This is a genomic window from Roseovarius tolerans, assembly GCF_900109855.1.
Taxonomy (GTDB): domain Bacteria; phylum Pseudomonadota; class Alphaproteobacteria; order Rhodobacterales; family Rhodobacteraceae; genus Roseovarius; species Roseovarius tolerans.
Genome location: NZ_FOBO01000006.1, coordinates 1 through 225,989, shown reverse-complemented (window position 1 = coordinate 225,989; position 225,989 = coordinate 1). Strand labels below are relative to the sequence as shown.

The following is a 225,989-nucleotide window of genomic DNA, read 5'->3' as shown; positions in this document are numbered from 1 at the left end:
CCCATCACGAGGGCGGCATTGGTGTAATTCGGGGCCGCTTTCAGGTTTCCACGTCGCATGGGTGGAGTGTACCGCAAGAATCGCCCCTGTCAGGTGAAATTTTTTACTGCGACGCCGACGCGCAGCTATCCGCGCGCCTCGGCCAATGCCTCGGGTAACGCCTCGGCCAACACCGCCAGATCGGCGGCCCGCCCGCAGCTGATACGGATGCAGCGATCCTGCGGGACGACAAAAGGCATGCGCACAAACACGCCCCGCGCCACCAGCGCCGCCAGCACGGCGCGCGCGAAATCTCCGTCGCGCCCGCAATCGACGGCGACGAAATTGGTGGCCGATGGGATGGCGCGCAGCCCGTTTTCGCCCGCGATGCGCGCAATCTCGTCGCGCGCGCGGGCCACCTCGGCCTGCACATGCGCCAGCCAGTCGGCATCGTGCAGCGCCGCAAGCGCCCCGGCCTGCGCCATCCGGTTCATGCCGAAATGGTTGCGGATCTTGTCGAAGCTCTTGATCAGCGCCGTCGCCGCCACCGCATAGCCGATGCGCGCGCCCGCCATGCCGTAAGCCTTTGAAAAGGTGCGCATGCGGATCACGCGGGGGTCGTCTGCGGCGATCTCTGCCGCCGTGCCCTCGGGGGCGAATTCGACATAGGCCTCATCAAGGCAGAGCAGACAGCCCGGAGGCAGATCGTCGAGCGCGGCCAGAACATCCGCGCCCCGCGCCCATGTGCCCATCGGGTTGTCGGGATTGGCGTAGTAGATGAGCTTGGCATCCACCTCGCGCGCCCTCGAAATGAGCGCACCCAGATCCTCGCGATCGTCGCGATAGGGCACCTTGTGCAACGCGCCGCCAAACCCCACGACATGGTAGTTGAACGTCGGATAGGCCCCGTCCGAGGTGACGACCGCATCGCCGGGGGCAACCAGCAGACGCACCAGATTGCCCAGAAGCCCGTCGATCCCTTCGCCCACCAGCACGTTTTCCAGTGCAACGCCCATGTGCTCCGCCAGCGCCGCGCGCAGGTCGTGGCTCGTCGGGTCGCCGTATTTCCAGACCTGCTCCGCCTCGGCCCGAATCGCGGCAAGCGCCTTGGGCGACGGGCCAAACAGGCTCTCATTCGCACCCAGCCGCGCGGCAAAGGGCGCACCGCGCGCGCGCTCCTGTTCCTCGGGGCCCACGAAAGGCACGTTGGCGGGCAGGCTCTCGACAAGGGATGTGTAACGGGGTCCGATCATGGGGGCAGTTAACGGGATGCAACGCGGCGCTGCAAGGGTCTGCCGCCACGTTCCGCTGGCCTGCGCCGCACGGCCCGTGTTTCATACGGCCAAGGAGGACCGCCCATGCCCCGTGTCACCACCGATATCCGCGATCACATCGCCCATGTCACCCTGACCCGCCCCGACAAACGCAACGCCGTCGATCCGGAGATGGCCGAGGCCATCGTTGCCGCCGGACAGTCGCTGACCGAGGCCGATATCCGCGCCGTCGTCCTCTCGGGCGAGGGGCAGTCGTTCTGCGCCGGGCTCGACGTGATGAGCTTTGCCGCGCTGGCCCGTGGCGATCCCGAAGCGCTGATCCTGCCGCGCAGCCACGGCAATACCAACCTCTTTCAGGAGGTGGCGATGGTCTGGCACCGCCTGCCGGTGCCGGTGATCGCGGCGCTGCAGGGGGCGGTCTATGGCGCGGGGTTTCAGCTTGCGCTCGGGGCCGATATCCGCATCGCGGCCCCCGAGGCGCAGCTGGCCATCATGGAGATGAAATGGGGTCTCATCCCCGACATGGGCGGCATGGCGCTCTTGCCGCGCCTCACCCGTTCGGACGTGATCCGGCGGCTGACCTATACCGCAAGCCCGATCCCCGCCGCGCAGGCCGAGGCATGGGGTCTGGTGACGGAAATCGCCGACGATCCGTTGACCGCCGCGCGTGATCTGGCGCAGGAGATCGCCACCCGCAGCCCCTCGGCGATCCGCGCGGCCAAGCGGCTCATCGCCGTGGCCGAGAGCGGTGCGGGCGAGGATGCGGTGCTGATGGAGGAGAGCCGCGAACAGGCGGCGCTCATCGGGCAGCCGGACCAGATGGAACAGATCGCCGCCAACATGGCTGGTCGCGCGCCGGTGTTCGGCGGAAAGGGGTGAGAGGCGCGGTGGGCGGCGGGTTGCTGCCGTTGCCGCATCCCGCGCGATACGCACCGAAGGTGCCGCGCGATCGCCGGGCCGTCCCGCGGCCTGGCGATCGCGCGGCACCTTCTGGCCGGGCGCTTATGTCCGCAACAGGCCAACTTTGTCAGGTCGCAACCCCCACAGCCTCACCCGCCGTAAACCGCGCTCCAGCGTTCGATCAACGCCTGTTGCAATTGCTTCGATCGCCGGTTCCAGCCGCGCGCACCGGGCGGGCGCTCGTCGCGCTTGGGGTCGATCCGGCTGCGCAGGCTGTCGCTTGCGGTGAAGATCGCAAAGGCCAGATCGGCCCCCTGCGGCGTGCGCACATAGCCCGCAAGGCTGCTCACGAAATAGAGCGTGCCGGTCTTGGCCACGACCTTGACCGGATGATTGCGCTGCTCGCGCCCGTTTGCGTCGCGCATCCGGTGCTCGCGCAAGAGCGGCCGCAGCAACCCCGCGTCATGCGCCCGCGCCAGCCCCTTGGCCATCGCCGCCGCGGTCAGACGAGACCGGTCGCTCAGCCCCGAATGATCGCGAAGCGCGGTGCCGGTCATTCCGAGGCGCTGCGCCGCCCACTCGTTCATCGCCTGCGCGGATCGCTCCAGCGGCAAGGCACGGCCCTTCAGCTTTGCGGTGGTCATCAGACCCACCATCTCGGCGGTGAGATTGGTGGAATATTTCAGCATGTCGCGCAGGATATCGCGCAGCGGCGCGCTGTGATGTGTCACGACCACCCCGCCCTGCGGCGCGCTGTCCTGCAGCGCGGGCTTGCCAAGATCAATGCCGTGCGAGCGCGCGAAGGTGGCAAAGACCTCGGCCGCGTAAAGCTCGGGCTTGCGCACCGGCAGCCAGCGCGCGCCGCCATTGCCCAGCGCGCCGCGCGCCACCGTCCAGTCGTCGCGCCCGCCCGCATCGCGGTAGGTATAGACCGGCACGCTGCGATCGGCGATCTGCATCCGCGCCACGGTCACATCCGGGCGATAACGCGCGGTGCGCGCATCCATCGAGACGGTATATTTTCCGCCCGCGCGCTTCCATTCGAAATGCACGCGGTTGTAATTGAGGTTCAGCCCCGAAATCGCGGGGTTATAGCCGACATGCTCGGGCTGGCCCTCGTCGATCGCGCGCTTGAACGGCACCGCCCCGCCCCAGACGCGGAACTGCCCGCGCACCTCGCGGACACCGGCCTTTTTGAGCCCCGCCGCCAGCGCCGCCAGCGCATCGGTGTCGAGCGTCGGATCACCGCCCCCCGCAAGCACCAGATCGCCCTTGAGCACGCCGCCCTCCAGCACGCCGGTGGCGAACAGCCGGGTCTCGAACCGGTAGCCGGGACCGAGCGTATCCAGCGCATAAAGCGCCGTTACCGCCTTGGTGACGCTGGCGGGCGGCAGGCCGGTGGCACCATCGCCCTCCTCCAGAACCTGGCCGCTCGCGGCATCGGCCACCGCATAGCCCACCTGCCCCGATAGCTGCGCCTCGGCAACCAGCGCCTCCGCGCTTGGGGCCAGCCGCGCCGCGCCGCCACCGGGCCGCGCCACCGGGCGCAGCGAGACGGCAGGCGCCCCGCCAAGGGCCGCACCCGCCATGCCCGAGAGCGCCGCACCAAGGAACAGACGTCTGGTAAATGGATGTCTCATGAGGCCGAGTTAAACGCAGCACGCCGCGCGGTGCAATCGCGATTCGGCGCGCGCCGTATCACGTTTTACGACCCGCATCGCCACCACTCTGCGCACGCAGCGCGGTCGAGGAAATATCCATCATCGGCACGTTGACGAAACACCAGGCCGGGGCCGTCGCCCGCCCCAAAAGACGGCTTGCCCGGGCGGGCAGAAAGGCATGGCGATAGATCCGCGCAGCGGGCGACATCCGCGCCGAAATACGCTCTCCGGGGCGGGCCAGCACGCCCACCGGCACGCTCTCGATGATGCTCTGCCAATCCTGCCAGCGATGAAACTGCGCCAGATTATCGGCCCCCATCAGCCACACGAACCGCACCCCCGGCGCGGCATGGCGCAGCGCGATCAGCGTCTGCGCAGTATAGCGCGTCCCGGCATGGGCCTCGACATCGGTGACGGCCATGCGCGGATGATCCACCATCGCGCGCGCCGCCGCCATCCGCTCGGCCAAGGGTGCGGGCCCATGCGGCTTGAGCGGGTTTCCGGGGCTCACCAGCCACCACAGCCGATCCAGCCCGAAGCGGCGCAGCGCCTCGCGGCTGATATGCAGATGGCCGGCATGCGGCGGATCGAACGACCCGCCCAGAAGGCCCACCACCTGGCCGGCGCGGATATGTGGCAAGGCGTGTCTCATCCACCCCTCACTGCCACAGAGCGATGCGAAGTAAAGCGAAAACGGGACCGCGCTGACAGCCTCTCAATAGACGTCCTGCCAGTCATCCTCGTGAAAGGCCGCGCCAATCGCCAGCCAGCGCACCCGCACCCGCGCCACGCGCGTGTCCGACCATGTCCGGAACACCACGTCGAATCCCGTGCGCGTGATCTTTTCGGCGGTCACGTCGGCACGGGCATTGGTGGCGCTGTCCATGTCCCAGAGCGACATCGAGACATGCACGACCGGCTCGTCCTTGAACTCGGTCGCGAAGGTGATCATCTTGCGCCGCTCACGCGCGCCGCTGCCGGTCCACATAGTGCCGCCATCCTCGTAATCCGAGAACAGCACGTCGTCCCCCTGATCCACGCCGATGGCCTGATTGATGAATACCTGCATGCGCACGCCTTTGCTATCCTGCCTGAATTATTACGGATTTCTGGCAGAATTGAGAACCGAAAAAGAAAAAAGGGCCGCGAACCGTGGCAGGCTCAGTCCCGGGTGACCGATTAATCCTGGGACATGAGCGCCGCCAGTTCCCGGTCGGGAATGGCATCGGCGGCATAACCGAACGTGCCATGCTCACGCACCTCCTCGGCGGCCCTTCTCAGCGCCCCGAACGCGGCCCGCGCGAAAGAGCCGCCGACACTGATGCGGCGCACGCCCGCCTCTGCCAAGGCCTCAACCGACAGCGACGGACCGCTCAACCCCATCACCACGTTCACCGGCTTGTCCACTTCTCGGCAAACTGTGCGGATCGCTTCGAGGTCCGGCAGACCCGGCGCATAGAGCACATCCGCGCCCGCCTCGGAAAAGGCCTGAAGACGCCGGATTGTGTCCGACAGGTCAGGACGTCCCCAGAGATAATTCTCCGCCCGCGCCGTCAGCAGAAACGGAAGATCACGCGCCGCCTCCGACGCGGCTGCAACACGCTCGACGGCCAGTGGCAACGGGTGGATCGGCGCGGTTTCATGACCCGTCGCATCCTCAATCGAACCGCCGACAAGCCCGATGTCGGCGGCTAGTCGGATGGTGTCGGCGCAGGTTTCCGGCGCAGGCCCGAACCCGTCTTCAAGATCCGCCGTGACCGGCAAATCGCAGGCCTGCACGATCTGCTGGGCATTTGCCAGCAATTCGTCCCGGCCCAGCCCGGCGAAGGAGTCTCGCTTGCCTACGGAAAAAGCATAGCCCGCGCTCGTCGTCGCCAGCGCCTCGAAGCCGAGGCTTGCCAGCATGCGCGCGGAACCAGCATCCCACGGGTTCGGCATTACAAAAGCACCCGCCCGTTGATGAAGCGCGCAAAAACGCTCGAACTTCGCTGTATGATCCATGTCGTCCTCCGGCTCGGTCTGTGAATTAGCGCACGCGGCATCGGCCTTGTCCAGTTCACGCCTGCCGACCGGCAGCGCGGCACGAAAAAAGGGGCTGCGATGCAACCCCTTTCAAGACCGGCTCGTGCCCCTGGCTCAGTTCGCCGAGAGCCCGATATGATCGCCGATCGCCACCATGTCCGACAGGAGCTTGGCCGCCTCGTCCACCGGGCCGGGCTCGTTGACATAGGTTTCCTGCGCGTTGGCCAAACGGTCGGTCGCCTCGGCGACCATCGCCTTGTAGGCCTCCTGCGTCATGTCCTCACGGGCCACGGCACGTTCCGCCAGGATCGAGATGCTCTCGCCGTTGATCTCGGCAAAGCCGCCGGTGACGACATATTCGGTGTCGCCCTTGGGGCCCGACACCCGGACGATACCAGGACGCAGCGTGGTGATGAGCGGCGAATGATTGGGCATCGCCGTCATGTCACCCTCGGCCCCGGGGATCTGCACCTCACGGGCCGCCACCGAGGTCAGAAGACGCTCGGGGCTCACGAGATCGAATTGCACTGTCTCAGCCATATTGGCCTCCTCTTGCAGTGAACGGCGGGGGACCCCCCCCACCCCACACTTACGCCGCGTCTGCCGCCATCTTCTCGGCCTTGGCGATCACATCGTCGATCCCGCCGACCATGTAGAACGCGCCTTCGGGCAGGTGATCGTATTCACCGGCGACCACGGCCTTGAACGACTTGATCGTCTCTTCCAGTGGCACCTGAATGCCGTCCGAGCCGGTGAACACCTTGGCCACGTCGAAGGGCTGGCTGAGGAAACGCTGGATTTTCCGGGCACGCGCCACGGTCAGCTTGTCCTCTTCGGAGAGTTCGTCCATCCCGAGAATGGCGATGATGTCCTGAAGCGACTTGTAGCGCTGCAGAATACCCTGAACGTCACGCGCCACGGCGTAATGCTCTTCGCCCACGATCTGCGGGTCCATCAGGCGCGAGTTCGAGTCGAGCGGGTCCACGGCGGGGTAGATGCCAAGCTCGGAAATCGCACGGCTGAGAACGGTCGTGGCGTCGAGGTGCGCGAATGTCGTGGCCGGCGCCGGGTCGGTCAGGTCGTCCGCAGGCACGTAGACGGCCTGAATCGAGGTGATCGAGCCCTGCTTGGTGGAGGTGATGCGTTCCTGCATCGCGCCCATGTCGGTGGCCAGCGTCGGCTGATAGCCCACGGCCGAAGGAATACGGCCCAGAAGCGCCGACACCTCGGAACCCGCCTGCGTGAAGCGGAAGATGTTGTCGACGAAGAAGAGAACGTCCGAACCCGACTGATCGCGGAACTGCTCGGCCAGCGTCAGGCCGGTCAGGGCCACACGCGCACGCGCGCCCGGAGGCTCGTTCATCTGGCCGTAGACCAGCGCAACCTGGCTCTCTTCCAGATTGTCGGGCTTGATCACGTTCGATTCGATCATCTCGTGATAGAGGTCGTTGCCCTCACGGGTCCGTTCACCCACACCGGCGAAGACCGAGTAGCCCGAGTGCACCTTGGCGATGTTGTTGATCAGCTCCATGATCAGAACCGTCTTGCCCACACCGGCACCGCCGAAGAGGCCGATCTTACCGCCCTTGGCATAAGGAGCCAGCAGATCCACCACCTTGATCCCGGTCTCGAGGATCTCGGAGGCGGTCGACTGCTCCGCGAATTCCGGCGCAGGCTGGTGGATCGAACGATATTCGCTCGCCTTGATCGGCGCGCCCTCGTCCACCGGCTCGCCGATGACGTTGAGGATGCGGCCCAGCGTGGCGTTGCCCACCGGGATCGAGATCGGCGAGCCGCTGTCTTTCACGTCCTGACCGCGCACGAGACCTTCGGTCGCGTCCATCGCGATGGTGCGCACGGTGTTCTCGCCCAGATGCTGCGCCACTTCGAGCACCAGCTTCTTGCCGTTATTGTCGGTTTCCAGCGCGTTCAGAATGGCTGGCAGATCGCCGTCAAAGTGAACGTCCACAACGGCGCCAATGACCTGTGTCACCTTGCCTTTTGCATTTGCCATGTTTCGTCTCCGGTTTTTCTTACAGCGCTTCCGCGCCGGAAATGATTTCAATCAGCTCGTTGGTGATCACGGCCTGACGCGAACGGTTGTATTCGATGGTCAGCTTGTCGATCATATCGCCCGCGTTGCGGGTGGCGTTGTCCATCGCGGACATCCGCGCCCCCTGTTCCGAGGCTCCGTTTTCCAACAGCGCACTGAAGATCTGCGTCGCCACGCCGCGCGGCAGAAGATCGGCGAGGATCGCCGTCTCGTCGGGCTCATACTCGTAGAAGGTCTCGGTATCGGCCTCGTCCAGATCGCCCACGTCAGCAGGAATGATCTGCTGCTTGGTCGGGATTTGCGTCACCACGTTCTCGAACTGCGAGTAGAAGATCTTGGCCACATCGAACTCACCGGCGTCGAACCGGTTGAGCACATTGGCCGCCACCGCCTGCGCATCGGCATAGCCCACACGCTTGACCTCCGTGAGATCGACGTGATCCACGAAATACTGACCATAGTCGCGCTTCATCGCGTCCCGGCCCTTCTTGCCGACGGTGATGATCTTCACGGTCTTGCCCTTGGCCAGCAGGTCCGCCGCCTCGGCCTTGGCCAGCTTGGCGATATTGGCGTTGAAGCCACCGCAAAGGCCACGCTCGGCGGTCATCACCACCAGAAGATGCACCTTGTCCTCGCCCGTCCCGGCCAGAAGCCGCGGCGCGTTCTCGGCGTCACCCACCGAGGCCGCGAGTTTCTTCATCACCGCGTTGAAGCGTTCGGTGTAAGGCCGCGACATTTCCGCGGCCTCCTGAGCGCGGCGAAGTTTCGCCGCGGCGACCATCTGCATGGCCTTCGTGATCTTGCGGGTCGATTTGACCGACGAGATCCGGTTTTTCAGGTCCTTGAGATTCGGCATTGCCTTATCTCCCCCTTACGCGAAGTCAGCGGCGAATTCGTCCAGCGCGGCCTTGATCTTGTCCTCGGCCTCACCCTTGATCTTGGGATCTTCCGTCGTGATGTGATCCAGCAGATCCTGATGCTTGCCGCGCAGATGCTTGAGCAGCCCTTGCTCATAGCGGCCCACATCGCCAACCTTGATCTTGTCCAGATAGCCCTTGGTGCCCGCATAGATCACGCAGACGATCTCGGCGTTGGTCAGCGGCGAATACTGCGCCTGCTTCATCAACTCGGTCAGACGCGCGCCACGGTTCAGCAACTGCTGCGTCGCCGCGTCGAGATCAGAGCCGAACTGCGCGAAGGCCGCCATTTCGCGATACTGCGCAAGTTCCAGCTTCACCGGACCGGCAACCGACTTCATCGCGTTGGTCTGAGCCGAGGAGCCCACACGCGACACCGACAGACCGGTGTTCACGGCGGGGCGGATGCCCTGATAGAACAGTTCGGTTTCAAGGAAGATCTGGCCGTCGGTGATCGAAATCACGTTGGTCGGAATGAACGCCGAGACGTCACCGCCCTGGGTTTCAATGATCGGCAGTGCCGTCAGCGAGCCCGAGCCATTGTCTTCGTTGAGCTTGGCGGACCGCTCCAGCAGGCGGGAGTGGAGATAGAACACGTCACCCGGATAGGCTTCACGCCCGGGCGGACGACGCAGAAGCAGCGACATCTGGCGGTAGGCCACGGCCTGCTTGGAAAGGTCATCATAAACGATCAGGGCGTGACGGCCATTGTCGCGGAAATGCTCGGCCATGGCGGTCGCGGAGTAGGGCGCGAGGAACTGCATCGGCGCGGGGTCGGATGCGGTGGCGGCCACGACGATGGAATATTCGATGGCGCCGCTCTCTTCGAGCTTCTTCACCAGCTGCGCCACGGTCGAGCGTTTCTGGCCCACAGCCACGTAGACGCAATAGAGCTTCTTGCTCTCGTCGTCGCCCGCAGCCTCGTTATAGGTCTTCTGGTTGAGGATCGCGTCAAGCGCCACGGCGGTCTTGCCGGTCTGACGGTCACCAATGATCAGCTCGCGCTGGCCACGGCCGATCGGGATCATCGCGTCCACCGACTTGAGGCCGGTCGCCATCGGCTCGTGCACCGATTTGCGCGGGATGATGCCGGGGGCCTTCACATCGGCCAGACCACGGGTTTTCGTCTTGATCGGGCCCTTGCCATCCAGCGGGTTGCCCAGACCGTCCACGACACGACCCAAGAGCTCGTCGCCGATCGGCACGTCCACGATGGACTTGGTGCGCTTGACGGTGTCGCCTTCCTTGATGTCACGGTCGGACCCGAAGATCACGACACCGACATTGTCGGCCTCGAGGTTGAGCGCCATGCCCATGATCGAGCCCGGAAACTCGACAAGTTCACCCGCCTGGACATTGTCCAGACCATGAACCCGCGCGATACCGTCGCCCACGGACAGAACCCGACCGATCTCGGCAACTTCGGCCTCCTGGCCGAAATTCTTGATCTGGTCCTTCAGGATCGCAGAAATCTCTGCTGCTTGGATACCCATTTATCCGACCTCTTTCATTGCATTCTGGAGGGAATCGAGCCGCGAGCGGATCGAGGTGTCGATCATCTTCGAGCCCACTTTGACAACAAGACCGCCGATGAGGCTTTCATCAACGGTCGCATTCAGTTTCACATCGCGGCCGATCTGGGCCTTGAGGGTTTTCGCCAGCTTGTCGGACTGTGCCTTGGTCAACGCCTTGGCGCTGGTCACTTCGGCCTTCACCTCGCCCTTGTCCTCGGCGATCATCTCGTCAAGCTGGGCAATCAGTTGCGGCAGCACGAACAGGCGCCGCTTGGCGGCCATCAGCGCCATACCATTGCGCAGTTCGGGGACCAGCCCCATCTTGTCTGCAATTGCGGCAATCGCCCTGCCCTGCTCGTCACGGCTCAGCACCGGAGAGGCGATGACATCGCGCAGCTCAGCGCTTTCGCCAAGTGCTGCGGACAGGTCATTGAGGTTCGCTTCGAGCTTGGCCAGCGATTTGGCCTCTTTCGCAAGCTCGAAGATTGCAGTGGCATAGCGCGCGGCAATGCCGGAAGAAATCGAAGCTGGTTCGGACACGTCCACCCTTCCGATAATCTGGCCCCGGTTGAGCAGCTGTGACGGCGGGTCACATCCGGGGGCGTTGGCATACGATGAAACTTGCGAAACATCGAAATTCGGCTGGGGTGTAGCAGAGCCTTCCGTGTCGGGCAAGCCGCTTGAAATCAATTGTATACTATAGAATACCGCTTGCTTTCAAAGGCTTACCCCAAGTGCGACCGAATGCGCGCTTTTTACCCAGCAAAAAACATCACATTTTCTTACGAATTTGCGATTCCCATGGCCCGGACCCTGCCCAAACCCCCGGCAGACGTTTGCGCTATCAGCGCGAGAGGGGCGAAAACCGTCCCCCTCTCTGGTGTCACGACCGCTTGAGCAGCGCCAGCAACTGCTGCGACGGCAGGCCGTCCTGCGCCGCCCCCACCGACCGTTGAAAGGCCCGGATCGCGGCCACGGTATTGGGACCGACGATGCCGTCGATCTTCTCCACGGCAAAGCCCTTGCGTCTGAGGCGGCGCTGCATCTCCTTGCGCTCGTCGAAACTCAGCGGATCATAGCCGCGCGGCCAGCTGGCCTGGATCGGCGGCCCGCCCGCGATCCGGTCCGACAGGTGCCCGACGCCCAGCGCATAGGCATCGGCGTTATTGTAACGCTTGATCACGTCGAAATTGGCAAAGACCATGAAGGACGCGCCCGCAGGCCCCGCCGGTTGCAGGATGCGCGCCGAGCCGAAATCGCGCACCGGTCGCCCGTCGATGCCCACGACACCCCGCGCCGCCCAATCCGACGGCATCCGGCTCGTGCCGCCGTAGGACGCGCCGCGCGGCACCCGCACCTCGACGCCCCAGGGCATGCCCTTGCGCCAGCCGAACCGCTTGAGATAGGCGGCGGTCGAGGCGAGCGCGTCGGTCGGATCATCCGACCACACGTCGCGCTTGCCGTCGCCGGTGAAATCCACCGCATAGGCCTCATAGGACGTGGGCATGAACTGCGTGTGCCCCATCGCCCCGGCCCAGGAGCCTTTCATCTTGTCGGGCGTCACATCGCCCGATTGCAGGATCTTCAGCGCGGCAATCAGTTGTTTCTCAAAGAACGCCCCGCGCCGCCCGTCATAGGCCAAGGTTGCCATCGAGCCGATCAGCGGCAGATCACCCAGCCGCTCGCCATAGGTGCTCTCCATCCCCCAGACCGCCGTCACGATCTCTTTCTCGACACCGTAATGCGCCTCGATCCGGTTCAGCGCGCGGCCCTGCTGACGCAATGCGCGCTGCCCGTTCTCGACCCGCACGGGAGACGCGGCACTGTCGAGATAATCCCAGATCTCGCGCTTGAATTCGGATTGGTTGCGATCCTTGGCCACGACCTCGGGATCGTAGCGCACGCCGCGAAAGGCGCTGTCAAACACCCGCCTGCTGATCCCTTGCGCCGCCGCCCGGCCCCGAAACCCGGCGATCCAGCGGTCAAAGCCGGGGTTGGAGGTGACCGGGATGGCGCGCAGCCCCTCGGGGCGCAGTTGCGGGCGCAACACGCGCACCGGCGCATCGTTCACCACCACCGCCGCCGCCGTGATCAGCCCCGACCCGGGCCGCAATTGCGGGCGCAGAGACTCCTCTACCGCACCCGCCGCCCATGATGGGCCGATCCCGGTCAAAAGGGCTGAAAGCCCCAACATCACTGCTCGCATCACCTGCCCCTTATTGCGTGGCTATTTGTTTATGACGATACCCCGATTGTTTCCGAATCGAAAGCAATCTGACGTGTGCCTGCGGTGTCTTGCCGATCCGATCCGCCGCGACAGGACACACCACACGCAGGCTACGCGCGCGCCGCCCTTTCGCGGAACGCCGTGATCATCTCCTGCGGGTCGCGGTCGGCGTCGATCGCCAGACGGCGCAGGCCGAAATGCACATGCGCCATATCCTGATAATATTGCGTATAGGCGTAATTCGTGGCCGCCCCGGCCGCCGCACCCAGCACCGGCACGGTCTGCGCCGCCAGCTTCTGCCCCAGCACGGCCGCCAGACGCGGGGCCACCCGAGCAATGAGCGCGCGCATCGCCGAGCCGGTCAGCGTCACCCGCGTGCCGATGAACCCCAGATTGGCGCCGTCATCCTCCGACAGCGGCCCGGCGGCGCCGAACACCTCGATGGAATCGAAGCGCACGGCAGGCTCTGACGGATCAAAGCCGTGCTCGCTCGCGACGTCCTGAATGGCGCGCAACAGGATGGTCGTGGTCGCGGGCAGTTCCGCCAGCGCGGTGGGCAACCCGCCAAAGCCGCCCGCAGCCCCCATCACGGTGGTCAGCGCCCGGATGCGCCAGGCGGGGCCCTCGCCCATCACATCGCGCGAGCGATGCGCGGCCTCGGCGGCATGGCGCAGCGCCTCTTCGGTGGCGGAATTGAGCCGCATCCGCGTGGCGGCGGGCAACCGATCAAGCAACCCCTCGGCCTGCCCGCCAATGAGGTTCAGCACATCCATCACCGAATTTCCGGCCCGCGCATTGCGCTGCACGAGCGCATCAAGCCGCGCCTGTGTCGTGGTCTCGTCAATCGGTCGGCCCAGAAGTTCCATCGCCCCGCCCTGTCAGCTCTCTACCCGGACCAAGCTGCGCATCGCCTGCGGAAAAATCAAGCCGCGCGCGTCACCTCTCCGCGCACACCCTCCCACGCGCCGGGCTGCAAGGCCAGCCCCAGCACGCGCTCGGGGTTGGTGGGCGGCGGCATCAGGACACCCGCCAGCCGGGCAAAGCCGAACCGCCCGTAATAGGGCGCATCCCCCACCAGCATCACGCGCAGCCACCCCGCCGCCCGCGCACGCTCCACGCTGTCACGAATAAGCCACGCACCCAGCCCCTCGCCCTGATGGGTGGGATGCACCGCCACGGGGCCCAGAAGCAGCACGCGCGCCGCGCCCACCTGCACCGGCCAATAGCGGATCGCCCCCGCCACAATCCCGTCCTCGCGCGCCACGAGACACAGATCGGCCACCGGCAGCACCGCGTCGCGCAGCCGGTAGGACGAGAGCGCCTCGCGCCCCGGCGCGAAACACAGGTCATAGAGCGCCTCGACCTCCCAATGATCCTCTGGCCCCTCGGGCCGCACATCCAACATGGCGCGCCATACCTTCGCGAATATCGACTGGCAAAGCGCGTAGCACGGCGTTACGGCTGGCACAAACCGGATCACCCCGAGAGGAGAGCGCGATGTTCTACAAACCCGAGGAGGGCCACGGCCTGCCGCATAATCCCTTCAACGCGATCGTCACACCCCGCCCGATCGGCTGGATTTCGACCCGCGATGCACAAGGCCATGACAACCTCGCGCCCTACTCGTTCTTCAACGCGGTGGCCTATGTGCCGCCGCAGGTGATGTTCGCCTCGACCTCCGCCAAGCCCGACCGCGACGGCACCAAGGACAGCGTCGCCAATATCCGCGACACCGGCGTGTTCTGCGTCAATATCGTCAGCGAGGCGCTGCGCGACGCGATGAACCAGACCTCCGGGCCATGGGGCCGCGAGGTCGACGAGTTCACCGATGCAGGGCTGGAGAAAGCGCCTTGCGACACCATCGACTGCGCCCGCGTGGCCGCGAGCCCCGCCAATCTCGAATGCAAGCTCACACAGATCGTGCAACTGCCCGGCGAGGCGAATTTCGTGGTCTTCGGCGAGGTGACCGGCGTGCATATGCGCGACGATTGCATGGTGGATGGCCTCTTCGACGTCACCCGCTTCACCCCGCTGACCCGGCTGGGCTATCAGGATTACTCGGTGATCCGCGAGACCTTCAGCCTGAAACGCCCGGAATAGGGCGCAGAAGCGGCTTGCAAGCCGCTTACCCGCGCTTTGCAAAGCGCGGTCCAAGGCCTTTGCAAAGGCCTTGCCGCGCTTGGTTGGCGGATCGAGAGCCGATGGAGGACGGCGCAATTGACGGTGGTGGCAACGCAGGACCGCGACACCTCGCGCAAATCTCTCAGCGGGGGCCTGACCGTGCACGGTTCTGCGCAGCCGTTCGAATTCGGCACGCAGGTCGGGCGGTTTCGGCAGGATAAGGGCGGGCAGGACGCGGGCGTCGTGCAACGTGCCGCGCCCGTCCGCACCCGCCTGAAAAACCTTCCTATTCACAGCCCTTCCGTTTGCGCATATGTCACCCGAATGATCCGTCTCGCCCTCATCACGGTCCTCACCCTCGCCCCCGCCCTAGCGCGGGCCGATTGCGTCGTGCTGCTGCATGGGCTCGCCCGCAGCGACGCCTCGTTCCTCGTGATGCAGGAGGTGCTAGAGGCGCAGGGCTATGACGTCTTCAGCCCCGATTATCCCTCGACCGAAGAGGACATCGCCGAACTGGCCGAGGAAACCCTGCCCTTCGCGGTGCGGGTCTGCGGCGAGACCCGCATCCATTTCGTCACCCATTCCATGGGCGGCATCCTGCTGCGCGTCTGGCTGGCTGAAAACCGGCCCGACACCATGGGTCGCGTCGTCATGCTCGCCCCACCCAATCACGGCAGCGAACTGGTGGACGAGCTGGGCGGGCTGGAGCTTTTCAAATGGCTCAACGGCCCGGCCGGGATGCAGCTTCAGACCGGGCCGGGCGGCGTGCCCGAAAATCTGCCGCCGGTGGATTTCGAACTGGGCGTGATCGCGGGCACCCGCTCGCTCAACCCCTATTACTCGTCGCTGATCGAGGGGCCAGACGATGGCAAGGTCTCGGTCGCCTCGACCATGGTCGACGGCATGGCCGATCACCTCACCTTGCCGGTGACGCATACCTTCCTGATGAACAACCCGCTGGTAATCGCGCAGGTCGAGGAATTTCTTGAACGTGGCCGGTTCGATAACGATCTCACACTCGGCGACGTGCTCTTCGGGCGGCGCGGCGGATGAGCGCGGCCCTCACCCTGCAGGGCGCGCAGGTGCTCTGGCCCGAGGGGCCGGAGGTGCGTGATCTCACGATCGCCGATGGTCGTGTCACCGACGCGCCCACGGGGCGCGGCGTGGACCTCTCGGGCTACATGATCCTGCCCGGCATCGTCGACATCCACGGCGACGGGTTCGAGCGCCACCTCGCCCCCCGGCGCGGCGCGATGAAGGACGTGGATCAGGGCCTCATCGCCACCGAGGCCGAACTGGCCGCCAACGGCATCACCACCGCCACGCTGGCGCAATTCTACAGCTGGGAAGGCGGCATGCGCGGGCCGGAGTTTGCCGAGAAGGTGTTTACCGGGCTCGCCACCATCCGCCCGCAGGTGGACACAGACCTGCTGGTGCAACTGCGGTTCGAGATCCCGATGCTCGACGATTACGCCGCCATCGAGGACATGATCGCCCGCCACGCGATCCCCTACGTGGTGTTCAACGATCACCTGCCGCATGAGGATCTGGCCAAGGGCAAGCGCCCGCCCCGCCTGACCGGGCAGGCCCTGCGCATCGGGCGCAACCCCGAAAAGCACCTCGCCTTCATGCAAGACCTGCACGCCCGCATGCCCGAGGTGGAGCCCGCGCTCGACGCGCTCAGCGCGCGGCTCATCGCGGCGGGGGTGCGCCTCGGCAGCCATGACGAGGCGACCGCAGCGGCACGCGCGAGGAACCGCGCGCGCGGCATCCACATCGCGGAATTCCCCGAAACGCTGGCGGCCGCCGAGGCCGCCCGCACAGGCGGCGACAGCATCATCATGGGTGCCCCCAACCTGGTGCGCGGCGGCTCGCACAAGGGCAATGCAAGCGCGCTGGAGATGGCCGCCATGGGCCTCATCGACGCGCTCGCCTCGGATTACCATTACCCGTCGCTGAAGCGCGCGGCGTTCCTGCTGGCCGATGGCGGGGTATGCGATCTGGCAGCGGCGTGGCAGCTCGTCTCGCTCGGCCCGGCGCGCATTCTGGGCCTCGGGGATCGCGGCGAATTGCGCCCCGGGCTGCGCGCCGACCTCACGGTGATCGACCCGGCAAGCCGCCGCATCATGGCCACCATGGCAGGCGGGCGGATCAGCTACATGAACGGCGCCGTGGCGGCGCGATTCATGGGGCTGTGATGGGCCTGAAGCAGTCATAGCGCCCCGCCAGAAGGTGCCGCGCGAGCGCAGGGCCGGGGACTGGCGAAGCAACGCTCGTTGCGGGTACTTTATGCCAGCCAAGTCATTGTAACATCAACACGTTGCGCGCCCTATCATATCGCCAGGCCGCGGGACGGCGTCATGCTGGAGGCATGCCTCTGGCATGACGATCGCGCGGCACCTTCGGTGCGTTTCGCGCGGGCACTCTCGAAGGCCAGCTCAAGACCAATCGCCTCCCCCCTCTGGACAACCTCCCACAGGCAGGGTCTACATCCCCGCATGACAGACCCGATCTACGCCATCCCCGATATCCACGGTCAGGACGCGCTGCTTGACGCCGCCCTCGATCTCGTCACGCAAGACGGCGGGGCGCAGGCCCGCATCGTCTTTCTCGGCGATCTCGTGGATCGCGGCCCCGATAGCCGCGCCGTGATCGACCGGCTGATGCAGGGCCAGGCCGACGGCCGCCCCTGGACCGTGCTCAAGGGCAATCACGATCAGCTTTTTCTCGATTTCATCGACACCGGCCAAATCCGCTCGCCCCAGGTCCGCTCCGGCCTCACATGGCTCAACCCCCGGCTTGGCGGCGCGACGACCCTCGCCTCCTACGGCGTCAGCGCGTCCGAGGACGCGCCCGCATGGGACGCCGCCCGCGCCGCCGTGCCACAGGCGCATCGCGACTGGCTCGCCCGGCTGCCCCTCTACAAGGAGGTGGGCGGGTTGCTCTTCGTCCACGCGGGCATCCGCCCCGGCCTGCCCCTCGCGGACCAGAGCCCAACCGACCTGATGTGGATCCGCGACGGCTTTCTCGACCATGACGCGCCGCACCCCTGGCTCGTGGTGCACGGCCACACCGCGCTCGACCGGCCGCAGCATTTCGGCAACCGCATCGACCTCGACGGCGGCGCGGGCTATGGCCGCCAAATCTGGCCTGCCGTGTTCGACGGCCGCAGCTGCCACCTGCTCACCGACACCGGACGGCAACCGCTCACGCCCGCCGGATGAGGAACCAAACAGCACGCACACGCGCTGAATTCTACAAAACTCCGCCCTGACACCACGTCCGCGTTGCCTTTTGCCCTGCACCGCCGCTAGGCTCTGCCTAACGCAAACCCCGGGTGGAGGATGACCCATGACCGATATCGTTATTCTGGATGGCTGCCGAACGGCCATTGGCACATTCGGCGGGGCCCTTGCGGGCACACCGCCCACCACCCTCGGGGCCACCGTCGCCCGCGAGGCGCTCGCACGCTCGGGTGTCGAGGGCGGGCAGATCGGCCATGTGGTCTTTGGCCATGTCATCAACACCGAACCGCGCGACATGTATGTAAGCCGCGTCGCCGCCATCGACGCAGGCATCCCCGACACTGCCCCCGCGATGAACGTCAACCGCCTCTGCGGCTCGGGCGCGCAGGCCATCGTGTCGGTCATTCAATCCCTGATGCTGGGCGACGCCGAGTTCGGCCTTGCAGGCGGGGCCGAGAACATGAGCCGCTCACCCTTCATCATCCCCGACCAACGCTGGGGCGCCAAGATGGGCGACGTGAAGACGCTCGACATGATGCTGGGCGCGCTCAACTGCCCGTTCGGCACCGGCCATATGGGCGTCACCGCCGAGAATGTCGCGGCCGAGCATGACATCAGCCGCACCGATCAGGATGCCTTTGCGCTCGAAAGCCAGCGCCGCGCCGCAGAGGCGATTGGCGAGGGCCGGTTCACATCGCAGATCGTGCCCATCGAGGTGCGCGTGAAGCGCGACATGGTGGCATTCGACACCGACGAGCACCCCAAACCCACCACCGCCGAGGCCCTCGCCGGCCTGCGCACGGTGTTCCAGAAAGACGGCACCGTCACCGCCGGCAATGCCAGCGGCATCAATGACGGGGCCGCCGCCCTCGTGCTCGCCCGGGCCGAAGCGGCAGAGGCCGCGGGCCTCAAGCCGCGCGCCCGTGTTCTGGGCTACGCCCATGCCGGGGTGCGCCCCGAGGTGATGGGCATCGGCCCCATCCCCGCCGTCGAGAGCCTGCTGGAGAAAACCGGGCTCAGCGTGGCCGATTTCGACGTGGTGGAATCGAACGAGGCGTTTGCCGCGCAGGCCCTGGCCGTCAACAAGGGGCTTGGCCTCGACCCGGGCCGCGTCAATCCCAATGGCGGGGCCATCGCGCTCGGCCACCCGGTGGGCGCAACCGGCGCCATCCTCACCGTCAAGGCGCTTTACGAGTTGGAGCGGACCGGGGGCAAGCGCGCGCTGATCACCATGTGCATCGGCGGCGGTCAGGGCATCGCATTGGCGATCGAGGCGCTCTGAGCACATAATTCACAGGCTTTAACCGCTTGTTCACGACGATGCCGGATTGTGACCCGATCACATTCCGGCACGGCGGAGGACGGGCATGAGCCTTGCCAACAAGCTGGCAGAGGAGCGGCGCGCCCGTCTGGCCGCCGAACGTCTGCTGGAACAGAAACAGGCGGAACTGCACGCCGCCAACCGCAAACTGGGCAAGCATGCGCGCGCCCTCTCGCACGAGATACACGAGACCCGCGCCGAGGTGCAGACCGTCCGCGACGAGAACCTGCGCGTCAAATCGGACCTGAGCGAAGCGCATCAAAAGGTCGAGATCGCCGAACGCCGCCTCTGGCATTCGATCGCCACCATTCAGGACGGCTTCGCGTTCTTCGATGCCGACAGCCAGATGATCGCGGCCAATCACGCCTATCTCGCGGTGTTCGACGGGCTCGAGGCGGTGCAGCCCGGCATCAGCTATGTCGAAATCCTGCAATTCATCACCGAAGAGGGGATCGTCAACATCGGCGCACACGCCCCGCATATCTGGCGCGAACACATGCTCGACCGCTGGCAACAGGCCACGCCCGAGCCCGAGGTGATCCGCCTTTGGAACGGCCACTATATCAAGCTGATAGATCAGCGCGACCCCGATGGCGATGTGGTCAGCCTTGCGCTCAACATCACCGACACGATCCGCTACGAGACGGAACTGAAAGAGGCCCGCCGCCGCGCCGAGACCGCCAATCGCGCCAAATCCACCTTCCTCGCCAACATGAGCCATGAGATCCGCACCCCGATGAACGGCGTCGTCGGCATGGCCGATCTGCTGATGGACAGCGACCTGACCGAGGAACAACGCCTCTATGCCTCAACCATCAAGCATTCCGGCGAGGCACTTCTGGTCATCATCAACGATGTGCTGGATTACTCCAAGATCGAGGCCGAGAAACTCGTCCTCCACACAGCCCCGTTCGATCTCGAACGCTGCATCCACGAACTTGTGACGCTGATGCAGGCCAATGCCCGCGACAAGGGGCTCGATCTGCTGGTCGATTACGATCTGTTCCTGCCGACGCGCTTCATCGGCGATCCGGGCCGCATCCGGCAGATCCTGACCAACCTTCTGGGCAATGCCATCAAGTTCACCGAGACCGGCCATGTGCTGATCCGCGTGACCGGCGTGCCGCCCGCCGCAGACGAGGCGGCGATGATAAATGTCAGCATCGAGGATACCGGCATCGGCATCCCGCCCGACAAGGTCGATCACATCTTCGGCGAGTTCAATCAGGTCGACGACGACCGCAACCGCAAGTTCGAGGGCACCGGCCTCGGCCTCGCGATCTCGCAAAAGCTGATCAGAATGATGCAGGGCGATATCTGGGTCGAGTCGACCCCCGGAGAGGGGTCGAGTTTCGGCATCTCCCTCACCCTGCCGCTCGCCGCCCCCGAAGACGCGGCCGACCCGGTCCTGCCGAGGTCAGCCGCGCGCGCCCTGATCGTCGAGCCGCAGGCGGCTAGCCGGGACATTCTGGAACGCCAACTCGCCGCGCTCGGGCTCGCCGTGGTCAGTTGCGCCAGCGGGGCCGAGGCGCTGACGCTGGCCTGTCCCGAGATCGACATCGTGCTTTGCGATCACAACATGGCCGCGATGGACGGGCTCGAATTGGCCGAGGCGCTGCGCGCGGCGGGCCACACCATGCCGATTGCCCTGCTCAGCCAGAACACCGGCTATGCCGAGCAAGACCCCGGGCGCGCCCATGTGCAGGTGGTTCTGCAAAAACCGGCACCCCGCCGCGTCCTGATCGACACGCTCGCCGCCTTGCTGCCATCCGGCCAGACCATGCCCCAAGCCGCCCGCACCATGCGGGTGCTTGCGGCAGAGGACAACAAGACCAACCGGCTGGTCTTCTCCAAGATGCTCACCGGCCTCGATATCGACCTGAAATTCGCCGAGAACGGGCGCGAGGCAGTAGAGTTGTTCCACGCGTTCCACCCGGATGTGATCTTCATGGACATCTCCATGCCCGAGACGGACGGCAAGGAGGCCACCCGCACCATCCGCGAGGCCGAAGACCCCGGCGCGCATGTGCCCATCGTCGCGATGACCGCCCACGCGATGCAGGGCGATGAGGCCGACATCCTCGCCGCCGGGCTCGATCACTACCTGACCAAGCCGCTGCGCAAGGCCGATATTATCTCCCGGATCACCGCCGCCTGCCCGCCCGACGCCCGCGCGACGCCCGCGCGCCACAGCCAGCACCCACAACGGCTCAGGCCGGGTAATCGCGCAGAAACACCATGCTGTCACCCTCCGACATCTCGGCATTGTAGCGATAGCCGCCGGTATCGAAGTCTTTGAGCGCGTCCGGGTCGGTCAGCCGGTGCTGGATCACGAACCGCGCCATCGCGCCGCGCGCCTTCTTGGCGTAAAAGCTGACGATCTTGGGCGTGCCCGCCTTTTCTTCCATGAAGACCGGCGTAATCACCCGCAGATAGAGCGCCGCGCGGTCCACCGCCCCGAAATATTCCTGGCTCGCACAGTTGATCAGCGTGTCGGTGCCGATCTCACGCGCCTGCGTATTCAGCGCTCTGGAAATCCGGTCGCCCCAGTAATCATAGAGCGTGCGGCCCCGGTCGGTCGCCAGCCGACTGCCCATTTCCAGCCGATACGGCTCGATCGCATCAAGCGGACGCAACAGTCCGTAAAGCCCCGACAGGATGCGGAAATGATCCTGCGCCCAGTCCATTTCATCCGCGTCGAGCGATCCCGCCTCCAGCCCCTGATAGGTGTCGCCGGCAAAGGCCAGCGCGGCGGGCTTTTCCTCCATCGTGCCGAACTCGGCAAAGCGGTCGGCATTGAGCCGGGCAAGGTTCTCGCTGATCTTCATCAGCTTTTGCAGATCCCCCACGTCAAGGCCGCGCGCCACCTGCGCCAGATCCTCCGCCTCGGCGCGAAACGCAGGCCGCGTCGGCGCAACACCCTCGACCGGGCTCATATCCATCTTCTTGGCGGGCGAGACGACAACCAGCATGCGCAAAATTCCTCTGTGACAGCGTTGCGGCAGACTTAGTCCGCCATACGCAGAACGTCCAGAAAGGCCGGACCGAAACGTTCGGCATATTTCTCGCCGATCAGCCGCGCAAGCGCGTCACTGTCGCGCGGCCGCTGGCTCGCCACCCGCGCCAGCAGCGAGGCCGAACAACTCAGCGGCTTGTCGATACCCTCGGGCCCGCGCGAGAGCCGCGCCTGCGCCTCGATCAACTGGTCATAGACCTCGCCCGCCGCGCGGCCCGCCAGCTTGCGCCGCGTCGGGTGAACCTCCTCCACGGCACCGTTGATCACCTCCAGGAAATCCGCGCCATAGCGGTCCAGCTTGGTCGCCCCGACGCCGCCCACGCGCGCCATCGCATCCAGATTGGCGGGCCGCGTCTCGGCCATCTCGATGAGCGTGCGGTCGTTGAACACGATATAGGCGGGCACCCCCGCCGCCTCGGCCAGCGCGCGCCGCTTGGCCTTGAGCGCCGACAGAAGCGGTGCGTCCTCCTCTGACACCAGCGCCCGGGCGGCGGGGCGGGGCGTGCGCTGCGCCACCTCGCGGCGCAGACGGATCGGGGCTTCGGCGCGCAGGATCGGGCGGGCGGCCTCGGTCATCACCAATGCGCCATGCCGTTCGGGATCGGGGCGCACCAGATCATGCCCCATCATCTGCCGGAACACGCCCTGCCAGCCACGCCTGTCCATGTCGCGGCCCACGCCGAAGGTCGGCAGGCTGTCATGGCCGCGTGCGCGCACCTTGTCGGTCGCGTTGCCCAACAGGATGTCGATCAGATGCCCCGCGCCAAACCGTTCCTCGGTGCGCAGGATCGCCGACAACGCCTTTTGCACCGCCTCGGTGCCGTCGAAGGTCTCGGGCGGCGTCTCGCACAGATCGCAATTCCCGCACCGCTCCGCCACCTCGCCGAAATAGCCGAGCAGCGCGGCCCGGCGGCACTCCAGCGCCTCGGCCAGCCCCAACAGCGCGTTCAATCGCCCGTGATCGGCCATCCGCCGTTCCGGCGGGGCCAGCCCCTCGTCGATCTGCGACCGGCGCAGGCGGATATCGTCCGGCCCGAACAACGTCAGCGTCTCGGCAGGCGCGCCATCGCGTCCCGCGCGGCCGATCTCCTGATAATAGGCCTCGATGCTCTTGGGCAGGTCGGCATGCGCCACCCAGCGGATATCGGGCTTGTCCACCCCCATGCCGAAGGCCACTGTCGCCACCACGATCAGCCCGTCCTCACTGTTGAACCGATGTTCCACGTGGCGGCGCGCATCGGCCTCCATCCCGCCGTGATAGGCGCAGGCATTGTGCCCCGCCTGTGACAGGGCCTGCGCAAGGCTCTCGGTCCTCGCGCGGGTGCCGCAATAGACGATGCCCGACTGCCCTTTGCGGGCCCCGGCAAAACCCATGATCTGCTGGCGCGGCCCGTCCTTGGCGGCAAAGGTCAGGTGGATATTGGGCCGGTCGAACCCGTGCAGAAAGATCTGCGGTGGCTGCCCGTCAAAGAGCTTGGCCACGATCTCGTCGCGCGTCTCGGCATCGGCGGTGGCGGTGAACGCCGCGAGCGGCACGTTGAGCGCACGCCTGAGTTCACCGATGCGCAGGTAATCGGGCCGGAAATCATGGCCCCACTGGCTCACGCAATGCGCCTCGTCCACGGCAATCAGGCTGACACCGATGCGCCGCAGCATCCCCAGCGCCGCCCCCGACGCCAGCCGCTCCGGCGCCATGTAAAGCAGCTTGAGCCGCCCTTCCTCCAGCGCCGCCCAGACCTCTGCCGTTTCCTCTTCGGTATTGCCCGAGGTCAGCGCCCCCGCCTCGACCCCCGCCGCGCGCAAGCCCCGCACCTGATCGCGCATCAGCGCAATCAGCGGCGAGATGACCACCGTCACCCCGTCCCGCATAAGCGCAGGCAGTTGGAAACACAGGGATTTACCGCCCCCCGTGGGCATGATCGCAAGGGTGTTGCACCCGGTGGCGACGGTGTGCACGATCTCTTCCTGTCCGGGCCGAAACGCATCGAACCCGAAGACATCGCGCAAAAGCGTGGCAGCGCTCGGCATGGCAGTCCTGTAAGATTTTATATATCTGCTCTTACAATCACTGTTTCACACCAAGATTCGGTGAACAAGACCCCGGATCAGTAAAACGCCGCCGCATTGTTGATCAGGATGATCCGCAGCGCATAGACCGCCACCAGCACCACCAGGGGGGCCAGGTCGATGCCCGACATCGGCGGCAGGAATTGACGCACCCGGGAATAGATCGGCTCCAGCAGGCGGTTGAGCCCGTACCAGATCTGCGCCACGAATTGCTGTTGCAGGTTCAGCACCTGGAAATTGATCAGCCACGACATGATCACATGCGCAAGGATGAAGAACCACACGATATCGAGCAGCAGCATCAGGATCTGGAAAAGCGATTGCATGGGCAGTGGTCCTTTGGGTCTGAAACGCCTTCTCACCTAAGCAAGCCCGCCCCCGAGCGCAAGCCTGACGCGCGGTCGCAGTTGACTGCCATGCCCGAGGGTGGCAGGCGCGGGCCAAAGGAGACCCGCCCATGTATCCCGTCCTGCGCCTTGTCTGGCAACTCTACAAACATCGCAAATCCCCTGCCCTGCCGGTGACGGGTCTGCATGTGTCGCAGCATTATTGCCTGCCCTGGGATATCGACCTCTGGATGGAACTGAACAACGGGCGCACGCTCACGCTCTATGATCTTGGGCGGATTCCGCTGGCCGGTCGCGTCGGGCTGATCAAGGTGCTGCGCCGCAAGCGTTGGGGCCTGACCATCGCAGGCGCAAGCGTGCGCTATCGCCGCCGCATCCGCATGTTCGAACGCATCGAGATGCGCTCGCGGCTGGTCTGCTGGGACGAGAAATTCCTCTATCTCGAACAATCCATGTGGACGCCCGATGGCCAATGCGCCAACCACATCCTCTACCGCGCGGCGGTGACCGGAAAGGGCGGGATCGTGCCCCCCGCAACCGTCCAGGCCGAACTGGGGCACGACGCTGCCCAGCCAACGCACCCCGACTGGGTCCGCGCCTGGATCGAGGCCGATGCCACCCGCCCCTGGCCCCCGATGCAAGACCCCGCGCAGGAATAGCTTGCACCCACGCGCCTGCCGCGCTCATATCCCCAAAAGGGTGAGCGAGGCAGGTATGACGGGTATTTCCAAACGCAAACGCATCTGGGGCTGGTTCTTTTTCGACTGGGCCAGCCAGCCCTATCACACCCTGCTGATCACCTTCATCTTCGGCCCCTATTTTGCCTCTGTCGCCTCCGATCACTTCATGTCCACCGGGCTGAGCGAAGGCGTCGCCGACGCCCGCGCACAGACGCTCTGGTCCACCGGGCTGACCATCAGCGGCCTGATCATCGGCCTCGGCGCGCCGATCATGGGGGCCTTTGCGGACACCACCGGGCGGCGTCTGCCCTGGATCATCGTGTTCTCAGCGATGTACGTAACCGGCGCGGTGGCGATATGGGGCGTGACGCCGGACGGGGCCAACCTGTGGTTCGGGCTCATCGCCTTCGGCATCGGCTTCATCGGGGCGGAATACGCGCTCATCTTCATCAACTCGCAACTGCCCTCGCTCGGCACCCAGGACGAGGTCGGCGCGATCTCGGGCTCGGGCTTTGCCTTCGGCTATGTCGCCGGGGTGGTATCGCTGCTGATCATGCTGGCGCTCTTTGTCGAACAGCCCAGCGGCAAGACCCTGATCGGCCTTGACCCGGCCTTCGGACTTGACGCCGCCACGCGTGAGGGCACGCGCTTCGTCGGGCCCTTCACCGCGGTCTGGTTCGCAGTGTTCATGATCCCCTATTTCCTCTGGGTGCGCGATACCGGGCCTGCGGGCACGGGGCGCGGCATCGGCGATGCGCTGGGGCTGCTGGTCAAGACGGTCAAAGGCCTGCGCCACCGCCTCAGCCTCAGCACCTATCTTGGCTCCTCGATGTTCTACCGCGACGCGCTCAACGGGCTTTATGGCTTCGGCGGCACCTATGCGATTCTCGTGCTCAACTGGTCGATCACCTCGGTCGGCATCTTCGGCATCATCGGCGCGATTTCCGCCGCACTCTTCAGCTGGGTCGGCGGCAGGCTCGACGCGCGCTTCGGCCCCAAACCGGTCATCGTCGTGGCGATCTGGGGCCTGATCGCGGTCTGCGTCATCGTCGTCGGCATGGATCGCAGCCAGATCTTCGGCATCCCGCTGGCCCCCGGCTCCACCCTGCCCGATGCGATCTTCTTCGGCTGCGGCGTGCTGATCGGCGGCCTGGGCGGCACCCTTCAGGCCGCCAGCCGCACCCTCATGGTGCGCCATACCGACCCCGCGACCCCGACCGAAAACTTCGGCCTTTACGGCCTCTCGGGGCGGGCCACGGCATTTCTCGCCCCGGCGCTGATCGGCCTCGTGACCTCGCTCTCGGGCAGCGCAAGGATCGGCATTTCACCGGTAATTTTCCTTTTCCTGATCGGCCTTGTGCTGCTACGCTGGGTCAAGGCGGAAGGGGACAGCGAACAATGGGCCGGATCGTCATAACAGCAGCACTTTGTCTGGGCCTCGCGGCCTGCACGCAACCCGAGCCGGAGGCGCAGGCCCCCGGCATCGTCTCCAGCCAGAGCATCCCGGCCGCAATGCAGGGCGTGCAGGCCAAACAGCTTTTCGGCGCGAAGGGACAAGGCTCCGAACACGCCCCCGCCGCCTATGGCAGCTACGCCAATGGCTGCATCGCCGGGGCCGTCGCCCTGCCCGAAACCGGGCCGACATGGCAGGCCATGCGCCTCAGCCGCAACCGCAACTGGGGCCACCCCGAAACCATCGACATGCTGCAAGACCTCTCGCGCAAGGCCGCAGCGCAGCCGGGCTGGAACGGCATCTATGTGGGCGATATCAGCCAGCCGCGCGGCGGCCCGATGCTGTCGGGGCATCGCAGCCACCAGATGGGGCTCGACGCCGATATCTGGCTGCGCCCCGCCGACAACCTCACCCTCGACCGCACCGCGCGCGAAAACATCTCGTCGATTTCCATGCGTCGCGCCAATGGCGCCTATATCAACGGCAACTGGACCCGCGCGCATCACGAGATCGTCAAGGCCGCCGCGCAAGACCCGCGCACCGCGCGCATCTTCATCTTTCCCGGGGCCAAGGCGCAGATGTGCAAAGAGGAGACCGGCGACCGCGCATGGCTGCGCAAGGTCCGGCCGTGGTGGGGGCATCACTACCATTTCCACGTCCGGCTGAATTGCCCCGACAATGCGAAGGGCTGCGTGGAACAGGCCGCGCCACCCCCCGGCGATGGCTGCGCCGAGGCCGATCAGTGGGTGCGCAACATCCTCAACCCGCCGCCGCCCGACCCGGACGCGCCACCGCCCAAACCCCGCCGCGAGTTGACGATGGAAGATCTTCCGCGCCAATGCGTGGCCGTGTTGCAAGATCAATAAATCAGCATCCTGCGTCGCTTTTTTCGCCCACCACATGATTTTGTTTTGACAACTACGAAATTTATGTCAGGCTTAGCTTAGGTTTAACAATGCGAAAGGAGGTGGTCCAGTGTCTATAGAGGTATTGGAGCGAGGTGTCGGAACAGTTCGGGAGGCCGCCGTCTAGGGCAGCCCCGAGGCGAAAGCCGCCCGGATTGGTGCGCCTAACCGGCCCACCTCCGTAGCTTCTAGAGGGCCGTTCCCAGCCGGGGCGGCCCTTTTGAATTGCCACGCTTGTCATCGACCAACACGTCATCAACGGGACCGCCCCATGCTGAGGATCACCGATCAGATCGCCATCGAGGATTGGGAACTGACCGAGCAGTTCATCCGCGCCTCCGGCCCCGGCGGACAGAACGTCAACAAGGTGGCGAGCGCGGTCGAGTTGCGCTTCGAGGCCGAGCGCTCGCCCAACCTGCCCGGCCCGGTCAAGGCCCGGCTCAAACGGCTCGCGGGCCGCCGCTGGACCAAGGAGGGCGCGCTCCTCCTGCAATGCGACGAGACCCGCAGCCAAACCCGCAACCGCGACATCGTGCGCGACCGCCTGGCAGACTTGATCCGGCAGGCCCTGGTCAAACCCAAACGCCGCATCCCGACGCGCCCCACGCTGGGGGCCAAGAAACGCCGCCTCAAGGCCAAGAAGGTGCGCGGCGAGGTCAAGGCGCTGCGCGGCCGGGTGGACGGCGAGGACTGATCCCGCCAGCGCCAATTGATCCGGATACCAATAATTGGTATACCTCGATCAAAGGAGCCACCCCATGCCCCGCAACACCTCGGTCGTGCTCAGCGACCACTTCAACGACTTCATCGCCCGAGCCGTCGAAAGCGGCCGCTACGCCTCGACCAGCGACGTCCTGCGCGCGGGGCTGCGGATGCTGGAGCGTCAGGAGGCGGAACTGGAGTTCGACCGCCTTAAAGCCACCCTTGAGGAGGCCGACCGGCAAGCGGCGAACGGCGAAACCTTGGATCTCGATCTGGAAAGCTTCCTTGCCGCCAAGCGTAAAACCTCAGCGTGACGGAATTTCGGCTGACACGCACAGCGGTGGCCGACCTCGATGATATCTGGGATCATTCAAAGGTAACATGGGGCGAACAGCGGGCGGAAAGCTATGTCACGGAGATATTCGCCTGTTTCTCGCGCGCGGCCGCCGCTCCGGAAACAGGGCGCGACCGGTCCGTCTTCGTGCCGGGTGCGCGGTCACTGCCGGTCGGTCGACATCTTGTCTTCTACCGCATGGTCGGACCGGACGTCGTGATCTTGCGCGTGGTGCATGAGCGGCGCAACTGGGCGGCCCTCAGTTTCGCAGACGATCAGGACTGACAAACACCCGCCCCGGCTTCTTCTTGGCTAAAATACTCAAACTCCGGGACGCAGCCCCGCCTCCCCCCCGGTAACGCAGCGTTCATGGGTGACAATCGCGCGCGGCTGCGGCATCACTTGGATAAGCCAAGGGAGAGAGCCATGACCGATTATCCGCACCTTCTTGCCCCCCTCGATCTGGGCCATGTGACGCTCAAGAACCGCGTGCTCATGGGCTCCATGCATACCGGGCTGGAGGAGACGCGGGACTGGAACCGGGTGGCTGAATTCTACGCCGCCCGCGCGCGTGGCGGGGTGGGCCTCATGGTCACCGGCGGCATGGCCCCCAACCGCGAGGGCGGTGTGTTTCCGGGTGCTGCGGGGCTCTTCACCCCCGAGGATATCGCCAATCACCGTATCGTCACCGACCGGGTGCACGACGCGGGCGGGCTTATCGCCATGCAGATCCTGCACGCGGGCCGCTACGCCTATGGCAAGGAATGCGTGGCCCCCTCGCCCGTCAAGTCGCCGATCTCGCCCTTCACCCCCACCGAACTCGACGAGGACGGCATCGAGAAACAGATCGCCGATATCGTCACAGCGGCGCAGCGCGCCCGCGAGGCGGGCTATGACGGGGTCGAGATCATGGGGTCCGAGGGCTATTTCCTCAACCAGTTCCTCGTCACCCACACCAACAAACGCACCGACCGCTGGGGCGGCTCCTACGAGAACCGGATGCGCCTGCCGCTCGAGGTCGTGCGCCGCACCCGCAAGGCCACAGGCCCCGATTTCATCCTGATCTACCGCCTGTCGATGATCGACCTCATCCCCGAGGGCAGCACCCATGCCGAGGTGGTGCAACTCGCCCAGGCGGTCGAGGCGGCGGGGGCCACGATCCTCAACACCGGCATCGGCTGGCACGAGGCACGGGTGCCCACCATCGCCACCTCCGTCCCGCGTGCGGGCTGGGCGTGGGTCACGCAAAAGCTGATGGGTAAGGTGAGCATTCCGGTGATCACCTCGAACCGGATCAACACGCCGCAGGTCGGCGAAGACCTGATCGCGCAGGGCGCGGCCGACATGGTCTCGATGGCCCGCCCCTTCCTCGCCGATGCGGATTTCGTCAACAAGGCCGCAGCGGGGCGCGCCCAGACCATTGCCCCCTGCATCGCCTGCAATCAGGCCTGTCTCGATCACACCTTCTCGGGCAAGCTGACCTCCTGCCTCGTCAATCCGCGCGCCTGCCACGAGACCGAACTGACCATCGCGCCCGCCGACACACCGAAACGCATCGCCGTTGTCGGTGCCGGGCCTGCCGGTCTCTCGGCCGCGATCACGGCAGCGGAGCGCGGCCACAAGGTGACGCTTTTCGACCGCGCGGCAGAGCTTGGCGGTCAGCTCAACATGGCCCGCGTCATCCCCGGCAAGGAGGAATTCCACGGCCTCGTCGACTGGTTCGAGGTGATGGTCGAGAAAACCGGCATCGAGGTCAGGCTGGGCGTTGAGGCAGGGCCGAATGACCTTGCAGGCTTTGACGAGGTGATCATCGCCACCGGGGTCATCCCGCGCGATCCGGGCATCGACGGGCAGGACGGCCCCAACGTGCTCAGCTATATCGACGTGCTGCGCGGCAAGGCAAACGTGGGCAAGCGCGTCGCCGTGGTCGGCGCGGGCGGCATCGGCTTTGACGTGTCCGAATTCCTCGTCCATGAGGGCGAGAGCCCGACCGAGAACCTGTCGCTGTGGCGCGAGGAATGGGGCGTGGGCGATCCCGCAGAGGTGCGCGGCGGGCTGGCCGCCACCGGCCCGCAGCCCGAACCGCCCGCCCGCGCCGTGACGCTGTTGCAGCGCAAGGCCGAGCGCCCCGGCAAGCGGCTGGGCAAGACCACCGGCTGGATTCACCGCGCCGCACTTCGGATGAAGGGCGTCGAGATGCTGAGCGGCGTCAACTACGAACGTATCGACGCGCACGGCCTGCACATCAGTTTTGGCGAGGCGCGCGAGACCCCCAAACTCATCGAGGCCGACACCATCGTGCTCTGCGCCGGACAGCTGAGCGAGCGCAGCCTTGCCGATGCTCTCGAGGCCGAGGGCGTCACCTGCCACGTGATCGGCGGCGCGGATGTGGCCGCCGAGCTTGACGCGAAACGCGCGATTGATCAGGGCACGCGGCTGGCCGCCACGCTCTGAGGCGGGTTATTCCACGGTGATCGTGATCACCTCGGACGTCACCGGCGGATCGTGCGGCACATGGTTCATGTCGCCCAGAACCAGTTGCAGCGTGTGCGGCCCGGGCTCCAGATCAAGGCTCACCTGCGTCTGACCGCCGCCGAAATGAATATGATTGTCATCGGCGGGCAGGCTGGTGTTCAACTCCTCGGCCCCGTCCGGCCCCTCGCCGAGCGGCGGGCGATCGACCAGCACATGGTGATGGCCGGTATTCTCCTTCTCGGTCCCGGCAGGGGCCACGCCCATGCCCTTGAGGCCAAAGACCACAGTGACCGGCGCGCTGACGCTGTCGCCGTCCGAGAGATTGACGAAGTAGACCTCTGCCCCCTCGGGCGCGGGCGTGTCCCCGGCGAACGCGGGCGCGGCGACCGCCAGAAGAGCAGCGGTGACGAGTGTTGCAATGCGTGTCATGGTTCATCCTCCTGTCCAGATACTAGCATAGGTAGCGCGGCGACACAGTGTTTCGACGCTCACGGGTCGGTGTTTCTGCGTTTCCCAGCCGGGAACGATAAAGGGAATATCAAGATATTGTCGGGCAAGCGCCCCAGTTGTGCCTGATTTCTTGGGCAGAACAGAGGCTGACACGCAAGAAGAGGTATCAGTATGGATCGCCTGACGGAAATGGAGGCCTTCGCCACGGTAGTGGACCAGGGAGGGTTCACCGACGCCGCGCGCAAGATGGGCATTTCGAAATCCGCCGTATCCAAGCATGTTTCGTCCCTTGAGGCCCGCTTGGGGGCCCGCCTGCTCAACCGCACGACACGCCGCGTCAGCCCGACCGAGATCGGTCTGGCCTATTACGACCGGGCGCTGCGGGTTCTCAATGACGCGGGCGAGGCCGATGCGCTGGTCAGTTCGATGCAGTCCGACCCTTCCGGCCTCTTGCGGATCTCGGTCGCCACCGATTTCGGGGTCAATCATCTCAGTCCGATTCTGGGGTCTTTCCTAGATGAATTCCCCGATATCACCGTCAACATGGTGCTCAACAACCGCTACGTGGAGCTGATTTCCGAAGGCTTCGACATGGCCATCCGGATCGGCGAACTGGAAGACAGCACGCTGCGCGCCCGCAAGCTCACCGAGACCACCAAGCGGATGATCGCCAGCCCCTCCTATTTCCAGAAATACGGACGCCCCCAGAAGATCGACGAGTTGAACGAGCACAAGCTGCTGCATTATTCCAGCCAGGCGGGCAACGCGGTCTGGAAGCTGACCGCCCCCTCGGGCGAAAAGCGGCAGGTGCGCACGGCGGGCGGTCTCAGCGTCAATGACGGGCAATCGCTGCTCAACGCCGCGATCTCCGGCCTCGGGATCGCCTATCTGCCCTCCTTCCTCTATGCACAAGCAATGGCCGACGGGCTGATCGAGGATGCGATGCCCGACCTACCGGTCGAGATGCAGGGCATCTACGCGGTCTACCCGCCGGGCCGGTTCACCCAGCCCAAGGTCCGCGCCTTCATTGATTTCCTCGTCCACCAATTCGCCGAAAAAGGCCCTGTGGACTGGTAAAAACGTCCCCCTCGCCACGCCTATGGCAGATTTGATCCGGCCCGCGCCCTCGCGGGCCGGTTTCGTTTTTCCGGGTCCCTGAGGGATCGCACATCCGCTGTGCAGGCACCGGCAGTTGCCAAACGCCGGAACCCGCCCCAGTTTGTGTCGCAACATCGGTTCATTTCAGAAAGGTCGATACATGACACATCCCACACTCCTGCTTCTCTCCGGCTCGCTGCGCAAAGGCTCTTACAACCGGATGCTTCTGACCCAGGCCGCCGAGGCCTTCGGCCCGGCCAACGTGATCGAGGGCGATCTCGACCTGCCGCTCTACAACGGCGATCTCGAAGAGGCCGAGGGCGTGCCCGAGAAGGTCAAGACCCTCGCGGCGCAGATCAAGGAGGCGGATGCGGTGGTGGTCGGCTCGCCGGAATACAACAAGGGCATCACCGGGGTGCTCAAGAACGGGCTCGACTGGATCAGCCGTCTGCCGGGATGGCCGCTCAAGGACAAGCCTACGGTCGTCGTCTCGGCCTCTGCCGGGCGCACCGGGGGTGAGACGGCGCAATTCATGACACTGTCGTGCCTCACCCAGCATCAGGCCCGGCTCATCCCCGGCACCGCCGTGCTGATCGCAGGCGCGATGAACGCCTTTGATGACGACGGACGCCTCAAGGACGAGACCTCGCAAAAACTTCTGACCGAGCGGATGGAAGGGCTGCGGGCAGAACTCGGGTAGGCATTTGGGCGAGGGCGCGAATGGCCTAGAGATGCCGTTGCCGCGTCCCGCGCGAAACGCACCGAAGGTGCCGCGCGATCGCCGGGTCGTCCCGCGGCCTGGCGATTTGATAGCGCGCGCGACGTGTTGAGTTCAGAATGACTTGGCTGGGATAAAGTACCTGCCACGGTCGTTGCATCGCCAGTCCCCGGCCCTGCAACCGCGCGGCACCTTCTGGCAGGGTGCTATGTCCGATCCAGACCCACCCAACACGCCCAAAACACAAACGGGCCGCCCAATCCAAGGCGGCCCGTCTTTTCCGAGGGAACCCCGATCAGGCGTCGAGCCAGACCTTCTCGTAATGCATCTCGCGGAACTGATGCGCGCTCACATTCTTCACCTTGTCGGTGTGATGCAGCGCCTGATTGCGCCAGAACGGCTGAATGATCGCCCCGCTATCCTGCAGCATCGTCTGAAGCTTGGCCGAATAGTCACGCCGCTCATCGGCATCGAACACGCCCAGCGCCTCATCCAGAAGGGCATCGAACTCGGGGTTCGAATGGCCGCTCTCGTTCCACGCCTCGCCCGAACGATAGGCCAGCGCAAGCACCTGCACCCCCAGAGGACGCGGACCCCAGTTGGTGGTCGAGAACGGGTATTTCGTCCAGTCGTTCCAGAACGTGTTACCCGGCATTACCGTCCGCTTGACCTTGAACCCCGCCTGCCGCAGCTGCGCGCCGATGGCATCCGTGGTGGTGGTCCGCCAGTCACCGTCGATCGAGATGATGTCGATCTCGGTCTCGGCATGGCCCGCCGCCGTGGCCATCTCGATGGCCTTTGCCGGATCGGGCGCGATCTTGGGCAGTTCGGCATATTCCGGGTGGAACGGTGCGACGTGGTGATTCTCCGCCGGAATACCCTCGTTGTTGATCGAGATCGCCAGCAGCACCTCGTTGTCACACGCGAGCTGAATGGCGTTGCGCAGCTCCTTGCTGTCATAGGGCGGGGTGTCGGCGCGCATCCGCGCGACGATGGTATTGGCGGTGGGCTTGGACTGCTTGACCAGCCCGAGAGCATCGTACGACTCGATGAAATCCGCGGTCGATTCGTCGTTGATGTCGATCTCGTCGCCGTCGAACGCCGCCACGATCGAGGCATTATCCGTGCCGAAATCGATAAAGCGGACGCCGTCGAGATAGACATCGCCGCCCCACCACTTGCCGTCGGCGCGGCGCTTGACTTCGGCGCCGGTGCCGATCTCGATGGAAACCAGCTCGAACGGGCCGGTACCGATGGGCGATTGCGCCAGATCGCTGTCATCGCCATGGCTGCGATGCACGCAGAGTGCGGGATAATCCGACATGCCCGCGATCAGCGTGATATCAGGACGCGGAAGGTTCAGCTGCACAGTGAAATCATCAACCTTCTCGATCGCCCCCTCAATCGCCTTGTTGGTGTCGGGGTCGATCAGCGTACCCATGCGCGCGGCCATCGAATTGCCCTCGACCGCCTTGTCGCACCAGCGGTTGAGGTTGTGAATGATGTCATCGGCGTTGAACTCATCGCCGTTGGTCCAGACAGCACCCTGCCGCACCTTGAGCGTGTAGGTCTTGGCGTCGTCACTGACCTCCCAGCCCTCCAGCAGCATCGGCTGAAAGCTGAAATCCGACGCCCAGCGCACCATCGGCTCGCAGAACTGACGGCTGATATTGCCCGGCTCGGACCAGGCGAACTTGCGCGGATCGGTGATCTCGAGCACGCGGCTCGCCACGCGCAGCACGCCGCCTTTCTTGCCGTCCTGCGCCTGCGCTTGGGTCGGCACGGCCAGGCCCAAGAGGCCATAGGCGGCAGCGGATGAGGCCCCGAAGGTCGAGGCGAGCGCGATGAATTCGCGGCGGTCCATCTTGCCGGCCTTCGTGTCCTCGGCCAGTTTGCGCACGATCGGGCGCACGTTCTCTTCGGGAAGTGAGTGGGTCATGGTATTCCTCCGTGTTGGCCTTTGGCCGGGGCGACCGGTGTCGTTTTCCGACAGGTCCGGCGCCAGTGTTAGCAGGGATTACCCCCTGCGCCAGTGTTTTTTCAGGGTCGGACAGATGTCGTTTTTGCACCTTTTCGCGTCCGGTCCGAGGCCAGAGAGTATAGCGATTCCCCGGCCCATATCGCCTGTTTGCGACAAATGCCCGCCAAAATGGCTTGAGGCGGGCGCAGGCCACGGCTAGATGAGCGACAAAGGAGCCACGCGCATGAGCCTCAACACCTTCGGTCATCTCTTTCGGTTCACCACCTGGGGCGAGAGCCACGGGCCCGCCCTCGGGGCCACGGTCGACGGCTGCCCGCCGGGCGTGCGCCTCGATGAGGGTAGGCTGCAACACTGGCTCGACAAGCGCCGCCCCGGCCAGAACAAGAACACCACGCAGCGGCAGGAACCCGACGCCGTGCGCATCCTCTCGGGCGTCTACGAGGGCCAAACCACCGGCACGCCGATCCAGCTGATGATCGAGAACACCGATCAGCGCTCGCGCGATTACGGCGACATCGCCCGCACCTTCCGCCCCGGCCATGCCGATATCAGCTATCACCTCAAATATGGCATCCGCGATCCGCGCGGCGGCGGGCGCAGTTCCGCCCGCGAGACCGCAGCGCGAGTGGCCGCAGGTGGCGTCGCCCGCGCGGCCTTGGCCACACTGGTGCCGGGGATTGAGGTCAAGGGCTACATGGTCGCCATGGGCAAGATGCAACTCGACCGCGCCCGTTTCGATTGGGACGCCATCGACGGCAACGATTTCTGGCTGCCCGATGCCAAGGCCGCGCCCGAGTGGGAGGCCTACCTGCAAGCCCTGCGCAAGAACCACGATTCGGTGGGCGCGGTGATCGAGGTCGTGGCACGCGGCGTGCCCGCCGGCCTCGGCGCGCCGATCTATGGCAAGCTCGACACCGATCTGGCCTCGGCGATGATGTCGATCAACGCGGTCAAGGGCGTCGAGATCGGCGAGGGCATGGCCGCCGCCACCCTCACCGGCAGCGCCAATGCCGACGAAATCTTCATGGGCGAACACGGCCCCGAATTCGCCTCGAACCACGCAGGCGGCATCCTCGGCGGCATCTCAACCGGGCAGGATGTGGTGGTGCGCTTCGCCGTCAAGCCGACCTCCTCGATCCTCACGCCGCGCCGCTCGATCACCGTCGACGGCGACCCTATCGAGGTCGTCACCAAGGGCCGCCACGACCCGTGCGTCGGTATCCGCGCGGTGCCGGTGGGCGAGGCGATGATGGCCTGCGTGATCCTCGATCACCTGCTCCTGCATCGCGGACAGGTCGGCTCTGGCCCGCGCGGCACCATCGGCTGACGCCGTTTTCTTGAAAAGAAAACGATCCGGAATTTTTTAAACTTCCGGTCGCTCAGACCCGACGCTGCCGTGACAACTGCACCGCCAGAATGCCGCCCATGATCACCGCCACCCCGATCAGGTCCTGCGGGCCAAGCCGCTCGCTCAGGACTAGGGCCGCGATCGCCACCCCGAGGAACGGGTTGAGAAAGTGAAACGTCGCGGCCTTGGTCGCCCCGATCCGGTTGACCAGCCAGAACCAGACCAGCGTCGCCGCCAGCCCCGGCACCAGCGTGGTATAGGCAAAGGCGGCGATCAACTGCCACGACCACGTGACCTCGATGGTCTCCATCGCCGCCGCCCCCACCACAAGCCCCGCGCTGCCCACCAGCATCTGCAAGCCGACGATCATCAGGAAATTGCCACCTGACGTGGCCCCGCGCACCGCCAGCGTGGCAAAGGTCAGCGCGATCACCCCCGCGACGCACAGCCCGAGACCGTAGAGATCCACACCGCCCTGCAATCTTGCGCCCATGATGATCGCCACACCGATCACGCCTGCGACAAGGCCCAGCATCCCCATCCAGCCGATCCGCTCGCGAAAGATCAGCCTGCCCGCCAGCCCGACCAACAGCGGCATGGTCGAGGCGATGATCGCCGCAAGCCCCGCTTCGATGGTCTGCATGGCGACGAAGTTGAGCCCCAGATAGAGCGTGTTCTGGCACAGCCCGAAAATCACCGTGGCCCGCCATTGCCCACGCGTCAGCTGCCAGCTTTGCCCAAGGGCCCGGGCGATCAGCACCCCCAGAAGACCGGAAATGAAGAACCGCAGGCTGAGCGCCGTCAGCGGCGGGGCCGAGGCCACGATGATCCGCGCCGAGGTGAAGGCCGAGGACCACATCACCGCAAAGGCCAGCCCCATCAGTATCGCGCGAATATCCATGCCCTGCCCCGTGCCATATGCCGCCGCGACCATTGTGGATTTCCCGGACAGGCGCAACCCGGCATCACCGGGCCCCGGATACGCAAAAGGGCCGCCCGACAGGCGACCCTCTGCAAAAACTCGAAAGAGCGGATCAGCCGTTGACGCTGTCCTTGAGCGCCTTGGCGATGGTCATCTTCACCACCTTGTCGGCCTCTTTCTTCATCTGCTCGCCGGTGGCGGGGTTGCGCACCATGCGCTCGGGGCGCTCACGGCAGTAGATCTTGCCGACGCCCGGCAGGGTCACGGCGCCGCCGCCGGACACTTCCTTGGTGATCACATTGACCACCGCATCGAGGGCCGCGCTTGCGGATTTCTTGTCACTGCCCATTTCCTCGGCCAGAGCGGCGACGAGCTGGGTTTTGGTCATTGGTTTTGCCATTTCTTGGTCTCCTTCAACTGCCCGTCTCTTGGGCCTCATGGGCGTGATTTAACGCTATGGTGTGGCTAAACACAACGCCTAGTGGCCAAAAGCAAGCGTTTTCGGCGGATTTTGTGCGGATTTCTGTCGGTTCACAGGAATGCCGTCTCTTCAAAGCTACGCAATTTGCGGCTGTGGATGCGTGAGAGCGGCATCTGGCGCAGTGATTCCATCGCGCGAATCCCGATCATCAGGTGCCGTGAGACCTGCGATTTGTAGAAATCAGAGGCCATGCCGGGCAGTTTCAACTCGCCCTGAAGGGGTTTGTCGGAAACGCAAAGCAACGTGCCATAGGGCACCCGGAAGCGAAATCCGTTGGCCGCGATCGTGGCACTTTCCATGTCGAGCGCGATGGCGCGCGACTGGCTCAGGCGCTGCACCGGACCGGACTGGTCGCGCAACTCCCAGTTGCGGTTGTCGACGCTCGCCACGGTGCCCGTGCGCATCACCCGCTTGAGGTCGAACCCGTCCAGCTGGGTTTCTTCGGCCACCGCCTCCTGCAACGCGATCTGGATTTCCGCCAGCGCCGGGATCGGCACCCAGGCGGGCAAATCGGCATCGAGCACGCGATCCTCACGCAAATAGGCATGCGCCAGTACGAAATCGCCCAGCGATTGCGAATTGCGCAGCCCCGCGCAATGGCCGACCATCACCCAGGCATGCGGGCGCAGCACCGCGATGTGATCGGTCGCTGTCTTGGCATTCGACGGGCCCACCCCGATATTCACCAGCGTGATCCCCGACCCGTCGGCACGCTTGAGGTGATAGGTCGGCATCTGCGGAAGTCGGTCGGGCATCGGCAGCTCACCGTCGGGCGTGGTGATCTCGGCGTTGCCGGTGCTGACAAAGGCAGTGTAACCGCTTGCCCCATCGGCCAGCATCCGGCGCGCGAACCCCTCGAATTCCGAGACGTAGAACTGGTAGTTGGTGAAGAGCACGTAGTTCTGGAAATGCTTCGGGTCGGTCGCGGTGTAATGCGCCAGCCGCGCCAATGAGTAATCCACCCGCTGCGCGGTGAACGGGGCCAGCGGCGCGACACCATCCGTCCCCCGCTCCCATGTGCCGTTGACGATATCGTCATTGGTTGTCGACAGGTCCGGCACGTCGAAATAATCGCGCAGGGTGAACTCTGCCGCGCCCTCCTGCGGCACTGTCAGGGCGGCATCATTGGCCACCGCAAAATGCACCGGCATCGGCGTGTCCGAAACGCCGATCGAGACCGGCACGCCGTGGTTTTCCATCAGCAATTCGATCTGCTGTTCGAGATAGGCGCGAAAGAGATCGGGCCGAGAGATCGTCGCCCCATAGGTGCCGGGATAGGACACATGGCCGAAACTCAACCGGCTGTCGATCTTGGCATAGGTGGTCGTGGTCAGGCGAATCTCGGGGTAGAACGCCCGCACCCGCCGCGCCGGGACATCACCCTTGAGCGCGCGCGCGAAAGCGTCGCACAAATGCCGCGTCGCGCCGTCGTAAAGCAGGCACAGGCGATCCACCGCCGCGCGGGCATCGGTGAACGCCTCCGGCCCCGGCAGGTCGGGCGGAAGGATCGGGTCGGTAGGGTCGGTAGGGCTCATGCGCGCGTCCTGTGCTCGGTCAGAGGGGACACGTTGACACGGGCCAAGCGCACGATCAAGCTGCGAGGCAAAGCGAGGTGCACCATGGATCTTGAGACCGTCACCCCAGAGGATTTCGGGGCCAGCCTGCGCGGCTTTGGTCTCAATATCCTCGTGCGCGACGTGCACGCGCAGGCGGCATTCCTTGCGGATGTCTTCGGCGCGGTCCCGCACCGCGTCAGCGACGATTTCGCGATCATCGCCTATCATGGCCACCTGATACAGCTGCATGCCGATCACACCTATGGCAGTCATCCGCTGCTCGGTCTCGTCCCCGAGACCCCGCCGCGCGGCGGAGGCGCGTCGCTTTACATGTTCGACAGCGACCCGGATGACGCCGCCGCCCGCGCCGAAGATGCAGGCGGAACGATCCTGCAAGCCCCCACCAACAAGCCGCACGGGCTGCGCGAATGCTGCATCCTGTGCGAAAACGGCTATGCTTGGGTCGCCTCACGACCCCTCACCGAAGATGAAAGGACAGCGACATGAGCGTGACCAGCCTGAAACCCAACATCGAGCATTGGCAGGAGCGGGTCGATCTTGCCGCCGCCTTCCGCTGGACCGCGCGGCTGAACATGCACGAGGCGGTGGCCAATCACTTCAGCCTGTCGATCAACGAGGATGGCACGCGGTTCCTGATGAACCCCAACCAGATGCATTTCGCGCGCATCCGCGCCAGCGACCTGATCGTGGTCGATGCCAACGACCCCGAGACGCTGGAGGGGCCGGACGCCCCCGACCCCACAGCCTGGGGGCTGCATGGCGGGCTGCACCGGCATTGCGCCCATGCGCGCTGTGCGATGCATGTGCATTCGACCCATGCCACCGTGCTCGCGTCGCTCGCCGATAGCCGCCTGCCGCCCATCGACCAGAACGGCGCGATGTTCTATGGCCGCCACGTCGTCGATGAGGGCTATGGCGGGCTTGCCTTCGAGGATGAGGGCGAACGCTGCGCGCAGCTCTTCCATGACCCCAAACAGAGGGTCATGATCATGGGCAATCACGGCGTGATGGTGATCGGCGACACCGTCGCCGACACGTTCAACCGGCTCTATTATTTCGAGCGCGCGGCGGAGAATTACATCCGCGCGCTTCAGACCGGGCGGCCCCTGCGGGTGCTGTCGCACGAGGTCGCGGCCAAGACCGCCGAGGAAATCGAGAGCTACCCCGAACAGGCCGACCGGCACCTGTCGGAGATCAAGGCCCTGCTCGACGCCGAAGGCTCGGACTACGCGAGTTGAGGCAGGGAGGGAGATGGGCTTTGCGGATACCGGATTTACGCACCCGCGCGAAACGCGGCCCAGCGGGCCGCGGCACGACGCTGCGCGGCTTACACTAAAGGCAGCAACAAACCCTCAAGACCGCAACCCGGTCTCGACCAGCAGCCCCTTGCGCTTGGCCTCGTAATAATACCCCCGCGCATACCAGCCGATCGCCGCATCCGGATCGCCGCCCGCCACCAGATAGGCCCCGCGCAGATACTTCACCCCGTATTTCAGGTTGGTCTCGGCATCGAGCAACGTCTCGGGCGCACCGCGATGCCCCATCGTGCGCGCGGTCTGCGGCAGGATCTGCAACAACCCGTAATACGGCCCGTTCCGCGCCCAGGGCCGGTGCGTGCTCTCGCGGATCGCCAGCCGGTGCACCAGGCTGCGCGGCACCTCGTAGTGATCGGCATAGCGATTGATCAGACGGCGCAACTCCGGCGTCTCGTTGGGATAGAGCGGCGGATCATGGGGCGCATTGCGTGTCGAGACCGACGGCCTCGAACAGGCGGCAAGCGGCAGGCTGGCCAGAAGACCGAGCACAAGGCGGCGCGTGGGATGGGGCATGGCGGCTCCGGCATGACTTTGTGCCAGAATGCCCGCCCGCGTCGCCCCGCGCCAGCGACATGATCACCACCGGCGAAACCTTGCCATTCCACCCGCCCCGCGCCATGTAAGGGCGCATGAGCAAGGTTCTTTTCTCCTTCGGCCACGGCTACTGCGCCCGCGCCCTCGCCGCCCGGCTCCTGCCTCAGGGCTGGCGCATCTACGGCACCACCCGCGACGCCACGAAAGCCGAGGCCCTGCGCGCCGAGGGCGTTATCCCGCTCCTCTGGGGCACCGATGACCTCACCCCCGCCCTGCAAGAGGCGACCCACCTGCTCAGTTCCGCAGCCCCGACCGAGGACGGCGACCCGGTGCTCGCCCGCCACCGCGCCGAGATCACCACCCTCGCGCCGCGCCTCACCTGGGCGGGCTACCTCTCGACCACCGGGGTCTACGGCGACCATCAGGGCGGCTGGGTCGATGAAGACACCCCCCTCACCCCCTCCACCAAGCGCGGGCGCTTGCGCGTCGCGGCCGAAGCCGAATGGCAGGCGATCCCCGGCCTGCCGCTGCACATCTTTCGCCTCGCGGGCATCTACGGCCCCGGGCGCGGCCCGTTCGAGAAGGTGCGCGCACGCACCGCGCGGCGCATCATCAAGCCAGGTCAGGTCTTCAGCCGCATCCATGTCGACGATATCGCGCAGGTGCTCGAGGCCTCGATCATGGCCCCCCGCCCCGGCACCGCCTACAACCTCTGCGATGACGACCCGGCCCCGCCGCAGGACGTGATCGCCCATGCCGCCGAATTGCTCGGCGTGGCCGTGCCCGACGCAATCCCCTTCGACGAGGCGGAGATGAGCCCGATGGCCCGCTCCTTCTACGCCGAATCGAAACGCGTCTCGAACCGGCGCATCAAGGACGATCTCGGCCTGCGCCTGATCCATCCCGACTACCGCCACGGATTGCGCGCGCTTCTGGCGCAAGAGGGCTGACGCCCCCCTTCATTTTTCCAAAAATACTCAAGACCACGTCAGCCCAACGAAAAAGGGCCGCGCACCGCGCGACCCTTTCCTTGGCTGCAAAGGCCGGGGGATGATTTACATCATGCCGCCCATGCCGCCCATGTCGGGCATACCGCCACCGCCGCCACCGGCGCCTTCTTTCTGCGGCTTGTCGGCCACCATCGCCTCGGTGGTGATCAGGAGGCCCGCGATCGAGGCGGCATCCTCGAGTGCGGTCCGGACAACCTTGGCCGGGTCGATCACGCCGAACTTGAACATGTCGCCATATTCATCGGTCTGCGCGTTGTAGCCGAACTTGAGGTCGTCGCTCTCGCGGATTTTGCCCGCGACGACGGAGCCGTCGACACCGGCATTCTCGGCGATCTGGCGCAGCGGAGATTCGAGCGCGCGGCGCACGATCGTGATGCCCGCATTCTGGTCACTGTTCTCGCCGGTCAGGCCTTCGAGCGACTTGGCACCCTGCACGAGGCTGACACCGCCGCCGACGACGATCCCTTCCTGCACGGCAGCCCGGGTGGCGTTCAGCGCGTCATCGACGCGATCCTTACGCTCTTTCACTTCGGTTTCGGTCATGCCGCCAACGCGGATCACGGCCACACCACCAGCGAGCTTGGCCACACGTTCCTGCAGCTTCTCACGGTCGTAATCCGAGGTGGTTTCCTCGATTTGCGCGCGGATCTGGGACACGCGTGCCTCGATTTCCGCCTTCTCGCCATGGCCGTCCACAATGGTGGTTTCGTCCTTGGTGATGTTGACGGTCTTGGCGCTGCCCAGCATGTCCATGGTCACCGACTCGAGCTTCATGCCGAGGTCTTCCGAGATCACCTGTCCACCGGTCAGGATCGCGATGTCCTGCAACATGGCCTTGCGGCGATCACCAAAGCCCGGTGCCTTGACAGCCGCGATCTTGAGGCCGCCGCGCAGCTTGTTCACCACGAGGGTCGCAAGCGCTTCGCCTTCGACGTCTTCCGCGATGATCAGCAGCGGCTTCTGGCTCTGGATCACCTGCTCGAGCAGCGGCACCATCGGCTGGAGGCTCGACAGTTTCTTCTCGTGCAGCAGGATGAGGCAATCATCCAGCTCCGCGATCATCTTGTCGGAGTTGGTCACGAAATAGGGGCTCAGGTAGCCACGGTCGAACTGCATGCCCTCGACCACGTCGGTCTCGGTCTCGAGGCCCTTGTTCTCTTCGACGGTGATGACACCCTCGTTGCCGACCTTCTGCATCGCATCCGCGATCTGACGGCCGATTTCAGCTTCGCCATTGGCGGAGATGGTGCCGACCTGCGCGACCTCTTCAGAGTTCTCGACCTTGCGGGCCGCGGCCTTGATGTGCTCGACGACCTTGGTGGTGGCCAGATCGATACCGCGCTTGAGATCCATCGGGTTCATGCCCGCAGACACGGCCTTGACGCCCTCTTTCACGATGGCTTGCGCCAGCACGGTGGCGGTGGTGGTGCCGTCGCCGGCCTCGTCATTGGTGCGGCTGGCGACTTCTTTCACCATCTGCGCGCCCATGTTCTCGAACTTGTCTTCCAGTTCGATTTCCTTGGCGACAGAGACACCGTCCTTGGTGATGCGCGGCGAGCCAAAGCTCTTTTCCAGCACGACATTGCGGCCCTTGGGGCCAAGCGTCACCTTGACCGCATCGGCCAGGGTGTTGACGCCCTTCAGCATGCGGTTGCGGGCGTCGGTGTTAAAACGTACGTCTTTTGCAGACATGTTCAGATGCTCCTGATTTCTATGGGTTCCGGGTCAGACGAAGCGCGGCGTTCAGGCGGCCTTGGCAGCCTGATCGGCGTCGATGATGCCCAGAATGTCGCTTTCCTTCATGATCAGCAGCTCTTCGCCGTCGATCGTGACCTCGGTGCCCGACCATTTGCCGAACAGAATGGTGTCACCGGCCTTCACGGCCATCTCGATCAATTCGCCATTGTCCTTGCGCGCGCCGTCACCGACGGACACCACCTGGCCCTGCTGGGGCTTTTCCTTGGCGGTCTCGGGGATGATCAGGCCCCCGGCGGTTTTCTCTTCGCTTTCAACGCGGCGGACAAGCACGCGGTCATGCAGCGGTTTAAATGCCATCTCTGAGGCTCCTTGGCTCAAAGTTACTCCCTATTGATCCCTACTAGGGGATCGTTGGCACTCCCCTCGGGCGAGTGCTAACGAGGGATAGCTAGGCAGTGCGCCTCCCCGAGTCAACACCCTTGATCGCGAAAATCGTCGGTGTCGGATCAGGGCTGCCGGGTCGGCCTGATGCCGAACCGATGTCAAGGTCGGGATTCGACTTGAAGCGGTCATTGAATGACCCGTAGAAGGTGCCGCGTGATCGCAGGGCCGGGGACTGGCGATGCGCCGTTTGTGGCGGGTACTTTATGCCAGCCAAGTCATTGTAGCCTCAACACGTTGCGCACCCTATCAAATCGCCAGGCCGCGGGACGGCGTCATGCCGGAGGCATGCCTCTGGTATGACGATCGCGCAGCACCTTCGGTGCGTTTCGCGCGGACAGGCTTCAACGCCCGCTCCAGGCCAGAACTGTCCCGCCCCATCTGTTGTGATCGTCTCCCCTGTGCCTCCCCTCCCCGGTCATCCTCTGGCTTGACCAGAGGATCTCTTGGCCGAGAGACCCTCGGATCACGTCCGAGGGTGACGATGCGCGAGGCGGGCACCGGAATCGCCCCCCTCGTTGCCGCAGTGCAGCATTGCCGGGTGACAAACCCCGCGCACCTCCCTATAAAGCGCGCCGAAGCATTCACGATCACTGAGGACACGCATCATGACCACTCTTGTTTTCGGCCACAAATCCCCCGACACCGATTCCACCGGATCGCCGATCCTCTGGGCGTGGTATCTCAACGAGGTGAAGGGCGGCGACGCCGAAGCCGTCCTGCTCGGCGAGCCCAATACCGAAGCCGCCTTCCTGCTGACCAAATGGGACCTGCCCAAGCCGCGCATCATTTCGGATGTCGAGGACGGTCAGGCTTGCGTCGTGGTCGACACCAACAACCCGGCTGAACTGCCCGCCAACATCAACGGCGCCGATGTGCAGGCGATCATCGACCATCACAAGCTGGTCGGCGGTCTGGAAACCAAAGGCCCGATCGACATCACCGTGCGCCCGCTCGCGTGCACCGCGACGATCATGGTCGACCTGATGGGCGACGACGCCGCGAAGATGCCCGATTGGGCCAAGGGCGCCGCACTCACCTGCATCCTTTCGGATACGCTGGAATTTCGCTCGCCCACCACCACCGACCATGACCGCGCCGTGGCCGAAAACCTCGCCGCCGATCTGCGCGTTTCGATCCCCGACTATGCCGCCGAGATGTTCGCCGCGAAATCCGACGTGTCGGCCTTTTCCGACGCCGAACTGCTGCGCATGGATTCCAAGGAATACGAAGTCGGCGGCAAGAAATTCCGCGTCAGCGTGCTTGAGACGACCGCCCCCGCCACCGTGCTCGACCGCAAGGCCAGCCTGATGGACAGCATGACCACCGTCGCCGCCGAGGATGGCGTCGATCAGGTGCTCTTGTTCGTGGTGGACATCCTGAATGAGGAGGCGACGCTGCTGGTGCCGAACGATCTGGTCAAGGCGCTCGCCGAGAAAAGCTTTGGCGCGAACGTGGCGGGCGACGCCGTGGTCCTGCCCGGCGTGATGTCCCGCAAAAAGCAGATCATCCCCAATCTCGCGCTCTGATATCGCACCGACGCGATACCGACAGAATACCGACGCGATACAGACATGAAAAAAGGCCCGCGGTGGACACCTCCCGCGGGCCTCTCTGTGTCCGGTGCGCGGGCTTAGCCCCGACCGGCCTCAATCACATCCTCGACCGTGCGCAGCCCGGTGCGCGGGGCCTGAACCAGCACCGCCATGTTGCCCGGCTTGTGTTCGTTGTTCAGCATCTTGGTATGTGCCTGCGGGATCTCGTCCCACGGGAAAACCTCGGACATGCAAGGGTCTAGCCGCCGCTCCACCATCAGCTTGTTGGCCGCCGCCGCTTGCTTGAGATGGGCGAAATGGCTGCCTTGCAGGCGCTTCTGGTGCATCCACATGTAGCGCACGTCGAAGGTGCAGTTGAACCCGCTGGTCCCCGCACAGATCACCACCATGCCGCCCTTCTTGCAGACGAGGCTCGAGACCGGGAAGGTCGCCTCGCCGGGATGCTCGAACACCATATCAACGCTGACGCCTTTTCCGGTTATGTCCCAGATTGCCTTACCAAATTTCCGCGCTTCCTTGAGCCATTCGTTGTATTCCGGCGTGTTCACCGTGGGCAGTTGTCCCCAGCAGTTGAACTCCTTGCGGTTGATGACACCCTTGGCCCCCTGATCGAGAACGAACTGCCGCTTGCTCTCGTCCGAGATGACGCCGATGGCGTTCGCGCCCGCCGTATTGGCCAGCTGGATCGCATAGGAGCCGAGGCCCCCCGACGCCCCCCAGACCAGCACGTTCTGCCCCGGCTTGAGGTCATGCGGCGCGTGACCAAAGAGCATCCGGTAGGCGGTGGCGAGCGTCAGCGTGTAGCAGGCACTTTCCTCCCAGGTCAGGTGCTTGGGCCGCGGCATCAGCTGTTGCGCCTGCACGCGGGTGAACTGCGAGAACGAGCCGTCCGGCGTCTCATAGCCCCAGATCCGCTGCGTGGGCGAGAACATCGGATCGCCGCCGTTGCACTCCTCATCATCGCCATCATCTTGATTACAATGGATAACCACCTCGTCTCCGACCTTCCAGCGCTTGACCTTCTCGCCCACTTTCCAGACGATCCCCGCCGCGTCGGACCCGGCGATATGATAGTCCGCGCCGTGCCCGTCGAACGGGCTGATCGGCTGGCCGAGACCGGCCCAGACGCCGTTATAGTTGACGCCCGCCGCCATCACCAGAACCAGCACCTCGTGGCTGTCGATCTCCCATGTATCGACTACCTCCTGCTGGAACGATGTTTCCGGCTCGCCATGCCGCTCGCGGCGGATCGCCCATGCATACATATGCTTGGGCACATAGCCGAGCGGGGGCATTTCGCCGACCTCGTAAAGGTCTTTTTCAGGTGCGTCATAGGGCGCGATGCCCGTCTCGTTATCCAAAGCCATGCTAGCCTCCTGTGAACGCGTGCCGCAGTGCAGAATCGCGGCGCTCTGACCTTGGGATACTGATGGATCGGTAATATTGCAATAGCTTTGGGTCTATTTTTGTAATTATATGACCGAGCAATTGCAGCAAAATCGCTCAATCCCCGCTGCACCCGCGAAAAAGATGGGCGATTGAGGACGCATAATACGTCAGCAGCGGGCGCTCGGTCTCGTTGACGACGAACGCCCCGTGATGCTCCTCAATCATGCCACGCTTGCGCAGAACCGTGATCCCGAACCGGATCGCGTATTCCAGATCGTCGCGCGGCAGGTGCAGATGGGCGCGCGGCGCCGCCTCCAAAATCTCCGTCACGCGGGCGTCCAGCGCCTCGCGGCTCAGCGGCGCATCGGCCAGCACCAGCGCCCGCGCCACCAGCGGCACCGGCAGCACCGGCACCTCGCCCCCGATCCGCGCCATCAGCGCCCGCGCCAGCCCCTCAACACCCCCTTCCGGGTGATCCACCTGATAGGACCGCAGTGACATCGGTGCGCCGAAACTGACCGCGGCATAGCCGTGCCGGTGGTATTTGCCCCGCAGCTTGAGCCAGCCCTGTTTCACGATGAACCGCGCCACCACGCTGATCCGCGCCGGAAAGCGCCGTCCGCCCGCCTGATCGGCAGCAACCAGCAGCCGATCCTCGAACACCCGGTCATAGTTCAGCGCGACGGGCACAAAGACCACATCGCGCCCGCCGGGTTCGCGCTCCTCCACCAGATATTTCAACAGCCCGAGTCGCGGCTCCTGCAAGCCGCCATTCAGGCTCAGCCCGCCCTCGGGGAACATCGCCTGCGTGACGCCGCCATCGGTGGCCATGCCCACATAGCGCGCCAGAACACGGCGATAGAGCGCCCCGCGCGATTTGCGGCGGATGAAATAGGCCCCCATCGCCTTGATCAGCCGGCTGAGCGGCCAGACCCGCGCCCATTCCCCCACGGCGTAAGAGAGTGCCGAGCGTTCGGCCGCCAGCCACGTGACCAGCACATAATCCATGTTCGAGCGGTGGTTCATCACGAACACCACCGTCGCGTCGCGGTCGATGCCGCTCAGCGTCTCGTCGAAATGCCCCAGCCGCACCCGGTAGAGCGCGCGGCTCAGCCATTTCGCCAGCTTTATGGCGATCCCGAAATAGGCGGTGGCAGAAAAACTCGGCACGATCTCGCGCGCATAGCCTTTGGCCTTCTCGAAGGCGACATTCTCGGGGATGCCTTCCTTGCGGGCATGTTCGGCGATGGCGCGGATGACCTCAGGGTCGTAGATCAGCCGCTGGATCATGTCATAGCGCCGCGCCAGCTTGAACGGCTCGATGGGCCGCTCCAGCCTCTCGTTGAGCCGGGCCACCGCCCGCTCCATCCGGCGACGAAAGAACCAGCGGACGGAGGGGAAGAGGAAATGCGACGCAAAGGTCACGCCCGCAAAGGCGATCAACAAGAGCAGCGCCCAAAGGGGCATGTCGACCGTTTGTGTCATTGCACCAGATAAGCAGGGAACGCGGGGGCGGTAAATGGGGGCCGCATTATCCTCTTAGTGTTGGGCGTCATCCTCTGGCTTGACCAGAGGATCTCCTGGCCAAGAGATCCTCGGATCAAGTCCGAGGATGACGGGAGAGAGACCGAAGACGCCGGACCGGCGCATATGCCGCGATGCAGCGAATTGACAGCGCCAGTTTGTTGCCATTACATTGCGCGGAACGTAAGAAAATTGCGCAACCTGATTCACGAGGCCCGTACATGTCGCAGACGCAGAAAGATCGCCCCTGGTTAATCCGCACCTATGCGGGCCATTCGACGGCGCAGGCCTCGAACGCGCTCTATCGCTCGAACCTGGCACGCGGGCAGACCGGGCTGTCGGTGGCCTTCGATCTGCCGACGCAAACGGGCTATGACAGCGATCACGTGCTCGCCAAGGGTGAGGTCGGCAAGGTCGGCGTGCCGGTCTGCCACCTGGGCGACATGCGCGCGCTCTTCGATCAGATCCCGCTTGATCAGATGAACACCTCGATGACGATCAACGCCACAGCACCTTGGTTGTTGTCGCTCTATATCGCGGTGGCCGAGGAACAGGGCGCGGATACCACTGCCCTGCAAGGCACGGTGCAGAACGACCTGATCAAGGAGTATCTGTCGCGCGGCACATACATTTGCCCGCCCAGGCCGAGCCTGCGGATGATCGGCGACGTGGCAGAATACTGCTACAAGCACGTGCCCAAGTGGAACCCAATGAATGTCTGTTCCTACCACCTGCAAGAGGCCGGGGCCACGCCGGAGCAGGAGCTGGCCTTTGCGCTCGCCACCGCCGTGGCGGTGCTGGACGAGTTGAAGCCGCGCGTGCCGGAGGAGGATTTCCCGATCCTCGCCGGGCGGATTTCGTTCTTCGTCAACGCGGGCATCCGCTTTGTCACCGAGATGTGCAAGATGCGCGCCTTCGTCGATCTCTGGGACGAGATTTTGCAGGAGCGTTATGGCGTCGAGGACCCCAAGTTCCGCCGCTTTCGCTATGGCGTGCAGGTCAACTCCCTCGGCCTGACCGAGCAGCAGCCCGAGAACAACGTCTACCGTATCCTGATCGAAATGCTGGCGGTGACGCTGTCGAAAAAGGCCCGCGCGCGGGCGGTGCAGCTTCCGGCATGGAACGAGGCGTTGGGCCTGCCGCGCCCGTGGGATCAGCAATGGTCGATGCGGATGCAGCAAATCCTCGCCTACGAGACCGACCTGCTGGAATTCGACGATCTGTTCGAAGGCAACCCGGCGGTCGATGCCAAGGTCGAGGCGCTGAAAGATGGCGCACGGCATGAATTGGCCAATCTCGACAGCATGGGCGGCGCGGTCTCGGCCATCGAGTACATGAAATCGCGGCTCGTGGACAGCAACGCCGAACGCCTAGGCCGGATCGAACGCAACGAGACAGTCGTCGTCGGCGTCAACAAGTGGCAGGAGGGCGAGCCCTCGCCGCTGCAAACCGAGGATGGCGGCATCATGGTGGTCGATGCGGCCGTCGAGGCCGATCAGATCGGGCGGCTGGAAGAGTGGCGGCGCGCGCGTGACGCAGGCGCGGTCAAGTCCGCGCTCTCTGCCCTGCGCGCAGCAGCCAAGGCCGGCGAGAATATCATGCCCGCCTCCATCGCGGCAGCCAAGGCAGGTGTCACCACCGGCGAATGGGCCGAACAGATGCGCGCCATTCACGGGGAGTACCGCGGCCCCACCGGTGTCTCGCGCAGCCCGTCGAACATGACCGAAGGGCTGGATGAGATCCGCGATGCGGTGGACGCGGTCAGCGACAGCCTCGGGCGGCGTCTGAAATTCCTCGTAGGCAAGCCGGGGCTCGACGGCCATTCCAACGGGGCCGAACAGATCGCCTTCCGCGCCCGCGATTGCGGCATGGATATCGGCTATGAGGGCATCCGTCTGACGCCGGAACAGATCGTCACCGCCGCACAGGACGAGGGCGCGCATGTGGTCGGACTGTCGATCCTGTCAGGATCGCACATGCCCCTGATGGAGGACCTGATGGAGCGGATGCGCAACGCGGGGCTCGGGCATGTGCCGGTGATCGTCGGCGGCATCATCCCCGAGGACGATGCCCGCCGGTTGCGCGAGATGGGCGTGGCGCGGGTCTATACGCCGAAGGATTTCGAGCTGAACACGATCATGATGGATATCGTGACGCTCGCCGATCCGCGCGCGTTGGCGGCGGAGTGATCCGCCGCCCCGATGCCGATTACTCTTCGCGCAATTCGGAGATGCGAGCGATGATGCGCTGATTGAGCGCGTCGCTTTCGCCGGCCGCGTTCGCGATGGCCACGTAGCTGTCCACGTCCATATTCTCGACCTCGCCCACGGCGGAGAAGGCGGCCTCATTGGCCTCCTCGACGAGTTCCTTCTGGGCTGCCTCGTCCTCGGCGGCCTCGATCAGGGGCGTGTATTCGTCGCGCACTTCTTCGACCGCGAGAATGGCATCGACAAAGGCCTCAACTTGGCCGTCGGTGACATCCTCGGCGGCGATTTCGGCGGGTTGCGGCAGGCTTTGCTCGGTCTCCTGCGCGGCGAGCGGGGTGGCAAGAGCGAGCGCCGTGGCGCTAAGCAGCGTCGCGAGTTTGGTTGTGAAGGTCAAATCAGTCTCCTGTTGCGTGGTCTGACGTCCCGCGCAGGCCGCGCGGAATGCCCGGTAGAGGTGGGGGAACGATGAACGGGTGACAACCCGATCGGCGGAAAAATGCCGGGGCGCGCCGAGAATTCCGTCTGGTCTCTGCCCTGCGGTTGGCGCAGGCTACGCAACAAGACCTGAACCGGAGATATGCCATGACCCTGCAGATCCGCCCTGTCGAGACCGGGGACAAACCCGGATGGGTGCCACTCTGGCGCGACTATCTGGCGTTCTACGAAACCACCCTCGCCGACACGGTCTACGACGTGACCTTCGCGCGCCTGACCTCGGCGGCACATCCTGATCAGAACGGTCTGATCGCACTGCGGAACGGGCGCGCGGTGGGGGTGGTGCATTACATCTACCATCCGCACAACTGGCGCGAGGAGAAGGTGTGTTACCTGCAGGATCTCTTTGCCGCCCCGACAGCGCGCGGCACAGGCGTGGGGCGGGCGCTGATCGAGGCGGTCTATGCCCGCGCCGATGCCGATGGCTGTCCGTCGGTTTATTGGCTGACGCAGGACTTTAACGCACAGGCACGCAAGCTCTATGACCGGATCGGAACGCTTACGCCGTTCATCAAGTACATCCGTTAGTCTGTATACTTGCAATCGGTGGCGAGCCTGACAGTCCTGCTTACCCTTGCGCCGCCGTCGCGATCAGTTCCACCTTATAATCGGGCGTGGCCAGTTTTGCCTCGCCGCAGGCGCGGGCGGGGGCGTGGCCTTCGGGCACCCAGGCATCCCAGACACTGTTCATCTCGGCGAAATCGGCCATGTCGGCCAGCCAGATCACACATTGCAGGATGCGCGTTGCGTCTGACCCTGCCTCGGCCAGCAGTGTCTCGACCTTCTCCAGGCAGGTAAGGGTCTGGTCAGCGACGCTGTCGCCCGGATTACCGACCTGCCCGGCCAGATAGACGGTGCCGTTATGGGTGACGCTCTGGCTCATGCGTTGGCCGGTGTTGTGACGGGTGATATCGCTCATGGGCGGGTCCTTTCGGTTGGATCAACAAAATCGGTCTGGGGCCAGCGCGGCGCGGGTGGCCGCGTCGAGCACGGATGCGCCACCAGTCAGCAGCGCGGCGCTGAACTGCGATAGCGCGGGCGCGGTCTGAACGCCATAGCCGCCCTGCCCCGCCAGCCAGAAAAAGCCGGTGCTGCGCGGATCGAAGCCCGCGACCGGCGTTCGGTCGGGGGCGAAGGTGCGCAGGCCCGCCCAGCTATGCTCCAGCCGCGTCACCTCATGCGTCACCGCCTGCTCGAACCGGTGCAGCCCTTCCGCAAGCACCATGTCCTCGGGCCAGGCGTCATGCGGATCGACCGGGTCTTCGTCGGCGGGCGAGACCATCAGCTTGCCCGCCTCGGGCTTGGCATACCAGGTCTCGGCGATGGAGCCAAAGATCGGCCAATGCTCGGTATCGTGCCCCTCGGGCGCAGGGATAATCGCGGCGGAGCGTCGATAGGGTTGCAGCCCGAGGCGCGGCAGACCGGCCAGTGCCGCCACCTCATCCCCCCATGCGCCTGCGGCGTTAACCACGGTGGGCGCACTGAGGGTGCCCTGCGCCGTGTCCACGTGCCATTGCCCGGCGTCAAAGCGCAGCGCCTGCACCTGCGCGCCGGTGACGATCTGCCCCCCGCGCCCCCGCAGCATCCTTGCATAGCCCTGCAACAGCAGATCCACGTCGATGCCGCGCGCGTCGCGTTCGATCAGCGCGCCCGCGATGCGCTCGGGGCGCAGGATGGGGACGATCTCTGCGGCCTCATGTCCTGTCAACCGCTCCACCCCGACCGCGCCGTCGAGATAGGCGTCGAGCACTGGCAGTTCTTCCTCCGAGGCGACCATAAGCTCGCCCCGGGGGCTGAGGATCGGTTTGTCGCTGATCTCGCCGGGCTGTTCAAAGATCGGTTCGGCCACGGCGTTGAGCGCGCGCAGCGTGGCGTTGCCGTAGTTACGGATGAAGATCGCCGCAGAGCGGCCCGTCGCGTGATAGCCGATCTGCGGCTCGCTCTCCAGCACCGTGACGGAGGCCCCGGCGCGGGCACACTCCGCGGCCGCACTGACCCCTGCGATGCCGCCGCCGATGACTATTATATCGCTCATGGCCGCGCCCCCTCGAACCCGGTGAGCGTGGCGGTGAGGTTCTGGCCCAACTCCTCGCAGAGATAGCCCCCCTCCTGCACGAACAGCGTGGGCAACCCGAGGCCCGCAATGGCCGCACCGATGCGCCCGAAGCCCGGCGTGGTGATGGCCAACCCCTTAAACGGATCGCCCTCATAGGCGTCGAGGCCGAGGGCGACCACCACCGCGTCAGCCCCGAAATTCACGATCCTTTCCAGCGCGCGATCCAGCACCTTCAGATAGTCGTCATCGCCGGTCTTGCGCGGCAGCGGCAGGTTGAGGTTGTAGCCCATCCCACGCCTCTCGCCGCGCTCGCACGCATGGCCCCAGAAGAACGGGTAGAACCGTTCCGGGTCGGCATGGATCGACACGGTCAGCACATCATCGCGGTCGTAGAAGATGCCCTGCGTGCCGTTGCCGTGATGCACGTCCACGTCAAGGATCACCGTGCGCCGTCCGACCATACGCAGCCGTTCAGCGGCGATGCCGGCATTGTTGAGAAAGCAAAAGCCGCCCGCCAGATCGCCAAAGGCGTGGTGTCCCGGCGGGCGGCAGAGCGCGTAGGCGGCGCGCTCGCCGCCGCGAACAAGATCGGCCCCGGTGACGGCGCTCTGCGCCGACCAATAGGCGGCCTCCCACGTGCCCGCGCCGATGGGACAGGCGGTATCGGCCTGATGATAGCCCGCCTGCCCCACGGCGGATTTGGGGTAACCGTCGCCGCGTGTGGCGGGGTGGATGTTGGGGATCACCTCCGGCCCTCCGCCCTCGATCCGCTGCCAGCGGGTGTGGATATTGCGCAGAAAGGTCACATACTCCGGCGAATGGAGGGCGGCGATCGGGCCAAGGCCCGCATCCTTGGGCGCGATCATCTCGCAACCCGCCGCCTTTGCACCATCAGTCAGCCGCGCGATGCGCTCGGGCTGTTCGGGGCTGGGCTGGATGACGCCGTTGGCCATGAAATGCTGCGGCGCGTGTTTCCACTGGCGGTCGTCGAAAATGGCCTTCATCTGCCCTCTCCCTTCAGTCTGTCAAACCCTGCCTGTGGCAGGCGCATCTGTGTCACGCGTTCCTGCGGCGCAAAGCCGAGCCGTTCATAGAACCGGCGCGAGGCGGTGCTGTGACCATAGACCGCCAGCGTCATCCATGCAGCGCCCCATTGCGCCCCAGCCCGGCGCGCCACCTCGGCCAGCAGGTGCCGCCCGGCCCCCTGTCCGCGTGTCGCCGCATCGACCCAGAGGTCCGAGACATAGACCCCCGGCGCCCCCTGAGCAGTGGAAAACACCGGACTATAGAGCGCCGCGCCGATCACGTCCCGCTCCACCGCCAGAAGCCCGTAGGCCGCTGGCGTATCGCCCATCAGCCCGGCGCGCAAGGCGCCGAGTCCCGCCATATGCTGATCCCCCAGATCGTGGCTGAGAGACCGCAAGGCCCGGTCCAGAAGACCCATATCCGCCTCTGACGTGACCGCGCGAAACTCCGTCCCCATGTCTCAGATCGCCGTCCGGTCCGCGCCCTTGAGGCGCAAGAGGCGGCGCGCGCCGTCCGCATCCACCACCTCGCGCCCCATCGCCTCGACGATGCCGCGCACTTTCTGCACCTGCTCGGCATTGGATCGCGCCAGCGTGCCGCGCGCAATCGTCAAGCTGTCCTCCAGCCCCACGCGCACATGCCCGCCCATCGCCGCCGCCTGCGCCGCCATCGGCATCTGGTGACGTCCCGCAGCCAGCACCGAAAACATGTAATCCGCACCGAACAGCTTGTCGGCGATGCGCACCATGTGGCTCAGGTTTTCCGGGTCCGGCCCCATGCCGCCCAGCACGCCAAAGACGAACTGAATGAAGAACGGCGCCTCGATCAGGCCCCGGTCAGCGAAATGGCGCAGCATGTAGAGATGGCCCAGATCGTAGCATTCGAATTCGAACCGCGCGCCACGCTCCTGTCCCAGCTCCGTCAGGATGCGGGCGATGTCGCGCGGGGTGTTCTTGAACACCAGATCGTCGGAGCCTTCGAGAAAGGGCTGCTCCCAGTCATGCTGCCAGTCGGTGATCCGCTCGGCCATCGGGTAAAGGGCGAAATTCATCGTGCCCATGTTGAGCGAGGCCATTTCCGGCGCGGCCTCTTTAGGGGCGGCCAGACGCTCATCAAGCGTCATCACCGCGCTGCCGCCCGTGGACAGATTCAGCACCGCGTCGCAGCCCTGTTTGAGGCGCGGCAGGAAGGCGCGGAAATGGTCGGGATCGGCCGAGGGCCTGCCCGTCCCGGGGTCGCGCGCATGCAGGTGCAGGATCGACGCGCCCGCCTCGGCGGCCTCGACACCCGCCTTTGCGATCTCATCTGCCGTCACCGGCAGGTGCGGCGACATCGAGGGCGTGTGGATAGAGCCGGTGAGCGCGCAGGTGATGATGATCTCGCGCATCACACCGCCTTGCCCAACGCGGGGCGGATTTCTTCGGTGAACTCAGCCAAAGAGGCGTCCAGCATCTCGGTGATCTCATCGAGATGCGTCTCGGTCGCGATCATCGGCGGGGCAATGATGATATGGTCGCCCTCCATCCCGTCGCGGGTGCGCCGCGAATAGACGATCAGCCCCTTGTCATAGGCGATCTGCACGAAGCGGTTGAAGGCTTGCAGGTGCTTGGGCAGCGGGGCCTTGCTGCCCCGGTCGGCCATGAATTCGAACGCCGTGAGCAGCCCCTTGCCGCGCACGTCGCCTATGATGGCATAGCGCTGCATGAGACCTTCCAGCCGTTCCTTGAGTTTCACCCCCATACGCGCCGCGTTGCCCACCAGATCCTGCCGCTCGATCTCGTCGATCACGGCCAGCCCGGCGGCGCAGGCCAGCGGGTTGCCCGCATAGGTGTAGCCATGCAGGAAACCGCCCGAGTCAAGCACCGCCTCGACCAGCCGCTCATGCGCGACCATCGCGCCAAGCGGCACGTAACCGGCGGCAAAGCCCTTGGACATGACGGCGATATCCGGCGCCAGCCCCCAATGCTCGGAGGCGAGGAATTTGCCGGTGCGCCCCGCGCCGGTCATCACCTCGTCGAGGATCAGCAGCACGCCATAGCGGCGGCAAATCTCCTGCACCCGCTCCATGTAGCCCTTGGGCGGCACCAGCGCCCCGGTGGAGGCACCGCCAATGGGTTCCACCACGAAGGCGAGCACGCTCTCGGGGCCTTCTTCCAGTATCTTCGCCTCAAGCATGTCGGCGTAATGTTGGCCGGTCGCCTCATCCTCGGGGTCGAGCCCGTCGAGATAGGCGCGGGGCGCGGGCACCTTGGGCATGGCCTGCATCATCGGGGCGAAGGGATCGGTCAGCGGCGCGTAGGAGGTGATGGCGAGCGCACCAAGGGTGCAACCGTGATAGGACGGCGCGCGGCTGATGATCTTCCAGCGGCTGCCCTCGCCAGTTGCGAGCGCGTATTGCCGTGCCAGTTTCAGCGCCGATTCCACCGCCTCGGACCCGCCCGAGACGAAGAACACGCGGTTGAGGCCCTCGGGGCACAAGGCGGCGGTCTTGGCGGCGAGTTTCTCGGAGGCTTCGGTCTCGAAATGCAGGCGATACCCAAAGGTGGATTTCTCCATCTGACGGCGCATCGCCTCGAGCACGTTCTCGTTGGAATGGCCGATATTGCAGACCATCGCGCCACTTGAGCCGTCCAGATAGCGCTTGCCGTCCACATCCCACATGTATACGCCGCGCGCCTGATCGAGCACCGGCTTGCGTTCGCGCCCCTGATAAAAAAGGTGAGAGGGTTTCACGTTCATTGTCTTATCCCGGAAGCGCCGCGCAATCCTGCGGGCGCAAGTGCAGATGGACCGCGTCGCCCGCCGCAAAGGGGCGCTCGTCGATCATGTTGATGGCTTGCAGCTGCGCCTCGCCCGCGCGGACGAAATAGCGCACCGCCTGTCCCTGATAATCCACGGTTTCCACGGTGGCCGGGACAGAGATCACGCCCTCGGAGGCCTGGGTTTTCGACAGCAACAGTTTCTCGGCGCGCACCACCAGCTTGGCCGGGCCCTGCCCGGTCAGGTTGGGCGCCTTGGCGGCGGGCACGGTGACACGGCCAAAGGTGGCATCCTCGACCACCACGCTCGCGCCATGCTCGATACATTTCGCCTCGGTGATATTGGACGCCCCGAGGAAATTGGCGACGAATTCGGAGGCGGGCGTGTTATACACCTCTTCGGGCTTGCCCACCTGCTCCACCCGCCCCTCGGACATCACGACGATCAGGTCCGACATGGCGAGCGCCTCGGACTGGTCGTGGGTGACGAAAACGGTGGTGACGCCGATGCGTTCCTGAATGCGCTTCAACTCCACCCGCATATCTTCGCGCAGGTTGGCGTCGAGCGCCGAAAGCGGCTCGTCCAGAAGCAGCACGTCGGGCTCGATCACGATGGCGCGCGCAAGGGCGATGCGCTGTTGCTGGCCGCCCGAAAGCTCCTTGGGATAGCGGTCACCGACATTAGGCAATTGCACCAGTTCCAGCGCCGCCTGCACCTTGGCCGGGATCTCGGATTTCGGCACGTCGCGGTATTTCAGGCCAAAGGCTACGTTCTCGGCCACGGTCTTATGCGGGAAAAGCGCGTAGTTCTGAAAAACGAGACCAAGGTTGCGCTTGTGAATGGGCACGTCGTTGACGCGTTTGCCGCCGATCAGGATTTCGCCCTCGCTCGGGTCGAGCAGCCCGGCGATCATGCGCAGGTTGGTGGTCTTGCCACAGCCCGAAGGCCCTAGCAGCGTGACGAACGCCCCTTCGGGAATTTCCAGCGTGGTGCGATGCACGGCGGTGAAACTGCCGAAACGCTTGACGATGTCTTGCAGGGTGACGGCGCTCATCGCGGTCTCCTATGTTGCGAGGCCGCGCGGGGCGGCGGTCACGCAATTTCGAAATTGCGTGACCAAGGCCGTTTGAACGGCCTTGGCACTCTTTGCGAGCTGGATCGCTCAGTAGCCGCGCTGCACGCGGCTGAAGGTCTCGGACCATTCCGCCTCATTGCCGTTCCAGTAGTTGGGATCGGCGAAGGTGAGCGAGTCGAGCGTGCCGGTCGGATCATAGGCCGGCAGGGTCGGGATCTTGTCACCCAGATCGACCTTGGTCCCGTCAAGCGCGGGCGGATAGTTCTGCCCCTCGGCCACGGCGATGGAGGTCTCAGGCGCGAGCATGAAGTTCAGGAGTTCCTCGCAGGCCTCGACCGGGCTGCCCTTGAGCACGTGCAGGCATTCCTGCCAGGCAAAGCTGCCGGGCGCGTCGTAATAGCCGATGTCGTGGCCCTGCTGCTGCAGCGCCGCGATGCGGCCCGACCAACCTTCGGTCACGTAGATTTCTTCCTCGGCCAGAAGGCTCATGAGTTCTGCGCCCGACGACCAGTATTTCAGCGCCAGATCGCGGTGGCTGCGGATCGCGCCCCAGACCGCCTCCATATCCTGAATGTTGTTGGGATCCTGTCCGGTCTGCAGCGCACCGTACCAGATCCGCGTGCGCCATTCGCCCCAACCACCGATCTTGCCCTTATAGGCCTCGTCGATCAGGATGCTGGCACCTTTCTCCTTCATCTCCTCGTCGGAGATATACTTGCGGTTATAGGCCAGCCCCGTGGTGCCATAGTCATAGGGCACAGCCGAGAGATAATCCGGCGTCACACCGCGGAACGCGCTGGTCAGCGCATCCATCACCAGCGACATGTTGGGGATGTTGTCGAGGTTCAGCTCCACCGTCAGGCCGAAATTCACGTAGCGCGCATAGTCGAACACGCCCGACAGATGCGCGATGTTGTATTCGCCCTCCTGGCTGGAGCGGACCTGCGCGAGATATTCGTCGCTGCCCGCAAAGGTGCCGTCCACGACCTCGATGCCGGTCTCCTTGGTGTAAGGCTCGAACGCATGTTCGCGGAACGCCTCGGACACGACACCGCCCCAGCCGTCGAACCGCACCTGCTTGACGTCCTGCGCATGAGCGAACTTGGCGAATGGCGTCTGCACACCATAGGCGAGACCCGCAGCCCCGATCAGCCCCAGAAAATTGCGCCGGTCCAGTTCGCCATTGCGATAGCGCTCCAGCAGTCGTTCATAACGTTTGGTATTGTCCATTTTTCATATCTCCTTGTTGAGGGTTAATGCGGTTCTTAAGCGCCGCTTTTCATGGCGAGTTTGCGGGCCACCGCCGCACCGAGCAGTGGCAGGCCCACGGTCATCACGATCATCACCGTGCCAAGCGCGTTGATCTCCGGGCTGATCGAATTGCGCAGCATCGAAAAGATCTGCGTCGGCACGGTCTCGACGCCGCCCGGCTTCCAGAAGAGCGTGCCGGTGATGTCATCAAAACTGATGGTGAACGCGAAAAGCGCGCCGGCGGCCACCGCAGGCAGCATGAGCGGCAGGGTGACCGAGAAAAACGTCTGCACCGGCGAGGCGCCGAGGCTCAGCGCTGCCTCTTCAACGTCGCGCTTGATCGACACCAGCCGCGCCTGCACCACGAGGATGACGAAAGGCAGGGTAAAGATGACGTGCCCCGCCAGCAGCAAAGCGAAACTCTTGCCGAGACCGAGCCAGTTGAGAAACAGCAACAGTGCCACCGCCAGCACCACCTCGGGCACCAGAATGGGCGCGATCAGCAGCGTGGTGATCGTGTTGCGGCCGGGGATCTTGTAGCGCACCAGCGCAAGGCTCGCGAGGATGCCCAATGTGGTCGAGATCACCGCCGTCATCAGCCCCAGCACGATCGAGGTGCGAAAGGCGCGCATCACCGCGTCGTTGTTCCACAATTCCTCGAACCAGCGCAGCGACATGCCGGTCATCGGGAAACTGCCGAACTGATTGGCGTTGAATGACAACAGCACCACCACCGCCACCGGCAGGAACATGAAACCATAGACCAGAACGGTCCAGATGCGGATCGCCTGCCAGCCCATCACCCTAGCCCCTTGGCCAGTTGCGCCATGCCGAGATAGCGGTTGTAGATCGCCACCAGCACGCCGAGCACCGCCAGCAGCAGCAGCGACAGCGCCGAGCCGAGCGGCCAGTTCAATTGCGTGATGATCGCCTCGAACACGAGGTTGGCGAACATCGCATCGGTCGGCCCGCCAAGGATCACCGGGGTGATATAGGTGCCCGCGCCCAGCACGAAGCACAGCAATCCGCCCGCCGCCAAACCGGGCAGCGAGAGCGGCAGGGTGACTTGGGTAAACGCCTCCCAACGGGTCGCTCCGAGCGAGGTTGCGGCGTCTTCGAGATTGGTGTCGATGCCCTCCAGGCTGACATAGACATTAAGCACCATGAACGGCAGCAGGAAATGCACCAGGCCAAGGATCACAGTCGCCTCGTTATAGAGCATCTGCATCGGCTCGCCGATGATCCCGAGCGTCATCAGCAAGGTATTGAGCGCCCCCGACGTGCCGAGGATGTTGATCCAGCTCATCGTGCGGATGATGTAGCTGATCCAGAAGGGCAGCATCAGCAAGAGCAGCAGGATCATCTTGTTGCCCTTGGACCGCGCAATGAAATAGGCCGCCGGATAGCCCATCAGCCCGCAGATCAGCGTGGTGATTGCTGCGATCTTCAACGTGTTCAGCAGGATGTCGCGGTAAAACCGATCGCTCAGCGCCTTTTGCCAGTTGTCGAGGTAGAATCCCACCTGATCCGCGCTCATCGCCGAGCGCAGCCAGAACGAATAGACCACGATGAACATCAACGGGATGATCAGCAGGAAGAGCACCGCCCCGAGGGCGGGTGACAACAATATCCACGGCTGTCTTGCCTCGCGGGCTTCGACCGACATGCGTCTCCCTTTCCTGCGCTGCCCGTCGGATGCGGGCTTGCGACAAGGGTGCAAAGCGGTCCATCATTAATCAAATAGATAAGAGGAATTGTGACAATAGATGAAATCTATGGAAAGCCGCGACAGCCCTGAACGGATCATGCGCGAGATGGATTGGAACCTCTTGCGCACCTTCGTCGTGCTGGCGCAATCACGGTCGGTCACAGATGCCGCAAATCGGTTGCGCCTCACGCAGCCTTCGGTCTCTACCGCCCTGAAAAGGCTTGAGGATCGGGTGGGCAAGCGTCTCATTCACCGTTCACCGGGGCGGTTCGAACTGACCGAAGCGGGCGAGGTGCTTTATCGCGAGGCGGTGGATATCCAGGGCTCAATCTTGCGGCTCTCCACCCTCATGCGCAACATGACCGACGAGGTGACGGGGCATGTGCGGGTGTCCTTGGCAAGCCATGTCATCTGCCCGCTTTTTGATCAGGTGCTGGCGGAATTCCATGCCGAGAACCCGCGCGCGACGCTCTCGATCGAGGTGCATTCCTCGGCGCAGGCGATCGAGACGGTCTCTGCACGCTCGGCCTCCTTCGCCATCTGCCTCGTGCATCAGCGCAACCCCAAGCTGGAATATCTGCGGCTTTACCGCGAATTCTTCGGCCTCTTTTGCGGCCCGCCACATCCCCTCTTCGGCCGCCGCGACCTGACCCGCGCCGATCTGGCGGGGCAAAGCGCCGTCAGCTTCGAGACCGACCGCCTGCAGGACGCGCTCAAACCGGTGACGCTGATGCGCGCGCAGGCCGAACTGGGCGATCAGATCATCGCCACCTCCAGCCACCTGGAGGAGGTGCGGCGCATGATCATCGCGGGCCTCGGGATCGGCCCCTTGCCCCTGCACGTGGCAGAGCGCGACGTGCGCGACAGCCTCTTGTGGCAGTTGCCGCCCTATGATCAGACGGCGGCGGTCGATGTTCATGTGGTCTGGAACCCGCGCGCCGTACTCAACCGCGCGGAACAATCGCTGCTCGACCGGGTGCACCGCCGGATCGACGACACCCCGATGGAGGCGCGCACCTATCGCTGAGTCTGCGGCCGGTTTTCGCGCAACCCGCTGCGAGATGTTACGCAGGTTTCATACCTGCACCCTTGCGCCCGTGTGGTGAACCGATACAAGAAAACCCGTTACCATGTTCAGGGATTTCTCATGTCGATTGCACTCATCATTCTGGCGGCGGGCAAGGGAACGCGGATGAACTCCGATCTGCCCAAGGTTCTGCACCGGATCGCCGAGGCACCGATGCTGGTGCATGCGATGCAGGCCGGTGCCGCGCTTGAACCCGACCATACCGTGATCGTCGCAGGGCACGAGGCCGAGGCGGTGGCCGACGCGGCGCAAGAGCATGACGAGACGGCGCGTATCGTGCTGCAGGAGGAGCAGTTGGGCACCGCCCATGCGGTGGCGCAGGCCCAGGCGGAACTGGAGGATTACACCGGCGACGCTATCGTTCTCTACGGCGACACGCCCTTTATCCGGCCCGAGACGCTTGAAAAGATGGCCGCCGCGCGCGCGGCGCATGACGTAGTGGTTCTTGGGTTCGAGGCCGCCGATCCGGGCCGCTACGGGCGCCTTGTTGTCGAGGGCAGCGCGCTCACGCGGATCGTGGAATTCAAGGATGCAAGCCCGGCAGAGCGCGCGATCACGCTGTGCAACAGCGGCGTGGTGATGGCCCCTGCCCCGCTTCTCTTCGACCTGATCGCAGAGGTCGGCAACGAAAATGCCTCGGGCGAATATTACCTGACCGACATCGTGGGGCTGGCCCGCGCGCGCGGGCTTTCGGCCAGTGCCGTCACCTGCGATGAGGCCGAAACCATGGGCATCAACAGCCGCGCGGAACTGAGCGTGGCCGAGGCCGCCTTTCAGGCCCGCGCCCGCGCCGAGGCGATGAAGAACGGCGTGACGCTGGTTGCGCCCGAGACCGTGCATTTCGCCTATGACACCCATCTGGGCCGCGACTGCCTGATCGAGCCGAACGTGGTCTTCGGCCCCGGCGTCACCATCGAGACCGGCGCGCATATCCGCGCCTTCAGCCATCTTGAGGGCTGCCACGTCGCGCGCGGCGCGGTGGTCGGGCCCTATGCACGGCTGCGCCCCGGAACCGAGTTGAGCGAGGACAGCCGCATCGGCAATTTCGTCGAGGTCAAGAACGCGCTCATCGGCGAGGGGGCCAAGGTCAATCACCTGAGCTATATCGGCGACGCGCAGGTGGGCCGCGACAGCAATATCGGGGCGGGCACCATCACCTGCAATTACGACGGCGTGATGAAGCACGAGACGCGTATCGGCGAGCGGGTTTTCATCGGCTCAAACACGATGCTGGTCGCCCCGGTCTCGGTCGGCGACGACGCGATGACCGGCTCCGGCTCGGTGATCACGCAGGATGTTGCCGCGGGGGCCTTGGCCATCGGGCGCGCCCGGCAGGTCGAGAAACCCGGGCTTGCACGTAAATTATTTGAACTGTTACGGGCGCAAAAGGTCCGCAAGACTCAGAAGGAAATGGATTGATGTGCGGAATTATCGGAGTTCTGGGCAATCACGAGGCCGCCCCGATCCTCGTCGAATCGCTCCGGCGGCTGGAATATCGCGGCTATGACAGCGCCGGGATCGCCACGCTGAACGACGGTCGGCTCGACCGTCGGCGCGCGGTCGGCAAGCTGGTCAATCTCGCGGATCTGCTGGTGCATCAGCCGTTGGCAGGCAAATCCGGCATCGGCCACACCCGCTGGGCCACCCATGGTGCCCCGACCGAGATGAACGCGCACCCGCACAAGGCCGGGCCCGTCGCCGTGGTTCATAACGGCATCATCGAGAATTACCGCGACTTGCGCGCCGAACTCTCAGAGGCCGGGATCGGGCATGAGACGGACACCGATACTGAAACGGTGGCGCTGCTGGCGCATCACATGATGACGCAGGGCCTCAGCCCCGAGGCCGCCGCGCGCGCCACCATTGCGCGGCTCGAAGGCGCCTATGCGCTGTGTTTCCTGTTCGACGGGCATCCCGATCTGCTGATCGCCGCACGCAAGGGCAGCCCGCTCGCCGTGGGCCATGGCGAGGGCGAGATGTTCGTCGGCTCGGATGCGATCGCGCTTGCGTCGATGACCGACCGGATCACCTATCTCGAAGAGGGTGATATCGCCGTCGTCACCCGGCAGGGCCTCGCCGTCACCGATGCCGAGGGGCAGGCGGTGACCCGCGCCGTCAAGACCATCGAGATCGACAATGCCCGCGTCGACAAGGCCGGGCATCGCCACTTCATGGCCAAGGAAATCGCCGAGCAGCCATCGGTGATCGGCACCGCGCTCACCCATTACCTGACCGAGGACGGGCGCGATATCGTGCTGCCGGGCGGGACGCCCGACTTCACCAGGATCGAGCGCATGAGCCTGGTGGCCTGTGGCACCGCCTATTTCGCCTGCCTGACGGCAAAATACTGGTTCGAGCAATTGGCCGGCCTGCCGGTGGATGTTGATATCGCCTCGGAGTTCCGCTATCGCGAACCGCCGGTCAGCACAGGCACCGCCGCCCTCTTTGTCAGCCAGTCAGGCGAGACAGCAGACACGCTCGCCGCCCTGCGCTACTGCAAGGGCCGCGCCGGACAGGTGCTGTCGGTGGTCAACGTGCCCGAAAGTTCGATCGCACGGGAAAGCGATCTGGCCCTGCCGATCCTCGCCGGGGCCGAGATCGGCGTCGCCTCGACCAAGGCGTTCACCTGTCAGTTGACGGTGCTGTTGCTGCTGGCGCTCAAGGCGGCGCATGCGCGCGGGCGCATGGATGACGCGCGGCTGAGCGATCTGCTTTCGCAGTTGCGCGCCCTGCCCGCGACCTTCAATACCGCGATGGAGATCGACACCGATATCCGCATCGCCGCGCGTGACCTCTCGGGTGCGCAAAGCGCGCTCTTCCTCGGTCGCGGGCTGATGTATCCGCTGGCGCTCGAAGGGGCGCTGAAACTCAAGGAAATCAGCTATATCCATGCCGAGGCCTATGCCTCGGGCGAGTTGAAGCACGGGCCCATTGCCCTGATCGACGATACCCTGCCGGTGATCGTCATGGCCCCCTGTGATGCGCTCTTCGACAAGACCGTGTCGAACATGCAGGAGGTGATGGCGCGCGGCGGGCAGATATTGCTGATCTCGGATGCCAAGGGCGTCGCCGCCGCCGGTGACGAGACATGGCAGACTATCACCCTGCCCGATGTCGATCCGGTGCTAGCCCCGATCCTCTATGCGCTGCCCGCGCAATTGCTGGCCTATCATACGGCGGTCGCCAAGGGCACGGATGTGGATCAACCGCGCAATCTGGCGAAATCCGTGACGGTGGAATGAGGGAGCCAGGCGTGCTCTGGCTTCATATCGGGATGCCCAAGACGGGCACGACGGCGCTGCAGGGCTATCTGCATGCGCAGCCCGAGTTTCTGGATGATCACGGCATCCGCTACATGGTCACCGGCCGCGACCGGGGTACCGGCACCGCGCGCCTGATCTGTCACAACGCCATGGCCATTCACATGAGCCGGGGCTGGCAGACCGCCCCCGAAGGCGAGGCCGAAGCCTTTGCCGCCGAATATGCCGCCCACCCCGCGCAGCATTGCATCCTGTCGAGCGAGATGTTCTTCGGCCGTGACCTGACGCCGATGCAGGCCCGGTTCCTGAGCCGCGTGGAGGGGCCGGTCAAGGTCATCCTCTACCTGCGCCGCTTCGACGATTTCATCGAGGCCGATTACAAGCAGCGCGCCAAGAACGCCCTGCCCACCGGCGGGGCGGACGGCTTTGTCTCGCAAAGGCTGCAGCAGATCGAGAGCGATCCCGACTACATGGATTTCGGCGCGCTGTTCGAACGGGTCAAGACGCAGGTGCCGGGGGCGGAAATCCACCCACGCCTCTACCTGCGCGACGAGATGGTGGGACAGAACGTGATCCCGGATATCCTGTCGGCCATGGGCGTGCCGCCCGAGGCGGTGACCCTGCCGCGCGTTGCCGCAAACCGCTCGCTCTCGCGGCTGGCGAGCGAGGCGCTCGGCCTCTTCGACGAGCGCGGGGCGGGCTATGACAAGAAGGCGCGCCGCAGGCTCGGGCGGCTGCTTCAGCAAAGCGAGGACCCAAAGCTGTTTGCCAGTGCCGACGTGCTCCTGCCCGAGGAACGCGCCCAGATCAACGAGACGCTGGAGGCGCGCAACGCGGCAATGCGCAAGGCGTATTTCCCCGGGCGCGAGGTGCTTTTCCCGCCGCGCACGGACCTGCCAGACCATCCGCCGCGCGGCCATCCGGGCGAGTTGCAGGAGTTTCAATACGCCGTGCGTGCGATCCTCAAGCTGATCCGGCGGGCGGGTTGAGACGGAGCGGTTTGGCCTTGAGCGGACATAGCACCCCGCCAGAAGGTGCCGCGTGATCGCAGGGCCGGGGACTGGCGAAGCAACGGTCGTGGTGGGTGCTTTATGCCAGCCAAGTCATTGTAAACTCAACACGTTGCGCACCCTATCAAATCGCCAAGCCGCGGGACGGCGTCATGCCGGAGGCATGCCTCTGGCATGACGATCGCGCGGCACCTTCGGTGCGTTTCGCGCGGCTCACGGCAACGGCAGCACCAGGCCGAAAACCACCACCACCGCTCACGCCTGTTTGCGCAAAAGCCGATCGCGCCGGTTGCGATAGCGTTGCTGATTGGGCGCAATCTCGGCGGCGCGATCAAGCGCCGTCACGGCAGCGTCCTCGTCACCCATGCGGCGACACAACTCTGCCAGAAGCGCGTGCAGCTCGGCAGTGCTGTCATCCATCGTTGATGCGCGCTCGAAGCAGGCCCGCGCCGCCGCCATGTTGCCCGCCTGTTCATGAATCTGCCCGGTCAGGAAATGCCAGAAGGCGTGATCGGGCGCATCGGCGCGGCAGGCGTCCATCTCGACCAATGCCGCCGCGTGATCGCCGCGCAGCATCAGGATTTCCGCCTGCCGCTTGCGCACCAGCGGATCGTCCGGGGCCTGCGCCACTGCCTCGGTATTGCGGGTAAGCGCCTCATCGAGCCGACCCATCCGCGCATCGAGCAGCGCGCAAAAGCTGAATGGCCCGGCCCCCGGTACGCAGCCCTCATGCGCCAGAAGCCGCGCCCGCATCGCCTCCAGTTCCTGCGTCGCCTCGAGCAGCCGCCCGGTCTTGCCATCGAGCGGAAACCACGGCCATTCAATGGCGATGGTCGACAGATCCGCCGCGCGCCGCCGCAGGATCTTGCCCTGCTGCACGACGATATTGGTCTGTTGATAGCGCACCGGCAGGGCCATCAGCGTGGCCCGGTCAAACGGCAGCGTCGCGCCGGGCTTGAGCCGCCCGCGCTTGATCATGAACGATCCAAGCACCGTCACATCCGGCAACATCGGCTTTTGCCAGAAGGCGCGCAGGAACGACCGCCGCGCGCCGAACCGCTTGCCCAATGCCCCCAGAATATGCGCCCGGATGGCAAGGCCGGAGATGTAGTTTTCCTGCCATTGGTCCGGATGGGCGAGGGCCGCCTCGACATGCACCAGCGCCTCGTCCCACTTGCTGAGATAGATGCCGTTGGTCGCATGCATCAGCGCCATGAAGGCGTTGTCGGCCCCCGCATCCAGAATGCTCTGCCCGATCTCCCACGCCTCGGCCTCGCGCCCGGTTTCCTGCAGGCGGCGGGCGAGTTTCACATAGACATGCGCAGCCTCGCTCGGGGTGATGAAATTCTCTACCCCGGCATTGAACCGGCTCACCAGATGCTCATAGGCGGCGTCGCGTTCCGCCAGCGTCATAACCTCGTGAAAGCACTTGCGCTCCTGTCCGCTCAGGCGGGCGGCGGCGCGGCTGAACGCGCTGATCGGCGGGGCCACGATTTCTGAGGCACGCGACATCGCGAAGAGTTCCAGAAAGTCGCGCTGCACCGGCTTGCACCCCTCCAGATCGATCAGATCGGTGATGCTGCGCACGTGGCTGTGCGCGGTGGTGAACCGCGCGATGCTCTCGGCCTGATCGGAAAACACCAGCGCCCCGGCCCCGGCGTTCTTTTCCAGATAGGCCGAATAGAGCTCGTCCGGCTCGATCTTGGCGGGCCATTCCTTGTGCTTCCACGGGTCCTCGTTGAGGATGTCGCCGCGCCGGATGTGATAGGCCACGACGCGCCCGCTGCCCTGCGCCATCGCCGTCTCGACCGCCTCGATATGGCGCTGCACCACGGGGTTGAAGGCGATGCGGCTGATGAACCCGCGAAACCGCCCGCGCAGATCGCCGCCATCCTCCCACGGGAATTCCACGATCTCGAACCCCTCGTCGAGCAGGACATGCCCACCCTCGGCCAGATGCGCCTCCAGCCGTTTGGGCGTCTTGTCCTTGAGGAAAGACCAAAGCGGCTTGGTCAGGCTGTCCAGCGCCTCGAAACTCTCGTTGTCGATGAAATGCCGGTCGATGAACGCCTGCGCGAAGAGATCCGACGGCGTGTCGAGTTTCGGGGCCATCGCCCCGCGCGGAAACCAGTTGATGCGGAAGTCGGTGCCGTAATCCTCGGCGAGGCGGATGCTGTTAAGCATCATCAGAAGGCGCGCGCCCAGCTGATCCTTGCGCAGACCAATGAACCATCCGCGCCTGTTATTGGCACCCGTCGACATAAATCAACCTTTTCTACATCTTGGAAATTTTATACACTCAATGGAAACAGTCGCAAGCGCTCCCGCTGCCGGGCAGTGGCGAAGGAGTTGGTGAGTTCATGACAACAGGGCCGAAACTGTTGCTGAGTGCCTTTGCGGCGCAGCCTCGATCGTCGTTTCTGGAATGGCTGGCCTATCACCGGGCAATCGGAGCTACCGATGTGCTGTTGTTGACGGATCGCAGACAATCAGGCAAGCAGCCGCTGTTCGACGCCCTCGCGGCGGCAGGGGCGGTGCGCGTGACGTCGGTCGCGGTCGATCCCGACAGGAAGGAAGAAATTCACAATTCCGCCCTGCGCGCGGCGGCGGTCGAGGCCACGGATAGCGGCGGATATGGCCTCTATCTCGGGGCGGACGAATATTTCTGTATCCTCAACAATTCGAAATCCGTGCAATCGCTGATGCGGTCCTCGGGCGGGGCTGATGTGCTCTCGGCCCCGCTTCAGGTTGCGGGCACGGCCGAGGCGCAGGACAGCGGCGCGATCCTGTTCACCGCACGCCCGACCGCCGCCGTGACGGCTGACGCGCCCTTGCGCAGCGTGGTGCGGCTCGGGCTTTTTGGAGCACGCAATCCCGAGGTGCCGACCGGCCCTGCGCAGGGCAAGGCGGCGCTCAAATGGGTGAACGGCGACGGCACGCCGATGGCCGAACCGCATAGCCGCCTGACTTGGGCCAACGATGCAGGCGCGCGCGGCACGTCCAAGGCCGCGATCCTGAAAATCCCCGCGCCGAGCGTAGAGGCGCATCTTCTCCATATGGCCACCCTGCCCGAAAAGCAGCGCCCCGATGCCGACACGCTGATCGCGTGGCTGGAAACGCAGCGCGCGATCACCGGCGACGGCCCCGACCTTACGCCGCGCATGGCCGACACGGCGCGCGAACTCGAAAGCCTGATGGCGCTGCCCGGTGTCGCCGAGGCGCAGGAGGCGCTCTGCGCCGAGGAACGCGAAACGCTGGAGCAGATGCGCAGCGGCGGCGGTGACATGGCCCGAGTGCTGGGCGCAGTCGGCGCAAAGGCCCCGCAACCCGCGCCCAAAACCAAAGCCCAGCCCCCTGTCACGCCCGTGGCGGAGACCGCCGAGATCACACCGGACGCGGAACCCGACCCGCGCCCCGAGGCCCCCACCGCCCTGCCGCCCTGGTTTGCTGAGATCCACACCGGCGGCGGCACCGAAGGCTTCTACACCCGGCTCAAGAACCACGCCGTGGTCGGCATCCTGCGGGATCAGACCCGGCTGGTGGTGACTTTCGACAACCTCTCGAACGTCAATGATCTCTCGCCCGAGCGCGAGCCCTGGGCCTATAAATTCGTGCGCGACAATGGCTGGTCGCACATGGCGGTGATGGCGCGGCGCAAGGATTGGTTTCGCTGCCCGCAACTGATCGCTCATCTCGAAAAGCTGGCCGCCGACGGGGTCTTTGCCGGGTTCGACAAGGTCGTCCTGACCGGCACCTCGATGGGCGGCTTCGCGGCGCTTGCCTTTGCCTCGCTGGCCCCCGGCGCCACGGTCATCAGCTTCAACCCGCAAACCACGCTCGACGAGACGCTGGTGCCGTGGGAGAAACGCTTTGGCATGGGCCGCGCGCGCGATTGGACGCTGGCCCATAGCGATTGCGCCTTCGAGATCGACGAGGTCGAAAAGGCCTTCGTGCTCTACGACCCGTTCTTCGAGCCCGACCGCCGCCATGTCGACCGGCTGGAGGGCGACAACGTGATCCGGCTCAAGACCTGGTGCTCGGGGCATTTCTCGCCGGTCTTCCTGCGCCGGGCGGGGCTGCTCAAGCCGCTAATGCAGCACGCGCTCGACGACACGCTAACTCCGGACGTCTTCTACAAAATGTATCGCGACCGGCGTTTTCTGCCGTGGTACCGCAAGGCGCTGCAAACCAACCTGCAAGAGCGCGGGCATGACAAGCTGGCGCGCATCGTCAGCCCCGCCTTTCGCAAACTCAAGAGACAGGCCGCCGAATGACCAAGCCCGGAGCGATCACCGCAGCCCTGCCCGCCCCCGCCCTTGGCGGCAGCCATGTCATCATGACGACGATGAAGAACGAGGGGCCGTTCCTGCTGGAATGGATCGCCTATAACCTGACCATCGGCTTCACAGGCTTCGTGATCTTCACCAACAATTGCGACGATGGCACCGACCTCATGGCCGAGCGGCTGGAGGAACTGGGCTATTGCAGTCACCGGCCCAACGATGTCTCGGACGGCTCGCCGCCGCAGCATAAGGCGCTGCGCCGCGCCACCGCGCATCCGTGGGTGAAGGGGGCCGAGTGGCTGATTTGTCTCGATGTTGACGAGTTCTTAAACCTGCGCGAAGGTGTGCAGACGCTCGATGAGATGATCGCCACCATGGGCGATTGCGATGCGGTGTCGTTCGTCTGGAAACTGTTCGGCTGTGGCGGGGTCGAAGATTATGCCGACACGCCCGTGACCGATCAGTTCTTTCTCGCGGATATCGAGGATGACCCGGCCAACGGGCGCGCCACAGGCTTCAAGACGATGTTCCGCAACAACGGTCTTTTCCGTAAATACAACCCGCACCGCCCCAAGGGCGTGCCCGAAGGACGCGAGGATGCGGTGCGCTGGTCCGATTGCGGCGGCAACCTGCGCCCGATGGGGCAAATCGGCTGGCGCGCATGGCCGGGGTTCAGCAACCGTTATGCCCGGCTGCATCACTACTCGGTGCGCTCGCTCGACAGCTTTCTGGTCAAGCGCGACCGGGGCCGCACCAACCACATCGCCCGCGAGCAGACCGAGCATTACTGGTCCGACATGAACGTCAACCGTGCCGAGGATCGCAGCATCCTGCCCCATGCCGAACGCGCACGCCCGGTTCTCGACGCGCTCAAGGCCGATCCGGTTCTGGCGCGCCTGCACGAGGATGCCTGTGACTGGCACCGGGCCAAGATCGCCGAGTTGAAGGAGCGCCCCGGCTGGGACGAATTCCTCGGGTGGCTCAAGGTCAACAAGATCGAGACAAAGGATGAGGTCACCGAGAAAGATTATTGACAAGACCCCCGGCCTGACCGCTTGATAAAACGCCGGTTGACCATGCGCGGCACAAGCGCGGCACCCGGCAGACAGCAGTCAGGAGGGCGCGAAAGACCCCTCCGGCATTTCACAGGACCAGTCGCATGAACGCAGACACAATGCTTCATCCCAAGAAGAAACACCGCCTGCAAATCGCCGAAAAAGGCGGACCGATGGGGGCCGTTGCGCGGCTCTCGAAATATTCCGAGCGCCGCGGCGCGGTGCTCGATGTGGGCGTCAATCGCGGCACCATGGCGCTGCATCTGTGCCGCCTCTTCTGCGACATGCCGATCCACCTGATCGAGCCGATCCCGGCGCAATGCGACTACGTGCGCGAGCGGTTCGCCCGCTTTCCGACGGTCGAGGTGCATCAGATGGCCCTCTCGCACGAGACCGGTCAAAGCGATTTTCACCTGGCCGATCATGTCGGCAGTTCGTCGCTCTTCACCAATTCCGGCGACGAGGCCGCGCAGCATTCCGGCCACTCCACCGCCGAGACAATCACCGTCGAGATCAACCGTCTCGATGACTGGTGCGCGGCGAACGCGGTCGACCATATCGCCTGCATGAAACTCGACACACAGGGCAGCGAATTCAACATCCTCACCGGCGCGCAAGACCTGCTGTCGCGCGACGCCATCGACATCATCATGCTCGAATGGTTCGCGATCCCGCATTACGACGGCGTGCCGCTGCTGGACGAGATCCTGACCCTGATGCGCGGGCATGGCTACCTGCTCTACGACATCTTCCCGTCCCGGCGGCTAAAGAACAGGCAGTTGCGCTTCGGCGATGCGGTGTTCATCTCCGAAACCTTCCGCAAGACCCGCCTGCCCGCCGCACAGGGCACCTGAGCCACGGCCCGCACTCACTGACCGAAAGGACGGCGCATATCCGATGGGACGCTTTGTCATTGTCACCCCGATGAAGAACGAGGGGCCGTTCATTCTGGAATGGGTCGCGCATAATCTCGCCATCGGCGTGGACGAGATGGCGATCTTCTCGAACGACTGCACCGATGGCTCTGATGCGCTGCTCGACCGGTTGCACGAGATGGGCAAGCTCCGTCATGTCGACAACAGCTCAAGAAAGCCTGCGCCGCAGCGCCGCGCCTATCGTCGGTTTCTCAGGATGGATCTCGCCGGACCCGAGGATTGGGTGATCCCGATCGACGCCGACGAATACATCAACGTCAAGACCGGCGACCACACGCTGCGCGCCCTGACAGATGCGGTGCCGCAGGCGCGCACGCTGTCAATGACATGGCGGCTCTTCGGCAATGCCGGGGTCAGATCTTACGAGGACACGTTCCTCACCGATCAGTTCCGCATGGCCGCCGCCGACATGACCCGCCGCTCGCCACAGGCCTGGGGCCTGAAGACCATGTTCCGCCGCGATCTGTGGGGGCATATCGGCGTGCACCGGCCCAAGCGACCCACGGTCGAAACCTTTGCCGAAACGCAGTGGTTCAACGGCTCGGGAGAGCCGATGCCCGAGCGCTATATGGAGGGCAGCTGGCGCTCGGGGCCGGATTCCCTCGGCTATGATCTGGTGCAACTCAATCACTACGCCCTGAAATCCTGCGAATCCTATCTGGTGAAAAAGGCCCGGGGCCGCGCCCATCACGGCGGCGAGGCGCTTGGCCTCGACTACTGGAACAAGATGAACCACAACCGGATCGAGGATCGCAGCATCGACGGCATCCGCCCGCGCAAGGCAGCGATTTACGACGACTTGCTGTGCGACACTGAATTGCGCCGCCTGCACGACGCCTGCTGCGACAATCACCGCGCGCTGATCGCGGAATTGCGCGAGCGTCCCGATTTCAGCGATCTGGTGCAGGGTCTCTTGCCCGAGACGGCGGGCTGATCCTCAGAACGGGTTGGCAAACGCGCCGATGATCTGGGTCAGCTCCTCGCGCGGCAGGGCCATCTTCTTCAACTCGAACCGGGCCATCCGTCCGCGCATCTCCACTGGCTTGGCAAAGCGTTCCACCGCGTGATAGCGCGGCCGGTCGCCGTAATCGTCGAACAGCACCACGGTCTTGCGGGTGCAGCGCAGCATCACCGCATAAAAGCACGCCTCGCGAAACCGCCCGTCGATGAGCACCGTATCGGGGGCCTGAAACTCGGGGTGATCCCAGATACCGAGCGCGTATTCGTGGTAGCGCCGATAGCCGCTGCTATCCACCGGGCGGCCCCATTTGCCGGTCTTGCCGATCGGGGCATAGTGCAGATGCACGGGCGACGGCGCGCCCGCCTCGTCGAGATAGGCCTGCAGGCGGCGTGTCCAGCGGCGGTCGCTCTCGACGGAAAAGACCGTCTTGCCGGGCATCTCCGAGGCCAGCACCGTCGAGCCACCGCTGCCATATTCGAGAATGACCTTGGCATTGGCATAGGTCTCTTGCACCCACTCGCCCACCTCGGGCGAAAACGTCAATTCGGGGAGTTCCAGAACCGCCTTGTCCATCACTCACACTCCTTCACCGGGTCACGCATCCACCGCCTCGGCAGTGCGAGGGCGGGTTTTTTAGGATTGTGCCCGCGGTCCAGCGGATGCGGCAGCGCGCCTGCCGGGCGCAGGCCCTGCGCACGGTCGCGCCGCAACAGCGTCGCCTCGGCCACGCGCGGGATCGCCTCGTCGTCGATCTCGACACTGCCCGACACGTTGTTGGGATGCAGATGCACGGTCACGAAATCCTCACGCAACTTTTCAATGGCGGCAAGCGCCGGGCCCATGAAGCGCGGCTTGGTCAGGATCGAGGGCAGGTGATGCCATTCGATCACGATCATCCGGAACCGCCGCAACAAGTCACGCGGCGCGGCAGATAGCGTGGCATATTCCGCCCCCTCGATATCCATCTGCAACAGCAAATCGGCGTCGGGGTCCGGATCGGTCGCCGCCACCCAGGAGACCAGCGTCATGACCTCGCCCTCATCCTTGTCCCCAAGGAATTTCCGCAGGAATTCTGCACCCGGCACGTTCAGCGGCGGTCGTTCCACCGAGGCGTCGGCCATGAAGGACGCAATACCGCGCTTGGCCATGTCCATCTCGAAGCTGGCCTGCTCTGACACGCCGGGTGAGTAACACGCGGCGATCCCGCGCAGGTCGTCAGGCAACAGGTATCCGCCATCCCCGAAATCGCCCATCCGGATCAGCGGCGTGTCGGTCTCATAGGGGCGCATGAAGGCGTCAATGATCGCCGCCCCCTCCGCATCGTGGACGGATCGGGCAACGGGGGCTTGGGTGCTCATGACGCGGGTCTCTGCTCTGGTAACGGCCTGTGGGCGGGTGGCGGGGCATGCCCTGCCACCTCTGTTATCTGCAAGTCACGCGACAATAGCACATCCGCGCGGCATTGCAGCCCTGTAAATGCCGCCTCAGACCGCCTTGGCGCGGATCCCGCCCTCTGCCGCACCGGTGGGCACCAGCGCGCGCACCAGTTTCTGCATCTCCAGCGCGCCCACCTGCGCACCGTCGCGCATGACGCGGTAACACAGCCCGGTATTGCCCTCGGAAATCGCGATCACCGACTCCAATGTGTCGTCGGGGCCGACCTCGCCCGCGAATTCGCGGTCCTGAGCCGTGGTTTCCTCCATCACCGACCGCACCCGCAGCACGCGCGCGCGGTTGATGTCGCTGATGAAATCCACGATGTAGGGATCGTTGGGATGCAGCAATATCTCCTGCGGCTCGCCCTGCTGCACGACCTGACCATCCTTGAGAATGACCAGGTGATCGGCCAGCTTCAGCGCCTCGTCGAGGTCGTGACTGATGAACACCACCGTTTTCTGCAACTCCTCCTGCAACTCCAGTAGCAGGTCCTGCATGTCGGTCCGGATAAGCGGATCGAGCGCCGAGAACGCCTCGTCCATCAGCATGATGGGCGAGTCCGAGGCCAGCGCCCGGGCGATGCCCACCCGCTGCTGCATCCCCCCCGACAGCTGATGCGGATACTGCCCGCCCTGCCCGCCAAGTCCCACGCGATCCAGCCATTTGAGCGCGTCGTCCTGGAAATCGGCCTTGGTCTCGCCGCGCACGGCGCGGGCCATGCCGGTGTTCTCCAGCACGGTGCGGTGCGGCAGCAGCGCGAAATGCTGGAACACCATCGACATCTGCTCGCGCCGCAGGCGGCGCAGGTCACGCTCGCCATAGGCCAGCACGTCCTCACCATCGAGCAGGATCTGCCCCGCCGTCGGCTCGATCAGCCGGTTGAGGTGGCGGATCAGCGTTGATTTACCAGACCCCGACAGGCCCATGATGACGGTGATATCGCCGCCGCGCATGTCGACATTGATGTCCTGAAGACCCAGCACATGCCGGTGCTTTTCCATCAATTCCGGCTTGCCCATTCCGGCGCGCACATTCTCCAGCGCGCCCTTGGGGTCTGACCCAAAGATCTTGTAAAGATTGCGGATCGAAATCTTGACGTCTTTTTCCATTCCAGCGGCCCCGTTCATGAGTTTCTCTGCGCCGCACTTGCAGCATTAACGCGGGCCAGCGCCGCCTTGGTCACCCGGTCAAGGATCACCGCCAATAGCACGATGCCCAGACCGGCGATCAGGCCAACGCCCAATTCCAGATTGCGGATGCCGCGCAGGACCAGCACGCCCAGGCCGGGAGCCGAGACGAGCGAGGCGATCACCACCATCGCAAGGCTCATCATGATGGTCTGGTTCACGCCCGCCATGATGTTCGGCAGCGCCAGCGGGATCTGCACCCCGTAGAGCTTTTGCCGGTCGGTCATGCCGAACGCCTCGGCAGCCTCGATCACCTCCTTGTCGACCAGCCGGATGCCCAGATCCGTGAGGCGTATGACCGGCACGATGGCATAGAGGATGATGGCGATGCCGTAGAGCTTGGGCTCGGTCACCGAGAAGAGGAAAATCAGCGGAATGAGATAGACGAAGGGCGGCAGCGTTTGCAGCATGTCCAGCACCGGGATCGTCAGGCGCTGCATCGTGTCACTGCGCGACATGGCGATTCCGATGGGCACGCCCAAGAGTACGCATAGAAACGCACAGACAAAGATGATCGCCAGCGTCTGCATGGCGAAGTTGTAATGGTCGATGAAGGCCAGAAACAGGATCGAGAAGGCGACAAATCCCACCAGCTTCATGGATTTCGAGGCAAAATAGACGACCGCCAGCAGGATCGGGATCATGATGAACCACGGCGTGTTCTGAAAGGCGTAGAGCGCGCCCTCCAGAAACCAGCTCAGCGGTTGGGTGATCGGATCGAGCACGATCTTGAGCGTGTCCTTGATGTCGAGAAAGCTGGTTTCGACCCCCTTTGTCAGATCGCGGGTCCGGGCAATCGCCGGGCACGCCTCGTTCAGCGCATCGAGAGAGGGAAAAGGCAACTCCCAGATGGGGGTGCCCTCACCGCCGCCCGAGCCCTGGGCGAGCAGGTCTGCCATGCTCATCGGGCCGGTGGTCGCATCCTTGTCGCACCACTCCCGCAGGCCGAGCCCGTTGAAGATGAAATCATATGTCGCCATGTCGGCTCTCCCTGCGCAGGCCCTTTTGCGGGCCTTGTCGTGCTTATTGGGCAAACGGGGCCGCGCATGTCGCACGGCCCCGCCCGAAGGCGTCGTTTACTTGATGATGCCGCTCAGTTTTTCGGCAGCGGCGTCATTCACCCAGGACTTCCAGGTGTCGCTGTTCTGCGTCAGGAAGTAGACGGCGGCCTCTTCTGCCGAGGCGCTGTTATCCGCCTGCCATGCCAGCAGGTTGCTCAGCTCCTGCGTCCCGAAGGAGATGTTGCTCACCAACTCGAACACTTCGGGGTTCCGCTCGGCGAAATCCGAGGTGACGACGGTCAGCACCGGTGCCGCCGGATAGGCGGATTTTCCGGGGTTGTCGCAATCCTGTGTCTGGTTGCAGGCGTGCACCTCGGGCTTGTGCGGCCCCATGTCCACGGCCACCATGTTGTAGCGGCCCAGCACGGCGGTCGGGCCCCAATAGTAGCCGAACCACGGTTCCTTGTTCTCGTAGGCCGATGCCATCGCGGCAGGCAGCGTGTCACCCGAGCCGTGATTGAACACCTCGATACCGTGGCCCTCGAAGTCGAACGCCTTGACGAGGTTGTCATTGGCAATCCGGCAGCCCCAGCCGTCGGGGCAGTTATGGAAGCGACCGCCGACCAGTTCGGGATTGGCCAACACGCCCTCGATGGTGGCCAGTTCGGGATGCTCTTCCACGAGGTAGTCGGGCACCCACCAGTTCTCGCTGCCGCCTTCCGAGAACACATCGGCAGCCTTGACCACCTTGCCCTCTTCTTCCAGCTTGAAATAGGCGGGGGCCGAGTTGACCCAAAGCTCGGGCACGACGTCCGGCTCGTTGTTCTCGGCCAGCGAAGTGATCGCGGTCGTGGTGGCCGACGGCACCAGCGTCACGTCGCAGCCATAGCCCTGCTCCATCAGGAATTCGGTGATCTTCGAGATGATCGAGCCCGACGCCCAGTTCATCTCGGCGACAGAGACTTCGCCGCATTCGGCATGCGCCATCGCGGGCGCGGTCAGCGCGCCGAAGGCCAGTGCAAGTGTCAGTTTCTTCATGGTCTTTCTCCCAGTTGAGTGGTCTTTTTCATGGTAGGTCGTCTGATCGCGGGTCAATCGTTGTCATCCCCCGCAGCCCCGGCACCGGCACGCGACCCGGCCGAGGGTGGAACGGTAACGCGCAATGCCAAAGCATCGAGCGCCTGCCAGTCGGCAAAGGCGATGCCCTTGGCCGACACCGCACAATCTGTCTGTTGCTCATTCGGCTCCGGTCGCGCCATGACTGCGATCCACAGATCGACGGGCGCGCCCGCGTCTTCCCCAAGTGACACCGTGATCGGCCCGTTCGCAGCCGTATCCAGCGTGAGTTCTGCGCCAACCCAACCGATCCGGAGCGGAAGGTCAAGCCTTGTCGCCGCCCGCGCCACGAAGGGCAGGATGAGGCGCGGATGCGCGACGCTGTCGATCTGCAGGCCGTCCTCACCCGGCCCCTCGGGCAGCCCCGCGTGATCGGCAAGGGCAATACCCGTGCGCAGCGGGCAAAGCGGGCCGGTCATGGCCTGCCAATGGCCGACCGCAGGAACGGGGCGGGCTAAGGTGGGACAGTCTCGAAGCCAGCTCAGCAGGATTGAGGGCCCTGCCAATCCCGCGCGCGTCAGCCACGCTGCCGCCCAACCCGCCTCTTCGGCCTCGCCCCAAGTCAGGCCAGAGCCGCGCGCCGCCTTGAAGCACAGCGCGTTGATTTCCGACAGCGACAGGCAGACGCGCGCACCGTCCTGTGCGACAGGGGCCGAGGCAGAGCGTGTCGGATCGTTGGGCGACATCATCACGGCGCATCCCCCGGGTTCAGGTCATCGGGATAGGGCGCGCCCTGAAACAGGCTGATCCGCACCCACCGATCCGAGCGCGGATCGAACCGCGTCGCCCCGAAAAACGCCAGCTTGCAGCGCAGAAGGTCGATGGGCAGCATCTCCGCGTCGATCAGGTTGTCACGTATTTCCGCGAACGGATGCCGCGCCGTGGTCTGCACGCGGCGCAACATCAGGCGATGCTCGGGATGCGCCAGCAGGAACCGCGCCAGCGGGGCATCGCCGTCCTCCTCTTGCAAGACCTGCCACAGCGCCGCCGCCTGCCGCCCGGTATCGAGCGGCAACTCGCGGCTTGCACCCTCCTCCTCAAACCGCTCACCAAGGCGCGGCTCCAGCTTTTCCTCGGAGATATACCAGAACCGCGCACAATGGGCGGGGTCGCTGTAATCGGTGTGGATGGCCCAGTCGTACTGCGCTTGCAGGATGGCGCGCAACTCTGCCACGCGCATCGCGCCGTCAATGCCGAAATGCGCCTCTTCATCGGCCTGCATGCATTGGCCCAACCCGTCGATCAGGTCGCCATGCGGCTCCAGCATCGCGGCCAGCAGCGCCTCCTGCGCCTCGAGCGGCAGATGCTTCTGCCCCCAGTGCCAGAGCGCATCCCAGGGCTGCGGCGCGCTCGCATCCCAGCCCTCGGCCACGAACTGTTCCAGCCTTGCCAGACCGTCGCGCAGGTCGCCCAGCTTGGACTGCTGAATGGGATGCGCGCTCTGCCAGTCGGTGGCGTTCTGCACCGCCGCCGCCAGCGTCGCGCGAAAGCCCGCCAGGGTCATCTCATCCGCCGACGCTTGTGCCCGCACGCGCGCCAAAGCCTCTTCGCGCGCCATCATCCAGTTATTCAGCAGCACCGGATGCCGCACCAGAAACGGCGCCATGCCAAGGCCGGTGGAATTGCCCACGCCAAGACCCCGGCGCAGATCTTCGCGCAGCGGCACCGCAGCGGCACCACCCCGGGCGCGCGCCAGATGCTCGACCAGATCGACGGTAAAGGCCCGCGTGAGCCAGACCGACAGCATCTCGGCCTGAAACGGCGCACTCAGAGCAGGCCGCCCGGCAATCATTGCGCGATCCGCCGCCCCGAACTTGCCCGAGCCGTAGACGGCCGTGGTCCGCATCAGATACCCGGTTTCGCGCAGCATCTGCGCATCCGGCTGCTGCCCTGCCGCCAACCGCTCGACCACGTGATCGAAGAGCCGAACCGAACGGTTGGCCCGGCTGAGCGACAGCTCGCGCGGGCTGACGCGCCCGGCCTCCTGCAGCGGCACATTGGCCTGCAACCGATCCAGATCAGCGGCATCCGGCGTGCCATCGAAGAGCGCAAAGGTCGCGTCCCACGCCGTCGCGATCACCCGGTCCGAGCGTTGATCGGCGGGCAGGTCATGGGCAAAGGCCACGAGGCTCAGGCTGCCGCCGTCAAAGCGCATCCGGTAGACCGCCCGCCCCACGCCATGCGCATCCATGTCCCAGACCGGGCGATCGAACACCCAGCCCTCGGCCTCGATCCGGTGCAGCAATTGCCGCAGGAACGACAGCCTTGTGGGGTGGCTGCAGCCCATCCGGTCGAGGCGCATGACCTCTGCGGGCTGCCGCCGGAACGCCGCCGCATGCGGCATGGGGTTCCGGCTCTCGCAGCTCACTGCGCGGCCTCCTTGTAGCGGGGCGCGACGCTGCCGAAACTCTCGGCAAAGAACCGTGCCCAGTTACCCCCCATGATCCCCGCCACCTCGGCATGGCACATGCCGGTGGCGCGCAAACCCTGCGCGATATTGTCGAAATCGCGGTTGTCTCGGAACCAGTCGGGCATCGGCGGAAAGCCGGGTGCATCGGCACTGCCCTCGCCGAAATCGACCGTTTTCGTCCAGCGCCCCGACCGCATCCACTCGACCACGCTGTCGGGCTGATCCTGACAAAGATCCGAGCCGATGCCGAGCCGGTCGACACCCATCCGCTCGGCGGTGCGCGCGACCATCTCGCAGAATTCCGTGAGCGTGCAGTCGCCACCACCCCTCAGGTGATGCGGATAAAGCGAAAAGCCCAGCATCCCGCCACTTTCCGACAAAGCCTGCAACACCCGGTCGGACTTGTTGCGCCGGGCGGGGTGCCAGCTTGCCGGATTGGCATGGGTAATCGCGATGGGGCGCGTCGAATGCTCGATCGCCTCCAGCGTGGAACGGTCGCCGGAATGGCTCATATCGACCACGAGGCCGACGCGGTTCATCTCGGCCACCACCTCGCGGCCCATGCGCGTGAGGCCGGTATCCTCGGCCTCGTAGCAGCCCGTCGCCAACAGGGATTGGTTGTTATAGGTCAGTTGCATGAAGCGCAGCCCCAAGCGGTGCAGCACCTCGACAAGACCGATATCGTCTTCCATGCAACTCGGGTTCTGCGACCCGAAAAAGATCGCCGTGCGCCCGGTCTGCCGTGCAAGCGCCACGTCTTCGGCGGTGAAGCCCTGAAAGATCAGGTCGGGGAAGCGTTCGAACCAGCGATTCCACGCCTCGATATTCAGCACCGTCTCGCGGAACGTTTCGTGATAGGTGATCGTCACATGCACCGCATCGACATTGCCCGCGCGCATCTGCCGGAAGATATCCTCCGACCAGTTGGCATATTGCAGGGCGTCGATGCGGTTTTTCGTGATGCGGGGACCCCCGAGAAGATGTAGGAAGTCTTGACCGTGGTGTAGAATTCCTCGGCGTAGCGGCCCTGTTCGCGGGGGCCGTAGCTCGATGCGCCGCGCCCGCCGAAGGGGACATGGTAATCGGTGCCTGCGGTGGGCAGGTTGACCATCACGCAGCCCGCCCGCGCGTTGCGGCGGAAATGCGTGGCGCGGGCGAGATCGCGCGTCATGATCCCCGCCGTCAGGCCGAATTCGGTATCGTTGGCCATGTGCAGCGCTTGCGTATAGCTGCCCGCCTTGAGGATGCAGGTAACGGGGGCGAACATCTCCTCGCGGTTGATGCGCATGGCGTTGTGGGTGCCCGCGAACACGGCGGGGGCCATGTAATAGCCGTCGGTCGCCCGCTCCAGCCGCGTGCCGCCGCAAAGGAGCTCCGCACCCTCTGATTGGCCCAGCTTGATGTAATCGAGATTGCCGCTCAACTGCCCCTCGCTCACCACCGGCCCGATCTGCGTGCCCTCTTCCAGCGCGTGACCGACCTTGAGCGCCTGCGTGGCCGCGACCAGCTTTTCGACAAAGGCGTCATGGATGCCCTCCTGCACGATCAGCCGCGAGGCGGCGGTGCATTTCTGCCCGGTCCCGCCAAACGCCGCACCCACGGCATGGGCCACCGCCAGATCGAGATCGCAATCGTCGCAGATCACCATCGGGTTCTTGGAACCCATCTCCATCTGGATCTTGGTCATGTTGACCATCGCCGCCGCCGCGATGCCGCGCCCCACGGGGACCGAGCCGGTAAAGCTGATCGCGTCCACGGCCGGGCTCTCGACCAGACGCTGCCCCACATCGCGCCCCGGCCCCATCACGAGGTTGAAGAGGCCCTCGGGCAGGTCCTGCTTTGCTATGATCTCGGTCAGCGCAACGGCGCTCGCCGGCGTCTGGTTGGCGGGCTTCCAGATCACCGCGTTGCCAAAGGCGAGCGCCGGCGCGATCTTCCACGCGGGCGTGGCGATAGGAAAATTCCACGGGCTGATGATGGCCACCACACCCACCGGTTCGCGGCGCACGTCAATCTCGATATCCGGGCGCACGCTGTCGGCGGTCTCACCCAGTTGGCGCAGCGCCTCGGCGGCGAAATAGGTAAAGAACTGCCCGGCGCGATAGGTCTCGCCCTTGCCCTCGGCCAGCGGCTTGCCCTCTTCGCGGGCGATCATTGTCCCGATCTCCTCGGCACGCGCCATCAACTCGGTGCCGATCGCCATCAGCACATCGTGGCGCTTCTGCGGGCCGGTGGCACCCCATGCCACTTGCGCCGTGCGCGCCGCGTCAAGAGCCGCGTCAAGCTGCGCCGCATCGGCCTGCGCATAGTGGCCGATCACGTCGCTCAGATCCGACGGGTTGCGGTTTTCCACGGTGGCGGCACCGGCCTGCCATTGGCCTGCGATGAAGTTGCGCGTCTCGAGTATCATGCTTGTCCTTTGTCATCCGCCGCCCTCCACCGCACAGCGCGGGATCGCGGTAAATCTCAGGCACGCAGCTTGCGAGGCGCATCCGATTAAATCAATCGCAAATTTCTTTACAAAAATTCAGAATATCTGAATTTCAACTCCGCCGATACCGGAACACGCCGCTACCCGTCGCAATCAACGCGCCGGTCTCGTCGCGCACCTCACCTTCCGCGAAATAGGTGCTCTTGCCGCCGCCGGTGCGCCGGGCCTCGGCAATCAGAACCTCGCCGCGCGCCTGCCCGAGGTAATTGACGGTGAGCGAGAGCGTGAGCGCCATCTGCGCCCGCTCCGGATCGCCGGTATAGCACCCCGCAAAGCCCATGGCCGTATCCAGAAGCGTCGCATGCATCCCGCCATGCGGCAGCCCCTGCCGGTTCATCAGCACAGGCGTCAACGGCAATTCCACGCGCGCGAAATCCTCCATCCATTCGGTCAGGCGATAGCCCAGATGGGTTTGCAGCGCCGACGGCGCCTCCAGCAGGTTGGGGTCGATCTTGTCGCTCATGTCTCGTCCTTTGCGGCCCGCAGCCCCGCGCTCGCAAACTCCGGCACGTATTGGCCAAGTGCCAAACCGCGCGCAGGGTCCGAGGCGTTGCCGTCCATTGCGCGTTTCTTCACCCCCTGCAGGATCGCCGCCATGCGGAAATAGGTGAAGGCGAGGTAAAAGTTGAACCCCTCGATGGGTGCCAACCCCCGCCGCGCGCAATAGCCCGCGATGAAATCGGCATCCGACCACAGGCCAAGGGCGGCGCGATCCACCCCCGCCAGCCCGCGCCCCTCGGTCGTGGCGGGCATCGACCATTGCATGATGACAGCGGCGAGATCGGCATAGGGGTGGCCGATGGTCGACAATTCCCAATCAAGAACGGCAACACACTGCGTGCCCTCCGGTGCGAACAGCAGGTTGTCGAGCCGGTAATCGCCATGCACCAGACAGCGTTGCCCGTCCTCCGGCGGCACACGGTCATCCAGCCAGACGATCAGCGCCTCCATCTCCGGCAGGTCCTCGGTGGCGGTGGCGTGATACTGCGCCGTCCAGCGGTCGATCTGACGGCGATAGTAATTGCCCGAGGGGCCGTAATCTGTCAGCCCCGTCGCCTCCAGATCGACGTCATGGATCGCGGCCAGAACCTTGTTCATCTCGTCGATCACGGCATGGCGCTCGGCAGGCTCCAGCCCCGGCAGCGATGGCGCATCAAAGGTCCGGCCCGACACCGCGTCCATGATGTAGAAGGGCGATCCGATGACCTCCTCATCCTCGCACAGCACATGCATCCGCGCGACCGGCACATCCGTGCCCGCCAGCGCGCGCTGCACACGAAACTCGCGCTCCACGGCATGGGCGGATTTGAGCAGCACCCCGGGCGGCTTGCGGCGCAGCACGTAATTGCACGCAGGCGTTTTCAGCAAATAAGTCGGGTTCGACTGACCGCCGCTGAATTTCTCGGCCTCAACCGGCCCGTCAAAGCCCGGCAGATGCCCGGCCAGCCAGTCTGCGACGCGGGCCGTGTCCAACGCCTCGCTCATGCCCCCGCCTCGCGCAGATCGGGATGCACGTAATCGGAAAACTGCTCGCGCAGCGTAAGCTTCGACACCTTGCCCGTCGCCGTCAGCGGTAGCGCCTCGACCCACAGCAGGTCGTCAGGCAATTGCCAATCCGCGAAATGAACCGCCATATACGCCCGCACCTCGGCCAGATCGGGCAGCACCTCACCCGCCGCCACCGCCACCAAAACCGGGCGCTCGTCCCATTTCGGATGCGGCACGGCAATCACCGCACAGGCGGCAATGGCGGGATGCGACAGGGCGGCATTTTCCAGGTCAATCGAGCTGATCCACTCGCCACCCGACTTCACCAGGTCCTTGGCGCGGTCGCGAATGATCAACTGTCCCTCGGGGCTGACCGAGGCAACATCGCCGGTTGCGAACCACCCTTCGCCATCCATTGCCGCCGCCGTCGCCTTGGCATTCTCGAAATAGCCGCTGATCACCGTATTGCCCCGCACGTAAAGCTCTCCGCTCGCTTCTCCGTCATGCGGCATCCGGCGGCCCTCATCATCCACGATCTTGAACTCCACCCCGAACAGCCGCCGCCCGGCGCAGCATTTGGCCGCGATGCGCTCAGGCTCAGGCGCGCCCTCCAGCGTGGCGGGCAGGATACCATGCGTGCCGATCGGGCTCATCTCGGTCATGCCCCAGGCTTGCGCCACGTTCACGCCGCGCGCCTCGTAGGCCTCGATCATGACTTTCGGCGCGGCGGACCCGCCGACCACCAGATCACCAAACCCCTCCGGCACCCGGTCCTGCGCCCGGATCTCTTCCAGCAGCCCGGCCCAGACCGTTGGCACGCCCCAGGCCGACCAGACCCGCTCCGCCTCCATCAGCCGAAAGAGGCTCGGCCCGTCCAGGTTCGGCCCCGGCATGACCAGCGTCATGCCGGTCAGCGGCGCCGTATAGGGCAGGCCCCAGGCGTTGACATGAAAGAGCGGCACCACCGGCAGGATGCGCTGCCCGGCGCGAAAACTACTGGTCTGACAGATCGGCACCTGCATCGCGTGCAGCAGCGTCGAGCGATGCGAATAAAGCGCGCCCTTGGGATTGCCGGTCGTGCCCGAGGTGTAACACAGGCCCGACGCGGTCTCCTCGGGAAACTCCGGCCAATCGTAGCTCTCGAGCTGGCCCTCCAGCAACTCCTCGTAGCAGAGCGCATCTAGCACCGTCTCGAGCATATGCCCGCGGTCGGTCATCAGCACGAACCGCAGCCCGTCGGGCAAATCGGGCACCAGCGCCTCGACCAGCGGCACGAAGGTCAGGTCGAGAAACAGCACCCGGTCGCCCGCATGCTGGATGATATAGAGCAGTTGTTCCTGCGACAGGCGCGGATTGATCGTGTGACAGACCGCCCCCATCCCCGCGACACCGTAATATAGCTCGAAATGCCGATAGCCATTCCACGCCAGCGTCCCGACCCGGTCGCCCCGGCCGACGCCCAGCCCCTCCAGCGCATGCGCCAGCCGCGCCACGCGCGCCAGCGTCTCGACGTAGCTTTGCCGGTGAATGTCCCCCTCGACCCGCGCCGACACGATACCCTGATCGCCATGCGCCTCGGCGGCATGGGTCAGTATGTCGATGATCCGCAGATCACGGTGCATCATCTGGCCCTGCATGCTGCTCTCCTCCCTCGTCCCTCGCCCGGCGACGGTGGCATGAAAGGCGAGAGGGATCAATCGCATGCTCCGTCTTCCTCGGGCTTGACCCAGGGATCTCCGGAGGGCTCGAGACACCCTCCGGTCAAGCCGGAGGGTGACCGATAAAACGACACGGCAACCGGGCCGCTCTTGACCTTCCCTGCCCGAGCGCGCATTTCCCCCTCATCCAGCCCTGAGAGGAGCCACGCCATGACCTTCACCCGTTCCATCAAGATCGCACCGTCGATCCTCTCGGCGGATTTCGCCAATTTCGGGGCCGAGATCCGGGCCATCGAGGATCAGGGCTGCGACTGGGTGCATGTCGACGTGATGGACGGGCATTTTGTGCCCAACCTCACCTTCGGCCCGCCGCTCTGCGCCGCCATCCGCCCGCATATCAAGACGGTGATGGACGTGCATCTGATGATCGCACCGGTCGACCCCTATATCGACGCCTTCGCGCAGGCCGGGGCCGACGTGCTGACCGCGCATATGGAAGCGGGGCCGCATACCCACCGCACATTGCAGGCCATTCGTGGCGCTGGTTGCAAGGCGGGGCTGGCGCTCAATCCGGGCACCGGTCTCGACGGGGTGGAGAACCTGCTCGACATGATCGACCTAGTCTGTGTTATGACCGTGAACCCCGGCTTCGGCGGGCAGAAATTCATCCACAGCCAGATCGACAAGGTCAAACGCCTGCGCGCGATGATCGGCGACCGCCCCATCCATATCGAGATCGACGGCGGCATCACGCCCGAGACAGCCCCCCTGATGGCCGCCGCCGGGGCCGATGTGCTGGTCGCAGGCTCTGCGGTGTTCAAGGGCGGCAGCGTCGACAACCCCGGCGTTTACGGTGAGAACATCCGCAGCATCCGCCACGCGGCAGAGGCGGCGACCGGCGCGATGGCATGAACCGGGGCCTGACCCGCGCGGTCATTTTCGACCTCGACGGCACGCTGATCGACAGCGCGCCCGACATTCACGCCGCTGCCAACACCCTGATGGAGCGGCACGGCTTTGCGCCTTTCACACCGGCAGAGACCCGCAGCTTCATCGGCAGCGGCGTGCCGCATTTCATCACCTGCTGCCTGCGCGCCCGCGACCGGGCCGGGGATGCGGCCCTGCGCGCACAGCTGATCGCGGAATTCATCGATCTCTACGAGACGGCGGTCACGCTGACGCAAGTCTATCCCGGTGTCGCTGACGCGCTGACGACGCTCACCGCCACCCCCTACGCGCTCGGCCTTTGCACCAACAAGCCCGTCATGCCTGCCCGCGCGGTGCTCGCGCATCTCGGGCTCGACGCGCATTTTCCGGTGGTGATCGGCGGCGACAGCCTGACCGTGCGCAAACCCGACCCGGCCCCGCTGCACGCGGCGGTGGCGGGGCTTGGCGCGCGCGACGTGGTCTATGTCGGCGATAGCGAGGTCGACGCCGAAACGGCGGCGCGCGCAGGCCTGCCCTTTGCCCTCTATACCCAAGGCTACCGCAAGGGCCCGGTCGCGGACATCACCCATGACCGCGCCTTCGACGATTTCGCCGAATTGCCGGGGATCGTCGCTGACCTCTTGTCCTGAGCGTGGCCCCGCGCGCATACTGCGCCCATGCGCACCCGTCTTACCGATGCCTTTGACCTGACCCATCCGATTGTCTCGGCGCCCATGGCCTTTGCCGCCCATGGGCGGCTCGCGGCGGCCGTCAGCCATGCTGGTGGGCTGGGCCTGATCGGCGGCGGCTACGGCAATGCCGAGTGGCTGGACGGGGCCTTTGCCGAGGCCGGGAATGCGCGCGTCGGCTGCGGTTTCATCACCTGGAAGATGGCCGAGAACCCCGATGTGCTCGATCAGGTTCTCGCGCGTAACCCGGCGGCATTGTGCCTGTCCTTCGGCGACCCGGCCCCCTTCGCGCCCCGCATTGCAGAGGCGGGCGTGCCGCTCATGGCACAGGTGCAGACCCTGCGCGACGCGCAGCACGCGGCGGACTGCGGCGCGCGGGTGATCGTCGCGCAAGGGTCCGAGGCCGGCGGCCATGGCGAGCGGCGCGGCACGATCACGCTGGTGCCCGAGGTGGCCGACTGGCTGGCGGGCCACGCGCCCGAGGTGCTGCTGCTCGCGGCGGGCGGCATCGCCGACGGGCGCGGGTTGGCGGCCGCCCTCATGCTGGGAGCCGATGGCGTGCTCATCGGCTCGCGGCTCTGGGCCTCGGAAGAGGCACAGGTGAGCGAGGCGATGACCGACGCCGCGATTGCCGCCAGCGGGGATCAGACCCTCCGTTCCACCGTGATGGACGCCGCGCGGGGGTTGCGCTGGCCCGACCGCTACACCGCACGGGTGCTGCGCAACCCGATCACGGACCGCTGGCACGATGATCCGGATGCCTTGCGCGCCGACCACCGCGCACAGGCCGATTGGGCGACTGGCTGGACCGAGGGCGACCCGGCCCGCGCCAATACATTCGTTGGCGAGGCGACAGGCCTGATCCACGACCGCCCGCCGGTGGTCGAGATCATCGAGGCCATGGTGCGGCAGGCCGAGGCGCTGTTGCGGCGCGCGCCGGGGCTGGATTGAGGGCGCTGGAACATGAGTATTTTTGCCATAAAGAAACTGCCTGTCATGGTCATTCCATACGCTGCTCTAGCTGCCGGACGGGGGTGAGACGATGACGCTCAAGGACCGGCTGACCCAAGAGATCGCGGCGCGTGAGGCGGATCTGGTGGCGCTGACGCAGGACCTGATCCGCATCCCGACGCTGAATCCGCCGGGCGTGAACTATCGCGAAATCTGCGACTATCTCGACCGACGGCTAACGAGTGCAGGGTTCGCAACCGAAATGATCCGCGCCCATGGCGCACCCGGGGACAGCGACCGGCATCCGCGCTGGAATATCGTCGCGCGGCGCAAGGGCACCCGCCCCGGCGCTTGCGTGCATTTCAACAGCCATATCGACGTGGTCGAGGTGGGCCATGGCTGGACCATGGACCCCTTTGGCGGTGAATTGCGCGACGGCAAGATCTACGGGCGCGGCTCCTGCGACATGAAGGGCGGGCTCGCCGCCAGCATCGTCGCCACAGAGGCCTTTATCGCCACCTGCCCGGACTATGCCGGAGCGATTGAAATCAGCGGCACGGCGGATGAGGAATCGGGCGGCTTTGGCGGTGTGGCCTACCTGGCTGAGCGCGGCTATTTCAGCCCCGAGCGCGTCGATCATGTCATCATCCCCGAACCCCTGGGCAAGGATCGCATCTGTCTGGGCCATCGCGGCGTCTGGTGGGCCGAGATCGAGACCCATGGCGAGATCGCCCATGGCTCCATGCCCTTCCTCGGCGATTGCGCGATCCGCCACATGGGGGCGGTGATCGAGGCGATGGAGGCGCAGCTTTTCCCCGCGCTCGCCGCGCGGCGCACCGAGATGCCGGTGGTGCCCGAGGGCGCGCGGCAATCGACGCTCAACATCAACTCCATCCATGGCGGCGAGCCGGAACAGGACGAGGATTACACCGGCCTGCCAAGCCCATGCGTGCCCGACCGCTGCCGCATGGTGATCGACCGGCGGTTCCTGATCGAAGAGGATATCGGCGCGGTCGAGGCGGAAGTGCGCGCCGTGCTCGAGGCCGTGCGCGATGGGCGGCCCGGCTTTGACTACACGATCCGCGAATTGCACCGCGTCCTGCCCACCATGACGGAACGTGACGCGCCGGTGGTCGCAGCCGTGGCGCGGGCGGTGGCGGAGGTGTTCGGCCACGCGGCTGATTACGTGGTCAGCCCCGGCACTTATGACCAGAAACATATCGACCGCATCGGGCGGCTGAAAAACTGCATCGCCTACGGCCCCGGTATCCTCGATCTGGCGCATAAGCCGGATGAATACGTGGGCGTCGAGGACATGCTGCAATCGGCCCGGGTCATGGCCTTTGCGCTGCAAGACTTGTTGAGCGGATAGCCGGTTTTCGCGGTTGCGGTCGCGCAGGTGATCCTGTTTCATCGCCGCGTTTGAAAACTGTGAGGTGTGACATGCGGCGGATGATGACGGCGGCGGCGTTCTGGGCGTTGACAGCGGGCGGGGCAGCAGCAGCCTGCGGCGGCAATTTCAACGCCTTCGTCGCGGATTTGCGCGCCGAGGCACAAGCGCGCGGGTATAATGCGGCGACGGTGCAGCGGTTCTTTGCCGGTGTCCGGCAAGACCCCGCCGTGCTGCGCGCCGACCGGCGGCAGGGCGTGTTCCAACTGCCCTTCACCGAGTTCGCCCGCCGCCTGATCAGCGCCAACCGCCTCAACCGCGGGCGGCAGATGGCCGAGCGTCATGACAGCACCTTTGACCGGATCGAGCGTGATTATGGCATCAGCCGGGGCGTGCTCTTGGCCTTCTGGGCCTTCGAGACCGATTACGGCGCGGTGCAGGGCGATTTCAACACCCGCGACGCGCTCGTCACATTGGCGCATGACTGCCGCCGCCCCGAGATTTTCCGCCCCCAGATCTTCGCCGCGATTGAGCTTTTCTCGCGGGGCGATTTCGACCCCGCCCGCACCACCGGCGCCTGGGCCGGGGAAATCGGCATGGTGCAAATGCTGCCGGAGGACATTCTCGAGCATGGCACCGATGGCGACGCCGACGGACATGTGCGGCTGAAATCCTCGGCCCCCGATGCGCTCTTGTCAGGGGCGTCGATGCTGGCCGGGCTGGGCTGGCGCGCGGATGAGCCGTGGTTGCAGGAGGTGACGCTGCCGCAGGGCTTCGACTGGGCGCAATCGGGGCTGGAGGTGACGAAGGACGGCACCGACTGGGCTGCTATCGGCGTGCGCCCCCGTCATGGCGAGATCGCAGACCTGCCCGCCAGCGTGATCCTGCCGCAGGGCAAGGGCGGGCCGGCCTTTCTCGCTTATCCCAATTTTCGCGTCTATTTCGAATGGAATCAAAGTTTTACCTACGTGCTGACCGCCGCCTATTTCGCCAACCGGCTGGAGGGCGCGCCGGTCTTTGACGCCGGCAACCCCGCGCTGGGGCTCTCGGGCGAAGAGATGAAGGCGCTGCAACGCAAGCTCAAGGCGCGCGGCTATGATGTCGGCGGGGTGGACGGTATTCTGGGGGCCAATACACGTGCTGCGGTGCGCGAGATGCAGGACAAGCTAGGCCTGCCGGTCGATGCCTGGCCAACGCGCGACTTGCTGAATCGGCTGTGACATATCAATAACAAAAACCTATCGCTTTAATCAGCAAACGCAACTTCCCCTAATGTCGCGGATTTGTTAGAACGATTCTACATCCTGCGGATATGACGTGGCATACGCCTGCACCGCAGCAGCGAATACAGCAGACCCAACCTGAATTGGAGGACAAGATGGACGGCAACGATATGGGCAAATGCCCCGTCATGCATGGCGGGCTGACCGAGAGCGGCACGAGCGTCACCAGCTGGTGGCCCAATGCGCTCAATCTCGACATCCTGCATCAGCATGACAGCAAGACCAACCCGATGGGGCCGGACTTCGACTATGCCGAAGAGGTCAAGAAACTCGACTTCGATGCGGTCAAGGCCGATGTCACCGCGCTGATGACCGACAGCCAGGATTGGTGGCCCGCCGATTGGGGTCACTATGGTGGCCTGATGATCCGCATGTCCTGGCACGCGGCGGGCACCTACCGCCTTGCCGACGGGCGTGGTGGTGGCGGCACCGGCAACCACCGTTTTGCCCCGCTCAACAGCTGGCCCGACAACACCAATCTCGACAAGGCCCGCCGCCTGCTGTGGCCGGTCAAGAAGAAATACGGCAACCGCCTGAGCTGGGCCGACCTGATGATCCTCGCGGGCACCGTGGCCTACGAATCGATGGGCCTCAAGACCTACGGCTTCGCCTTTGGCCGCGCCGATATCTGGCACCCCGAGAAAGACACCTACTGGGGCGCCGAGAAGGAATGGCTCGCGCCGTCCGATAACCGCTACGGCGATGTGGGCAAGCCCGACACGATGGAAAACCCGCTGGCCGCCGTGCAGATGGGTCTCATCTACGTCAATCCCGAAGGCGTCAACGGTCAGCCCGACCCGCTCAAGACCGCTCAGCAGGTCCGCGAAACCTTTGCCCGCATGGCGATGAACGACGAGGAAACCGTCGCACTCACCGCAGGCGGCCACACCGTCGGCAAATGTCACGGCAATGGCGACGCCGCGCTGCTCGGGGCAGAGCCCGAGGCGGCGGATGTCGAAGAGCAGGGCCTTGGCTGGAACAACCACACCAAGCGCGGCGTGGGCCGTGACGCCGTGACCTCCGGCATCGAAGGCGCGTGGACCACGCAGCCGACGCAGTGGGACAACGGCTATTTCCACATGCTGCTGAACCACGAGTGGGAGCTCAAGAAAAGCCCCGCAGGCGCATGGCAGTGGGAGCCGGTCGACATCAAGGAAGAAGACCGCCCGGTCGATGTCGAGGACCCCTCGATCCGCTACAACCCGATCATGACGGATGCCGACATGGCCATGAAGATGGACCCGGTCTATCGCGAGATTTCCGAGAAGTTCTACAAGAATCCCGAACTGCTCGATGAAGCCTTCGCCAAGGCGTGGTTCAAGCTCACGCATCGCGACATGGGCCCCAAGGCGCGTTACATCGGGCCGGAAGTGCCGCAGGAAGATCTGATCTGGCAGGATCCGATCCCGGCAGGCGCGACCGACTACGACGTCGCCGCCGTCAAGGCCAAGATCGCCGAGAGCGGGCTGAGCCTGTCGGACATGGTCAACACCGCATGGGACAGCGCCCGCACCTATCGCGGCTCGGACATGCGCGGCGGTGCCAATGGTGCGCGCATCCGCCTTGCTCCGCAAAAGGACTGGGAGGGCAACGAGCCCGACCGTCTGGCCCGTGTTCTGGGCGTGCTGGAGCCGATCGCCAAGGACAGCGGCGCGAGCCTCGCCGACGTGATCGTGCTGGCCGGGAATGTCGGTGTCGAGCAGGCCGCCAAGGCCGCCGGGTTCGATGTCGAGGTGCCGTTCCATCCCGGTCGTGGCGACGCCACGGACGAGATGACCGATGCCGCATCCTTCGACGTCCTGGAGCCGCTGGCCGATGGCTTCCGCAACTGGGCGAAGAAGGACTATGTCGTCAGCCCCGAGGAAATGCTGCTCGACCGCACGCAACTGATGGGCCTCACGGCGCATGAGATGACCGCGCTGATCGGTGGCATGCGGGTCATGGGCACCAACTATGGCGGCACGTCGCATGGCGTGTTCACCGACAAGGTTGGCGCGCTCTCGACCGATTTCTTCACCACGCTCACCGACATGAGCTACAAGTGGAAGCCTGCTGAAAACGGCACCTACACCATCGTTGACCGCAAGTCGGGCGAGACCAAACACACCGCGACCCGCGTCGATCTGGTGTTCGGCTCCAACTCGATCCTGCGGGCCTATGCCGAAGTCTATGCCCAGGACGACAACGCGGAGAAATTCGTGCAGGATTTCGTCGCCGCCTGGACCAAAGTGATGGAGGCCGACCGTTTCGATCTGACCTGATCGGGCGTCGCGCCAAGATATGAGACCCCGCCGCGCGGCCCCGACACGGGCCGCGCGGTTTTCGTTTGGGGGAGTGTCGTGAATGGCCTGGAGCGGACCTTGGCGGTTTCAGAGATGAGCCGCGCGGTGCCCGACCGCCGGGTGGGCGCAGCAGCCTCGGTGGACCGCACTTTATGCCAGCCAAACACTCTAGCGTTATCAATGGCTTGATACGTTGCAAAAGCGCCCGCCCGAGGGGGCGGTCGGGCGCTGCGCGGCAGTGCCTGCGGCACCTTGATTCCGCGCGGAAGGGCACAAGTCGAATGGCAGTTTAAGGCCAACTCCACCCCAACCACACGAGGACTCGAAAAAGAACAAAGCGTGAATATACTACATGCCACCTGCCCCTTCCCGAATCGCAACCACCCCCATGCCCTTCGCCGAACTCTCTGCCCTCTCGAATTTCACCTTCCTCACCGGGGCCGCCCATCCCGAGGAGTACATCGACCGCGCCGCCACGCTCGGCCTCTCGGGCGTGGCCATCGCCGATGAAAACTCCGTCGCGGGCATCGTGCGCGCCCATGCCCGCGCGCGCGAGCTTGCCCGGCAGGTCAGCGAACGCCAAAGACAGGAGGCGCGCAACGGGATGATCGGCCCGCCCGCGCCCTGGCCCACCACCCCGCACTGGGCCGTCACTCCCCGTCTCATTCCCGCCGCCCGGCTGGTGCTGCACGAGGGGCTGACGCTCACCGCTCTGCCCCGCGACCGGCAGGGCTGGGCCAGCCTCTGCCGCCTGCTCACCCTCGGACGGCGGCGCGCGGCCAAAGGGGGCTGCGAATTGCACCTCGCGGATCTGCTGGAGGGGGCGGCTGGCCTGCACCTGCTGCTGCATCCCGGTGGGGCAAGAGACTGGCAAGCGCAGGCCGCGCAACTGGCGGCGCGCTTTGGCGATCACATGCACATGCTGCTGCGCCCGCACTATGACGGGCGCGACCGGGCACGGTTCGCGCACCAGACCCGGCAGGCCACCCGCCTCGGCCTGTCCACCCTTGCCGCCGCAGCCCCGGTCCTGCACCGCGCCGGGCGCCGCCGCCTTGCCGATGTCCTCAGCGCCATCCGGCTGGGCGTGACCGTGGACCGGCTCGGCCGCCACGCCCTGCCCAATGCCGAAGCGCGCCTGCGCTCGGAGGCCGAGATGCGTCGCCTCTTCGCCGGTCACGAGGACGCGGTCGACCGCGCCGACAGCCTTGCGGCCGGGCTCACCTTCTCGCTCGACGAATTGCGCTACGAATATCCCAGCGAAGTCGCCGAGAACGAGACCCCCAGCCAGAGATTGCGACGGCTGGCCGAGGCAGGGCTCGACTGGCGCTATCCGAGCGGCGCGCCCGAGCGGGTGCGCGCGATGATGGAACATGAACTGAGCCTCATCGCCAAACTGCGCTACGAGCCCTATTTCCTGACCGTGCGCGACGTGGTGGCCTTTGCCCGCTCGCGCGGCATCCTCTGTCAGGGGCGCGGATCGGCGGCCAATTCGGTGGTCTGCTACTGCCTCGGCGTCACCGCTGTCTCGCCCGAAATCGGCGCCATGGTGTTCGAGCGGTTCGTCTCCGAGGCGCGCGACGAGCCGCCCGATATCGACGTCGATTTCGAACACGAACGCCGCGAGGAGGTGATCCAGTGGATCTATGAACGCTACGGACGGCACCGCGCCGGGCTCTGCGCCACGGTGATCCATTACCGCACCAAGCGCGCGATTCGCGAGGTGGGCCGCGCCATGGGCCTTTCCGAGGATATCCTCGGCGCGATGACCACACAGATCTGGGGCCATGGTGGCGACGGCCAGATCAGCGACATCCGCCTGCGCGAACTGGGCTTCGATCCGACCGAGCCGCGCCTTGCCCTCACCCTCGATCTGGTGCGCGAGATCACCGGCTTTCCCCGCCATCTCAGCCAGCATGTCGGCGGTTTCATCATCACCGAGGGACGGCTCGATGAGCTGGTGCCGATTGAGAACGCCAGCATGGCCGACCGCACGGTGATCTGCTGGGACAAGGACGATATCGACGCGCTTGGCATCCTCAAGGTCGATGTGCTGGCGCTTGGCATGCTCACCTGCATCCGCAAGGCGTTCGATCTTCTGACGCAGCATCGCGGGCAGGCGCACACGCTCGCCACCCTGCCGCCCGAAGACCCCGCCGTTTACGAGATGCTCAGCCGCGCCGATAGTCTGGGCGTCTTTCAGGTCGAAAGCCGCGCGCAGATGAATTTCCTGCCACGCATGCGCCCGCGCTGCTTTTACGATCTGGTGATTCAGGTGGCGATCATCCGCCCCGGGCCGATTCAGGGCGACATGGTGCATCCCTTCATCCGCCGCCGCAACGGCGAGGAGGCGGTCAGCTTTCCCTCGGACGAACTCGGTCGGGTGCTGGGCAAGACCCTCGGCGTGCCGCTCTTTCAGGAACAGGCGATGCAGATCGCCATCATCGGCGCGGGGTTTACCCCCGAGGAGGCCGACCGCCTGCGCCGCTCGCTCGCCACCTTCAAGAAACACGGCAATGTCAGCGAGTTCAGCAATCGCTTCCTGCGCGGCATGCGCGCCAATGGCTATGACATGGAATTTGCCGAACGCTGTTTCAGCCAGATCGAGGGCTTCGGCAGCTACGGCTTTCCCGAAAGCCACGCCGCCAGCTTCGCCCACCTGGTCTATGCCAGCGCCTGGATCAAGCATCACCACCCGGCGGTCTTTGCCTGCGCGCTGCTGAATGCCCAGCCGATGGGGTTCTACGCCCCCGCCCAGATCGTGCGGGATGCGCGCGAGCATGGCGTCACCGTGCGCTCGGTCTGCATCAACGCCTCGTTCTGGGACAACACGCTGGAGCCGGACCGAAAGGGGCGACTGGCGCTGCGCCTCGGGTTTCGCCAGATCAAGGGCGTGGCCCGGGACGAGGCCGACTGGATCGCGGCGGCGCGCGGCAATGGCTATGCCGGACCGCAAGACGTCTGGCGGCGTGCGGGCCTTGCACCCGCACTGTTGGCGCGTCTGGCCGAGGCCGATGCCTTCGCCGCCCTCGGGCTCACGCGGCGCGACGCGCTCTGGCAGGCCAAGGCGCTGCAAAGCCCCGAGCCGCTACCGCTTTTCGCCCGCGACCTCGATGGCGAGGCGATCCATGAACCAGCGGCGCATCTGCCGAAAATGACCCTCGGCGAAGAGATGGTCGAGGATTACGCCGCCTTGCATCTGAGCCTGCGCGCGCATCCTCTGGCGCTGCTGCGGCCCCTTCTGACACCGGCCGGCGCCTGAGGTCATTGCCAATCGGTCGCGTTGCGGAAATACTCCGGCCAGACCCAAATCAACGCCAAGGAGCCACCATGCGCTGCGTCTTCATCAATATCCGCTGCAAGCCGGGCCGGTCCTATCGCGTGGCCGAAAACATCGCCCTGCGCGAGATCCACTCCGAGCTTTATTCGACTTCCGGCCCCTTCGACCTGCTGATGAAACTCTATATCCCCGAAAGCGACGATATCGGCAAATACATCAACGACAACCTGCTCGATATCGACGGGATCGAACGCACCGAGACGACGCTGACCTTCAAGGCGTTCTGAGAACAGGGTGGCCTGAAGCTGGCGTTGCCGTGAGCCGCGCATCGACGGGCCGCGGTACGGCGATCCAACGGCAGTTTTGTAGCGCTTTATATCAGCCAAATCCGAAAAACATCTGAGCGCAGAGCAGGTTGCAGCCAAATCGCCGTGCCGGGGGGCGGCGTCATGCCGAAGGCATGCCTCTGGCATGGCGATGCGCGGCGGGCTTCGCCCTTGATTCCGCGCAGGGGCATAACGGCAAAGTCCGCTTCAGGCCAAACGCGGCCAAGCCGACGCCTCACCCCAGAATACGCGGCAGCCGCAGCCTATGCGCGCGCGCGCAATCCAGCGCCTCGTCATAGCCCGCATCCGCATGCCGCCAGACGCCGCTTGCCGGATCGTTCCACAGCACCCGCTCCAGCCGACGCGCGGCCTCCGGCGTGCCATCGGCGCAGATCACCACGCCCGCGTGCTGCGAAAACCCCATGCCGACACCGCCGCCGTGATGCAGGCTGACCCATGTCGCCCCCGAGGCGGTGTTGACCAAGGCGTTGAGCAATGGCCAGTCGCTCACGGCGTCCGAGCCGTCCTTCATCGCCTCGGTTTCGCGGTTGGGGCTCGCGACCGACCCGCTGTCCAGATGATCGCGCCCGATCACCACCGGCGCTTTCAACTCGCCATTCGCCACCATCTCGTTGAACGCCAGCCCCGCGCGATGCCGGTCACCCAGCCCGATCCAGCAGATCCGCGCGGGCAATCCCTGAAAGGCGATCCGCTCGCGCGCCATGTCGAGCCAGGTGTGCAGCTTGGTGTTGTCGGGGAACAGCTCTTTCATCTTGGCGTCGGTCTTGTAGATATCCTCCGGGTCGCCCGACAGCGCGCACCACCGGAACGGGCCAATCCCCTTGCAGAACAACGGCCGGATATAGGCCGGCACGAAGCCGGGAAAGGCAAAGGCAGTCTCCAGCCCCTCATCCAGCGCCACCTGCCTGATATTATTTCCATAATCGAGCGTCGGCACGCCCACGTTCCAGAAGTCCACCATCGCCGCGACATGGGTTTTCATGCTCGCCCGCGCCGCGCGCCCCACCGCCTTGGGATCTCTCTCGCGCTTCTCACGCCATTCCGCCATGCTCCAGCCCTGCGGCAGATAGCCGTTCACCGGGTCATGCGCGCTCGTCTGGTCGGTGACCATGTCTGGCCGGATGCCGCGCCGGTAAATCTCGGGGAAGATGTCGGCGGCATTGCCCAGAAGGCCCACCGATTTCGCTTCACCCGCCGCCGTCCAGCGCTCGATCATCGCCAGCGCCTCATCAAGGCTGTCGGCGCGTTCGTCCACATACCGCGTGCGCAGGCGAAACTCGATGCTGTCGGGGTTGCACTCCACCGCCAGACAGCAGGCCCCGGCCATCACCGCCGCCAAGGGCTGCGCACCGCCCATGCCGCCAAGCCCGCCGGTCAGGATCCACTTGCCGGTCAGATCGCCGCCGTAATGCTGCCGCCCGGCCTCGGCAAAGGTCTCGTAAGTCCCCTGCACGATGCCCTGTGAGCCGATATAGATCCACGACCCGGCGGTCATCTGGCCATACATCATCAACCCCTTGCGATCCAACTCGCTGAAATGGTCCCAGGTGGCCCAATGCGGCACGAGGTTGGAATTCGCGATCAGCACGCGGGGGGCATCGCTATGCGTCTTCACGATGGCGATCGGCTTGCCCGACTGCACCACCAGCGTCTCATCCGCCTCCAGATCCTTCAGGCTCTCGACGATGCAGTCGAAATCCGCCCAGGTCCGCGCCGCCCGCCCGATGCCGCCATAGACCACGAGTTCATGCGGGTTCTCGGCCACGTCCGGGTGCAGGTTGTTCATCAGCATCCGCAGCGGCGCTTCGGTCTGCCAGCTCTTGGCGGTCAGGTCGGGCCCGGTGGGGGGATAGACATCGCGGGTGTTCTTGCGGGGATCGGTCATCACGGTCTCCATGCGGACAGGGTATCAAGGATGGCGCGCAGGGTGTCGCGCAGGCGCTCGGCGCGGGTGGTGTCATAACGCCACGGCGGGGCCTCGGCAGCGAGATAGGTGCTCTGGGCCAGCTCCATCTGGATCGCATGCAGCCCCTCATTAGGCCGTCCATAATGGCGCGTGGTCCAGCCGCCCTTGAAGCGGCCATTGGTGACGGTGCTGTATCCACTCGCCGCGCACGCGTCCCGCACCGCCGCCGCGATCCCCGGCGCACAGGTGGTGCCGCCATTGGTCCCGATGTTCAGATCGGGCAGAACGCCGTCAAACAGGTAAGGGATACGCAAGCGTATGGAATGGCAATCATAGAGGATCGCAAAGCCGTGCCGCGCGCGCACCCGCTCCATCTCCGCCGCCAGTGCGGCATGATAGGGCGCGTGATACGCCTCCCGTCGCGCGTCCACCTCCGCCACGTCAGGCGCTTCCCCGTCCCGCCAGATCGGCTCCCCATCGAAATCCGTCAACGGAATCAACCCGGTGGTGTTCTGCCCCGGATAAAGGCTCTCGCCACTTGGGTCGCGATTCACGTCGATCACGTAGCGATGCACCAGCGTGCGCACCGTCGTAACCTCCCCGACCAGCCCATCATAGAGCCGCTCGATATGCCAATCGGTATCCGCCAGCGCGCGCCCCGTCCCGTTCAGCCGCGCCTCGATCTCCGGCGGAACATACGACCCCGTATGCGGCATCCCCAGCACCAGCGGCCCGCCCCCCTTTACCACCTCGATCATAGCGGCAACTCCAGCCCCGCCGCCCGCACCAGCGCGCCCTCGCGCAGCAGCGCGGCGGCCGCCTCCAGTTCGGGCGCCATGTAGCGATCCGCCCCGAGGCTCGGCACCACATCCCGCAGCCGCTCCACAGCCCCCCGCAGCGGTGCCGAGGTCTCCAACGGCGCGCGCGCCTCAATTCCCTGCGCCGCGCAGATCGCCTCGACCCCGAGGATCACCGACAGGTTCCGCGTCATCCGCCGCAGGCGATACGCGGCATGCGCCGCCATGCTCACATGATCCTCCTGATTGGCCGAGGTGGGCGTGCTGTCGATCGTGCAGGGATGCGCCAGGTGCTTGTTTTCGCTCATCAAAGCCGCCGTCGTCACCTCGGCGATCATCAGCCCCGAATTCAGCCCCGGATCGGGCGTCAGAAAGGGGGGCAGGTCAAAGGACAGCGTCGGATCGACCATCAGCGCCACCCGCCGCTGCGCAATCGCCCCCACCTCGGACAGGGCCATCGCCAGCGTATCGGCGGCAAACCCCACCGGCTCGGCATGGAAATTCCCGCCCGACAGGATCGCGCCATCCCCGACCAGCACCAGCGGATTGTCCGTCACGGCGTTGGCCTCCGCCTCCAGCGTGCGCGCCGCCCAGCGGATAAGGTCGAGCGCCGCACCCGTCACCTGCGGCTGACAGCGGATGCAATAGGGGTCCTGAACGCGGGCATCGCCTTCCCGGTGGCTTTCGCGGATCACGCTGCCCTCCATCAGGCCGGCCATCGCGGCGGCCACGTCGATCTGTCCTTGGTGCCCGCGCAATTCGTGGATCATCGGATGCAACGGCGCGGTCGATCCCATGATCGCGTCGGTCGATAGCGCCGAGGTCACCACCGCCCCGCGCACCAGCGTCATGGTCTCGAAGAGCCCGCCCAATGCGCAGGCGGTGGAAAACTGCGTCCCGTTGATCAGCGCCAGCCCCTCCTTGGGGCCGAGCACGACGGGCATCAGCCCCGCGCGCTGTAAGGCCACGCCGCCCAGCAGCGTCTCACCCTCATATACCGCCTCGCCCTCACCGATCATGACGGCGGCCATATGCGCCAAGGGGGCCAGATCGCCCGAGGCCCCCACCGATCCCTGCGCCGGGATCACCGGCACGACACCTGCGGCCAACATGTCCTCGATCAGTGCGCAGATTTCCCACCGCACGCCCGACGCTCCGCGCCCCAGCGACAGCAGCTTCAGCGCCATCATCAGCCGCGTGGTGGCCGCATCCAGCGCCTCGCCCACGCCGCAGCAATGCGACAGGATCAGGTTGCGCTGCAATTGCGCGGTGTCCTTGCCCGCGATCTTGACCGAGGCGAGCTTGCCGAAGCCGGTATTGACGCCGTAAACCGCCGCGTCACCCTGCGCCGCCCGTTCGACCAACGCCGCCGCCCGGTCGATCCCGTCGCGCGCCGACGGGTCCAGCCGCGCGGCGCGCTCCTCGCGCCACAGCGTTTCCAGTTGCGCCAATGGGGTGGCCCCAGGAATGAGCGTTTCGGTCATGCCTGTCCTCCGAAAATGCGGGTATGAAGTGGGTTGGAGCCGATCCGGTAGGAAAGTTCGGCAGGCGTCTCCACATCCCACACCGCCAGATCGGCGCGCAGCCCGGCGCGGATCTCGCCCCGGTCGCTGAGCCCGAGCGCCCGCGCGGCGTGGCGCGTCGTCCCCGCCAGCGCCTCCTCCGGCGTCAGGCGAAAGAGCGTGCACGCCATGTTCATCGCCAGCAGAAGCGAGCCCAGCGGCGACGATCCGGGGTTGAGGTCCGTCGCCACCGCCATCGCCGCGCCCGCGTCGCGAAACGCCTGCACCGGCGGCGCCTGCGTCTCGCGCAGGGTATAGAACGCGCCCGGCAAGAGCACCGCGACGCTGCCCGCCTCGGCGAGCACCGCCGCGTCTGCGGCGGTCGCGTATTCCACGTGATCCGCCGAGAGCGCGCCGTATCGCGCCGCCAGCGCCGTGCCACCCATATGGCTCAACTGTTCAGCATGGAGCTTGACCGGCAGGCCAAGCACCGCCGCCCGGTCGAACACCCGCGCGATCTGCGCAGTATCAAAGGCGATCCCCTCGCAAAACCCGTCCACCGCATCGACCAGCCCCTCGGCATGGGCGGCCTCCAGCGCGGGCAGGCAGACCTCGTCGATATAGCGGTCGGCATCCTCTCCGGCGGGCACCGCATGCGCCCCCAGAAAGCTCGTCACCACGGTCACGGGTCGCATCTCACCGATCCGCCGCGCCACGCGTAGCATCCGAAATTCTGCTTCCAAATCCAGGCCATAGCCCGATTTGATCTCGATGCACCCCACCCCCTCGGCGATCAGCGCATCGACCCGGGGCAGCGCCCCCGCCAACAGGCTTTCCTCATCCGACGCGCGCGTGGCACTCACCGTCGAGACGATGCCGCCCCCGGCGCGCGCGATCTCCTCATAGCTCGCCCCCTCCAGCCGCATCTCGAACTCGCGGGCGCGGTCGCCGCCATGCACGATATGGGTGTGACAGTCGATCAACGCGGGCGTCACCAGCCGCCCGCCAAGAGACCGCACGGACACATCGCGGAACTCTTCCGGCACGTCCCCCGCGGGCCCGACCCATCGGATCGCCGCCCCCTCCACGCAAATCGCGGCCTGCTCGATCAACCCATAGGCCCCCGCGCCGGGCACCATCGTCGCAGCAGTCAAATCGGTCAGCAGCAGGCGGTCAGGCATGGCGCAGTCCTTGATTACATTCGCGCTTAACAATAAAATGTATGCACATAATATGTCAACGGAGCCGCAGCATGCAAATCATCACCGCCAGTCAGGCACTTACCCCCCAAGGCTGGGCCCGCGATGTGCAGATCACCCTCGACGCGCAGGGCCGGATCGAATCGCTGAGGCCCATGATCACCCGCGCGGACACCCATCTCGACATGGTGATCCCGGCCCCGGTGAACCTGCACAGCCACAGCTTTCAGCGCGCCATGGCCGGGTTGACCGAGGCACGCGGGCCGGACCCGGCGGACAGTTTCTGGACGTGGCGGCGGCAGATGTACCGCTTTCTCGACCAGCTTGACCCCGATCAGATCGAGGCCATCGCGGCGATGGTCTTCATGGAGATGCTGGAGGCCGGATATGGTGCGGTGGCCGAGTTTCACTACCTGCATCACGCCGCACAAGGGCAGGTCTATGACGATATCGCCGAACTCAGCACGCGCATCGTGGCCGCCGCGCAGCTGGCGGGCATCGGCCTCACGCTCTTGCCGGTGCTCTATCAATGGGGCGGCTGCGACGCGCGCCCGCTTGCGGGGGGGCAATTGCGGTTCGGCAACGACCCGGAGCGGTTCACGCGCCTGCATGCCGGGGCCGCGCGGGGGCTGGCGGCTCACGGCCACGCCGACGACCGGATCGGCACCGCGCCGCATTCGCTGCGCGCGGTGGATGCGGCGGGGTTGGAGGCGGCGCTTGCGCTCTGCCCCGAGGGCCCCGTTCACATGCATCTGGCCGAACAGCAGGCGGAGGTGGCGGAGGTCGAGGCGCATCTTGGCGCGCGCCCGGTGGAGTGGCTGCTTGACACCCACGCGGTCGATCCGCGCTGGTGCCTGATCCATTGCACGCAGATGACCGGCGACGAGACCACCCGCCTTGCCGCGACCGGTGCCGTTGCCGGTCTCTGCCCGATCACCGAATCGAGCCTGGGCGACGGGATTTTCAACGGGGCCACCTATCTCGGCGCAGAGGGCCGCATCGGGGCGGGGTCGGATTCCAATATCCACATCGCGTATTTCGAAGAGCTGAAGACGCTGGAATATTCGCAACGCGTGCGCGGCCATGGCCGCGCGGTTCTGGCGACACAGGCGCACTCCACCGGCCGCCGCCTGATCGACGCAACGCTCGCCGGGGGCGCGCAGGCGGCGGGGCGGAAATGCGGCGTGCTCGCCCCCGGATACCTCGCCGATCTGGTGGGGGTCTCCAGCGACAATGAATGGCTCTGCGACCGCGCGGGCGACGTGGCGCTCGATACGCTGATCTTTGGCGGCCACGGCGCGCACTGCATCACCGATGTCTGGAGCGCGGGCCGCCATGTGGTGCAGCACGGTCGCCATCGCGACCGCGACGCGATATGCAGGCGGTTCAGGGCCACCATGGCGCAATTGCGGGACGAAACATGACGATAGCGGAGCGGCTGACCTGGCGGGATGTCTATGACACCATACAGGGGCGTATCCTCGACGCGACCTACCCGCCCGGCACCCGCGTGCCACGCGACGAGGATATCGCGCTCGATCTCGGCTGTGCCCGCGCCACGGTGCAGCGTGCCATGCGCGCGCTCGCCGACGAGGGTCTGATCGAGCGCAAGCGCAAGGGCGGCACGCATGTGCTGCGCCTGCCCGCCACCCGCGCGACCTTTCACATCCCCGTCGCCCGGCTGGAGGTGGAGGCAACCGGCGCACGCTATGGCTATCAGCTTGTCTCGCGCGAGGAGGCCGATGCCCCGCGCGCCGTTGCCGCCGCCCTCGAACTGCATGCACCCGCCCGGATGCTGCATGTCCGCGCCCTGCATCTTGCCAATCAGCGTCCCTATCTTTTCGAGGATCGCTGGATCTGCGTCGAGACCGTGCCCGAGATCCTCGATGTCGATCTCAGTCGCGAGAACGCCAATGAATGGCTGCTGCAAAACCGGCCTTACAGCCGCTGTGACCTGCGGTTTTTCGCGATGAAGGCCAGTGCCGATGAGGCTGCTCTGTTGCAGGCCGAGGAAGGTGACGCCCTCTTTGGCATCGCGCGCAGCACGTGGAACGGGGCTGACCCGATCACCACCGTCACCGCCCTTGCCCCGCCGGGCTACGAGTTGCACAGCCGCGCCTGAGTCGGCGATGGCCCTGCGCACGGTGTTGCGCTAGGCTCGGGTATGGCTCAACTCAACCTCGCCCATCTGCGCACCTTTCTCGCGGTCGTCCGCACCGGCGGCGTGCGCAAGGCAGCCGTGAGCCTGAACCTCACCCAACCGGCCATCACCGCCCGCATCCGCAATCTAGAGGACACGCTGCAAGGCACGCTCTTTGACCGGGACGCGGGCGGCATGACGCTGACCAGGCGCGGCGAGCGGCTGCTGCTTTACGCCGAGAAGTTCGAGCGGTTGCAGGAGATGATCGAAAAGGATGTGATCGACCCCAAGGGCCTGGAACGGCATCTGCGCATCGGCGTCTCCGAGACCATCGCGCAATGCTGGCTGCCCGATCTCATCGCCCGGCTGCACCGCAAGTTTCCCAAGCTGCAGATCGAATTCAACGTCGATATCTCGCTCGACCTGCGCGAACGTCTGCTCGGGCGCGAGATCGACCTTGCGATCCTGCTTGGGCCGATCTCGGAGTATACGGTCGACAATATCGACCTGCCGGGGTTCGATCTGGCGTGGTATGTCGCGGCTGAGGCCGCGATTGAGGAGGACCCAGCCACCTATCTCAACCGCCCGGTGCTGACCTATTCGCGTAACACCCGGCCTTACCGCGAATTGCGCGAGTTGCTGTTCGAGCATGTGGGGCCCGACGTGTCGATCTTTCCGTCCTCGTCGCTCTCGGCCTGTTTCCGGCTGGTCGAGGCCGATCTGGGCATCGCCGCCCTGCCGCGCGCTCTCGGGGCGGAATACATGGCGGCGGGGCGTATCCGGCAGTTCGATCCCGGCTGGGTGCCGCCGCCGCTGCGCTTTACCGCGTCATGGGTGGCCGAGCCGCGTAGTCACGTGGTCGAATTCGCGGCGCGCGCCGCGCGGGAGGTGGCGCAGGAGTATCGCGGCAAACTGGGTGATAAGTAATTTCTATACCATGTGACAAATTTATTCGATTTGATTTTATATTGCGTCCCGGTCACGCTGGGGTCAACCAATCGAGAGGCCACCCGTGACCACCGAATTCGACCGCCTGAGACATGCCGACCTGCCCAACCTGCGCGCCGAGATTCGCGCCGGGCGCTACGCGGGCCATACCGCCGGGCTGGGGCGCGGCCATCTTCAGGCCAATATCGTGATCCTCCCCGAGGCGCAGGCGCTCGACTTCATGCGGTTTTGCCAGCGCAATCCGAAACCCTGCCCGCTGGTGGGGGCCTCGGATACCGGCGATCCGATGATGCACACCCTTGGCCGCGACATCGACATTCGCAGCGATGTGCCTGCCTACAACATCTACCGCCACGGACGGCTTGAGGGATCCGCCACCGATATCCGCGAACTGTGGACGGATGACATGGTGGCCTTCGCGCTTGGCTGTTCGTTCACCTTCGAGCATGCACTGATGCAGGCGGGCATCCCGCTCTGGCATGTCGAGAACGACACCACCGTGCCGATGTTTCGCACCAATATCGACTGCGCTTCCGCAGGCGCGTTCCGCTCGCGCATGGTCGTCAGCATGCGCGCGGTCGATCCCTCGCGCCTGACCGAGACCGAACGGATTTCGCGCCGCTACCCGCTGGCGCACGGCGCACCGATCCATCACGGCGCGCCCGACGAGATAGGAATCAACGACATCACCCGCCCCGACTGGGGCGATCCGATGCCGCTGGCCGAGGGGCAGGTGCCTGTTTTCTGGGCCTGTGGCGTCACCCCGCAGGTTGCGATCGAGGCCGCAGCCCCGCCGCTCTGTATCACCCACAAACCCGGGCATATGCTGATCACAGATATCCCCGAGGACTGCGAAACCCCGGTTCTGACACCGGCAGAATAACCAAGAAACCAACAAGGAGATAACCATGAAAACCCTCACCGCCCTTCTCGCCACAACCACCGCGCTCGCCGCACCCGCCTTTGCACAGGATCTCTCTGTAGTGGGCAGCTGGTCGAGCCTGCCGTTGCACAAGCAATACGAGGCCCCGTTCTGGACCGAGACTTTGCCCGCCGCCTCGGACGGCGAAATCAACGTCTCGCTCACCACCCATAATCAGATGAATCTCGGGGTTGGCGACGTCTACCGCCTGCTCGGTGACGGGGTCTATGACGTGGGCATGACCGTGGCCGATTACGCCGTGGCCGACGCGCCGGAACTCGAAGGCCTCGACGTGCCGCTCGTGGCGCTGACAGCCGATGAGGCCCGCGCGATGGTCGATGCGGCGCGCCCGATGGTGCAGGATATCTTCAACGACCGGTTCAACAGCCATGTTCTGGCCATCGCGCCCTATCCGCCGCAGGTGGTGTTCTGCAACGCGCCGGTCACGGAACTCTCTGATCTCGAAGGGCTCAAGGTGCGCGCCTCGGGCCGCATGACCGCGCAGTTTCTGGAGGCCTTGGGCGCCGAGGGCATCAACGTGAGCTTTGGCGAAGTGCCCGGCGCGCTGCAAAATGGCGTGGTGGATTGCGCCGTCACCGGGGCCGGTTCGGGCTATTCGGCGGGCTGGTGGGAGGTCTCCACCCACCTGCTGCCGATCCCGCTTGGCGGCTGGGACAGCGTCGTGACGGCGATGAATCTCGACCGCTGGAACAGCCTCGACGAGGGCACGCAATCGCTCATTGAGACACAGATCAAGACCGAGTTCGAAGACCCCGCCTGGGCCACCGCGCAGGACGCGCTGGTCAACGATATCGCCTGCCTGACCGGCAATGGCGAATGTCCCTCGGGCGACGCGCGCGACATGACGCTGGTCGAGGTCTCGGAGGCCGATTTCGAACGCGCCCGCGAAGTTCTGGTCAATACCGTGCTGCCCGACTGGGCCGAACGCGCGGGTGACGACTGGGCCAAGCGCTGGAACGAAACCGTAGGCGCCACCGTCGGCGTCACCATCGACGGGGTGAACTGAGCATGACGCGAGGGGCCTCGACTGCCGTGGCGCTGCTCGACGGGGTGCGCAGGATCAACAGGGGGGTGGCGATGGCCGTCGGCCTTTTCCTGCTGGCCTGTGCCGCCTTCGTGCTCAGCGATATCCTGCTGCGGCAGGTCGAGGCCTCGTTCGGCGGCACCGATGAGATCAGCGGCTATGTCATGGCCATCGCCACATCCTGGGGCATGGGTTATGCGCTGATGGAACTGGGCCATGTGCGGATCGACCTCATCCGTTCGCGCGGCGGGGCGGTGACGCGGTCGCTCTTCGATCTCTTTGCGCTCGCCACGCTGGCGGGCACGGTGACGCTCGTGGCGTGGTGGTCCTGGCCGGTGGTGGAGCGTTCGCTCAATAACGCGTCCCGCGCCAACACGCCGCTGGAAACCCCGCTGGCACTGGTGCAGATTCCGTGGTTCGCGGGTTGGGTGTGGTTCGCGCTGGTGTCCTGGCTGACGCTCACGGCGGCGGCTGTTCTGGTACTGCGGCGCGACTTTGATGCGGCCGATCAGGCCATCGGCGCGCTTGGCGAAGCGGAGGCCACGGAATGATCGCCTATGCAACCTTCGGCCTGCTGTTTCTGCTGGGCCTCTCGATCCCCGTCGGTATCGTGCTCTTTCTTCTGGGCTTCGGGCTCGATCTCTTCTTCAGCCCCTTTCCCCTGATCCGGGGCCTTGGCAACCTGGTCTGGTCCACCTCGAATAACCCCACGCTCATCGCGATCCCGTTTTTCGTCCTTCTGGGCGAAATCCTCGTGCGGTCCGGCATCGCCACCCGCACCTATGCCGCGCTTGATCGGTGGGTCAGTTGGCTGCCCGGTGGTCTTGTTCACGCCAATGTCGCGACTGCGACGATGTTTTCGGCCACGTCGGGCAGTTCCGTGGCCACCGCCGCCACGGTCGCCACCGTCGCCATGCCGCAGGCGGAAAAGCTGGGCTACGACCCCAAACTCTTTTCGGGCGCGATCGCGGCGGGCGGCACGCTCGGCATCATGATCCCGCCTTCGATCAACCTGATCGTCTACGGTTTTCTCACCCAAAGCTCGATCCCCAAGCTGTTCCTTGCGGGCCTCGTGCCCGGCATCGGCCTCGCGCTCGCCTTCATGGTCGTCACCGTCATCATCTGCATGATCCGCCCCGATCTGGGCGGCGAGCGGCGGGTGTTTCCGCTGGTGCAGATGTTGCGCGCCCTGCTGCAACTGATCCCGATCATCCTGCTCTTCACCGTCATCATCGGCTCGATCTACAAGGGTTGGGCGACCCCGACCGAGGCCGCCTCGGTGGGCGTCTTCGGGGCCTTCGTGATCGCCGCGCTCTTTGGCACCGTGAATTTCGACGTCCTGCGCCAGAGCCTGCTTGGCACCGTCAAGATCACCGCGATGATCATGCTGGTGGTGATCGGCGCGTCGTTCCTCAATTTCACGCTGGCCTCTGCCGGGCTTGGCCGTGAACTTGAAACGCTCCTCGGTGGTCTCGGCCTGTCGCCGCTCGGCACGATCATGGTCGTGGTCGGCATCTATATCGTGCTCGGCTTCTTCATCGAGACGCTGTCGCTGATGGTGGTGACCATTCCAATCGTGGTGCCGCTGGTGGTGGCGCAGGGCTATGATCCGATCTGGTTCGGCATTCTGATGATCGTGCTGATCGAGATGGCGCTGATCACCCCGCCGGTGGGCCTCAACCTCTATGTGGTGCAGGGCGCGCGTCAGGGCGGGCGGATGTCCGAGGTAATGCTGGGGGCCGCGCCCTATGCCGCGACCATGCTGGTCATGGCCGGGTTGCTCATCGCCTTCCCGCAGATCGCCCTTTTCCTGCCCGACGCCGTCCAATAGACCGGTAGTCACGCACAAAGCCGAGGAACCGCCCCGTGAGCGAGACGGATCAAGACATGCGCGCCGATGCGCCCTTTCCCCGTATCGGGCGGGTGGGGCTGGATGGTCTGGTCGTCTCCTTCGGCGAGACGTTGAGCGAGCCTGCCAACCGTGCCGCCCTCGCCTTTCGCGCGGCGGTGGAGCGGGCCACGCCAAAGGGCGTCGAGGAAAGCGCCACCTCTCTTGTCTCGACCTTCCTGCGGTTTGATGCGCTGCGGATCGAGGCAGAGGATCTGCGCGGAGATCTGCAGACGCTGCTCGACAGCTGCGACTGGTATGGGGCCGACCTGCCCGAAGGGCGCAGGCTTTGGCGCATTCCGACAATCTACGGCACCGATCTGGCCCCGCAACTGGCCGAGGCGGCAGAGGCGGCGGGGCTGACCGAAGAGGCGGCGGCTCGGCAAATCGCCAGCAGCCGCGTCCGCGTGCAGACCATCGGCTTCGCCCCCGGCCAGCCCTATCTGGGCGAGTTGCCCGAGGCGTGGGACATCCCGCGCCAGACCGCGCTGACCGACCGGGTGCCCATTGGCGCGCTGACCGTGGCGATCCGGCAGTTGGTGCTCTTTTCGGTCACCACGCCCACCGGCTGGCGGCATATCGGGCAGACCGCCTTTCGCCTGTTTCGCCCTGATTCGGACACGCCCTTTGTCCTGCGCCCGGGCGACGAGGTGATCTTTGAGGCGACCGACCGCGAGACCTATGAGCGCCTGCGCGAGGATGGCCCCGATGGCGGTGCCCGGTCCGAGGTGATCCGATGAGCCGCCTGATCGTGCATGACGCAGGTCCCGGCGTCAGCGTGCAGGATCTGGGGCGCCCCGGATACCTCGCCTATGGCCTGTCGCGCGGCGGCGCGGCGGACAGGCTTGCGATGGCTGAGGGCGCGGCGCTCCTGCATCAGTCCGAAGGGCTGGCGGCGCTGGAAATGGCGGGCATGGGCGGCACGTTCGAGGTCGGCCATGACACCCGCATCGCCCTCACCGGCGCACCGATGCGGGCAAGCGTGGATGGCGCGCCGCTGGCCTGGAACGCCTCGCATCTGCTGCACGCGGGCAGCCGCCTCAGCATCGGGGCGGCGACGCGCGGTGTCTATGGCTACCTGCATCTGGGCGGTGGCATCGCCACGCCCGAGCGTCTCGGCGCGCGCTCGGCGCATCTTGCGGCGGGGCTTGGCGCGCTGATCGCGGCGGGCGACGAACTGCCTTTGGGCGAGGACCGAACCGGGGGCGAGACCGGCCTCTGCCTGCCAACGGATGATCGGTTCGAGGGTGGCGCAGTGCGTGTCGTGCCCGGCTTTCAGACTGGTTTTTTCCCCGACGAGGAACGCGCCCGCTTCGAGGCCACGCCGTTCACCCGTGCCGCGCGCGGCAACCGGATGGGCGTGCGCTTCGATCCCGACGGCGAGGGCTTTGCCAGTGCGGCCGGGCTCTCGGTCCTGTCCGAGGTGATCGTGCCGGGCGATATCCAGATCACCGGCGACGGCGCGCCCTTCGTGCTGATGGCCGAATGCCAGACCACGGGCGGCTATCCGCGCATCGGCTCTGTGCTGCCCTGCGACCTGCCGCGCGTGGCGCAGGCACAGCCCGGCGCGCGGCTGCGGTTTCGCTTTGTCACGGAGGACGACGGCATCGCCGCCGAACGCGCCGCCGCGACCGCGCGCAAAGGATTGCGCGCAAAACTCGATCACCTTGTTCGCGACCCGCACGACATTCGCGACCTTCTGTCCTATCAATTCATCAGCGGTGTCACCGCAGGCCATGACGAGGAGACCTGACCCATGCAAGCAAGCGTCGATCTGAATGCCGACATGAGCGAGAGCTTTGGCCCTTGGACCATGGGCGACGATGCGGCGCTGCTGGAGGTGGTCAGTTCCGCCAATATCGCCTGCGGCTTTCACGCGGGCGACCCGGATGTGATGGCGCGCAGCATGGCAGGCGCTGTCGCGCGAGACGTGGGCATCGGCGCGCATCCCGGTTTTGCTGACCTTCAGGGGTTTGGCCGCCGCCGCATCGACCTCGGGCATGAGACGCTTGGCAATCTCGTGCGCTATCAGTTGGGCGCAGCACAGGCGATGGCGCGGGCGGCTGGGGGCAAAGTGCGCCACCTGAAACTGCACGGCGCGCTCGCCAACATGGCCTCTGAGGATGCAGAGCTTGCCCGCGCCGCCTATACCGCAGCACTTTCGGTCGACCCGGAGATCATCGTGATGGTCCTTGCGGGCACCGCGCAGGAGGTGGCCGCCCGCGATCTCGGCGCGCGCATGGCCTGCGAGATCTTCGCCGACCGGGCTTACAACGATGATTGCACGCTGGTCGACCGGCGCAAGCCGGACGCTGTGATCCATGATGCAGCACTGGCTTCGGCGCGAATCCTCGAGATGATCCGCGCGGGCGCGATCATCGCCGAGAGTGGCAAGCATATCGCCACCCGGATCGACACGATCTGCCTGCATGGCGATACGCCTGAAGCGGTCGAAATCGCGCGCGGGCTGCGCGCGGAGCTTGAAGCCGCCGGTGTCGCGGTTGCGCGGTTTTCCGGCGCGCGGGCCGGATAGCGCGGGCGTTGAAACCAACGTCGGGTGGATGACAGGGAAGGTCGCGGTTGGCCTTGAGCTGTCGTTAGATTGTAGCACCTGCGCGGAACAAGGCCGAAGGCCGCCGCGCATCGCCGGGCCGCCCCCCGGCACGGCGATTTGGCTGCAACCTGCGCATCACGTGGATGTTTTCCTGACGTGGCAGAGATAAAGTGCTGCCGAACACGCGTTGGATCGCCGTACCGCGGCCCGTCGATGCGCGGCTCACGTCAACGGCAGCTTCAGGCCACAACCGCCCCTACTGCAACTCTTCCCAAAACAGCGCCAGATGCCGCTGCACGATCTCGTTGTAACGCCCGCTCTCGCGCAACCGGGCCAGCCCCGCATTCAGCCGGTAGAGATGCGTCGTACCGCGCCAATGGGTCTTGGAAATCACCACGTGAAACGCCTCCCGCGACAGCGGCTGATCGACCGGCACCACCCGCCCCCTCAGGCCCATGGCCACGATCTTGGCCGCCCCTTCGAACACGTCGAGGCTGACCGCATCCACCTGCCCCGCCATCAGCGCGGCAAAGCATTCCTCCGGCGTGCCCGGCTGCATCAGCTCGATCTGATCCTGCGCCAGCCAGCGCCGCCCCGACCGGTCCAGATCATGGGTGAACCGCCCCTTGGGCCGGCATAGCCGCTTGCCGATGATATCGGCATCGCTCTCGTAGAAAAAATCACCCTCCGCCCGCCGAAACAGCATGATCGGCAGATCGAGCAGCGGATCGGAGAAATGGAAACTGGCGCAACGCGCGTCCTCGGGCGTGGCGGCACAATCGGGCTTGGGCCAGGGAAAGCCCATGTCATAGCGCTTTTCCTCCAGAAGCGGGAACAGGTGCCGCGACCAGTCCTCCTCCCAGACCACCTCATAGGGCACCGGCGACGGGCTCAACTCCAGCGCCGCATTGACAAGTTCCGTCGCCAGCCCCCCACCGGGCCAGTCCGGATCGGCAAAGGGCAGCTTGCCACCGCCGGTCAGCAGCGTCATCTCCGCCCCCTTCTGCACCAGCGGCGTGGCGTCGGCCACAGGGTTCTCTGCCGGGCAGGGAATGTAGATTTCCGCGCCCGCGACCAGGCTCTGCACCTGCCCGGCAAGTGCCGACTGATTGGCATAATAGATCAGCGTCCACTGATCCGACGCCTCGTAATGCTGCGCCGCGACCGACAAGAGCGTATCGCCGGGCTGCACCCGGTAGGTCACGTCACACAAGGCCCGCGCCGCCCCCGGCAGGGCCAGCATCAGCGCAGCGGCAATCCCCGTCACGACACCCCGCATCGCCCTAGAACTCCGCCTAGACACGGGTCATGTGCTCGTCGATGATGCGCTGATAGGTGCCATCGGCCTTGATCTGCACCAGCCCCTGCTCGAAGATCGCGAGCAGCGCGCGCCCCTCGGGATGCGACCTGTGAACCACCATGTGATTGCCATCGACCGAGATCGGCTGCCCCTGCGCCACCACGACACGGTCCTCCAGCCCCATCTCCTTGATCTTGCCCCGGCCGAGGAATTCGTTGAGCACCACGCCATCGACCTCGCCTTCGGTCAGCAACCGCAGGCAATCGCCGGGCGAGGCGGGGGTCTTGAGGGTGATCACCCCGTCTTTCAGCCAGTTGCGCCCGTGCTGATCGAAAATATACGTCGAATACCCCGCCGGTCGGCACAGCACCCGGCCTTGCAAATCGCCCGCATTGTTGAAGGCGATGGGGCGGCTCGTGTCGACGAAAAGCAGCATCAGAACCTCGAACATCGAGTCCGAAAAGATCAGGTTGGCACAGCGATAGGTCTCGGGATCGCTCTCACAATCGGGGCGAAACCACGGAAACCCGATATCCAGCAGCGCGTTCGACAACAGCGGCTCGAAATGCGACGCCCAGTCATCGACCCAATGCACCGCAAAACCCTGCGCCGGATCGGCTGCCTCCATCGCGGCCTGCACCACGTGCGCCAGAACGCCGCCCTCGGGCATGTCCTTGTCGGTGAAGGGCCAGAAATCGCTGCCCGTGAGGATGTTGATCTTGCGGCGCGTCGTGGCGGTGCCGGGGGCCACTACCAATGCGGCAGGCTCGGGCGCCACGGCCTCTGCCGCCTGCCCGCCGGGCAAACCCTCGGGCAACCCGTCGATGCAGCGCAGGCGCAGCGACATGCCGACCCGGATATTGTTGGGGTTCTCGCCAATCGCGTCGATATTGCCGGAATGCACCACGGTCCACTTGCCCGCGTCACGGTATTGGTTGTCCGCGATCGGCGACAGGCTGTCACCGCGCTTGACCGTATAGTCCCCGCCACAGGTCTGCGCCGCCGACGCCGCGGCCAGGCCCAGCCCGGCAAATGCCAGCACCGCCCCACAAATTGCGTTTCTCATATAACACACCCCCAGATAATGAGGGGTAATAACGCCGTTTCACCAGATTCGGTCAAGTGCCCAGAGGCCGCAAAGGCCGGTGCCACGGCGCAAACGCGGCCAAATCCCGGGTCGCCCGCCCGGTTTACATGCGCGTCAGCCGCGCGCTCAACCGCAGCGCGTGGCTCGGGTCCTGTGCCACGGCAGGCAGAACCGGGTCATAGCCCGCCCGAATGAGCGCGCCGATCTCGGGACGCAGCACCAACTCGCCGCTCGGTAAGGCCGCCAGCGGCGACCGGTCGGTAAAGGCGCGGTCCGACCAGAGCAGGACGGTCTGCACGATCTGGCTCAGCGCCAGCGTCTCGGCGGGCACCGCGCTCAACTCCTCGTCCATACGCAGGAACACGAAAGACGCCCGGATCGCCCCCGCCTCGTCAAAGCGAAAGATGCGATACTGATTGGCCCCTGCCGTGATCAGCCGATCCACCAGCGGACCAAGGTCGGGCACCAGCCGGTCCAGATCGGGCACCTCGCGCAGCTCTTCCCAGTCGCGAAAGAAAAAGATCATCAGGTTCGCGCCCAGTTCCGGGTCGGTCTCGGACATCTTGTGATCGGCCAGCGCCACCACCGCCTCGATCGCGCCCTTGACGATACCGAGCGTCCGGTCATCGACGCCAAAGACAATCGGCACGATAGGCCGCCCCCAGCGGGCGAACAGAAACGTCCCGTTGGTGCGGGTAAACAGCGCCTCGATCTCGGCGGGCTCCAGCATGTCACTCATGCAGCGTCCTCCATATCCCGCGCCCCTCTAGCAGGCCCCGCCCGATCCCGCAAATCCCGGTTTCTTTATGGCAAAAATACTCAAATCCGACACCCGCACCGGGGCACCGTCACTTGCCGAATAGATCGTTCTGCCCTTTCGGTCCCGGCGCGGGCAAGCCTAGATGCGTCCAGCCGCCCTGCGCCAGCATCCGCCCGCGCGGCGTGCGCTGAATCAGGCCCTGCTGCAACAGAAACGGCTCGATCACCTCTTCCAATGCATCCCGGCTCTCGGACAAGGCCGCGCTGATCGTCTCGATCCCGACCGGCCCGCCCTGATAGGCCTCGGCGATCAGCCGCAGATAGCGCCGGTCGGCCCCATCCAGCCCCAGATGATCCACCCCCAGCCGGGTGAGCGAGGCATCGGCCAATTCCCGGCTGATCTTGCCGCCGCCCTCAACCACCGCGAAATCCACCACCCGGCGCAACAGACGCCCGGCGATGCGCGGCGTCCCGCGCGAGCGTCGCGCGATCTCGCGCGCGCCATCCGGGTCGGTGGGAATGTTCAGCAATTTGGCATTGCGCCGCACAATCTCGTGCAACTCGTCGATCTCGTAGAATTGCAGGCGCGTGGGAATGCCGAAGCGGTCGCGCAGCGGCGTGGTGAGCAGCCCCAGCCGCGTTGTCGCCCCGACCAGCGTGAAGGGTTGCAACTCGATCCGCACGGTGCGCGCCGCCGGTCCCTCGCCGATCACCAGATCAAGCTCGAAATCCTCCATCGCGGGGTAAAGCACCTCTTCCACCGCCGCATTGAGGCGATGGATTTCGTCGATGAACAGAACATCATTGCGCTCCAGATTGGTCAGGATCGCCGCAAGATCCCCCGCCTTGGCCAAGACCGGGCCGGAGGTCATGCGAAACCCCACCCCCAATTCGCGCGCCATGATCTGCGCCAGCGTCGTCTTGCCCAGACCGGGGGGGCCGTGAAACAGCGTGTGATCCATCGCATCGCCACGCTGCCGCGCCGATTGGATGAACACCGCCAGATTGGCCCGCGCCTCGCGCTGCCCGATGAATTCCTTGAGCGCCTGCGGTCGCAGGCTGCGGTCCTGATCCTCGGGCAATGCCTCGGCGCGCAATGTCGGGTCCGGATCGGTCACATCTTAGCCTTTCGGTGCCAGCAGGCGCAGCGCCGCGCGGATGAGCGTAGGCGTGTCGGCCTGCGCCGTCTCACCCGCCGCCTGCGCCACAGCACCCGCCGCCTCGCCCGGGGCATAGCCCAGATTGGTCAGCGCCGACAGCGCCTCGGCCTGCGCGCCGTTCCCCGCAGGCATCACCGGGGCCGCAACTGGGGCGGCGACGCTCTCTGCCTCGATCACCTCGCCCGCATCCTGCGCGGGCGGGGGCGCGCTGCCCATCGCCATCACCGTGGGCGCCTTGTCCTTCAACTCGTTGACCACGCGCTGCGCGGTCTTGGCGCCCACCCCCTTGGCCGCCGTCACCGCGTTCCAGTCGCCGATGGCAATCGCACGGCTCACCCCATCCGGGCCGAGCGCGCCCAGAATGGCCAGCGATGCCTTGGCCCCGATCCCCTGCACGCTCATCAGCAACCGGTGCCATTCCTTTTCCACCAGCGTCGAAAAGCCGAAGAGTTGCAGGATATCCTCGCGCACCAGCAGATCGGTATAAAGCGCGGCCATGCCGCCCACGGCAGGCAGCGACGACAGCGTCCGGTCCGAGCAATAGACCAGATACCCCACCCCGCGCACGTCAATCAGCACGTGATCGCTCGCGCGGTAGTCGATCCGTCCCGCGATCCGCCCGATCATGCGCCCGCCCTCGCCACCGCGCGGGCCAGCATGTCGCCCGAGCGCGCGTGATGCGCGTGGCAAATGGCAATCGCCAGCGCATCCGCCGCATCCGGCCCGGCCAGCACCACGCCCGGCAGTTGCACCTTGACCATATGCGCCACCTGCTCCTTGGCGGCATGGCCCACACCCACCACCGTCTTCTTGACCGAGTTGGGCGCGTATTCCCCGACCGTCAGCCCGTATTGCGCAGGTACCAAGAGGGCGATGCCACGCGCCTGCCCCAGCTTGAGCGTGCCCGCCCCGTCCTTGTTGACGAATGTCTGCTCCACCGCCGCCGCAGTCGGATCATAACGATGGAAAATGTCGGTCAGCTGCTCATGCAGCGACAAAAGCCGCGCGCCGAGGTCCACGCCGGTCGAATGGCAGATGCCATTCGCCACATGGCTCAGACGGCTGCCGTCCACGTCGATCACGCCCCAGCCCATGTTGCGCAACCCGGGATCTATGCCCAATACCCGCATGTTTTTTCAGCCCTGCCCGCCTGTTTTTCGATGCAATAGCACGAAACAAGAACAAAGACCAAGGGGAATGCAAGTTTCCATTTTGCCCAGCCCCACGGCAAAACGTTGCAGAATTGCCGCCCCGACAGGATCACCCGAGGCTCGGTGAAATGAAAAACCACTTACAAACAACAACTTGAACGCCGCTCCGACCCATGCATTAAATGCATAAGAACTATGCAATAATCCCGGCTTGCGAGAACAGGATTGTCTCACTAGCTGCACTGCAGAAACGTAATTCCTCCGCAACCACCCATTCAAGGAACACTCTCATGGCCGCTCTTGACACCACCCGCGCCCACGCCCCTCACGCCGGTTTCGGCTCTCTCGCCTCTCGCGTCCTGTCCATGCTCGTCGCATGGAACGAGCGCCGCGCCACGCGCAACGCCCTGTCGCAACTCTCGGACCGCGAGCTTGACGATATCGGCCTGACCCGTGGCGACATCGACGTCGTTGCACGCAACATCTGATGCGCAACGACGCGGGTCGCACGACCCGGACAACACAGAAAAGCCCTGCACAGACACAGCTGCGCAGGGCTTTTTCCGTCAGACGACCCGATCAGTTCAGGATCAGCGCAAAACCGGCGCCAGATAGCGCGCCATGATCCGCGTCAACGGGTCGGGCTGCATCACCGCCGCGCCCGCCTGCTGAATGAGGCTGCCCTCGGCCAATTGCGCCACGCGCTCCTCATAGGTGACCCCGCCCAGATGGGCGAGAACGACGCCTTTGAAAAAGACAAAGCCCAGAACCATGTAGAGCAGACCGCGGATCGGAAGACCCGGCATCCGCCGCTTGGGTTTGAAAACGGTAAGGCCGTCACTGCGGACCTTGCCGACATATCCATACCCGGAGCGGGCACGTTTGCGGTCAAGCGCCTTGACGCGAGAATTAAAGGCTTGGTGCACATCAGTCATGGCAACATTTCCCCAATCACGACCCCCACCGTAATTGAGAAAAAACTACGCCTCGATTATGGCGGAAACAAGGCAGAATTGGCAAGCCGGGCCAATTTTAGACTTAATTTCAAGAGTTTCTGGACATCACCAGCGTCGTCCAGTCACCAATTTCATCGCGATGATCAAGATTGTTTCCGGCCTGTGCATAAACCCCGACCACCTCGTCGGCCTGCTCGTTCAAGATGCCTGAGAGAATCACCTTTCCGCCGGGCCGCAGCCGCGCCGTGATCTCGGGGGCAAGCGCGATCAGCGGCCCCTTGAGGATATTGGCGAAGATCAGGTCATAAGGACTTGCGGCCAGCAACTCCGGATGATCGAGCCCGGTCGCCTCGACACAGCGCACGCGTCCGCCCAGATCGTTGGCCGCCACGTTGGCCTCGGCCACCTCGACCGCCACCGCGTCGATATCCGAGGCCAGCATCACCCCCGGCCAGATCCGCGCCGCCCCCATCGCCAGAACGGCAGTGCCACAGCCCAGATCAAGCACCGAACGCCCGACAAAGCCTGCATCGGCCAGCCGGTCAAGCGCGCGCAGGCAGCCCAATGTGGTGCCATGATGCCCGGTCCCAAACGCCATCGACGCCTCGATCAGCAAGGGCTCGCAGCCCTCCGGCACGCGGTCGGCATCGTGGCTGCCATAGACAAAGAACCGCCCCGCCTCGACCGGGCTCAGATCGCGCCGCACCTTGGCGACCCAGTCCACCTCGGGCAGTTCCGACACCGCAAAGGGCTTTGCCTCGTGGATCGTCGCCAGCAGGGCCAGCCCCGCCTCGTCCGGGGCCTCCTCGAAATAAGCACCGATCTCCCACAGTCCGGACCCGTCCTCCATCTCGAAGGCCCCCACGCCGGTCGGTTCGGGCGTCAGCCCTTCCAGCGCCTCGGCCAGCGCCTCTGCCTGAGATTTGTCGGATAGCGTGGTGAGCGCGGTATAGGTCGGCATGTCGGCCTCAATTCTTGGGGATTATTCGGCGGGCGCGGGGATGAACCGCGCAAACACGGTCTCGTTGCCCGGCTCCGGGTGGCGCGGGATCAGCAGCGCAAGCGCCAGCGATACACAGGCCATGCCCGCCGCCGCCATGAACACCGCCGCAGGCGAGATCAGCCACAGATAGCCCAGAAGCGCCGGCAGGAACACCGCCGCGATATGGTTGATGGTGAACGCCACGGCAGCGGTCGGCGCGATGTCCCCGGGATCGGCGATCTTCTGGAAATAGGTCTTGAGCGCAAGGGCCAGCGAGAACAGCACATGATCCACCACATAGAGCGTCGCCGCCAGCACCACGCCCCAGCCGAAGAAGTAGATTCCGCCATAGGCCAAGAACACCAACGCCAGCCCGACATATTCAAAGACCAACGTGTTGCGCTCGCCAAAGCGGAACACCGCCCGCCCCATCAGCGGCGCGGCCACCATGTTGACCACAAGGTTGATCAGGAAGAGCGCGGTCACCTCGTGGACTTCAAAGCCGAACTTCTCGACCATCATGAAGCCCGCGAAGACCACGAAAATCTGCCGCCGCGCGCCCGCCATGAATTGCAGTGCATAATAGAGCCAGTAGCGCCGCCGCAGCACCATCTTCTTGACCTGCGGATTGGGCGCCTCGAACTTCGGATAGGCGAGCAGACAGAACACCGCGACACAGGCGGTGAACCCGCCCGAGATCATGTAGACGGTGTTATAGCTGATATCGAACGCCTGCCAGGTCAGCACGATCAGCACATAGGCGACCAAAGTGGCCCCCGATCCCGCCGCCAGCAGCCAGCCCAGCATCTGCGGCGCGCGCAGCTTGTCCAGCCATTGCAATTGCAGCGACTGATTGACCGTCTCATAATAATGAAACCCGATGGAACTGAGCATGGTGATCGTCAGGATACCGCCCAATGTCGGGAACTGCGCAGTAAGCGCGGTGGCCACGCCCAGCAGCAAGAGCGACACCAGCCCCAGCACCTGCTCATGCATGAAGATAATGAGCGCGATCACCCCCACGGCGAAAAAGCCGGGGATCTCGCGCACGGTATGCAGCCAGCCGATATCCGAGCCGTCGAACGCCGCCATCTCGATCACGAAATTATTGAGCAGCGCCGACCACGTCGCAAAGGCCACCGGCATCGCGGCGGCCATCAGGAACAACAGCGTGACGGGACGCCGCCAGACCGGCAGCTCCCGCGCACGCCCAAGGGGAAATTGCGCACTCATGCGCATTCCTTACGCCCAAGTTTCGGCTTTGGCGAGAGGCCACACCCGCCAGCATCCGAAATCTTCAAAAGATTTCGGACCGCTTTCTTTTCAAGAAAGCGCCGTCCCGCCACCTTCACCTGCCGTCATTCTCATCCCCTGCGCCCCGTCATCCATTCTCATCCCCTGCGCCCCGTCATCCTCGCCCCCTACTCCCCGTCATCCTCTGGCCTGACCAGAGGATCTCATGATTGAGGGATCCTCGGGTCAGGCCCGAGGATGACCTTGGGTCCGGACAACGGACCAACCGCCGCTCAGCCCGCGCCCTGATCGGCGCTCGTGCCACTCATGTAATTGGTCATGAACGCAGGCTCACCCAGCTTGCGCAACAGATCAAGCTGCAGGTCGAGCCATTCCCAATGCCCCTCCTCATCCTGCACGATCCGCTCGAACAGCGCCCGCGTGCCGATATCGTCGCTCTCGAAGGCCTGCCGCGCGGCCTTGGTGTAGAACTCAATCGCCCCGGCTTCCTCCCCCTTGTCGGCCTCGAAGAGCGCCTTGAGGCTCTCGGCCTTCTGCGGCGTCTTGGCAGCTTCCAGCTTGGGCACACCGCCCAAGAACATGATCCGGTCGATGAAGGCCCCGGCATGGCCCAGCTCCTCGTGCATCTCCTCGCGCATCTTCGCGGCCAGCTTGTCGATGCCCCAATCCTCCAGCGTGTGGGCATGCAGCAGGTATTGATGCACCGCCGTCAGTTCCATCGACAGCGCGGTTTGCAGATTCTCGATGCTCGTCGTGCGGTCAGCCATATTCGTCTCCTTTTCGCGGTTGCGCGTTTCAGCTTCCAGCTATGCAAGCATGCAGCTTTTGCAATGCGCTCCACCGACAGGGCGTCACTTCGCCACCTGGTGCCAAAACCATTCTCGCGAACCCCGATAGGCTGACCACGCCGTGACGGGCCAAGCGGAACGGACCCATCAACACGAGGACTGCGGCAAAGGCCGATCAGGTTTTCTGTTCCATGAAACAGATACTTATCAGGATTTAAAATGAACTGTGACCCGGTTCATAGCCGCCATTATTCAACACGGTCATCATGGCTCCACCGTCATATTTCAACACGGGGATAGAAACCATGAAAACCACTGCAATCGCCATTCTTGTCTTCCTTTCCGCAACCCCAGCAATTTCAATGGGGATCAGCACGAACTCCCTGACGCCAAGCTTGTGGTTTCCCGAACCTCAGCCCGCACCGACACAGGATGTCGTTTCAAAGAATGCGCTCGCCGAGACCAAATAACCCTGCGCGGCGCGATGTCTGGCGCTTTCGTCGTCAGTAAAAGCTCTGCGGGTCGATATCCACGCTCAGCCGTGCCTGCGCGGGCAGCCGCAACTGCCCGACCCAGGCCGACAGCGCGGATTGCAGCGCCACGCCCTTGGGTGCCTTCACCAAGAGCCGCACCCGGTGCCGCCCCCGGATACGCGCGATCGGCGCAGGCGCGGGGCCAAAGACCTGCGCCCCCACCGCCCGGATCGGCCCGTCCCGTCGCGCCAGTTCCGACCCGAGATCGAACACCGCCTGCATGTCGGGTGAACTGAGGATGATCCCCGCCATCCGCCCATAGGGCGGCACGCCCGCCTCACGCCGCGCCCCGGCTTCGGCCCGCCAGAAGCCTTCCTCGTCACCCGCGAGGATCGCGCGGATCACCGGGTGCTCGGGCTGATAGGTCTGCAACACCGCGCGCCCCGCCCGCTCGGCCCGCCCGGCACGCCCCGCCACCTGCCGCATCAGCTGAAACGTCCGCTCGGCGGCGCGCAGGTCACTGCCCTGCAACCCCAGATCGGCGTCGATCACACCCACCAACGTCAGCAGCGGAAAATTATGTCCCTTTGCAACGAGTTGCGTGCCGATGATGATGTCGGCGGCGCCTTGGGCGATCTCCACGATCTGCTCCTTGAGCGCGCGGGCCGAGCCGAATAAGTCCGACGACAGCACCGCGATCCGCGCCTGCGGAAACAGCGCGGCCGCCTCCTCTGCCAGCCGCTCCACCCCGGGGCCCACGGCGGCCAGCCGGTCCTCGGCCCCGCAGGACGGGCACGCACTCGGCACCGGCGCGCTCTCGCCGCATTGATGACAGATCAGCCGCTTCTGAAAGCGGTGCTCGACCATCCGCGCATCGCAATGCTCGCAGCCGATCTGATGACCGCAGGCCCGGCAGATCGTGGTCGGCGCATAGCCGCGCCGGTTGAGAAACAACAGCGCCTGCTCCCCCGCCGCCACCCGCGCATTGACCGCGGCCTGCAATGTCGGCGACACCCATCGGTTCGATGGCAGCGTCTCGGCCCGCATGTCGATCGCCGCCAGTTCCGGCATCACCGCCGCCCCGTAACGCGCCTCGAGATCCAGCCGCTCGTATTTCCCGGCCTCGGCATTGGCCCAGCTCTCAAGGCTCGGCGTGGCCGAAGCCAGCACCACCCGCGCATCGCACAAGGACGCCCGCAGCACGGCCATGTCGCGCGCATTGTAAAGCACGCCATCCTCCTGCTTGTAGGAACTGTCATGCTCCTCATCCACCACGATCAGGCCAAGATTCTGAAACGGCAGAAAAAGCGCCGAGCGCGCGCCCACCACCATCTGTGCCGCCCCCTGCCCGACCATCTTCCACGTCCGCCGCCGCTCGGTCATGGTCACGCCGGAATGCCACTCGGCGGGGCGCGCCCCGAACCGCGCCTCGACCCGTGTGAGAAACTCCGCCGTCAGCGCGATCTCCGGCAAAAGGACTAGTGCCTGACGCCCCCGCCGCAGCGTCTCGGCCACCGCCTCCAGGTAAACCTCGGTCTTGCCCGACCCGGTGACACCGCGCAGCAATGTGGTGCCATAGCCCTGCGACTGCACGCCGTCGCGCAGCCGCTCAGCGGCCTGCGCCTGATCGTCGGTCAAATCTTTCGCGGGCAGATCCGGATCGAGCCGCGCAAAGGCGCGGTCGCGCGGCGTATCCTCCTCGCGCACGGCACCCTGTTTCACCAGCCCCTTGACCACCGAGGACGTGACCCCGGCCATGTCGCTCAACTCGCGCAGCGTGAACCCCAGCCCACCATGCGCGCGCAGCACCTCCAGCACCCGCGCGCGGGCATCGGTCATCCGCGCGGGCGCGTCCTCGCCCGGCCGATAGACCTTCTGCATCGACGGCGGATCGCTCAGCCCCGGCGCGCGCGTCGCCAGCCGCAACATCGCGGGTAGGGGCGTCAGCGTATACTCCGCCGCGCAGCGCAGAAATTCCTGCATCTCTGCGCGCATCGGGGCCACATCAAGCACCCGAATGATACTGCGCGCCTTCTTGAGGTCGAACCCCCCGCGCCCCGCGCCCCAGACCACGCCCAGCACCTTGCGCGGCCCCAGCGGCACCTCGACAAAGGCGCCGTGCAGACATCCCCCCTCGGGCGCACGGTAATCCAGCGGACCCTCCAAGGGCTGCGCCGTCAACACCGCCACGAGCGCGCCTTCGTGATGAAACTCCGGCGGCTGTTCGGTCACGGGGCGGCTCCTTGCCTTGGGCGTCAAGAGGGGTTTCGGCAGGTTGATCTATGCGGTAAACGCGAAGCTGAAACAACCCAACCCGCCAGAGAGGGCAGGCCCATGAAATTCTTTGTCGATACCGCAGAAACCGATCAGATCGCCGAGTTGAACGAGCTTGGCATGGTCGATGGCGTCACCACCAACCCGTCGCTGATCCTCAAATCCGGGCGCGACATTCTCGAAGTCACCAAGGAAATCGCCGGCATGGTCGATGGCCCGGTCAGCGCCGAGGTCGTGGCGCTGAAGGCCGACGAGATGATCGCCGAGGGCCGCAAACTCGCGCAGATCGCCGACAACATCGCCGTCAAGGTGCCGCTCACATGGGACGGGCTCAAGGCCTGCAAGGTGCTCTCGGGCGAGGGAAACATGGTCAACGTGACGCTGTGCTTTTCGGCCAATCAGGCGCTTTTGGCGGCCAAGGCGGGGGCCACCTTCATCTCGCCCTTCATCGGGCGGCTTGACGACATCAATCTCGACGGAATGGACCTGATCGCGGATATCCGCCAGATTTACGACAATTACGGCTTCGAGACGCAGATCCTCGCGGCCTCGATCCGCACCGTGAACCACGCCTTCCAATCCGCCCAGATCGGCGCCGACGTGATGACAGCACCCCCCGCCGTGATCAAGGCGATGGCCAATCACATCCTCACCGACAAGGGGCTCGAGGCGTTTATGTCCGATTGGGAAAAAACAGGGCAGAAGATCCTCTGACCCGACGCCGCCCGGTCATCCTCGGACTTGTCCCGCCCCCCGTCATCCTCGGGCTTGACCCGAGGATCTCTCACCCGGCAGATCGTCCGGTCCAGCCGGACGGTGACAACGGTCAGTCACCCGCCCTCCACTGACGCGGCCCCGCGCCCGTCATCCTCGGACTTGATCCGAGGATCTCATGCCACAGGAGATCGTCCGGTCACGCCGGACGATGACGCCTTGGGGGGAGGATCGCGGCGCAGCCTCGAAATTTCTTGCGGCATTCCCCGCGTGATCTGCTATAACGTCAAAAAATACTCCGAGGCCCAAATGAGCAGCAAGCCCGAGATGAATGATCACCTGCGCGAAAAGATCATCGCGCAGCCCGATGTTATCCTTGACGATCAAGACCTTATGCGCGCCCTCATCGCCGCGAACGAGCGTGCCATGGGGGGCAATATCGTCGATCTGCGCGGCATCGCGATGGAACGGCTCGAGGCACGGCTCGACCGGCTCGAGGACACCCACCGCTCGGTGATCGCTGCCGCCTACGAAAATCTCGCGGGCACCAATCAGGTGCATCGCGCAATCCTGCGCATGCTCGACCCGGTGGAGTTCGAGACCTTCCTGCGCGATCTCGACGGCGAGGTGGCGCATATCCTGCGGGTCGATTCGGTGCGCCTCGTGCTCGAATCGGTACAAAACGACAGCGATCCGGCCGTGCGCCGCTTGGGCGATGTGCTCTCGGTGGCCGAACCCGGCTTCATCAAATCCTATCTCACCAGCGGGCGCGACGTGCCCGCCCGGCAGGTGACGCTGCGCCAGATCGAAGAGGGCGACATGCGGATCTATGGCCGCGACGCCGGATTCGTGCGCTCCGAGGCATGCCTGCTGCTGGATTTCGGGGCCGACCGCCTGCCCGGCATGCTGGTCATGGGGGCCGAAAACCCGCATCAGTTCAGCCCGCAGCAGGGCACCGACCTTCTGGCCTTCTTCGCAGGCGTGTTCGAGCGAACGATGCGCCGCTGGCTGTCATGATCTCCGCCGCCGCCCGCGACGCCCTGCAGGGCTGGCTGGCGGGGCAAAAGGCGCTCAAGGGGGCCTCCGACAATACACTCGACGCCTACGCCCGCGACGTTGCGGGCTTTCTGGCCTTCATGACCGAACATCACGGCCAGACCCAGGGCCTCGGCGCGCTCGCTCGCATCACCACCGCCGACATGCGCGCATGGATGGCCTTCACGCGGGGGCAGGATATCGGCCCCCGCTCGCTCGCCCGCAAGCTTTCGGCGGTCAAGAGCTTCTATCGCTGGCTGTCCGAACGCGAGGGCTTCGAGCCAACCGCCGTCCTGTCGATCCGCGCGCCCAAGTTCCAGCGCAAACTCCCGCGCCCGCTCTCACCCGAGGCCGCCAGCGAGGTGATCGAGACGCTTGAAATGCAATCCCTCACCCCTTGGATCGCCGCGCGCGATCAGGCGGTGGTGACGCTGCTCTATGGCTGCGGGCTGCGCATCTCCGAGGCGCTTGGCCTCACCGGCGCGGTGCTGCCGATCGGCGACACGCTGCGCATCATCGGCAAGGGCAATAAGGAACGGCTGGTACCGGTGATCGCCCCCGCCCGCGCGGCGGTGGCGCGTTACGCGCAGATTTGCCCCTATGACATGACCCGCACCGGCCCGCTCTTTTTCGGCGCGCGCGGCGGCGCGCTCGGCCCCCGCGCGGTGCAAAAGGTGGTAGAGCGCACCCGCGCCCAGCTTGGCCTGCCCGCCACCGCCACGCCGCACGCCATGCGCCACAGCTTCGCCACCCACCTGCTCAACGCGGGCGGCGACCTGCGCGCGATCCAGGAACTGTTGGGGCATGCCTCGCTCTCGACCACGCAGGCCTATACCGGCGTCGACACCGCCCGCCTGATGGAGGTCTATGCCCGCGCCCACCCGCAGGGTCGCGGGTAGCGGCGGGACCGTCGAAACGGGTTGGCCTGGAGCGGTCGTTGGATCAGCAAACCAGGCGCGGAATCGAAGCCGAAGGCCGCCGCAACATCGCCAGCCCGCGGCCTGGCAGTTGCGCGGCTTACGGCAATGTCCGGTCCAGGCCAACACACCCCCCGTTAACCTTTCCTAAACGCCTGCCGCGCTACGCATTAACCATGACGTAACCGGAAAGGACCCGCATGGTCGCACGCGCCTATACCGTGGCTTTCGAGGGGGTCGAGGCGCGCACGGTCGAGGTGCAATGCGCCATCACTCCGGGCGTGCCGGCCTTCTCGCTCGTCGGCCTGCCCGACAAGGCCGTGTCCGAGGCCCGCGACCGGGTGCGCACCGCGCTCTCCTCCATGGCCATCGCCCTGCCCTCCAAGCGCATCACCGTCAATCTCTCCCCCGCCGATCTGCCCAAGGAAGGCAGCCATTTCGACCTGCCCATCGCCCTTGCCCTGCTCGCGGCGCTCGAGATCATCCCCTCCGACGCCGCCGAGGGCACCACCGCGCTCGGCGAATTGTCCCTCGACGTCACACTCATCCCCGTCATCGGTGCGCTGCCCGCCGCCATGGCCGCCGCCGAGGACAACCGCACCCTGCTCTGCCCCCGCGCCTGCGGCGCCGAGGCCGCATGGGTGGGTGCCGCGCAAGTGATCGGCGCGGGCAGCCTCGCGGACGTGGTGCGCCACTATACCGGCCAAGCCCCCCTGCAACCGGCCGAGGCAGGCGAGGTGATCGAGACAGCCCAAGGCCGCGACCTGCGTGACGTCAAGGGCCAGGAACGCGCCAAGCGCGGCCTCGAAATCGCCGCCGCCGGACGTCACCACCTGATGATGGTAGGTACGCCCGGCTCAGGCAAATCCATGCTCGCGGCCCGCCTGCCCGGCATCCTGCCGCCCCTTACCGCCCCCGAGGCGCTTGAAACCTCGATGATCCACTCGCTTGCCGGGCTCCTCTCCGAAGGCGGGATCAGCCGCAGCCGCCCGTTCCGAGAGCCGCATCACACCGCCTCGATGGCCGCCATCGTCGGCGGGGGCCGCCGGGCGTCACCGGGCGAGATCAGCCTTGCGCATAACGGCGTGCTCTTCATGGACGAATTCCCCGAATTTCCCCGCACCGTTCTGGAAACCCTGCGCCAGCCGGTCGAGACCGGCGAGGTGATGATCGCCCGCGCCAACGCTCATGTGAAATACCCCTGCCGCTTCATGCTGGTCGCCGCCGCCAACCCGTGCAAATGCGGCTACCTTTCGGACCCGGCCCGCGCCTGCTCGCGGGCACCAAACTGTGGCGAGGATTACATGGGCCGCATCTCGGGCCCCCTGATGGACCGTTTTGACCTGCGGGTCGAGGTGCCGCCCGTGGCCTTCACCGATCTCGACCTGCCCGCCTCGGGCGACACCTCCGCGCAGGTGGCCGCGCGGGTCGCGACGGCGCGGGCGGTGCAACAGGCCCGATTTGCCGACCGGCCCGACATGCGCCTCAATGCCGATGCCGAAGGCGAGGCCCTGGAAGAAATCGCCACGCCCGATGCAGAGGGCCGCGCCCTGCTCACCCGCGTCGCCGACCGCTTCGGCCTGACGGCGCGCGGCTATCACCGGGTGCTGCGCGTGGCCCGCACCATCGCCGATCTCGACGGCGACAAGGCGGTGCGCCACCCCATGTCGCCGAGGCCGTCAGCTTTCGCATCGGCACCCTCAAAGAGAGCTGATCCACCCCGCCAGATCGCGCAGGGTCGCCTTGGCCTCGGGCAGCACATTGTGAAACAGCGGCCAGACATGCGGGCGATCGCGTTCGACATGCAGCACGCTTGTCACCCCCTGCGCCTCCAGCACCCCCTGCATCCGCACCGCGTCATCGCGCAGGATCTCGGTATCGCCGACGGCCATCCAGACCGGCGGCGCACCGGCATAGTCGCCCCGCAGCGGCGAGGCGCGCGGATCACCCGGATCCTGTCCGGCCAGAAACATTTCGCGCATTTCCCCGATCCGCCCCGGCGACAGCACCACGTCGCGCGCCGCATTTTCGGTGACCGACGCGCCCGAAAACGTCATGTCCGCCAGCGGCGACAGGGCAAACACCCCTTTCGGCGGCGCGATCCCCTGCTTCAGAATCTCGTGCAAGAGGGCCAGCGCCAATGCACCCCCGGCGCTGTCCCCGCCGAGGATCACCTCGTGCTCGGCCCTCAGCGCCCGGAAACAGGCCAGCGCATCCTCGATCTGCGCCGGAAAGGCATGGTCGGGCGCAAGGCGGTAATCCGGCAGGCAGGCGCGCAGCCCGGTCAGCGCCGAGAGCTTCGCCAGCATCGCCCGATGCGTGTCGGATGAGCCGAAGACATAGGCCCCGCCATGCAGGTAAAGGATCACCGGCCCGGCCCCGGCCGCGCGCGCCTGCGCCCATTGCACCGGAACATCCGCCAGACGCTCCCGCCGATAGACACTCCCCCACGGCGCATGAAAATAAATCTTCGACTTGATCTCGAACGAGCGCCGCAACCGCTCCACCGGTAACCGCGCCAGCGCCGGCTTCTCGAACCAGCGCAGATGCCGGTTCAGAAGCGCCAGTTGCCAGCTCATGCCCGCCGCGCCTCGATCGCGTCCCAGATCAGCCCCGCGCCATTGGTCCCGTCGAACCGCTCCAGCTCCTGCAAGCCGGTGGGCGAGGTCACGTTGATTTCCGTGAGGTAATCGCCGATCACGTCGATGCCGACGAAGACCTGCCCCTTGTCGCGAAGAAGCGGCCCGATCCGGTCGCAGATCTCGCGGTCGCGGGCGGTCATCTCCACCTTCTCGGCGCGCCCGCCGACATGCATGTTCGACCGCGTCTCACCCTGCGCCGGCACCCGGTTGATCGCGCCGATCGGCACCCCGTCGACCAGGATCACCCGCTTGTCGCCCTTGCTCACCGCAGGCAGATATTTCTGTACGATCAGCGGCTCGCGGCTGAACCCGGTGAACATCTCGTGCAGGCTCGCCAGATTGCGATCGGCCTCCGGCAGATGAAACACCCCCGCCCCGCCATTGCCATAAAGCGGCTTGAGGATCACGTCGCCATGGCGCGCCCGGAACGCCTTGATCGTCTCGATGTCGCGCGCGATGGTCGTCGGCGGCATCAGGTCCGGAAAATCGAGGATCAGCAGTTTCTCGGGAAAATTGCGCACCCAGAACGGATCATTGACCACCAGCGTCTTGGGGCTCAGTCGCTGCAACAGATGCGTGGTGGTGATGTAGAACATGTCAAAAGGCGGATCCTGCCGCAGCCAGACCACGTCGAACGCGCCGAGATCGACGGTCTGCTCCTCGCCAAGGTGGAAATGATCCCCCACCACCCGCTGCACCGTCAGCGGCCAGCCCCGTGCGGTGATCCGTCCCTCGTCATAGGCCAGCCGTTCCGGCAGGTAATAAAACAGCTCATGCCCCCGCGCCTGCGCCTCTTCGGCAAGGCGGAACGTGCTGTCGGCATTGATGTCGATCGGCCCGATCGGGTCCATCTGAAAGGCTATTTTCATGGGCGGCCCCCTGTTGCGATCCGCCACTTACATGCGTCATGCCGCGCAGAGGTGCAATTCAGAAATGCCCAAATGCGTTTTCCATCAGACGCAGATCGCCCATTCCGTTGACCAGAACCAGATCAAACCGCACCGATGCCAGCTGCCCTTCGGGCGTGTGGCCCAGATATTCCGACGCCGACGTGAAAATGCGCTGCACCTGCCCGTGACGGATCCGCTCCAGCGCCCGGTCGAAACTGACCGCCTTCTTTACCTCGCAAAACACGTAACTGTCGGGTTCACGCAGGATCAGGTCGATCTCCCCGCCCGTCCCGCGCCAGCGCCGTTCCAGCAGACGCGCGCCCCGCGCCTCATAGGCGCGCAACGCGGCATCCTCCGCCGCACAGCCCGACAGATAGGCCCGCAGGCCGCGCTCCCGGCGCGGCGCGACCTCAGCAACGACCACCGGGGCCTCGAAATCGAAACTCATCTGGCTCATTCCTCGCCTCCTTCATGCTCCGCCGCCAGCACCAGCGCCCGCTGATAGACCTTGCGCCGCGGTAGCCGCAGCCGTGCCGCCACCTGATCGGAGGCATCCCGCACCGATCCCCCCTGCAACGCCTCTCGCAACACCGTGTCTAAATCGATTTCACTAATATTTTCTGAATCCCCGCGCCCCACCACGACAACGATCTCGCCCTTGGGCGCCGTATCGGCACAGCCCCCGGCCAGTTCCGCCAATGTCCCGCGCCGCACCTCCTCGAATTTCTTGGTGATCTCCCGGCAGAGCGCCGCCGGCCGCCCCGCGCCCAGCACCTCCGCCGCATCGCGCAGCATGGCCGCCACGCGCTTGGGGGATTCGTAGAACACCAGCGTTGCGGGCACTTCGGCCAGCTCGCCCAGCGCGGTCTTGCGCTTGCCCGACGTGTTGGGCAGGAACCCCGCAAAGAGGAACCGGTCGGTGGGCAGCCCTGACAATGTGAGCGCCGTGATCACCGCCGACGGGCCCGGGGCCGACACCAGATCGAACCCCTCGGCCACCACCGCGCGCCCCAGGTCGAACCCCGGATCGGCGACCATCGGCGTGCCCGCCTCGGAGGCATAAAGCACCGATTTTCCCTCGGCCAGCGCCGCCATGATTCGCGGCCGCATGCGCGCGCCATTGTGATCGTGATAGGGCCAGAGCGGCCGATCCCCGAGGCTCAGCCCGTGAATATCCATCAACCGCCGCAGGCTGCGCGTGTCCTCGGCGACCAGCACATCCGCCGCCGCCAGCAGGTCGAGCGCGCGCAGCGTGATGTCACGCGCCGCCCCGATCGGCGTGGCAATGAGATACAGCCCCGCGGCCAGTTTCTGCTTGTCGGGATTCATCACTGGACCCGCTCCATATGACGGTTATGATCGTCCGCAATCGCGTCTGGCCTCAGGCACAACGCAACAGGGAGTGAGACCGTCACATGTTCGCCGTTTTAAACGTCATCCGCAAGCCGTTCACCCGCCTTCTCGCAGGGCTCGCCATCCTCACGATGGCCGCCGCCTGTCAGCCGGTCTCGACCGTGACCACCGGGGGCGGCGGCACACCGACACGCGGGGCCGTGCCGGTGGCGCTGCTGGTGCCGCACGGCTCGGCCGATGCACAGGAAAGCCAACTGGCCCGCGATCTCGAGAACGCGGCGCGCCTTGCGGTCTCCGATCTCTCGGGCGTGCAGATCGACCTGCGCGTCTACGGCACCGCCGGGCAGGCGCAACAGGCCCAGCAGGCCGCGCTCAACGCCGCCTCCGACGGCGCGCGCATCATCGTCGGGCCGCTGCATGCCGAATCCGCCAATGCGGTTGCCGTCGCCATGGCGCCGCGCAACATCAACGTGCTGGCCTTCTCCAACAACCCGACCATCGCGGGCGGCAATCTCTTCATTCTGGGCCAGACCTTCCAGAACACCGCCAATCGCCTCGCGCGCTATGCCACCGGGCAGGGCAAATCGCGGATCATGGCGGTCTATTCTGACAATCTCGCCGGACAGCTTGGCCGCGCGGCCATCGAACAGGCGGTGCGCGACAACGGCGCGACGCTCGCGGGCAGCGTCGGCTATGAATTCTCGCAGCAAGGCGTGCTGAACGCGGTGCCCAATATCCGGCAATCCGCCGAGACCAACGCCGCCGACGCGATCTTCCTCACCGCCAACACCGCCGGGGCCCTGCCGCTCTTCTCGCAGATGCTCCCCGAGAACGGGCTGGGCCCCGACCGGGTGCAATATATCGGGCTCAGCCGCTGGGACACGCCGCCGCAAACGCTGGAGTTGCCGGGCGTTCAGGGTGGCTGGTTCGCCCTGCCCGACCCGAACCGTTCGGCGCAGTTCACCAACCGGTTTCAGGCCGCCAACGGGCGCGCGCCGCATCCCATCGCGGGGCTCGCTTATGACGGCATCGCCGCCATCGGTGCGCTGGCGCAGGCCGGCCAGGATCTCGGGCGCGGCAGCCTGACGCAATCGGCGGGCTTTCAGGGGGTGAACGGCGTCTTCCGCCTGCGCGCCGACGGCACCAACGAGCGTGGCCTCGCCGTGGCGACGATCACCGACAACGCGGTCACGATCCTGTCGCCCGCACCGCAAGGCTTTGGCGGGGCCGGATTTTGACGCAGAGGTCCAGACCCTGACATGATCACGACACTGGCCCGCCCGGACGATCTGATCTGTCCGGCGCAGGAAATTTTCGACGAACCCGCCACCCGCGCGGCGCTCGACCGCGCGGTGAACGAGGCCGCAGGCGACATGGCCGCCCTGCGCCGCGCCGCCGTCGGCATCCTGTCGGAGCGGATGAAAGCCGGGCGCACCGCCATCGCCGAGGCGTTTTCCGCCCGGCCTTTTGACGCCCGCCCCGCCACCCGCGCCTATTGCTGGCTCACCGATTGCATCATCCTCAGCGCGCTCGATCTGGCGACGCAGCACATGCACCCGCTGCCCAACCCCACCGGATCCGAACGCATCGCGGTCTTTGCCGTCGGCGGCTACGGGCGCGGCGAGATGGCCCCGCAATCGGATGTCGACCTGCTCTTTCTGACCCCCTACAAGATCACCCCCTGGGCCGAGAGCGTGATCGAATCGATGCTCTACATCCTGTGGGATCTGCGCCTCAAGGTCGGCCATGCAAGCCGCACCATCCGCGACTGCCTGCGCCTCGGGTCCGACGATTTCACCATTCGCACAGCGCTCCTCGAAAACCGCTTTCTGGCGGGCGAAGACAGTCTCGCGGCGAAACTCAACCAGCGCCTGCGCGACAACCTCTTCAAGGGCACTGAGCGCCAGTTCACCGAGGCCAAGCTCGAAGAACGCGACGCCCGCCACGAAAAACAGGGCGAGCGTTACATGGTCGAGCCCAACGTCAAGGAGGGCAAGGGCGGGCTGCGCGACCTGCAATCGCTGTTCTGGATCGCCAAGTACCTGCACCATGTCAAGGATGTGAGCGAGCTTGTGGCGCTCGGCATGTTCACCCGCGACGAGTTCAGCACCTTCCTGCGCGCCGAGAATTTCCTCTGGGCGGTGCGCTGTCACCTGCACCTGATCTCGGGGCGGCCCAACGAGCAACTCACCTTCGACATGCAACTCGAAGTGGCCGCCCGCATGGGCTATTCCGACAGCGCCGGACGACGCGGGGTCGAGATCTTCATGCAGGATTACTTCCGCCACGCGACATCAGTGGGCGACCTGACCCGCATTTTCCTGACCAAACTGGAGGCCACGCAGCTCAAATCCGAACCGCTCCTGCAACGCCTGCTCAAGCGCCGCAAGACGCTCAAGCCGGGCTACGAGGAAATCCACGGCCGCCTCGCCATCAAGGACGAGGCCGAGTTCCTCTCCGACCCGCTCAACCTGTTGCGCCTGTTCGAGGAGGGGCTGCGCACCGGGCTGCTCATCCACCCCGACGCGATGCTGCTGGTCACCGCCAACCTGAACCTGATCGACGCGCAGATGCGCAACGACCCGCGCGCGGCGAAACTCTTTCTCGACCTGCTGCTGAAACACGGCAACCCCGAGCGCGCCCTGCGCCGGATGAACGAGCTTGGCATCCTCTCGGCCTTCATCCCCGAATTCGAACCGGTCGTCGCGATGATGCAGTTCAACATGTATCACCACTACACGGTGGACGAGCATATCATCCAATGCATCTCGCACCTCGCCCAGATCGAGCGCCGCGAGCTGATCGAGGAATTGCCGGTCTCGTCGTCGATCCTCAAGGAAGGCGTCAACCGCCGGGTGCTCTACGTCGCACTGCTGATGCACGATATCGGCAAGGGCCGGGACGAGGATCACTCGATCCTCGGCGCGCGCATCACCCGCAAGGTCGGGCCGCGCCTTGGGCTGAAACCCAAGGAGGTCGATACCGCCGAATGGCTGGTGCGCTATCACCTGCTGATGTCCGACATGGCCCAGAAACGCGACATCGCCGATCCCCGCACCGTGCGCGACTTCGCCAAGGCGGTGCAGACCCGCGAGCGGCTCGACCTGCTGCTCCTGCTCACCGTCTGCGACATTCGCGGCGTCGGCCCCGGCACCTGGAACAACTGGAAGGCCTCGCTGCTGCGCGCCCTCTACCGCCAGACCCGCCACGTGCTCGAAGACGGCATGGAGGCGATCACCCGCGAACAGCGCGGCGCCGATGCCAAGCGCAACCTGCGCGAGGCGCTCACCGACTGGGATGCCCGCGATCTCAAGCACGAAACCACGCGCCACTACCCGCCCTACTGGCAGGGGCTGCACGTCACGGCCCATGTGGTCTTTGCCCGGCTGCTCAAGGGGCTGCACGAGGACGATATCGGCATTGATCTCGCCATAGACGAGGACCGCGACGCCACCCGCGCCTGCTTCGCGCTGGCCGATCATCCCGGCATCTTCTCGCGCCTCGCCGGCGCGCTCGCCCTTGTGGGGGCCAATGTGGTGGACGCCCGAACCTATACCTCCAAGGACGGTTTCGCCACCGCCGCCTTCTGGATACAGGATGGCGACGGCCACCCGTTCGAGGCCGACCGCCTGCCCCGCCTGCGCCAGATGATCCTCAAGACCCTGCGCGGCGAGGTCGTCCCCCGCGAGGCGATCAAGTCCCGCGACAAGCTCAAGAAACGCGAACGCGCCTTCCGCGTGCCGACGCATATCACCTTCGATAACGACGGCTCCGAGGTCTACACCATCATCGAGGTCGATACCCGCGACCGCCCCGGCCTGCTCTATGATCTCACGCGCACGCTGGCAGGCTCGAACGTCTATATCGCCTCTGCGGTGATCGCCACCTATGGCGAACAGGTCGTGGACACATTCTACGTCAAGGACATGTTCGGCCTGAAATTCCACTCCGCAGCCAAACGCGCCTCGCTGGAGAAAAAACTCCGCTCCGCCATCGCCGAAGGCGTGGAGCGCGCCACCACCTGAGGGAGTGCGCGCATAGACGGCCGCGCTTTGTGCGAAGAGGTTGGGTGTTTTTCGCCTGTTGCTGCCGTTGACGTGAGCCGCGCATCGACGGGCCGCGGTACGGCGATCCAACTCCTGTTCTGCAGACCTTTATCTCTGCCAAGTCAGGAAAACATCCATGTGATGCGCAGGTTGCAGCCAAATCGCCGTGCCGTGGGGCGGCCCGGCGATGCGCGGCGGCCTTCGGCCTTGTTCCGCGCAGGTGCTTCAATCTAACGTCCGCTCCAGACCAATACCTGCCCAACTCCCTCGCCAACACAAAAGGGCGAGAGGCATCGCCCCCCGCCCTTCGCAAATCCCTACGACAATTCTGAAATCAGGCCGTCAGCCCCTCCGGCTCCGCCAGCCCGTTGGCCCGGCAACAGGCGGTCACCGTGTTGGCCAGCAGGCAGGCGATGGTCATCGGCCCCACGCCACCCGGCACCGGCGTCACCGCCCCAGCAACCTCTTGAACCGACGCGAAATCCACATCGCCGACCAGCTTGGTCTTGCCGTCCCGCTCGATCCGGTTGATGCCTACGTCGATCACCGTCGCCCCCGGCTTGATCCAGTCGCCCGGCACCATTTCAGGCCGGCCCACGGCGGCCACCACGATATCGGCCCGGCGCACAACATCGGGCAGGTCCTTCGTGCGGCTATGCGCGATCGTCACCGTGCAGCTGTCGCCCAGCAAAAGCTGCGCCATCGGCTTGCCAACGATGTTCGACCGGCCCAGCACCACCGCATCCATCCCGCTCAGATTGCCCAGCTTTTCGCGCAGCATCATCAGACAGCCGAGCGGCGTGCAGGGCACCATGCTCTTTTGCCCGGTGCCCAGCAGCCCGACATTGGAGATGTGAAATCCGTCGACATCCTTGGCCGGGTCGATGCTATTGATGACTAGATCGGAATCGAGATGATCCGGCAGCGGCAACTGCACCAGGATGCCATGCACCGCAGGGTCATTGTTCAACTGCTCGATCAACGCCAGCAGATCCGCCTCCGAGGTGTCCACCTCCAGCTTGTGCTCGACCGAGTGCATCCCCACCTCGACCGTCTGCTTGCCCTTTGAGCGCACATAGACCTGGCTCGCCGGGTCCTCGCCCACCAGCACCACCGCAAGGCCCGGCGTGATCCCGTGCTCCTCCCGGAGCCGCGCCACGTGACCCGAAACCTTGTCCCGGATCGTGGCCGCGAAAGCCTTGCCGTCGATGATGTCTGCCGTCATGTCTTTTCCCTTCTCTGCAACGGATCGGCCCGCCCGGTACAAGACCGCGCGAGCTGCCATGTTCTGGTTCAGAACAGCCCTTCGATCTGGCCGCCGTCATTCAGCCGGATCGACTCGGCCGCCGGTCTGCTGGGCAGTCCGGGCATGGTCATGATCTCACCGCAGACCACCACGATAAAGCCCGCACCGGCCGAAATCCGAACCTCGCGCACCGGCACCGAATGGCCGGTCGGCGCGCCACGCCGGTTAGGATCGGTGGTAAAGCTGTACTGCGTCTTGGCCATGCAGACCGGCAGGTTGCCGTATCCCTGATCTTCCCACTCTTTCAGCTGGTTACGGATCTTCTGATCGGCCAGCACCTCGTCGGCGCGGTAGATCCGCTTGGCGACCGTTTCGATCTTCTCGAACAGCGACATCTCGTCAGGATAAAGCGGGGCGAAATTGGCATTCCCGGCCTCGGCCACCTCGACCACCTTTTTCGCCAGCGGCTCGGAGCCTTCAGAGCCCAGTTCCCAGTGCCGCGACAAAACCGCCTCGGCCCCATGGCTCGCCACAAACTCCTGAACGGCGGCAACCTCGGCATCGGTATCGGTGACGAAATGGTTGATCGCCACGACAACCGGCACGCCGAACGATTTGACGTTCTCGATATGCCGTCCGAGGTTCGGACAGCCCGCCTTGACGGCATCGACATTCTCGGCCCCGAGATCGGCCTTGGCCACGCCACCGTTCATCTTCATCGCGCGCACCGTGGCCACGATGACCACGCAATCGGGCGCGAGACCCGCCTTGCGGCACTTGATGTTCATGAACTTCTCGGCCCCGAGGTCAGCCCCGAACCCGGCTTCCGTCACCACGTAGTCGCTCAGCTTGAGCGCGGTGGTGGTGGCAATGACCGAGTTGCAGCCATGCGCGATATTGGCGAACGGGCCACCGTGGACAAAGGCCGGGTTGTTTTCCAGCGTCTGCACGAGGTTTGGCTGCATCGCGTCCTTCAGCAGAACGGTCATCGCGCCTTCGGCCTTGATGTCACGGCAGAACACCGGGCTCTTGTCGCGGCGATAGGCGACGATCATCGCGCCCAGACGGTCTTCGAGATCCTTGAGGTTTTTGGACAGGCACAGGATCGCCATGACCTCGGAGGCGACGGTGATGTCGAATCCGTCTTCGCGTGCGAACCCGTTCGAGACCCCGCCCAGCGACGAGGTGATCTGCCGCAGCGACCGGTCGTTCATGTCGACCACGCGGCGCCACACGACGCGGCGGGTGTCGATGTTCTGCTCATTGCCCCAGTAGATGTGGTTGTCGATCATCGCCGACAGCAGGCTGTGCGCGCTGGTGATGGCGTGAAAATCGCCGGTGAAATGCAGGTTCATGTCCTCCATCGGGACAACCTGCGCATAGCCGCCGCCCGCAGCCCCGCCCTTCATGCCGAAGTTCGGCCCGAGGCTTGCCTCGCGGATACAGACCGTGGCCTTCTTGCCAATCCGGTTCAGACCGTCGCCCAGACCCACCGTGGTGGTGGTCTTGCCCTCGCCGGCAGGCGTCGGGTTGATCGCGGTCACTAGGATCAGCTTGCCGCTCTTGTTGCCCTGAACCGAGTTGATGAACTCCTGGCTCACCTTGGCCTTGTCATGGCCATAGGGCAGCAGGTGATCGCTGGAAATGCCCAGCTTTTCGCCGATCTCCTGGATGGGGCGCTTTTGCGCCTCGCGTGCAATCTCGATGTCGGATTTGTAGCTCATGGTCGGTCCTTTTGCTTTGCGCAGGGCAAGGTGTGGCACTGACCCGCCTATATCCAGTTTGCGGCATCCCGCAGCATGCGAATCCGACACATCCCGCCTCGCTTGCGGCGGCATGCCGCAGCCCGGTTTCTGATCGGAAACAGGCCACGCAGAAGCCCCACTGCCCCGCCACACCGCCGCAGGCCCGGATTTGGAACAGTTGTCGCCGAATTGCGTTGACCACCCGTACGAGGGGACGGCATCTGATCCGTGCGCTCCGATCGTGCGGCCATTGTCCTGCCCCTGAAACCGCCGATCCCGTCGGCACAGACAGAGGGAGAGCATTCCGATGAAACGCTTCTATACAACACTTCTTGCCAGCACGTCACTCCTTGTCGCCGCCCCGGCTCTCGCACGGTCAGAGGCCGAACCGGCGTCCATCTGCCAGAACGCCTTTTACTCTGCGGACAAGGATAATGACGGGACGCTGACCAAGACCGAAATCGACGATCACCGCGATGTGGTCTTCGAGCAGCTCGACGCCAACAAGGACGGCTCAATCGACCGTGAGGAATACGTCAACTGCGTCGGCCAAAAGGAAATGAAGTCCGCGCAGGACATCAAGGACACCAAGGAAGACAGTCGCTTCTCGGTCGGCAAGTGGAGCGATCTGAAAATTCCGCAAAAGGACCAACTGAGCGCCGAGGAGTTCGCCGACCTCGCCGAACGCGCGTGGAATGACGAAGACACCGAGATGCAAGCCGCACTGGGTTCCGGTCAGCAGGACGGCTCCCGCGAATCCTTTGCCAAGGCCGCAGCGGACCGGTTCCGTGCCTTTGATACGAATAACGACGGGATCCTGACCAAGAGCGAATATGAGAACCAGGTCGTCACAGAGGGCCGCTGGAGCGAAGACGCCCTGAACGAGCGGTTCGATGCCAGAGACGCTGACGGCTCCGGCGGTATTTCCCCGACCGAGTTTCGCGGTGCCGGCACCTGGGGGCCGCAGCCGGGCACTGCTGAGCCGCAAGACAAGGACGCCTCGGACACGCAAGGTGCCGACACCGGCGGCACGGTCGCTGTGCCGGTCTTCTACTACTATATCGAAGTCCTCTGAACCTCAGGCTCTGCAGGCCCGCGCGCCGCCATGTCGCATCGTGGCGGTGCGCAGGAGTGTCAGGGTTAAGGTCGCCAGCCGCGTTGGTCCGGAACATGCAATCGCAGCATCTCGCCCAGCCGCAGCACGCCCTCACGCTCGATCCAAGCGGTCACACCGCGCCGCCCCTGGGCCGCCGCCTTGAACCGCCCGCCGACCCCCGGCAAATGCGCGTCGATCACCTTGGCGGGCAGGTGACAGGGGCGGTTCTCCATATCCACCACCAGCGCCACGCCATCCGGCCCCTGCAACCGCGACGACGGCGGCAGATGGGTGAAATCGGGAATACCCTCGACCACCAGCGAGGCCCCGACCCAGGCCGGGTCAATCCGCTCAACGCCCATCTTCGCGGCAATCGCGGCAAGTTCCTCGACCGACAGCACCGAAAACTGCCGCACATTGCGGATCTCCGTGCCCTTGGGATACTGCGCCACGACCCGGCTGCACGAGGGGCGCGTCAGCCCCGCATGCTCTTCCCCTGCGATCCCCGCATAGCTGACCGCGACCTCGCTCAACGGCTCCGCCACAAGGCTCGCAGTCCGGTCCGCAACCCGCCCGATCCAGGCGATCCGCCCGGTATAGTCCGTCGGTTTCAATGCCGGCATGCCCGCCCCCGCTTCATCTTGCCAGAAATACTCATGCAACGGCGGCCACAGGCTCAGACCGTGAGGGTGAAAAACATCCGCCGGAACGGGAACAGCACCGTGCCATCGGCGCGCACCGGATAGGCGGTGTGCATCACCTCCTCGTAGCGGCGGATGATGTCGGCCTTCTCTTCGGGCTCCAGCATCGCCAGCACCGGGCGCGCATAGGTGCTCTCGGTATAGCGGCGCACCGGGTGGCTGCCCGGCTCGGCGGTCAGGCGCTGGTAATAGTCGGTTTCCCACAGGCGGAACTGCCCCAGGGGCGCCAGCAATTCCTCGTATTTCACCGGGGCCATGACACCGGGCGTGCCCATCTTCTCGACCCGCCCGGCGAAAAGCTCTTCCGCCAGCGTCAGCCAGACACGATGCGACGGGGCCTTGTTCTGATGCGGCATCTGCACGGCCAGCGTGCCCCCCTTGCTCAGCATCGCGGCAAGCCGCGGCATCAGGCTTTCGTGGTTGCCCACCCAATGCAGCGCGGCGTTGGAATAGATCAGCCCGGGGGCCTGACGCGGGTGCCAGTCGGCGATATCGGCCTGTTGCATCGCATCATAGCCGCCGCTCGCACGGGCCTTTTCCAGCATGGCGGGGCTGGCATCCACCCCCGTCAGCCCGCGTCCGGCCCCGCGCGCGCGCAGCGCCTCGGCCATCACCCCGTTGCCGCAGCCCAGATCGACCACATCCCCGGCCCCCATCTGCCCGACCGCGTTCAGCAGGTCGAGTGCGGGGCGCAAACGCTGATCCCGGAACCTAGCATAGGCCCCGGGATTCCAGTCTGCTTTTGCGAGCGTCGCGCTCACGTCGAGGGCTCGGGCTCCAGCCCGCCATCGCCCGACCCGGGCGAGGATTTGGGCTTGGTCTTGGGAATGGCGGTGACCGACGGTTTGGCGGCCTCTGCCGCGCCCCCGTCATCGTCACCCGCCTCGGGCGGCTCGCCCCGGATCACGCGGTTGATCTCTTCACCGGTCAGGGTCTCGTATTCCAGAAGACCCTGCGCCAGCCGCTCCCACTCGTCATGGCGCTCTTCGAGGATCGACTTGGCCTCCTGATAGGCCGTGTCGATCATGCGCTTGACCTCGTCCTCGATCAGCTCCTTGGTGTGGGCGGAAATCGAGAAGCCACCGGCACCATTGCCCATGTAGCCCTCATGCGCCTGCTCGTAATCGACATTGCCCACCTTGTCGGACATGCCCCAGCGCATCACCATCGCGCGGGCCAGACCGCTGGCCTGCTGAATGTCTCCCGCCGGCCCGTTCGAGACGTTCTCCTCGCCGTATTTGAGGATCTCGGCGGCTTTCCCGGCCATGGTCATGGTCAGCTTCTGCTCGCATTCGGACTTGTGCCAGTTCAGACGGTCGATCTCCGGCAGGCTGACCACCATGCCCAGCGCACCACCGCGCGGGATGATCGTGGCCTTGTAGACCGGATCGCATTTCGGCAGGGCAAGGCCAACCACCGCGTGCCCAGCCTCGTGATAGGCGGTCTTTTCCTTCTGGTCGTCGGTCAGCACCATCGAGCGGCGCTCGGCCCCCATCATCACCTTGTCCTTGGCATTCTCGAAATCGACCATGGTGACGAAACGGCGGCCCACCCGTGCGGCCATCAGCGCGGCCTCGTTCACGAGGTTGGCCAGATCGGCCCCCGAGAATCCGGGCGTGCCGCGCGCGATCAGGCGCAACTCCACATCCGGCCCCAGCGGCGTCTTGCGGGCATGCACGCCGAGGATCTTCTCACGGCCCTTGATATCGGGGTTGGGCACGGTGACCTGACGGTCAAAGCGGCCCGGACGCAGCAGCGCGGGGTCGAGCACATCCTTGCGGTTGGTCGCGGCGATGATAATCACGCCCTCATTGCTCTCGAACCCGTCCATCTCGACCAGCAACTGGTTGAGCGTCTGCTCGCGCTCGTCATTGCCGCCGCCATAGCCCGCGCCACGGTGACGACCGACCGCGTCGATCTCGTCGATAAAGACGATGCAAGGCGCGTTCTTCTTGGCCTGCTCGAACATGTCGCGCACGCGGCTCGCACCGACACCGACGAACATCTCGACAAAGTCCGAACCCGAGATGGTGAAGAACGGCACACCGGCCTCGCCCGCGATGGCGCGCGCCAGCAGCGTCTTACCGGTGCCCGGAGGGCCCACCAGCAGCGCCCCCTTCGGGATCTTGCCACCGAGGCGCGAGAATTTCTGCGGGTTGCGCAGGAACTCCACGATCTCTTCCAGCTCTTCCTTGGCCTCGTCGATGCCCGCCACGTCGTCGAATGTCACGCGGCCATGCTTTTCGGTCAGCATCTTGGCCTTGGACTTGCCAAAGCCCATGGCCCCGCCCTTGCCGCCGCCCTGCATGCGGTTCATGAAATAGATCCACACCCCGATCAGCAGCAGGAAGGGCAAGAGCGACACGAGGAAGGTCTGGAAACCCGACTGCTCCTGGCTCTCGGCCTTGACCGGCACGCCCTGGTCGATCAGCTGTTGCGTGATCTCGGCATCCTGCGGCTTGATCGTGGTGTAATCCTGCCCGTCGGCCCCGCGATAGCGCACCGCCTCGCCGTCCAGCGTGACCTGGCTCACCGCGCCGTCATCAACGGCCGCCACAAACTCGGAATAGGGGACAGAGCGGCTTTGCAGCGTGTTGCCCGAGCCGCTGAACAGGTTGAACAGCGCGAGGATCAACAGGAACAGGACCAGCCAGAAGGCGATGTTTCTTGCGTTGCCCAAGAGTTTTCTCCCAAAATTCGGTTCCCCGCTCATAGCACGGGGTGCACCGTTCTTAAATAGACATCACAACCCCATGTTCAATGAGATAATAACGCGTCGAAGTAGGACGCACCGTCGCGGCTGAGCCGCAGCGCATAGCCACCCGACCATCCCGCCAGCGGCGCCGCCAGCAATTCCTCACCACGCCAGAGCGCCGGACTAGCCAGCGCCGCGCCATGCGGCAGCCCGCCCGCGCGCCAATCGGGACAGGCGCGCAGTCCTTCGGGGCCAAGTGCCGCGACCTCTGCCCCCGCCACCTCCGGCCCGTTAATGCACCAGCGCCCGTCCCAGACCTGCCCCTGCGGCACGCGCAGCCCGGCCACCGCATTATATTCCCGCCCGATGCGCAGCATGTCGCCCTGCGCCTGCATGTAACAGCCCTGCAGGGTCATCGTCTCTCCGTCCCGCGCCGCCGCCAGAAACTGCGTCATGGCAGGGCCGCGCGGTGGATACTCCGCCCCGTTGATCCAGCGTAGCGCGCTCTGAAGAATGCGCCGCGCCGCCTCGTCCGGCATGTCCCGCAAGGCGGCGCGCGCGATCACCACATCGCCCGCCTCGATCCGCACATGGTCCTGCGCCAAGCCATACGCCTGATGATAAAGCGCCGCGCGCGCCCCGGCCATTTTCCGGGCCGTGGCCGCCAGCGTTGCCGTGTCGATCCCGAGCGGGGCCAGCGCAGCCAGCGCGGCACGGGTGCGCGCACGCTCATAGGCCGCATCGCTGTTGGTCGGGTCCTCGACCCAAGCCACGCCGCGCGCGCGCAGAAGATCGCGGAGCGCCTCGCGCCCCAGCCCCAGCAAAGGCCGGTGAAACGTCACACCCGCCTCGCGCCAGCGATCCCGCATCGCCGCCAGCCCATCCACCCCGGCCCCGCGCGCCAGCCGCATCACAAAGGTCTCGGCCAGATCATCCTCGGTATGGCCCACGGCGATATCCGCAATGCCGTGCCCCAGCGCCCACTCAGCCAGCAGCGCGTAACGCGCGCGCCGGGCACGATCCGGCAGGTTTCCCGCGCCGTCATGGCCGCCCCATGTCAGCGCGTCATGCGCAATTCCAAGCCCGGCACAGATCCGCGCGACCTCTGCCGCCTCCGCCGCCGCCTCGGCCCGCAGCCCGTGATCGACCGTCGCCGCCCGCAGATCGGGGCCGCCGTCGCGCCGCCACTCATCCAGCAGGTACAACAAGGCAAGGGAATCGCTGCCGCCCGACACGGCCACGCCGATCACCCCCGGTACGCCGGGGTGAAAATGGCGCGTGAGACTGTGACGGATGTCCGATCCGTCCGTCGTCACGAACAGCCGAGCCGGGTCAGTTCCGCCTGCGCATCCGCGACAGCCGCCGCATTGGGATAGCGCGTCGCGACCTGCCCCAGCGTCACACAGGCCTCGTCGGTCTGGCCAAGCTGCCCCAGCGAGCGCCCCAGACGAAACAGCGCCTGCGGGGCCTCGTCGCCATCGGGTGCTACACTGAACGTCTCCAGATAGGCGCGCGCGGCATCGCTCTTGCGGCCCGCCGCCTCCAGCGCCTCACCGCGCAGCAATCCAGCCTGCCCGCTCAGCGGTCCACCGGGATAGGCCTGCTGAAAGGCCGCGAACTGCTCGGCCGCCGCCGCATGATCGCCCGCTTCCATTGCGGCCTGCGCGCGCTCGAAATCGTCGCGCTCGCCCACGGCAAGCTGCGGCCCGTCGCCGCTGCCCTCGTCCGGCGTGGCAATCGCGCCGCCGCCGCCCGTGGCAGGCTCCACCCCGCCCAGCGTATCGCCGGGCTCAAGACCCGCGATATCGCAGTCGGGCTCCAACTCGCACAGCCGGAATTCAAGATCACCGACACGGTTGGTGCCGTCACTCACCACCCGGTCGATGCGAAACTCCAGTTCCTCGGTCTTGGAGGTCAGGCGCTGCACCTCGCTCTCGATCGCGTTCACCCGGTCGAGGATCGAGCCGCCACCCGAAAGCTGGCTCGCCCCGCCCGTGGTGCTTAGCTCGCGCCGCAGTTTCTTCAACTCGACGAACAGCACCGACAGCTCCTGCCGGATATCGGCCAGCGTTTCGGTGCTCTGCGCCCCCGCCCCGATCGGGGCAAGGGCCAGCGTGGCCGCGAGTGTTACAGCAAGATAGCGCATATGGCCCCCAAATCGTCGGATCAGCTGCTCAGACCGGCGGCAAGCACCGTCACCGCGCGGCGGTTCTGCGTGTAACAGCTTTCCTCGCTGCAAATCTCGATCGGGCGCTCCTTGCCATAGCTCACCACCTTAAGGCGGTTCGGCGCAACGCCCCGGCTGACCAGATATTCCTGCACCGCATTGGCCCGGCGCGCACCCAGCGCGAGGTTGTATTCCCGCGTGCCCTGCTCATCGGCATGGCCTTCGATCACGGCGGTGTAATCAGGGTTCGACCCCAGCCAGTTCGCCTGCCCGTTCAGCGTCGCCTGCGCGGCATCGCTCAGGCTCGACTGATCGACGGCGAACAGAACCCTGTCGCCGATGGTCTGCTGGAAATAGGCCGGCGATGTCGGATCCTGCGCCGAGCCCGCAAGCCCCGCGCCACTGCCGCCAAGATCGACGGTATTCTGGTTCTCGAACCGGTCGGGATTGGTACAGGCGGCAAGTGCCAGCCCCGCACACAGGATCAGTGTCTTGCTCAGATAGGTCATTTTTGCCCCGTTTGTTTTCATGGCCTCGGTCATTGTTTACCACAGCCCGCGCCCCAAGGAAACGCGGGCCGTGCATCGTCAGTTCTGAAGCGGCCCCCAGGAGGGGTCGCTCGCCCCGCCATTGGTCTGAACCTGCTTGAGATTGCGCCCCGAGATATCCACCGAATAAAGCCGCGCCTGCCCCTGCGCGCCCTGGGTCTCGCGGGTGAACATGATCACCCGGCCATTCGGCGCCCATGTCGGCCCCTCGTCGAGGAACGATGCGGTCAGCAGACGCTCTTCGCTGCCATCGGTGCGCATCACACCGATGTGAAAGCGGCCCTTGGATTGCTTGGTGAACGCGATCAGATCACCGCGCGGCGACCAGACCGGCGTGCCATAACGCCCTTGCCCGAAACTGATCCGCCGCGCCTCACCCCCGCCTGCGGCCATGATATATAGCTGCGGCGTGCCCGAACGGTCGCTCTCGAACACGATCTGGCGGCCATCCGGGCTATAGCTGGGCGCGGTCTCGATCGAGGGCGCATTGGTCAGCCGCGTGCTCGCCCCGCTGCCGATATCCATGCGGTAAAGATCGGTATTGCCACCCTGCGTCAGCGAATAGACCACCGTGCGCCCATCCGGCGCGAAACGTGGCGCAAAACTCATCGTGCCGTCCATCGTCGGCAAGACGCGGCGGCCCACGCTGGCCACGTCCAGCACATAGATGCGCGGAAAGCCGGTCTCGTAACTGGTATAAAGCACCCGGTCACCCGAGGGCGAAAAGCGCGGCGCAAGCACAAGGCTGGAACTGTCGGTCAGATACTGCACATTCGCGCCGTCGTAATCCATGATCGCCAGCCGCTTGGCGCGCTGATCCTTGGGGCCGCTCTCGGCCACATAGACCACCCGGCTGTCGAAATAACCGCCCTCGCCGGTGATCCGCGCATAGACCTGATCGGCCACCTTATGCGCGATCCGCCGCCAGCCGTCCTGCGTGCCCACGAATTGCAGCCCGTTGCCCAGCTCTTGGCCCGCAAACACATCGTAGATGCGGAACTTGACCACCAGACGCCCCGACCCGTCGACGCTCACCGCGCCGGTGATCAGCGCCTGAGCCTTGACCGCGCGCCAGTCGGCGTATTGCACCGGGCTTTCAAAGCTGGTGATCCGGCTGATATGCGCCTGCGCCGGGATTTCCCGGAACAACCCGGTGCCGCTCAGGTCCGACGCGATGACCCGCGACAGGTTGCGCCCCATCTCGGTCGCCGTGGCACTCTCACCCACGAAATCGGGCACTGCGTAGGGCATCGGCTCGATCACACCCTCGGTGATCTCGATCCGAAGCGGACCGCTGTTCTGCGCAATCGCGGGCAGCGCCCAAAGCATAAGCGCCGCAAGGAGGCTCATCATATACCGCATCATTTGATCCTCATGTTCTCCGGATTGAATGTCATTTCGATATCACGCCAGTGATCGTATTTCTCGACCGGCAGGTCGAATCCGTCATTGCCACAGCGGATAATCGCCCGCCGGGCCGCCTCGAACGCCTGTTTCGCCGCTGCATCTCCACCGCCCGAGGCGCTCAGCATACGAATGCTGCCGATCTCGGGCCTGCCACTCTCGGCCATCTGCACGCCCACCACGACGGTGGTGCGCAGCGCCTCGGAACTCAGGCTGCCCACGTTCCAGCAGCGCTGCACGGCCACCCGCAGCGCGTCCTTCTCGCCCCCGGTCAGGGGCGGGCCGCTCGGGGCCTGGCTGCTCTGCTGCGCCTGGCCCAGGGCCGCCGCCAGCGCGTCGTTGACGGCACTTTGATCGGTGGCAGGCGTTTCGGGCTCGGTTGTCGTTTCGGGCTGCGGTGTCTCTTCGGGCTCAGCCTCTGCCGTGGCCGCCGGGCGCGCCGGGCGCGAGCGCGGGCGCACCGAGGCCGAGGGCGCAGCCTGCGCCGGTTCCTCCGCCTCGGTCACGATCTCGGTCGCGGCCTCTTCCGGGGCCGTCGCCTCCGACGGCTCCTCGGCACTCTCGGCGCCCTCGTCGGGCGTCACCTCGGGGCTCGCTACGTCATCCACGCGCACATCCGGCTCGGGGCGCGCCACCGCTTCGGGGGCGACGCGCGGCGCGGGGCGCGGCTGCGGGCGGGGCGAGACCTCGGGCACCATCACGGCCGTATCCTCCTGCGGCACCTCCATGACGGGGGGCGCATCCTCGACCTCGGCGGGCGCGGGCGGGGTGATCTGCGACACATCGGGCGCGGGATCAGGCGGCGGTATCGCGCTTGCGTCGGGCTGCGCCGCCTCGGGCGGTGTGTCGGCCTCTGAGCTCAGGCTCGGCGCCGCCTCGCCCGGCGCGGGCGGCTCGGGCGTGTCGACATCGGCCACCGCATCGGGCGCGCTCTGGCGGTCCATGATGGCGGCGAACTCCTCTTCGGAAATGGCTGTCGCCTGCACCACCTCGAAGGGCGGCGGCGCGGATTGGAACACACCTCCGATGAGGGCCCATCCGATCAATGCCAGATGACCCACCCCCGATATGATCTGCCCGGTATTCACACCAGTCGCGCCCCTAGCCGCCCTGCCCGTCAAGCGCGGGCCCGCCGGCATCCGTCACCAGCCCGATATTGCCGAAGCCTCCACGATTGAGCGCCCCCATCACCTGCATCACGTCGGAATAGGGCACCGCGCCATCGGCGCGCAGGAACACCCGCGTGCTGTCGCGCTCGGTGGCAATGGCGCGCAGCCGCGCCACCAGGTCGCCGCGCGGCACCTCGGTGGTCTGGATCATCACCGTGCCATCCGCCGTGACCGTCACGGTCAGCGGCTCTTCTTCCTCGCTCGGCAGGGAATTGGCGGCGGTCTCGGGCAGTTCTACCGGCACGCCCACCACCATCAGCGGGGCGGCCACCATGAAGATGATCAACAGCACCAGCATCACGTCGACAAACGGCGTGACGTTGATCTCGGCCATCGGGCGCGACCGTCCGCGCCCGCGCCTGCGCCGCCCCTGATCGCCGGATTTCTGAACGACCCCCGCGCCCATGGCCTAGCTGTCCAACTGACGGCTGAGGATGGTGGCGAACTCGTCGGCAAAAGCCTCGTAGCTGGCCACGATGCGGTCCGCGTCAGCACTCAGCTTGTTGTAGAAGATCACCGCCGGAATCGCCGCGAGCAGGCCCAGACCGGTGGCCAGCAGCGCCTCGGCGATGCCCGGTGCCACCACGGCCAGATTGGTGTTCTGCTGCTCGGCGATATTGATAAAGGAATGCATGATCCCCCAGACCGTGCCGAAAAGACCGATGAACGGCGCGGTAGAGCCCACCGTCGCCAGCACCTGCAAGCCGCTTTGCAGGCTCTCGGATTCCTTGGCAATCGCCACATCCATGCTGCGGTCGATCCGCGCCGTGGCCCCGGCGATCAGCGCGCCATCGGTGCGGTGACTGCGCCGCCATTCCATCATGCCCGCCGCGAAAATTCGCTCGAAATGCCCGTCCGGCTCCGGCCCGATCTCGTCGAAAAGACCATCCAAGGGCTCGCCCGACCAGAACCGCCGGTCGAAGATCTCGGCCTCGCGTCGGGCCTTGCGATAGGTAATGAGTTTCTGGACGATGATTGACCAGGCCCAGAACGAGGCCACGATCAACAACAACATCACGAGTTTCACGACTAGGGTGGAGCGCGCGAACAACGCCCACATGGAGAAATCCATCTCCTGTGCCAATGCCAGGGTTTCTGCTTCCATCTGCCTGCTCTTTATAGGTTTGGCCGGTTTACCCGCCTTATTGGGGCCGACCCTACCCTATTTCCAGAGGGAAAGCCAACATATCCGCATCAAAACAGGCGTGATCGCACCGATCAGTGAAGTTGCAGGCGGATATTCGCCGGAAGCCGCGCCGGCTGCCCCGCCTCATTCACGCAGACCACCGTCACCATCGCCTGAAACAGCCGCTCCACCCCGCGCATCACCACATGTTCCATCACCAGCCGGGCGCCCGTGACCTGCACCGTGCGCGTCTCGACCTCCAGCGCGTCGTCGAATTTCGCCGAGCCCAGGTAATCCGCCTCGACCCGGCGCACCGCGAAAATCACCCCGTCGCGCTCGCGCATCGCGTTCTGGTCTATCCCCAGATCGCGCACCCATGCGCTGCGGGCGCGTTCGATGAACTTGAGGTAGTTGGCGTGATAGACGATACCGCCCATATCGGTATCTTCGTAATAGACGCGGACGGGGAAACGGTGGGTCATGGCGGGCGCTCCTTGGTCGCGCGGACCCTAGGCCGCGCCTGCACAACTGACAAGCACCATCAAATGGCTGCCAAGCCGCTCAAACTGAGATAATCTGCCTCCATCATGCCCAGCCTCTGCCGCGATTGCCTGACCCGATTCGAGGATGCCCGCCGCTGCCCCGCCTGCGGCAGTCCGCGTGTGGCGTCACATCCCGAACTCTGGGACCTGTCGATCGCGCATATGGATTGCGACGCCTTCTATGCCAGCGTCGAGAAACGCGACAACCCGGGTCTCGCCGACAAGCCGCTGATCATCGGCGGCGGGCGGCGTGGCGTGGTCTCGACCGCCTGCTATATCGCCCGCATTCGCGGCGTGCGCTCGGCCATGCCCATGTTTCAGGCGCTGCGCCTCTGCCCCGAGGCGGTGGTGATCCGACCCCGGATGGAGGTCTATGCCGAGGTCTCACGCGCCATCCGCGCGATGATGCTCGATCTGACGCCTTCGGTGGAGCCGCTCTCGCTCGACGAGGCGTTTCTCGATCTCACCGGCACCGCGCGGCTGCACGGCGCGCCGCCTGCCGTGATGCTCGCCCGCCTTGTGCGGCGGATGCGCGATGAATTGGGCGTGACCGGCTCCATCGGCCTCAGCCATAACAAGTTTCTCGCCAAGATCGCCTCGGATCTCGACAAACCGCACGGTTTTTCTGTGATCGGCGTGAAGGAGACCGATGATTTCCTGCGCGACAAGCCCGTCAGCCTGATCTGGGGGGTCGGCCAGTCGACCCTGAAGGCCCTCAACGGCGCGGGCATCCACACATTCGCCGACCTGCTGCGGTGGGAACAGCGCGACCTGATCGCGCGGTTTGGCTCTATGGGCGACCGGCTCTGGCATCTCGCACGCGGGCAGGACCGCCGCCGCGTCGCCGCCAACGCGCCGGTCAAGTCGATCTCCAACGAGACCACGTTTTCCCAAGATACCGCCGACCTCGACCTGCTCGACGGGCATCTCTGGCGGCTGTCGGAAAAGGTGGCCGACCGCTCCAAGGCCAAGGGCATCGCGGGCCGCGTCGTGACGCTCAAGCTCAAGCGCGCCGATCATTCGCTGCTCACCCGCCGCCAGAGCCTGCGGGATGCCACCCAAATGGCTGACACGCTCTACCGCGCCGCGCGCGCACTGATGGATCAGGTGCCGCAGGGCGCGGCCTACCGGCTCATTGGCGTTGGGCTGTCCGATCTCGTGCCAGAGGACGGCGCCGATCGCTCCGGCGACCTGCTCGACCCGCAAGCCGCCCGCCGCGCCGAAGCGGAACGCGCCACCGACGCGATCCGCTCGAAATTCGGGCCTGACGCGATATTGAAGGGGCGGGCGTTGCGGTAGGTCGTGGGGGGCTGGGTTTGGCCTTGAGCGGACCTTTGCCGTCAGCCGCGCATCGACGGGCCGCGGTACGGCGATCCAACGTCAATTTTGTATCGCTTTATATCAGCCAAGCCCGAAAAACATCCGCGCACAGAGCAGGTTGCAGCCAAATCGCCGTGCCGGGGGGTGGCCCGGCGATGCGCGGCGGCCTTCGGCCTTGTTCCGCGCAGGTGCTTCAATCTAACGTCAGCTCCAGGCCAAAAGCCGCCCCGCTACTCCGCCGCTAGCGGCACCGCATCCGAACGCCCGATATCGGCAATCTCGCGCACCACCTCGCGCATCAACCGCCGAAACGCCTCGAAATTCCCATTCGGCCGGATCAGCCGCTCGTTCATGTAAAGCGCCCGGTCGATCTCGATCTGCACCGCGTGCCGCCCCCGCGTGGGTCGGCCATAAGCCTGCGTGATATAGGCCCCGGCAAACGGCGTGTTGCGCGTCACCACCAGCCCGGCCCGCGTGAACACCTCCTCGATCCGGTCCACCACCGCGCCATCGGCGGCAGCCCCGAACCGGTCGCCCAGAACGATCTCGGGACGGCGCACGCCGCGCCGCGCGACCGCATCCATCGCCTCATGCGGCATCGAATGGCAATCCACCAGGATCGCCTCGCCGAACATCAGATGCGCCTGATCGAGCTGCCCCTGCAACGCCGTGTGATAGGGCTGCCAATAGGTCTCGATCCGGTGCCGCGCCTCGACCATGCTGAGCTTGCCGGAATAGATCGCCTGCCCGTTCGCCACGACCCGAGGGATCACCCCCAGCCCCGAGGCCACCCGCGGATTGTGCCCCTGTCGGCTCACCCCCTCGATCAGCGCCGGGTCAAGCTCGTCGGCGCTGCGGTTGAGATCGACATAGGCGCGTGGCGCCCCCGCCCTGATAAACGGCGCCCCCGCACGTGGCGCGCAATCAAACAGCTGATCGACAAACGCATCCTCGGATGAACGCACCGAATGCTCGTTCAGCGCGGTGCGGCGCAGGAAGGTCCACGGGTAATCGCGCCCGCTATGCGGCGAGGCGAACACCACCGACGTGGTGCGCCGCTCGGGATGGGTCAGGTGATAGGCGGCCTTCGGCATACGCGCTCCTCTTGAAAGTCATAATAGACCGAAAATGCGTATCTAAAAGCCCTTGATCCCCTCTCCGACTCCTTTTATAGACCAGCGAACCGGCGCGGGCTTCCGCGCCCCTATTCGTTGGGGCGCAAGGTCTGACTGGCATTCATGGGCGATTAGCTCAGCGGTAGAGCACTTCGTTGACATCGAAGGGGTCACAAGTTCGAACCTTGTATCGCCCACCATGAATTCACTGTTTCGCATCTGCGGAACACCCGTAACCCAAGGCGCTGGCCCGCGCCACGACAGACAGGAGACGACCATGAAGGTTCGTAATTCGCTGCGTTCGCTCAAGAACCGGCACCGCGATTGCCGTGTCGTGCGCCGCAAAGGCCGCGTCTACGTCATCAACAAGTCGCAGCCCCGGTTCAAGGCCCGCCAGGGCTGAACCCGGCTTCGGTGCGTCGCACCGATCAAGATCGAACCCCGCCCCTCTCCGGGCGGGGTTTTTCTTTTGCACGCCCGCCACATGCCCTTGCCGCGCGCCACGCGCTGCGCTTAGGTGGCGGCATTCCTTCGACACATGCATCAGAGGCCGCCTGTGAGCACGCCCCAGAACATCATCGTCATCGGTGCCGGCATCTGCGGCCTCAGCTCCGCCATCTGGCTGCGCCGCGCGGGCCACATAGTCACGCTCGTCGATCGCGAGTATCCCGGCGCGGGCGCGTCGCAGGGCAATGCCGGGCTCTTGGCACAATGGGCCATCGTGCCGGTCAACACGCCCGATCTCATCCCCACCGCGATCAAGTATCTCAGCAACCCGCGCTCGCCGCTCTTCCTGCAATGGTCCTACCTGCCGCGCCTGCTGCCGTGGCTGTGGCAGTTCACCCGCAACGCCACGCCCGAGGGCACCCGCCGCATGGTCGAGGGGCTGATCCCCATCGTCGGCGACAGCGTCGATCAGCACCGCGCGCTGGTGCGCGGCACTCCGGCCGAAAAATGGCTCGCCACCAGCGATTTCGCCTATGCCTATCCCAGCCGCGCCGGTTTTGACGCCGACAGCTACGGGTGGGAGATGAAGCGCACCGCCGGGCATATCCCCGAGGTGATAGAAGGGGCGGCGGTAAGAGAGGTCGAGCCGATGCTCGGCCCCGCCACCCAATGCCTCGCCCTGCTCAAGGACCACGGCCATATCCGCGACCCGCTCGCCTACATGGCCGATCTTGCCAAGGTTCTGCAATCCGAGGGCGGCCACTACCGCCGCGCCGATGTGCGCGACATCACCCTCACCGACGGGCGCATCACCGGCGTGGTGACCGATCAGGGCCCGCTGCCCTGCGATACGGCTGTTCTTTCGGCGGGCATCTGGTCGAAACCGCTGATGCGCAAACTCGGGCTCAAGGTGCCGCTCGAGGCCGAACGCGGCTACCACCTGCATTTCAAAGCCCCCTCGCAGATGCCGCGCCACCCGCTGATGATTTCCAGCGGCAAATTCGCGGTCAACCCGATGGCGCACGGACTGCGCTGCGCAGGCACCGTGGAACTGGGCGGCATCACCAAGGGGCCATCCCGCGCGCCGCTCGATCTCATCCGCCGCGTCTCGGCGCAGGTCTTCCCGGAGCTCACCTATGACAGCGTCGAGGAATGGATGGGCTTTCGCCCCTCGACCCCGGACAGCCTGCCGATGATCGGCGAAATCGGCCAGACCGGCGTGCATGCCGCCTTCGGGCACCAGCATATCGGCCTGACAGCAGGGCCCAAGACCGGGCGGCTCATCGCCGACATGATCGCCGGACGCCGTCCCAATATCGACCTCGCCCCCTACGACGCCAACCGGTTTTCTTAATCCCCACGCGACGTACCCGCGATCTTCAAAAGATCGCGGTCCGAAATCTTTTCAAGATTTCGGCCTACCTCACTCGTAGCTGCGCAGATCCTCGATCACCTTGCCGTCATTGGGCAGGCTGCCCGGCGGCACCACCTCGATCCGGCCCTTGAGCTTGAGCACCTCGCTCACCGCCCCGGCATAGTGATCGGCCTCACCGCCCGTGGCCTCGATCCGCACGGTCATCACATCCGCCTCGCCCTCGCGGCTGGCAATCACCCGGGCGCGCGAAATCGTATCGTGGCGCGCCACCAACGCCGCCACCTGTTCGGGGCGCACGAACATGCCCTTGATCTTGGTGGTCTGATCGGCACGGCCCATCCAGCCCTTGATGCGCATATTGCTACGGCCGCAGGGGCTTTCCCCCTCCATCACAGCACTCAGATCGCCGGTGGCGAACCGAATGAGCGGGTAATCGGGGTTGAGCGTGGTCACCACCACCTCGCCCACCTCGCCGGGGGCGACCGGATTGCCGGTGCCGGGGGTCACGATCTCGACGATTACGCCCTCGTCCACGATCATCCCCTCCTGCGCGGCGCTCTCATAGGCGATATTGCCCAGATCGGCGGTGGCATAGCATTGCAGGCATTGAATCCCGCGCTCCGCATATTCCGCGCGCAAGGACGGGAAGAGCGCACCGCCCCCCACCGCCGCCTTGGTGATCCTGAGGGCCAGCCCGATCTCCTCGGCCTTGTCGAGAATGACCTTCAGGTAATCGGGCGTGCCCGCATAGGCGGTGACGCCCACGTCATGCGCGGCGCGCGCCTGCAACTCGGTCTGGCCGGTTCCTGCGGGCAGCACCGCCGCCCCCACCGCCCGCGCGCCGTTCTCGAAAATCATGCCCGCAGGCGTCAGGTGATAGCCGAAACAATTCTGCACGATATCGCCACGCCCCACACCACAGGCATGCAGGAACCGGCCGACGCGCCACCAGTCATGGCTCACCCCGCCCGGCTCGTAGATCGGGCCGGGGGATTGGAAAATATGCGCAAAGCCCGAGGCAGGCAGACCGGTCAGCCCGCCGAACGGTGCCGCCGCACCCTGCGCCCGCCCCAGATCGGACTTGCGCAACACCGGCAACGCCGAGAGCGCCGCCGCATCGGTGATACGCTGCGGCTCCACCCCGTCCAAAGCCCCGCCATAGCCCGGCAATCCTTGCGCCCGCGCGATCTGCGCAGGCAGGTCACGCGCCAGCGCCTCGGCGCGGTCCGCCGCGCTGCGGGTCTCTTGGGCGTCGAAATAGTCGGTCATGCCATCATCCTCTGGCGGGGGTCTCGGGAAACGCGAACGGGCTCACGCCAGCCAACGCTTGCGGCGGCGATAGCTGCGCACATCGCGAAAGCTCTTGCGCCCCTCGTCCGACATGCCGAGATAGAATTCCTTGACGTCGGGGTTCTCGCGCAGGTCCTTGGCGGGCCCGTCCATCACCACCCGGCCCGACTCCAGAATATAGCCGTAATGCGCGAAGCGCAGCGCGACGTTGGTGTTCTGCTCGGCCAGCAGAAAGGTATAGCCCTGCTGCTCGTTGAGCGATTTCACGATGCCGAAAATCTGCTCCACCAGCTGCGGGGCCAGCCCCATCGACGGCTCATCCAGCAGGATCGTCTCGGGGCGGCTCATAAGTGCGCGCCCGATCGCCACCATCTGCTGCTCCCCGCCCGAGGTATAGCCCGCCTGTGACTTGCGGCGCTCTTTGAGGCGCGGAAAATAGTCGTAAACCATGTTCAGATCGGCATCGATCTCGCCCCGGCTCACGCCCCGCGTATAGGCCCCGGTCAGCAGGTTCTCCTCGACGGTCAGATGCTCGAAGCAATGCCGCCCCTCCATCACCTGCACCACGCCCTTTTTCACCAGATCCGAGGTCAGCAGATCCTGCACCCGCTCGCCGCGATAGTGGATCGTGCCCTTGGTCACCTCGCCGCGCTCGGATTTCAGCAGGTTCGAGATCGCCTTCAGCGTGGTGGTCTTGCCCGCCCCGTTGCCGCCCAGCAGTGCGGTGATCCCACCCTTCGGCACGCTCAGGCTCACGCCCTTGAGCACGAGGATCACGTGATTGTAGATCACCTCGATATTGTTGACCTCGAGAAGGGTCTCGTCACTCGGGCTTGCATCCAGCATCAAAGCTCTCCGTCGCAGACAGACAGGGACCGCCCCGTCTTCATCTTTCCAAAAATACTCAAGTGCCCCGGCCGCGGCATGCACCGCGACCGGGAGGAAATGATCCGGCTCAGCAGCCCGGCTCGATCCCGTTCTCCTCGGCGAACTGCGCCGAATCCTCGGCCACCAGCTTGCCGATGATCTCCTGATCCGATTGGTAATAGTCAGTGATCAGGGTGAACTCACCGGCTTCCGCATCCCACTGCGACACAGCACCAAAGCCGTTGCCACCGTGGTTCTCGCAGGACACCTTGAACTCGGGGCCGAAGTTCGGCAGGCCAAGGGCCGCCATCTTCTCTTCGGTCATCTCCAGGTTCTCCATGCCGTCGCGCATCTGGGCTGCACTGATCGCGGTCACGCCGTGCATCTCCTGCGCGGTCTTCACGGCCTCGGCTGCCAGCATCGCGGCATACATCCCCCGGTTATAGAGCACTGTGCCCACCTGATCGCCCGCACCCGCGGCCTTGCCGGTGTCCACGACATGCTCCTGAATATCCGCGTAAACCGGGTAATCGTCGCCGAGGTTGTGGAAGGTCAGCGCCTTGTAGCCATCGGCCCGGTCGCCCGCAGGCTTCACGTCATTCTCGGACCCCGACCACCAGATGCCGATGAACTGATCCATCGGAAAACGGATGTTCACGGCCTCCTGAATCGCGACCTGATTCATCACGCCCCAGCCCCACATGATCACGTTGTCGGGCTTCTCGCGACGGATTTGCAGCCATTGCGATTTCTGCTCCTGACCGGGATGGTCGACGGGCAGCAGCGTCAGCTCAAAGCCGTGCTTTTCGGCGAGGTTCTCCAGCGTGCGGATCGGCTCCTTGCCATAGGCCGAGTTGTGATAGACCAGCGCGATCTTGCGCCCCGAGATATCGCCGCCATTCTCGTTCAGGATATGGGTGATCGCGTGGCTCGCCCCGTCCCAGTAGTTGGCCGGATAGTTGAACACCCACTTGAAGACCTCACCATTCTTGGCCGAGGTGCGTCCGTAACCCATGGTATGAAGCGGGATACCATCGGCGGTCGCCTTGGGGATCAGCTGATAGGTGATGCCCGTCGAAAGCGGCTGATAGACCAGCGCGCCGTCGCCCGCGTTCTTGGTGGCCTCGTAGCACTCCACGCCCTTCTCGGTGTTATAGCCGGTCTCGCATTCGACGAGGTTGATCATCTCGCCGCCGATACCGCCGTCGCGCTCGTTGAGCAGGGTAAAGTAATCCTGATACCCATCCGAGAACGGGATACCGTTCGCGGCATAAGGCCCGGTGCGATAGCTCGTGTCGACGATGGTCAGCTCGGCCAGCGCCGGGCTTGCCGCCATCATGGCGACGGCCGCGGCCGTCATCAGTTTCTGTCTCATCGGTATTATCCTCCCTTGGTTTTTATCCGATGTCTCGTCTTGAACGCGGCCTCCCGCGCCCAATCCTGTTGCCCCGCCCTAATGCGGGAAGGGCCAAAGTCTCAGTTTCTCCTTGGCCACGCGCCACAGTTGCGCCAGGCCATGCGGTTCCGCGATCAGGAAGATGATGATCAGCCCCCCCACGATCATGAACTCCAGATGCGCCGCGAGGTCCGTGGGCCAGCCAAGCCCCCCCACCAGCGTGTTCTTCAAGAGAACCGGCAACAGCACCAGGAACGCCGCCCCGGCAAAGCTGCCGAAGATCGAGCCAAGGCCGCCGATGATCACCATGAAGAGCACAAGGAACGACTTGTTGATGCCGAACGCCTCGCCCACCTCGACGGCCCCGAGGTAGACCGCAAAGAACAGCGCCCCCGACAGCCCGACGAAAAAGCCCGACACGGCAAAGGCCGACAGCTTGGCCTTCAGCGGGTTCACCCCGATGATCTCGGCGGCGATATCCATGTCGCGAATGGCCATCCATTTGCGCCCCGCCATGCCGCGCGTCAGGTTACGCGCAATGATCGCCGAGGCGACGACGAAGACGAGGCAAAAGATGTAGGCCGCCCAGGGCGCGGTCTCCGCCCCGGTGACCGGGACACCGAACACGGTCCGCTCGGGCGCGTTGATCTGCCCCGAGGCCGAGTAGTTGTAGAACCACCCCACACGGTTGAAGATCCACACCAGAAAGAACTGCGCCGCCAAGGTCGCCACGGCCAGGTAGAACCCCTTGATCCGCAAGCTTGGCAGACCAAAGAGCACGCAGACCCCCGCCGTGATCCCACCCGCGAGGATGACGTGGAAAAAGATGCTGACCTCGGGAAACGCGACCATCAGCTTGTAGACCGCATAAGCCCCCACCGCCATGAACCCGCCGGTACCAAGGCTCACCTGCCCGCAATAGCCCACAAGGATATTGAGGCCGATGGCTGCGATCGAATAGATCAGGAACGGCAGGAAGACCGCGTTCACCCAATAGTCATTGATGACGAAGGGCACCACGGCAAAGGCCAAGACAAGAACCACATAATAGCGGTAGCGGTCGAACTTGATCGGAAAGGTCTGGCTGTCGTCGGTATAGGAGGTCTTGAAATCCCCTGCTTCACGGTAAAACATTTCAGAGCACCTCCCCATGAATCTCGTCGTCGTCGCGCTTTTCCGCGCGGTTGGCGGGCTTGGCATAGCCCGTCGCCTCGGTGTGGCGCACCAGCCAGAAATAGGCCAGCATGCCCACCCCGCCGCCAAGCGCGGCCAGCACGGCGGCAATCACCATCTGCCCGCTCTGATCGGGCCCTGCGCTGAACGCCAGATACCCGAAGGACCAGAACCCGGCCCAGGCCACCACATTGGCAATCGCAATCAGCTTTTGCATCTCACCGCCTCCCGCATCGAAGGTAGGCCTGGGTGGGCGGGTGTCGTGGCGCGCAGCGACACGCGGTCGCCCGCACGGCTCTTGTCAAACGCGCTCAATGATCTTCTCCCCAAACAGGCCCTGCGGCCGGAACACCAGAAAGACGAGCGCCAGCACATAGGCGAACCAGATTTCCGTGGCTCCGCCCAGATAGGGCGCGCCAATCAGGAACTCGAACAGCTTTTCACCGACCCCGATGATCAGCCCGCCGACAATGGCACCGGGGATCGAGGTGAACCCGCCCAGCATCAGCACCGGCAGCGCCTTGAGCGCGATCAGCGACAGCGAGAACTGCACCCCCGATTTGGTGCCCCACATGATGCCCGCGACCAACGCCACAAAACCGGCCAGCGACCAGACCATCACCCAGATGAACTTGAGCGAGATACCCACCGACAGCGCCGCCTGATGGTCGTCCGCCACCGCGCGCATCGCCCGGCCATGCTTGGAGAACTGCGCAAAGAGCACCAGCGCGATCACCAGCAGCGCCGCCACCAGCGTGGCCCACAGATCGAGATTGTCGATGAAGAAGCCATAGCCGAAGATGTTGTAGGTTACCTCGTCGATGGCACTGTTGATGCCCTGCGGCAGGCCGACATCCAGTTTCTTGATGTCAGAGCCCCACATCATGTCCCCGAACCCTTCGAGGAAATAGGCCAGACCAATCGTGGCCATGAAGAGGATGATAGGCTCCTGCCCGACAAGATGGCGAAAGATGAACTGATTGACCGCCCAGGCCAGCGCCACCATGACCACCATAGTCAGCAGGATCGCGCCCAGCGCCGGCACGTTCCATCCGAAATAATGCACATCGGTGCCGAAGACCGCGTTGATCAGGTGACTGAACGGCACCTGCCCCTCCATGATCCCGACGAGCGTCAAGGCCGCGAAGAGCGCGAGCACGCCCTGCGCGAAATTGAAGATGCCCGAGGCCTTGAAGATCAGCACGAAGCCGAGCGCCACCAGCGCATAGAGCACCCCGGCCATGAGCCCGTTCAGGAACACTTCCATTCCCCAGATAAACTGCTCAGGCATGGCGCAAGCCTCCGTTTTTCGTGTTGCTCTGCGGCACCGACGCAATACCGACGCGATACCGACATGTTACCGACGTGGAAAAATCAGTCATGCGCCACCCCCAGATAGGCGTCGATCACCGCCTGATTCTGGCGCACCTCGTCGGGCGAGCCATCGCCGATCTTCTTGCCATAATCCATCACGACCACCCGGTCGCTGAGGTCCATGACCACGCCCATGTCATGCTCGATCAGGGCAATCGTGGTCCCGAATTCGTCATTCACATCAAGGATAAAGCGGCTCATGTCCTCCTTTTCCTCGACGTTCATCCCCGCCATCGGCTCGTCCAGCAGCAGGATCGACGGCTCCGCCGCCAGCGCCCGCGCCAGCTCCACCCGCTTCTTGAGACCGTAAGGCAGCCGCCCCACCGGGGTCTTGCGGATATGCTGAATTTCCAGAAAATCTATTATCTTTTCAACGACTTCTCGGTTCTCGACCTCTTCGCGTTCGGCCTTTCCCTTCCAGATCGCCTGTGACAGCAGCCCTGCGCTCATCTGCCGGATACGGCCCGTCATCACGTTGTCGAGCACCGTCATCCCCTCAAACAGCGCGATATTCTGAAAGGTACGCGCGATGCCCTGCTGCGCCACCTCGTAGGGCTTCATCGTCGGACGCTTCGCGCCCTTGTACCAGACCTCACCCTCCTGCGGATGATAGAATCCGCTGATCACGTTGAGCATCGAGGATTTGCCAGCCCCGTTGGGCCCGATAATGGCCCGGATCTCGCCCTCGCGGATGTCGAAACTGATATCCTGGATCGCCACCACCCCACCGAAGCGCAGCGTGATGTTTCTCATCTCCATCACCACCGCGCCGATCTTGCGACCGTCCTCGGTGGTGTATCCGTCAGGTGTCATATCGTTCATTCCGCCGCCACCTTTATTGTCTCGACCGGCACCACCGCCGCGTCGCGGATCTGGAGCGTGGCGCTGATCGCGCCCTTGCGCCCGTCCTCATATGTGACCTCGGTCGTGGTAAAAATCTCACTCGATCCATCATAGAGCGCGCCCAGAAGATCCTCGAACTTCTCGGAAATCACGCCCCGCCGCACCTTGCGCGTGCGGGTCATCTCGCCGTCATCGGCATCGAGTTCCTTGTGCAGCACGAGGAAGCGATGCACCTGGCAATGGCTCAGCATCGGGTCATCGGCGAGGCTGCGATTGACCTCCTCCACATGGCTCTGGATCATGTCGAGCACACGCGGGTTTCCGGCCAGTTCCTGATAGGACGCATAGCCGATATTGTTGCGCTCCGCCCAGTTGCCGACCGCCGTCAGGTCGATATTGATAAAGGCGCTGCACTGTTCGCGCTGATGCCCGAACACCACGGCCTCAAGGATATTGGGATAGAACTTGAGCTTGTTCTCGACGTATTTCGGCGCGAACATCTGCCCGTCGGCCATCTTGCCGACATCCTTGGCGCGGTCGATGATCCGCAGGTGGCCAGAGCCGTCCTCGAAAAAGCCCGCGTCGCCAGTGGCAACCCAACCCTCTGAATCCTTGGTCTTTTTGGTGCTCTCCTCGTTTTTGTAATAATACTCGAACGTCCCCGGCCCGCGATAGAACACCTCGCCGGTGTCGCTGATGCGGATCTCCACGCCCGGTGCGGGCACGCCCACCGTGTCGGATCGAACCTCGCCATCGGGTTGCAGCGTGATGAACACCGATGCCTCGGTCTGGCCGTAAAGCTGTTTCAGGTTGATGCCGAGCGAGCGGTAGAAATCAAAGATTTCCGGCCCGATCGCCTCACCGGCAGTATAGCCTACGCGCACCCGGCCAAGCCCGAGCGTATCCTTGAGCGGGCCATAGATGAAGAGGTTGCCAAGCGCATATTTCAGCCGGTCCATCCCGCCCACGGGCTTGCCATCAAGGATCGCCGGGCCCACCCGGCGCGCATGCGCCATGAAGCGATCGAACAGCCATTTCTTGAGCTTTCCCGAATCCTCCATCCGGATCATCACGTTGGTCAACTGCGTCTCGAACACCCGCGGTGGGGCAAAGTAATAGGTCGGCCCGATCTCGCGCAGGTCGGTCTGCATGGTCTCGGGGCTCTCGGGGCAGTTGACGCAGAAGCCGCACCAATAGGCCTGCCCGATGGAAAAGATGAAATCGCCGACCCAGGCCATCGGCAGATAGGCCAGCACCTCTTCATCGCGGGTCAGCTTGTCAAATTCCGACGAGGATTTCGACGCCTCGATGATGTTGCGATTGCTCAGCACCACGCCTTTGGGCTTGCCGGTGGTGCCCGAGGTATAGAGCATCACGCAGACGCTGTCATAGGTCAGCTTTTCGCGCCGCGCCTTGAGATCCTCGATCCATTCATAATAGGCCGCGCGGCCCTGCTCCTGGATGTCGATATAGCGGTGCAGCTTGTGATGGTCGTATTTGCGCAGGCCCCGAGGATCCACATAGATCATGTGCTCAAGCTGATGCAGCCCCTCCTGCACCTCGATCAGCTTGTCGACCTGCTCCTGATCCTGCACGATGGCAAAGCGCGCTCCGCAATGGTCCATCACATAGGCCATCTCATCGGCGGCGGCATCCTGATAAAGCGGCACGGGGATCGCCCCCACCGATTGCGCGGCAACCATGGACCAGTAGAAATGCGGCCTGTTGCGGCCGATGATGGCGATGAAATCACCCTCGTTCACGCCCAGATTGATAAGCCCGAGCGCAAGCGACTCGATCTCTTTCTCGGCCTCGGCCCAGGTCCAGCATTGCCAGATGCCGTATTCCTTTTCGCGGTAGGCGGGTTTATCGCCAAACCGCGTGGCGTTACGTTGCAAGAGCGCCGGAACGGAATCCATCCCGTCCGTCGCCTGTGACGGCTGTGCCAAATTTTATCCTCCCAATTGTCCGATCAACGGACATCCGACCGCCTTGGGGCGATTCTCCTCTCCTCAAAGGGTGCGGGAAACACGCTCGCCGTCAACTTTTTCCTGAACATTTCGCAATCCTTACGAATTGTAACAGGCGCATATACAGCCTTTGCCACCGCCCCCTCCGGTGCTAGCCAAGGATCAGGAGGAAAGATGGATGAGCCCCAACCACGCCGATCGTGACGCCATGACCATGGCCGGGCTGAACCTCATTCAGCAGGCGCTCACCATCTATGACCGCGATCTGCGCCTCGCCGTCTGCAACCGGCGCTTTCAGGAAATGTTCGCCCTGCCCGATTGGCTCGTGACGCCGGGGGCCGATTTCTCCGATACGATCCGCTATCTCGCGACACGCGGCGATTACGGCGATGTGGGCGATGTGGACGCTTTCGTCGCCACCCGGGTCGAGATCGCCCGCGCCTTCGAGCCGCATTACATGGAACGGACCCGCGCCAATGGCCGCACGATCAGCGTCGAGGGCACGCCGCTGCCGCAGGGCGGCTGGGTCACGGTCTACACCGACATCACCCGCACCAAGCGGCAGGAGGCGCTGCTGCGCGCCCGTTCCGAGGAATTGTCGGATCAGCTGCTCAGCTATTCCGAGGATCTCTCGGCGGCCAACCGAGAGCTCGAGGCAACGATCACCGCACTGGAAGAAGCCAAGCGCCAGATTTCCGAGGCCGAGGCCCGCACGCGGCTGACCGCCGAGATGATGCCCGCACATATCGCGCATGTCGGCCCCGATCACCGCTATACCTATTCCAACCGGCGCTTGACCTCGGTGATGCCCGGCTCGCGCGCCGATCTGATCGGGGTTCATGCCGCCGAGGTTCTGGGACCGCAGCCTTGGTCTGTGATCGGCCCGGAACTGGACAAGGCCTATGCCGGGCAGGCGTCGGTCTTCGAATTCACCCACGAGCCAAGTTCGCGCCGCATCCGCGTGGCGCTCACTCCCGATCATTCCAGCGGCGGCGTCTATATCCTGTCGATGGACATCACCGAGGAAAGCCAGACCCGCGCCGCCTTGCAACAGACCCGGCGCCGCGAGATGGCGGCACAACTGACCAGTGGTTTGGCGCATGATTTCTCGAACCTTCTGACGATCATATTGGGCATGCAGTCGCGGCTTGGCCGGATGGGCCTGCCGGAAGAGGCGCGCACGCTGATCGACGCCACTCTTGCCGCAGCCCGGCGCGGCGGCGGGCTGCTCAACCGCATCGCCGACATGACCGGCCCGCGCGAGCATGAACCCGTGCCAACCGATCTCGCGGCCTTTCTGAGCGATCTGGAAACACTGGCCCGCTCGGCCCTGCCCTCGGGCGTGACCCTGCGGATCACACGCGAAGATACCGAGAACCGCTACCTGCTCGATGCGGGCATGTTGCAGGATTCACTGCTCAATCTCATCCTGAACGCACGTGATGCCTGTGGCGGCGGCGGCGAAATCACCCTCACAGCCCGCGCGCTGCAGGAAATATGGCTTGAATTCGTGCTCGACGATACCGGGCCCGGCTTCAGCCCCGAGGCGATCCGCCACGCGCTCGATCCGTTCTTCACCACCAAGGGCGGCGAGGGCTCGGGGCTGGGCCTGTCGATGGTCTATGACATGACCAAGCTGGCGGGCGGGCGCATCATCCTCGGCAATACCGACACCGGCGGGCGCGTGGCCCTGCGCCTGCCGTTGCGCCCGGCGGGTGACGCACGCCCCCCCGGCCTCGTGCTGCTGGTCGAGGACAGCCCCGACCTGCGCAGCGCCCTGCGCGGCATGCTGCGCGGCGCGGGCCATAGCGTGATCGAGGCGACCAGCGTGGAAGAGGCGACAACGCTGATCGCCGACCTGCCCGAGATATCCGCCGTGCTGTCGGATATCGTGCTGGAAGGCGACCGCACCGGGCTCGATCTGGCCTCGGTGGTGCGCGGGCCCGATTGCCCGCTGGTGCTGATGACATCCCTGCCGCCCGACGATCCGCTGCACCGCGCCGCCGCAGGGCGCGTGCCGGTGCTGCGCAAACCGTTCACCGCAGCCCAGCTTGACGCCGCCCTGAATGCCGGAGACCGACCATGACAGCCCCACTTGTCACCATTCTCGACGACGAACCGGCGATCCGGACAATGCTGGCCGATGCGCTGACCGAGGCCGGGTTTCGCACCATGGCCTTTGGCCGCGCCACCGAATTCGAGGCCGCGCTGCGGCAGGCCAATCCCGATGTCTGCCTCGTCGATCTCTCGCTGCCCGACCGCGACGGGCTGACCCTCGTGCATCGCCTCGCACTCGAACAGGGTGCCACGGTGATCATCATCTCAGGCCGCGCGCAGGTGCAGGACCGAGTGACCGGTCTGGAACTGGGGGCCGACGACTATATCATAAAGCCGTTCGACCCGGCGGAAGTGGTGGCCCGCATCCGCGCCCGGCTGCGTCGCGGCACACCCAGCCCGCAGACCGGCGAGGTGGCGCGCTTCAACGGCTGGACCGCGCATTTCGACCGTTATGTCCTAGAGGATGAGAGCGGCACGGAAACCCCCTTTTCCCATGCCGAGGGCGAGGTGCTGCGGCTCTTTCTCGAACGCCCCAAGCGGTTGATTTCCCGGCATGCGATGCAGGAGGCGCTTGGCGGGGCGGCGGGCGAAAGCTTTGACCGCGCCATGGACGTACGCATCTCGCGCCTGCGCACCAAGCTGCGCGAAGACCCCAAGAACCCGCGCCTGATCAAGACGATCTACGGCGCGGGCTATATCTTTTTGGGTGATGTCGGGTGGGGGTGACGTGCTTCCGTCATCCTCGGGCCTGACCCGAGGGTCTCCAGCCGCAAGAGATCGTCCGGTCGAGCCAGACGATGACGCGGCCTAAATGCTCAAAGCCGCGCCGCAGCCCCCGCCAACACCTCCAGCCCGGCCACCAGATCGGCCTCGGCGGTGTCCTCGGCAAAGGCGTGGCTGATCCCGTCGATCGAGGGCACAAACAGCATCGCCGCAGGCATCAGCCGCGAGACATTAGTCGCATCGTGCAGCGCGCCCGACTGCATCTGCCGCCAGCCGCCCGGCACCACGGCCTCGGCACTGTCGCAAAGCGCCGCACGCAAACTCCCATCCATCGGCACCGGCTCCAGCCCCAGCATGTCGCCAAGACTCAGGCCAAGGCCCATGTCTTGCGCCACCTCTGCAGCGGTGTCGCGAATGATCCCCTCCATCCGGCGCAGACGGTCCGCGTCGCCGTCGCGCCACTGCATCGAAAACACCGCCTGCCCCGGCACGATGGAATGCGCGTCCGGATGCAGCCGCACATGGCCGATGGTCCAGACCGTCTGCGGCGTGACGACGTTACGGAACCGCTCATTGATCAGGCTGTTGAACCGCGCCACCCCCTGAAACGCATCGCGCCGCAGGTGCATCGGCGTGGTGCCCGCGTGGTTCTGCTGGCCCTCCAGCGTGATCCGCATGTCGCGGATGCCAACGATATCGGTCACGACCCCGACCGCCTCGCCCGCCTGTTCCAGCCACGGGCCCTGCTCGATATGCATTTCCAGAAAGCCGGTGAAGCGCGCAGGATCAATGAAATCGCCCGCCAGATGCGCCATGCCCGCGCGCGACTCGGCGAAACTCACGCCCTCGCGGTCGGTCTGCCGGTCGGCGTCTTCAAGGCTCAGGTTGCCCGACCAGATCGCGCTGCCAGTAGTGACGCCAAAGCGCCCTTCTTCATCCTGAAAGGACACCACCGAGACAGGCGGCCCGCCCGCCTCGACGCTGGCGCGCGCAATCTCCAGCCCCGCGATGACGCCAAGCGCCCCGTCGAGCCAGCCACCCTCGGGCTGGCTGTCGCTGTGACTGCCGATCAGCAGCGATTTGCCCTCAGCCAGCCCGAACAGACTGCCCACCGGATCGAACTGCGGGATAAGGCCCGCTGCGCGCATTTCCCCGGCCAGCCATTCCCGCGCGGCGATATCGGGCGCGCTGAAGGCCGGGCGCACCACGCCCTTGCCCACCCCCGCCGCGCCGAACTCGCGCAGCCGGTGAAGATCGGCCAGAAATCTCTCGGGGTTCACGGTGATCATCGCTGTCCTCTTGCATTGCTTCATGCAGGGTACAGGCCTGCGCGTCAGGGGCAATGGGCCAATTCACTCCCAAAGCCCCCTAGTCCCAGCGCAAAGATGCAGCCGCCTCGGCGCGCTTTCGATGGACATATCCCGGTTTTTCCGTAGCATCTGTCGGAACTGTCAGCCCACCCGAGGAAATGTGATGGGCTGTGTGCGACGCGACACTTGTTATTCAGCGGCACGGGGCAAAGTTATTCTCAAAGCATTTACAAAAAAGGGATCGGACCATGAGCAACGTCGAGACGACACCGCGTCCGGAAATGTCCAAGGCGATGCTGGGGGCCGGGCTGGTCTGGCTGGCGGTGCTTGTCTATGCGTCGTCGAATTCCATCGTCTCCTTGCTGGCGGATATCGGCAGGCAACACCCCATCATGGGCCGCAACGCCGTGACCTTGTGCAATCTGCTATTTCTAGGGTCCCTGATATCGCTTATTCCAATGGTGTTCATGTTCTACAAGGACTGGACCCTCGACAATCTTGGCAAGCTGACACGCCGGGACTGGAGCATCCTGTCTCTGTCCGCGCTTCTGTCGTCAGCCGTGACGCCCGCGCTGTTCTTTATCGCTCTCGATTATACGACCGTGACCAACGTCGTGCTGATCGGTCGGATCGAGCCGCCGCTCTTTTTGCTCACCGCATTCCTTCTGCTTGGCGAAAAGCTCGATCCCTGGGCGTTCTCGGCGGGTTTGATCGCGCTGATCGGTGCACTCGTGATGCTTCTCATGAACGACGGCGGCGCCCGCTTCTCGTTTGGAAAAGGCGAGATCGCCACCGTCTTCGCCACATTGTCTTTTATCGCCTCGACCATCGTCAGCCGGGTCGGACTTAAAGGCATACCGCTTGGATTATTCTCGATCTACCGAACGGTCCTGGGCACGATCATCTACTATTTCCTCGCCATCTATCTTTACGGAGCGCTGCACTTTCAGGACATTTTCTCTGCAATCGTCTGGAAATGGGTATGGGTCTACGCGGTGATCGTCATCATCGTGGGGCAGTTTGCCTGGACGCTCGGCCTGAAATACGCCCGAGCTGGGGATATCTCTCTTGCGACATCCTTTTCCCCTCTGGCCGCGCTCGTGATCGCGATGCTGCTGCTTGGCGAGTCTCCCGGCGCGGGACTGATCCCGGGCGGGCTGATCATTCTTTCCGGCATTGGCATCGGTCAGTTTGGCCGCATCCGCCACCAACGCGCAGAGCAGCGCGCGATCAAGGCCCGAGATATGGCACTCGACGACGCGCTCGAACACGAGGGACGGGTCAACTTCAAGGGCGCCTGAGACCTCGTACCGATCAAGGGCACACCCAGGCGTTTAAGTTTCGGGACGTAAATGGTGCTGCTGGGGAGGATTGAACTCCCGACCTCACCCTTACCAAGGGTGCGCTCTACCACTGAGCTACAGCAGCACGTGGCGCGCTGATTAGACGCTAATGCCCCCTCGCGCAAGGGGTAACTGGACGGTTTTTGATGGCTCCTGTAAGACGGGCGGCATGAACAAGAAAACCACACCGGACACGCCCGCGAAAAAGGGCCAGAGCCGCGAGGACAGGCTCAAATCGGCGTTGAAGGCCAATCTCGCACGGCGTAAGGCGCAGATGCGCGCACGCGGTGCGGATGAGGCAGGCAAGCCGGAAACCGGTGGCAAGGACAAAGGGTAGAGCAGATGGATTCGATCGTCGTCACGGGCAATGGCCCTCTCAAGGGGCAGATCCCGATTGCGGGGGCCAAGAACGCCTGCCTCACGCTGATGCCCGCAACACTGCTCAGCGAAGAGCCGCTGACCCTGACCAACGCGCCGCGCCTGTCGGACATCAAGACGATGAGCACGCTCCTGCAATCGCTCGGGGCGGAGGTCACGCAGATGCAGGGCGGCAAGGTGCTGGCGCTGTCGTCGCACGCGCTCGACAATCACGTCGCCGACTATGACATCGTGCGCAAGATGCGCGCCTCGATCCTCGTGCTCGGGCCCATGCTGGCGCGCGCCGGGCATGCGGTCGTGTCGCTGCCCGGCGGCTGTGCCATCGGCGCGCGGCCCGTCGATCTGCACCTCAAGGCGCTGGAGGCCATGGGCGCGGAACTCGACCTGCGCGAGGGCTATGTCCATGCCAAGGCCCCCGGCGGCCTCAGGGGCGGCACCTTCGAGTTTCCCATCGTCTCGGTCGGGGCCACGGAAAACGCGCTGATGGCGGCGACGCTGGCCAAGGGCACGACCGTGCTGAAGAACGCCGCGCGCGAACCCGAGATCGTGGATCTGGCGCAATGCCTGCGCCGCATGGGTGCACAGATCGAGGGCGCGGGCACATCGACAATCACCATTCAGGGCGTCGACCGTCTGGGCGGAGCGACGCATCCCGTGGTGCCTGACCGGATCGAACTGGGCACCTATATGCTGGCCCCGGCGATCTGTGGTGGCGAGGTCGAATGCCTCGGTGGGCGGATCGACCTTGTGCAGGCGTTCTGCGAGCGGCTCAATGCCGCCGGTGTCTCGGTGGAGGAAACCGAACACGGCCTCAAGGTGAGCCGTCAGAATGGCCGCGTGCGGGCCGTTGACGTGATCACCGAACCCTTCCCCGGCTTTCCCACCGACCTGCAGGCGCAGATGATGGCGCTGATGTGCACCGCCGAAGGCACCTCGGTGCTCGAAGAGCGGATTTTCGAGAACCGCTTCATGCATGCGCCGGAACTGATGCGCATGGGGGCAAGAATCGACGTGCAGGGCGGCACCGCGACCGTCACCGGCGTCGAACACCTCAAGGGCGCGCCGGTGATGGCCACGGATCTGCGCGCCAGCGTGTCGCTGATCCTCGCAGGGCTGGCAGCCGAGGGCGAGACGGTGGTCAACCGGGTCTATCATCTCGATCGCGGGTATGAGAGCGTCGAGGAGAAACTCGGCAATGTCGGTGCGAAGATCGAAAGGATCAGCGGCCAATGACCGAAGACGCCAAATTCGAAGACGGGCGCGAGACCCCGCTCAATCTGGGTGCGTTCGATGTCGATGATCTGCAGGTGATCTCCAGCCTCGCGCAGGATGCGGTCTTTCCGATCACCGAAATGACCTGGCGACCGGGCGCGCGGCGCTTCGGCCTGCTGCTCAACCGCTTTCGCTGGGAAGATCAGGGTCGCGAGCGCCACGCGCCCGAACGGGTGCAATCGGTGCTGGTCGTCGAGAACGTGCTGCGCGTCGCCAGCCAAGGCATCGACCGGGGTGATCCCGACACGATCCTGTCGCTGATGTCGGTCAGCTTCGAGCCGACCGGCGACGGCACCGTCCATCTGCTGCTGACGCTTGCAGGCGATGGCGCGATCCGGCTCGAGATCGAGGCGCTCGAGGTCACGCTCAAGGATGTCACGCGCCCCTATCGCGCGCCTTCGGGAAAGGTGCCCCGCCACGACGCCTGATACCTGTGGCAGGCGACGGTATTTGAGTATTCTCGCCAAGAAGAAACCCGGGACTTGAGACACAGCCCCCCGCCCGCTATCTGCCTTGTCGAAAGGACCTGCCATGCCGATCACGCTCGACGCCACCACCGCTGATTTCGAGGCGCAGTTCACGGCGCTGCTGAGCGCCAAGCGCGAGGACAGCCCAGACGTGGACGACACCGTCGCCGCGATCATCAAGGATGTGCGCGCGCGCGGCGATGCCGCCGTGATCGAACTTACCGCGAGGTTCGACCGGCTGGAGCTGACGCCGGAAACCTTGCGCTTTTCGCCCGAAGAGGTGGCGGCCCTGATCGCGCAGGTGCCTGACGCCGAACGTGACGCACTCGAACTCGCCGCCGCCCGCATCCGGGACTATCACGAACGCCAACTGCCCGAGGATGCAAGCTGGACCGAGGAAAGCGGCGCGAGCCTTGGATGGCGCTGGACGCCGGTGGGTTCGGCGGGGCTTTATGTGCCGGGAGGCCTTGCCTCCTACCCATCCTCGGTGCTGATGAACGCGATCCCGGCCAAGGTGGCGGGGGTGGAGCGGCTGGCCATCGTCGTGCCGACGCCGGACGGCAAGGCCAATCCGCTGGTGCTGCTGGCCGCGCAGATCGCGGGGGTGGACGAAATCTATCGCATCGGCGGCGCGCAAGCGGTGGCGGCGCTTGCCTATGGCACCGAGAGCATCGCCCCGGTGGACAAGATCACCGGGCCGGGCAACGCCTTTGTGGCGGCGGCCAAGCGGAGGGTGTTCGGTAAGGTGGGCATCGACATGATCGCAGGCCCCTCCGAGATCCTGGTGATCGCTGACAAGGGACAGAACCCAGACTGGATCGCGCTCGATATGCTGAGCCAGGCCGAACATGACGAGAGCGCGCAGGCCATCCTGATCACCGACGATGCAGGGCTGGCGCGCGATGTGGAGGCGGCCATCGAACGCCATCTGCAAACGCTGGAACGGCGCGCCATCGCCGGGGCCAGCTGGCGCGATTTCGGCGCGATCATAACGGTGCCCGATCTCGATACCGCCGCCGCGCTCAGCAACCGCATCGCGCCAGAGCATCTGGAGCTTTGCGTAAGCGACCCGGACGCGCTGAGCCAGCAAATCACCCATGCCGGCGCGATCTTTCTCGGGGCCTGGACGCCCGAGGCCATCGGCGATTACGTGGGCGGGCCCAATCACGTGCTGCCCACCGCCCGCTCGGCGCGGTTCTCGTCGGGCCTGTCGGTGATGGATTTCCTCAAACGCACCACGCTGGCCAAGATGACGCCAGAGGCCCTGCGCGCCATCGGCCCCGCCGCCGAGACGCTGGCCCGCTCAGAGAGCCTTGAGGCGCACGGATTGTCGGTGCGCGCACGGCTTGATCATCTCAACGGGTGAGACCGGATGTGGCGGTTTGGTGCTTACAGGATTGAAACAGCCCCTTTCGCCCGTGCAGGCCGCCAACTATAAGGAAATCCGGCCCCCGACCGCCCGAGTCGCGGGGCAAATCTTCATTGGGGCGACAGGACAGTTACGTAAATGGCAATCTTTGACAGAATTCCCAGTCTCTTTTCATCGGACATGGCGATCGACCTGGGAACGGCGAATACGCTGGTCTATGTCAAGGGGCGCGGCATCGTCCTGTCGGAACCCTCGGTGGTGGCCTACCACATCAAGGACGGTGTCAAGAAGGTGCTTGCCGTTGGCGAGGATGCCAAGCTGATGCTCGGCCGCACACCCGGAAGCATCGAGGCCATCCGCCCGATGCGCGAGGGTGTGATCGCCGATTTCGACACCGCCGAGGCGATGATCAAGCATTTCATCCGCAAGGTGCACAAGCGTTCGACCTTCTCCAAGCCCAAGATCATCGTCTGCGTGCCCCACGGCGCGACCCCGGTCGAGAAACGCGCGATTCGCCAGTCGGTGCTGTCCGCCGGTGCCCGCCGCGCGGGCCTGATCGCCGAACCGATTGCGGCGGCGATCGGCGCGGGCATGCCGATCACCGATCCGACCGGCAACATGGTCGTCGATATCGGCGGCGGCACCACCGAGGTGGCGGTGCTGTCGCTTGGTGATATCGTCTATGCCCGCTCGGTTCGGGTCGGCGGCGACCGGATGGACGAGGCGATCATCAGCTATCTGCGGCGTCAGCAGAACCTGCTCGTCGGCGAGGCCACGGCGGAACGCATCAAGACCTCGATCGGCACCGCGCGGATGCCCGATGACGGGCGCGGCACCTCCATTCAGGTACGCGGGCGCGACCTGCTCAACGGGGTGCCGAAAGAGACCGAGATCAGTCAGGCGCAGGTAGCCGAGGCGCTCGCCGAACCGGTACAGCAGATCTGCGAGGCGGTGATGACCGCACTCGAGGCAACGCCGCCCGATCTTGCCGCCGATATCGTCGATCGGGGCGTGATGCTGACGGGCGGCGGCGCGCTGTTGGGCGATCTCGATCTGGCCCTGCGCGAGCAGACCGGGCTGGCAGTGTCGATCGCCGATGACAGCCTCAATTGCGTGGCCCTCGGAACGGGCAAGGCGCTCGAATTCGAGAAACAGCTGCGCCACGCGATTGACTACGACAGTTAACCCGCCCACCTTTTAGAGCAAAAGGGGGACCCCGTGGCCAAGGATCGCGGACAGAGCGAAGACTATAGCGGCCCGCTCAAGCGTCTGCTTCTGGGCGTGCTTCTGTTGTGCCTGCTCGGTCTGTTCCTGCTCTGGCGCATCGACAGCCCGCGCGTTGAACGCTTTCGCGCGCAGGTGGTGGACCGGGTCGTGCCCTCCTTCGACTGGGCGATGGCCCCGGTGACGGGCGCGGTGAACATCCTGAGAGACTTCCAGAGCTATCAGCGCATGTATCAGCAAAATCAGGACCTGCGCCGCGAATTGCAGCAGATGAAGGCGTGGAAAGAGGCAGCGCTCCAGCTGGAACAGGAAAACGCCCGCCTGCTCGATCTCAACAATGTGCAGCTCGATCCGCGCCTGACCTATGTCACCGGCGTGGTGATGGCCGATAGCGGCTCTCCGTTCCGGCAATCGGTGCTGATCAACGTCGGATCCCGCGACGGGATCATGGATGGATGGGCTGCGATGGACGGGCTGGGCCTTGTCGGGCGCATCTCGGGGGTGGGGCGCAATACCGCGCGGGTGATCCTGCTCACCGATACATCGAGCCGCATTCCCGTGACGCTCCAGCCGTCGGGGCAGCGCGCGCTCATCATCGGCGACAATTCCATAACGCCGTTGGTGGATTTCATCGAAACGCCCGATCAGGTGCGCCCCGGCGACCGGGTGCTGACCTCGGGCGATGGTGGGGTCTTTCCCGCCGGTCTGCTGGTCGGCCAACTGGCCGAAGATCCGGGCGGGCGCATGCGGGTGCGCATCGCCGCCGATTACGAGCGGCTGGAATTCCTGCGCGTGCTGCGCAGCTATGCAACCGAAGACATCAACACGCCCGGCGACCTCATTTCCCCCTCGTCCCTGCCCGACGCGCAACCCCTTGATCCCGCAATCGCGGCGGAGGCCAGCAATGGCTGATACGGTGCTGCCCCGGGTCTGGATAATGCGCGCGCTCTATCTTGGGCTCAGCTGGGTCTTGGTATTCGTGCATCTGCTGCCGCTCGACACGATGCCGCCGGGCTGGGCCGGGCCAAACATCTTTCTGGCGCTGACCTTTGCCTGGGCCGTGCGGCGCCCCGACTATGTGCCGGTGCTGCTGGTGGCCCTCGTGGCATTGGGGACGGATCTGCTGCTGCAACGCCCGCCGGGGCTCTGGGCCGCGATCACCGTGCTGGGGCTCGAGACGCTGCGCAACCGAGCGTCCTCGCTGCGCGATCTGACCTTTGCCGCCGAATGGGCCGCTGTCAGCAGCACGCTTGTCGTGATGACGCTGGCCTACCGGTTCATTCTCACGATCCTGATGGTCGATCAGGCCCCTCTGGGCCTCAGCCTGATGCAACTGGTTGCGACGCTTCTGGTCTACCCTCTGGTGGCACTGCTGTCGCATGCGCTCTTCGGTGTGCGCAAACGTGCGCCGGGTGACCTCGACACAGCGGCGGGCCGCGCATGAGACGGCCGACCCGCGATACCGCCGAAAGCCAGCGTCGCATCACGCGACGCGGGCTGGTCATTGGCGGGCTGCAGGCCGGGGTGATGACCGCCCTTGCCCTGCGCATGCGGCACCTGCAACTGGAACAGGCCGATCAGTTCCGCCTGCTGGCCGATGAAAACCGGATCAACATCCAGCTCTTGCCGCCCGCGCGCGGACGTGTCTTTGACCGCAATGGTCAGATCATCGCCGAGAACATTCCCAGCTACAGGATCACCATGATCCGCGAACAGGCGGGCGACGTGGACGCGGTGATCGCACGGCTTGCCCGCCTCGTGGAACTGGACCCGGGCGAGTTGGAAAAGGCGCGGCGCGACCTGCGTGACCTGCGCGGCGACACGCCCGTGACCGTGGCCGACCGGGTCACTTGGGAGGCGATCAGCCGGGTCGCCGTCAACGCCCCCGCGCTGCCCGGCGTCATGCCCGAAGTCGGCCTCTCGCGGCGCTACCCGCTGCGCGACGATTACGCCCATGTGGTGGGCTATGTCGGCGCGGTCAGCGACAAGGATCTCGAACGGATCGAGGCCCCCGAGGCCCTGTTGCGCCTGCCACGCTTCCAGATCGGCAAGATCGGACTCGAGGCGCGGCGCGAGGACCTGCTGCGCGGCACCGCAGGCAGCCGCCGCGTCGAGGTAAACGCCGCCGGGCGCATCATGCGGGAACTGGACCGCCAGGAAGGCCAGCCCGGGGCCGATATCCAGATCACACTCGACAACGAGTTGCAGGGCTATACCCATGCCCGGCTCAAGGGCGAGAGCGCAGCGGCGGTGGTGATCGACTGCGAGAGCGGCGACGTGCTGGTCAGCGCGTCATCGCCCAGCTACGATCCCAACCTCTTCGTGCGCGGCATTTCCGTCGCCAATTACCGCGCGCTGCTGGAAAACCCTTACCGCCCTCTGCCGAACAAGGCGGTGCAGGGGATTTATCCGCCCGGTTCCACCTTCAAGATGGTCACCGCGCTCGCCGCATTGGAAGATGGGCAGATCGACATAAACGAGACGGTCTACTGCCCCGGCCACAAGGAAATCAGCGGGCGCCGCTTTCACTGCTGGAAACGCGGCGGGCATGGCAATGTCGATTTCCACCGCTCGCTGCGCGAAAGCTGCGACGTCTACTATTACGAACTGGCCCTGCGCACCGGGATCGAGAAGATTTCCGCGATGGCCGAACGCCTCGGGCTTGGGGAACAGTTCGATCTGCCGATGACCTCGGTGGCGCAGGGGCTTGTTCCGACACGGCAATGGAAGCTGGCCAATCGCGGTCAGCCCTGGGTGGTCGGCGACAGCATCAACGCCTCGATCGGCCAGGGCTTCGTGCTGGCCTCGCCGATGCAACTGGCGGTTATGACGGCGCGGCTGGCCACCTCGCGGCAGATCACGCCCCGGCTGGTGAAATCCATCGACGGGGTCGAACAGCCCTCGGGCCGTGGCGAGGATATGGGCCTCAACGAGAACAACCTGCGCGAGGTACGGCGCGCCATGTATGCGGTCAGCAACAGCAATCGCGGCACCGCCTATCGCAGCCGCATCGTCGAGGACGCGATGCGCATGGCGGGCAAGACCGGCACCAGCCAGGTGCGCAACATCTCCTCGGGCGAGCGGGCGACCGGCGTACTCAACAACAACGCGCTGCCGCGAACGCAGCGCGACCACGCCCTTTTCGTGGATTATGCCCCTTATGACGCGCCGAAATATGCCGTGGCGGTGATTGTCGAACATGGCGGCGGCGGCTCGACGGCGGCGGCACCCATTGCCCGCGACATCACGCTGCAGGCCCTCTACGGCGGCGATCCGCCGCTCGAGGCCTATCCAACGGCCGACCGCCCCCGCATCCGCACGCAGCAAGAAGAACTCCGCCAGCAACGCCTGCGCCCCGGGGCCGGTGAGAAAGATCGCGCATGAGCTATCTCGAACATACGGTCAAGACCACGCCAAGCGGGCCACGCAAGATCCTCTATCTGAACTGGCCCCTCGTGATCCTTCTGGTGGCCGTGGCCTCGGTCGGTTTCCTGATGCTCTACTCGGTTGCGGGCGGCTCGCTCTCGACCTGGGCGGAACCACAGATGAAACGCTTTGCCCTTGGGCTGGTTGCAATGCTCATCGTGGCGATGGTGCCGATCTGGTTCTGGCGCAACGTCTCGCTGGTGGCCTACCTGGTCTCGCTCGCGCTGCTGATCGCGGTGGCGCTGGTCGGGGTCGAGGGCAAGGGCGCGCAACGCTGGCTCGATCTCGGCGTGATGCGGCTGCAACCCTCGGAACTGATGAAAATCACGCTGGTTATGGTGCTGGCGGCCTATTACGACTGGCTTCCCATGTCGCGCGTCTCGCGGCCGATCTGGATACTGATCCCGGTGACGCTGATCCTCACACCGGTGGCGCTGGTGCTGCGCCAACCCGACCTCGGCACCTCGATCCTGCTGCTGGCGGCAGGCGGGGTGATGATGTTCGTCGCAGGCGTGCACTGGGCCTATTTCGTGACCGTGGTCCTCGCTGCGGTCGGGTTGATCTTCACCGTCTTTCAAAGCCGGGGAACCGACTGGCAAATGCTGGAAAATTACCAGTTCCGCCGCATCGACACCTTCCTCAATCCCGAGACCGACCCGCTTGGCGCAGGCTATCACATCACCCAATCCAAGATCGCTCTCGGCTCCGGCGGCTGGACTGGGCGCGGCTTCATGCAGGGCACCCAATCGCGGCTCAATTTTCTGCCCGAGAAGCACACCGATTTCATCTTCGTCACACTGGCCGAGGAATTCGGCTTTATCGGCGGCGTGTCGATCCTCGGACTTTATGCGCTGATCCTGATCTTCTGCATCTCGGCGGCGCTGGCCAATCGCGACCGGTTTTCCTCGCTGCTGATCCTTGGTATGGCGATGACGTTCTTTTTGTTCTTCGCGGTCAACATGGCGATGGTGACAGGGCTGATGCCAGTGGTCGGCGTGCCGCTCCCGCTGGTCAGCTATGGCGGTTCTGCCATGCTGGTCCTGATGATCGGCTTCGGCTTGATCCAGAGCGCGAACATCCACAGACCAAGGTGACCCATGCCCGTCAACATTCTCTTTGCCGCCCGCGCCGATCAATGGCGCATCTATCAAGCACCGCTGACCAAGGCGCTGTCGGAGCAGGGGGTCGATGCGACCCTGTCCACCGACCTCGCACCCGAGGACGTGGATTACATCATCTATGCCCCAGACAGCGCCGTGCAGGATTTCACCCCCTACACCCGCGCCAAGGCGGTGCTCAATCTCTGGGCCGGGGTCGAGAACATCGTCGGCAATCCGACATTGCGCATTCCCCTCGCGCGAATGGTGGATCACGGGCTGACGCAAGGCATGGTGGAATGGGTGACGGGCCACGTGCTGCGGCATCACCTCGGCATGGACCGGCACATCCTCGGGCAGGACGGCGAATGGCGCGCAGAGGCCCCGCCGCTGGCCAGCGACCGGCGCGTAACAGTGCTGGGTCTTGGCGCTTTGGGCGAGGCCTGCGCGCGGATGCTGGTGCGCCTCGGCTTTCCAGTCACCGGCTGGAGCCGCAGGCCCAAAGACATCCCCGGTGTCAGCTGCCTGTCGGGCGACGCGGGGCTGCAGGCGGCGCTCAAGGCCGCCGATATCCTCGTGCTGCTGCTGCCGCTGACAGATGAGACCGAGAACCTGCTGAACGCCGATACCCTCGCGCTCTTGCCCCAAGGCGCGGTGATCGTGAACCCCGGACGCGGTCCGCTCATCGACGATGACGCGCTCCTCGCCGCGCTGGACCGGGGCCATGTCGCCCATGCCACGCTCGATGTTTTCCGGGTCGAGCCGCTGCCCGCTGAGCACCCATTCTGGGCGCATCCGAACGTCACGGTCACACCCCATATCGCCTCCGAGACGCGGTCGGAAACCGCAGCGCAGGTGATTGCCGAGAATGTCCGCCGCGGCGAAACCGGCGAGCCGTTCCTGCATCTGGTGGACCGCGAAAACGGCTACTGAGATACGTAAACTACCTCAGAACAGGCGGCTTATCCGGGTCAGAACCGGGTGCCGCACGTGGCTCCACTACGGGCGGTTCCGGCAGGTCAAACCGCAACCCGCAGCGCGCCAACCGCGCCGCCACGGGATCTGAGGCATCAAAGAACGCCACGTCGAGCGCCGCCGCCTCCAGCCCCGAAAAGACCAGCACTTCCGACACCGCCCGTGCCAAGGCGCCCTGCGCCTCGGGAACGGCCCCGACAAAGCCCAGCATGTGCCCACGCGCGCCACTCTCATAGGTCACGCCCACCAGATAGGCCATGCGGGCCTGCCCCGTCATGCTCGCCAGCCGCGCGTCGAGCGCGGTCAGTACCGCCTCGGGCAAGCCCTTGGGCGCGCTGAACTCCTGCGCCCGTGCCTCGATCTCCGAGGGCCCCTCCGACAGCGTCGCGGCCAGCCAGTCAACCGCCTCGGGCGGCAGCAGGATCGCCGAGGGGGCCACGTCGAGATTGAGACCCAGCCCCACCCCCTGCCCCGCCAGCATTGCCGCGATGCTGCGCCCGCTCAGCGCGGCATAGGGCACCGGGCGACCCGCGAAAAGCGCAAGCCGGTCCTCGCGGTCGAACACGAGGACAAAGGAATTTTCCGGCAATTCAAACACTTCCGGATCGAGCACCTCGCCCTCCGGCTCGGATTTCAGCAGCAGATAAAGCTCGCTCGCCGCCAGTGTCTCGTAGAACCGCAGGCGTGCACCCGCATCCTCGGGTGCCGCCTCCATCGCGGTATGGGTGTCATCAAGACGGGTCGCGTCAGTCATGGATAACCTTCTGAACTTGCGCACGTAATTCGGGCAGCACCTCGTCCTCGAACCACGGATTTTTCTTCAGCCAAGCGGTATTGCGCCACGACGGATGCGGCAAGGCAAAAAGCCGCGGTGCATGGTCGCGCCAGGCCTTCACGGTTTCGGTCACGCCGGTCTTGACGCCGAGGTGATACTTCTGTGCATAACCGCCCACGACCACGGTAAGTTCCACCTTGTCGAGCTCCTGCATCACACGGTCATGCCAGGTGCGGCCACAGATGCGTGGCGGTGGCAGGTCCGATCCCTTGGCGTCATAGCCCGGAAAACAGAACGCCATCGGCACGATGGCCACGCGCGATGTGTCGTAGAACTCAGTCGCACTCAGCCCCAGCCAATCGCGCAAACGGTCGCCCGAGGGATCGTCAAACGGCTTACCCGATTGGTGCACCCGCATCCCAGGCGCCTGCCCCGCGATCAGCATCCGCGCAGAGGGCCGGAACCACACCACCGGGCGAGGTTCGTGCTCGGTATGGGTGGCGGCGAACCGCTCGGCACAAAGCCGACAGGCGCGGATATCAGAGGCTAGGTCGCTCACGCAAAGACCACCCCTGCCTCCCGCATACCTTTCACCGCCGCGGCGAGCGAGCCATCGAGATCAATGCCGCGCACCAGATACTGCCGCACCATCACGCGATATCCCAGCCGTGCCGCATCCACCGCCGAGAAGTTGACGCAAAAATCCGTGGCCAGCCCCACCATGGTCAGATCGTTGATGCCGCGCGTCTGCAAATAGCCGTGCAGCCCGGTGGGGGTTTCATGGTCATTCTCGAAGAACGCCGAATAGCTGTCGATCGCCGGGTTATAGCCCTTGCGGATGATCAGGTCGGCCCGGTCGGTATCCAGCCCCTCGTGAAACGCCGCTCCCTGACTGCCCTGAACGCAATGATCAGGCCAGAGCACCTGCGGACCGTAGGGCATATCCACCATATCAAAGGGGGCCTTGTCGTCATGCGACGAGGCAAAAGACGAATGCCCCGCCGGGTGCCAGTCCTGCGTCAGGATCACCGCCGGAAAGTGCGCCATCAGCGCGTTGATGGCGGGCACGATGCTGTCGCCTTCGGGCACGGCAAGCGCGCCGCCGGGGCAGAAATCGTTTTGCATGTCGATCACGATCAGGGCGGTTGTCATGCGCGGGTCTCCTTTGCCCCATAGGGGTAGGTGCGCGACAGGCTTGCGTCAATGGCAGGCCGTTTTCAAAAGCGATGCCGCCGTTGCCTGATCCGCCGCCCCATGGCACTCTGCCAAAACGCCGATTTTCAACAGATACTTAATAAGGGAGAAATTTGATGATGAGGATCGTATCGCTCTGCCTGACGGCCTGCATGTTGGCGGTGCCCGCCGCCGCACAGCAGTTCATGGGCGAATATTACACCAGCATCCAAGCCGAGGACATGCGCAATTCCCGCGGCCAGCCGCTACGCGATTTCTGCGCCATCGTGCAGCAGGATCGGGCGAATTACCACGGCTTCGGTATCCGTCACGACGGCGATCAGGGCGATCCTTTTTTCACCACACCCGAGATGCGGGCACGCATTGTCGGGTCCTGCTACCTTATGTCCGGATCGGAATATGTGGCAGAGTGGGTGCTCACCGGCAGGCCCAGATATATCTGGGTACGGATTTTCGGAGTGAATGGGGTGCCGACAGCCTTGTGGGTCTCCGAAGGCGCAGGATAGGCGCGATCAGGGGGCCTGCCCTCTTGCGGGACGGGCGCAGGGGGCGTAAATCGCGCGCCATGTACAGGATCGCCGCACTCTACCATTTCACCCGGTTTGACGACCCCGCCGCCCTTCAGGGCCCGCTTCAGGCGCTCTGCGAAGCCGAGCGCATCAGCGGCTCGCTGCTTCTGGCGCGCGAGGGGATCAACGGCACGATTGCCGGGCCGGAGGCGGGTATCGCAAGGGTTCTGGCACATATCCGCGCATTGCCCGGCTGCGCCGATCTGGAGTGGAAGGACAGCGAGAGCGCCGAACAGCCGTTTCGCCGGATGAAGGTGCGGCTCAAGAAAGAGATCGTCACCATGGGCCAGCCCGATGTCGATCCGCGCGCCAAGGTGGGGCATTATGTCGAGCCTTCTGAGTGGAATGCCCTGATCCAGAGCCCCGATGTCGCCGTGATCGACACCCGCAACGATTACGAGGTGGCAATCGGCACGTTTGAGGGCGCGGTCGACCCCGAAACCGCCACCTTCCGCGACTTTCCCGCGTGGTGGGAAGAAAACAAGCACCGCTTCCACAACAAGCGGATCGCCATGTTCTGCACCGGCGGCATCCGTTGCGAAAAATCCACCAATTACCTGCTGGGCCAAGGGGTGGAGGATGTCTATCACCTCAAGGGCGGCATCCTGAAATATCTTGAAGAGGTGCCCGAGGATCAAAGCGCCTGGCAGGGCGAGTGCTTCGTGTTCGATGGCCGCGTCTCGGTGGGCCACGGGTTGCGGACAGGGCCGCACCGTCTCTGCCACGCCTGCCGCCGCCCGATCCTGCCCGAGGACATGGGCCGCCCAGACTATGAAGAGGGCGTCGCCTGCCACCTCTGCGCGCATGAAACCTCGGACGCGGACAAGGCGCGGTTTCGCGAGCGCCAGAAACAGATGGCATTGGCCGAGGCACGCGGTGAACGGCATATCAAGATTGTTCACGAAGAGTGACCGGATTTGAGTATTTGGACCATAAAGAAACCGGATCGGCTTCTTTATGGCATAAATACTCACTTAGCGACGCTCAGGCCGGGACCGCGCTCCGGGGTCTGGTGCGCAGCAGGATCAGCACCATGATCCCGATATTGAGGCCGTTCCACGCGATGCCGTTCAGAAAGGCCATGTGATAGCTGCCGGTCACGTCATAGATCCAGCCCGACATCCAGCCGCCAAGCGCCATGCCGACGATGGTGGTCATCAGCACAAAGCCGACGCGGCGCCCGGCCTCGGCGCTTGGCATGTATTCGCGCACGATCACCGCATAGCTGGGCACGATGCCACCCTGCGCGAGGCCGAAGATGAGGCTGACGATATAGAGCGAGGTGAGCCCGTCCGACGGCAGGTAGAGCATCAGCGCCAGCCCTTGCAGCGCCGAGCCGATGAGCAGCGTGCGCACCCCGCCCAACCGGTCCGCCAGCAGTCCCGATACCAGCCGCGAGCCCACCCCGCCCAATAGCATCAGCGACAGCATCTGCGAGCCGACAGCGGGGCCGTAACCCAGATCGACGCAGTAGCTGACGATATGCACCTGCGGCATCGACATGGCCACGCAGCAGCCCACCCCCGCAATCCCCAGCAGGATCGCGAGCATGCGCGGCGAGAGCCCCGTCGTGCCCGCGCGCGCCGCAGACAGGCTGTCGGCATGCGCCCGCGCTGCCAGCGGCACCCGGCGGCGCAGGAAGAGCGCCAGAGGGATCACCGTCGCCAGCGTCACCACGGCGAGCACCAGATAGACCGCGCGCCAGCCCTGCCCGGCGAGGATGCCCGCCAGGATCACCGGCCAGATCGCGCCCGACAGGTAATTGCCGCTCGCCGTGATCGCCACGGCGATGCCGCGTCGTTTCAGGAACCACAACGAGATATCGGCGATGAGCGGACCAAAACTGGCCGCCGTGCCGAAGCCGATCAGCAGTTGCAGCCCCGAGAGCACCAGCACCGACGGGCTCAGCGCCGCCGCCCCCGTCGCCGCCGCAATCAGCAGCGCCGCGCCGATCAGCGCCGTGGTCACCCCGAACCGGTCCACCACCCGTCCGATCGCCATGTTGCCTAAGGCAAAGCCCACCATGGTCAGCGTATAGGGCAAGGAGGCTGCCGCGCGGTCTACTCCGAATTCGGCCTGAATTGCGGGCATCACCACGATGATCGACCACATGCCGACATTGCCCACCATCGCGATGGCCAATGAGATGGCGAGCCGTGTCCAGGAATAACGGCTGTCGAGCAGGGCGATATCGGCGTTCATGGCGGCGACGTTAGGCGCGCCCGCACCGACTTGCCAGTGCCAAAAACGTGAGCCGCATCAGTCCACCTGAAAGACCTTGTTGCGCGCGCTGTGGCCCCGGATCAGACGCAGCCGCGTTTTTGCAATTCCAAGCGCCTTGGCCAGCAGTTTCTGTACGGCCGCGTTGGCCTTGCCATCCTCGGGTGCGGTGGTGACGTAGACCCGCAACGTATCGCCCTCGGCCAGGATACGATCGCGCGAGGCCTTGGGGGTCACGCGGATGGAAATCTGCGTGCCGGGACGGGCGAGATGGCTGAGGTCGGGGTGGGCCATGTGCACCCGATAGCGCCTCGCATCCCGGGACCCAAGCGGTTTTCGCCGGGTTTGGTCTTGACCCCGGACGCGCGCTTGCCGACATGTGGGGCGAACTGATCCGAAAGGCCGCCCATGCCCACGCCCAACCCTGCCGCGCTCGACTTTCTGCAAACCCGCCGGTCCCGGCCCGCCAAGACGCTCGGCCTGCCGGTGCCGGATCGGGCCGCGCTGCGCCCGCTCTTGCAGGCCGCCATGCGGGTCCCCGATCACGGCAAGCTGGAGCCGTGGCGCATGATCGTACTGGAACGCGCCGCACTCCTGCGCCTTGCGGGTCTGGTGCCCGAGGTGGGCGCGCGCATGGGCAAGTCGCCCGAGGATATCGCCAAGGCGCAGGCGCAGTTTTCCGATGCGCATCTCGCCGTGGCCGTGATCGAGAGCCCGAAGGCCTCGGACAAGATCCCAACGCTGGAGCAGACCTATTCGGCAGGCTGCGTCTGCCTCGGGCTGCTGAATGCCGCGCTCGCCGCCGGTTGGGGCGCGAACTGGCTCAGCGGATGGGCGAGCCATGACCGGGGCTTCGCCACCACGGCGCTCGCGCTCGCGCCGCATGAGCGGATCGCGGGGTTCATCCATATCGGCACCGAGACGAGCGCCCCGCCCGAACGCCCGCGCCCCGATCTTGACGCGGTCACGCAGTGGATGCCGGAATGATTTTTGCCAGCTTCTTCAAGGCCATGGGCCAGATCGGCGATCCGCGTTTCCGCAAGGTTCTGTTGCTTGGCGTGGGGCTGACGCTGGCGCTCTTGATCGTGGCCTATTCCGGGGTGCTGTGGCTGGTGCAATCCGCTGTCGGCGACAGCACCACGCTGCCGCTGATCGGCGAGGTCACATGGCTGGGCGACCTGCTGGGCGGCGCGTCGCTATTGTTGATGATCGTGCTGTCAGTCTTTCTGATGGTGCCGGTCGCCTCGGCGATCACCTCCATGTTTCTCGACGTGGTGGCGCAGGCGGTGGAGGATCGGCACTATCCGTCTCTGCCGCCCGCCGTGAACATCCCCTTCGGCGAGGCATTGCGCGACACGATCAACTTTCTGGGCGTGATCGTCGGGGCCAATACGCTGGCGCTCATCCTCTACGCAATCTTCACGCCGTTTGCGCCGTTCATCTTCTGGGCGCTCAATGGCTATCTCTTGGGCATGGAATATTTCACGCTGGTGGCGATCCGCCGGGTCGGGCGGGTCAAGGCCAAGGCCCTGCGCCGCCGCCACAAGATGACGATCTGGCTGGCAGGGGTGCTGATGGCGCTGCCGCTATCGGTGCCGATCGTCAACCTGCTGATCCCGATCATGGGGGCGGCCACCTTCACCCACATCTACCACGCTATTCAGGCGCGGAGCCCGGGCCCAGCCGGTTGAACATGTCGATATCCTCGAGCGTGATCACGCCCGAAATGATCGTGCCGCCGATGATGATCCACAGCACGACCGCGATGCCGGTGGTGATCCAGGCCTTTTTCTTAAGGTGATGATGCTCGGGCGAACCGGCATGGGTGCCGGGCACGACATTGCCCAGATCGCCCTGCGTCTGGATGCGGATCGGCAACACGATGAAAAAGGTCATGAACCAGATCACCGCAAGCAGCACGAGAGCCGAGGTGATACCCATCAGACCTGCTCCAGTTCCACGAGGCAGCCGTTGAAATCCTTGGGATGCAGGAACAGCACCGGCTTGCCATGCGCGCCGATCTTGGGCTCGCCGCTGCCAAGGACCCGCGCACCGGTTTCCTTGAGATGGTCCCGCGCCGCGATGATGTCATCGACCTCGTAGCAGACATGGTGAATGCCGCCCGAGGGGTTCTTTTCCAGAAAGCCGTTGATCGGGCTGTCTTCGCCCAGAGGGTAAAGCAATTCGATCTTGGTGTTGGGCAGTTCGATGAACACGACCGTGACACCATGATCCGGCTCGTCCTGCGGCGCGCCGACCTTGGCACCAAGCGCGGTGCGATACTGGTCGGCGGCGGCGGTGAGGTCCGGCACGGCGATGGCCACGTGATTGAGGCGTCCGATCATGGCATGATCCTTTCGTCTGGTCTGCGGCTGTTATGGGGATGTTGGCCGCACCTGACAAGCGACAGAGGGACGCAAGCCGCGCATTAACTTCGTGTTCACCTAACGCGGGCCATGCTGAGAAAAGTCAAAGCAGGAAGGACCAGCCCGATGAGTGACCTTGACAGCCTCGCACCGCTACGTGCCCCCAGTCATCAACGCCCGCTACTGGGCATGACCGTTCTTGCCGTCGAGGACAGCCGCTATGCCTCTGAGGCGCTGCGCCTGATGTGCCTGCGCAGTGGGGCGCGCATCCGGCGGGCCGATTGCCTCGGCTCGGCGCGGCGGCACCTGTCGGTTTACCGTCCCTCGGTGGTGATCGTCGATCCGGGGCTGCCGGACGGATCGGGGATTGACCTGATCGTGGAGATGGCGCGCGCAGCGCCCCGCGTCGGCGTGATCCTTGCCAGCAGCGGCGATCCCGGCACCCGGGCGGCGGCAATGGCTGCCGGGGCCGACGGGTTTCTCGACAAGCCGACGCTGAGCCTTGGGCGGTTCCAGCAGGAGATGCTGCGCCACCTGCCCCGCGACCGCTGTCCTGCCGGGCCCTATGCGCTGAGCGAAGAGGTGATCACGCCCGATCCGCTGGCCTATCGCGACGATCTGGAGCATGTGCGCAGCCTGCTGGAGGACATGCCCGATCCGGCCACCCACGCCTATGTCACGCAGTTTCTGCTGGGTGTGGCGCGGGCGGCGGGGGATGACGTGCTGGCAGACGCGGCGGCAGGCCTGAGCGGGTTTGGCTCAGAGGCCGGGATCGCCCGCGTCCTGTCCCTGATCGAGACACGGCTGGCGGCACTGGTCGCGCTCTGAGCAGGCGGATTGCGATTTCGGAGGTTTTGGCCTGTTGTTGCCTTTGCCGCATCCCGCGCGAAACGCACCGAAGGTGCGGCGCGATCGCCGGGCCGTCCCGCGGCCTGGCGATTTGATACGGCGCACAACGTGTTGAGTTCAGGATGACTTGGCCGGGATAAAGTGCGCACATCAGCCGTTGCATCGCCAGTCCCCGGCCCTGCGATCACGCCGCACCTTCTACGGGTCATTCAATGACCGCTTCAGGCCATCCCACTCCACCAATATGTCACGCAAGCCAAGCATCCTCACCGGCAACCTCAGCCTCGTCAGCCGCCGTTCTGCACCGGGTCCGAGGTCACGCGCACCAACCGTGTCAAAGCGCCAAGACGCTCTCTCTGCCGACCCTCCGCATCGAAATTCGCCGGCCCCAACCAGAAGCCGAACGCCTCTTTCAGCGCGGGCCATTCGGTGTCGATGGTAGCGAACCACGCGGTATCCCGGTTGCGTCCCTTGACCACCGTGGCTTGCCGAAACGTGCCCTCGTAGCTCAACCCCAACCGCTGCGCCGCGCGGCGCGAGGGCATGTTAAGCGCGTCGCATTTCCACTCAAACCGGCGATAGCCCGCGCCAAAGGCCCAATCCATCATCAGATAGAACGCCTCGGTCGCGGCGCGGGTCCGCTGCAAGGCGGGCGCAAGGTTGATATGGCCCGCCTCGATGCTTCCCGCGTTCGGTTTGATGCGCAGATAGCTCGCCACGCCACAGACCTGCCCCGCATCGAGATCGGTGATCGCATAGAACAGCGGATCAGTCCCCGCCGCCGCCTCGCGCGCCCAACGGTGATATTGCGAGGCCGAGGAAAACGGCCCGTAGGGCATGTAATCCCAAAGCGAGGCATCGCCGCTCATCGCTCGGTGCAGATCGCCCGCATGCCGATCCGCATCGAGCCGGTCGAGCCGCGCATAGCGCCCGACCAGCGGCGTGCCACCGGGGGCGGGCGGGGGCCGCCAATCCACAAGTTTCGGACCGAGGGGGCGGCTCTGGGACATGCGCGTGTCAGTCCTGCGGAATGACGCGCAGGCCGAGTTCCATCAGCTGATCGCTGGTTGGATCGGAGGGCGCGTTCATCATCAGGTCTTCGGCGCGCTGGTTCATCGGGAACATGATGACCTCGCGAATGTTCGAGGTGCCCGCCAGCAGCATCACGATCCGGTCGATCCCCGCCGCACAGCCGCCATGCGGCGGCGCGCCGTATTGGAACGCGTTGACCATGCCGCCAAAGCGCTTGCGCACCTCATCCTCGCCATAGCCTGCCAGCTCGAACGCCTTGATCATGATATCAAGCTTGTGGTTGCGGATCGCCCCGGACACCAGCTCATACCCGTTGCAGGCGAGGTCGTATTGATAGCCCAGCACCTTGAGCGGATCCCCGTCGAGCGCCGCGCGCCCGCCTTGCGGCATCGAGAAGGGGTTGTGCGAAAAGTCGACCTTGCCGGTTTCCTCATCCGCCTCGTACATCGGGAAATCGACGATCCAGGCAAAGGCAAAGCGGTTCTTCTCAGTGAGGCCCAACTCCTCGCCGATCACGTCGCGAGCGCGGGCCGCCACTCGCTCGAACGCCTGCGGCTTGCCGCCGAGGAAGAACGCCGCATCGCCCACGCCAAGCCCAAGCTGCTGGCGGATCGCCTCGGTCCGCTCGGGGCCGATATTCTTGGCAAGGGGGCCGGCGGCTTCCATCGTGTAGGCTCGGGTGAGAAACGCGACCTTTTCTTTGTCGCCGGCCTTCTTTGCGTCCGCAATCTCTTGTTGGCGTCGCGCGTACTCGTCTCCCATCAGGACTTCATCATTAAATTCCGTAAGGAAATCGTCGACGTCGTCCATGTTAGATACAACACCCTCAACGTCCCACTTTTTGAGGAGCTCTGCTGCACGCTTGTTGATGTCTGCAGACAATGACTCACGCCAGAAGATATATCCCATCCCCGGCAGCCCCTCTTTCTGGGCAAAGGCGTTCATCCGGTCGCAGAACTTGCGGCTGCCGCCGGTAGGGGCGGGAATGGCGCGGATCTGCGTGCCGTCCTGCTCCAGCAGCTTGGCAAAGATCGCGAAGCCGCTGCCCCGGAAATGCTCGGACACGTCCTGCATCTTGATCGGGTTGCGCAGGTCGGGCTTGTCGGTGCCATACCAGAGGGCGGCGTCGCGATAGCTGATCTGCGGCCAGACCTTGTCGACCGTGGCCCCCTCGCCGAACTCCTCGAACACGCCCTGAATGACCGGCTGAATCGTGTCGAACACGTCCTGCTGCTCGACAAAGCTCATCTCGAGGTCAAGCTGGTAGAAGTCAGTGGGCGAGCGGTCGGCGCGCGGGTCTTCATCGCGAAAGCACGGCGCGATCTGGAAATACTTGTCAAAGCCCGAGACCATGATCAGCTGCTTGAACTGCTGCGGGGCCTGCGGCAGCGCGTAGAACTTGCCGGGATGCAGGCGCGAGGGCACCAGAAAGTCGCGCGCGCCTTCCGGCGACGAGGCGGTGATGATCGGCGTCTGGAACTCCCGAAAGCCCTGATCCCACATCCGGCGGCGCATCGCGGCCACCACGTCGGAGCGGAGGGTCATGTTGTGCTGCATCGCCTCGCGGCGCAGGTCGAGATAGCGGTAGCGCAGGCGCGTCTCCTCGGGATACTCCTGCTCGCCGAAGACCTGCAACGGCAATTCGGCGGCGGCGCCGAGGATTTCCATGTCGCGGATGAACACCTCGATCTCGCCGGTGGGGATTCTGGGGTTCACCAGGCCTTCGTCGCGTGCCTTCACCTCGCCGTCGATTCGGATGCAGAACTCGCTGCGCAGCTTTTCCACCTCGGCGAAGACCGGGCTGTCGGGGTCACACAGCACCTGCGTCACGCCATAGTGATCGCGCAGGTCGATGAAAAGAACCCCGCCGTGATCGCGGATGCGATGCACCCAACCTGCCAGGCGCACGGTCTCGCCCACGTCTGTTTTCGTCAAATCTGCGCAGGAATGGCTGCGATAGCTGTGCATGATATCCTCTCCGAGCCCGGTCGCGGGCCTGTCTCTTGGGTCCGGGCCGATACACCTTGGCGGGGCGGCAAAGTCAAGGGCGGGCCGGTGCACTGCCGGGCAAAACCGTTTACAGAACAGGGGAATTGCGCAAAAATACCCGTCACACGAGCAGGCTGGCCCGGAAACCGGGTGCAGGGACAGGTTTGGTACGCCGTAAGGATGCGCCGCAGGACGTGCGCAAGAAAACGAGGTGTAGCATGTGGACCAAGGCTCTGGACGGGTTGCTGACCCATCTTTTCAAGCGTGGGCGCCTGCGCGTGACCTACCCCGACGGGCTGACCCGCGCCTATGGCCCCGGCGACGGCCCCGAGGCGGCGGTGACGCTGCATGATGCAACGCTGCCGCGCCGGATCGTGATCTCGCCCGAAATGGCTATCGGCGAGGGGTATATGGACGGCACCGTCACGTTTGACGGTGATGACGTCTACGGCTTTCTCAGCCTTGCGATCATGAATATCGCCGCACAGGGCCAGCCGTGGTTCCGCCGCCCGCTGGAGGGGATGCGGCGTCTTACAAGACGATTGGACCAGTTCAACCCGGTGACGCGGTCGCGCAGCAACGTGGCGCATCACTATGACCTGTCGGGCGAACTCTACGACCTCTTTCTTGACGAGGACCGTCAGTATTCCTGCGCCTATTTCGCCCGCGCCGACATGACACTGGAAGAGGCGCAGGCCGCCAAGAAGGCACATATCGCGCGCAAATTGCTGATAAAGCCGGGGATGCGCGTGCTCGATATCGGCTGCGGCTGGGGCGGCATGGGGCTGACGCTGGCGCGCGATTTCGGGGCAGATGTGACCGGCGTGACCCTGTCGCGCGAACAGCATGCGATGGCCAATGCCCGCGCCGAGAAGGCGGGGCTTTCGGACAAGGCGCGGTTCGAATTGATGGATTACCGCGACGTGGCCGGGCAGTTCGACCGTATCGTTTCGGTCGGCATGTTCGAACATGTGGGCGTGCCGCATTACGATGAATATTTCGCCAGCGTGCATCGCCTGCTCAGGCCCGACGGCATCGCGCTGATCCACACCATCGGGCGGGCCGGGCCGCCCGGTGCGACAAGCCCGTGGATCACCAAGTACATCTTCCCGGGCGGCTATTGCCCCGCCATGTCCGAGGCCACAGCGGCCATCGAGCATCATCATCTGGTGACCACCGATGTCGAGGTCTGGCGGCTGCATTACGCCGAGACGCTGCGCGAATGGCGCAGGCGGTTCGAGGCCAATATCGACCGCGTGCGCGCGCTTTATGATGATCGGTTCTGTCGGATGTGGCGCTATTACCTGATCGCCAGCGAACTCACGTTCCGGCTCAACAACCAGGTGGTGTTCCAGTTCCAGATGAGCCCAAAGCAGGACGCGGTGCCGCTGACTCGCGATTATCTCTATCCCGGCGACAGCGACGATCTGCGCCACGCAGCGGAATAGATCACGCCGGGACCGGCATCAGCGCGCGGGCAAAGCGCGCCTTCCACAGCGCCTCTTCATATTCGCCTTCGGCGGTGCTGTCATAGACAACGCCCCCGCCGACGTTGAGCGTGGCCTGCCCCTGCTCCAGCAGCAGCGTGCGAATGGCGACGTTGAATTCCGCGCGCCCGTCCGGCGCGGCCCAGCCGATGGAGCCGCAATAGATCTCGCGCGCGGCGCCTTCGAGATCGGCGAGGATCTGCATCGCCCGCAGCTTCGGCGCGCCGGTGATCGACCCGCATGGGAAAAGCGCGCGCAGGATGTCCGAGAGCCGCATGTCAGGTGCCAGATCGGCGGCGATGAGCGAGGTCATCTGGTGCACCGTCTCATAGCTTTCGACGCTGAAGAGTTCCGGCACGCACACAGAGCCGGGCACGCTCACCCGGCTGATATCATTGCGCAAAAGGTCCACGATCATCAGGTTCTCGGCGCGGTTCTTTTCATCCGATTGCAGGAAGAACCGGCGTCGCGCATCCTCCATCGCGTCGTTGCTGCGCGGCTGCGTGCCCTTCATCGGCCGGGTCTCGATCCCGCCCGCGGCATCGGTGCGAAAGAACAGTTCCGGCGAGCGCGACAGGATCGCGGGCAGCCCCTCGGCCTCGATCAAAGCGCCATAGCGCACCGGTTGGATCTGGCTCAACGCGGCATAGAGCGCCTGCGGCGTCCCCGTCGCCCGCATCCGGATCGGAAAGGTCAGGTTCGCCTGATAGATATCGCCCGCACAGATATAGTCATGCACGGTCTGGAACGCCTGTGCGTAGCGGCGCGCGTCCCAATCGGGGCGCATCTCGCTTAGCTGCGCAGGGCCGGAGCGTATGGGGGCCGCGTCAAGCGGGGCCTCGAACACGCCGAATTGCAAAAGTGGCAGGCGGCGGTGCGCGGGCAAGGTCGCGGCAAGGCGCGGCTCGAACGCATGGCCCAATTCGTAGCTGGCAAACCCCGCGAGCCATTGGCCCATTGCGCGCGCGTCGTCCATCGCGGCCAGGGCGGCAGGCACCTCGTCCGGCTCATGCGCCACGATCAGCTGTGCGGCCTGCGCGAACTGGCAGGCCTCCCCGGTCGGTCCATGATCGAAACGAATCTGCACGTTGCATCCTCTTGCACAGGTGCTGCGGTATTTAGGCCGCGCGGCACCGAAAGACACCCACAAAAGCGCCGCTTTGATCCGGTTTTGCGCAAGCCCCTGCGCTTGACACAAAGCATTGCAGGCGCGACGCTCAGACCCAAGGGCGATTTCAGGACCGGATTGATGAGACTTCTTTTGCAGGGCGGCATTCTGGGCCTCTGCCTCTGCGCCGGGATGGCCGGGGTAGGGCAGGTCTCGATCGGGTTTGAGGGACCGGGCGAAGGGCCTGCGCCGCAAGAAATGCAAGAGGACGGCTACCGCATCGCCACGCGCAACGCGATGATCTCGACCGCGGAAAAGTCAGGCGACGGCACCGATGGCCCAACCGAGATCGAGGGTGCCATGGGACAGCGCAGCGGCATCGCAATCCTGCGGGACGCACCCTTCACCTTCGTCTCGCTCGACTGGCAGTCCGAGCGCGGCGCGCCCGAAGTGCGGGTCGAGGGCTATCTCGGCGATCTTCTGGTGGCGGGCGACCGCTTTGTCGCCGCCCCCGCGCAGCCGGGGTTCACGCGCTTTGAGGCAGGCGCGCTCAGCGGGCAGGTGATCGACCGGCTGATCCTTTATCCGCAGCGCGACGGCGCGGGCATGGGCGCGCTCGACCGGGTCATTCTGGAGGACGCGCCGGAGATGCCCGAAACCTCTTGAACCCGCGCCGGGTTTGCCCCTTGCACACGGGCGGATCATGGATATAACCCCACCAATTTGCGCGCGCGCCCCTCCGGCCCGCGCGGTCATTCAGCTGCCCGAGGACCGATATGCCGAAAAGAACCGATATCTCATCCATCATGATCATCGGAGCGGGGCCCATCATCATCGGACAGGCCTGCGAATTCGACTATTCCGGCGCACAGGCGTGCAAGGCCCTGCGCGAAGAAGGCTACCGCGTCATCCTTGTAAACTCGAACCCCGCGACGATCATGACCGACCCCGGCCTCGCCGACGCCACCTATATCGAGCCGATCACCCCCGAGACCGTGGCCAAGATCATCGAGAAGGAGCGCCCCGACGCATTGCTGCCGACGATGGGCGGGCAGACCGGCCTCAACACCGCGCTCGCCGTGGCCGATATGGGCGTGCTGGAGAAATTCGGTGTGGAACTGATCGGCGCGAACCGGCAAGCTATTGAAATGGCAGAAGATCGCAAGCTCTTCCGCGAGGCGATGGATCGCCTGGGCATCGAGAACCCCAAGGCCACCATCGCCAACAACATGGATGAATGCATGGCGGCGATCGACTATGTCGGCCTGCCCGCGATCATCCGCCCGGCCTATACGTTGGGCGGCACCGGCGGCGGCGTCGCCTATAACCGTGACGATTACATCCACTACTGCAAATCCGGCCTCGACGCCTCGCCGGTCAGCCAGATCCTGATCGACGAGAGCCTCTTGGGCTGGAAGGAATTCGAGATGGAGGTGGTCCGCGACCGTGCGGATAACGCAATCATCGTCTGCTCCATCGAAAACGTCGATCCGATGGGCGTGCACACCGGCGATTCGATCACCGTGGCCCCTGCCCTCACGCTGACCGACAAGGAATACCAGATCATGCGCAACGGCTCGATTGCCGTGCTGCGCGAGATCGGGGTCGAGACCGGCGGCTCCAACGTGCAATGGGCCATCAACCCCGAAGACGGGCGCATGGTTGTGATCGAGATGAACCCGCGCGTGTCGCGCTCCTCGGCGCTTGCCTCCAAGGCCACGGGCTTTCCGATTGCCAAGATCGCGGCCAAGCTGGCCGTGGGCTATACGCTCGACGAGTTGGACAACGACATCACCAAGGTGACGCCCGCGAGTTTCGAGCCTACGATTGATTACGTGGTCACCAAGATCCCACGCTTTGCCTTCGAGAAATTCCCCGGCTCCAAGCCGCATCTGACCACCGCGATGAAATCGGTGGGCGAGGCGATGGCGATTGGCCGCACGATCCACGAGAGCCTGCAAAAGGCGCTCGCCTCGATGGAAACCGGCCTTTCGGGCTTTGATGAGGTGGAAATCGAGGGCGCGCCGGACAAGGCCGCGATCACCCGCGCGCTCTCGGTCGCCACCCCCGACCGGATGCGCACCATCGCGCAGGCGATGCGCCACGGCCTCAGCGATGACGAGATCAACGCCGCCACGGCGTTTGACCCGTGGTTCCTCGCCCGTATCCGCGAGATCGTCGAGGCCGAAGCGCAAATCCGCCGCGACGGCCTGCCGATGACCGAGGACGGCCTGCGCCATCTCAAGATGATGGGCTTTACCGATGCGCGGCTTGCCATGCTGACGGGTCGCGACGAGGAGCAGGTGCGCCGCGCCCGCGTCAATCTGGGTGTGCACGCGGTCTTCAAGCGGATCGACACCTGCGCCGCCGAATTCGAGGCGCAGACGCCCTACATGTATTCCACCTACGAGGCCCCGATGATGGGCGAGGTGGAATGCGAGGCGCGGCCCTCTGACGCGAAGAAGGTCGTCATCTTGGGCGGCGGGCCGAACCGGATCGGTCAGGGGATCGAGTTCGATTACTGCTGCTGTCACGCCTGTTTCGCGCTCAGCGATGCGGGTTACGAGACGATCATGATCAACTGCAACCCCGAGACGGTCAGCACCGATTACGACACCTCGGACCGGCTCTACTTCGAGCCGCTGACATTCGAGCATGTGATGGAAATCCTGCGCGTCGAACAGGAGAACGGCACGCTGCACGGCGTGATCGTGCAATTCGGCGGGCAGACGCCGCTCAAGCTGGCGCGCGGGCTGGAGGCCGAGGGCATCCCGATCCTCGGGACCACCCCCGACGCCATCGATCTGGCCGAGGACCGCGAGCGGTTTCAGGAGCTGGTGGTCAAGCTGGGCCTCAAGCAACCCAAGAACGGCATCGCCTCGACGGACGCGCAGGCGCTTGCCATTGCCGAGAGCATCGGCTTCCCGCTGGTCATCCGACCGTCCTACGTACTGGGCGGCCGCGCGATGGAGATCGTGCGCGACATGGCCCATCTGGAACGCTACATCGCCGAGGCGGTTGTGGTGTCGGGCAAGAGCCCCGTCTTGCTCGACAGCTATCTGTCGGGGGCCATCGAATGCGACGTCGATGCGCTCTGCGATGGCGAGAACGTGCATGTCGCCGGAATCATGCAGCACATCGAGGAGGCCGGCGTGCATTCGGGCGACAGCGCCTGCTCGCTGCCGCCCTATTCGCTCTCCGCCGCCACCATCGCCGAGATCAAGACCCAGACCGAGGCACTCGCGCGCGCGCTCAATGTCGTCGGGCTTATGAATGTGCAATTCGCGGTCAAGGGCGAGGATATCTACCTGATCGAGGTAAACCCGCGCGCCAGCCGCACCGTGCCCTTCGTCGCCAAGGCAACGGATAGCGCCATCGCCTCCATCGCCGCACGGCTGATGGCGGGCGAGACGATGGCGTCCTTCCCCTATCGCGGCCCCTACCCGCGCGACACCAAGCCCGGCAGCCTGCCGATGGCCGACCAGATGACGCTGGCCGATCCCGACATGCCGTGGTTCTCGGTCAAGGAGGCGGTGCTGCCGTTTGCCCGCTTCCCCGGTGTCGATACGATCCTCGGCCCTGAAATGCGCTCCACCGGCGAGGTGATGGGCTGGGACGTGTCCTTCCCGCGTGCCTTCCTCAAGGCGCAGATGGGGGCGGGTGTGGACCTGCCCGAGGGGGGCCGCGTGTTCGTGTCGATCAAGGACAGCGACAAGACCCCGCAGCTTGTGGAAACCGCGCAGGTGCTCACGGATCGGGGCTTTACCCTTGTCGCGACACGCGGCACGGCGGCGTTCCTGACCGAGGCGGGATTGGCCTGCGAGGTGGTCAACAAGGTCTATGAGGGCCGACCCAATATCGTCGACCTGCTCAAGGATGGTGAGATCGCACTTGTGATGAACACCACCGAGGGCGTGCAGGCGGTCGAGGACAGCCGCGAGATCCGCTCGGTCGCGCTTTATGACAAGATCCCCTATTTCACCACCGTGGCCGGATCGCACGCGGCGGCATTGGCGATCAAGGCGCGGCAGGAGGGCGAGTTGTCGGTGATGCCATTGCAGGGCAATTCCGCCTGACCGATTGGGCGGCGGGCCTTTGGCCTGGATCGGACCGCTCGGTCTCGGATCGCCGCCGTTTTCTTCAAGAGAAACCGGACAAGAAAACTTCAAGTCTTCTTGCACGGAATTTTTCGAGAATTCCGTTCGGTAAATATCAGGCTCAGGCCAATTGCGACGTCGCTTTCAGACCACGCCCCTTCGCATTCGCTCGATATGTCGAAAACGCCCATGTGGGTTGTCGAAAATGCATGGATTTTCGGCGCTTTTATCATTGCGCCGCCACATTTATCGCTTATGTGCGCCTTGTGAGCGGCGCGCCGTTCGCATGCGAAACCGCGAGGCAGGAGGCAAGCCCATGACACGCGACGAACTGAACCGCGAACTGCGTATGCACTCGGCCTCCTGGCAGGCCGTGGTGATCGTCTATGGCGCGATCATCGGCACTTTCGTGCTGTCGGCCATGGCGATTCTCTAAGCACCCCAGGTAACGCAGATCCCGACATGAAAAACGGCGGAGGCTTCCCCCCGCCGTTTTGTTGTTCGTCCAGGGTCAGGTGACCTTGGCGTCTTTCGGGTCGATCTTGGCCGATGCCGCATCGCCCACATTATCGACGCCGCGCTCTTCCAGCAGCGTGGTCAGCCAGTCGGGATCCATCTCGGGCACCGAACTGAGCAACAGATCGGTATAGGGATGGTGCGGCGGCGTGAACATCTCGTCCTTGGGCCCCTGCTCCACCACCTTGCCATGCTGCATCACCACCACCTCGTCGGCGATGGACCGCACCGTCGCAAGGTCATGGGTGATGAACATATAGGCGAGGTTCAGCTCGTTCTGGAGCCGGTCGAGCAGCCGCAGAATGCCTTCGGCCACCAGCTGATCGAGTGCCGATGTCACCTCGTCACACACGATGAAGGTCGGCTCGGCGGCGAGGGCGCGGGCGATACCGATGCGCTGTTTCTGTCCGCCTGAAAGCTCTGCCGGGTAGCGGTTGTAATACTGCGCCGGTTCAAGCTCGATCAGGTCGAGAAGCTCGTCGATCCGGTTCTTCAGCGCGACCCCCTTGAGCCCGGAATAGAACGCCGCCGGTCGCCCGATGATCTCGGAGATCCGCACCTTGGGATTGAGCGCGGTGTCGGCCATCTGGTAGATCATCTGGCACTGGCGCAACTGGTCCTTGGTGCGGTTGCGGTAATCGGGCGGGAACGGCTCGCCCTTGAACAGCACCTCGCCCTTGGACGGCGGCAGCAGGCCCGTGATCACCCGCGCCGTGGTGGATTTGCCCGAGCCGGATTCGCCCACCACCGCGACGGTCATGCCGGGGTAGATGTCGAAGCTCACATCATCGAGCACCTTCTCGCCGCCGGTGTAGGAGGCATCCACATTCTTGACCGAAATCAGCGGCGGGGTGCCGTCGGTCGGTCGGTGGCGCTGCGGACTCTTGAAGCCACGCACGGCCCAGAGGGATTTGGTGTAATCCTCTTTCGGGTTCTCGAGCATCTCGCGGGTCGATGCCTCCTCGACCTCTTCGCCCTTGAGCAGCACCTTGATCGTATCGGCCATCTGCGCCACCACCGCGAGGTCGTGGGTGATGTAAATCGCGGCGGTGTTAAACTCGTCCACGATATCTCTGATGGCAGAGAGAACCTCGATCTGCGTGGTCACGTCAAGCGCCGTCGTTGGCTCGTCAAAGATGATGAGATCGGGACGGCAGGACATCGCCATCGCGGTCATCGCGCGCTGCAGCTGCCCGCCCGAGACTTGGTGCGGATAGCGAAATCCGATTTCCTGTGGATTCGGCAGCCGGAGCTTTTCGTAAAGCTCCATCGCGTCCTCTTGCGCCTCCATCCGTTTCTTGAGCCGGTACTGGAGCGGCGCCTCGGTGTGCTGGTCGATGATCTTGTGCGCCGGGTTGAAGGACGCCGCCGCCGATTGCGCAACATAGGCGATGCGCGAACCGCGCAGCATGCGCCGGTCGGCCTCGGTGGCGGTGGTCAATTCCATCCCGTCGAACTCGATCGAGCTGTCGACAATGCGGGTGCCGTCGCGAGCATAGCCCATGCAGGCAGCACCGATGGTGGATTTGCCCGCACCCGATTCGCCGATCAGCCCCATCACCTCGCCCCGGTGCAGGGTCAGGTCGATACCCTTGATGATATCGACCCAGGTTTCATCCGAATAGCCCTGGATCTTCAGGTCACGGATTTTCAGCAATACGTCTTTTTTCTTGATCATGACGATTACACCTTCAGTCCAGAGGAGCGGTAGAGCATCCAGTCCACCACGAAATTGACCGCGACGGTCAGAAGCGCGATGGCTGCCGCGGGGATAAGCGGCGTGATCTCACCGAACGAAACCAGCGTCGCGTTCTCGCGCACCATCGAGCCCCAATCCGCCGTCGGCGGCTGAATGCCGAGGCCGAGGAACGACAGGCCCGCGATCAGCAGGAACACGAAGCAGAATTCCAGCCCGAATTCCGCCACCAGCGGCGCGGTCGAGTTGGGCAGGATTTCCCGGCGGATCAGATACCATGTCTTTTCACCGCGCAGCTTGGCCGCTTCGATATAGTCCATCACCACGACATTTCCCGCGACCGCCCGTGTCAGGCGGAAGACGCGCGGGCTGTAGATCACCGCGACCACCAGCACGAGAATGATCTCGGACGGGTTGAAGATGATCAGCATGAACCCGGCAAAGGCCACCGATACCCCGACCAGCGCCGCCAGCCCGATGGCCCAGCCGATGATGTTGTTCTCGAACACCGCCGTCACGACCAGCAGTCCGGTCACCATCATGAACCCGGTCAGCAACCAGAAACTCGTCGTGTCATTGGCCAACTCGCCCCCGAAGATCGACAGCATCAGTAGCGCGAAGATCAGCGACGGGATCGACATGATCACGTCCGAGGTGCGGGCAATGAGCTGATCGAACCAGCCGCCATTGACCGCCGCCAGCAGCCCCGCGAGCGCGCCCAGAAGGAAGGCAAGCACCGTCCCGGCAAGCGCCAGGGCCACGGTATTGCGCGCGCCGTAGATGATGCGGCTGAACATGTCGCGGCCCAGTTGGTCGGCCCCCAGCAGCATCGTCTCATCCGCCGGTGCAAAGGCCGAGGAGATGATCTCGGCCTCACCGAACGGCGCGATCACCGGCGCGAAAATGCCTGCAATCGCATAGGTGAAGATCACGAACATCCCGAAGGCCGCCGTCAGCGGCGCCGTGCGCAACTCCTTGGCCATATTGGTCGAGGCGATGACGATCAGGAACTCGCGGAAGGCGTAGGAAACCATAGCCGCCAGCGCCAGAAGCCCCGCCGCGATCGCCACGCTGCGCAACGCGCCCGGTCCGCCAACGATGCCGAGGATGAACGACACCAGGGTCAGCGAGAAGATCAGCAGGAACGCCGACCGCTTGTTGAAGTAAGCCGCAAGGCAGGACGCGCCGAGTAGCAGAGTATAGTAGATAATGACGAAAACACTCATGTCTCTGCCCCCTTATTTCGGATGCCGCAGGCGCGGATTTGTCAGGATCGCGCCCACATCGGCTGCCAGATTGAGCAGGATGAAGGTCGCCGCGAAGATCAGGCAGCAGGCCTGAACCACCGGGAAGTCGCGTTTGCTGACCGCGTCCACGAGGGCCTGTCCGATACCGGGGTAGACGAACACCACCTCCACCAGCACCACGCCGGTGATGAGATAGGCAAGGTTCAGCGCCACCACGTTGATGATCGGGGCCCAGGCATTGGGCAGGGCGTGTTTGACGATCACCTTCCAGGGCGGTGTGCCCTTGAGCCGGGCCATCTCGATATAGGGCGAGGCCAGAAGGTTGATGATCGCGGCACGTGTCATCCGCATCATGTGGGCGGTCACCACCAGCACCAGCGTCAGCGCGGGCAGGAAGGTGCGATAGAGCAGATCGCCGAAATCCATGTCAGAACTCAGGCTGGCAATCGCCGGGAACATGCTCGTCTTGACCGCCAGATAGAGGATCAGGATATAGCCCAGAAAGAATTCGGGGCTGGAGATCGAGGTGAGCGTCGCCACGTTGGCCACCCGGTCGAAGATCGAGTTGCGCAGCAGGGCAACGATGATCCCCAGAACGATCGAGATCGGCACCGCAATGGCGGCCGCGTAGGTCGCCAGAAACAGCGTGTTGGCAAAACGTTCGCTGATCGTCTGCGACACGCTTGTGCCGGTTACGATGGAATTGCCGAAATCGAGCATCACCGCACCCGACAACCAGTCGAGGTAGCGCACGATGGCCGGTTGATCGAGGCCCATCTCCTTGCGTAATGCGGCCAGGTTTTCGGGCGTCGCGCCCTGCCCCAGCACCGCCTCGGCGATGTCACCGGGCAAAAGCTCGACCATGAAAAATATGATGACGGATATGACCAATAGGATGATCAGTCCGAGACCGAGCCGTTTCGCAACGAGCCCTAGGATGTCCCCCATCTTTCCCTCCTGCTGTTTCTGCCTGCCGCCTTGTTCCGGCGGGCCGTTTTCGGCTCAGGCGCACAGTGTTCTGTGTCTGCGGTCGCGCTTTGTTTTTTGGTATTTGCGAGTGCGACCGGATTGGCGAAACCGGAGGCGGGACAGACCCGCCACCGGCAGTGAAAGACCCGGCCCCCTTTTCGGGGACCGGGCCGGATCAGGGCGTTATGTCGAGAACCACCAACGGCTCGCGGCGCGGGCACCGTCACAGCTCCAGCTGGCCGCGACATCCTCGCCACGCTCCACACCCTTGCCACGGGCATAGACCCAGTTGTTGAAGAACGGGATAATCGTGCCGCCATCGTCGCGCATCAGCACGCACATCTCGCGATACATCTCGGCACGCAGGCTCTCGTCAAGCTCACCCTTCGCCTGAAGCAGCAGCTCGTTGAAGCGTTCGTTCTGCCAGCGGCTCTCGTTCCAGGCTGCGTCGTCCTTGTAGGCCAGCGTGAACATCACGTCCGGCGTCGGGCGCGCGCCCCAGGAGACGGCCGAGAACGGCTTTTTCAGCCAGACATCGGAGTAGTAGCCATCATTCGGCTCGCGCACGACATTGATGTTGATACCCGCCGCCTTGGCCTGTTCGGCATAGAGGACGCACATGTCGACCGCACCGGTATAGACGCTGTCGGCCACCGACATGTTGACCGAAAGCCCCTCTTGCCCGGCCTTCTTGAGCAGCGATTTCGCCTGATCCGGATCGTATTCGCGCTGCGGGATATCCTCGGGCCAATAGGGCTGCACCGGCGAAAGGTGGAAATCGTTGCCCTTGGTGGCCGCCCCGAACGAGATCTTCTCGATGATCTCGTCGCGGTTCATCGCGAGTTTCAGCGCGTTGCGCACGTTCACATCATCGAACGGTGCCGTGTCGCAATGCATCGGCATCGTGATCGCGCCACCCGACGGGATGTTGTCGACCTTGATGTCAGGATTACGCTCCAGCAGCGCAAGCGTCTTGAGCTCGATCAGCGAGACGCAGTTCACATCGCCGGTGACAAGCGCGGTCTGACGCGCATTCGGGTCGTTCAGGATCAGCATCTCGACCTTGTCGAAATAGGCCCCCTCGCCGTGCCAGCCATCGTGACGGCTGAGCGCCCACTGAATGCCGAATTCACCCGACTCGATCTTGTAGGGACCGCAGCCGTCGCCGGACTTCCAGTCGATCGTGCCGTCACCATTCGACGGGCAGATCGCAAAGTGATAGTCGGTCATCAGCCAGGGCAGGTCGGCATTGCCGCGCGCCAGCGAGATGACAACGGCATTCTCGCCATCCGCCTTGATATCCGTCACATCCGTCAACAGCGCCTTGGCCGCCGAGGTGGACGCGTCGCCACGGTGGTGGTTGAGGCTGTCGATCACGTCCTGCGCCGTCACCGGCTTGCCGCTGTGGAACGACGCATCGGGATTGAGCTCGAACGTCCATTCCTTGGCGTCCGGCGTCGCCTCCCAGCTCGTCGCCACATCCGGGCCGAGCGAATTGTCGGGCTCGATCAGCGTCAGATAGCTGCGATGCGTGTGCGCCAGAAAGATCATCTGCCGCGTCACATAGGTGCCCGGGTCATGCGTGTCAGAGCTGTTGCCGTCATGCACACCCCAGCGGAACGTGCCGCCCCGGCTCGGTTGTGCGGCGGCCGATGTACCCCAGAGGCCGGTCGCGGCAGAGGCAGTCATGCCCGCAGCGGCGGCAAAATGCATGAACGACCGGCGCGAGATATCGCCGGAGCGCGCGGCACTTGCCAGCCTGTCCATAAGGACCTTGTCGGTTTTCTTTGTCATGAGACTTCCCTGTTTTGTTGTTGATCTGTCATTGGAGAGGCCCCTGTCATGGCCCTCTCCGAAAGCTTCCTTTGCTGACCCATGGTCAGGATGCTCAAATACGACATATTGAAAACAAAACACGAAATCCTCCGGCTTTCCAGACTCTATTCCGGAAAACGCCGAAGTTTTAAAGGTCAGTAATCCTGAGGTTTTTTCCGGCAGGACACCATTTCACCCGCCGCGCCGCTCGCGCAGACGTGAAAAATAGTCGAGTCGTTTTTTGAGTTCGCGTTCGAATCCACGCTCTACCGGCTGGTAGAGAACCGGGCGTTTCATCGTCTCGGGAAAGTAGTTCTGCCCCGAAAACGCATCCTCGGCATCGTGGTCATAGGCATAGCCCGCGCCATAGCCCTCGTCGCGCATGAGCTTGGTCGGAGCGTTCAGGATGTGCTTGGGCGGCGGTTCGCTGCCGCTCTTCTTGGCCTCGCGTATCGCGGCCTTGTAGGCGGCATAGCCCGCGTTCGATTTGGGCGCGAGCGCAAGATACGTCACCGCCTGCGCCAGCGCCAACTCGCCCTCGGGACTGCCGAGGCGTTCATAAAGTTCCCAGGCATGCAGGCAGACCGTTTGCGCCTGCGGGTCGGCAAGGCCGATATCCTCCACCGCCATCCGGGTGATGCGGCGCGCCAGGTAACGCGGGTCCTCACCACCCTCCAGCATCCGCGCCAGCCAATAAAGTGCGGCGTCGGGGTCGGACCCGCGCACCGATTTGTGCAGCGCCGAGATGAGGTTGTAGTGCTCATCGCCCGACTTGTCGTATTTCGCTGCCCGCTTCATCAGCCGCGCGGCCAGCGCGTCGCGGCCCAGCTTGCCATCGGTGCTCCACGCCGCCATCTGCTCGATCAGATTGAGCAGCGCACGCCCGTCGCCATCGGCCATTTCCAGCAGGCTCTCACGCGCCGGACCGTCGAGCGGCAGGGCGCGGCCCAGATCCTTCTCGGCCCGCTGCGCCAGATGTTCGAGATCCGCGAGGTCGAGCCGCGTCAGCACCAACACCTGCGACCGGCTGAGCAGCGCCGCGTTCAACTCAAACGACGGGTTTTCGGTCGTGGCCCCCACAAGAAGGATCGTGCCATCCTCCATATGCGGCAGGAACCCGTCCTGCTGCGCCTTGTTGAACCGGTGAATCTCATCGACGAATAGCAGCGTGCCCTGCCCGTTCGCGCGTCGATGCTTGGCCTCCTCAAAGACCTTGCGCAACTCCGGCACGCCGGTGAAAATCGCGCTGATCTGCACAAAATGCAGGTCGGTCTCATCCGCTAGAAGCCGCGCGATGGTGGTCTTGCCCACCCCGGGCGGCCCCCAGAAAATCAGCGAGGTCAGGCTGCCCGAGGCCAGCATCACGCCAAGCGGCGCATCCGCGCCCAGCACCTGATCCTGTCCGATCACCTCCGACAGGGCACGGGGGCGCAGCCGGTCCGCCAGCGGGCGCGGCGCCCCCTTGGGTGCAGGCGTGTCGCCGGTATCAAAGAGATCGCTCATAGCCGCAGCCGCAGCGCCATGCGCCGCCCGTTGCGCATCACCTCGATGCTCAGCGTGAGCGTGGTCCAAACGCCATAGGGGCCGGGGCCTTCCACAAGCACCATCTCTGGCAGGGCGGCGCGGTCGCTCGTCCGGGTCGGGTTGTGCGACAGCACTTCGGGCGCGACGATCATCGGCACGCGCATCTCGGCGGCAAGCGGGGCCGCGACCAGGATCAATATGAGCGACAGGATGCGGATCAACGGCGGCCTCCCTCGGTTCGGCGGATCGCCCGAGATATGCGCGGCGCGGCAGAGCAATGCAAGCCCGCTGCGTTTCTTCTTGGTCCAAATACTCTAATCCCACAAACGCAAAACCCCCGCCGGTGAGGGCGGGGGTCAGGGCCGGGCCAATAATTGGCGTGGCTTATTCTTCTGCGGCCTCTTCGGCGGCAACACGGGCGCGGTCTGCGGCACCTTTGGCATCGACGTCGCGATCGACGAACTCGATGATCGCCATCGGCGCCATGTCGCCATAGCGGAACCCGGCCTTGAGCACGCGCACATAGCCACCCTGACGGTCCTTGTAGCGGGGTCCCAGCACGTCGAAGAGCTTGGCAACGTGGATGTCCTGCTTGAGCTGGGCTGCGGCCTGACGGCGCGCGTGCAGATCACCGCGCTTGCCGAGCGTGACCATCTTTTCCATGATCCGGCGCAGTTCCTTGGCCTTGGGCAGGGTGGTCTTGATCTGCTCATGTTCGATGAGCGAGCCGGCCATGTTCGCCCACAGCGCCTTGCGGTGCTCGTGGGTGCGGTTCAGGCGGCGGTATCCTCTGGCGTGACGCATTTTCTATCTCCTAAGCGTTTTTGCTTTGTCTGGCGGTCTGATGCGTGTCAGCCGCTCTCCTTGGGGCGGGATTGCCCGGGTCTTCGGGGAGCACCGATTTCTTGAAAAGAAATCGGAACGGAACCTTTTGAAGGTTCCGTCCCCTTATCTCAAAAGGCGTCCTCGAACTTCTTGGCGAGGTCCTCGATATCGTCCGGCGGCCAGTCCTCGACATCCATGCCGAGATGCAGACCCATGCCCGAGAGCACTTCCTTGATCTCGTTGAGCGACTTGCGGCCGAAGTTCGGGGTGCGCAGCATCTCGGCTTCGGTCTTCTGGATCAGATCACCGATATAGACGATGTTGTCGTTCTTGAGACAGTTGGCCGAGCGCACGCTCAGTTCCAGTTCGTCGACTTTCTTGAGCAGGAGCGGGTTGAATTCCAGCCCGTCATCCTCGGCCTCGCGGCCCGCCGATTCCGGCTCGTCGAAGTTGACGAAGATCGACAGCTGATCCTGAAGGATGCGCGCGGCGAAGGCCACGGCGTCATCGGGGGTGATCGAGCCGTCGGTCTCGATCTTCATGGTCAGCTTGTCATAATCCAGCACCTGGCCCTCGCGGGTCGGCTGCACATCATAGCTGACGCGGGTGATCGGCGAATAGATCGCGTCGATCGGGATCAGGCCGATGGGTGCATCCTCGGGCTTGTTCTTGTCCGCCGAGACATAGCCCTTGCCGGTGTTGACCGTCAGTTCCATGTAAAGGTCCGCACCTTCGTCGAGATGGCAGATCACGTGGTCCTTGTTCAGAACCTCGATGCCCGCGCTGTCGGAAATGTCGGCAGCGGTCACGGCCCCGGGGCCCTTGGCATTGATCGACAGACGCTTGGGCCCTTCGACTTCCATGCGGACGGCGACGCCCTTGAGGTTGAGGACGATATCGGTCACATCCTCGCGCACGCCCGGCACCGAGGAGAACTCGTGCAGCACGTTGTCGATCTGCACGGCGGTGATGGCCGCCCCCTGTAGCGACGACAAAAGCACGCGGCGCAGCGCGTTGCCAAGCGTCAGACCAAAGCCGCGCTCCAGCGGTTCGGCGACCAGAACCGCCTGACGCAGCGGGTCATTGCCCGGTTTCACGTCAAGCTGTGTCGGCTTGATCAGTTCAGCCCAATTCTTGTGGATCATGCGTCCCTCCATTCCTGTTCTGTCCTCATGTCCAAAGGTCCAGAACGCCCGAGGATGTAAAATGACGAAAAGGGGACCGCACCCTTGCGCGGCCCCGCTTTGATAGATGTCGGATCAGACCCGGCGGCGTTTCGGCGGGCGGCAGCCGTTATGGGCCATCGGCGTCACGTCACGGATCGACGTGATGTTGAAGCCGACAGCCGCCAGCGCGCGCAGCGCCGATTCGCGGCCCGAGCCCGGCCCCTGAACCTCGACCTCGAGCGAGCGCATGCCATGTTCCTGCGCCTTTTTGCCCGCATCTTCTGCGGCCATCTGCGCGGCATAGGGCGTGGATTTGCGCGAGCCCTTGAAGCCCATGGTCCCGGCAGAGGACCACGCAATCGCGTTGCCCTGCACGTCGGAAATCAGGATCTTGGTGTTGTTGAAGGAAGAGTTCACATGAGCAACGCCGGTGGCGATGTTCTTGGAGACCTTCTTCTTGGTGCGTTTGGTATCGCGTGCCATCTGGTCAGCCCTCCCTTATTTCTTCTTGCCGGCAATGGCCTTTGCGGGGCCTTTGCGGGTGCGTGCGTTGGTATGGGTGCGCTGACCGCGAACCGGCAGGTTGCGGCGGTGACGCAGGCCACGGTAGCAACCCAGATCCATCAGGCGCTTGACGTTCATCTGCGTCTCGCGACGCAGGTCGCCTTCGACGGTGTAATTCGCGTCGATATGCTCGCGCAGGGCCAGGGCTTCGGCATCCGAAAGCTCGTTGACGCGACGCGAGACGTCGATGTTCACGGCTTCGCAGATGGCCTTGGCCGAAGAGTGGCCGATTCCGGTGATGTAGGTGAGGGCGATCGGGACCCGTTTGGAGGTCGGGATATTAACGCCGGCGATACGTGCCAAGTGTCTTTTCCTTTTTCGTTGCGGTTCCGTAGCTCCAGAACCTTTTTTCACAACGTAAGCCCGAGGCGGTTTTCGCTCCGGGCCGCAGCTGAATTCGGATTGTCGATTCGAGGCCGGGGGCGACCCGGCGAGAATCAATCTCGCGTTCGAGATAGGGCTGGTTATGGGGAAATTAAGGGGGCGTCAAGCCCCCGTTCCGTCATTTGTCAAGTGCCGCCGCAATCGCCGCCTTGACCTCGTCGATGTCGCCCAGACCGTCCACCGAGGCAAGCTGCCCGTTGGCATAGTAATAGCCGAGCAGCGGCGAGGTTTTCTTGTAATATTCCATCAGCCGGTTGCGCAGGCTGTCCTCGTTATCGTCGGAGCGGCGCTTGATATCGGTGCTGCCGCATTTGGCGCATTTGCCGTCCGCAGGCCAGGGCTTGGTGATGTCGTTATAGACCTCGCCGCAGCCGCCGCAGGTCGAGCGCGCGGTGATCCGTTCGACCAGCGCCTCGTCATCAACGCGCAACTCAACCACCGCATCGAGCGTCTCGTCCTGCTCTTCCAGAAGGTCGGCCAGCGCATCGGCCTGTGCCAGCGTGCGCGGAAACCCGTCGAAGATGAACCCGCCCTGCTTGTTGCCCTGCAGCTTCTCGCGGATCAGGCCGATCACGATATCGTCGGTGACCAGATCGCCACGCGCCATCACGTCGGCCACGATGCGGCCCATCTCCGAGCCGCTGTCCTTGGCCTCGCGCAGCATGTCACCGGTCGAAAGCTGGATCATATCGCGGCTCTCGACGAGGTGATGCGCCTGCGTGCCCTTGCCCGCCCCCGGCGGCCCCAGAAGAATGATGTTCATCGACGTGCCCCTCCCTTGCGACGGCCTTTCTTGCGACCTTTGCCGCTGAGCTGCGATTTCTCGATCAGCCCTTCGTATTGATGCGCGAGCAGGTGGCTTTGCACTTGCTGGATCGTGTCCATCGTCACCGAGACCACGATCAGCACCGACGTGCCGCCGAAGTAAAACGGAATGGCGAACTGGTTGCGCAGCACCTCGGGCAGAAGACAGACCGCCGTCAGATAGATCGAGCCCAGCACGAGGATACGGTTGACCACGTATTCGATATATTCCTCGGTCCGCTTGCCCGGGCGCACGCCGGGGATAAAGCCGTTCTGGTTCTTCAGATTCTCGGCCACGTCATCGGGCTTGAAGGCCACGTTGAACGTGTAGAAATAGGTGAAGAAGATGATCATGGCCGCGAAGAACAGCAGGTAGAGCGGCTGACCGGGGCCGAAATAGGCCATGATCGTGGACATGATCGGATTGGTCTGATTGCCCGAAAACGTGCCGATAGTCGCGGGCAGCAACAGCAGTGACGAGGCAAAGATTGCCGGGATCACGCCCGCCGGGTTGACCTTGACCGGCAGATGCGACGAGCCGCCGTCATAGACCTTCATCCCCACCTGGCGTTTCGGATACTGGATATGGATCTTGCGCAGAGAGCGCTCCATGAACACCACGAAGGCGATCACCGCGACCACCATGAGCATCACGCCCACGATCACCGCCGGGCTGATCGCGCCCGAGCGACCAGAGGCAAAGAACTGTGCGAGGGCTGCGGGGATCTCGGCGATGATGCCGACAAAGATGATCAGCGAGATGCCGTTGCCGACGCCGCGCGCGGTGATCTGCTCGCCCAGCCACATCAGGAACATCGTGCCGCCGACCAGCGTGATCATGCAGCTTGCGATGAAGAAAAGGCCGGGATTGGTGACCATGTCGCCCGATTGCAGGCTGACCGCGAGGCCGTAGCTTTGCAGTGTCGCCAGACCCACCGTACCGTAACGCGTGTACTGGTTGATCTTCTTGCGGCCCTGCTCGCCCTCTTTCTTGAGCTGCTCCAACTGCGGCACCATCGCCGTCAAAAGCTGCACAATGATCGACGCCGAAATATAGGGCATGATGCCGAGCGCAAAGATACCCATCCGGCCAAGCGCGCCGCCGGTGAACATCGAAAGCATACCGCCGATCGTCGCCTGCGCGCCGTCCATGAATTCGCGGAGCGCCGCGCCGTCGATCCCCGGCACCGGGATGAAGGTGCCAAGCCGATAGACGATCAAAAGCCCCAGCGTGAAGAGGATGCGCTTGCGCAACTCGGTGGCCTTGCCAAGCGCGGACCAGCTTGTGTTGGCCGCCATTTGCTCTGCTGCAGATACCATTCGCGGGTCTCTTTCATATGACAACGCCGCCTAGGGCTGTTTTCCAGCTCAGGCGGCGTCAAAAGGAAAACTCGAGGACTATGTAAGCGGGCGCAGGCCCGCTCACAACCTCTTATTCAGCGGCCTGCGCTGTTGTGACCGAGAGTTTGCCCCCGGCCTTCTCGACCGCGTCGATGGCCGACTTGGAGGCACCGGTCACGGCGATGTCGAGTTTCGCGGTCACCTCGCCCTTGGCCAGAACGCGCACACCGTCGAGCTTGCGCCGCACGAGGCCCGAGGCCACGAGCACGTCCTCGGTGATCTGGGTGGAGCCGTCGATCTTGCCCGCCTCGATGAATTTCTGAATCAGGCCGAGGTTCACCACAGCAAAGGATTTGCGGTTCGGCTTGTTGAAGCCGCGCTTGGGCAGACGCTGATAGAGCGGCATCTGGCCGCCCTCGTAGCCCTTGATGGCCACACCCGAGCGGGATTTCTGACCCTTGATACCACGGCCACCCATCTTGCCCATGCCGGAACCGGGGCCACGGCCGATGCGTTTCTTGGTCTTGGTTGCGCCGGGATTGTCGCGCAGTTCATGCAGTTTCATTGTCGCTATCTCCTTGCCGGATGCGGCCCCCAGCGACGGGAGCGGCCGAACGCGGCTTGCGTGAAAGGTTGAGTCGGGCCCTCGGGCCACCGTGGGCGTATAGACCCGGCCCGCCCCGGGATCAAGGGCCGAGTTGTGGGCCTGCGTCGCGGTGCTGAAAGCGGGGCATGGCAAAAATCCACACCGTCATCGTCCGGCCTGACCGGACGATCTCCCCCGTGTCGTGCCACAAACCCCGTCATCGTCCGGCTCGACCGGACGATCTCCACCACATCGCGCTACAAACCCCGTCATCGTCCGGCTCGACCGGACGATCTCTCGGGCAACAGATCCTCGGGTCAAGCCCGAGGATGACAGTTCACAAATTGCATGTATGGACAACCGCCCCGCCTGCGCTAGGCTGACCTAGTCACCTCGGAGACCCCATGCGCGCCCTGCCCCTCACCCTCGCCCTCGCCCTCGCCACCCTGCCCGGCCCCGCGCCACAGGCGGCCACGGGCTGCGCGCGCGATGCGATGCTGGTCTTCGACGGATCGGGCTCGATGGACGAGGTGGGCCATGACGCAACCGCCCCCACCCGGATCATCGACGCCCGCCGCGCGGTGCGCGAAGCGATGCCCGACATCGCCCCCTATCGCCGCGTCGGTCTGCTGACCTACGGCCCCGGCGGGGCGCATGCCTGTTCGGGGATCAACCTGCGCTTTGCCCCGCGTGCCGATGCGGGCGCTGCGGTGGTGGCCGGGATCGACACCCTCTCGCCCGGCGGCCTGACCCCGCTCGCCGCCTCGGTCAGAGCGGCGGTCGAGGTTCTGGGAGAGGACGGTATCGTCGTCCTGGTCACCGATGGCAACGAGACCTGCGGCGGCACGCCCTGCGCGCTGAGCGCGCATCTGGCCGAAACAGCGCCGGGGCTCACAGTGCATGTCATCGGCTTTCGCGTGGTCTATGACCCGTTCTCATGGAACAGCCCCGAGGCGGGTGACTATGACGGCCAGACCGTGGCCAAATGCCTCGCCGATGCGACCGGCGGGCTGTTCGTCTCGACCGAAACGGTGGACGAGTTGTCAGACGCGCTCCGCGTCACGCTGGGATGTCTGGTGGTGGGCGAAGCGCCCCGGCGGATCACCCCGCGCTTGCCGATCTGATCCGCCGGGGCAGCAGTGCTTAAGACGGCGCAGGCCACTCGAAATCGGGGCGCAGCGCCTCGTAGACCGGGCGGCCGTCGCTTGGCTTCGGCACGCCGCTCGTCGGGTCATAGAAGGCGTGATACGGGGCCGGGGCGATCTGATCATCATAGCCCATCAGGTTGGGCACGATGACGCGGATGCGGCTCTGCTTGTCGTCGAGCATTATCGGCGCACCGCAATCCGCGCAGGTGCACAGCTCCAGCGGACCATCGGGATTGTTGGCATTGAACGGCTGGCGCTTCAGACCGGCCTCGTTGTCCACCGCCACATCGCCATGCTTGAAGAACACGACATGGGTGGTGTCCTGTCCTGTGACGCCCTTGCAGACGGAACAATGACAGGTGTGATTGTCGATCGGGTCGTGATCGGCATGCGTGTGGATATGAGCGCAGCCGCCGGAATATTTATGTGACATGGTGTCCTCCCTCAAGGAATGCGCGCCCGGGGGCAGACCGCCGACCAGGCACACCGGGAGAATACCACGGCCCCCCGCCCGGATGGCAGAGAGACAAAAGACTCGCGTGATAGTGTAACGAAAATCGCCCCGATCATCTCTGACCGGGGCGTTGTCTTGGGGCAGGTCGGAAACTTAAAAAGTTTCCGGACCGTTTTCTTTTCAAGAAAACGGCGCTCAGCCCTTTTCCTCAACGATCTCGACCATGTGCGAGACCTTGGCGATCATGCCGCGGACGGCGGGCGTGTCTTCCAGCTCGCGCGTCTTGTGCATCTTGTTGAGGCCCAGGCCGATCAGGGTCTGGCGCTGCTTTTCGGGGCGGCGGATCGGCGAGCCGATCTGCTTGACGACGATGGTTTTTGCCATGTTCCGGTCTCCTTACGCTTCTGCCGCATCGGCAGCAGCCGGCGCTTCGTCACCCCGTTTCAGGATGTCGGCGACCTTCTTGCCACGGCGCTGTGCGACCATGCGCGGGCTGGTCTCTTTCTGGAGACCGTTCAGCGTGGCGCGGATCATGTTATAGGGGTTCTGCGACCCGTTCGACTTGGCGACCACGTCCTGAACGCCCAGCATCTCGAACACGGCGCGCATCGGACCACCGGCGATGATGCCGGTACCCTGCGGGGCGGTGCGCATCACGACCTTACCGGCACCGTGGCGACCTTCCATGTCGTGGTGCAGGGTGCGGCCCTCGCGCAGCGGCACGCGGATCATCGCGCGCTTGGCGGCTTCGGTGGCCTTGCGGATCGCCTCGGGGACTTCCTTGGCCTTACCCTTGCCAAAGCCGACACGGCCCTTTTGATCGCCAACAACGACCAGAGCGGCAAAGCCGAAGCGTTTGCCCCCTTTTACGGTTTTCGATACCCGGTTGATCGCAACCAGGCGATCAGCGAATTCAGGGGTTTCGTCGCGGTCACGCCCGCGCCCCCGGTTGTCATCTCTTGCCATTCTCGGCGTCCTTTCGATGCGGCACCGCGTGGTGCCTGATATTGTTCAATCCAGGTGAGCCAGAGCTCCCGGATCATCGAGGCGGCCCCGAAGGGCCGCCTGCGCTTTAGATTTTCAGACCGGCGTCACGCGCGGCATCGGCCACGGCCTTGACCCGACCGTGGAACAGGAACCCGCCCCGGTCGAAATAGGCCTCGGTGACGCCCGCCTTCTTGGCGCGTTCGGCAATCGTGGCCCCGATCTTGGTGGCGGCCTCGACGGAGCACTTGCCCACCAGCCCGAGATCCTTTTCGAGGGTCGAGGCGGCGGCGAGCGTCACACCGTTGACGTCGTCGATCAGCTGCACGCTGATGTTCTTGTTGGAGCGGTGAACGCTCAGGCGCGGACGCCCTGCATTGACCTTGCGGAGTTTGTTCCGAACGCGCAGGCGGCGTTTGAGGAACAGTTTTCTTTTGCTGTATGCCATAGCTCGCGTCCTTACTTCTTCTTGCCTTCCTTCTGGAAGATGTACTCGTCCTTGTAGCGGATCCCTTTGCCCTTGTAGGGCTCGGGCCGCCGCCAGTCGCGGATATTCGCCGCAACCTGACCGACGAGCTGCTTGTCCGTGCCTTCGACCACCAGTTCGGTGGGCTTGGGCGCGGTGACAGTCACACCTTCCGGAACAGCGAAGTCGACGTCATGGCTGAGACCGAGGTTCAGCTTGAGGACGTTGCCCGCCATCTGCGCGCGATAACCGACGCCGCGGATTTCCAGCTCTTTCTTGAAGGTTTCATTGGCCCCGTGCACCAGGTTGGAGATGACCGTGCGGGTCATGCCCCATTGCTGGCGGGCGCGCTTGGATTTGCCACGCGGCGTGACGGTGATCAGGCCATCCTCGATGGTGATGGTCACATCGTCAGTCGCCGTGAAGGCCTTGGTTGCCTTCGGGCCCTTCACTTCGATGGTCTGGCCCGACAGCGTCGCGGTGACACCATTGGGCAGAGCCACGGGTTGTTTTCCGATACGAGACATGTCCGGGTCTCCTTAGAATACCGTGCAGAGCACTTCGCCGCCAACATTGGCTGCGCGCGCGGCTGCATCCGACATCACACCCTTGGGGGTGGAGACAATCGACACACCGAGGCCCTGACGGATCTGCGGAATGTCCTTGACGCCCATATAGACGCGACGACCGGGCTTGGAGACCCGCTTCATTTCGCGAATGACAGGGGTGCCCTCGAAATACTTCAGGCTGATTTCGATCGCCGGGTGACCGTTTTCGCCCGTGACCTGTTCATAGCCGCGGATGTAACCCTCTGCCTCCAGAACGTCGAGCACGCGCACGCGCATCTTCGAGGCCGGGGTCAGCACCGTGGACTTGCCGCGCATCTGGCTGTTGCGGATACGGGTGAGCATATCGCCGATAGGATCGTTCATATCTCTGCCCTCCTCACCAGCTAGATTTCACAACGCCGGGCAGCTGCCCGGCAGAGCCCAGATCGCGCAGCGCGATACGGGAAATCTTGAGTTTGCGGTAATACGCATGCGGACGACCGGTCAGCTGGCAACGGTTGTGCAGCCGGGTCGCCGAGCTGTTGCGCGGCAATTGTGCCAGCTTCAGGGAGGCGCGGAACCGCTCTTCCATCGGCTTGCTTTCGTCACTGATGATCTCTTTCAGCGCGGCACGTTTCTTGGCGAAACGCTCCACCAGCTTCTGGCGCTTCTTCTCGCGCTCGATCATTGCTTTCTTAGCCATAAATCTATCCTCCCCCGGCTCAGCTGTTGAAGGGCATGTTGAACAACTTCAACAGCGCCTTGGCTTCAGCGTCGGTCTTCGCCGTGGTTGTGATGATGATGTCCATACCCCACACTTCGTCGACCTTGTCGAAGTTGATTTCGGGGAAAACGATATGTTCCTTGAGGCCCATGGCGTAGTTGCCACGCCCATCGAACGATTTGCCCGGCACGCCGCGGAAGTCGCGGATACGGGGCATGGCGATGGTGATCAGGCGATCGAGGAAATCATACATGCGGTCGCCGCGCAGCGTGACCTTGGTACCAAGCGGCATGTCCTCGCGAACGCGGAACCCGGCGATCGAGTTGCGGGCCTTGGTGACGACGGCGCGCTGACCGGCGATCAGGCTCAGGTCTTCCTGAGCGGATTTCGCCTTCTTGGAGTCGCGCACGGCCTCGGCGCCGCAGCCGATGTTCAGGACGATCTTGTCCAGACGCGGGATCTGCATGTCGTTGGTATAGCCGAACTCTTCCTTCAGAGCAGGCTTGATCACCTCACGGAACTGCGTGCGCAGACGCGGGGTATAGGTTGCTGTATCAAGCATCGATCACGTCCCCCGTGGTCTTGGCAAAACGCACCTTCTTGTCACCTTCGATCTTGAAGCCGACGCGGGTCGGTTTGCCGTTCTTGTCGACAATCGCCAGGTTGCTCAGGTCGATGGGCATCGCCTTGGGCAGGCGGCCCCCTTGGCTGGTCTGGCTCTGACGGGTATGGCGGATCGCCATGTTGACGCCCTCGACCACGGCCTTGCCGGATTTTGGATCAACGCTGGTGATCGTGCCTTTCTGGCCCTTGTCCTTGCCGGCCAGAACGATCACGCTGTCGCCTTTTTTAAGTTTGGCAGCCATCTTACAGCACCTCCGGGGCGAGCGAGATGATTTTCATGAAGTTCTTGGAGCGCAATTCGCGCACGACCGGCCCGAAGATACGGGTGCCGACAGGCTCGCCCGCATTGTTCAGGATGACGGCGGCGTTGCGGTCGAACTTGATGGCGGTGCCGTCTTCGCGACGGACCTCCTTGGCGGTGCGCACGACGACGGCCTTGCGGACGTCGCCCTTCTTCACGCGACCGCGCGGGATGGCTTCCTTGACCGAGACGACAATGATGTCGCCCACGGATGCGTATTTACGCTTGGAACCACCCAGAACCTTGATGCACTGAACTCGGCGTGCGCCGGAGTTGTCAGCAACATCCAGATTGGTCTGCATCTGGATCATTTGGTTTCTCCCGACCTATGGGGGGCGATGCAATGCCTGGTCCCCAGGGTTTCGACAATGCCGAAAGGCGCTGTTGGCTTACGCCTCCAGCACCTCCCAGCGTTTCGTTTTCGACTTCGGCGCGCATTCGATGATCCGAACGGCATCGCCGACCTTGTAGGCGTTGTTCTCGTCGTGAGCCCGGTACTTCTTGGACTTACGGATGGTCTTCTGCATCACCGGATGCTTGAAGCGGCGCTCGACCGATACGGTGACGGTTTGGGCATTGGCGTCAGAGGTCACGACACCTTGAAGAATACGTTTGGGCATCTCAGGGGCTCCTTACTCTGCGGCCGCTTGGGCTTTTTCGTTCAGAATGGTCTTGACGCGCGCCGCATCGCGACGGGCCTTGCGCATCTGAGCGGGGTTCTCAAGCTGGCCGGTGGCCGCCTGAAAGCGCAGGTTGAACTGCTGCTTCTTCAGGGTGGTGAGTTCCTCCCGGAGCTGGTCCGGGGTCTTGTCACGCAGTTCCTTGGCGTTCATCGCCTTTTCCTTTCTCAAAACACCGGACGGCCCCTGACGGTTGGTTCAGGGTCACCCGAAACCCGGTGGATGAATTGCAAAACACGCGAATCCCCGGGCAGGCCCAAGGGTCGCGGATTGGCGCTCTATAAGGGAGGCCGCCGCATAGGGCAAGAGGGAGTTTGGGAAATCCTCCGACCGACCCGCACCGCGCCTCCACGCCATGCAACGAGAAACGGCCCCGGGTTCCCCCGAGGCCGTCCCAAAGTCCGGTCAGATCGCTTATGCGAGCTGCAGGTTCGACGCGCTCTCGCGGCCGTCACGGCCGGATTCGATGTCGAAGGTCACTTTCTGGTCATCGGCCAGGCCGGTGAGGCCGGCGCGCTCGACTGCGCTGATGTGGACGAAAACGTCCTTGCCGCCATTGTCGGGCGCGATAAAGCCGAAGCCTTTAGTGGAATTGAACCATTTTACGGTGCCATTGGCCATGGGTAGTCTCCTGATGTTGTGCTGCCCGCTTGAGTGCGGCAGCCGCGGCGTGGTCGGTCTGGATCGAGAAACTGACCGCCGGTTTAGAGGAGACAGGTATCGAAAAAGAATAACGTTAGCAGCGTCCATATGCGCGCGAATGGTCCATTTTGCAAGAGGCAAGTTCAAATTACCGGCTTTTCCGGGGCTTATAAGCCCCACACGGCGGTATCAGGCCCAGGAATAATTGAAGCTGACGCTGATCCGATCCTCTTCGGACATGTTCAGCGGCACCTCGTGACGCAGCCATGATTCCCACAAGAGCACATCGCCCACCTGCGGCTTGGCATAAACGAAGGTCTGCAACTCCTCGCGCGCGCCCTTGCGGCGCGGCGGCGCGGCCATCATCCGCGCCGAGCGCGGGTCTTCCAGCTTGAGCGCGCTGGCATCCTCGGGCATGGCCACATAGGTCGTGCCCGAAATCACCGAATGCGGGTGGATGTGGCTGCCATGGCTGCCGCCCTCGGGCAGGATGTTGATCCAGATATCCTCCAGCTTGAGCGCGCGCCCGTCGAGATCGAACTCCAGATCCTCGGCAAACGCCGCCACATGCGCATCCAGCGCCGTGACCAGGTCGGCGAAGATCGGAAACCGCCACGGCAGATCGGTCAGCGAGGCATAGGAGGTGTAGCCGGGATAGCCCTCACTCTCGCACCAGTCCTGCCCCGCCTCGTCATCCTCGGCGATGGAATAGCACGACGCCTCCAGCTCTTGGGCGTCGATGGCAGGGCCGTGCTCGCTCAGGGCGGCACGGTAGAGGCGGGTCACGAAGAGAGAACGGATCTGGGACATGCCCCGTTCCTAGCGCAGCCTCACGCGCGAGGCGAGAGGCAAATTCACCGCGCAAGCCGCTTGCAAGCGGCTTGGCCAAGCGCCTTGCAAGGCGCGTCTCACGCGGTTTGAAAACCGCGTCACAAGCCCGTTGCAACGGGCTTGCCGCCCGCCCAAACGGAAGCCCCCCGCACGATCGCTCGCGCGGGGGGCCAATATTAAAGGGTGAGGTGTCACCCCACCGGCCTTACCAGTCCTCGCGGACCACGACCCGGGTCTTGACCGGCAGCTTCATCGCGGCGAGGCGCAGGGCCTCCAACGCGACCGCTTCGCCGACGCCGTCGATCTCGAACATCACACGGCCGGGCTTGACCTTGCAGACCCACCGGTCCACCGAGCCTTTACCCTTACCCATGCGAACCTCGATCGGCTTGGCGGTCACCGGGGTGTCCGGGAAGATCCGGATCCAGACCCGGCCCTGACGTTTCATGTGACGCGTCATGGCACGGCGTGCCGCCTCGATCTGGCGTGCGGTGACACGCTCGGGCTGTGTGGCCTTGAGACCGAAAGACCCGAAGTTCAGATCAGAGCCGCCCTTGGCTTCGCCCTTGATCCGGCCTTTGTGCATCTTGCGGAATTTTGTACGCTTTGGTTGAAGCATCTGTCATTCCTCCTTAACGGCGGCCGCCGGCGCCACGGGGCGCGGGACCATCCTGGAGTTCCTGGGCCTTGCGATCACGCGCACCGGGATCGTGCTCCATGATCTCACCCTTGAAGATCCAGACCTTGATGCCGATGATGCCATAGGCCGTGGTCGCCTCGATATTGGCATAGTCGATATCGGCGCGCAGGGTATGCAGGGGCACGCGGCCCTCGCGATACCATTCGGTCCGGGCGATTTCGGCGCCACCAAGACGACCTGCGACGTTGACCCGGATACCCAGGGCCCCCATGCGCATCGCGTTCTGCACGGCGCGCTTCATCGCACGACGGAACGACACACGACGCTCAAGCTGCTGCGCGATGCTGTCACCCACAAGGGCGGCATCGAGCTCGGGCTTGCGCACCTCGACGATATTGAGGTGCAGTTCGCTGTCGGTGATCTTGGCCAGCTTCTTGCGCAGACCTTCGATATCCGCGCCCTTCTTGCCGATGATCACGCCGGGACGGGCGGTGTGGATCGTGACGCGGCACTTCTTGTGCGGACGCTCGATGATCACACGGCTGATGCCGGCTTGCTTGCACTCTTTGTTGATGAACTCGCGGATCGCGAGATCCTCGAGCAGAAGATCACCGTAATCCTTGGTGTCGGCATACCAGCGGCTGTCCCAGGTGCGGTTCACCTGCAGGCGCATGCCAATCGGATTGACTTTGTTACCCATTAGGCTTGCTCCTCAATTTCACGCACCTTGATCGTCAGTTCCGAGAACGGCTTTTTCAGCGCCCCGAACCGGCCACGCGCCCGCGGACGGCCACGCTTCATCACAAGGTTCTTGCCGACATAAGCCTCGGCCACGACCAGCTCGTCCACGTCGAGATTGTGGTTGTTCTCGGCATTGGCGATCGCCGATTGCAGGCACTTCTTGACGTCCTCTGCGATCCGCTTGTTCGAGAAGGTCAGATCGGTCAGCGCCCGGTCCACCTTCTTGCCCCGGATCATCGCGGCGACGAGGTTGAGTTTCTGCGGGCTCGTGCGCAGCATGCGCAGCTTGGCCATCGCCTCATTATCCGCCACGCGGCGGGGATTCTTATCCTTGCCCATGGCTTATTTCCTCTTCGCTTTCTTGTCCGCCGCATGCCCGTAATAGGTGCGGGTCGGTGAGTATTCACCGAATTTCTGACCGATCATGTCTTCGCTCACATTCACCGGAATGTGCTTGTGGCCATTATAGACGCCGAACGTCAGACCCACGAATTGCGGCAGGATCGTCGAGCGGCGCGACCAGATCTTGATGACTTCCTTACGCCCCGACTCGCGCGCTGCCTCGGCCTTTTTCAAGACATAGGCATCGACGAAGGGGCCTTTCCATACAGAACGTGCCATGTGTTAGCGGCCCTTCTTCTTGGCGTGACGCAAGCGCAGGATAAGAGCCTGCGACGCCTTGTTCTTGTTGCGGGTGCGCGCGCCCTTGGTGGGCTTGCCCCAGGGCGTGACCGGGTGACGACCACCCGAGGTCCGGCCCTCACCACCACCATGGGGGTGGTCGATCGGGTTCATCACGACACCACGCACCGACGGGCGGATGCCCTTGTGGCGCATGCGGCCCGCTTTACCGTAATTCTGGTTCGAGTTGTCGGGGTTGCTGACGGCACCAATGGTGGCCATGCATTCCTGACGCACGAGCCGAAGCTCGCCCGAGCTCAGACGGATCTGCGCGTAACCGCCATCGCGACCGACGAATTGCGCATAGGTGCCAGCGGCGCGTGCGATCTGCCCGCCCTTGCCGGCCTTGAGCTCGATGTTGTGAATGATCGTGCCGATCGGCATGCCCGAGAACGGCATCGCGTTGCCCGGCTTGATATCGGCCTTGGCCGAGGCGACGACCTTGTCGCCGATCGCCAGACGCTGCGGCGCCAGGATATAGGCCTGCTCGCCATCTTCATATCTGATCAGCGCGATGAACGCGGTGCGGTTCGGGTCATATTCGATCCGTTCCACGACTGCCGAGATGTCGAGTTTGGTACGCTTGAAATCGACGATGCGGTAGAGGCGTTTCGCCCCGCCGCCCTTGCGACGCATCGTGATCCGTCCGGTATTGTTCCGGCCGCCATGCTTGGTCAAACCCTCAGTGAGGGATTTGACCGGACGTCCTTTCCACAGCTCCGAACGGTCGATCAGCACCAGCCCGCGCTGGCCCGGCGTCGTCGGCTTATACGACTTGAGTGCCATGCTTTCTGTCTTCCGTTTAGCAAACGCGTGCCCGAAGGCCCGCTATGTAAGATGGGTTTCAATCCCACCGTGGTTATAGGCCCCCGAAGGTGCCCGGCTCTTCGTTGCCCTTGCGAACAACAGCGAAGCCCCGGACGAATCCGGGGCCTTGCGGATGGGCTCTGATAGGGGAGTGTCCGTGCCCGGTCAAGGGGGTGAGCACAGAATCGCGCCATTAGACACAGATCAAGGTCTGCGTGGCACGACCGGTTTAAAATGCACCCCTAGAATAGCATATCGGCAATGACACGCGCCGCCTACGCGCGCGCAACCGATCCGGACAAGGGAGACCGACCATGACCAAATCCGCAAAGAAAACCACCGCCAAACCCGACACCACGGCCCTCACCTCCGCCATGGCCGCCGGGAACCCTGCCGCCCGGATGTGGCTCGACATCATGGCCGAGAGCACCCGCTTCGTCTCCGAGCGCCTGCAAAACGATCTTGAGACCCAAAGGGCAATGCTGCGCTGCCAGAGCCCGGCCGATCTCGTGCAGGTACAGTCGGATTTCATCCGAAAGGCGGTGGAGCAATACACCTCCGAGGCGCAGCGGATGTATCAAATCATGACCCAGGTCACGGGCGACGCGGTCAAGGACACCAAGACGGGCACCAAGCGGGGGTATGACGATATTCCGGTGTAAGGTCGGACCAAAAGCCGCGCGGTGATCAGGCAGGGCTTACAGGCGGAACCATCAGAACAGCCCTTTCAGGATTTGATACCCGATCAGAATAACGGCCCACTGCCCGAGAGCGGTGAGGATTGACGCTAGACCGAACATCATATGACGAAGAAGAAACGCTGTCGGGATCAGGCTGAGTGAATGGGGTGTCCAAGGCCTAAAACTCTTTTCGTGCACAAAGAACGAGTGACCTGCCCCGTACATACACCGGATGAGTTTTGCGCGGGACGGGGGGGCGCCGGTGCGTTTCGTGTAGTACTCGATGAACTCGTCTTTGTAATTGAACACCGGGAAAACAGAGGCCAGCAAAAACCCGGAAACCCAGAGTGATACGCATGCCCCAGCGAAAAATCCGAACATGAGCAGAAAAACCGACCACATGCCGACAACCTAGTCTTTCACCCCGACCCCGGACAAGCCTACGCCGCCTTCCTCGTCTGAACAAGACGTGCTAACCGAAGCGTGAGCAACACCCCAAGCGCATCAACACAACACACGAAAAACCCCGGCCACTTTCGCAGCCGGGGTCTTTCATTCCGTAGGGTGGGGTTTCACCCCAGCATGATCACAGACCCGTGGTCACGTCGATCGTGTTGCCTTCGACCAGCGTCACATAGGCTTTCTTGACGTCGTTCCGGCGGCCCATCTGGCCACGGAAGCGCTTTTGCTTGCCCTTGGTGATCGTGGTGTTGACGGCCTTCACCTTCACCCCAAAGAGCGCCTCGACGGCCTCCTTGATCTGCGGCTTGTTGGCGTCGATCGCCACCTCGAAGACAACCGCCCCGTTCTCGGAGGCCATGGTCGCCTTTTCGGTGATCACCGGCTTGCGGATCACATCGTAATGTTCAGGTTTCGCGCTCATTTCAACCGAGCCTCCAGTGCTTCGACACCCGCCTTGGTCAGCACGAGCGTGTCGCGCTTGAGGATGTCATAGACGTTTGCGCCCATCGACGGCAGCACATCGAGACCCTCGATATTGGCCGCGGCCCGGGCGAACTCTGCATTCACCTCGGCCCCGTCGATGATCAGCGCGCGCTTCCAGCCCATGTCCTTGACCAGCTTGGCCAGGGTCTTGGTCTTGCCGTCGCTCTCGGTGTTCTCGATCACCACCAGCTCGCCCGCCTTGACCTTGGCCGAGAGCGCGTGCTTGAGACCGAGCTGACGCACCTTCTTGGGCAGGTCATGCGCGTGGCTGCGCGGGGTCGGGCCCTTGTATATACCACCCTTGCGGAAGATCGGCGCGTTGCGGTCGCCGTGGCGTGCGCCACCGGTGCCCTTCTGGCGATAGATCTTCTTGGTGGAATAGCTGGTTTCCGACCGGGTCTTGACCTTGTGCGTGCCAGCCTGCGCCTTGTTGCGCTGCCAGCGGACGACACGGTGCAGGATATCCGCGCGCGGTTCCAGGCCGAAGATGTCTTCGCCCAGATCGACCGAGCCGGCCTTGCCGCCGTCCAGTTTGATCACGTCGAGTTTCATTCTTCGCTGTCCTTCTTCTCGGCCTCGATTTCAGCCTCGGCCTCTTTCAGCGCGGCTTCTTCTGCGGCGGCCTGCTCTTCGGCGAGGCGCTTGGCTTCTTCTTCGGCCTCGGCGGCAGCGGCGGCGGCGGCTTCTTCAGCGGCCTTCGCGGCCTCTTCAGCGGCCGATTTCAGCGCGGCAGGCAGGATGGCGTTCTCGGGGAACGGCTTTTTCACCGCGTCCTTGATCGTCACCCAGCCCCCTTTCGATCCGGGCACGGCGCCCTTGATCATGATCAGGCCACGGTCTGCATCGGTGCGAACGACCTGCAGGTTCTGCGTGGTGACGCGCGCGGCGCCCATGTGACCGGCCATCTTCTTGCCTTTGAAGACCTTGCCGGGATCCTGACACTGACCTGTCGAGCCGTGCGAGCGGTGGCTGATCGACACACCGTGGCTGGCCCGCAGACCGCCAAAGTTGTGGCGCTTCATCGCACCGGCAAAACCCTTACCGATCGAAGTGCCCGAGACGTCCACGAACTGACCTTCGAAGTAATGGTCAGCGGTGATTTCCTCGCCCACATTGATCAGGTTCTCAGGCGCCACGCGGAATTCCGCGACCTTGCGCTTGGGCTCCACCTTGGCCACGGCGAAATGCCCGCGCATGGCCTGCGTCGTACGCTTGGCCTTGGCGGTGCCTGCACCGAGTTGCACGGCACTATAGCCGTCTTTCTCAGGGGTGCGCTGTGCCACCACCTGAAGTTTGTCCAATTGAAGAACAGTCACAGGAACCTGCTTGCCGTCTTCCATGAAAAGCCGGGTCATGCCGACTTTTTTCGCGATCACACCAGAGCGCAACATGTCTTGCCCTCCTTAAACCGAAATCTGCACGTCCACGCCAGCGGCGAGGTCGAGCTTCATCAGCGCGTCCACCGTCTGCGGCGTGGGATCGACGATGTCGAGAAGACGCTTATGCGTCCGGATCTCGAACTGGTCGCGGGATTTCTTGTTCACGTGGGGGCCACGCAGAACGGTGAATTTTTCAATCTTGTTCGGCAGCGGAATCGGCCCGCGCACCTGGGCACCGGTCCGTTTGGCGGTGTTGACGATTTCCTGCGTGCTGGCATCCAGCACACGGTAGTCAAACGCCTTGAGCCGAATGCGAATGTTCTGGCTTTGCATTGGTCTAGCCTTTCGCGGCATTGGAGTTGATAGGAGGAAGGCCGGACCACCCGGCCTCCCTCTTCGAACCCTGCCCCGGAGCCATGCCCCGGGGCCTGATGGTTGTTACTCGATGATCTTCGCGACGACGCCGGCGCCGACGGTGCGGCCGCCTTCGCGGATGGCGAAGCGCAGGCCGTCTTCCATGGCGATCGGGGCGATCAGCTCGACCTCGAACTTGAGGTTGTCGCCGGGCATCACCATCTCCGTGCCCTCGGGCAGGTTCACCGTGCCGGTCACATCCGTGGTGCGGAAGTAGAACTGCGGGCGGTAGTTGGCGAAGAACGGCGTGTGACGGCCACCCTCTTCCTTGGTCAGGATATAGGCCTCGGCCTCGAACTTGGTGTGCGGCTTGACCGAACCGGGCTTGCACAGCACCTGGCCACGCTCCACGCCCTCACGGTCGATACCGCGCAGCAGCGCGCCGATATTGTCGCCCGCCTCGCCACGATCCAGCAGCTTGCGGAACATCTCGACACCGGTGCAGGTCGTCTTGCGGGTGTCCTTGATGCCGACGATCTCGAGCTCGTCACCGACGTTCACGACGCCACGCTCGACCCGACCGGTCACAACCGTGCCACGGCCGGAAATCGAGAACACGTCCTCGATCGGCATCAGGAAGGGCAGGTCCACGGCGCGCGCCGGCGTCGGGATATACTCGTCCACAGCCGCCATCAGCTCCTTGATCGAGTTCTCGCCGATCTCCGGATCGGTGCCGTTCATCGCCGCCAGCGCCGAACCCTTGACGATCGGAATGTCGTCGCCGGGATAGTCGTAGGAGGTCAGCAGTTCGCGGATCTCCATCTCCACCAGCTCCAGCAGCTCCTCGTCATCGACCTGATCGACCTTGTTCATGTAGACGACCATGAACGGAATGCCGACCTGGCGACCCAGCAGGATGTGCTCGCGGGTTTGCGGCATCGGGCC

Annotated in this window: 224 protein-coding genes, 2 tRNA genes and 1 pseudogene (1 of these 227 running past the window's edge); 84 read left to right on the top strand and 143 right to left on the bottom strand. The window is 64.7% G+C overall.

Annotated features, from left to right (window positions below; all coding sequences use genetic code 11):
* Both BMX04_RS08305 and BMX04_RS08300 read right to left on the bottom strand, forming a co-directional pair.
* Positions 1-59, bottom strand: partial view of a hypothetical protein gene (locus BMX04_RS08305; protein WP_050661036.1) — the start only. It extends 139 nt beyond the left edge of the window; the window shows 59 of its 198 coding nt (coding positions 1-59); its start codon is at positions 57-59; the stop codon falls past the left edge of the window.
* 66 nt (positions 60-125) lie between these two features.
* Positions 126-1,232, bottom strand: a complete 1,107-nt coding sequence (locus tag BMX04_RS08300; protein ID WP_074785794.1) for a pyridoxal phosphate-dependent aminotransferase — start codon at positions 1,230-1,232, stop codon at positions 126-128.
* A gap of 105 nt (positions 1,233-1,337) precedes the next feature.
* On the opposite strand from BMX04_RS08300, the gene BMX04_RS08295 reads away from it, so the two are divergent.
* Positions 1,338-2,132, top strand: a complete 795-nt coding sequence (locus BMX04_RS08295; RefSeq protein WP_074785793.1) for a crotonase/enoyl-CoA hydratase family protein — start codon at positions 1,338-1,340, stop codon at positions 2,130-2,132.
* A 170-nt stretch (positions 2,133-2,302) separates the two neighbouring features.
* Here BMX04_RS08295 and dacB read toward each other — a convergent pair whose 3' ends face one another.
* The 12 genes from dacB to BMX04_RS08235 all read right to left on the bottom strand — a co-directional run bounded on the left by dacB (position 2,303) and on the right by BMX04_RS08235 (position 13,952).
* Positions 2,303-3,793, bottom strand: a complete 1,491-nt coding sequence (gene dacB / locus BMX04_RS08290) for a D-alanyl-D-alanine carboxypeptidase/D-alanyl-D-alanine endopeptidase (RefSeq protein WP_074785792.1) — start codon at positions 3,791-3,793, stop codon at positions 2,303-2,305.
* A 58-nt stretch (positions 3,794-3,851) separates the two neighbouring features.
* A complete protein-coding gene (locus BMX04_RS08285) occupies positions 3,852-4,466 on the bottom strand; it encodes a nicotinate-nucleotide adenylyltransferase (RefSeq protein ID WP_074785791.1) in 615 nt (204 codons plus the stop codon).
* A gap of 63 nt (positions 4,467-4,529) precedes the next feature.
* A complete protein-coding gene (locus tag BMX04_RS08280) occupies positions 4,530-4,883 on the bottom strand; it encodes an H-type lectin domain-containing protein (RefSeq protein ID WP_074785790.1) in 354 nt (117 codons plus the stop codon).
* A 110-nt stretch (positions 4,884-4,993) separates the two neighbouring features.
* Positions 4,994-5,815 (bottom strand): isocitrate lyase/PEP mutase family protein, encoded by an 822-nt coding sequence (locus BMX04_RS08275; RefSeq protein WP_074785811.1) that lies wholly within the window; start codon positions 5,813-5,815, stop codon positions 4,994-4,996.
* Positions 5,816-5,950: 135 nt separating this feature from the next.
* Entirely contained in the window at positions 5,951-6,376 is a 426-nt protein-coding gene (locus BMX04_RS08270) for a F0F1 ATP synthase subunit epsilon (RefSeq protein WP_074785789.1), read from the bottom strand.
* 49 nt (positions 6,377-6,425) lie between these two features.
* Entirely contained in the window at positions 6,426-7,850 is a 1,425-nt protein-coding gene (gene atpD, locus BMX04_RS08265; protein WP_074785788.1) for a F0F1 ATP synthase subunit beta, read from the bottom strand.
* 19 nt (positions 7,851-7,869) lie between these two features.
* On the bottom strand, positions 7,870-8,745 hold the full coding sequence (locus BMX04_RS08260; protein WP_074785787.1) for a F0F1 ATP synthase subunit gamma: 876 nt from the start codon (positions 8,743-8,745) through the stop codon (positions 7,870-7,872).
* A 15-nt stretch (positions 8,746-8,760) separates the two neighbouring features.
* On the bottom strand, positions 8,761-10,299 hold the full coding sequence (gene atpA / locus BMX04_RS08255) for a F0F1 ATP synthase subunit alpha (RefSeq protein ID WP_074785786.1): 1,539 nt from the start codon (positions 10,297-10,299) through the stop codon (positions 8,761-8,763).
* Positions 10,300-10,866 carry a F0F1 ATP synthase subunit delta gene (locus BMX04_RS08250; protein ID WP_050661025.1) on the bottom strand — a complete coding sequence of 189 codons (567 nt, stop codon included), beginning with the start codon at positions 10,864-10,866 and terminating at the stop codon, positions 10,300-10,302.
* A gap of 337 nt (positions 10,867-11,203) precedes the next feature.
* Positions 11,204-12,526 (bottom strand): lytic murein transglycosylase, encoded by a 1,323-nt coding sequence (locus tag BMX04_RS08245; protein WP_074785785.1) that lies wholly within the window; start codon positions 12,524-12,526, stop codon positions 11,204-11,206.
* A gap of 131 nt (positions 12,527-12,657) precedes the next feature.
* Positions 12,658-13,413 (bottom strand): EcsC family protein, encoded by a 756-nt coding sequence (locus tag BMX04_RS08240; RefSeq protein WP_050661023.1) that lies wholly within the window; start codon positions 13,411-13,413, stop codon positions 12,658-12,660.
* Between the two features lie 56 nt (positions 13,414-13,469).
* Positions 13,470-13,952, bottom strand: a complete 483-nt coding sequence (locus BMX04_RS08235) for a GNAT family N-acetyltransferase (RefSeq protein WP_074785784.1) — start codon at positions 13,950-13,952, stop codon at positions 13,470-13,472.
* A gap of 92 nt (positions 13,953-14,044) precedes the next feature.
* Here BMX04_RS08235 and BMX04_RS08230 point away from each other — a divergent pair, with 92 nt between their 5' ends.
* The 6 genes from BMX04_RS08230 to BMX04_RS08205 all read left to right on the top strand — a co-directional run bounded on the left by BMX04_RS08230 (position 14,045) and on the right by BMX04_RS08205 (position 21,533).
* The gene (locus BMX04_RS08230; protein WP_050661021.1) at positions 14,045-14,647 is read left to right on the top strand and encodes a flavin reductase family protein; all 603 of its coding nucleotides are present in this window, start codon (positions 14,045-14,047) and stop codon (positions 14,645-14,647) included.
* 345 nt (positions 14,648-14,992) lie between these two features.
* Complete coding sequence (locus BMX04_RS08225) at positions 14,993-15,721, top strand: alpha/beta hydrolase (RefSeq protein ID WP_074785810.1); 729 nt, start codon at positions 14,993-14,995, stop codon at positions 15,719-15,721.
* Complete coding sequence (locus BMX04_RS08220; RefSeq protein WP_074785783.1) at positions 15,718-16,866, top strand: alpha-D-ribose 1-methylphosphonate 5-triphosphate diphosphatase; 1,149 nt, start codon at positions 15,718-15,720, stop codon at positions 16,864-16,866. Before BMX04_RS08225 ends, BMX04_RS08220 begins: the two co-directional genes overlap by 4 nt.
* A gap of 300 nt (positions 16,867-17,166) precedes the next feature.
* Positions 17,167-17,892, top strand: a complete 726-nt coding sequence (locus BMX04_RS08215; RefSeq protein ID WP_074785782.1) for a metallophosphoesterase — start codon at positions 17,167-17,169, stop codon at positions 17,890-17,892.
* A 127-nt stretch (positions 17,893-18,019) separates the two neighbouring features.
* Positions 18,020-19,195 carry an acetyl-CoA C-acyltransferase family protein gene (locus tag BMX04_RS08210; protein ID WP_074785781.1) on the top strand — a complete coding sequence of 392 codons (1,176 nt, stop codon included), beginning with the start codon at positions 18,020-18,022 and terminating at the stop codon, positions 19,193-19,195.
* 85 nt (positions 19,196-19,280) lie between these two features.
* On the top strand, positions 19,281-21,533 hold the full coding sequence (locus BMX04_RS08205) for a response regulator (protein ID WP_083398126.1): 2,253 nt from the start codon (positions 19,281-19,283) through the stop codon (positions 21,531-21,533).
* On the opposite strand, the gene yaaA is transcribed toward BMX04_RS08205, so the two are convergent.
* From yaaA to BMX04_RS08190, 3 genes are all read right to left on the bottom strand, one after another.
* Positions 21,445-22,206 carry a peroxide stress protein YaaA gene (gene yaaA, locus BMX04_RS08200; protein ID WP_074785780.1) on the bottom strand — a complete coding sequence of 254 codons (762 nt, stop codon included), beginning with the start codon at positions 22,204-22,206 and terminating at the stop codon, positions 21,445-21,447. The genes BMX04_RS08205 and yaaA overlap by 89 nt on opposite strands.
* A 35-nt stretch (positions 22,207-22,241) precedes the next feature.
* A complete protein-coding gene (recQ, locus tag BMX04_RS08195) occupies positions 22,242-24,278 on the bottom strand; it encodes a DNA helicase RecQ (RefSeq protein ID WP_074785779.1) in 2,037 nt (678 codons plus the stop codon).
* Positions 24,279-24,355: 77 nt separating this feature from the next.
* Complete coding sequence (locus BMX04_RS08190; RefSeq protein ID WP_050661014.1) at positions 24,356-24,643, bottom strand: YggT family protein; 288 nt, start codon at positions 24,641-24,643, stop codon at positions 24,356-24,358.
* A 131-nt stretch (positions 24,644-24,774) separates the two neighbouring features.
* Here BMX04_RS08190 and BMX04_RS08185 point away from each other — a divergent pair, with 131 nt between their 5' ends.
* From BMX04_RS08185 to BMX04_RS08155, 7 genes are all read left to right on the top strand, one after another.
* On the top strand, positions 24,775-25,323 hold the full coding sequence (locus BMX04_RS08185; RefSeq protein WP_074785778.1) for an acyl-CoA thioesterase: 549 nt from the start codon (positions 24,775-24,777) through the stop codon (positions 25,321-25,323).
* A 55-nt stretch (positions 25,324-25,378) separates the two neighbouring features.
* On the top strand, positions 25,379-26,761 hold the full coding sequence (locus BMX04_RS08180) for an MFS transporter (RefSeq protein WP_074785777.1): 1,383 nt from the start codon (positions 25,379-25,381) through the stop codon (positions 26,759-26,761).
* Positions 26,743-27,663 (top strand): penicillin-insensitive murein endopeptidase, encoded by a 921-nt coding sequence (gene mepA / locus BMX04_RS08175; RefSeq protein WP_074785776.1) that lies wholly within the window; start codon positions 26,743-26,745, stop codon positions 27,661-27,663. Before BMX04_RS08180 ends, mepA begins: the two co-directional genes overlap by 19 nt.
* 310 nt (positions 27,664-27,973) lie before the next feature.
* Positions 27,974-28,396, top strand: a complete 423-nt coding sequence (gene arfB, locus BMX04_RS08170; protein ID WP_074785775.1) for an alternative ribosome rescue aminoacyl-tRNA hydrolase ArfB — start codon at positions 27,974-27,976, stop codon at positions 28,394-28,396.
* 64 nt (positions 28,397-28,460) lie between these two features.
* Positions 28,461-28,718, top strand: a complete 258-nt coding sequence (locus BMX04_RS08165; protein ID WP_074785774.1) for a type II toxin-antitoxin system ParD family antitoxin — start codon at positions 28,461-28,463, stop codon at positions 28,716-28,718.
* Positions 28,715-29,023 carry a type II toxin-antitoxin system RelE/ParE family toxin gene (locus tag BMX04_RS08160; RefSeq protein ID WP_074785773.1) on the top strand — a complete coding sequence of 103 codons (309 nt, stop codon included), beginning with the start codon at positions 28,715-28,717 and terminating at the stop codon, positions 29,021-29,023. Before BMX04_RS08165 ends, BMX04_RS08160 begins: the two co-directional genes overlap by 4 nt.
* A gap of 141 nt (positions 29,024-29,164) precedes the next feature.
* Positions 29,165-31,192: an NADPH-dependent 2,4-dienoyl-CoA reductase gene (locus BMX04_RS08155; protein WP_074785772.1), complete on the top strand. Its 2,028-nt coding sequence runs from the start codon at positions 29,165-29,167 to the stop codon at positions 31,190-31,192.
* 6 nt (positions 31,193-31,198) lie between these two features.
* Here the strand turns inward: BMX04_RS08155 and BMX04_RS08150 are convergent, their stop codons facing one another.
* Entirely contained in the window at positions 31,199-31,642 is a 444-nt protein-coding gene (locus BMX04_RS08150; protein ID WP_074785771.1) for a DUF4399 domain-containing protein, read from the bottom strand.
* Between the two features lie 192 nt (positions 31,643-31,834).
* On the opposite strand from BMX04_RS08150, the gene BMX04_RS08145 reads away from it, so the two are divergent.
* Both BMX04_RS08145 and BMX04_RS08140 read left to right on the top strand, forming a co-directional pair.
* The gene (locus BMX04_RS08145) at positions 31,835-32,740 is read left to right on the top strand and encodes a LysR family transcriptional regulator (protein ID WP_074785770.1); all 906 of its coding nucleotides are present in this window, start codon (positions 31,835-31,837) and stop codon (positions 32,738-32,740) included.
* 181 nt (positions 32,741-32,921) lie between these two features.
* Positions 32,922-33,461: an NADPH-dependent FMN reductase gene (locus BMX04_RS08140; protein ID WP_074785769.1), complete on the top strand. Its 540-nt coding sequence runs from the start codon at positions 32,922-32,924 to the stop codon at positions 33,459-33,461.
* A gap of 313 nt (positions 33,462-33,774) precedes the next feature.
* On the opposite strand, the gene BMX04_RS08135 is transcribed toward BMX04_RS08140, so the two are convergent.
* Complete coding sequence (locus BMX04_RS08135; RefSeq protein WP_074785768.1) at positions 33,775-35,418, bottom strand: ABC transporter substrate-binding protein; 1,644 nt, start codon at positions 35,416-35,418, stop codon at positions 33,775-33,777.
* 265 nt (positions 35,419-35,683) lie between these two features.
* On the opposite strand from BMX04_RS08135, the gene aroC reads away from it, so the two are divergent.
* Positions 35,684-36,787 (top strand): chorismate synthase, encoded by a 1,104-nt coding sequence (gene aroC, locus BMX04_RS08130; RefSeq protein ID WP_074785767.1) that lies wholly within the window; start codon positions 35,684-35,686, stop codon positions 36,785-36,787.
* 52 nt (positions 36,788-36,839) lie between these two features.
* Here the strand turns inward: aroC and BMX04_RS08125 are convergent, their stop codons facing one another.
* The 3 genes from BMX04_RS08125 to BMX04_RS08115 form a co-directional block, all read right to left on the bottom strand.
* Complete coding sequence (locus BMX04_RS08125; protein WP_074785809.1) at positions 36,840-37,709, bottom strand: DMT family transporter; 870 nt, start codon at positions 37,707-37,709, stop codon at positions 36,840-36,842.
* 133 nt (positions 37,710-37,842) lie between these two features.
* Positions 37,843-38,130, bottom strand: a complete 288-nt coding sequence (locus BMX04_RS08120; protein ID WP_050661002.1) for an HU family DNA-binding protein — start codon at positions 38,128-38,130, stop codon at positions 37,843-37,845.
* 131 nt (positions 38,131-38,261) lie between these two features.
* Entirely contained in the window at positions 38,262-39,746 is a 1,485-nt protein-coding gene (locus tag BMX04_RS08115) for an AMP nucleosidase (RefSeq protein WP_074785766.1), read from the bottom strand.
* An 84-nt stretch (positions 39,747-39,830) separates the two neighbouring features.
* On the opposite strand from BMX04_RS08115, the gene BMX04_RS08110 reads away from it, so the two are divergent.
* Positions 39,831-40,274, top strand: coding sequence for a VOC family protein (locus BMX04_RS08110; RefSeq protein ID WP_074785765.1), 444 nt, complete (start codon positions 39,831-39,833; stop codon positions 40,272-40,274).
* A complete protein-coding gene (locus BMX04_RS08105; protein WP_074785764.1) occupies positions 40,271-41,026 on the top strand; it encodes a class II aldolase and adducin N-terminal domain-containing protein in 756 nt (251 codons plus the stop codon). The genes BMX04_RS08110 and BMX04_RS08105 overlap by 4 nt, the downstream gene beginning before the upstream one ends.
* Positions 41,027-41,140: 114 nt before the next feature.
* Here BMX04_RS08105 and BMX04_RS08100 read toward each other — a convergent pair whose 3' ends face one another.
* Positions 41,141-41,617, bottom strand: a complete 477-nt coding sequence (locus tag BMX04_RS08100) for a lytic transglycosylase domain-containing protein (protein WP_074785763.1) — start codon at positions 41,615-41,617, stop codon at positions 41,141-41,143.
* A 116-nt stretch (positions 41,618-41,733) separates the two neighbouring features.
* Here BMX04_RS08100 and BMX04_RS08095 point away from each other — a divergent pair, with 116 nt between their 5' ends.
* Positions 41,734-42,588, top strand: a complete 855-nt coding sequence (locus BMX04_RS08095) for an SDR family oxidoreductase (RefSeq protein WP_074785762.1) — start codon at positions 41,734-41,736, stop codon at positions 42,586-42,588.
* Positions 42,589-42,693: 105 nt separating this feature from the next.
* Here the strand turns inward: BMX04_RS08095 and groL are convergent, their stop codons facing one another.
* Positions 42,694-44,340: a chaperonin GroEL gene (groL, locus tag BMX04_RS08090; RefSeq protein WP_074785761.1), complete on the bottom strand. Its 1,647-nt coding sequence runs from the start codon at positions 44,338-44,340 to the stop codon at positions 42,694-42,696.
* 51 nt (positions 44,341-44,391) lie between these two features.
* On the bottom strand, positions 44,392-44,703 hold the full coding sequence (gene groES / locus BMX04_RS08085; protein ID WP_050660995.1) for a co-chaperone GroES: 312 nt from the start codon (positions 44,701-44,703) through the stop codon (positions 44,392-44,394).
* Between the two features lie 692 nt (positions 44,704-45,395).
* On the opposite strand from groES, the gene BMX04_RS08080 reads away from it, so the two are divergent.
* Positions 45,396-46,316 (top strand): manganese-dependent inorganic pyrophosphatase, encoded by a 921-nt coding sequence (locus tag BMX04_RS08080; RefSeq protein ID WP_074785760.1) that lies wholly within the window; start codon positions 45,396-45,398, stop codon positions 46,314-46,316.
* A 104-nt stretch (positions 46,317-46,420) separates the two neighbouring features.
* Here the strand turns inward: BMX04_RS08080 and ccrA are convergent, their stop codons facing one another.
* Both ccrA and BMX04_RS08070 read right to left on the bottom strand, forming a co-directional pair.
* Positions 46,421-47,710 (bottom strand): crotonyl-CoA carboxylase/reductase, encoded by a 1,290-nt coding sequence (ccrA, locus tag BMX04_RS08075; RefSeq protein ID WP_050660993.1) that lies wholly within the window; start codon positions 47,708-47,710, stop codon positions 46,421-46,423.
* 136 nt (positions 47,711-47,846) lie between these two features.
* Positions 47,847-49,217 carry a 1-acyl-sn-glycerol-3-phosphate acyltransferase gene (locus BMX04_RS08070; protein WP_074785759.1) on the bottom strand — a complete coding sequence of 457 codons (1,371 nt, stop codon included), beginning with the start codon at positions 49,215-49,217 and terminating at the stop codon, positions 47,847-47,849.
* Between the two features lie 173 nt (positions 49,218-49,390).
* Between BMX04_RS08070 and BMX04_RS08065 the strand changes: the two genes are divergently transcribed.
* A complete protein-coding gene (locus BMX04_RS08065) occupies positions 49,391-51,445 on the top strand; it encodes a protein meaA (RefSeq protein WP_083398125.1) in 2,055 nt (684 codons plus the stop codon).
* Positions 51,446-51,464: 19 nt separating this feature from the next.
* Here the strand turns inward: BMX04_RS08065 and BMX04_RS08060 are convergent, their stop codons facing one another.
* The gene (locus BMX04_RS08060; protein WP_050660990.1) at positions 51,465-51,857 is read right to left on the bottom strand and encodes a DUF4168 domain-containing protein; all 393 of its coding nucleotides are present in this window, start codon (positions 51,855-51,857) and stop codon (positions 51,465-51,467) included.
* Positions 51,858-52,045: 188 nt separating this feature from the next.
* Between BMX04_RS08060 and BMX04_RS08055 the strand changes: the two genes are divergently transcribed.
* A complete protein-coding gene (locus BMX04_RS08055) occupies positions 52,046-52,486 on the top strand; it encodes a GNAT family N-acetyltransferase (RefSeq protein WP_074785757.1) in 441 nt (146 codons plus the stop codon).
* A 40-nt stretch (positions 52,487-52,526) separates the two neighbouring features.
* Here BMX04_RS08055 and BMX04_RS08050 read toward each other — a convergent pair whose 3' ends face one another.
* The 10 genes from BMX04_RS08050 to BMX04_RS08005 form a co-directional block, all read right to left on the bottom strand.
* Positions 52,527-52,877, bottom strand: coding sequence for a RidA family protein (locus BMX04_RS08050; RefSeq protein ID WP_074785756.1), 351 nt, complete (start codon positions 52,875-52,877; stop codon positions 52,527-52,529).
* A gap of 21 nt (positions 52,878-52,898) precedes the next feature.
* The gene (locus BMX04_RS08045; protein WP_074785755.1) at positions 52,899-53,993 is read right to left on the bottom strand and encodes an NAD(P)/FAD-dependent oxidoreductase; all 1,095 of its coding nucleotides are present in this window, start codon (positions 53,991-53,993) and stop codon (positions 52,899-52,901) included.
* Complete coding sequence (locus BMX04_RS08040) at positions 53,990-55,018, bottom strand: histone deacetylase family protein (protein WP_074785754.1); 1,029 nt, start codon at positions 55,016-55,018, stop codon at positions 53,990-53,992. Before BMX04_RS08040 ends, BMX04_RS08045 begins: the two co-directional genes overlap by 4 nt.
* Positions 55,015-55,497: a GNAT family N-acetyltransferase gene (locus BMX04_RS08035; protein ID WP_074785753.1), complete on the bottom strand. Its 483-nt coding sequence runs from the start codon at positions 55,495-55,497 to the stop codon at positions 55,015-55,017. Before BMX04_RS08035 ends, BMX04_RS08040 begins: the two co-directional genes overlap by 4 nt.
* 3 nt (positions 55,498-55,500) lie before the next feature.
* Positions 55,501-56,427, bottom strand: a complete 927-nt coding sequence (gene kce / locus BMX04_RS08030; RefSeq protein ID WP_074785752.1) for a 3,5-dioxohexanoate:acetyl-CoA acetone transferase — start codon at positions 56,425-56,427, stop codon at positions 55,501-55,503.
* On the bottom strand, positions 56,427-57,779 hold the full coding sequence (locus BMX04_RS08025; protein WP_074785751.1) for an aminotransferase family protein: 1,353 nt from the start codon (positions 57,777-57,779) through the stop codon (positions 56,427-56,429). Before BMX04_RS08025 ends, kce begins: the two co-directional genes overlap by 1 nt.
* Before the next feature lie 4 nt (positions 57,780-57,783).
* The gene (locus tag BMX04_RS08020; RefSeq protein ID WP_074785750.1) at positions 57,784-58,854 is read right to left on the bottom strand and encodes an ABC transporter ATP-binding protein; all 1,071 of its coding nucleotides are present in this window, start codon (positions 58,852-58,854) and stop codon (positions 57,784-57,786) included.
* A 108-nt stretch (positions 58,855-58,962) separates the two neighbouring features.
* Positions 58,963-60,105, bottom strand: a complete 1,143-nt coding sequence (locus BMX04_RS08015) for an ABC transporter substrate-binding protein (protein ID WP_074785749.1) — start codon at positions 60,103-60,105, stop codon at positions 58,963-58,965.
* 35 nt (positions 60,106-60,140) lie between these two features.
* Positions 60,141-60,926 (bottom strand): ABC transporter permease, encoded by a 786-nt coding sequence (locus BMX04_RS08010; protein ID WP_074785748.1) that lies wholly within the window; start codon positions 60,924-60,926, stop codon positions 60,141-60,143.
* Complete coding sequence (locus BMX04_RS08005) at positions 60,926-61,792, bottom strand: ABC transporter permease (protein WP_074785747.1); 867 nt, start codon at positions 61,790-61,792, stop codon at positions 60,926-60,928. The genes BMX04_RS08010 and BMX04_RS08005 overlap by 1 nt, the downstream gene beginning before the upstream one ends.
* Positions 61,793-61,901: 109 nt before the next feature.
* On the opposite strand from BMX04_RS08005, the gene BMX04_RS08000 reads away from it, so the two are divergent.
* From BMX04_RS08000 to BMX04_RS07985, 4 genes are all read left to right on the top strand, one after another.
* A complete protein-coding gene (locus BMX04_RS08000) occupies positions 61,902-62,861 on the top strand; it encodes a LysR family transcriptional regulator (protein WP_083398123.1) in 960 nt (319 codons plus the stop codon).
* Positions 62,862-62,981: 120 nt separating this feature from the next.
* On the top strand, positions 62,982-64,340 hold the full coding sequence (gene glmU, locus BMX04_RS07995) for a bifunctional UDP-N-acetylglucosamine diphosphorylase/glucosamine-1-phosphate N-acetyltransferase GlmU (protein WP_074785745.1): 1,359 nt from the start codon (positions 62,982-62,984) through the stop codon (positions 64,338-64,340).
* On the top strand, positions 64,340-66,163 hold the full coding sequence (glmS, locus tag BMX04_RS07990; protein WP_074785744.1) for a glutamine--fructose-6-phosphate transaminase (isomerizing): 1,824 nt from the start codon (positions 64,340-64,342) through the stop codon (positions 66,161-66,163). The genes glmU and glmS overlap by 1 nt, the downstream gene beginning before the upstream one ends.
* An 11-nt stretch (positions 66,164-66,174) precedes the next feature.
* Complete coding sequence (locus BMX04_RS07985) at positions 66,175-67,170, top strand: hypothetical protein (RefSeq protein WP_074785743.1); 996 nt, start codon at positions 66,175-66,177, stop codon at positions 67,168-67,170.
* Between the two features lie 276 nt (positions 67,171-67,446).
* Here the strand turns inward: BMX04_RS07985 and BMX04_RS07980 are convergent, their stop codons facing one another.
* Complete coding sequence (locus BMX04_RS07980; protein ID WP_074785742.1) at positions 67,447-69,453, bottom strand: tetratricopeptide repeat protein; 2,007 nt, start codon at positions 69,451-69,453, stop codon at positions 67,447-67,449.
* A gap of 98 nt (positions 69,454-69,551) precedes the next feature.
* Here BMX04_RS07980 and BMX04_RS07975 point away from each other — a divergent pair, with 98 nt between their 5' ends.
* The 4 genes from BMX04_RS07975 (at position 69,552) to BMX04_RS07960 (ending at position 74,398) form a co-directional block, all read left to right on the top strand.
* Positions 69,552-71,465, top strand: coding sequence for a glycosyltransferase family 2 protein (locus BMX04_RS07975; protein ID WP_074785741.1), 1,914 nt, complete (start codon positions 69,552-69,554; stop codon positions 71,463-71,465).
* Positions 71,462-72,508, top strand: coding sequence for a glycosyltransferase family 2 protein (locus tag BMX04_RS07970; protein ID WP_244888504.1), 1,047 nt, complete (start codon positions 71,462-71,464; stop codon positions 72,506-72,508). The genes BMX04_RS07975 and BMX04_RS07970 overlap by 4 nt, the downstream gene beginning before the upstream one ends.
* Before the next feature lie 125 nt (positions 72,509-72,633).
* Positions 72,634-73,383, top strand: a complete 750-nt coding sequence (locus BMX04_RS07965; RefSeq protein WP_074785740.1) for an FkbM family methyltransferase — start codon at positions 72,634-72,636, stop codon at positions 73,381-73,383.
* 43 nt (positions 73,384-73,426) lie between these two features.
* The gene (locus BMX04_RS07960; protein WP_244888503.1) at positions 73,427-74,398 is read left to right on the top strand and encodes a glycosyltransferase family 2 protein; all 972 of its coding nucleotides are present in this window, start codon (positions 73,427-73,429) and stop codon (positions 74,396-74,398) included.
* A gap of 3 nt (positions 74,399-74,401) precedes the next feature.
* Here the strand turns inward: BMX04_RS07960 and BMX04_RS07955 are convergent, their stop codons facing one another.
* From BMX04_RS07955 to BMX04_RS07900, 12 genes are all read right to left on the bottom strand, one after another.
* Positions 74,402-74,998 (bottom strand): O-methyltransferase, encoded by a 597-nt coding sequence (locus BMX04_RS07955; RefSeq protein WP_074785739.1) that lies wholly within the window; start codon positions 74,996-74,998, stop codon positions 74,402-74,404.
* Positions 74,998-75,783 (bottom strand): FkbM family methyltransferase, encoded by a 786-nt coding sequence (locus BMX04_RS07950; protein WP_083398122.1) that lies wholly within the window; start codon positions 75,781-75,783, stop codon positions 74,998-75,000. The genes BMX04_RS07955 and BMX04_RS07950 overlap by 1 nt, the downstream gene beginning before the upstream one ends.
* Before the next feature lie 126 nt (positions 75,784-75,909).
* A complete protein-coding gene (locus tag BMX04_RS07945) occupies positions 75,910-76,971 on the bottom strand; it encodes an ATP-binding cassette domain-containing protein (RefSeq protein WP_074785738.1) in 1,062 nt (353 codons plus the stop codon).
* Between the two features lie 14 nt (positions 76,972-76,985).
* Positions 76,986-78,029, bottom strand: coding sequence for an ABC transporter permease (locus tag BMX04_RS07940; protein ID WP_074785737.1), 1,044 nt, complete (start codon positions 78,027-78,029; stop codon positions 76,986-76,988).
* 96 nt (positions 78,030-78,125) lie between these two features.
* On the bottom strand, positions 78,126-79,088 hold the full coding sequence (locus BMX04_RS07935) for an ABC transporter substrate-binding protein (protein WP_074785736.1): 963 nt from the start codon (positions 79,086-79,088) through the stop codon (positions 78,126-78,128).
* A gap of 53 nt (positions 79,089-79,141) precedes the next feature.
* On the bottom strand, positions 79,142-79,855 hold the full coding sequence (locus BMX04_RS07930; protein ID WP_074785735.1) for a DUF3726 domain-containing protein: 714 nt from the start codon (positions 79,853-79,855) through the stop codon (positions 79,142-79,144).
* On the bottom strand, positions 79,855-81,510 hold the full coding sequence (locus BMX04_RS07925; protein WP_074785734.1) for a hypothetical protein: 1,656 nt from the start codon (positions 81,508-81,510) through the stop codon (positions 79,855-79,857). The genes BMX04_RS07930 and BMX04_RS07925 overlap by 1 nt, the downstream gene beginning before the upstream one ends.
* A 20-nt stretch (positions 81,511-81,530) precedes the next feature.
* Complete coding sequence (locus tag BMX04_RS07920; RefSeq protein ID WP_074785805.1) at positions 81,531-82,538, bottom strand: membrane dipeptidase; 1,008 nt, start codon at positions 82,536-82,538, stop codon at positions 81,531-81,533.
* On the bottom strand, positions 82,442-83,986 hold the full coding sequence (locus tag BMX04_RS07915; protein WP_083398121.1) for an aldehyde dehydrogenase family protein: 1,545 nt from the start codon (positions 83,984-83,986) through the stop codon (positions 82,442-82,444). Before BMX04_RS07915 ends, BMX04_RS07920 begins: the two co-directional genes overlap by 97 nt.
* Before the next feature lie 133 nt (positions 83,987-84,119).
* The gene (locus BMX04_RS07910) at positions 84,120-84,530 is read right to left on the bottom strand and encodes a PaaI family thioesterase (protein WP_074785733.1); all 411 of its coding nucleotides are present in this window, start codon (positions 84,528-84,530) and stop codon (positions 84,120-84,122) included.
* Complete coding sequence (locus tag BMX04_RS07905) at positions 84,527-85,552, bottom strand: phosphotransferase family protein (protein WP_074785732.1); 1,026 nt, start codon at positions 85,550-85,552, stop codon at positions 84,527-84,529. The genes BMX04_RS07910 and BMX04_RS07905 overlap by 4 nt, the downstream gene beginning before the upstream one ends.
* Positions 85,549-87,192 carry a long-chain fatty acid--CoA ligase gene (locus BMX04_RS07900; protein WP_074785731.1) on the bottom strand — a complete coding sequence of 548 codons (1,644 nt, stop codon included), beginning with the start codon at positions 87,190-87,192 and terminating at the stop codon, positions 85,549-85,551. The genes BMX04_RS07905 and BMX04_RS07900 overlap by 4 nt, the downstream gene beginning before the upstream one ends.
* Before the next feature lie 231 nt (positions 87,193-87,423).
* Between BMX04_RS07900 and rpe the strand changes: the two genes are divergently transcribed.
* From rpe to BMX04_RS07860, 8 genes are all read left to right on the top strand, one after another.
* Positions 87,424-88,125, top strand: a complete 702-nt coding sequence (gene rpe, locus BMX04_RS07895; protein ID WP_074785730.1) for a ribulose-phosphate 3-epimerase — start codon at positions 87,424-87,426, stop codon at positions 88,123-88,125.
* Positions 88,122-88,790, top strand: coding sequence for a phosphoglycolate phosphatase (gene gph / locus BMX04_RS07890; protein ID WP_244888502.1), 669 nt, complete (start codon positions 88,122-88,124; stop codon positions 88,788-88,790). Before rpe ends, gph begins: the two co-directional genes overlap by 4 nt.
* A gap of 27 nt (positions 88,791-88,817) precedes the next feature.
* Positions 88,818-89,780 (top strand): NAD(P)H-dependent flavin oxidoreductase, encoded by a 963-nt coding sequence (locus BMX04_RS07885; protein WP_074785729.1) that lies wholly within the window; start codon positions 88,818-88,820, stop codon positions 89,778-89,780.
* A 91-nt stretch (positions 89,781-89,871) separates the two neighbouring features.
* Positions 89,872-91,152 (top strand): acetylornithine deacetylase/succinyl-diaminopimelate desuccinylase family protein, encoded by a 1,281-nt coding sequence (locus tag BMX04_RS07880; RefSeq protein WP_074785728.1) that lies wholly within the window; start codon positions 89,872-89,874, stop codon positions 91,150-91,152.
* 71 nt (positions 91,153-91,223) lie between these two features.
* Positions 91,224-92,390, top strand: a complete 1,167-nt coding sequence (locus BMX04_RS07875; protein ID WP_074785727.1) for a lytic murein transglycosylase — start codon at positions 91,224-91,226, stop codon at positions 92,388-92,390.
* Positions 92,391-92,548: 158 nt separating this feature from the next.
* A complete protein-coding gene (gene katG / locus BMX04_RS07870) occupies positions 92,549-94,714 on the top strand; it encodes a catalase/peroxidase HPI (protein WP_074785726.1) in 2,166 nt (721 codons plus the stop codon).
* 409 nt (positions 94,715-95,123) lie between these two features.
* Positions 95,124-97,994 carry an error-prone DNA polymerase gene (locus BMX04_RS07865; RefSeq protein WP_074785725.1) on the top strand — a complete coding sequence of 957 codons (2,871 nt, stop codon included), beginning with the start codon at positions 95,124-95,126 and terminating at the stop codon, positions 97,992-97,994.
* Positions 97,995-98,062: 68 nt separating this feature from the next.
* Complete coding sequence (locus tag BMX04_RS07860) at positions 98,063-98,299, top strand: Lrp/AsnC ligand binding domain-containing protein (protein WP_074785724.1); 237 nt, start codon at positions 98,063-98,065, stop codon at positions 98,297-98,299.
* 274 nt (positions 98,300-98,573) lie between these two features.
* Here BMX04_RS07860 and hutU read toward each other — a convergent pair whose 3' ends face one another.
* From hutU to hutI, 4 genes are read right to left on the bottom strand one after another with little or no spacing between them, the layout of a single operon-like run.
* Positions 98,574-100,244, bottom strand: coding sequence for a urocanate hydratase (gene hutU / locus BMX04_RS07855; RefSeq protein ID WP_074785723.1), 1,671 nt, complete (start codon positions 100,242-100,244; stop codon positions 98,574-98,576).
* Positions 100,244-101,023 carry an N-formylglutamate deformylase gene (hutG, locus tag BMX04_RS07850; protein ID WP_074785722.1) on the bottom strand — a complete coding sequence of 260 codons (780 nt, stop codon included), beginning with the start codon at positions 101,021-101,023 and terminating at the stop codon, positions 100,244-100,246. Before hutG ends, hutU begins: the two co-directional genes overlap by 1 nt.
* On the bottom strand, positions 101,020-102,546 hold the full coding sequence (gene hutH / locus BMX04_RS07845) for a histidine ammonia-lyase (RefSeq protein WP_074785721.1): 1,527 nt from the start codon (positions 102,544-102,546) through the stop codon (positions 101,020-101,022). Before hutH ends, hutG begins: the two co-directional genes overlap by 4 nt.
* Positions 102,543-103,703, bottom strand: coding sequence for an imidazolonepropionase (gene hutI, locus BMX04_RS07840; RefSeq protein WP_244888506.1), 1,161 nt, complete (start codon positions 103,701-103,703; stop codon positions 102,543-102,545). The genes hutH and hutI overlap by 4 nt, the downstream gene beginning before the upstream one ends.
* 113 nt (positions 103,704-103,816) lie before the next feature.
* On the opposite strand from hutI, the gene BMX04_RS07835 reads away from it, so the two are divergent.
* The 10 genes from BMX04_RS07835 to BMX04_RS07790 all read left to right on the top strand — a co-directional run bounded on the left by BMX04_RS07835 (position 103,817) and on the right by BMX04_RS07790 (position 113,239).
* Complete coding sequence (locus BMX04_RS07835) at positions 103,817-105,187, top strand: formimidoylglutamate deiminase (RefSeq protein ID WP_074785719.1); 1,371 nt, start codon at positions 103,817-103,819, stop codon at positions 105,185-105,187.
* Positions 105,184-105,885, top strand: coding sequence for a GntR family transcriptional regulator (locus BMX04_RS07830; RefSeq protein WP_074785718.1), 702 nt, complete (start codon positions 105,184-105,186; stop codon positions 105,883-105,885). Before BMX04_RS07835 ends, BMX04_RS07830 begins: the two co-directional genes overlap by 4 nt.
* 42 nt (positions 105,886-105,927) lie before the next feature.
* A complete protein-coding gene (locus tag BMX04_RS07825) occupies positions 105,928-106,830 on the top strand; it encodes a LysR family transcriptional regulator (protein WP_074785717.1) in 903 nt (300 codons plus the stop codon).
* 85 nt (positions 106,831-106,915) lie between these two features.
* Positions 106,916-107,734, top strand: coding sequence for a putative hydro-lyase (locus tag BMX04_RS07820; protein ID WP_074785716.1), 819 nt, complete (start codon positions 106,916-106,918; stop codon positions 107,732-107,734).
* A gap of 25 nt (positions 107,735-107,759) precedes the next feature.
* On the top strand, positions 107,760-108,800 hold the full coding sequence (locus BMX04_RS07815; protein ID WP_074785715.1) for a TRAP transporter substrate-binding protein: 1,041 nt from the start codon (positions 107,760-107,762) through the stop codon (positions 108,798-108,800).
* Positions 108,801-108,802: 2 nt separating this feature from the next.
* Positions 108,803-109,369: a TRAP transporter small permease subunit gene (locus BMX04_RS07810; protein WP_074785714.1), complete on the top strand. Its 567-nt coding sequence runs from the start codon at positions 108,803-108,805 to the stop codon at positions 109,367-109,369.
* Complete coding sequence (locus BMX04_RS07805) at positions 109,366-110,649, top strand: TRAP transporter large permease (RefSeq protein WP_074785713.1); 1,284 nt, start codon at positions 109,366-109,368, stop codon at positions 110,647-110,649. The genes BMX04_RS07810 and BMX04_RS07805 overlap by 4 nt, the downstream gene beginning before the upstream one ends.
* Positions 110,650-110,705: 56 nt before the next feature.
* A complete protein-coding gene (locus tag BMX04_RS07800; protein WP_074785712.1) occupies positions 110,706-111,446 on the top strand; it encodes a 5-oxoprolinase subunit B family protein in 741 nt (246 codons plus the stop codon).
* Entirely contained in the window at positions 111,443-112,459 is a 1,017-nt protein-coding gene (locus tag BMX04_RS07795) for a 5-oxoprolinase subunit C family protein (RefSeq protein ID WP_074785711.1), read from the top strand. The genes BMX04_RS07800 and BMX04_RS07795 overlap by 4 nt, the downstream gene beginning before the upstream one ends.
* 3 nt (positions 112,460-112,462) lie before the next feature.
* A complete protein-coding gene (locus BMX04_RS07790) occupies positions 112,463-113,239 on the top strand; it encodes a LamB/YcsF family protein (RefSeq protein ID WP_074785710.1) in 777 nt (258 codons plus the stop codon).
* 277 nt (positions 113,240-113,516) lie between these two features.
* Here BMX04_RS07790 and BMX04_RS07785 read toward each other — a convergent pair whose 3' ends face one another.
* From BMX04_RS07785 to ruvC, 6 genes are all read right to left on the bottom strand, one after another.
* Positions 113,517-114,539 (bottom strand): transporter substrate-binding domain-containing protein, encoded by a 1,023-nt coding sequence (locus BMX04_RS07785; protein ID WP_074785709.1) that lies wholly within the window; start codon positions 114,537-114,539, stop codon positions 113,517-113,519.
* Positions 114,540-114,555: 16 nt separating this feature from the next.
* Positions 114,556-115,626 carry a transporter substrate-binding domain-containing protein gene (locus BMX04_RS07780; RefSeq protein ID WP_074785708.1) on the bottom strand — a complete coding sequence of 357 codons (1,071 nt, stop codon included), beginning with the start codon at positions 115,624-115,626 and terminating at the stop codon, positions 114,556-114,558.
* Positions 115,627-115,750: 124 nt separating this feature from the next.
* Entirely contained in the window at positions 115,751-116,386 is a 636-nt protein-coding gene (locus BMX04_RS07775; RefSeq protein ID WP_244888501.1) for a hypothetical protein, read from the bottom strand.
* A 109-nt stretch (positions 116,387-116,495) separates the two neighbouring features.
* On the bottom strand, positions 116,496-117,524 hold the full coding sequence (gene ruvB / locus BMX04_RS07770; RefSeq protein ID WP_050664330.1) for a Holliday junction branch migration DNA helicase RuvB: 1,029 nt from the start codon (positions 117,522-117,524) through the stop codon (positions 116,496-116,498).
* Between the two features lie 3 nt (positions 117,525-117,527).
* Positions 117,528-118,193: a Holliday junction branch migration protein RuvA gene (gene ruvA, locus BMX04_RS07765; RefSeq protein WP_074785707.1), complete on the bottom strand. Its 666-nt coding sequence runs from the start codon at positions 118,191-118,193 to the stop codon at positions 117,528-117,530.
* Entirely contained in the window at positions 118,190-118,696 is a 507-nt protein-coding gene (gene ruvC, locus BMX04_RS07760; RefSeq protein WP_050664332.1) for a crossover junction endodeoxyribonuclease RuvC, read from the bottom strand. The genes ruvA and ruvC overlap by 4 nt, the downstream gene beginning before the upstream one ends.
* A gap of 311 nt (positions 118,697-119,007) precedes the next feature.
* On the opposite strand from ruvC, the gene BMX04_RS07755 reads away from it, so the two are divergent.
* Positions 119,008-119,205 (top strand): DUF1127 domain-containing protein, encoded by a 198-nt coding sequence (locus BMX04_RS07755; protein ID WP_050664333.1) that lies wholly within the window; start codon positions 119,008-119,010, stop codon positions 119,203-119,205.
* 102 nt (positions 119,206-119,307) lie between these two features.
* Here the strand turns inward: BMX04_RS07755 and BMX04_RS07750 are convergent, their stop codons facing one another.
* From BMX04_RS07750 to BMX04_RS07730, 6 genes are all read right to left on the bottom strand, one after another.
* The gene (locus BMX04_RS07750) at positions 119,308-119,652 is read right to left on the bottom strand and encodes a hypothetical protein (RefSeq protein ID WP_074785706.1); all 345 of its coding nucleotides are present in this window, start codon (positions 119,650-119,652) and stop codon (positions 119,308-119,310) included.
* A gap of 109 nt (positions 119,653-119,761) precedes the next feature.
* Complete coding sequence (locus tag BMX04_RS07745) at positions 119,762-120,634, bottom strand: 50S ribosomal protein L11 methyltransferase (protein ID WP_074785705.1); 873 nt, start codon at positions 120,632-120,634, stop codon at positions 119,762-119,764.
* 21 nt (positions 120,635-120,655) lie between these two features.
* Positions 120,656-121,888, bottom strand: a complete 1,233-nt coding sequence (locus tag BMX04_RS07740) for an MFS transporter (RefSeq protein ID WP_074785704.1) — start codon at positions 121,886-121,888, stop codon at positions 120,656-120,658.
* A 293-nt stretch (positions 121,889-122,181) separates the two neighbouring features.
* Positions 122,182-122,676, bottom strand: a complete 495-nt coding sequence (locus BMX04_RS07735; RefSeq protein WP_074785703.1) for a bacterioferritin — start codon at positions 122,674-122,676, stop codon at positions 122,182-122,184.
* A 235-nt stretch (positions 122,677-122,911) separates the two neighbouring features.
* The gene (locus tag BMX04_RS19385; RefSeq protein WP_175477339.1) at positions 122,912-123,073 is read right to left on the bottom strand and encodes a hypothetical protein; all 162 of its coding nucleotides are present in this window, start codon (positions 123,071-123,073) and stop codon (positions 122,912-122,914) included.
* A 127-nt stretch (positions 123,074-123,200) separates the two neighbouring features.
* Entirely contained in the window at positions 123,201-125,402 is a 2,202-nt protein-coding gene (locus BMX04_RS07730; protein ID WP_074785702.1) for a primosomal protein N', read from the bottom strand.
* A 102-nt stretch (positions 125,403-125,504) separates the two neighbouring features.
* Here BMX04_RS07730 and fsa point away from each other — a divergent pair, with 102 nt between their 5' ends.
* The 4 genes and pseudogenes from fsa (at position 125,505) to BMX04_RS07710 (ending at position 129,824) form a co-directional block, all read left to right on the top strand.
* On the top strand, positions 125,505-126,158 hold the full coding sequence (gene fsa / locus BMX04_RS07725) for a fructose-6-phosphate aldolase (RefSeq protein WP_050663660.1): 654 nt from the start codon (positions 125,505-125,507) through the stop codon (positions 126,156-126,158).
* Positions 126,159-126,467: 309 nt separating this feature from the next.
* A complete protein-coding gene (locus BMX04_RS07720; protein ID WP_074785802.1) occupies positions 126,468-127,175 on the top strand; it encodes a DUF484 family protein in 708 nt (235 codons plus the stop codon).
* A complete protein-coding gene (locus BMX04_RS07715; RefSeq protein WP_050663662.1) occupies positions 127,172-128,092 on the top strand; it encodes a tyrosine recombinase XerC in 921 nt (306 codons plus the stop codon). Before BMX04_RS07720 ends, BMX04_RS07715 begins: the two co-directional genes overlap by 4 nt.
* A 218-nt stretch (positions 128,093-128,310) precedes the next feature.
* Positions 128,311-129,824 (top strand): annotated as a pseudogene (locus BMX04_RS07710) (YifB family Mg chelatase-like AAA ATPase).
* On the opposite strand, the gene BMX04_RS07705 reads toward BMX04_RS07710, so the two are convergent.
* The 4 genes from BMX04_RS07705 to rsmI are packed head-to-tail and all read right to left on the bottom strand — an operon-like array spanning position 129,811 to position 132,971.
* Positions 129,811-130,689, bottom strand: a complete 879-nt coding sequence (locus BMX04_RS07705; RefSeq protein WP_074785701.1) for an alpha/beta hydrolase fold domain-containing protein — start codon at positions 130,687-130,689, stop codon at positions 129,811-129,813. The pseudogene BMX04_RS07710 and the gene BMX04_RS07705 overlap by 14 nt on opposite strands.
* A complete protein-coding gene (gene gshB, locus BMX04_RS07700) occupies positions 130,686-131,621 on the bottom strand; it encodes a glutathione synthase (protein WP_074785700.1) in 936 nt (311 codons plus the stop codon). Before gshB ends, BMX04_RS07705 begins: the two co-directional genes overlap by 4 nt.
* 58 nt (positions 131,622-131,679) lie before the next feature.
* Entirely contained in the window at positions 131,680-132,099 is a 420-nt protein-coding gene (locus tag BMX04_RS07695) for a YraN family protein (protein WP_074785699.1), read from the bottom strand.
* Positions 132,096-132,971, bottom strand: coding sequence for a 16S rRNA (cytidine(1402)-2'-O)-methyltransferase (gene rsmI / locus BMX04_RS07690; protein ID WP_074785698.1), 876 nt, complete (start codon positions 132,969-132,971; stop codon positions 132,096-132,098). Before rsmI ends, BMX04_RS07695 begins: the two co-directional genes overlap by 4 nt.
* A gap of 86 nt (positions 132,972-133,057) precedes the next feature.
* Between rsmI and BMX04_RS07685 the strand changes: the two genes are divergently transcribed.
* Entirely contained in the window at positions 133,058-134,233 is a 1,176-nt protein-coding gene (locus BMX04_RS07685; protein ID WP_050663668.1) for a penicillin-binding protein activator, read from the top strand.
* A 21-nt stretch (positions 134,234-134,254) separates the two neighbouring features.
* Positions 134,255-137,020 (top strand): [protein-PII] uridylyltransferase, encoded by a 2,766-nt coding sequence (locus BMX04_RS07680; protein ID WP_074785697.1) that lies wholly within the window; start codon positions 134,255-134,257, stop codon positions 137,018-137,020.
* 355 nt (positions 137,021-137,375) lie between these two features.
* Here BMX04_RS07680 and folD read toward each other — a convergent pair whose 3' ends face one another.
* Both folD and BMX04_RS07670 read right to left on the bottom strand, forming a co-directional pair.
* On the bottom strand, positions 137,376-138,266 hold the full coding sequence (gene folD / locus BMX04_RS07675) for a bifunctional methylenetetrahydrofolate dehydrogenase/methenyltetrahydrofolate cyclohydrolase FolD (protein WP_074785696.1): 891 nt from the start codon (positions 138,264-138,266) through the stop codon (positions 137,376-137,378).
* Between the two features lie 68 nt (positions 138,267-138,334).
* Complete coding sequence (locus BMX04_RS07670) at positions 138,335-140,011, bottom strand: formate--tetrahydrofolate ligase (protein ID WP_074785695.1); 1,677 nt, start codon at positions 140,009-140,011, stop codon at positions 138,335-138,337.
* A gap of 328 nt (positions 140,012-140,339) precedes the next feature.
* Here BMX04_RS07670 and BMX04_RS07665 point away from each other — a divergent pair, with 328 nt between their 5' ends.
* A complete protein-coding gene (locus tag BMX04_RS07665) occupies positions 140,340-141,107 on the top strand; it encodes an EF-hand domain-containing protein (RefSeq protein WP_074785694.1) in 768 nt (255 codons plus the stop codon).
* Positions 141,108-141,172: 65 nt separating this feature from the next.
* On the opposite strand, the gene BMX04_RS07660 is transcribed toward BMX04_RS07665, so the two are convergent.
* The 11 genes from BMX04_RS07660 to ybgC form a co-directional block, all read right to left on the bottom strand.
* Positions 141,173-141,751: an MOSC domain-containing protein gene (locus tag BMX04_RS07660; protein WP_074785693.1), complete on the bottom strand. Its 579-nt coding sequence runs from the start codon at positions 141,749-141,751 to the stop codon at positions 141,173-141,175.
* Between the two features lie 53 nt (positions 141,752-141,804).
* Positions 141,805-142,524 carry a methyltransferase domain-containing protein gene (locus BMX04_RS07655; RefSeq protein ID WP_244888505.1) on the bottom strand — a complete coding sequence of 240 codons (720 nt, stop codon included), beginning with the start codon at positions 142,522-142,524 and terminating at the stop codon, positions 141,805-141,807.
* 62 nt (positions 142,525-142,586) lie between these two features.
* Positions 142,587-144,509 (bottom strand): ATP-dependent zinc metalloprotease FtsH, encoded by a 1,923-nt coding sequence (ftsH, locus tag BMX04_RS07650; protein ID WP_074785691.1) that lies wholly within the window; start codon positions 144,507-144,509, stop codon positions 142,587-142,589.
* A gap of 77 nt (positions 144,510-144,586) precedes the next feature.
* Positions 144,587-145,840: a tRNA lysidine(34) synthetase TilS gene (gene tilS, locus BMX04_RS07645; RefSeq protein WP_083398120.1), complete on the bottom strand. Its 1,254-nt coding sequence runs from the start codon at positions 145,838-145,840 to the stop codon at positions 144,587-144,589.
* Positions 145,837-146,670: a tol-pal system protein YbgF gene (gene ybgF / locus BMX04_RS07640; RefSeq protein ID WP_074785690.1), complete on the bottom strand. Its 834-nt coding sequence runs from the start codon at positions 146,668-146,670 to the stop codon at positions 145,837-145,839. The genes tilS and ybgF overlap by 4 nt, the downstream gene beginning before the upstream one ends.
* 20 nt (positions 146,671-146,690) lie before the next feature.
* A complete protein-coding gene (gene pal / locus BMX04_RS07635) occupies positions 146,691-147,200 on the bottom strand; it encodes a peptidoglycan-associated lipoprotein Pal (RefSeq protein WP_074785800.1) in 510 nt (169 codons plus the stop codon).
* Between the two features lie 78 nt (positions 147,201-147,278).
* Positions 147,279-148,604 (bottom strand): Tol-Pal system beta propeller repeat protein TolB, encoded by a 1,326-nt coding sequence (tolB, locus tag BMX04_RS07630; RefSeq protein WP_050663676.1) that lies wholly within the window; start codon positions 148,602-148,604, stop codon positions 147,279-147,281.
* On the bottom strand, positions 148,601-149,731 hold the full coding sequence (locus tag BMX04_RS07625) for an energy transducer TonB (RefSeq protein WP_074785689.1): 1,131 nt from the start codon (positions 149,729-149,731) through the stop codon (positions 148,601-148,603). Before BMX04_RS07625 ends, tolB begins: the two co-directional genes overlap by 4 nt.
* A 13-nt stretch (positions 149,732-149,744) precedes the next feature.
* Positions 149,745-150,218: a protein TolR gene (gene tolR / locus BMX04_RS07620; RefSeq protein ID WP_050663678.1), complete on the bottom strand. Its 474-nt coding sequence runs from the start codon at positions 150,216-150,218 to the stop codon at positions 149,745-149,747.
* Positions 150,219-150,221: 3 nt separating this feature from the next.
* Positions 150,222-150,917, bottom strand: coding sequence for a protein TolQ (tolQ, locus tag BMX04_RS07615; RefSeq protein ID WP_050663679.1), 696 nt, complete (start codon positions 150,915-150,917; stop codon positions 150,222-150,224).
* Positions 150,918-151,030: 113 nt separating this feature from the next.
* Positions 151,031-151,420 carry a tol-pal system-associated acyl-CoA thioesterase gene (ybgC, locus tag BMX04_RS07610; RefSeq protein WP_074785688.1) on the bottom strand — a complete coding sequence of 130 codons (390 nt, stop codon included), beginning with the start codon at positions 151,418-151,420 and terminating at the stop codon, positions 151,031-151,033.
* Positions 151,421-151,525: 105 nt separating this feature from the next.
* Here ybgC and BMX04_RS07605 point away from each other — a divergent pair, with 105 nt between their 5' ends.
* Positions 151,526-152,779: a DNA polymerase IV gene (locus tag BMX04_RS07605; protein WP_074785687.1), complete on the top strand. Its 1,254-nt coding sequence runs from the start codon at positions 151,526-151,528 to the stop codon at positions 152,777-152,779.
* Between the two features lie 251 nt (positions 152,780-153,030).
* Here the strand turns inward: BMX04_RS07605 and BMX04_RS07600 are convergent, their stop codons facing one another.
* Positions 153,031-153,894 (bottom strand): N-formylglutamate amidohydrolase, encoded by an 864-nt coding sequence (locus tag BMX04_RS07600; RefSeq protein ID WP_074785686.1) that lies wholly within the window; start codon positions 153,892-153,894, stop codon positions 153,031-153,033.
* 146 nt (positions 153,895-154,040) lie between these two features.
* Between BMX04_RS07600 and BMX04_RS07595 the strand changes: the two genes are divergently transcribed.
* From BMX04_RS07595 to BMX04_RS07585, 3 genes are all read left to right on the top strand, one after another.
* A tRNA-Val gene (locus tag BMX04_RS07595) sits at positions 154,041-154,115 on the top strand.
* A 77-nt stretch (positions 154,116-154,192) separates the two neighbouring features.
* Positions 154,193-154,318 (top strand): type B 50S ribosomal protein L36, encoded by a 126-nt coding sequence (gene ykgO / locus BMX04_RS07590; RefSeq protein ID WP_050663377.1) that lies wholly within the window; start codon positions 154,193-154,195, stop codon positions 154,316-154,318.
* A 135-nt stretch (positions 154,319-154,453) separates the two neighbouring features.
* Complete coding sequence (locus BMX04_RS07585; protein ID WP_074785685.1) at positions 154,454-155,716, top strand: NAD(P)/FAD-dependent oxidoreductase; 1,263 nt, start codon at positions 154,454-154,456, stop codon at positions 155,714-155,716.
* Between the two features lie 69 nt (positions 155,717-155,785).
* Here the strand turns inward: BMX04_RS07585 and BMX04_RS07580 are convergent, their stop codons facing one another.
* The 8 genes from BMX04_RS07580 to BMX04_RS07545 all read right to left on the bottom strand — a co-directional run bounded on the left by BMX04_RS07580 (position 155,786) and on the right by BMX04_RS07545 (position 164,599).
* Entirely contained in the window at positions 155,786-157,006 is a 1,221-nt protein-coding gene (locus tag BMX04_RS07580) for a phenylacetate--CoA ligase family protein (protein ID WP_074785684.1), read from the bottom strand.
* 42 nt (positions 157,007-157,048) lie between these two features.
* A complete protein-coding gene (locus tag BMX04_RS07575) occupies positions 157,049-157,873 on the bottom strand; it encodes an ABC transporter ATP-binding protein (RefSeq protein WP_050663375.1) in 825 nt (274 codons plus the stop codon).
* 109 nt (positions 157,874-157,982) lie between these two features.
* Positions 157,983-159,269 (bottom strand): ABC transporter substrate-binding protein, encoded by a 1,287-nt coding sequence (locus tag BMX04_RS07570; protein WP_074785683.1) that lies wholly within the window; start codon positions 159,267-159,269, stop codon positions 157,983-157,985.
* 78 nt (positions 159,270-159,347) lie between these two features.
* Positions 159,348-160,424 carry a branched-chain amino acid ABC transporter permease gene (locus BMX04_RS07565; RefSeq protein ID WP_050663373.1) on the bottom strand — a complete coding sequence of 359 codons (1,077 nt, stop codon included), beginning with the start codon at positions 160,422-160,424 and terminating at the stop codon, positions 159,348-159,350.
* A 1-nt stretch (position 160,425) separates the two neighbouring features.
* The gene (locus tag BMX04_RS07560; protein ID WP_050663372.1) at positions 160,426-160,680 is read right to left on the bottom strand and encodes a hypothetical protein; all 255 of its coding nucleotides are present in this window, start codon (positions 160,678-160,680) and stop codon (positions 160,426-160,428) included.
* 84 nt (positions 160,681-160,764) lie between these two features.
* A complete protein-coding gene (locus BMX04_RS07555) occupies positions 160,765-161,754 on the bottom strand; it encodes a branched-chain amino acid ABC transporter permease (RefSeq protein ID WP_050663371.1) in 990 nt (329 codons plus the stop codon).
* 83 nt (positions 161,755-161,837) lie between these two features.
* A complete protein-coding gene (locus tag BMX04_RS07550; protein WP_050663370.1) occupies positions 161,838-162,659 on the bottom strand; it encodes an ABC transporter ATP-binding protein in 822 nt (273 codons plus the stop codon).
* Positions 162,656-164,599 (bottom strand): AMP-binding protein, encoded by a 1,944-nt coding sequence (locus BMX04_RS07545; protein WP_074785682.1) that lies wholly within the window; start codon positions 164,597-164,599, stop codon positions 162,656-162,658. The genes BMX04_RS07550 and BMX04_RS07545 overlap by 4 nt, the downstream gene beginning before the upstream one ends.
* Before the next feature lie 229 nt (positions 164,600-164,828).
* Here BMX04_RS07545 and BMX04_RS07540 point away from each other — a divergent pair, with 229 nt between their 5' ends.
* Together BMX04_RS07540 and BMX04_RS07535 are read left to right on the top strand one after the other, a co-directional pair.
* Positions 164,829-166,736, top strand: a complete 1,908-nt coding sequence (locus tag BMX04_RS07540; protein WP_074785681.1) for a hybrid sensor histidine kinase/response regulator — start codon at positions 164,829-164,831, stop codon at positions 166,734-166,736.
* Positions 166,733-167,434: a response regulator transcription factor gene (locus BMX04_RS07535; RefSeq protein WP_074785680.1), complete on the top strand. Its 702-nt coding sequence runs from the start codon at positions 166,733-166,735 to the stop codon at positions 167,432-167,434. The genes BMX04_RS07540 and BMX04_RS07535 overlap by 4 nt, the downstream gene beginning before the upstream one ends.
* Positions 167,435-167,523: 89 nt before the next feature.
* Here the strand turns inward: BMX04_RS07535 and BMX04_RS07530 are convergent, their stop codons facing one another.
* Positions 167,524-168,720 carry a hydantoinase/carbamoylase family amidase gene (locus BMX04_RS07530; protein ID WP_074785679.1) on the bottom strand — a complete coding sequence of 399 codons (1,197 nt, stop codon included), beginning with the start codon at positions 168,718-168,720 and terminating at the stop codon, positions 167,524-167,526.
* Positions 168,721-168,989: 269 nt separating this feature from the next.
* On the opposite strand from BMX04_RS07530, the gene BMX04_RS07525 reads away from it, so the two are divergent.
* Positions 168,990-170,042 (top strand): DMT family transporter, encoded by a 1,053-nt coding sequence (locus BMX04_RS07525; protein WP_074785678.1) that lies wholly within the window; start codon positions 168,990-168,992, stop codon positions 170,040-170,042.
* A 52-nt stretch (positions 170,043-170,094) separates the two neighbouring features.
* On the opposite strand, the gene BMX04_RS07520 is transcribed toward BMX04_RS07525, so the two are convergent.
* A tRNA-Thr gene (locus BMX04_RS07520) sits at positions 170,095-170,169 on the bottom strand.
* A gap of 84 nt (positions 170,170-170,253) precedes the next feature.
* Between BMX04_RS07520 and BMX04_RS19380 the strand changes: the two genes are divergently transcribed.
* The 10 genes from BMX04_RS19380 to BMX04_RS07475 all read left to right on the top strand — a co-directional run bounded on the left by BMX04_RS19380 (position 170,254) and on the right by BMX04_RS07475 (position 180,250).
* Positions 170,254-170,421: a hypothetical protein gene (locus tag BMX04_RS19380; RefSeq protein WP_175477338.1), complete on the top strand. Its 168-nt coding sequence runs from the start codon at positions 170,254-170,256 to the stop codon at positions 170,419-170,421.
* A 5-nt stretch (positions 170,422-170,426) separates the two neighbouring features.
* Positions 170,427-171,695, top strand: a complete 1,269-nt coding sequence (gene murA, locus BMX04_RS07515; RefSeq protein WP_074785677.1) for a UDP-N-acetylglucosamine 1-carboxyvinyltransferase — start codon at positions 170,427-170,429, stop codon at positions 171,693-171,695.
* Positions 171,692-172,162, top strand: a complete 471-nt coding sequence (locus BMX04_RS07510) for a DUF2948 family protein (RefSeq protein WP_074785676.1) — start codon at positions 171,692-171,694, stop codon at positions 172,160-172,162. Before murA ends, BMX04_RS07510 begins: the two co-directional genes overlap by 4 nt.
* 103 nt (positions 172,163-172,265) lie before the next feature.
* Positions 172,266-173,567: a histidinol dehydrogenase gene (gene hisD / locus BMX04_RS07505; protein ID WP_074785675.1), complete on the top strand. Its 1,302-nt coding sequence runs from the start codon at positions 172,266-172,268 to the stop codon at positions 173,565-173,567.
* Positions 173,568-173,708: 141 nt separating this feature from the next.
* Positions 173,709-174,755, top strand: coding sequence for a rod shape-determining protein (locus tag BMX04_RS07500; RefSeq protein ID WP_050663361.1), 1,047 nt, complete (start codon positions 173,709-173,711; stop codon positions 174,753-174,755).
* A 33-nt stretch (positions 174,756-174,788) separates the two neighbouring features.
* Positions 174,789-175,706, top strand: coding sequence for a rod shape-determining protein MreC (gene mreC, locus BMX04_RS07495; RefSeq protein ID WP_074785674.1), 918 nt, complete (start codon positions 174,789-174,791; stop codon positions 175,704-175,706).
* Positions 175,699-176,238: a rod shape-determining protein MreD gene (locus tag BMX04_RS07490; protein ID WP_074785673.1), complete on the top strand. Its 540-nt coding sequence runs from the start codon at positions 175,699-175,701 to the stop codon at positions 176,236-176,238. Before mreC ends, BMX04_RS07490 begins: the two co-directional genes overlap by 8 nt.
* Entirely contained in the window at positions 176,235-178,178 is a 1,944-nt protein-coding gene (gene mrdA, locus BMX04_RS07485) for a penicillin-binding protein 2 (RefSeq protein ID WP_074785672.1), read from the top strand. The genes BMX04_RS07490 and mrdA overlap by 4 nt, the downstream gene beginning before the upstream one ends.
* The gene (rodA, locus tag BMX04_RS07480; RefSeq protein ID WP_074785671.1) at positions 178,175-179,314 is read left to right on the top strand and encodes a rod shape-determining protein RodA; all 1,140 of its coding nucleotides are present in this window, start codon (positions 178,175-178,177) and stop codon (positions 179,312-179,314) included. The genes mrdA and rodA overlap by 4 nt, the downstream gene beginning before the upstream one ends.
* A gap of 3 nt (positions 179,315-179,317) precedes the next feature.
* On the top strand, positions 179,318-180,250 hold the full coding sequence (locus BMX04_RS07475; protein ID WP_074785670.1) for a 2-hydroxyacid dehydrogenase: 933 nt from the start codon (positions 179,318-179,320) through the stop codon (positions 180,248-180,250).
* Positions 180,251-180,260: 10 nt separating this feature from the next.
* On the opposite strand, the gene BMX04_RS07470 is transcribed toward BMX04_RS07475, so the two are convergent.
* From BMX04_RS07470 to pncA, 3 genes are read right to left on the bottom strand one after another with little or no spacing between them, the layout of a single operon-like run.
* Entirely contained in the window at positions 180,261-181,046 is a 786-nt protein-coding gene (locus BMX04_RS07470) for an SseB family protein (protein WP_074785669.1), read from the bottom strand.
* Complete coding sequence (locus tag BMX04_RS07465; protein ID WP_074785668.1) at positions 181,039-181,626, bottom strand: uracil-DNA glycosylase family protein; 588 nt, start codon at positions 181,624-181,626, stop codon at positions 181,039-181,041. Before BMX04_RS07465 ends, BMX04_RS07470 begins: the two co-directional genes overlap by 8 nt.
* Entirely contained in the window at positions 181,623-182,219 is a 597-nt protein-coding gene (gene pncA / locus BMX04_RS07460) for a bifunctional nicotinamidase/pyrazinamidase (protein ID WP_074785667.1), read from the bottom strand. The genes BMX04_RS07465 and pncA overlap by 4 nt, the downstream gene beginning before the upstream one ends.
* Before the next feature lie 158 nt (positions 182,220-182,377).
* On the opposite strand from pncA, the gene BMX04_RS07455 reads away from it, so the two are divergent.
* A complete protein-coding gene (locus BMX04_RS07455; RefSeq protein WP_244888499.1) occupies positions 182,378-182,767 on the top strand; it encodes a hypothetical protein in 390 nt (129 codons plus the stop codon).
* 59 nt (positions 182,768-182,826) lie between these two features.
* Entirely contained in the window at positions 182,827-183,741 is a 915-nt protein-coding gene (trhO, locus tag BMX04_RS07450) for an oxygen-dependent tRNA uridine(34) hydroxylase TrhO (protein ID WP_074785666.1), read from the top strand.
* A gap of 73 nt (positions 183,742-183,814) precedes the next feature.
* On the opposite strand, the gene BMX04_RS07445 is transcribed toward trhO, so the two are convergent.
* Together BMX04_RS07445 and BMX04_RS07440 are read right to left on the bottom strand one after the other, a co-directional pair.
* Positions 183,815-185,032, bottom strand: coding sequence for an MFS transporter (locus BMX04_RS07445; RefSeq protein WP_074785665.1), 1,218 nt, complete (start codon positions 185,030-185,032; stop codon positions 183,815-183,817).
* Between the two features lie 57 nt (positions 185,033-185,089).
* Positions 185,090-185,344, bottom strand: coding sequence for a DUF167 domain-containing protein (locus BMX04_RS07440; RefSeq protein ID WP_074785664.1), 255 nt, complete (start codon positions 185,342-185,344; stop codon positions 185,090-185,092).
* A 114-nt stretch (positions 185,345-185,458) separates the two neighbouring features.
* On the opposite strand from BMX04_RS07440, the gene BMX04_RS07435 reads away from it, so the two are divergent.
* Together BMX04_RS07435 and BMX04_RS07430 are read left to right on the top strand one after the other, a co-directional pair.
* On the top strand, positions 185,459-186,037 hold the full coding sequence (locus BMX04_RS07435; protein WP_074785663.1) for a nitroreductase family protein: 579 nt from the start codon (positions 185,459-185,461) through the stop codon (positions 186,035-186,037).
* Positions 186,034-186,741 (top strand): EI24 domain-containing protein, encoded by a 708-nt coding sequence (locus BMX04_RS07430; RefSeq protein ID WP_050663348.1) that lies wholly within the window; start codon positions 186,034-186,036, stop codon positions 186,739-186,741. The genes BMX04_RS07435 and BMX04_RS07430 overlap by 4 nt, the downstream gene beginning before the upstream one ends.
* On the opposite strand, the gene BMX04_RS07425 is transcribed toward BMX04_RS07430, so the two are convergent.
* Positions 186,707-186,991, bottom strand: a complete 285-nt coding sequence (locus BMX04_RS07425) for a DUF1467 family protein (protein WP_074785662.1) — start codon at positions 186,989-186,991, stop codon at positions 186,707-186,709. The genes BMX04_RS07430 and BMX04_RS07425 overlap by 35 nt on opposite strands.
* Positions 186,991-187,395 (bottom strand): methylmalonyl-CoA epimerase, encoded by a 405-nt coding sequence (gene mce, locus BMX04_RS07420; RefSeq protein WP_074785661.1) that lies wholly within the window; start codon positions 187,393-187,395, stop codon positions 186,991-186,993. The genes BMX04_RS07425 and mce overlap by 1 nt, the downstream gene beginning before the upstream one ends.
* Before the next feature lie 147 nt (positions 187,396-187,542).
* Here mce and BMX04_RS07415 point away from each other — a divergent pair, with 147 nt between their 5' ends.
* Positions 187,543-188,244, top strand: coding sequence for a response regulator (locus tag BMX04_RS07415; RefSeq protein ID WP_074785660.1), 702 nt, complete (start codon positions 187,543-187,545; stop codon positions 188,242-188,244).
* 308 nt (positions 188,245-188,552) lie between these two features.
* On the opposite strand, the gene BMX04_RS07410 is transcribed toward BMX04_RS07415, so the two are convergent.
* Both BMX04_RS07410 and aspS read right to left on the bottom strand, forming a co-directional pair.
* Entirely contained in the window at positions 188,553-189,275 is a 723-nt protein-coding gene (locus BMX04_RS07410; protein ID WP_074785659.1) for a GNAT family N-acetyltransferase, read from the bottom strand.
* Between the two features lie 7 nt (positions 189,276-189,282).
* Positions 189,283-191,265 carry an aspartate--tRNA ligase gene (aspS, locus tag BMX04_RS07405; protein WP_074785658.1) on the bottom strand — a complete coding sequence of 661 codons (1,983 nt, stop codon included), beginning with the start codon at positions 191,263-191,265 and terminating at the stop codon, positions 189,283-189,285.
* A 239-nt stretch (positions 191,266-191,504) separates the two neighbouring features.
* Here aspS and BMX04_RS07400 point away from each other — a divergent pair, with 239 nt between their 5' ends.
* Positions 191,505-192,734: an SAM-dependent methyltransferase gene (locus tag BMX04_RS07400; protein ID WP_074785657.1), complete on the top strand. Its 1,230-nt coding sequence runs from the start codon at positions 191,505-191,507 to the stop codon at positions 192,732-192,734.
* 1 nt (position 192,735) lies between these two features.
* Here BMX04_RS07400 and BMX04_RS07395 read toward each other — a convergent pair whose 3' ends face one another.
* Positions 192,736-193,860, bottom strand: coding sequence for an aminodeoxychorismate synthase component I (locus BMX04_RS07395; RefSeq protein ID WP_074785656.1), 1,125 nt, complete (start codon positions 193,858-193,860; stop codon positions 192,736-192,738).
* 162 nt (positions 193,861-194,022) lie between these two features.
* On the opposite strand from BMX04_RS07395, the gene BMX04_RS07390 reads away from it, so the two are divergent.
* Both BMX04_RS07390 and carB read left to right on the top strand, forming a co-directional pair.
* Positions 194,023-194,547: a hypothetical protein gene (locus BMX04_RS07390; RefSeq protein WP_074785655.1), complete on the top strand. Its 525-nt coding sequence runs from the start codon at positions 194,023-194,025 to the stop codon at positions 194,545-194,547.
* Positions 194,548-194,657: 110 nt separating this feature from the next.
* Positions 194,658-197,957 (top strand): carbamoyl-phosphate synthase large subunit, encoded by a 3,300-nt coding sequence (gene carB / locus BMX04_RS07385; protein WP_074785654.1) that lies wholly within the window; start codon positions 194,658-194,660, stop codon positions 197,955-197,957.
* Between the two features lie 532 nt (positions 197,958-198,489).
* Here the strand turns inward: carB and BMX04_RS07380 are convergent.
* The 13 genes from BMX04_RS07380 to rplO form a co-directional block, all read right to left on the bottom strand.
* Positions 198,490-200,172 (bottom strand): ABC transporter ATP-binding protein, encoded by a 1,683-nt coding sequence (locus tag BMX04_RS07380; protein ID WP_074785653.1) that lies wholly within the window; start codon positions 200,170-200,172, stop codon positions 198,490-198,492.
* A 5-nt stretch (positions 200,173-200,177) separates the two neighbouring features.
* Positions 200,178-201,416 (bottom strand): ABC transporter permease, encoded by a 1,239-nt coding sequence (locus tag BMX04_RS07375; protein WP_050663308.1) that lies wholly within the window; start codon positions 201,414-201,416, stop codon positions 200,178-200,180.
* Positions 201,417-201,428: 12 nt separating this feature from the next.
* A complete protein-coding gene (locus BMX04_RS07370) occupies positions 201,429-202,385 on the bottom strand; it encodes an ABC transporter permease (RefSeq protein ID WP_050663309.1) in 957 nt (318 codons plus the stop codon).
* Positions 202,386-202,589: 204 nt separating this feature from the next.
* Positions 202,590-204,200, bottom strand: coding sequence for an ABC transporter substrate-binding protein (locus tag BMX04_RS07365; RefSeq protein ID WP_074785652.1), 1,611 nt, complete (start codon positions 204,198-204,200; stop codon positions 202,590-202,592).
* A gap of 213 nt (positions 204,201-204,413) precedes the next feature.
* On the bottom strand, positions 204,414-205,724 hold the full coding sequence (locus BMX04_RS07360) for a replication-associated recombination protein A (protein ID WP_074785651.1): 1,311 nt from the start codon (positions 205,722-205,724) through the stop codon (positions 204,414-204,416).
* A complete protein-coding gene (locus tag BMX04_RS07355; RefSeq protein WP_139194521.1) occupies positions 205,721-205,966 on the bottom strand; it encodes a hypothetical protein in 246 nt (81 codons plus the stop codon). Before BMX04_RS07355 ends, BMX04_RS07360 begins: the two co-directional genes overlap by 4 nt.
* A gap of 163 nt (positions 205,967-206,129) precedes the next feature.
* Positions 206,130-206,549 carry a 50S ribosomal protein L17 gene (rplQ, locus tag BMX04_RS07350; protein WP_074785649.1) on the bottom strand — a complete coding sequence of 140 codons (420 nt, stop codon included), beginning with the start codon at positions 206,547-206,549 and terminating at the stop codon, positions 206,130-206,132.
* Between the two features lie 149 nt (positions 206,550-206,698).
* The gene (locus tag BMX04_RS07345; RefSeq protein WP_074785798.1) at positions 206,699-207,715 is read right to left on the bottom strand and encodes a DNA-directed RNA polymerase subunit alpha; all 1,017 of its coding nucleotides are present in this window, start codon (positions 207,713-207,715) and stop codon (positions 206,699-206,701) included.
* 114 nt (positions 207,716-207,829) lie between these two features.
* On the bottom strand, positions 207,830-208,219 hold the full coding sequence (gene rpsK, locus BMX04_RS07340; protein WP_050663314.1) for a 30S ribosomal protein S11: 390 nt from the start codon (positions 208,217-208,219) through the stop codon (positions 207,830-207,832).
* Between the two features lie 15 nt (positions 208,220-208,234).
* A complete protein-coding gene (rpsM, locus tag BMX04_RS07335) occupies positions 208,235-208,603 on the bottom strand; it encodes a 30S ribosomal protein S13 (RefSeq protein ID WP_050663315.1) in 369 nt (122 codons plus the stop codon).
* Positions 208,604-208,802: 199 nt separating this feature from the next.
* Complete coding sequence (locus BMX04_RS07330) at positions 208,803-209,447, bottom strand: adenylate kinase (RefSeq protein WP_074785648.1); 645 nt, start codon at positions 209,445-209,447, stop codon at positions 208,803-208,805.
* The gene (gene secY / locus BMX04_RS07325) at positions 209,444-210,808 is read right to left on the bottom strand and encodes a preprotein translocase subunit SecY (RefSeq protein WP_050663317.1); all 1,365 of its coding nucleotides are present in this window, start codon (positions 210,806-210,808) and stop codon (positions 209,444-209,446) included. Before secY ends, BMX04_RS07330 begins: the two co-directional genes overlap by 4 nt.
* Before the next feature lie 112 nt (positions 210,809-210,920).
* Entirely contained in the window at positions 210,921-211,394 is a 474-nt protein-coding gene (gene rplO, locus BMX04_RS07320; protein WP_074785647.1) for a 50S ribosomal protein L15, read from the bottom strand.
* A gap of 425 nt (positions 211,395-211,819) precedes the next feature.
* Between rplO and BMX04_RS07315 the strand changes: the two genes are divergently transcribed.
* The gene (locus BMX04_RS07315; protein ID WP_050663319.1) at positions 211,820-212,539 is read left to right on the top strand and encodes a vWA domain-containing protein; all 720 of its coding nucleotides are present in this window, start codon (positions 211,820-211,822) and stop codon (positions 212,537-212,539) included.
* Positions 212,540-212,558: 19 nt separating this feature from the next.
* Here BMX04_RS07315 and BMX04_RS07310 read toward each other — a convergent pair whose 3' ends face one another.
* The 19 genes from BMX04_RS07310 to rplB form a co-directional block, all read right to left on the bottom strand.
* Positions 212,559-212,996, bottom strand: coding sequence for a GFA family protein (locus tag BMX04_RS07310; protein WP_074785646.1), 438 nt, complete (start codon positions 212,994-212,996; stop codon positions 212,559-212,561).
* 216 nt (positions 212,997-213,212) lie between these two features.
* Complete coding sequence (gene rpmD / locus BMX04_RS07305; protein WP_050663321.1) at positions 213,213-213,401, bottom strand: 50S ribosomal protein L30; 189 nt, start codon at positions 213,399-213,401, stop codon at positions 213,213-213,215.
* A 12-nt stretch (positions 213,402-213,413) separates the two neighbouring features.
* Positions 213,414-213,983: a 30S ribosomal protein S5 gene (gene rpsE / locus BMX04_RS07300; RefSeq protein WP_050663322.1), complete on the bottom strand. Its 570-nt coding sequence runs from the start codon at positions 213,981-213,983 to the stop codon at positions 213,414-213,416.
* 106 nt (positions 213,984-214,089) lie between these two features.
* The gene (gene rplR / locus BMX04_RS07295) at positions 214,090-214,449 is read right to left on the bottom strand and encodes a 50S ribosomal protein L18 (protein ID WP_074785645.1); all 360 of its coding nucleotides are present in this window, start codon (positions 214,447-214,449) and stop codon (positions 214,090-214,092) included.
* Between the two features lie 11 nt (positions 214,450-214,460).
* Complete coding sequence (gene rplF / locus BMX04_RS07290) at positions 214,461-214,994, bottom strand: 50S ribosomal protein L6 (RefSeq protein ID WP_074785644.1); 534 nt, start codon at positions 214,992-214,994, stop codon at positions 214,461-214,463.
* A gap of 12 nt (positions 214,995-215,006) precedes the next feature.
* Positions 215,007-215,399 carry a 30S ribosomal protein S8 gene (gene rpsH / locus BMX04_RS07285; RefSeq protein ID WP_074785643.1) on the bottom strand — a complete coding sequence of 131 codons (393 nt, stop codon included), beginning with the start codon at positions 215,397-215,399 and terminating at the stop codon, positions 215,007-215,009.
* Positions 215,400-215,412: 13 nt separating this feature from the next.
* Positions 215,413-215,718, bottom strand: coding sequence for a 30S ribosomal protein S14 (rpsN, locus tag BMX04_RS07280; RefSeq protein WP_050663326.1), 306 nt, complete (start codon positions 215,716-215,718; stop codon positions 215,413-215,415).
* Between the two features lie 19 nt (positions 215,719-215,737).
* A complete protein-coding gene (rplE, locus tag BMX04_RS07275; RefSeq protein ID WP_050663327.1) occupies positions 215,738-216,301 on the bottom strand; it encodes a 50S ribosomal protein L5 in 564 nt (187 codons plus the stop codon).
* Positions 216,294-216,605: a 50S ribosomal protein L24 gene (gene rplX / locus BMX04_RS07270; protein ID WP_050663328.1), complete on the bottom strand. Its 312-nt coding sequence runs from the start codon at positions 216,603-216,605 to the stop codon at positions 216,294-216,296. The genes rplE and rplX overlap by 8 nt, the downstream gene beginning before the upstream one ends.
* 1 nt (position 216,606) lies before the next feature.
* The gene (rplN, locus tag BMX04_RS07265; RefSeq protein WP_050663329.1) at positions 216,607-216,975 is read right to left on the bottom strand and encodes a 50S ribosomal protein L14; all 369 of its coding nucleotides are present in this window, start codon (positions 216,973-216,975) and stop codon (positions 216,607-216,609) included.
* Between the two features lie 78 nt (positions 216,976-217,053).
* Entirely contained in the window at positions 217,054-217,284 is a 231-nt protein-coding gene (gene rpsQ, locus BMX04_RS07260) for a 30S ribosomal protein S17 (protein WP_074785642.1), read from the bottom strand.
* 12 nt (positions 217,285-217,296) lie between these two features.
* Positions 217,297-217,497 carry a 50S ribosomal protein L29 gene (gene rpmC, locus BMX04_RS07255; protein WP_050663331.1) on the bottom strand — a complete coding sequence of 67 codons (201 nt, stop codon included), beginning with the start codon at positions 217,495-217,497 and terminating at the stop codon, positions 217,297-217,299.
* Between the two features lie 261 nt (positions 217,498-217,758).
* Positions 217,759-217,965 (bottom strand): cold-shock protein, encoded by a 207-nt coding sequence (locus BMX04_RS07250; RefSeq protein ID WP_050663332.1) that lies wholly within the window; start codon positions 217,963-217,965, stop codon positions 217,759-217,761.
* Positions 217,966-218,175: 210 nt separating this feature from the next.
* Positions 218,176-218,796 (bottom strand): 2OG-Fe(II) oxygenase family protein, encoded by a 621-nt coding sequence (locus BMX04_RS07245; protein ID WP_074785641.1) that lies wholly within the window; start codon positions 218,794-218,796, stop codon positions 218,176-218,178.
* Between the two features lie 226 nt (positions 218,797-219,022).
* A complete protein-coding gene (gene rplP / locus BMX04_RS07240; RefSeq protein ID WP_050663334.1) occupies positions 219,023-219,436 on the bottom strand; it encodes a 50S ribosomal protein L16 in 414 nt (137 codons plus the stop codon).
* A 13-nt stretch (positions 219,437-219,449) separates the two neighbouring features.
* Positions 219,450-220,157, bottom strand: coding sequence for a 30S ribosomal protein S3 (gene rpsC / locus BMX04_RS07235; RefSeq protein WP_074785640.1), 708 nt, complete (start codon positions 220,155-220,157; stop codon positions 219,450-219,452).
* The gene (gene rplV / locus BMX04_RS07230; RefSeq protein ID WP_050663336.1) at positions 220,157-220,537 is read right to left on the bottom strand and encodes a 50S ribosomal protein L22; all 381 of its coding nucleotides are present in this window, start codon (positions 220,535-220,537) and stop codon (positions 220,157-220,159) included. Before rplV ends, rpsC begins: the two co-directional genes overlap by 1 nt.
* A 3-nt stretch (positions 220,538-220,540) precedes the next feature.
* The gene (gene rpsS, locus BMX04_RS07225; RefSeq protein ID WP_050663337.1) at positions 220,541-220,819 is read right to left on the bottom strand and encodes a 30S ribosomal protein S19; all 279 of its coding nucleotides are present in this window, start codon (positions 220,817-220,819) and stop codon (positions 220,541-220,543) included.
* A 3-nt stretch (positions 220,820-220,822) separates the two neighbouring features.
* The gene (gene rplB / locus BMX04_RS07220; RefSeq protein ID WP_074785639.1) at positions 220,823-221,665 is read right to left on the bottom strand and encodes a 50S ribosomal protein L2; all 843 of its coding nucleotides are present in this window, start codon (positions 221,663-221,665) and stop codon (positions 220,823-220,825) included.
* 335 nt (positions 221,666-222,000) lie between these two features.
* On the opposite strand from rplB, the gene BMX04_RS07215 reads away from it, so the two are divergent.
* Positions 222,001-222,348, top strand: a complete 348-nt coding sequence (locus BMX04_RS07215) for a phasin family protein (RefSeq protein ID WP_074785638.1) — start codon at positions 222,001-222,003, stop codon at positions 222,346-222,348.
* Between the two features lie 51 nt (positions 222,349-222,399).
* Here the strand turns inward: BMX04_RS07215 and BMX04_RS07210 are convergent, their stop codons facing one another.
* From BMX04_RS07210 to BMX04_RS07185, 6 genes are all read right to left on the bottom strand, one after another.
* Positions 222,400-222,768 carry a hypothetical protein gene (locus BMX04_RS07210; RefSeq protein WP_074785637.1) on the bottom strand — a complete coding sequence of 123 codons (369 nt, stop codon included), beginning with the start codon at positions 222,766-222,768 and terminating at the stop codon, positions 222,400-222,402.
* A 184-nt stretch (positions 222,769-222,952) separates the two neighbouring features.
* Positions 222,953-223,249 carry a 50S ribosomal protein L23 gene (locus BMX04_RS07205; protein ID WP_050663341.1) on the bottom strand — a complete coding sequence of 99 codons (297 nt, stop codon included), beginning with the start codon at positions 223,247-223,249 and terminating at the stop codon, positions 222,953-222,955.
* Positions 223,246-223,863: a 50S ribosomal protein L4 gene (gene rplD / locus BMX04_RS07200; RefSeq protein ID WP_050663342.1), complete on the bottom strand. Its 618-nt coding sequence runs from the start codon at positions 223,861-223,863 to the stop codon at positions 223,246-223,248. The genes BMX04_RS07205 and rplD overlap by 4 nt, the downstream gene beginning before the upstream one ends.
* The gene (rplC, locus tag BMX04_RS07195; RefSeq protein ID WP_050663343.1) at positions 223,860-224,702 is read right to left on the bottom strand and encodes a 50S ribosomal protein L3; all 843 of its coding nucleotides are present in this window, start codon (positions 224,700-224,702) and stop codon (positions 223,860-223,862) included. Before rplC ends, rplD begins: the two co-directional genes overlap by 4 nt.
* A 12-nt stretch (positions 224,703-224,714) precedes the next feature.
* Positions 224,715-225,023 carry a 30S ribosomal protein S10 gene (gene rpsJ, locus BMX04_RS07190; protein WP_037273464.1) on the bottom strand — a complete coding sequence of 103 codons (309 nt, stop codon included), beginning with the start codon at positions 225,021-225,023 and terminating at the stop codon, positions 224,715-224,717.
* A gap of 105 nt (positions 225,024-225,128) precedes the next feature.
* Positions 225,129-225,989, bottom strand: an 861-nt coding sequence (locus BMX04_RS07185) for an elongation factor Tu (protein WP_074785636.1), incomplete at its 5' end; no start/stop codon positions are given.

Coding starts and splice junctions, on each gene's coding strand:
- BMX04_RS08300 (WP_074785794.1), bottom strand. CDS start 1,232: ATGATCGGACCCCGTTACACATCCCTTGTCGAGAGCCTGCCCGCCAAC.
- BMX04_RS08295 (WP_074785793.1), top strand. CDS start 1,338: ATGCCCCGTGTCACCACCGATATCCGCGATCACATCGCCCATGTCACC.
- dacB (WP_074785792.1), bottom strand. CDS start 3,793: ATGAGACATCCATTTACCAGACGTCTGTTCCTTGGTGCGGCGCTCTCG.
- BMX04_RS08285 (WP_074785791.1), bottom strand. CDS start 4,466: ATGAGACACGCCTTGCCACATATCCGCGCCGGCCAGGTGGTGGGCCTT.
- BMX04_RS08280 (WP_074785790.1), bottom strand. CDS start 4,883: ATGCAGGTATTCATCAATCAGGCCATCGGCGTGGATCAGGGGGACGAC.
- BMX04_RS08275 (WP_074785811.1), bottom strand. CDS start 5,815: ATGGATCATACAGCGAAGTTCGAGCGTTTTTGCGCGCTTCATCAACGG.
- BMX04_RS08270 (WP_074785789.1), bottom strand. CDS start 6,376: ATGGCTGAGACAGTGCAATTCGATCTCGTGAGCCCCGAGCGTCTTCTG.
- atpD (WP_074785788.1), bottom strand. CDS start 7,850: ATGGCAAATGCAAAAGGCAAGGTGACACAGGTCATTGGCGCCGTTGTG.
- BMX04_RS08260 (WP_074785787.1), bottom strand. CDS start 8,745: ATGCCGAATCTCAAGGACCTGAAAAACCGGATCTCGTCGGTCAAATCG.
- atpA (WP_074785786.1), bottom strand. CDS start 10,299: ATGGGTATCCAAGCAGCAGAGATTTCTGCGATCCTGAAGGACCAGATC.
- BMX04_RS08245 (WP_074785785.1), bottom strand. CDS start 12,526: ATGCGAGCAGTGATGTTGGGGCTTTCAGCCCTTTTGACCGGGATCGGC.
- BMX04_RS08240 (WP_050661023.1), bottom strand. CDS start 13,413: ATGGAACTTCTGGGCCGACCGATTGACGAGACCACGACACAGGCGCGG.
- BMX04_RS08235 (WP_074785784.1), bottom strand. CDS start 13,952: ATGTTGGATGTGCGGCCCGAGGGGCCAGAGGATCATTGGGAGGTCGAG.
- BMX04_RS08230 (WP_050661021.1), top strand. CDS start 14,045: ATGTTCTACAAACCCGAGGAGGGCCACGGCCTGCCGCATAATCCCTTC.
- BMX04_RS08225 (WP_074785810.1), top strand. CDS start 14,993: ATGATCCGTCTCGCCCTCATCACGGTCCTCACCCTCGCCCCCGCCCTA.
- BMX04_RS08220 (WP_074785783.1), top strand. CDS start 15,718: ATGAGCGCGGCCCTCACCCTGCAGGGCGCGCAGGTGCTCTGGCCCGAG.
- BMX04_RS08215 (WP_074785782.1), top strand. CDS start 17,167: ATGACAGACCCGATCTACGCCATCCCCGATATCCACGGTCAGGACGCG.
- BMX04_RS08210 (WP_074785781.1), top strand. CDS start 18,020: ATGACCGATATCGTTATTCTGGATGGCTGCCGAACGGCCATTGGCACA.
- BMX04_RS08205 (WP_083398126.1), top strand. CDS start 19,281: ATGAGCCTTGCCAACAAGCTGGCAGAGGAGCGGCGCGCCCGTCTGGCC.
- yaaA (WP_074785780.1), bottom strand. CDS start 22,206: ATGCTGGTTGTCGTCTCGCCCGCCAAGAAGATGGATATGAGCCCGGTC.
- recQ (WP_074785779.1), bottom strand. CDS start 24,278: ATGCCGAGCGCTGCCACGCTTTTGCGCGATGTCTTCGGGTTCGATGCG.
- BMX04_RS08190 (WP_050661014.1), bottom strand. CDS start 24,643: ATGCAATCGCTTTTCCAGATCCTGATGCTGCTGCTCGATATCGTGTGG.
- BMX04_RS08185 (WP_074785778.1), top strand. CDS start 24,775: ATGTATCCCGTCCTGCGCCTTGTCTGGCAACTCTACAAACATCGCAAA.
- BMX04_RS08180 (WP_074785777.1), top strand. CDS start 25,379: ATGACGGGTATTTCCAAACGCAAACGCATCTGGGGCTGGTTCTTTTTC.
- mepA (WP_074785776.1), top strand. CDS start 26,743: ATGGGCCGGATCGTCATAACAGCAGCACTTTGTCTGGGCCTCGCGGCC.
- arfB (WP_074785775.1), top strand. CDS start 27,974: ATGCTGAGGATCACCGATCAGATCGCCATCGAGGATTGGGAACTGACC.
- BMX04_RS08165 (WP_074785774.1), top strand. CDS start 28,461: ATGCCCCGCAACACCTCGGTCGTGCTCAGCGACCACTTCAACGACTTC.
- BMX04_RS08155 (WP_074785772.1), top strand. CDS start 29,165: ATGACCGATTATCCGCACCTTCTTGCCCCCCTCGATCTGGGCCATGTG.
- BMX04_RS08150 (WP_074785771.1), bottom strand. CDS start 31,642: ATGACACGCATTGCAACACTCGTCACCGCTGCTCTTCTGGCGGTCGCC.
- BMX04_RS08145 (WP_074785770.1), top strand. CDS start 31,835: ATGGATCGCCTGACGGAAATGGAGGCCTTCGCCACGGTAGTGGACCAG.
- BMX04_RS08140 (WP_074785769.1), top strand. CDS start 32,922: ATGACACATCCCACACTCCTGCTTCTCTCCGGCTCGCTGCGCAAAGGC.
- BMX04_RS08135 (WP_074785768.1), bottom strand. CDS start 35,418: ATGACCCACTCACTTCCCGAAGAGAACGTGCGCCCGATCGTGCGCAAA.
- aroC (WP_074785767.1), top strand. CDS start 35,684: ATGAGCCTCAACACCTTCGGTCATCTCTTTCGGTTCACCACCTGGGGC.
- BMX04_RS08125 (WP_074785809.1), bottom strand. CDS start 37,709: ATGGATATTCGCGCGATACTGATGGGGCTGGCCTTTGCGGTGATGTGG.
- BMX04_RS08120 (WP_050661002.1), bottom strand. CDS start 38,130: ATGGCAAAACCAATGACCAAAACCCAGCTCGTCGCCGCTCTGGCCGAG.
- BMX04_RS08115 (WP_074785766.1), bottom strand. CDS start 39,746: ATGAGCCCTACCGACCCTACCGACCCGATCCTTCCGCCCGACCTGCCG.
- BMX04_RS08110 (WP_074785765.1), top strand. CDS start 39,831: ATGGATCTTGAGACCGTCACCCCAGAGGATTTCGGGGCCAGCCTGCGC.
- BMX04_RS08105 (WP_074785764.1), top strand. CDS start 40,271: ATGAGCGTGACCAGCCTGAAACCCAACATCGAGCATTGGCAGGAGCGG.
- BMX04_RS08100 (WP_074785763.1), bottom strand. CDS start 41,617: ATGCCCCATCCCACGCGCCGCCTTGTGCTCGGTCTTCTGGCCAGCCTG.
- BMX04_RS08095 (WP_074785762.1), top strand. CDS start 41,734: ATGAGCAAGGTTCTTTTCTCCTTCGGCCACGGCTACTGCGCCCGCGCC.
- groL (WP_074785761.1), bottom strand. CDS start 44,340: ATGTCTGCAAAAGACGTACGTTTTAACACCGACGCCCGCAACCGCATG.
- groES (WP_050660995.1), bottom strand. CDS start 44,703: ATGGCATTTAAACCGCTGCATGACCGCGTGCTTGTCCGCCGCGTTGAA.
- BMX04_RS08080 (WP_074785760.1), top strand. CDS start 45,396: ATGACCACTCTTGTTTTCGGCCACAAATCCCCCGACACCGATTCCACC.
- ccrA (WP_050660993.1), bottom strand. CDS start 47,710: ATGGCTTTGGATAACGAGACGGGCATCGCGCCCTATGACGCACCTGAA.
- BMX04_RS08070 (WP_074785759.1), bottom strand. CDS start 49,217: ATGACACAAACGGTCGACATGCCCCTTTGGGCGCTGCTCTTGTTGATC.
- BMX04_RS08065 (WP_083398125.1), top strand. CDS start 49,391: ATGCAGCGAATTGACAGCGCCAGTTTGTTGCCATTACATTGCGCGGAA.
- BMX04_RS08055 (WP_074785757.1), top strand. CDS start 52,046: ATGACCCTGCAGATCCGCCCTGTCGAGACCGGGGACAAACCCGGATGG.
- BMX04_RS08050 (WP_074785756.1), bottom strand. CDS start 52,877: ATGAGCGATATCACCCGTCACAACACCGGCCAACGCATGAGCCAGAGC.
- BMX04_RS08045 (WP_074785755.1), bottom strand. CDS start 53,993: ATGAGCGATATAATAGTCATCGGCGGCGGCATCGCAGGGGTCAGTGCG.
- BMX04_RS08040 (WP_074785754.1), bottom strand. CDS start 55,018: ATGAAGGCCATTTTCGACGACCGCCAGTGGAAACACGCGCCGCAGCAT.
- BMX04_RS08035 (WP_074785753.1), bottom strand. CDS start 55,497: ATGGGGACGGAGTTTCGCGCGGTCACGTCAGAGGCGGATATGGGTCTT.
- kce (WP_074785752.1), bottom strand. CDS start 56,427: ATGCGCGAGATCATCATCACCTGCGCGCTCACCGGCTCTATCCACACG.
- BMX04_RS08025 (WP_074785751.1), bottom strand. CDS start 57,779: ATGAACGTGAAACCCTCTCACCTTTTTTATCAGGGGCGCGAACGCAAG.
- BMX04_RS08020 (WP_074785750.1), bottom strand. CDS start 58,854: ATGAGCGCCGTCACCCTGCAAGACATCGTCAAGCGTTTCGGCAGTTTC.
- BMX04_RS08015 (WP_074785749.1), bottom strand. CDS start 60,105: ATGGACAATACCAAACGTTATGAACGACTGCTGGAGCGCTATCGCAAT.
- BMX04_RS08010 (WP_074785748.1), bottom strand. CDS start 60,926: ATGGGCTGGCAGGCGATCCGCATCTGGACCGTTCTGGTCTATGGTTTC.
- BMX04_RS08005 (WP_074785747.1), bottom strand. CDS start 61,792: ATGTCGGTCGAAGCCCGCGAGGCAAGACAGCCGTGGATATTGTTGTCA.
- BMX04_RS08000 (WP_083398123.1), top strand. CDS start 61,902: ATGGAAAGCCGCGACAGCCCTGAACGGATCATGCGCGAGATGGATTGG.
- glmU (WP_074785745.1), top strand. CDS start 62,982: ATGTCGATTGCACTCATCATTCTGGCGGCGGGCAAGGGAACGCGGATG.
- glmS (WP_074785744.1), top strand. CDS start 64,340: ATGTGCGGAATTATCGGAGTTCTGGGCAATCACGAGGCCGCCCCGATC.
- BMX04_RS07980 (WP_074785742.1), bottom strand. CDS start 69,453: ATGTCGACGGGTGCCAATAACAGGCGCGGATGGTTCATTGGTCTGCGC.
- BMX04_RS07975 (WP_074785741.1), top strand. CDS start 69,552: ATGACAACAGGGCCGAAACTGTTGCTGAGTGCCTTTGCGGCGCAGCCT.
- BMX04_RS07970 (WP_244888504.1), top strand. CDS start 71,462: ATGACCAAGCCCGGAGCGATCACCGCAGCCCTGCCCGCCCCCGCCCTT.
- BMX04_RS07965 (WP_074785740.1), top strand. CDS start 72,634: ATGAACGCAGACACAATGCTTCATCCCAAGAAGAAACACCGCCTGCAA.
- BMX04_RS07960 (WP_244888503.1), top strand. CDS start 73,427: ATGGGACGCTTTGTCATTGTCACCCCGATGAAGAACGAGGGGCCGTTC.
- BMX04_RS07955 (WP_074785739.1), bottom strand. CDS start 74,998: ATGGACAAGGCGGTTCTGGAACTCCCCGAATTGACGTTTTCGCCCGAG.
- BMX04_RS07950 (WP_083398122.1), bottom strand. CDS start 75,783: ATGAGCACCCAAGCCCCCGTTGCCCGATCCGTCCACGATGCGGAGGGG.
- BMX04_RS07945 (WP_074785738.1), bottom strand. CDS start 76,971: ATGGAAAAAGACGTCAAGATTTCGATCCGCAATCTTTACAAGATCTTT.
- BMX04_RS07940 (WP_074785737.1), bottom strand. CDS start 78,029: ATGGCGACATATGATTTCATCTTCAACGGGCTCGGCCTGCGGGAGTGG.
- BMX04_RS07935 (WP_074785736.1), bottom strand. CDS start 79,088: ATGAAGAAACTGACACTTGCACTGGCCTTCGGCGCGCTGACCGCGCCC.
- BMX04_RS07930 (WP_074785735.1), bottom strand. CDS start 79,855: ATGATGTCGCCCAACGATCCGACACGCTCTGCCTCGGCCCCTGTCGCA.
- BMX04_RS07925 (WP_074785734.1), bottom strand. CDS start 81,510: ATGCCGCATGCGGCGGCGTTCCGGCGGCAGCCCGCAGAGGTCATGCGC.
- BMX04_RS07915 (WP_083398121.1), bottom strand. CDS start 83,986: ATGATACTCGAGACGCGCAACTTCATCGCAGGCCAATGGCAGGCCGGT.
- BMX04_RS07910 (WP_074785733.1), bottom strand. CDS start 84,530: ATGAGCGACAAGATCGACCCCAACCTGCTGGAGGCGCCGTCGGCGCTG.
- BMX04_RS07905 (WP_074785732.1), bottom strand. CDS start 85,552: ATGAGCGAGGCGTTGGACACGGCCCGCGTCGCAGACTGGCTGGCCGGG.
- BMX04_RS07900 (WP_074785731.1), bottom strand. CDS start 87,192: ATGCAGGGCCAGATGATGCACCGTGATCTGCGGATCATCGACATACTG.
- rpe (WP_074785730.1), top strand. CDS start 87,424: ATGACCTTCACCCGTTCCATCAAGATCGCACCGTCGATCCTCTCGGCG.
- gph (WP_244888502.1), top strand. CDS start 88,122: ATGAACCGGGGCCTGACCCGCGCGGTCATTTTCGACCTCGACGGCACG.
- BMX04_RS07885 (WP_074785729.1), top strand. CDS start 88,818: ATGCGCACCCGTCTTACCGATGCCTTTGACCTGACCCATCCGATTGTC.
- BMX04_RS07880 (WP_074785728.1), top strand. CDS start 89,872: ATGACGCTCAAGGACCGGCTGACCCAAGAGATCGCGGCGCGTGAGGCG.
- BMX04_RS07875 (WP_074785727.1), top strand. CDS start 91,224: ATGCGGCGGATGATGACGGCGGCGGCGTTCTGGGCGTTGACAGCGGGC.
- katG (WP_074785726.1), top strand. CDS start 92,549: ATGGACGGCAACGATATGGGCAAATGCCCCGTCATGCATGGCGGGCTG.
- BMX04_RS07865 (WP_074785725.1), top strand. CDS start 95,124: ATGCCCTTCGCCGAACTCTCTGCCCTCTCGAATTTCACCTTCCTCACC.
- BMX04_RS07860 (WP_074785724.1), top strand. CDS start 98,063: ATGCGCTGCGTCTTCATCAATATCCGCTGCAAGCCGGGCCGGTCCTAT.
- hutU (WP_074785723.1), bottom strand. CDS start 100,244: ATGACCGATCCCCGCAAGAACACCCGCGATGTCTATCCCCCCACCGGG.
- hutG (WP_074785722.1), bottom strand. CDS start 101,023: ATGATCGAGGTGGTAAAGGGGGGCGGGCCGCTGGTGCTGGGGATGCCG.
- hutH (WP_074785721.1), bottom strand. CDS start 102,546: ATGACCGAAACGCTCATTCCTGGGGCCACCCCATTGGCGCAACTGGAA.
- hutI (WP_244888506.1), bottom strand. CDS start 103,703: ATGGTGCCCGGCGCGGGGGCCTATGGGTTGATCGAGCAGGCCGCGATT.
- BMX04_RS07835 (WP_074785719.1), top strand. CDS start 103,817: ATGCAAATCATCACCGCCAGTCAGGCACTTACCCCCCAAGGCTGGGCC.
- BMX04_RS07830 (WP_074785718.1), top strand. CDS start 105,184: ATGACGATAGCGGAGCGGCTGACCTGGCGGGATGTCTATGACACCATA.
- BMX04_RS07825 (WP_074785717.1), top strand. CDS start 105,928: ATGGCTCAACTCAACCTCGCCCATCTGCGCACCTTTCTCGCGGTCGTC.
- BMX04_RS07815 (WP_074785715.1), top strand. CDS start 107,760: ATGAAAACCCTCACCGCCCTTCTCGCCACAACCACCGCGCTCGCCGCA.
- BMX04_RS07810 (WP_074785714.1), top strand. CDS start 108,803: ATGACGCGAGGGGCCTCGACTGCCGTGGCGCTGCTCGACGGGGTGCGC.
- BMX04_RS07805 (WP_074785713.1), top strand. CDS start 109,366: ATGATCGCCTATGCAACCTTCGGCCTGCTGTTTCTGCTGGGCCTCTCG.
- BMX04_RS07800 (WP_074785712.1), top strand. CDS start 110,706: ATGCGCGCCGATGCGCCCTTTCCCCGTATCGGGCGGGTGGGGCTGGAT.
- BMX04_RS07795 (WP_074785711.1), top strand. CDS start 111,443: ATGAGCCGCCTGATCGTGCATGACGCAGGTCCCGGCGTCAGCGTGCAG.
- BMX04_RS07790 (WP_074785710.1), top strand. CDS start 112,463: ATGCAAGCAAGCGTCGATCTGAATGCCGACATGAGCGAGAGCTTTGGC.
- BMX04_RS07785 (WP_074785709.1), bottom strand. CDS start 114,539: ATGCGGGGTGTCGTGACGGGGATTGCCGCTGCGCTGATGCTGGCCCTG.
- BMX04_RS07780 (WP_074785708.1), bottom strand. CDS start 115,626: ATGAGAAACGCAATTTGTGGGGCGGTGCTGGCATTTGCCGGGCTGGGC.
- BMX04_RS07775 (WP_244888501.1), bottom strand. CDS start 116,386: ATGAGTGACATGCTGGAGCCCGCCGAGATCGAGGCGCTGTTTACCCGC.
- ruvA (WP_074785707.1), bottom strand. CDS start 118,193: ATGATCGGGCGGATCGCGGGACGGATCGACTACCGCGCGAGCGATCAC.
- ruvC (WP_050664332.1), bottom strand. CDS start 118,696: ATGCGGGTATTGGGCATAGATCCCGGGTTGCGCAACATGGGCTGGGGC.
- BMX04_RS07755 (WP_050664333.1), top strand. CDS start 119,008: ATGGCCGCTCTTGACACCACCCGCGCCCACGCCCCTCACGCCGGTTTC.
- BMX04_RS07750 (WP_074785706.1), bottom strand. CDS start 119,652: ATGACTGATGTGCACCAAGCCTTTAATTCTCGCGTCAAGGCGCTTGAC.
- BMX04_RS07745 (WP_074785705.1), bottom strand. CDS start 120,634: ATGCCGACCTATACCGCGCTCACCACGCTATCCGACAAATCTCAGGCA.
- BMX04_RS07740 (WP_074785704.1), bottom strand. CDS start 121,888: ATGAGTGCGCAATTTCCCCTTGGGCGTGCGCGGGAGCTGCCGGTCTGG.
- BMX04_RS07735 (WP_074785703.1), bottom strand. CDS start 122,676: ATGGCTGACCGCACGACGAGCATCGAGAATCTGCAAACCGCGCTGTCG.
- fsa (WP_050663660.1), top strand. CDS start 125,505: ATGAAATTCTTTGTCGATACCGCAGAAACCGATCAGATCGCCGAGTTG.
- BMX04_RS07720 (WP_074785802.1), top strand. CDS start 126,468: ATGAGCAGCAAGCCCGAGATGAATGATCACCTGCGCGAAAAGATCATC.
- BMX04_RS07715 (WP_050663662.1), top strand. CDS start 127,172: ATGATCTCCGCCGCCGCCCGCGACGCCCTGCAGGGCTGGCTGGCGGGG.
- BMX04_RS07705 (WP_074785701.1), bottom strand. CDS start 130,689: ATGAGCTGGCAACTGGCGCTTCTGAACCGGCATCTGCGCTGGTTCGAG.
- gshB (WP_074785700.1), bottom strand. CDS start 131,621: ATGAAAATAGCCTTTCAGATGGACCCGATCGGGCCGATCGACATCAAT.
- BMX04_RS07695 (WP_074785699.1), bottom strand. CDS start 132,099: ATGAGCCAGATGAGTTTCGATTTCGAGGCCCCGGTGGTCGTTGCTGAG.
- rsmI (WP_074785698.1), bottom strand. CDS start 132,971: ATGAATCCCGACAAGCAGAAACTGGCCGCGGGGCTGTATCTCATTGCC.
- BMX04_RS07685 (WP_050663668.1), top strand. CDS start 133,058: ATGTTCGCCGTTTTAAACGTCATCCGCAAGCCGTTCACCCGCCTTCTC.
- BMX04_RS07680 (WP_074785697.1), top strand. CDS start 134,255: ATGATCACGACACTGGCCCGCCCGGACGATCTGATCTGTCCGGCGCAG.
- folD (WP_074785696.1), bottom strand. CDS start 138,266: ATGACGGCAGACATCATCGACGGCAAGGCTTTCGCGGCCACGATCCGG.
- BMX04_RS07670 (WP_074785695.1), bottom strand. CDS start 140,011: ATGAGCTACAAATCCGACATCGAGATTGCACGCGAGGCGCAAAAGCGC.
- BMX04_RS07665 (WP_074785694.1), top strand. CDS start 140,340: ATGAAACGCTTCTATACAACACTTCTTGCCAGCACGTCACTCCTTGTC.
- BMX04_RS07660 (WP_074785693.1), bottom strand. CDS start 141,751: ATGCCGGCATTGAAACCGACGGACTATACCGGGCGGATCGCCTGGATC.
- ybgF (WP_074785690.1), bottom strand. CDS start 146,670: ATGCGCTATCTTGCTGTAACACTCGCGGCCACGCTGGCCCTTGCCCCG.
- pal (WP_074785800.1), bottom strand. CDS start 147,200: ATGACCTATCTGAGCAAGACACTGATCCTGTGTGCGGGGCTGGCACTT.
- tolB (WP_050663676.1), bottom strand. CDS start 148,604: ATGATGCGGTATATGATGAGCCTCCTTGCGGCGCTTATGCTTTGGGCG.
- tolR (WP_050663678.1), bottom strand. CDS start 150,218: ATGGGCGCGGGGGTCGTTCAGAAATCCGGCGATCAGGGGCGGCGCAGG.
- tolQ (WP_050663679.1), bottom strand. CDS start 150,917: ATGGAAGCAGAAACCCTGGCATTGGCACAGGAGATGGATTTCTCCATG.
- ybgC (WP_074785688.1), bottom strand. CDS start 151,420: ATGACCCACCGTTTCCCCGTCCGCGTCTATTACGAAGATACCGATATG.
- BMX04_RS07605 (WP_074785687.1), top strand. CDS start 151,526: ATGCCCAGCCTCTGCCGCGATTGCCTGACCCGATTCGAGGATGCCCGC.
- BMX04_RS07600 (WP_074785686.1), bottom strand. CDS start 153,894: ATGCCGAAGGCCGCCTATCACCTGACCCATCCCGAGCGGCGCACCACG.
- ykgO (WP_050663377.1), top strand. CDS start 154,193: ATGAAGGTTCGTAATTCGCTGCGTTCGCTCAAGAACCGGCACCGCGAT.
- BMX04_RS07585 (WP_074785685.1), top strand. CDS start 154,454: ATGCATCAGAGGCCGCCTGTGAGCACGCCCCAGAACATCATCGTCATC.
- BMX04_RS07580 (WP_074785684.1), bottom strand. CDS start 157,006: ATGACCGACTATTTCGACGCCCAAGAGACCCGCAGCGCGGCGGACCGC.
- BMX04_RS07575 (WP_050663375.1), bottom strand. CDS start 157,873: ATGCTGGATGCAAGCCCGAGTGACGAGACCCTTCTCGAGGTCAACAAT.
- BMX04_RS07570 (WP_074785683.1), bottom strand. CDS start 159,269: ATGAGACAGAAACTGATGACGGCCGCGGCCGTCGCCATGATGGCGGCA.
- BMX04_RS07565 (WP_050663373.1), bottom strand. CDS start 160,424: ATGTTTTACCGTGAAGCAGGGGATTTCAAGACCTCCTATACCGACGAC.
- BMX04_RS07560 (WP_050663372.1), bottom strand. CDS start 160,680: ATGCAAAAGCTGATTGCGATTGCCAATGTGGTGGCCTGGGCCGGGTTC.
- BMX04_RS07555 (WP_050663371.1), bottom strand. CDS start 161,754: ATGCCTGAGCAGTTTATCTGGGGAATGGAAGTGTTCCTGAACGGGCTC.
- BMX04_RS07550 (WP_050663370.1), bottom strand. CDS start 162,659: ATGAACGATATGACACCTGACGGATACACCACCGAGGACGGTCGCAAG.
- BMX04_RS07545 (WP_074785682.1), bottom strand. CDS start 164,599: ATGGATTCCGTTCCGGCGCTCTTGCAACGTAACGCCACGCGGTTTGGC.
- BMX04_RS07540 (WP_074785681.1), top strand. CDS start 164,829: ATGAGCCCCAACCACGCCGATCGTGACGCCATGACCATGGCCGGGCTG.
- BMX04_RS07535 (WP_074785680.1), top strand. CDS start 166,733: ATGACAGCCCCACTTGTCACCATTCTCGACGACGAACCGGCGATCCGG.
- BMX04_RS07530 (WP_074785679.1), bottom strand. CDS start 168,720: ATGATCACCGTGAACCCCGAGAGATTTCTGGCCGATCTTCACCGGCTG.
- BMX04_RS07525 (WP_074785678.1), top strand. CDS start 168,990: ATGAGCAACGTCGAGACGACACCGCGTCCGGAAATGTCCAAGGCGATG.
- BMX04_RS19380 (WP_175477338.1), top strand. CDS start 170,254: ATGAACAAGAAAACCACACCGGACACGCCCGCGAAAAAGGGCCAGAGC.
- murA (WP_074785677.1), top strand. CDS start 170,427: ATGGATTCGATCGTCGTCACGGGCAATGGCCCTCTCAAGGGGCAGATC.
- BMX04_RS07510 (WP_074785676.1), top strand. CDS start 171,692: ATGACCGAAGACGCCAAATTCGAAGACGGGCGCGAGACCCCGCTCAAT.
- hisD (WP_074785675.1), top strand. CDS start 172,266: ATGCCGATCACGCTCGACGCCACCACCGCTGATTTCGAGGCGCAGTTC.
- BMX04_RS07500 (WP_050663361.1), top strand. CDS start 173,709: ATGGCAATCTTTGACAGAATTCCCAGTCTCTTTTCATCGGACATGGCG.
- BMX04_RS07490 (WP_074785673.1), top strand. CDS start 175,699: ATGGCTGATACGGTGCTGCCCCGGGTCTGGATAATGCGCGCGCTCTAT.
- mrdA (WP_074785672.1), top strand. CDS start 176,235: ATGAGACGGCCGACCCGCGATACCGCCGAAAGCCAGCGTCGCATCACG.
- rodA (WP_074785671.1), top strand. CDS start 178,175: ATGAGCTATCTCGAACATACGGTCAAGACCACGCCAAGCGGGCCACGC.
- BMX04_RS07475 (WP_074785670.1), top strand. CDS start 179,318: ATGCCCGTCAACATTCTCTTTGCCGCCCGCGCCGATCAATGGCGCATC.
- BMX04_RS07470 (WP_074785669.1), bottom strand. CDS start 181,046: ATGACTGACGCGACCCGTCTTGATGACACCCATACCGCGATGGAGGCG.
- pncA (WP_074785667.1), bottom strand. CDS start 182,219: ATGACAACCGCCCTGATCGTGATCGACATGCAAAACGATTTCTGCCCC.
- BMX04_RS07455 (WP_244888499.1), top strand. CDS start 182,378: ATGATGAGGATCGTATCGCTCTGCCTGACGGCCTGCATGTTGGCGGTG.
- trhO (WP_074785666.1), top strand. CDS start 182,827: ATGTACAGGATCGCCGCACTCTACCATTTCACCCGGTTTGACGACCCC.
- BMX04_RS07445 (WP_074785665.1), bottom strand. CDS start 185,032: ATGAACGCCGATATCGCCCTGCTCGACAGCCGTTATTCCTGGACACGG.
- BMX04_RS07440 (WP_074785664.1), bottom strand. CDS start 185,344: ATGGCCCACCCCGACCTCAGCCATCTCGCCCGTCCCGGCACGCAGATT.
- BMX04_RS07435 (WP_074785663.1), top strand. CDS start 185,459: ATGCCCACGCCCAACCCTGCCGCGCTCGACTTTCTGCAAACCCGCCGG.
- BMX04_RS07430 (WP_050663348.1), top strand. CDS start 186,034: ATGATTTTTGCCAGCTTCTTCAAGGCCATGGGCCAGATCGGCGATCCG.
- BMX04_RS07425 (WP_074785662.1), bottom strand. CDS start 186,991: ATGGGTATCACCTCGGCTCTCGTGCTGCTTGCGGTGATCTGGTTCATG.
- mce (WP_074785661.1), bottom strand. CDS start 187,395: ATGATCGGACGCCTCAATCACGTGGCCATCGCCGTGCCGGACCTCACC.
- BMX04_RS07415 (WP_074785660.1), top strand. CDS start 187,543: ATGAGTGACCTTGACAGCCTCGCACCGCTACGTGCCCCCAGTCATCAA.
- BMX04_RS07410 (WP_074785659.1), bottom strand. CDS start 189,275: ATGTCCCAGAGCCGCCCCCTCGGTCCGAAACTTGTGGATTGGCGGCCC.
- aspS (WP_074785658.1), bottom strand. CDS start 191,265: ATGCACAGCTATCGCAGCCATTCCTGCGCAGATTTGACGAAAACAGAC.
- BMX04_RS07400 (WP_074785657.1), top strand. CDS start 191,505: ATGTGGACCAAGGCTCTGGACGGGTTGCTGACCCATCTTTTCAAGCGT.
- BMX04_RS07390 (WP_074785655.1), top strand. CDS start 194,023: ATGAGACTTCTTTTGCAGGGCGGCATTCTGGGCCTCTGCCTCTGCGCC.
- carB (WP_074785654.1), top strand. CDS start 194,658: ATGCCGAAAAGAACCGATATCTCATCCATCATGATCATCGGAGCGGGG.
- BMX04_RS07380 (WP_074785653.1), bottom strand. CDS start 200,172: ATGATCAAGAAAAAAGACGTATTGCTGAAAATCCGTGACCTGAAGATC.
- BMX04_RS07375 (WP_050663308.1), bottom strand. CDS start 201,416: ATGAGTGTTTTCGTCATTATCTACTATACTCTGCTACTCGGCGCGTCC.
- BMX04_RS07370 (WP_050663309.1), bottom strand. CDS start 202,385: ATGGGGGACATCCTAGGGCTCGTTGCGAAACGGCTCGGTCTCGGACTG.
- BMX04_RS07365 (WP_074785652.1), bottom strand. CDS start 204,200: ATGACAAAGAAAACCGACAAGGTCCTTATGGACAGGCTGGCAAGTGCC.
- BMX04_RS07360 (WP_074785651.1), bottom strand. CDS start 205,724: ATGAGCGATCTCTTTGATACCGGCGACACGCCTGCACCCAAGGGGGCG.
- rplQ (WP_074785649.1), bottom strand. CDS start 206,549: ATGCGTCACGCCAGAGGATACCGCCGCCTGAACCGCACCCACGAGCAC.
- BMX04_RS07345 (WP_074785798.1), bottom strand. CDS start 207,715: ATGATCCACAAGAATTGGGCTGAACTGATCAAGCCGACACAGCTTGAC.
- rpsK (WP_050663314.1), bottom strand. CDS start 208,219: ATGGCACGCGATACCAAACGCACCAAGAAGAAGGTCTCCAAGAACATC.
- BMX04_RS07330 (WP_074785648.1), bottom strand. CDS start 209,447: ATGAACATCATTCTTCTGGGGCCGCCGGGGGCGGGCAAGGGCACGCAG.
- secY (WP_050663317.1), bottom strand. CDS start 210,808: ATGGTATCTGCAGCAGAGCAAATGGCGGCCAACACAAGCTGGTCCGCG.
- rplO (WP_074785647.1), bottom strand. CDS start 211,394: ATGAAACTGCATGAACTGCGCGACAATCCCGGCGCAACCAAGACCAAG.
- BMX04_RS07315 (WP_050663319.1), top strand. CDS start 211,820: ATGCGCGCCCTGCCCCTCACCCTCGCCCTCGCCCTCGCCACCCTGCCC.
- BMX04_RS07310 (WP_074785646.1), bottom strand. CDS start 212,996: ATGTCACATAAATATTCCGGCGGCTGCGCTCATATCCACACGCATGCC.
- rpmD (WP_050663321.1), bottom strand. CDS start 213,401: ATGGCAAAAACCATCGTCGTCAAGCAGATCGGCTCGCCGATCCGCCGC.
- rpsE (WP_050663322.1), bottom strand. CDS start 213,983: ATGGCAAGAGATGACAACCGGGGGCGCGGGCGTGACCGCGACGAAACC.
- rplR (WP_074785645.1), bottom strand. CDS start 214,449: ATGGCATACAGCAAAAGAAAACTGTTCCTCAAACGCCGCCTGCGCGTT.
- rplF (WP_074785644.1), bottom strand. CDS start 214,994: ATGTCTCGTATCGGAAAACAACCCGTGGCTCTGCCCAATGGTGTCACC.
- rpsH (WP_074785643.1), bottom strand. CDS start 215,399: ATGAACGATCCTATCGGCGATATGCTCACCCGTATCCGCAACAGCCAG.
- rpsN (WP_050663326.1), bottom strand. CDS start 215,718: ATGGCTAAGAAAGCAATGATCGAGCGCGAGAAGAAGCGCCAGAAGCTG.
- rplE (WP_050663327.1), bottom strand. CDS start 216,301: ATGCTTGATACAGCAACCTATACCCCGCGTCTGCGCACGCAGTTCCGT.
- rplX (WP_050663328.1), bottom strand. CDS start 216,605: ATGGCTGCCAAACTTAAAAAAGGCGACAGCGTGATCGTTCTGGCCGGC.
- rplN (WP_050663329.1), bottom strand. CDS start 216,975: ATGATCCAGATGCAGACCAATCTGGATGTTGCTGACAACTCCGGCGCA.
- rpsQ (WP_074785642.1), bottom strand. CDS start 217,284: ATGCCCAAACGTATTCTTCAAGGTGTCGTGACCTCTGACGCCAATGCC.
- rpmC (WP_050663331.1), bottom strand. CDS start 217,497: ATGAACGCCAAGGAACTGCGTGACAAGACCCCGGACCAGCTCCGGGAG.
- BMX04_RS07250 (WP_050663332.1), bottom strand. CDS start 217,965: ATGGCCAATGGCACCGTAAAATGGTTCAATTCCACTAAAGGCTTCGGC.
- BMX04_RS07245 (WP_074785641.1), bottom strand. CDS start 218,796: ATGTCCCAGATCCGTTCTCTCTTCGTGACCCGCCTCTACCGTGCCGCC.
- rplP (WP_050663334.1), bottom strand. CDS start 219,436: ATGCTTCAACCAAAGCGTACAAAATTCCGCAAGATGCACAAAGGCCGG.
- rpsC (WP_074785640.1), bottom strand. CDS start 220,157: ATGGGTAACAAAGTCAATCCGATTGGCATGCGCCTGCAGGTGAACCGC.
- rplV (WP_050663336.1), bottom strand. CDS start 220,537: ATGGGCAAGGATAAGAATCCCCGCCGCGTGGCGGATAATGAGGCGATG.
- rpsS (WP_050663337.1), bottom strand. CDS start 220,819: ATGGCACGTTCTGTATGGAAAGGCCCCTTCGTCGATGCCTATGTCTTG.
- rplB (WP_074785639.1), bottom strand. CDS start 221,665: ATGGCACTCAAGTCGTATAAGCCGACGACGCCGGGCCAGCGCGGGCTG.
- BMX04_RS07215 (WP_074785638.1), top strand. CDS start 222,001: ATGACCAAATCCGCAAAGAAAACCACCGCCAAACCCGACACCACGGCC.
- BMX04_RS07210 (WP_074785637.1), bottom strand. CDS start 222,768: ATGTGGTCGGTTTTTCTGCTCATGTTCGGATTTTTCGCTGGGGCATGC.
- BMX04_RS07205 (WP_050663341.1), bottom strand. CDS start 223,249: ATGAGCGCGAAACCTGAACATTACGATGTGATCCGCAAGCCGGTGATC.
- rplD (WP_050663342.1), bottom strand. CDS start 223,863: ATGAAACTCGACGTGATCAAACTGGACGGCGGCAAGGCCGGCTCGGTC.
- rplC (WP_050663343.1), bottom strand. CDS start 224,702: ATGTTGCGCTCTGGTGTGATCGCGAAAAAAGTCGGCATGACCCGGCTT.
- rpsJ (WP_037273464.1), bottom strand. CDS start 225,023: ATGCAAAGCCAGAACATTCGCATTCGGCTCAAGGCGTTTGACTACCGT.